The sequence below is a fragment of the Streptomyces griseus subsp. griseus genome (genome assembly GCF_003610995.1).
Classification (GTDB): domain Bacteria; phylum Actinomycetota; class Actinomycetes; order Streptomycetales; family Streptomycetaceae; genus Streptomyces.
The window spans coordinates 1,948,185-2,178,870 of sequence record NZ_CP032543.1 but is presented as its reverse complement, the minus strand read 5'-3'; the positions used below and the strand labels follow the sequence as shown (position 1 = coordinate 2,178,870).

General features: G+C 71.9%; 203 protein-coding genes, 5 tRNA genes and 10 pseudogenes (2 of these 218 only partly in view). 138 read left to right on the top strand and 80 right to left on the bottom strand.

The annotated features are described in order from the left end of the window. The 9 genes and pseudogenes from D6270_RS10110 to D6270_RS10070 form a co-directional block, all read left to right on the top strand. Positions 1-618, top strand: the 3' portion of a protein-coding gene (locus D6270_RS10110; protein WP_109165720.1) for a bifunctional cytidylyltransferase/SDR family oxidoreductase. 882 nt of this gene lie to the left of the window's left edge; the window shows 618 of its 1,500 coding nt (coding positions 883-1,500); the start codon falls outside the window, past its left edge; it ends in the stop codon at positions 616-618. 227 nt (positions 619-845) lie between these two features. After that, positions 846-2,945: a hypothetical protein gene (locus tag D6270_RS10105; protein ID WP_225976817.1), complete on the top strand. Its 2,100-nt coding sequence runs from the start codon at positions 846-848 to the stop codon at positions 2,943-2,945. Positions 2,946-3,136: 191 nt separating this feature from the next. After that, positions 3,137-4,369, top strand: coding sequence for a glycosyltransferase family 2 protein (locus D6270_RS10100; protein ID WP_109167508.1), 1,233 nt, complete (start codon positions 3,137-3,139; stop codon positions 4,367-4,369). A 169-nt stretch (positions 4,370-4,538) separates the two neighbouring features. Further along, positions 4,539-7,307, top strand: coding sequence for a CDP-glycerol glycerophosphotransferase family protein (locus D6270_RS10095; protein ID WP_109165722.1), 2,769 nt, complete (start codon positions 4,539-4,541; stop codon positions 7,305-7,307). Between the two features lie 234 nt (positions 7,308-7,541). Next, a pseudogene (gene proB, locus D6270_RS10090) lies at positions 7,542-8,659 on the top strand (glutamate 5-kinase). Positions 8,660-8,909: 250 nt separating this feature from the next. After that, positions 8,910-9,278, top strand: coding sequence for a DUF8830 family protein (locus D6270_RS10085; RefSeq protein ID WP_151414664.1), 369 nt, complete (start codon positions 8,910-8,912; stop codon positions 9,276-9,278). Between the two features lie 94 nt (positions 9,279-9,372). Further along, complete coding sequence (locus D6270_RS10080) at positions 9,373-10,656, top strand: glutamate-5-semialdehyde dehydrogenase (protein WP_109165724.1); 1,284 nt, start codon at positions 9,373-9,375, stop codon at positions 10,654-10,656. A 175-nt stretch (positions 10,657-10,831) separates the two neighbouring features. Continuing rightward, positions 10,832-11,425 carry an SCO2584 family spore wall biosynthesis protein gene (locus D6270_RS10075; RefSeq protein WP_109167510.1) on the top strand — a complete coding sequence of 198 codons (594 nt, stop codon included), beginning with the start codon at positions 10,832-10,834 and terminating at the stop codon, positions 11,423-11,425. Positions 11,426-11,659: 234 nt separating this feature from the next. Beyond that, positions 11,660-12,820, top strand: coding sequence for an SCO2583 family membrane protein (locus D6270_RS10070; protein ID WP_109165725.1), 1,161 nt, complete (start codon positions 11,660-11,662; stop codon positions 12,818-12,820). Here the strand turns inward: D6270_RS10070 and D6270_RS10065 are convergent. Further along, the gene (locus tag D6270_RS10065; protein ID WP_109165726.1) at positions 12,747-13,865 is read right to left on the bottom strand and encodes a M48 family metallopeptidase; all 1,119 of its coding nucleotides are present in this window, start codon (positions 13,863-13,865) and stop codon (positions 12,747-12,749) included. The two genes, D6270_RS10070 and D6270_RS10065, sit on opposite strands and share 74 nt — an antisense overlap. Before the next feature lie 111 nt (positions 13,866-13,976). Here D6270_RS10065 and D6270_RS32920 point away from each other — a divergent pair, with 111 nt between their 5' ends. The 9 genes from D6270_RS32920 to D6270_RS10030 all read left to right on the top strand — a co-directional run bounded on the left by D6270_RS32920 (position 13,977) and on the right by D6270_RS10030 (position 19,078). Continuing rightward, positions 13,977-14,129 (top strand): hypothetical protein, encoded by a 153-nt coding sequence (locus D6270_RS32920; RefSeq protein ID WP_202418333.1) that lies wholly within the window; start codon positions 13,977-13,979, stop codon positions 14,127-14,129. 84 nt (positions 14,130-14,213) lie between these two features. Then, positions 14,214-14,375: a hypothetical protein gene (locus tag D6270_RS32915; RefSeq protein ID WP_176727574.1), complete on the top strand. Its 162-nt coding sequence runs from the start codon at positions 14,214-14,216 to the stop codon at positions 14,373-14,375. A 38-nt stretch (positions 14,376-14,413) separates the two neighbouring features. Beyond that, the gene (nadD, locus tag D6270_RS10060; protein WP_109165727.1) at positions 14,414-15,031 is read left to right on the top strand and encodes a nicotinate-nucleotide adenylyltransferase; all 618 of its coding nucleotides are present in this window, start codon (positions 14,414-14,416) and stop codon (positions 15,029-15,031) included. A gap of 19 nt (positions 15,032-15,050) precedes the next feature. Continuing rightward, positions 15,051-16,865 carry an LCP family protein gene (locus D6270_RS10055; protein WP_109165728.1) on the top strand — a complete coding sequence of 605 codons (1,815 nt, stop codon included), beginning with the start codon at positions 15,051-15,053 and terminating at the stop codon, positions 16,863-16,865. A gap of 164 nt (positions 16,866-17,029) precedes the next feature. Further along, entirely contained in the window at positions 17,030-17,461 is a 432-nt protein-coding gene (gene rsfS / locus D6270_RS10050; RefSeq protein WP_109165729.1) for a ribosome silencing factor, read from the top strand. Further along, complete coding sequence (locus D6270_RS10045) at positions 17,458-18,111, top strand: histidine phosphatase family protein (protein WP_109165730.1); 654 nt, start codon at positions 17,458-17,460, stop codon at positions 18,109-18,111. The genes rsfS and D6270_RS10045 overlap by 4 nt, the downstream gene beginning before the upstream one ends. Before the next feature lie 116 nt (positions 18,112-18,227). Next, positions 18,228-18,300 (top strand) — tRNA-Ala (locus D6270_RS10040). A 323-nt stretch (positions 18,301-18,623) separates the two neighbouring features. Further along, positions 18,624-18,857, top strand: a complete 234-nt coding sequence (locus D6270_RS10035) for a hypothetical protein (RefSeq protein WP_093693264.1) — start codon at positions 18,624-18,626, stop codon at positions 18,855-18,857. Positions 18,858-19,005: 148 nt separating this feature from the next. Next, positions 19,006-19,078, top strand: a tRNA-Ala gene (locus tag D6270_RS10030). A 66-nt stretch (positions 19,079-19,144) separates the two neighbouring features. Here D6270_RS10030 and D6270_RS10025 read toward each other — a convergent pair. Together D6270_RS10025 and D6270_RS10020 are read right to left on the bottom strand one after the other, a co-directional pair. Next, positions 19,145-20,722, bottom strand: a complete 1,578-nt coding sequence (locus tag D6270_RS10025) for an NADH-quinone oxidoreductase subunit NuoF family protein (RefSeq protein ID WP_109165731.1) — start codon at positions 20,720-20,722, stop codon at positions 19,145-19,147. Beyond that, positions 20,719-22,353 (bottom strand): ferric reductase-like transmembrane domain-containing protein, encoded by a 1,635-nt coding sequence (locus D6270_RS10020; RefSeq protein WP_109165732.1) that lies wholly within the window; start codon positions 22,351-22,353, stop codon positions 20,719-20,721. Before D6270_RS10020 ends, D6270_RS10025 begins: the two co-directional genes overlap by 4 nt. Positions 22,354-22,972: 619 nt before the next feature. On the opposite strand from D6270_RS10020, the gene leuS reads away from it, so the two are divergent. From leuS to D6270_RS09995, 5 genes are all read left to right on the top strand, one after another. Continuing rightward, positions 22,973-25,846, top strand: coding sequence for a leucine--tRNA ligase (leuS, locus tag D6270_RS10015; protein WP_109165733.1), 2,874 nt, complete (start codon positions 22,973-22,975; stop codon positions 25,844-25,846). 138 nt (positions 25,847-25,984) lie between these two features. Continuing rightward, positions 25,985-26,764, top strand: coding sequence for a hypothetical protein (locus D6270_RS10010; RefSeq protein ID WP_109165734.1), 780 nt, complete (start codon positions 25,985-25,987; stop codon positions 26,762-26,764). Positions 26,765-26,978: 214 nt separating this feature from the next. Further along, positions 26,979-27,824 carry a DegV family protein gene (locus D6270_RS10005; RefSeq protein ID WP_109167511.1) on the top strand — a complete coding sequence of 282 codons (846 nt, stop codon included), beginning with the start codon at positions 26,979-26,981 and terminating at the stop codon, positions 27,822-27,824. Positions 27,825-28,480: 656 nt separating this feature from the next. After that, entirely contained in the window at positions 28,481-29,194 is a 714-nt protein-coding gene (locus tag D6270_RS10000) for a ComEA family DNA-binding protein (protein WP_318780016.1), read from the top strand. 503 nt (positions 29,195-29,697) lie between these two features. Then, positions 29,698-32,022, top strand: a complete 2,325-nt coding sequence (locus D6270_RS09995; protein WP_264081504.1) for a ComEC/Rec2 family competence protein — start codon at positions 29,698-29,700, stop codon at positions 32,020-32,022. A gap of 84 nt (positions 32,023-32,106) precedes the next feature. Here the strand turns inward: D6270_RS09995 and D6270_RS09990 are convergent, their stop codons facing one another. Next, complete coding sequence (locus tag D6270_RS09990) at positions 32,107-32,352, bottom strand: hypothetical protein (protein WP_109165736.1); 246 nt, start codon at positions 32,350-32,352, stop codon at positions 32,107-32,109. Between the two features lie 92 nt (positions 32,353-32,444). Between D6270_RS09990 and holA the strand changes: the two genes are divergently transcribed. Beyond that, positions 32,445-33,431, top strand: coding sequence for a DNA polymerase III subunit delta (gene holA, locus D6270_RS09985; RefSeq protein WP_109165737.1), 987 nt, complete (start codon positions 32,445-32,447; stop codon positions 33,429-33,431). A gap of 569 nt (positions 33,432-34,000) precedes the next feature. Here holA and rpsT read toward each other — a convergent pair. Then, positions 34,001-34,267, bottom strand: coding sequence for a 30S ribosomal protein S20 (rpsT, locus tag D6270_RS09980; RefSeq protein WP_109165738.1), 267 nt, complete (start codon positions 34,265-34,267; stop codon positions 34,001-34,003). A gap of 228 nt (positions 34,268-34,495) precedes the next feature. Between rpsT and lepA the strand changes: the two genes are divergently transcribed. Together lepA and D6270_RS09965 are read left to right on the top strand one after the other, a co-directional pair. Next, positions 34,496-36,370 (top strand): translation elongation factor 4, encoded by a 1,875-nt coding sequence (gene lepA / locus D6270_RS09970; RefSeq protein ID WP_109165740.1) that lies wholly within the window; start codon positions 34,496-34,498, stop codon positions 36,368-36,370. 269 nt (positions 36,371-36,639) lie between these two features. Then, a complete protein-coding gene (locus D6270_RS09965) occupies positions 36,640-38,529 on the top strand; it encodes an AMP-dependent synthetase/ligase (RefSeq protein WP_109165741.1) in 1,890 nt (629 codons plus the stop codon). Positions 38,530-38,674: 145 nt separating this feature from the next. On the opposite strand, the gene D6270_RS09960 is transcribed toward D6270_RS09965, so the two are convergent. Beyond that, entirely contained in the window at positions 38,675-39,316 is a 642-nt protein-coding gene (locus tag D6270_RS09960; RefSeq protein WP_109165742.1) for a dihydrofolate reductase family protein, read from the bottom strand. A 235-nt stretch (positions 39,317-39,551) separates the two neighbouring features. On the opposite strand from D6270_RS09960, the gene D6270_RS09945 reads away from it, so the two are divergent. Continuing rightward, complete coding sequence (locus D6270_RS09945) at positions 39,552-41,669, top strand: ATP-binding SpoIIE family protein phosphatase (protein ID WP_225976815.1); 2,118 nt, start codon at positions 39,552-39,554, stop codon at positions 41,667-41,669. A gap of 52 nt (positions 41,670-41,721) precedes the next feature. Continuing rightward, positions 41,722-42,963, top strand: coding sequence for a radical SAM family heme chaperone HemW (hemW, locus tag D6270_RS09940; RefSeq protein ID WP_109165743.1), 1,242 nt, complete (start codon positions 41,722-41,724; stop codon positions 42,961-42,963). 21 nt (positions 42,964-42,984) lie between these two features. Here hemW and D6270_RS09935 read toward each other — a convergent pair whose 3' ends face one another. Then, positions 42,985-43,806: a DUF3097 domain-containing protein gene (locus D6270_RS09935; RefSeq protein ID WP_109165744.1), complete on the bottom strand. Its 822-nt coding sequence runs from the start codon at positions 43,804-43,806 to the stop codon at positions 42,985-42,987. Positions 43,807-43,822: 16 nt separating this feature from the next. Continuing rightward, positions 43,823-44,554, bottom strand: coding sequence for an MBL fold metallo-hydrolase (locus D6270_RS09930; protein ID WP_109165745.1), 732 nt, complete (start codon positions 44,552-44,554; stop codon positions 43,823-43,825). 177 nt (positions 44,555-44,731) lie between these two features. Here D6270_RS09930 and hrcA point away from each other — a divergent pair, with 177 nt between their 5' ends. The 7 genes from hrcA (at position 44,732) to D6270_RS09895 (ending at position 51,249) form a co-directional block, all read left to right on the top strand. Beyond that, on the top strand, positions 44,732-45,748 hold the full coding sequence (hrcA, locus tag D6270_RS09925; protein WP_030563440.1) for a heat-inducible transcriptional repressor HrcA: 1,017 nt from the start codon (positions 44,732-44,734) through the stop codon (positions 45,746-45,748). Beyond that, a complete protein-coding gene (dnaJ, locus tag D6270_RS09920; protein ID WP_109165746.1) occupies positions 45,749-46,885 on the top strand; it encodes a molecular chaperone DnaJ in 1,137 nt (378 codons plus the stop codon). A gap of 132 nt (positions 46,886-47,017) precedes the next feature. After that, positions 47,018-48,091, top strand: a complete 1,074-nt coding sequence (locus D6270_RS09915) for a nitronate monooxygenase (protein ID WP_109165747.1) — start codon at positions 47,018-47,020, stop codon at positions 48,089-48,091. Continuing rightward, positions 48,088-48,834, top strand: coding sequence for a 16S rRNA (uracil(1498)-N(3))-methyltransferase (locus tag D6270_RS09910; protein WP_109165748.1), 747 nt, complete (start codon positions 48,088-48,090; stop codon positions 48,832-48,834). The genes D6270_RS09915 and D6270_RS09910 overlap by 4 nt, the downstream gene beginning before the upstream one ends. Positions 48,835-48,903: 69 nt before the next feature. Continuing rightward, positions 48,904-49,263 (top strand): histidine triad nucleotide-binding protein, encoded by a 360-nt coding sequence (locus tag D6270_RS09905; RefSeq protein WP_030563432.1) that lies wholly within the window; start codon positions 48,904-48,906, stop codon positions 49,261-49,263. A gap of 37 nt (positions 49,264-49,300) precedes the next feature. Then, complete coding sequence (locus D6270_RS09900; protein ID WP_109165749.1) at positions 49,301-50,212, top strand: ribonuclease Z; 912 nt, start codon at positions 49,301-49,303, stop codon at positions 50,210-50,212. Positions 50,213-50,256: 44 nt separating this feature from the next. After that, positions 50,257-51,249 carry an adenosine deaminase gene (locus D6270_RS09895; protein WP_109165750.1) on the top strand — a complete coding sequence of 331 codons (993 nt, stop codon included), beginning with the start codon at positions 50,257-50,259 and terminating at the stop codon, positions 51,247-51,249. On the opposite strand, the pseudogene D6270_RS09890 reads toward D6270_RS09895, so the two are convergent. Beyond that, positions 51,213-52,561 (bottom strand): annotated as a pseudogene (locus tag D6270_RS09890) (MFS transporter). The gene D6270_RS09895 and the pseudogene D6270_RS09890 overlap by 37 nt on opposite strands. A 429-nt stretch (positions 52,562-52,990) precedes the next feature. Between D6270_RS09890 and D6270_RS09885 the strand changes: the two are divergent. The 7 genes from D6270_RS09885 to era all read left to right on the top strand — a co-directional run bounded on the left by D6270_RS09885 (position 52,991) and on the right by era (position 59,098). Then, positions 52,991-54,190, top strand: a complete 1,200-nt coding sequence (locus D6270_RS09885) for a carbohydrate kinase family protein (protein WP_109165752.1) — start codon at positions 52,991-52,993, stop codon at positions 54,188-54,190. Positions 54,191-54,326: 136 nt separating this feature from the next. After that, a complete protein-coding gene (locus D6270_RS09880) occupies positions 54,327-55,391 on the top strand; it encodes a PhoH family protein (RefSeq protein WP_109165753.1) in 1,065 nt (354 codons plus the stop codon). A 12-nt stretch (positions 55,392-55,403) separates the two neighbouring features. Further along, on the top strand, positions 55,404-55,901 hold the full coding sequence (gene ybeY, locus D6270_RS09875; RefSeq protein WP_109165754.1) for an rRNA maturation RNase YbeY: 498 nt from the start codon (positions 55,404-55,406) through the stop codon (positions 55,899-55,901). After that, the gene (locus tag D6270_RS09870; protein ID WP_109165755.1) at positions 55,898-57,199 is read left to right on the top strand and encodes a hemolysin family protein; all 1,302 of its coding nucleotides are present in this window, start codon (positions 55,898-55,900) and stop codon (positions 57,197-57,199) included. The genes ybeY and D6270_RS09870 overlap by 4 nt, the downstream gene beginning before the upstream one ends. Then, positions 57,196-57,552, top strand: coding sequence for an MmcQ/YjbR family DNA-binding protein (locus tag D6270_RS09865; RefSeq protein WP_109165756.1), 357 nt, complete (start codon positions 57,196-57,198; stop codon positions 57,550-57,552). The genes D6270_RS09870 and D6270_RS09865 overlap by 4 nt, the downstream gene beginning before the upstream one ends. A 68-nt stretch (positions 57,553-57,620) precedes the next feature. Beyond that, complete coding sequence (locus D6270_RS09860) at positions 57,621-57,983, top strand: cytidine deaminase-like protein (protein WP_109165757.1); 363 nt, start codon at positions 57,621-57,623, stop codon at positions 57,981-57,983. Positions 57,984-58,123: 140 nt separating this feature from the next. Further along, positions 58,124-59,098: a GTPase Era gene (gene era, locus D6270_RS09855; protein WP_376203885.1), complete on the top strand. Its 975-nt coding sequence runs from the start codon at positions 58,124-58,126 to the stop codon at positions 59,096-59,098. Positions 59,099-59,123: 25 nt separating this feature from the next. On the opposite strand, the gene D6270_RS09850 is transcribed toward era, so the two are convergent. Together D6270_RS09850 and D6270_RS09845 are read right to left on the bottom strand one after the other, a co-directional pair. Then, positions 59,124-59,390 carry a protealysin inhibitor emfourin gene (locus D6270_RS09850; protein WP_109165759.1) on the bottom strand — a complete coding sequence of 89 codons (267 nt, stop codon included), beginning with the start codon at positions 59,388-59,390 and terminating at the stop codon, positions 59,124-59,126. A gap of 103 nt (positions 59,391-59,493) precedes the next feature. After that, positions 59,494-60,570 carry a M4 family metallopeptidase gene (locus D6270_RS09845; RefSeq protein ID WP_109165760.1) on the bottom strand — a complete coding sequence of 359 codons (1,077 nt, stop codon included), beginning with the start codon at positions 60,568-60,570 and terminating at the stop codon, positions 59,494-59,496. 293 nt (positions 60,571-60,863) lie between these two features. Here D6270_RS09845 and leuA point away from each other — a divergent pair, with 293 nt between their 5' ends. The 4 genes from leuA (at position 60,864) to D6270_RS09825 (ending at position 65,244) form a co-directional block, all read left to right on the top strand. Next, positions 60,864-62,642 carry a 2-isopropylmalate synthase gene (gene leuA, locus D6270_RS09840; RefSeq protein ID WP_109167513.1) on the top strand — a complete coding sequence of 593 codons (1,779 nt, stop codon included), beginning with the start codon at positions 60,864-60,866 and terminating at the stop codon, positions 62,640-62,642. 204 nt (positions 62,643-62,846) lie between these two features. After that, positions 62,847-63,551 (top strand): tellurite resistance TerB family protein, encoded by a 705-nt coding sequence (locus tag D6270_RS09835; RefSeq protein ID WP_109165761.1) that lies wholly within the window; start codon positions 62,847-62,849, stop codon positions 63,549-63,551. 57 nt (positions 63,552-63,608) lie between these two features. Then, complete coding sequence (gene recO / locus D6270_RS09830; RefSeq protein WP_026241394.1) at positions 63,609-64,355, top strand: DNA repair protein RecO; 747 nt, start codon at positions 63,609-63,611, stop codon at positions 64,353-64,355. Positions 64,356-64,425: 70 nt separating this feature from the next. Further along, positions 64,426-65,244, top strand: a complete 819-nt coding sequence (locus D6270_RS09825; RefSeq protein WP_109165762.1) for an isoprenyl transferase — start codon at positions 64,426-64,428, stop codon at positions 65,242-65,244. 62 nt (positions 65,245-65,306) lie between these two features. Here D6270_RS09825 and D6270_RS09820 read toward each other — a convergent pair whose 3' ends face one another. The 4 genes from D6270_RS09820 to D6270_RS09805 all read right to left on the bottom strand — a co-directional run bounded on the left by D6270_RS09820 (position 65,307) and on the right by D6270_RS09805 (position 68,580). After that, the gene (locus D6270_RS09820) at positions 65,307-65,741 is read right to left on the bottom strand and encodes a Fur family transcriptional regulator (protein WP_030563397.1); all 435 of its coding nucleotides are present in this window, start codon (positions 65,739-65,741) and stop codon (positions 65,307-65,309) included. Positions 65,742-65,806: 65 nt separating this feature from the next. Next, positions 65,807-66,706 (bottom strand): metal ABC transporter permease, encoded by a 900-nt coding sequence (locus D6270_RS09815; protein WP_109165763.1) that lies wholly within the window; start codon positions 66,704-66,706, stop codon positions 65,807-65,809. Further along, positions 66,706-67,527, bottom strand: coding sequence for a metal ABC transporter ATP-binding protein (locus D6270_RS09810; protein ID WP_391039355.1), 822 nt, complete (start codon positions 67,525-67,527; stop codon positions 66,706-66,708). Before D6270_RS09810 ends, D6270_RS09815 begins: the two co-directional genes overlap by 1 nt. 36 nt (positions 67,528-67,563) lie before the next feature. Beyond that, on the bottom strand, positions 67,564-68,580 hold the full coding sequence (locus tag D6270_RS09805) for a metal ABC transporter substrate-binding protein (protein ID WP_109165764.1): 1,017 nt from the start codon (positions 68,578-68,580) through the stop codon (positions 67,564-67,566). A gap of 177 nt (positions 68,581-68,757) precedes the next feature. Here D6270_RS09805 and D6270_RS09800 point away from each other — a divergent pair, with 177 nt between their 5' ends. The 4 genes from D6270_RS09800 to D6270_RS09785 all read left to right on the top strand — a co-directional run bounded on the left by D6270_RS09800 (position 68,758) and on the right by D6270_RS09785 (position 71,761). After that, positions 68,758-70,140, top strand: coding sequence for a glycine--tRNA ligase (locus D6270_RS09800; protein ID WP_109165765.1), 1,383 nt, complete (start codon positions 68,758-68,760; stop codon positions 70,138-70,140). 113 nt (positions 70,141-70,253) lie between these two features. Then, positions 70,254-70,457, top strand: coding sequence for a hypothetical protein (locus tag D6270_RS09795; RefSeq protein WP_109165766.1), 204 nt, complete (start codon positions 70,254-70,256; stop codon positions 70,455-70,457). Positions 70,458-70,632: 175 nt separating this feature from the next. Next, positions 70,633-70,854: a DUF6243 family protein gene (locus D6270_RS09790; RefSeq protein ID WP_109165767.1), complete on the top strand. Its 222-nt coding sequence runs from the start codon at positions 70,633-70,635 to the stop codon at positions 70,852-70,854. A 118-nt stretch (positions 70,855-70,972) separates the two neighbouring features. After that, the gene (locus D6270_RS09785) at positions 70,973-71,761 is read left to right on the top strand and encodes a formylglycine-generating enzyme family protein (RefSeq protein WP_109165768.1); all 789 of its coding nucleotides are present in this window, start codon (positions 70,973-70,975) and stop codon (positions 71,759-71,761) included. A 151-nt stretch (positions 71,762-71,912) separates the two neighbouring features. On the opposite strand, the pseudogene D6270_RS09780 reads toward D6270_RS09785, so the two are convergent. The 8 genes and pseudogenes from D6270_RS09780 to D6270_RS09745 all read right to left on the bottom strand — a co-directional run. Beyond that, positions 71,913-73,052, bottom strand: a pseudogene (locus D6270_RS09780) (MFS transporter); the annotation flags it as partial. After that, positions 73,049-73,708 carry a GTP cyclohydrolase II gene (locus D6270_RS09775; protein ID WP_109165770.1) on the bottom strand — a complete coding sequence of 220 codons (660 nt, stop codon included), beginning with the start codon at positions 73,706-73,708 and terminating at the stop codon, positions 73,049-73,051. The pseudogene D6270_RS09780 and the gene D6270_RS09775, both read right to left, overlap by 4 nt. Continuing rightward, complete coding sequence (locus D6270_RS09770) at positions 73,705-74,577, bottom strand: PIG-L deacetylase family protein (protein ID WP_225976814.1); 873 nt, start codon at positions 74,575-74,577, stop codon at positions 73,705-73,707. Before D6270_RS09770 ends, D6270_RS09775 begins: the two co-directional genes overlap by 4 nt. Further along, positions 74,574-75,743: a hypothetical protein gene (locus D6270_RS09765; RefSeq protein WP_109167515.1), complete on the bottom strand. Its 1,170-nt coding sequence runs from the start codon at positions 75,741-75,743 to the stop codon at positions 74,574-74,576. Before D6270_RS09765 ends, D6270_RS09770 begins: the two co-directional genes overlap by 4 nt. After that, positions 75,733-76,938 carry a glycosyltransferase family 2 protein gene (locus tag D6270_RS09760; protein WP_225976813.1) on the bottom strand — a complete coding sequence of 402 codons (1,206 nt, stop codon included), beginning with the start codon at positions 76,936-76,938 and terminating at the stop codon, positions 75,733-75,735. Before D6270_RS09760 ends, D6270_RS09765 begins: the two co-directional genes overlap by 11 nt. Beyond that, positions 76,938-78,644 carry a WD40 repeat domain-containing protein gene (locus tag D6270_RS09755; RefSeq protein WP_109165771.1) on the bottom strand — a complete coding sequence of 569 codons (1,707 nt, stop codon included), beginning with the start codon at positions 78,642-78,644 and terminating at the stop codon, positions 76,938-76,940. The genes D6270_RS09760 and D6270_RS09755 overlap by 1 nt, the downstream gene beginning before the upstream one ends. A 72-nt stretch (positions 78,645-78,716) precedes the next feature. Continuing rightward, complete coding sequence (locus tag D6270_RS09750; protein ID WP_109165772.1) at positions 78,717-79,793, bottom strand: class I SAM-dependent methyltransferase; 1,077 nt, start codon at positions 79,791-79,793, stop codon at positions 78,717-78,719. Positions 79,794-80,166: 373 nt separating this feature from the next. Then, complete coding sequence (locus tag D6270_RS09745) at positions 80,167-81,117, bottom strand: SDR family oxidoreductase (protein WP_109165773.1); 951 nt, start codon at positions 81,115-81,117, stop codon at positions 80,167-80,169. A gap of 257 nt (positions 81,118-81,374) precedes the next feature. Here D6270_RS09745 and D6270_RS09740 point away from each other — a divergent pair, with 257 nt between their 5' ends. Together D6270_RS09740 and D6270_RS09735 are read left to right on the top strand one after the other, a co-directional pair. Further along, the gene (locus tag D6270_RS09740) at positions 81,375-82,217 is read left to right on the top strand and encodes a helix-turn-helix transcriptional regulator (RefSeq protein WP_109165774.1); all 843 of its coding nucleotides are present in this window, start codon (positions 81,375-81,377) and stop codon (positions 82,215-82,217) included. A 94-nt stretch (positions 82,218-82,311) separates the two neighbouring features. After that, positions 82,312-83,040, top strand: a complete 729-nt coding sequence (locus tag D6270_RS09735) for an alpha/beta hydrolase (RefSeq protein WP_109165775.1) — start codon at positions 82,312-82,314, stop codon at positions 83,038-83,040. Between the two features lie 28 nt (positions 83,041-83,068). Here the strand turns inward: D6270_RS09735 and D6270_RS09730 are convergent, their stop codons facing one another. Next, on the bottom strand, positions 83,069-83,647 hold the full coding sequence (locus D6270_RS09730; protein ID WP_161030425.1) for a dienelactone hydrolase family protein: 579 nt from the start codon (positions 83,645-83,647) through the stop codon (positions 83,069-83,071). Between D6270_RS09730 and D6270_RS09725 the strand changes: the two genes are divergently transcribed. Further along, positions 83,624-83,971 carry a hypothetical protein gene (locus D6270_RS09725; RefSeq protein WP_162600262.1) on the top strand — a complete coding sequence of 116 codons (348 nt, stop codon included), beginning with the start codon at positions 83,624-83,626 and terminating at the stop codon, positions 83,969-83,971. The two genes, D6270_RS09730 and D6270_RS09725, sit on opposite strands and share 24 nt — an antisense overlap. Before the next feature lie 11 nt (positions 83,972-83,982). Here the strand turns inward: D6270_RS09725 and D6270_RS09720 are convergent, their stop codons facing one another. From D6270_RS09720 to D6270_RS09705, 3 genes are all read right to left on the bottom strand, one after another. Then, positions 83,983-84,432, bottom strand: a complete 450-nt coding sequence (locus D6270_RS09720) for a hypothetical protein (protein ID WP_225976812.1) — start codon at positions 84,430-84,432, stop codon at positions 83,983-83,985. A gap of 463 nt (positions 84,433-84,895) precedes the next feature. Beyond that, positions 84,896-85,285 (bottom strand): hypothetical protein, encoded by a 390-nt coding sequence (locus tag D6270_RS09710; RefSeq protein WP_109165779.1) that lies wholly within the window; start codon positions 85,283-85,285, stop codon positions 84,896-84,898. 67 nt (positions 85,286-85,352) lie between these two features. Then, positions 85,353-85,607, bottom strand: a complete 255-nt coding sequence (locus D6270_RS09705; protein ID WP_109165780.1) for a hypothetical protein — start codon at positions 85,605-85,607, stop codon at positions 85,353-85,355. Between the two features lie 115 nt (positions 85,608-85,722). On the opposite strand from D6270_RS09705, the gene D6270_RS09700 reads away from it, so the two are divergent. From D6270_RS09700 to D6270_RS09680, 5 genes are all read left to right on the top strand, one after another. Beyond that, complete coding sequence (locus D6270_RS09700) at positions 85,723-86,562, top strand: helix-turn-helix domain-containing protein (protein WP_109165781.1); 840 nt, start codon at positions 85,723-85,725, stop codon at positions 86,560-86,562. Further along, the gene (locus D6270_RS09695) at positions 86,559-86,768 is read left to right on the top strand and encodes a DUF397 domain-containing protein (protein ID WP_151414663.1); all 210 of its coding nucleotides are present in this window, start codon (positions 86,559-86,561) and stop codon (positions 86,766-86,768) included. Before D6270_RS09700 ends, D6270_RS09695 begins: the two co-directional genes overlap by 4 nt. 116 nt (positions 86,769-86,884) lie before the next feature. Beyond that, positions 86,885-87,115 (top strand): DUF397 domain-containing protein, encoded by a 231-nt coding sequence (locus D6270_RS09690; protein ID WP_391039343.1) that lies wholly within the window; start codon positions 86,885-86,887, stop codon positions 87,113-87,115. 213 nt (positions 87,116-87,328) lie between these two features. Continuing rightward, a complete protein-coding gene (locus D6270_RS09685) occupies positions 87,329-87,763 on the top strand; it encodes a hypothetical protein (protein WP_109165783.1) in 435 nt (144 codons plus the stop codon). A 311-nt stretch (positions 87,764-88,074) separates the two neighbouring features. After that, positions 88,075-88,797 (top strand): hypothetical protein, encoded by a 723-nt coding sequence (locus tag D6270_RS09680; RefSeq protein WP_109165784.1) that lies wholly within the window; start codon positions 88,075-88,077, stop codon positions 88,795-88,797. A 104-nt stretch (positions 88,798-88,901) separates the two neighbouring features. On the opposite strand, the gene D6270_RS09675 is transcribed toward D6270_RS09680, so the two are convergent. Continuing rightward, positions 88,902-89,576: a DUF2238 domain-containing protein gene (locus tag D6270_RS09675; protein ID WP_109167517.1), complete on the bottom strand. Its 675-nt coding sequence runs from the start codon at positions 89,574-89,576 to the stop codon at positions 88,902-88,904. Positions 89,577-89,832: 256 nt separating this feature from the next. Beyond that, positions 89,833-90,516 carry a hemerythrin domain-containing protein gene (locus D6270_RS09670; RefSeq protein ID WP_109165785.1) on the bottom strand — a complete coding sequence of 228 codons (684 nt, stop codon included), beginning with the start codon at positions 90,514-90,516 and terminating at the stop codon, positions 89,833-89,835. 102 nt (positions 90,517-90,618) lie between these two features. Here D6270_RS09670 and D6270_RS09665 point away from each other — a divergent pair, with 102 nt between their 5' ends. Beyond that, entirely contained in the window at positions 90,619-93,315 is a 2,697-nt protein-coding gene (locus tag D6270_RS09665) for an AfsR/SARP family transcriptional regulator (protein ID WP_225976811.1), read from the top strand. Positions 93,316-93,416: 101 nt separating this feature from the next. Continuing rightward, positions 93,417-94,274, top strand: a complete 858-nt coding sequence (locus D6270_RS09660; RefSeq protein WP_109165786.1) for an LLM class flavin-dependent oxidoreductase — start codon at positions 93,417-93,419, stop codon at positions 94,272-94,274. A gap of 334 nt (positions 94,275-94,608) precedes the next feature. On the opposite strand, the gene D6270_RS09655 is transcribed toward D6270_RS09660, so the two are convergent. Continuing rightward, entirely contained in the window at positions 94,609-96,171 is a 1,563-nt protein-coding gene (locus tag D6270_RS09655; protein WP_109165787.1) for a sensor histidine kinase, read from the bottom strand. Further along, positions 96,158-96,838: a response regulator transcription factor gene (locus tag D6270_RS09650; protein WP_109165788.1), complete on the bottom strand. Its 681-nt coding sequence runs from the start codon at positions 96,836-96,838 to the stop codon at positions 96,158-96,160. The genes D6270_RS09655 and D6270_RS09650 overlap by 14 nt, the downstream gene beginning before the upstream one ends. 123 nt (positions 96,839-96,961) lie before the next feature. On the opposite strand from D6270_RS09650, the gene D6270_RS32905 reads away from it, so the two are divergent. The 3 genes from D6270_RS32905 (at position 96,962) to D6270_RS09640 (ending at position 98,877) form a co-directional block, all read left to right on the top strand. Beyond that, positions 96,962-97,810: a glycosyltransferase family 39 protein gene (locus tag D6270_RS32905; protein WP_225976810.1), complete on the top strand. Its 849-nt coding sequence runs from the start codon at positions 96,962-96,964 to the stop codon at positions 97,808-97,810. Then, the gene (locus tag D6270_RS32900) at positions 97,768-98,496 is read left to right on the top strand and encodes a hypothetical protein (RefSeq protein WP_225976809.1); all 729 of its coding nucleotides are present in this window, start codon (positions 97,768-97,770) and stop codon (positions 98,494-98,496) included. The genes D6270_RS32905 and D6270_RS32900 overlap by 43 nt, the downstream gene beginning before the upstream one ends. A gap of 120 nt (positions 98,497-98,616) precedes the next feature. Then, entirely contained in the window at positions 98,617-98,877 is a 261-nt protein-coding gene (locus D6270_RS09640) for a hypothetical protein (protein WP_109165789.1), read from the top strand. 237 nt (positions 98,878-99,114) lie between these two features. Here the strand turns inward: D6270_RS09640 and D6270_RS09635 are convergent, their stop codons facing one another. Both D6270_RS09635 and D6270_RS09630 read right to left on the bottom strand, forming a co-directional pair. Then, positions 99,115-100,545: an MFS transporter gene (locus D6270_RS09635; RefSeq protein ID WP_109165790.1), complete on the bottom strand. Its 1,431-nt coding sequence runs from the start codon at positions 100,543-100,545 to the stop codon at positions 99,115-99,117. Then, positions 100,542-101,792: a M20 metallopeptidase family protein gene (locus D6270_RS09630; protein WP_109165791.1), complete on the bottom strand. Its 1,251-nt coding sequence runs from the start codon at positions 101,790-101,792 to the stop codon at positions 100,542-100,544. The genes D6270_RS09635 and D6270_RS09630 overlap by 4 nt, the downstream gene beginning before the upstream one ends. A gap of 59 nt (positions 101,793-101,851) precedes the next feature. Here D6270_RS09630 and D6270_RS09625 point away from each other — a divergent pair, with 59 nt between their 5' ends. After that, positions 101,852-103,012: an Lrp/AsnC family transcriptional regulator gene (locus D6270_RS09625; RefSeq protein WP_225976808.1), complete on the top strand. Its 1,161-nt coding sequence runs from the start codon at positions 101,852-101,854 to the stop codon at positions 103,010-103,012. A 24-nt stretch (positions 103,013-103,036) separates the two neighbouring features. Here D6270_RS09625 and D6270_RS09620 read toward each other — a convergent pair whose 3' ends face one another. Further along, the gene (locus D6270_RS09620; protein ID WP_109165793.1) at positions 103,037-103,702 is read right to left on the bottom strand and encodes a TetR/AcrR family transcriptional regulator; all 666 of its coding nucleotides are present in this window, start codon (positions 103,700-103,702) and stop codon (positions 103,037-103,039) included. A 94-nt stretch (positions 103,703-103,796) separates the two neighbouring features. Between D6270_RS09620 and D6270_RS09615 the strand changes: the two genes are divergently transcribed. The 3 genes from D6270_RS09615 to D6270_RS09605 all read left to right on the top strand — a co-directional run bounded on the left by D6270_RS09615 (position 103,797) and on the right by D6270_RS09605 (position 106,514). Continuing rightward, entirely contained in the window at positions 103,797-104,975 is a 1,179-nt protein-coding gene (locus D6270_RS09615; protein ID WP_225976807.1) for a lipocalin-like domain-containing protein, read from the top strand. After that, positions 104,936-105,880: an SDR family oxidoreductase gene (locus D6270_RS09610; protein WP_109165794.1), complete on the top strand. Its 945-nt coding sequence runs from the start codon at positions 104,936-104,938 to the stop codon at positions 105,878-105,880. Before D6270_RS09615 ends, D6270_RS09610 begins: the two co-directional genes overlap by 40 nt. 280 nt (positions 105,881-106,160) lie before the next feature. Continuing rightward, positions 106,161-106,514, top strand: a complete 354-nt coding sequence (locus D6270_RS09605; protein WP_109165795.1) for a hypothetical protein — start codon at positions 106,161-106,163, stop codon at positions 106,512-106,514. Positions 106,515-106,627: 113 nt separating this feature from the next. Here D6270_RS09605 and D6270_RS09600 read toward each other — a convergent pair whose 3' ends face one another. Next, the gene (locus D6270_RS09600) at positions 106,628-109,597 is read right to left on the bottom strand and encodes a 3-keto-alpha-glucoside-1,2-lyase-like domain-containing protein (RefSeq protein ID WP_109165796.1); all 2,970 of its coding nucleotides are present in this window, start codon (positions 109,595-109,597) and stop codon (positions 106,628-106,630) included. 335 nt (positions 109,598-109,932) lie between these two features. Here D6270_RS09600 and D6270_RS09595 point away from each other — a divergent pair, with 335 nt between their 5' ends. Next, positions 109,933-110,586, top strand: a complete 654-nt coding sequence (locus D6270_RS09595; RefSeq protein ID WP_204117136.1) for a hypothetical protein — start codon at positions 109,933-109,935, stop codon at positions 110,584-110,586. A 54-nt stretch (positions 110,587-110,640) separates the two neighbouring features. On the opposite strand, the gene D6270_RS09590 is transcribed toward D6270_RS09595, so the two are convergent. Continuing rightward, complete coding sequence (locus tag D6270_RS09590) at positions 110,641-112,035, bottom strand: MFS transporter (RefSeq protein ID WP_109165797.1); 1,395 nt, start codon at positions 112,033-112,035, stop codon at positions 110,641-110,643. Positions 112,036-112,220: 185 nt separating this feature from the next. Here D6270_RS09590 and D6270_RS09585 point away from each other — a divergent pair, with 185 nt between their 5' ends. From D6270_RS09585 to D6270_RS09565, 4 genes are all read left to right on the top strand, one after another. Next, positions 112,221-113,111, top strand: coding sequence for an MmyB family transcriptional regulator (locus D6270_RS09585; protein ID WP_109165798.1), 891 nt, complete (start codon positions 112,221-112,223; stop codon positions 113,109-113,111). A gap of 152 nt (positions 113,112-113,263) precedes the next feature. After that, positions 113,264-113,572 carry a hypothetical protein gene (locus D6270_RS09575; protein ID WP_162600263.1) on the top strand — a complete coding sequence of 103 codons (309 nt, stop codon included), beginning with the start codon at positions 113,264-113,266 and terminating at the stop codon, positions 113,570-113,572. Between the two features lie 128 nt (positions 113,573-113,700). Beyond that, positions 113,701-113,973, top strand: coding sequence for a hypothetical protein (locus D6270_RS09570; protein WP_109165801.1), 273 nt, complete (start codon positions 113,701-113,703; stop codon positions 113,971-113,973). A gap of 111 nt (positions 113,974-114,084) precedes the next feature. Further along, positions 114,085-114,627, top strand: coding sequence for a DapH/DapD/GlmU-related protein (locus D6270_RS09565; protein ID WP_109165802.1), 543 nt, complete (start codon positions 114,085-114,087; stop codon positions 114,625-114,627). 122 nt (positions 114,628-114,749) lie between these two features. On the opposite strand, the gene D6270_RS09560 is transcribed toward D6270_RS09565, so the two are convergent. Next, complete coding sequence (locus tag D6270_RS09560; RefSeq protein WP_225976806.1) at positions 114,750-115,139, bottom strand: RHS repeat-associated core domain-containing protein; 390 nt, start codon at positions 115,137-115,139, stop codon at positions 114,750-114,752. A 279-nt stretch (positions 115,140-115,418) separates the two neighbouring features. Here D6270_RS09560 and dusB point away from each other — a divergent pair, with 279 nt between their 5' ends. After that, positions 115,419-116,567, top strand: a complete 1,149-nt coding sequence (gene dusB / locus D6270_RS09555) for a tRNA dihydrouridine synthase DusB (protein ID WP_109165804.1) — start codon at positions 115,419-115,421, stop codon at positions 116,565-116,567. A 57-nt stretch (positions 116,568-116,624) separates the two neighbouring features. Here the strand turns inward: dusB and D6270_RS09550 are convergent, their stop codons facing one another. Continuing rightward, entirely contained in the window at positions 116,625-117,380 is a 756-nt protein-coding gene (locus D6270_RS09550; RefSeq protein ID WP_109165805.1) for a GntR family transcriptional regulator, read from the bottom strand. A 267-nt stretch (positions 117,381-117,647) separates the two neighbouring features. On the opposite strand from D6270_RS09550, the gene D6270_RS09545 reads away from it, so the two are divergent. The 8 genes from D6270_RS09545 to D6270_RS09510 all read left to right on the top strand — a co-directional run bounded on the left by D6270_RS09545 (position 117,648) and on the right by D6270_RS09510 (position 127,841). Next, positions 117,648-118,826: an ABC transporter substrate-binding protein gene (locus tag D6270_RS09545; protein ID WP_109165806.1), complete on the top strand. Its 1,179-nt coding sequence runs from the start codon at positions 117,648-117,650 to the stop codon at positions 118,824-118,826. After that, entirely contained in the window at positions 118,826-119,743 is a 918-nt protein-coding gene (locus D6270_RS09540; protein ID WP_202418339.1) for an ABC transporter permease, read from the top strand. Before D6270_RS09545 ends, D6270_RS09540 begins: the two co-directional genes overlap by 1 nt. Next, complete coding sequence (locus D6270_RS09535; RefSeq protein ID WP_109165807.1) at positions 119,731-120,714, top strand: ABC transporter permease; 984 nt, start codon at positions 119,731-119,733, stop codon at positions 120,712-120,714. The genes D6270_RS09540 and D6270_RS09535 overlap by 13 nt, the downstream gene beginning before the upstream one ends. A 6-nt stretch (positions 120,715-120,720) precedes the next feature. Continuing rightward, positions 120,721-121,887 (top strand): ABC transporter ATP-binding protein, encoded by a 1,167-nt coding sequence (locus D6270_RS09530; protein WP_225976805.1) that lies wholly within the window; start codon positions 120,721-120,723, stop codon positions 121,885-121,887. Further along, positions 121,884-122,579 (top strand): HAD family hydrolase, encoded by a 696-nt coding sequence (locus D6270_RS09525; protein WP_264081503.1) that lies wholly within the window; start codon positions 121,884-121,886, stop codon positions 122,577-122,579. Before D6270_RS09530 ends, D6270_RS09525 begins: the two co-directional genes overlap by 4 nt. 381 nt (positions 122,580-122,960) lie before the next feature. After that, positions 122,961-125,672 (top strand): pyruvate, phosphate dikinase, encoded by a 2,712-nt coding sequence (gene ppdK, locus D6270_RS09520; RefSeq protein ID WP_109165809.1) that lies wholly within the window; start codon positions 122,961-122,963, stop codon positions 125,670-125,672. Positions 125,673-126,240: 568 nt separating this feature from the next. Beyond that, positions 126,241-127,272: an ArsR/SmtB family transcription factor gene (locus D6270_RS09515; RefSeq protein WP_109165810.1), complete on the top strand. Its 1,032-nt coding sequence runs from the start codon at positions 126,241-126,243 to the stop codon at positions 127,270-127,272. Between the two features lie 158 nt (positions 127,273-127,430). Next, the gene (locus tag D6270_RS09510; protein WP_109165811.1) at positions 127,431-127,841 is read left to right on the top strand and encodes a VOC family protein; all 411 of its coding nucleotides are present in this window, start codon (positions 127,431-127,433) and stop codon (positions 127,839-127,841) included. A 52-nt stretch (positions 127,842-127,893) separates the two neighbouring features. Here D6270_RS09510 and D6270_RS09505 read toward each other — a convergent pair whose 3' ends face one another. Further along, positions 127,894-129,060 carry an alkaline phosphatase PhoX gene (locus D6270_RS09505; RefSeq protein WP_109167523.1) on the bottom strand — a complete coding sequence of 389 codons (1,167 nt, stop codon included), beginning with the start codon at positions 129,058-129,060 and terminating at the stop codon, positions 127,894-127,896. Between the two features lie 156 nt (positions 129,061-129,216). Then, positions 129,217-129,573: pseudogene (gene nirD, locus D6270_RS09500) on the bottom strand (nitrite reductase small subunit NirD); the annotation flags it as partial. Between the two features lie 237 nt (positions 129,574-129,810). On the opposite strand from nirD, the gene D6270_RS09495 reads away from it, so the two are divergent. Continuing rightward, entirely contained in the window at positions 129,811-130,602 is a 792-nt protein-coding gene (locus tag D6270_RS09495) for a TSUP family transporter (protein WP_109165812.1), read from the top strand. Positions 130,603-130,640: 38 nt separating this feature from the next. Here the strand turns inward: D6270_RS09495 and D6270_RS09490 are convergent, their stop codons facing one another. The 4 genes from D6270_RS09490 to D6270_RS09475 form a co-directional block, all read right to left on the bottom strand. Then, a complete protein-coding gene (locus D6270_RS09490; RefSeq protein ID WP_109165813.1) occupies positions 130,641-131,273 on the bottom strand; it encodes a class F sortase in 633 nt (210 codons plus the stop codon). Between the two features lie 138 nt (positions 131,274-131,411). Next, the gene (locus D6270_RS09485; protein WP_109165814.1) at positions 131,412-131,957 is read right to left on the bottom strand and encodes a GVDTG sorting domain-containing protein; all 546 of its coding nucleotides are present in this window, start codon (positions 131,955-131,957) and stop codon (positions 131,412-131,414) included. A 412-nt stretch (positions 131,958-132,369) separates the two neighbouring features. After that, on the bottom strand, positions 132,370-132,828 hold the full coding sequence (locus D6270_RS09480; RefSeq protein WP_109165815.1) for a DUF5990 family protein: 459 nt from the start codon (positions 132,826-132,828) through the stop codon (positions 132,370-132,372). Between the two features lie 109 nt (positions 132,829-132,937). Then, positions 132,938-133,786: an aminotransferase class IV gene (locus tag D6270_RS09475; protein WP_109165816.1), complete on the bottom strand. Its 849-nt coding sequence runs from the start codon at positions 133,784-133,786 to the stop codon at positions 132,938-132,940. A gap of 74 nt (positions 133,787-133,860) precedes the next feature. On the opposite strand from D6270_RS09475, the gene D6270_RS09470 reads away from it, so the two are divergent. From D6270_RS09470 to D6270_RS09460, 3 genes are all read left to right on the top strand, one after another. Beyond that, positions 133,861-134,469, top strand: a complete 609-nt coding sequence (locus D6270_RS09470) for an NADPH-dependent FMN reductase (protein WP_109165817.1) — start codon at positions 133,861-133,863, stop codon at positions 134,467-134,469. A gap of 61 nt (positions 134,470-134,530) precedes the next feature. Then, positions 134,531-134,872, top strand: coding sequence for a divalent-cation tolerance protein CutA (gene cutA / locus D6270_RS09465; protein ID WP_109165818.1), 342 nt, complete (start codon positions 134,531-134,533; stop codon positions 134,870-134,872). An 8-nt stretch (positions 134,873-134,880) separates the two neighbouring features. Beyond that, positions 134,881-135,348: a gamma-glutamylcyclotransferase family protein gene (locus tag D6270_RS09460; protein ID WP_109167525.1), complete on the top strand. Its 468-nt coding sequence runs from the start codon at positions 134,881-134,883 to the stop codon at positions 135,346-135,348. Between the two features lie 56 nt (positions 135,349-135,404). Here D6270_RS09460 and D6270_RS09455 read toward each other — a convergent pair whose 3' ends face one another. Next, positions 135,405-136,160, bottom strand: a complete 756-nt coding sequence (locus D6270_RS09455) for a SanA/YdcF family protein (protein ID WP_376203787.1) — start codon at positions 136,158-136,160, stop codon at positions 135,405-135,407. Between the two features lie 212 nt (positions 136,161-136,372). On the opposite strand from D6270_RS09455, the gene D6270_RS09450 reads away from it, so the two are divergent. From D6270_RS09450 to D6270_RS09420, 7 genes and pseudogenes are all read left to right on the top strand, one after another. Then, positions 136,373-137,371 carry a sirohydrochlorin chelatase gene (locus tag D6270_RS09450; protein WP_109165819.1) on the top strand — a complete coding sequence of 333 codons (999 nt, stop codon included), beginning with the start codon at positions 136,373-136,375 and terminating at the stop codon, positions 137,369-137,371. 53 nt (positions 137,372-137,424) lie between these two features. Continuing rightward, positions 137,425-138,782 (top strand): annotated as a pseudogene (locus D6270_RS09445) (deoxyguanosinetriphosphate triphosphohydrolase). Between the two features lie 136 nt (positions 138,783-138,918). Continuing rightward, the gene (locus D6270_RS09440; RefSeq protein WP_109165821.1) at positions 138,919-140,178 is read left to right on the top strand and encodes an NAD(P)/FAD-dependent oxidoreductase; all 1,260 of its coding nucleotides are present in this window, start codon (positions 138,919-138,921) and stop codon (positions 140,176-140,178) included. 138 nt (positions 140,179-140,316) lie between these two features. Then, positions 140,317-140,925 carry a helix-turn-helix domain-containing protein gene (locus D6270_RS09435; protein WP_109165822.1) on the top strand — a complete coding sequence of 203 codons (609 nt, stop codon included), beginning with the start codon at positions 140,317-140,319 and terminating at the stop codon, positions 140,923-140,925. A 235-nt stretch (positions 140,926-141,160) separates the two neighbouring features. After that, positions 141,161-142,009, top strand: coding sequence for a class I SAM-dependent methyltransferase (locus D6270_RS09430; protein ID WP_109165823.1), 849 nt, complete (start codon positions 141,161-141,163; stop codon positions 142,007-142,009). Positions 142,010-142,076: 67 nt separating this feature from the next. Then, positions 142,077-144,011: a DNA primase gene (dnaG, locus tag D6270_RS09425; RefSeq protein WP_109165824.1), complete on the top strand. Its 1,935-nt coding sequence runs from the start codon at positions 142,077-142,079 to the stop codon at positions 144,009-144,011. Positions 144,012-144,328: 317 nt separating this feature from the next. Then, on the top strand, positions 144,329-145,378 hold the full coding sequence (locus D6270_RS09420; RefSeq protein ID WP_225977035.1) for an RNA polymerase sigma factor: 1,050 nt from the start codon (positions 144,329-144,331) through the stop codon (positions 145,376-145,378). Between the two features lie 27 nt (positions 145,379-145,405). On the opposite strand, the gene D6270_RS09415 is transcribed toward D6270_RS09420, so the two are convergent. From D6270_RS09415 to D6270_RS09400, 4 genes are all read right to left on the bottom strand, one after another. Then, positions 145,406-147,334 (bottom strand): ABC transporter ATP-binding protein, encoded by a 1,929-nt coding sequence (locus tag D6270_RS09415; protein WP_109165826.1) that lies wholly within the window; start codon positions 147,332-147,334, stop codon positions 145,406-145,408. Then, positions 147,334-149,067, bottom strand: coding sequence for an ABC transporter ATP-binding protein (locus tag D6270_RS09410; RefSeq protein WP_109165827.1), 1,734 nt, complete (start codon positions 149,065-149,067; stop codon positions 147,334-147,336). The genes D6270_RS09415 and D6270_RS09410 overlap by 1 nt, the downstream gene beginning before the upstream one ends. Positions 149,068-149,182: 115 nt before the next feature. Further along, entirely contained in the window at positions 149,183-150,628 is a 1,446-nt protein-coding gene (locus tag D6270_RS09405; protein WP_109165828.1) for an FGGY family carbohydrate kinase, read from the bottom strand. A 52-nt stretch (positions 150,629-150,680) separates the two neighbouring features. After that, complete coding sequence (locus tag D6270_RS09400; protein ID WP_109165829.1) at positions 150,681-150,989, bottom strand: hypothetical protein; 309 nt, start codon at positions 150,987-150,989, stop codon at positions 150,681-150,683. A 182-nt stretch (positions 150,990-151,171) separates the two neighbouring features. Between D6270_RS09400 and D6270_RS09395 the strand changes: the two genes are divergently transcribed. The 3 genes from D6270_RS09395 (at position 151,172) to D6270_RS09385 (ending at position 151,633) form a co-directional block, all read left to right on the top strand. Then, positions 151,172-151,244: transfer RNA gene (locus D6270_RS09395), tRNA-Asn, on the top strand. A 5-nt stretch (positions 151,245-151,249) separates the two neighbouring features. Beyond that, positions 151,250-151,322: transfer RNA gene (locus tag D6270_RS09390), tRNA-Asn, on the top strand. 234 nt (positions 151,323-151,556) lie between these two features. After that, positions 151,557-151,633, top strand: a tRNA-Ile gene (locus D6270_RS09385). 126 nt (positions 151,634-151,759) lie between these two features. On the opposite strand, the gene D6270_RS09380 is transcribed toward D6270_RS09385, so the two are convergent. The 3 genes from D6270_RS09380 to D6270_RS09370 are packed head-to-tail and all read right to left on the bottom strand — an operon-like array spanning position 151,760 to position 153,591. Then, positions 151,760-152,536: a cyclase family protein gene (locus tag D6270_RS09380; RefSeq protein WP_109165830.1), complete on the bottom strand. Its 777-nt coding sequence runs from the start codon at positions 152,534-152,536 to the stop codon at positions 151,760-151,762. Positions 152,537-152,576: 40 nt separating this feature from the next. Then, positions 152,577-153,299 carry an SDR family oxidoreductase gene (locus D6270_RS09375; protein ID WP_225976803.1) on the bottom strand — a complete coding sequence of 241 codons (723 nt, stop codon included), beginning with the start codon at positions 153,297-153,299 and terminating at the stop codon, positions 152,577-152,579. A gap of 40 nt (positions 153,300-153,339) precedes the next feature. After that, complete coding sequence (locus tag D6270_RS09370; protein ID WP_109165832.1) at positions 153,340-153,591, bottom strand: acyl carrier protein; 252 nt, start codon at positions 153,589-153,591, stop codon at positions 153,340-153,342. Positions 153,592-153,805: 214 nt separating this feature from the next. Here D6270_RS09370 and D6270_RS09365 point away from each other — a divergent pair, with 214 nt between their 5' ends. The 9 genes and pseudogenes from D6270_RS09365 (at position 153,806) to D6270_RS09340 (ending at position 160,366) form a co-directional block, all read left to right on the top strand. Further along, on the top strand, positions 153,806-155,188 hold the full coding sequence (locus D6270_RS09365) for an NDP-hexose 2,3-dehydratase family protein (protein WP_109165833.1): 1,383 nt from the start codon (positions 153,806-153,808) through the stop codon (positions 155,186-155,188). Then, complete coding sequence (locus D6270_RS09360; RefSeq protein ID WP_109165834.1) at positions 155,173-156,183, top strand: Gfo/Idh/MocA family protein; 1,011 nt, start codon at positions 155,173-155,175, stop codon at positions 156,181-156,183. Before D6270_RS09365 ends, D6270_RS09360 begins: the two co-directional genes overlap by 16 nt. Before the next feature lie 10 nt (positions 156,184-156,193). Next, a complete protein-coding gene (locus tag D6270_RS09355; RefSeq protein WP_109165835.1) occupies positions 156,194-156,949 on the top strand; it encodes an NAD-dependent epimerase/dehydratase family protein in 756 nt (251 codons plus the stop codon). 106 nt (positions 156,950-157,055) lie between these two features. Next, positions 157,056-157,154 (top strand): annotated as a pseudogene (locus tag D6270_RS33940) (acetyl-CoA carboxylase carboxyl transferase subunit alpha); the annotation flags it as partial. Positions 157,155-157,183: 29 nt separating this feature from the next. Continuing rightward, positions 157,184-157,462 (top strand): Clp protease/crotonase-like domain-containing protein, encoded by a 279-nt coding sequence (locus tag D6270_RS33785; protein WP_162600278.1) that lies wholly within the window; start codon positions 157,184-157,186, stop codon positions 157,460-157,462. After that, positions 157,459-158,160 (top strand): annotated as a pseudogene (locus tag D6270_RS33935) (biotin carboxylase N-terminal domain-containing protein); the annotation flags it as partial. The gene D6270_RS33785 and the pseudogene D6270_RS33935, both read left to right, overlap by 4 nt. 115 nt (positions 158,161-158,275) lie before the next feature. After that, positions 158,276-158,614: a hypothetical protein gene (locus D6270_RS32885; protein ID WP_225977034.1), complete on the top strand. Its 339-nt coding sequence runs from the start codon at positions 158,276-158,278 to the stop codon at positions 158,612-158,614. Further along, complete coding sequence (locus tag D6270_RS32880) at positions 158,611-159,858, top strand: FAD-dependent monooxygenase (protein ID WP_225977033.1); 1,248 nt, start codon at positions 158,611-158,613, stop codon at positions 159,856-159,858. Before D6270_RS32885 ends, D6270_RS32880 begins: the two co-directional genes overlap by 4 nt. A gap of 79 nt (positions 159,859-159,937) precedes the next feature. Continuing rightward, positions 159,938-160,366, top strand: a complete 429-nt coding sequence (locus tag D6270_RS09340) for a nuclear transport factor 2 family protein (protein WP_109165838.1) — start codon at positions 159,938-159,940, stop codon at positions 160,364-160,366. An 80-nt stretch (positions 160,367-160,446) separates the two neighbouring features. Here the strand turns inward: D6270_RS09340 and D6270_RS09335 are convergent, their stop codons facing one another. Genes D6270_RS09335 through D6270_RS09320 form a run of 4 tightly spaced genes read right to left on the bottom strand, consistent with a single transcriptional unit; the run spans position 160,447 to position 165,021 of the window. Continuing rightward, a complete protein-coding gene (locus D6270_RS09335; RefSeq protein WP_109165839.1) occupies positions 160,447-161,715 on the bottom strand; it encodes a ketosynthase chain-length factor in 1,269 nt (422 codons plus the stop codon). Beyond that, positions 161,712-162,980 carry a beta-ketoacyl-[acyl-carrier-protein] synthase family protein gene (locus D6270_RS09330; RefSeq protein WP_109165840.1) on the bottom strand — a complete coding sequence of 423 codons (1,269 nt, stop codon included), beginning with the start codon at positions 162,978-162,980 and terminating at the stop codon, positions 161,712-161,714. The genes D6270_RS09335 and D6270_RS09330 overlap by 4 nt, the downstream gene beginning before the upstream one ends. Then, the gene (rfbB, locus tag D6270_RS09325) at positions 162,977-163,957 is read right to left on the bottom strand and encodes a dTDP-glucose 4,6-dehydratase (protein WP_109165841.1); all 981 of its coding nucleotides are present in this window, start codon (positions 163,955-163,957) and stop codon (positions 162,977-162,979) included. Before rfbB ends, D6270_RS09330 begins: the two co-directional genes overlap by 4 nt. Then, positions 163,954-165,021 carry a glucose-1-phosphate thymidylyltransferase gene (locus D6270_RS09320; protein WP_109165842.1) on the bottom strand — a complete coding sequence of 356 codons (1,068 nt, stop codon included), beginning with the start codon at positions 165,019-165,021 and terminating at the stop codon, positions 163,954-163,956. The genes rfbB and D6270_RS09320 overlap by 4 nt, the downstream gene beginning before the upstream one ends. Before the next feature lie 193 nt (positions 165,022-165,214). Here D6270_RS09320 and D6270_RS09315 point away from each other — a divergent pair, with 193 nt between their 5' ends. After that, the gene (locus D6270_RS09315) at positions 165,215-165,967 is read left to right on the top strand and encodes a TylF/MycF/NovP-related O-methyltransferase (RefSeq protein ID WP_109165843.1); all 753 of its coding nucleotides are present in this window, start codon (positions 165,215-165,217) and stop codon (positions 165,965-165,967) included. 111 nt (positions 165,968-166,078) lie between these two features. On the opposite strand, the gene D6270_RS09310 is transcribed toward D6270_RS09315, so the two are convergent. After that, positions 166,079-166,924 carry an AfsR/SARP family transcriptional regulator gene (locus tag D6270_RS09310; protein ID WP_225976802.1) on the bottom strand — a complete coding sequence of 282 codons (846 nt, stop codon included), beginning with the start codon at positions 166,922-166,924 and terminating at the stop codon, positions 166,079-166,081. Between the two features lie 519 nt (positions 166,925-167,443). On the opposite strand from D6270_RS09310, the gene D6270_RS09305 reads away from it, so the two are divergent. The 7 genes from D6270_RS09305 (at position 167,444) to D6270_RS09275 (ending at position 175,346) form a co-directional block, all read left to right on the top strand. Continuing rightward, complete coding sequence (locus D6270_RS09305; protein ID WP_158650494.1) at positions 167,444-168,472, top strand: class I SAM-dependent methyltransferase; 1,029 nt, start codon at positions 167,444-167,446, stop codon at positions 168,470-168,472. Positions 168,473-168,480: 8 nt separating this feature from the next. Further along, the gene (locus D6270_RS09300) at positions 168,481-169,230 is read left to right on the top strand and encodes an NAD-dependent epimerase/dehydratase family protein (RefSeq protein ID WP_109165845.1); all 750 of its coding nucleotides are present in this window, start codon (positions 168,481-168,483) and stop codon (positions 169,228-169,230) included. Positions 169,231-169,294: 64 nt separating this feature from the next. Then, complete coding sequence (locus tag D6270_RS09295) at positions 169,295-170,359, top strand: methyltransferase (RefSeq protein WP_225976801.1); 1,065 nt, start codon at positions 169,295-169,297, stop codon at positions 170,357-170,359. A gap of 19 nt (positions 170,360-170,378) precedes the next feature. Further along, positions 170,379-171,560 (top strand): nucleotide disphospho-sugar-binding domain-containing protein, encoded by a 1,182-nt coding sequence (locus tag D6270_RS09290; protein ID WP_109165847.1) that lies wholly within the window; start codon positions 170,379-170,381, stop codon positions 171,558-171,560. A gap of 13 nt (positions 171,561-171,573) precedes the next feature. Beyond that, positions 171,574-173,094 (top strand): FAD-dependent monooxygenase, encoded by a 1,521-nt coding sequence (locus tag D6270_RS09285; protein ID WP_109165848.1) that lies wholly within the window; start codon positions 171,574-171,576, stop codon positions 173,092-173,094. A 7-nt stretch (positions 173,095-173,101) separates the two neighbouring features. Next, positions 173,102-174,085 (top strand): aldo/keto reductase family protein, encoded by a 984-nt coding sequence (locus D6270_RS09280; RefSeq protein WP_109165849.1) that lies wholly within the window; start codon positions 173,102-173,104, stop codon positions 174,083-174,085. Beyond that, positions 174,078-175,346 carry an AMP-binding protein gene (locus D6270_RS09275; protein WP_109165850.1) on the top strand — a complete coding sequence of 423 codons (1,269 nt, stop codon included), beginning with the start codon at positions 174,078-174,080 and terminating at the stop codon, positions 175,344-175,346. Before D6270_RS09280 ends, D6270_RS09275 begins: the two co-directional genes overlap by 8 nt. Before the next feature lie 54 nt (positions 175,347-175,400). On the opposite strand, the gene D6270_RS09270 is transcribed toward D6270_RS09275, so the two are convergent. The 3 genes from D6270_RS09270 to D6270_RS09260 are packed head-to-tail and all read right to left on the bottom strand — an operon-like array spanning position 175,401 to position 177,744. Continuing rightward, entirely contained in the window at positions 175,401-176,153 is a 753-nt protein-coding gene (locus tag D6270_RS09270; protein ID WP_109165851.1) for an ABC transporter permease, read from the bottom strand. A gap of 14 nt (positions 176,154-176,167) precedes the next feature. Then, positions 176,168-177,145, bottom strand: a complete 978-nt coding sequence (locus tag D6270_RS09265) for an ATP-binding cassette domain-containing protein (protein WP_109167528.1) — start codon at positions 177,143-177,145, stop codon at positions 176,168-176,170. A gap of 2 nt (positions 177,146-177,147) precedes the next feature. Further along, positions 177,148-177,744: a PadR family transcriptional regulator gene (locus D6270_RS09260; RefSeq protein ID WP_109165852.1), complete on the bottom strand. Its 597-nt coding sequence runs from the start codon at positions 177,742-177,744 to the stop codon at positions 177,148-177,150. A 98-nt stretch (positions 177,745-177,842) separates the two neighbouring features. Here D6270_RS09260 and D6270_RS09255 point away from each other — a divergent pair, with 98 nt between their 5' ends. Both D6270_RS09255 and D6270_RS09250 read left to right on the top strand, forming a co-directional pair. Next, entirely contained in the window at positions 177,843-180,320 is a 2,478-nt protein-coding gene (locus tag D6270_RS09255) for an excinuclease ABC subunit UvrA (protein ID WP_109165853.1), read from the top strand. Positions 180,321-180,523: 203 nt separating this feature from the next. Continuing rightward, positions 180,524-181,750, top strand: a complete 1,227-nt coding sequence (locus tag D6270_RS09250) for a class I SAM-dependent methyltransferase (RefSeq protein ID WP_109165854.1) — start codon at positions 180,524-180,526, stop codon at positions 181,748-181,750. A 30-nt stretch (positions 181,751-181,780) separates the two neighbouring features. Here the strand turns inward: D6270_RS09250 and D6270_RS09245 are convergent, their stop codons facing one another. From D6270_RS09245 to D6270_RS09230, 4 genes are read right to left on the bottom strand one after another with little or no spacing between them, the layout of a single operon-like run. Next, the gene (locus D6270_RS09245; RefSeq protein WP_225976800.1) at positions 181,781-182,794 is read right to left on the bottom strand and encodes an NAD-dependent epimerase/dehydratase family protein; all 1,014 of its coding nucleotides are present in this window, start codon (positions 182,792-182,794) and stop codon (positions 181,781-181,783) included. A 5-nt stretch (positions 182,795-182,799) separates the two neighbouring features. Further along, positions 182,800-183,993, bottom strand: a complete 1,194-nt coding sequence (locus D6270_RS09240) for a nucleotide disphospho-sugar-binding domain-containing protein (RefSeq protein WP_109165855.1) — start codon at positions 183,991-183,993, stop codon at positions 182,800-182,802. Positions 183,994-183,998: 5 nt separating this feature from the next. Next, positions 183,999-185,210 (bottom strand): acyltransferase family protein, encoded by a 1,212-nt coding sequence (locus D6270_RS09235; RefSeq protein ID WP_158650491.1) that lies wholly within the window; start codon positions 185,208-185,210, stop codon positions 183,999-184,001. Positions 185,211-185,263: 53 nt separating this feature from the next. Then, complete coding sequence (locus D6270_RS09230; protein ID WP_225976799.1) at positions 185,264-186,481, bottom strand: nucleotide disphospho-sugar-binding domain-containing protein; 1,218 nt, start codon at positions 186,479-186,481, stop codon at positions 185,264-185,266. 196 nt (positions 186,482-186,677) lie between these two features. Between D6270_RS09230 and D6270_RS09225 the strand changes: the two genes are divergently transcribed. The 8 genes and pseudogenes from D6270_RS09225 to D6270_RS09185 all read left to right on the top strand — a co-directional run bounded on the left by D6270_RS09225 (position 186,678) and on the right by D6270_RS09185 (position 196,333). After that, entirely contained in the window at positions 186,678-187,868 is a 1,191-nt protein-coding gene (locus tag D6270_RS09225; RefSeq protein ID WP_158650489.1) for a nucleotide disphospho-sugar-binding domain-containing protein, read from the top strand. Further along, positions 187,856-188,485, top strand: a complete 630-nt coding sequence (locus D6270_RS09220) for a dTDP-4-dehydrorhamnose 3,5-epimerase family protein (protein WP_109165858.1) — start codon at positions 187,856-187,858, stop codon at positions 188,483-188,485. The genes D6270_RS09225 and D6270_RS09220 overlap by 13 nt, the downstream gene beginning before the upstream one ends. 35 nt (positions 188,486-188,520) lie before the next feature. Next, entirely contained in the window at positions 188,521-190,194 is a 1,674-nt protein-coding gene (locus tag D6270_RS09215; RefSeq protein WP_109165859.1) for an FAD-dependent oxidoreductase, read from the top strand. Position 190,195: 1 nt separating this feature from the next. Next, positions 190,196-190,957 (top strand): SDR family NAD(P)-dependent oxidoreductase, encoded by a 762-nt coding sequence (locus D6270_RS09210; protein ID WP_109165860.1) that lies wholly within the window; start codon positions 190,196-190,198, stop codon positions 190,955-190,957. A 133-nt stretch (positions 190,958-191,090) separates the two neighbouring features. Continuing rightward, positions 191,091-192,047, top strand: a complete 957-nt coding sequence (locus D6270_RS09205; RefSeq protein WP_109165861.1) for an aromatase/cyclase — start codon at positions 191,091-191,093, stop codon at positions 192,045-192,047. Then, a complete protein-coding gene (locus D6270_RS09200) occupies positions 192,031-193,707 on the top strand; it encodes a class I adenylate-forming enzyme family protein (RefSeq protein WP_109165862.1) in 1,677 nt (558 codons plus the stop codon). Before D6270_RS09205 ends, D6270_RS09200 begins: the two co-directional genes overlap by 17 nt. Beyond that, entirely contained in the window at positions 193,704-194,003 is a 300-nt protein-coding gene (locus tag D6270_RS09195; RefSeq protein WP_109165863.1) for an antibiotic biosynthesis monooxygenase family protein, read from the top strand. The genes D6270_RS09200 and D6270_RS09195 overlap by 4 nt, the downstream gene beginning before the upstream one ends. A gap of 1,036 nt (positions 194,004-195,039) precedes the next feature. After that, positions 195,040-196,333, top strand: a pseudogene (locus D6270_RS09185) (MFS transporter). Positions 196,334-196,447: 114 nt separating this feature from the next. On the opposite strand, the gene D6270_RS33625 reads toward D6270_RS09185, so the two are convergent. Further along, complete coding sequence (locus D6270_RS33625) at positions 196,448-196,693, bottom strand: SDR family oxidoreductase (protein ID WP_239476889.1); 246 nt, start codon at positions 196,691-196,693, stop codon at positions 196,448-196,450. Between D6270_RS33625 and D6270_RS33930 the strand changes: the two genes are divergently transcribed. Continuing rightward, positions 196,667-197,275 (top strand): TetR family transcriptional regulator C-terminal domain-containing protein, encoded by a 609-nt coding sequence (locus D6270_RS33930; RefSeq protein ID WP_391039299.1) that lies wholly within the window; start codon positions 196,667-196,669, stop codon positions 197,273-197,275. The two genes, D6270_RS33625 and D6270_RS33930, sit on opposite strands and share 27 nt — an antisense overlap. On the opposite strand, the gene D6270_RS09170 is transcribed toward D6270_RS33930, so the two are convergent. Together D6270_RS09170 and D6270_RS09165 are read right to left on the bottom strand one after the other, a co-directional pair. Then, positions 197,175-198,803, bottom strand: coding sequence for a carboxyl transferase domain-containing protein (locus D6270_RS09170; protein ID WP_109165865.1), 1,629 nt, complete (start codon positions 198,801-198,803; stop codon positions 197,175-197,177). The genes D6270_RS33930 and D6270_RS09170 overlap by 101 nt on opposite strands. Next, complete coding sequence (locus D6270_RS09165; protein WP_109165866.1) at positions 198,793-200,268, bottom strand: acyl-CoA synthetase; 1,476 nt, start codon at positions 200,266-200,268, stop codon at positions 198,793-198,795. Before D6270_RS09165 ends, D6270_RS09170 begins: the two co-directional genes overlap by 11 nt. A 312-nt stretch (positions 200,269-200,580) precedes the next feature. Between D6270_RS09165 and D6270_RS09160 the strand changes: the two genes are divergently transcribed. From D6270_RS09160 to D6270_RS09130, 7 genes and pseudogenes are all read left to right on the top strand, one after another. After that, positions 200,581-201,084, top strand: a complete 504-nt coding sequence (locus tag D6270_RS09160) for an RNA polymerase sigma factor (RefSeq protein ID WP_225976798.1) — start codon at positions 200,581-200,583, stop codon at positions 201,082-201,084. 8 nt (positions 201,085-201,092) lie between these two features. Next, positions 201,093-201,911 (top strand): zf-HC2 domain-containing protein, encoded by an 819-nt coding sequence (locus D6270_RS09155; protein WP_109165868.1) that lies wholly within the window; start codon positions 201,093-201,095, stop codon positions 201,909-201,911. Next, positions 201,908-202,741, top strand: a complete 834-nt coding sequence (locus D6270_RS09150) for an ABC transporter ATP-binding protein (RefSeq protein WP_109165869.1) — start codon at positions 201,908-201,910, stop codon at positions 202,739-202,741. The genes D6270_RS09155 and D6270_RS09150 overlap by 4 nt, the downstream gene beginning before the upstream one ends. Further along, on the top strand, positions 202,738-204,135 hold the full coding sequence (locus tag D6270_RS09145) for a hypothetical protein (RefSeq protein ID WP_109165870.1): 1,398 nt from the start codon (positions 202,738-202,740) through the stop codon (positions 204,133-204,135). Before D6270_RS09150 ends, D6270_RS09145 begins: the two co-directional genes overlap by 4 nt. Then, complete coding sequence (locus D6270_RS09140; RefSeq protein WP_109165871.1) at positions 204,132-204,695, top strand: hypothetical protein; 564 nt, start codon at positions 204,132-204,134, stop codon at positions 204,693-204,695. Before D6270_RS09145 ends, D6270_RS09140 begins: the two co-directional genes overlap by 4 nt. Positions 204,696-204,957: 262 nt before the next feature. Further along, the gene (locus D6270_RS09135; protein WP_109165872.1) at positions 204,958-207,438 is read left to right on the top strand and encodes a PQQ-dependent sugar dehydrogenase; all 2,481 of its coding nucleotides are present in this window, start codon (positions 204,958-204,960) and stop codon (positions 207,436-207,438) included. Beyond that, positions 207,435-209,602 (top strand): annotated as a pseudogene (locus tag D6270_RS09130) (ThuA domain-containing protein). Before D6270_RS09135 ends, D6270_RS09130 begins: the two are co-directional and overlap by 4 nt. A gap of 69 nt (positions 209,603-209,671) precedes the next feature. Here D6270_RS09130 and D6270_RS09125 read toward each other — a convergent pair. After that, complete coding sequence (locus tag D6270_RS09125) at positions 209,672-210,904, bottom strand: nitrate/nitrite transporter (RefSeq protein ID WP_109165874.1); 1,233 nt, start codon at positions 210,902-210,904, stop codon at positions 209,672-209,674. Positions 210,905-211,031: 127 nt separating this feature from the next. On the opposite strand from D6270_RS09125, the gene D6270_RS09120 reads away from it, so the two are divergent. Further along, positions 211,032-211,463: an Lrp/AsnC family transcriptional regulator gene (locus D6270_RS09120; RefSeq protein WP_109165875.1), complete on the top strand. Its 432-nt coding sequence runs from the start codon at positions 211,032-211,034 to the stop codon at positions 211,461-211,463. A gap of 20 nt (positions 211,464-211,483) precedes the next feature. On the opposite strand, the gene D6270_RS09115 is transcribed toward D6270_RS09120, so the two are convergent. The 3 genes and pseudogenes from D6270_RS09115 to D6270_RS09105 all read right to left on the bottom strand — a co-directional run bounded on the left by D6270_RS09115 (position 211,484) and on the right by D6270_RS09105 (position 214,745). Further along, complete coding sequence (locus D6270_RS09115) at positions 211,484-212,995, bottom strand: sensor histidine kinase (RefSeq protein WP_109165876.1); 1,512 nt, start codon at positions 212,993-212,995, stop codon at positions 211,484-211,486. Positions 212,996-213,000: 5 nt separating this feature from the next. Continuing rightward, the gene (locus D6270_RS09110) at positions 213,001-214,038 is read right to left on the bottom strand and encodes a rod shape-determining protein (RefSeq protein ID WP_109165877.1); all 1,038 of its coding nucleotides are present in this window, start codon (positions 214,036-214,038) and stop codon (positions 213,001-213,003) included. A 145-nt stretch (positions 214,039-214,183) separates the two neighbouring features. Further along, positions 214,184-214,745, bottom strand: a pseudogene (locus tag D6270_RS09105) (hypothetical protein). 124 nt (positions 214,746-214,869) lie between these two features. On the opposite strand from D6270_RS09105, the gene D6270_RS09095 reads away from it, so the two are divergent. Further along, complete coding sequence (locus D6270_RS09095) at positions 214,870-215,586, top strand: SCO2400 family protein (RefSeq protein WP_204117137.1); 717 nt, start codon at positions 214,870-214,872, stop codon at positions 215,584-215,586. Between the two features lie 24 nt (positions 215,587-215,610). On the opposite strand, the gene D6270_RS09090 is transcribed toward D6270_RS09095, so the two are convergent. Further along, the gene (locus D6270_RS09090; protein ID WP_109165879.1) at positions 215,611-216,036 is read right to left on the bottom strand and encodes a MarR family winged helix-turn-helix transcriptional regulator; all 426 of its coding nucleotides are present in this window, start codon (positions 216,034-216,036) and stop codon (positions 215,611-215,613) included. Between the two features lie 117 nt (positions 216,037-216,153). Here D6270_RS09090 and D6270_RS09085 point away from each other — a divergent pair, with 117 nt between their 5' ends. The 3 genes from D6270_RS09085 (at position 216,154) to D6270_RS09075 (ending at position 218,563) form a co-directional block, all read left to right on the top strand. Beyond that, positions 216,154-217,173 (top strand): NADP-dependent oxidoreductase, encoded by a 1,020-nt coding sequence (locus D6270_RS09085; protein ID WP_109165880.1) that lies wholly within the window; start codon positions 216,154-216,156, stop codon positions 217,171-217,173. Between the two features lie 99 nt (positions 217,174-217,272). After that, positions 217,273-217,701 carry an organic hydroperoxide resistance protein gene (locus tag D6270_RS09080; RefSeq protein ID WP_109165881.1) on the top strand — a complete coding sequence of 143 codons (429 nt, stop codon included), beginning with the start codon at positions 217,273-217,275 and terminating at the stop codon, positions 217,699-217,701. Positions 217,702-217,783: 82 nt separating this feature from the next. Continuing rightward, complete coding sequence (locus D6270_RS09075; RefSeq protein WP_109165882.1) at positions 217,784-218,563, top strand: EI24 domain-containing protein; 780 nt, start codon at positions 217,784-217,786, stop codon at positions 218,561-218,563. Positions 218,564-218,582: 19 nt separating this feature from the next. On the opposite strand, the gene D6270_RS09070 is transcribed toward D6270_RS09075, so the two are convergent. After that, positions 218,583-219,161: a TetR/AcrR family transcriptional regulator gene (locus D6270_RS09070; RefSeq protein WP_109165883.1), complete on the bottom strand. Its 579-nt coding sequence runs from the start codon at positions 219,159-219,161 to the stop codon at positions 218,583-218,585. A 171-nt stretch (positions 219,162-219,332) separates the two neighbouring features. On the opposite strand from D6270_RS09070, the gene D6270_RS09065 reads away from it, so the two are divergent. Next, on the top strand, positions 219,333-221,825 hold the full coding sequence (locus tag D6270_RS09065; RefSeq protein WP_109165884.1) for a glycoside hydrolase family 3 protein: 2,493 nt from the start codon (positions 219,333-219,335) through the stop codon (positions 221,823-221,825). 73 nt (positions 221,826-221,898) lie between these two features. On the opposite strand, the gene D6270_RS09060 is transcribed toward D6270_RS09065, so the two are convergent. Together D6270_RS09060 and D6270_RS09055 are read right to left on the bottom strand one after the other, a co-directional pair. After that, a complete protein-coding gene (locus D6270_RS09060; RefSeq protein WP_109165885.1) occupies positions 221,899-222,921 on the bottom strand; it encodes an aldose epimerase family protein in 1,023 nt (340 codons plus the stop codon). A gap of 11 nt (positions 222,922-222,932) precedes the next feature. Then, positions 222,933-223,844 (bottom strand): SGNH/GDSL hydrolase family protein, encoded by a 912-nt coding sequence (locus D6270_RS09055; RefSeq protein ID WP_204117138.1) that lies wholly within the window; start codon positions 223,842-223,844, stop codon positions 222,933-222,935. Between the two features lie 400 nt (positions 223,845-224,244). Between D6270_RS09055 and D6270_RS09050 the strand changes: the two genes are divergently transcribed. Further along, positions 224,245-224,739, top strand: a complete 495-nt coding sequence (locus tag D6270_RS09050; protein WP_109165887.1) for a DUF3145 domain-containing protein — start codon at positions 224,245-224,247, stop codon at positions 224,737-224,739. A 145-nt stretch (positions 224,740-224,884) separates the two neighbouring features. On the opposite strand, the gene fabF is transcribed toward D6270_RS09050, so the two are convergent. The 5 genes from fabF to D6270_RS09025 all read right to left on the bottom strand — a co-directional run bounded on the left by fabF (position 224,885) and on the right by D6270_RS09025 (position 229,787). Further along, positions 224,885-226,147 carry a beta-ketoacyl-ACP synthase II gene (fabF, locus tag D6270_RS09045; RefSeq protein ID WP_109165888.1) on the bottom strand — a complete coding sequence of 421 codons (1,263 nt, stop codon included), beginning with the start codon at positions 226,145-226,147 and terminating at the stop codon, positions 224,885-224,887. Positions 226,148-226,223: 76 nt separating this feature from the next. Beyond that, positions 226,224-226,472 carry an acyl carrier protein gene (locus tag D6270_RS09040; RefSeq protein ID WP_014045780.1) on the bottom strand — a complete coding sequence of 83 codons (249 nt, stop codon included), beginning with the start codon at positions 226,470-226,472 and terminating at the stop codon, positions 226,224-226,226. 63 nt (positions 226,473-226,535) lie between these two features. Then, positions 226,536-227,567 (bottom strand): ketoacyl-ACP synthase III, encoded by a 1,032-nt coding sequence (locus tag D6270_RS09035; RefSeq protein ID WP_109165889.1) that lies wholly within the window; start codon positions 227,565-227,567, stop codon positions 226,536-226,538. A gap of 13 nt (positions 227,568-227,580) precedes the next feature. After that, positions 227,581-228,498 (bottom strand): ACP S-malonyltransferase, encoded by a 918-nt coding sequence (locus D6270_RS09030; RefSeq protein ID WP_109165890.1) that lies wholly within the window; start codon positions 228,496-228,498, stop codon positions 227,581-227,583. 89 nt (positions 228,499-228,587) lie between these two features. Further along, on the bottom strand, positions 228,588-229,787 hold the full coding sequence (locus D6270_RS09025; RefSeq protein ID WP_015608300.1) for a PucR family transcriptional regulator: 1,200 nt from the start codon (positions 229,785-229,787) through the stop codon (positions 228,588-228,590). A gap of 252 nt (positions 229,788-230,039) precedes the next feature. Here D6270_RS09025 and D6270_RS09020 point away from each other — a divergent pair, with 252 nt between their 5' ends. Next, positions 230,040-230,686 carry the 5' portion of a pirin family protein gene (locus tag D6270_RS09020; protein WP_109165891.1) on the top strand. The gene runs 10 nt beyond the window's last position, so the window shows 647 of its 657 coding nt (coding positions 1-647); its start codon is at positions 230,040-230,042; the stop codon falls past the right edge of the window.

Genomic DNA, 230,686 nt, shown 5'->3' with positions numbered 1-230,686 from the left:
GCCCTGGGCCGCTCCACCACCGGCACGCACGTGGAGAACCCCGAGCACGTCGAGGAGGCGCTCTCCAAGGCGTACGCCGAGACGGGTCGTATCGACTACGTCATCAACACCGCGGGCGTCCTGCGCATCGGCAAGCTGGCCGAGACCGACAACGCGACGATCCAGGAAGCCCTGAACGTCAACTACCTGGCCCCCGTCCAGATCGCGCGCGCCTCCTACAAGTACCTCGCCGAGACCCAGGGCCAGTTGCTGCTCTACACCTCCAGCAGCTACACCCGCGGCCGCGCCGAGTACAGCCTCTACTCCTCCACCAAGGCCGCCATGGTCAACCTGACCCAGGCGCTCGCCGACGAGTGGGCGGGCGAGGGGATCCGCGTCAACTGCGTCAACCCCGAGCGGACCGCGACGCCGATGCGCACCAAGGCGTTCGGCCAGGAGCCGGAGGGCTCGCTGCTCTCCTCGGAGGCCGTGGCGCGCACCTCGCTGGACGTGCTGCTCTCCGCGCTGACCGGCCACGTCATCGACGTACGTCAGCAGGACCCGACGGCCGGAGCCTCCGCGTCCTCCGGTTTCGAGCAGGCGCTGGCCTCCGTGCTGGACCGTCAAGAAGATGTGTAATAATTCTTGACAATTGTGCTTATTCGGGCCTCTGTTATCGCTTAGCGCGATCACAGAGGCCCGTATGCGTGAAGCCGCACCTTCACATTTCCCTCAATAGGTGAATCAAACCGGCACCCCCCTGGAGCAGGTTCTTCGTGATTTCGACAGCCATTCGCCTGGCCCGCGTGGGCAGCAGGTCAGAACTGGCGGCAGCGTTGTTGATGGGGCTGGGATATCCCTGCGTCATGCTCGCCGCGCTCATTCCGAACGTCTGGTTCTTCGCGGCGGCCACGGCTGTCACGTACGCCGCGGACTGGTATCTGCATCAGCGGGGGAGCTATCTGGTCAACCGGCTCAGCAAGGTGCGGGCCGGGCTGCCGATCCGCTTCCTGCTGCGCCAGCTGATGCTCATCCTGCTGCTGGCCCGGCTGGACCTCGCCGAGGAGCCGCTGTTCTACACGGCGGTCGCCACCTTCCTGCTCTTCTACGGGCTGCAGGCTCCGCACGGCGCCCTGACCACCCTGATCCGGCTCCGCCGCACCATGCCGGTCGTCACCCGCAACGTGGACCTGCACGCCGTACGCATCCCCGACGCCCCGCCGGGTGCGCTGCTGCGCCGCTGCGCCGAGAAGATGCTGCACCTCGACATCCCCGCGATGGTCGGCATCCTGATCGCCGCCGGGACCCGCGAGTACGTCGTCGGCTACGTCGGCGCCGCCCTCACCCTGGTGCTCGCCCTGGCCTACCTCGCGGCGCTCCTGCCGTACGTACGCCGCGGCGCCCTGGTGCCCCCGGCCGCCGCCGTGCTCAAGGCCGTCGACACCTGGCTGCGCGAGTACCAGCCGACCGTGGTGCTCTACTTCTCCGGCTCCAACGAGTCTGCCTACCAGGGCAACATGTGGCTGGACACCATGGCCCGGGTCGAGGGCCGGCCGCTGATCGTCATGCGCGAGCGCGGACTGGTCCCGCAGCTGGCCGAGACCTCCGTCCCGGTGATCTGCGTCCCGGCGGGCACGCACCTGATGAACCTGGACCTCTCCACCGTCCGGGTCTGCCTGTATCCGGCCAACGTCGGCAAGAACATCCACATCCTGCGCGTGCCGACCATGAAGCACGTCTTCATCGGCCACGGCGACAGCGACAAGCTCGCCAGCGTCAACCCGTACTCCAAGGTGTACGACGAGGTCTGGACGGCCGGCCGGGCCGGCCGCGACCGCTACGCGCTGGCCGACGTGGGCGTCCGGGACGAGGACATCGTCGAGGTCGGCCGCCCGCAGCTGGAGCCCATCAAGGGCTGGACGGGCACGGTCAAGAACCCCATCCCGACCGTGCTGTACGCCCCCACCTGGGAGGGCTGGGACGACAACCCCGGCAACACCTCCCTGCTGCTGGCGGGCGAGAACATCGTGCGCCGGCTGCTCGCCGCCGACGACCCGGTCCGGATCATCTACAAGCCGCACCCCTTCACCGGCATCCGCAGCGCCAAGGCCAAGGCGGTCGACGCCCGCATCCGGGGCATGCTGGGCAAGGCGGCCACCGAGCGGGCCGCCGAGCCGCGCTGGGCGAAGGAGGCCGAGCGGGCCGCCGCCGCCCACAGCGCCGCCAAGGCCGAGCTGGTGCGGATCGACGCCCGCCTCGCGGAGCTGGCGGCCGTGGGCCGCTCCGGCGGGGACGACGCGGAGGAGTCGCGGGTCTCGCTCGCCGACCCCGCCCGCGAGGCCGAGGCGGCGCAGCTGCGCGCCGGCTGGAACGACGCCTACTGGCGCTCCTTCGGCTGGTGGGAGCACCGTACGGTGACGGGCGCGCAGCCCAAGCTGTACGACTGCTTCAACGAGTCCGACGCCATGGTCTCGGACATCTCCAGCGTGGTCTCCGACTTCATCGCGAGCGGCAAGCCGTACGCGGTCACCGACTCCGCGGGGCTCGGCGCCGAGGAGTTCAAGCGGCAGAACACCGCCGTACGGGCCGCGGTCATCCTCTCCAACGGCGCCGGGGAACTCGACGAGCTGCTCGCCGCCGTCGCGGACCCGGCGGCCGACACGCTGGCCGGGGCGCGCCGGGAGCTGAAGACGTATCTCCTGGGCCCGGACGAGCCGACCTCCATGGAGCAGTTCAACGCCGCCGTACGGGCGCTCGCCGCCAAGGCCGAGGCCCGCAACGCCGGTGTCGCCCAGCGGATCGGCGACCAGGCCGTGGCCGTACCGGACAGCGAGGCGGTCACCAGCGGTGTCGGCACGGGCGAGCCGGAGGCGCTGGCCGACGCCGGTGCCGACGCGGACCCGGACGCGGCGGTGGAGAGCGAGGCGGAGAGCCCGGTCACCGAGGGCACCTCGGCGGCGCGCTGACAGACGTACAACCGGCCAGCAGGCGCACACCTGATCGAACTGGCCGAAAATGAGGCAACCTCGACGGCGACCCGTACGTCTCCCCTCAGGGAGGGATGTACGGGTCGTTCGGCGTGTCGAAGCACAAAAGGGTGCAGAGTCGGGCAATCCACCCTCTTTCGTGATGAAATCGACAGGTGCGCAGGGACGACATGCCCAGGACGAACCACGAGCCCGATGTCAGTGTGATCATCGGAGCGTATGAAGCGATGCCCTACCTGGTCCGGTGCCTGGAGTCCGTGGAGGCCCAGACGATCGGCGCCGGACGCCTGGAGATCGTCGCGATCGACGACGGCTCCACGGACGGCACGGGCGAGTACCTGGAAGAGTTCGCCGCCCGTACGGCGATCCCCACGCGCGTCGTCCGGCAGCCCAATTCCGGTGGCCCCAGCGGCCCGCGGAACACCGGCCTGGAGCTCGCCCGCGGCCGGTACGTCTTCTTCCTCGACGCCGACGACTACTTCGGCGAGGAGGCCCTGGAGCGCATGGTCGCCATGGGGGACCGGGCGGGCACGGATGTGATCCTCGGAAAGATCGTCGGCGTCAACCGCGGTGCCGCGAAGTCGATGTGGAAAGAGACCGTGGAGCGCGCCGACCTCTACGCGTCCAACATCAAATTCACGCTGAGCGCCCAGAAGCTGTTCCGGCGCGACCTCCTCGTACGGCTCGGCATGCGCTTCGACGAGAAGCTGAAGACCGGCGAGGACGCCCTGTTCACCATGGAGGCGTATCTGCGCGGCAACGGCGTCTCCGTCGTCGCCGACTACACCTGCTACTACCTGGTGGGCCGCGAGGACCGCAACCAGATGACCAAGAAGGGCAGCTACACCCGCCGCTTCGACTCCGCCCGCGCCCTCATGGGGCTCATCGCCGACCTGGTGCCCGCCGGACCCCGCCGGGATTCCCTGATGGTGCGTCCGTTCGTCATCACGCTGCTGCCCCAGTTCGGACCCGGACTGGTGAAACAGTCCGCCGCCGTCCGCACGAAGAAGATGGCGCTCGCCGCCCCCCTGATGGACGCCTACTGGACACCGGAGCTGGGCCGCCGTCTCAAGGTCCACGAGCGGCTGCGGCTCACCGCCCTCGCCGAAGGGCGACTCGACCTCCTCCTCGACATCGCGGCCTTCCTCCGTGACAAGAAGCAGCCCGAGGTGGTCCGCCGGGACGGCCGGACCCTCCTGGCCTACCCGCACTTCGAGGAGGCGGGCAAGGGTTCCGTACTCCCCGAAAGCGCCTACGAGGTGGCCGTCACCGAATGGGCCGGCGGCAAGCGGATCGACCCGCCGCGCCCGAAGCCGCACGTGTCCTTCGCCCGGCGCGTGGTCCGCAAGGCCCGCCGTACGGTGCTGACCGCCCTGCGGGCTCCCCGCGCACACCGCGTCTGACGCCGCCCACCTGCGGACCCGCCCCGACCAGGGCCCGGGGCGGGTCGATCCTGTGATTGGTGTCACGCCATACTGGGGTGCAACCATGAGACCGTTGTAGACGTCTCATTTACGCCCCGTCTTCCAGGGGTTCATCATCTGCACGTCCCCCCGGAAAGGCCCTCCCCCCGTGGCGTCCCTCGAAGCGATCCCCGAAGAGCTCAGCCGGCTCATGAAGTACTTCCCGGAGACCCCGGCCGAGGAGCGCCCTGCCTTCCACAGCGCGGCCAAGGACTTCCTGGACAGGGCCGCTCCCAAGATCGTCCGGCAGTTCTCCCCGATGGCCCGGGTCAAGTGGCACCTGGCGGCCAGCGGGCGGGGCGAGGAGCTGGCGGGCCTGCTCCACTACGAACGGGAGAACCCGGGCGCCTTCTCCGTCAAGGGTTTGCGGCGGGCCCGCATCGAGCTGCCCGGCATCGAAAGCTCCTCGCTGCCGTCCTCGGTGCGCAACTTCAACCGCAGCGAACTCCCCGTACGCGGAAAGCTCCTGGACCTCGTCTGGGAGGACGGCAAGCTCGTCGTCAAGGGCTACGCCTACATCCCCAACGTCCCCTCGGCCACCGGCAAACGCTCCCTGCGCGTCGCCGTGCTCCGCCGCCAGGGCAGCCGCTCCACCCTCCCGCTGCGCCTGCGCACGGTCGAGGAGCCCCGCGCCACCACCGAGGCCAAGGGCGCCCTGCACAACTACGACTGGTCCGGCTTCGAGATCGGCATCGACCCGGGCCGGCTGCGCGTCCGCGGCCAGTGGCAGTCCGGCACCTGGCGCCTGGGCATCGGCATCCCGCGCCCCGGCGGCATGTCCGTGGGCAGCATCACCAAGAACAACGCCGGCGCGGCCGGACACAGCTACACCCGCTCCCTCGACGACGGCGTCCGGCTCGTCGCCGGCTTCGACCGCAACCGGCTCAAACTCACCGTGGACGTCGTCCCCGCCGAGATCGACTCCCAGAAGGTGGACGGCGACACGCTCACCGTCACCCTCCGCTCCCGCGTGACGGCCCCCGCGGGCAAGTACCCCACCGCGCTCCGCATCGACCACGAGCCGAGCGGCTACGCCACCGACCTGCCGCTCCAGCAGACCGGCACCGGCGACGACGGCTGGCTCCGCCACACCGCGAAGCTGCCGCTGGCCGACCTCCCCGTCGACGGCATCACCCCCGGCAAGTCCCGCAAGTACCGCGCGCTCATCGTCTTCGCCGACGGCACCACCCGCCGCGCCACCAACGGCGAGAACCTGAACACCGGCGTCCACCCGCTGCCCGACGGGCGCGAGTTGGCGATCCTCACCGACGGCGCCGGGAACTTCACCCCGCAGCTGCGCACCGTCCAGCCGGTCGTCGACAGCGTCGAGTGGACCGCCGACGGCGAGCTGCTGCTCTCCGGCGCCTACACCGGCCCGGCCGAGCAGATGAAGATGGTGCTGCGCCACACCGGCCGCAACGAGGACCGCCCGCTGCCCGTCGACTTCGCCGACGGCCGCTTCACCGCCCGCCTGCGCCCCGACACCATGCCCACCTACGAGGGCACCGTGCCGCTGCGCGCCGGCCGCTGGATGCCGCGCCTGCGCCTGCGCACCGAGTGGGACCACACCCGCGACCTCCCCGTCACGCTCCGCCCCGACCTCGTCTCCGTGCTGCCGCTCTCCCACCGGGGCGAGCGCCGCACGTACACCGTGGAGCGCCTCGACTTCGACCGGCTCTTCATCGAGTCCGGCCCGGTCCTCGGCCCCGAGCTGCGCGGCGCCTACCGCCAGCGCCTCATGCGCGACGTCTACACCCCCGAGCAGCGCAAGCTGCCGCTGCGCGAGGCCGTGCTCTACAACAGCTTCGGCGGCAAGCAGTTCTCCGACTCGCCGCGCGCGGTCTACGAGGAGCTCAAGCGCCGGGGCACCGACGTGGAGCACATCGCGATGGTCCACGACCAGCAGGTCGTCCTGCCGCCCGGCGTGCGCGGCGTGGAGTGGGGCAGCACCGAGTGGTACGAGGCGCTGGCCCGCAGCCGGTACGTCGTCACCAACGGCGGCATCCGCGAGTGGTTCGTCCGCCGCGAGGGCCAGGTCGTCGTCCAGACCTGGCACGGCACCCCGCTCAAGCGCATCGGCGCCGATCTGCTCGGCACCCCCAAGGCGAACCTGGCCTACATCGCGAGCCTCCCGCAGCGCTCGCGCCAGTACAGCCTGTTCATCACGCCGAACGCCTTCACCACCCCGATCATGACCAACTCCTTCCGCCTCCAGTGCGAGGTGCTGGAGGCGGGCTACCCGCGCAACGACGTCTTCCACGCCCCCGACCGCGTCAAGCGCGCCGCGGCCGTACGGGAGAAGCTCGGCATCCCCGCGGGCAAGAAGGTCGTGCTGTACGCGCCCACCTGGCGCGACGACCAGCGCTACGGCGGCCGCCGCTTCAAGCTGGACAACCAGATCGACGTCGAGGCCGCCCGGCGCGAGCTCGGCGAGGACCACGTGCTGCTCTACCGCAAGCACCACAAGGTCCTCGACTCCATCCCCGGCGCCGGACAGGGCTTCGTCCACGACGTCACGTACTACCCGGACATCGCCGACCTGTACCTGATCGCCGACGTGCTGATCACGGACTACTCCTCGGTGCTGTTCGACTTCGCCCACTCCGGGCGGCCGATGCTCTTCTTCACGTACGACCTGGAGCACTACCGCGACACCCTGCGCGGCTTCTACTTCGACTTCACCTCCCGCGCCCCCGGACCGCTGATCAAGACCTCCGAGGACCTGGTCGCCGCGATCCGGAACATCGACGAGGTGAGCGAGGAGTACAAGGAGAAGTACGCCCAGTTCCGGGTCGACTTCTGCGAGCCCTCCGACGGGCGCGCCGCCGCCCGCGTCGTGGACCGGATGCTCGCCGTCAAGGACGAGCAGCAGCGCTGATCCACCCCGGCCGCCCCACGGCTGTCCACCGGGCGAAACCGGCGGGCAGCGGGGGCGGTCGCTCGCGTACTGTGCTGTGCCGGGGGCGGCACGTACGCCCCGTGCAGGACACCGGGGCGATCCAGAGCGAGGAAGCACGTGGCAGAGCAGAGGCCGTCGGACCGTATGTCGTCGGACGGCGCGGCACCGGGCCGCGAGCCGTCGGACCGTACGCCGTCGGGCCACAGGCCGGAAGTGACCGGCGCCCGCAGGATCGTCGTCAAGGTCGGCTCCTCCTCGCTCACCACCGCCTCCGGCGGCCTCGACGCCGACCGCGTCGACGCCCTCGTCGACGTCCTGGCCAAGGTCAGGGACGGCGGCGAACGCGAGGTCGTCCTCGTCTCCAGCGGAGCCATCGCCGCCGGGCTCGCCCCGCTCGGCCTGGTCCGCCGCCCCAAGGACCTCGCCCGCCAGCAGGCCGCCGCCAGCGTCGGCCAGGGCCTCCTGGTGGCCCGTTACACCGCCTCCTTCGCGCGGTACGGCGTCCGCGTCGGCCAAGTGCTCCTCACCGCCGACGACACCAGCCGCCGCGCCCATTACCGCAACGCCTACAGCACCCTGGACCAGCTCCTGGAGATGGGCGCCGTCCCCGTCGTCAACGAGAACGACACCGTCGCCACCGACGAGATCCGCTTCGGCGACAACGACCGGCTCGCCGCCCTCGTCGCCCACCTCGTCCACGCCGACCTCCTCGTCCTCCTCTCCGACGTCGACGGCCTCTACGACGGCCCGCCCGGCACCCCCGGCGCCTCCCGCATCGCCGAGGTCACCGGCCCCGACGACCTGGCGGGCGTCACCATCGGCAGCGCCGGCAAGGCGGGCGTGGGCACCGGCGGCATGGTCACCAAGGTCGAGGCCGCCAACATCGCCACCGCCGCCGGGGTCCCCGTCGTCCTCACCTCCGCCAGCCGGGCCGCCGACGCCCTCGCGGGCCGTGACACCGGAACGTACTTCCACCGCACCGGCCGCCGCTCGGCCGACCGGCTCCTCTGGCTCGCCCACGCCTCCACCCCGCAGGGCGCGCTCACCCTGGACGACGGCGCCGTACGGGCCGTCGTGGAGCGCCGCACCTCGCTGCTGCCCGCCGGGATCTCCGCCGTCGAGGGCGAGTTCAGCGCCGGCGACCCGGTGGAGCTGCGCGACCTGCGCGGCACCCCGGTCGCGCGCGGACTCGTCAACTTCGACGCGAAGGAGATCCCCAGCTGCTCGGCCGCTCCACCCGCGATCTCGCCCGTGAACTGGGCCCCGCCTACGAGCGCGAGGTCGTACACAGGGACGATCTGGTCATTCTCACGCCCCGCCTCACTCCCTGAAACGGCTGAAAGTCCCGCCATCGGGCAGGGACCTTTACCAAAACCGCCCCAGACCAGGCCGTGGACTGGTCCACTTTGTAGCGGGGAAACAGGGGTCCGCACAGCAACACATCACAGGAGGCCGCCGGTGAGACGAGCGCGCCCGGGGGCGTCGCCCCGAGGCACGGGCAGCCGCGCCCTGACGAGTGTCGGAGCGGGGGCTGATTTCGACCGGAACCCGCCCCTGGGAGGCACCGCCGAACAGGAGCCGGTGACGGCGAAGCAGGAAGAGCGCCCGCAGTCGAAACTGTGGCACATCACCCTCAGCGTCTCGGGGGCCGAGACCCCGCTGGCGGAGGTCAGACGCGGCCTGGAACAGCTCGCGCACGACCACCCCTTCCTGCTGACCAGCCGTTACGCCAACGACCACGCGGAGATCCGCTACTGGGAAGAGGCCCGCGACCTGCACGACGCGGCCGCGGTCGCGCTGCGGCTGTGGGGCGAGCACCGCTCCAGCGCCCAGCTGCCGCCATGGAAGATCGTCGGCCTCGAAGTCATCGACCGCGAGACGTACCACCAGCGCATCGCCGAGGGGTACGGGCCGCCGCCCGCCGCCCCCGTGGGCGTACACCCCTACTGAAAGCCCCCAGGCGAGGCGTCCGCCCCCCGGGCCGGCCGTCTCGCATCACGGGATACGTGCCGTATGCCCGCAGAGTGCGCATTACTCTGCGGGCATGACCACGCTCTCGCCCTACGACAACCTGTCCCCGGTCGCGCAGACCGCCTACCGGGCCCGCGCCGCCGCCGCAGATATCGCGCCACTTCCGCGCGCTGCCAAGGACGACGCGCTGCTGGCCATCGCCGACGCCCTCGAAGTACGGACCGCCGAGATCGTCGAGGCCAACGCGCAGGACGTGGAGCGGGCCCGCGAGGCCGGTACGAGCGAGGGCATCATCGACCGGCTCACCCTCACCCCGGAGCGCATCCGCGCCATCGCCGCCGACGTCCGGGACGTGGCCGCACTGCCCGACCCGGTCGGCGAGGTGGTGCGCGGCTCCACGCTGCCCAACGGCATCGACCTGCGCCAGGTCCGCGTCCCGCTCGGCGTGGTCGGCATCATCTACGAGGCCCGCCCCAACGTCACCGTGGACGCCGCCGCCCTCTGCCTGAAGTCCGGCAACGCGGTCCTGCTGCGCGGCTCCTCCTCCGCCTACGCCTCCAACACCGCCCTGGTCCGGGTCCTGCGCGACGCGGTCGGCGGCTCGGGCCTCCCCGCCGACGCGGTGCAGCTCGTCCCCGGCGAGAGCCGCGACTCCGTACGGGAGCTGATGCGGGCCCGCGGCCTGGTCGACGTCCTCATCCCGCGCGGCGGCGCCTCCCTGATCCGTACGGTCGTCGAGGAGTCCACGGTCCCCGTCATCGAGACCGGCACCGGCAACTGCCATGTGTACGTCGACGCGGAGACGGACCTGGCCATGGCCGTCGACATCCTGATCAACTCCAAGGCCCAGCGCCCCAGCGTCTGCAACTCCGCCGAGACCCTGCTCGTCCACAAGGACGTCGCCGACGCCTTCCTGCCGCTCGCCCTGGACGCCCTGGCCGAGGCCGGGGTGACCGTCCACGGCGACGAGCAGGTCCTCGCCCACGCCGAGGGGACCAAGGCCACCGTGGTCGCGGCGACGACGGAGGACTGGGAGACCGAATACCTCTCGTACGACATCGCGGCGGCGGTCGTCGACTCGCTGGACGCGGCGGTGGCGCACATCCGGCTCTGGTCCTCCGGCCACACCGAGGCGATCGTCACCACCTCGCAGGCGGCGGCCCGCCGCTTCACGCAGCTGGTCGATTCGACCACGGTCGCCGTCAACGCCTCCACCCGCTTCACGGACGGCGGCCAGTTCGGCTTCGGCGCCGAGATCGGCATCTCCACCCAGAAGCTGCACGCCCGGGGCCCGATGGGGCTGCCGGAGCTGACCTCCACGAAGTACATCGTCACCGGCGACGGCCACACCCGGTAGCGCCCGCACCTGCCCGTCTACTCGTGGCCGGGCCCGCCCGCCTGCTCCTGCCCGGCCCTGACCCGCCCCGGTGTACGCCTGCGGGTCAGGGCCCGGCCGCATGTTCCCCTCCCGCCCGGCGGGCGACTTTCCGGAGCACCTGCCCAAAAGGGCCCGGCACGGCTACGCTGAATCCGTGCCGGACGACGTGGGGGGCAAGCCGTTCCCGGACGGCGGAGAGCCCGACGACGACCGCGGGGGCGCGGACAAGGACTTCGCCTCCGTGGTGTTCGACGAGGACTTCGTCCGGGCCGCCACCGTCCATGAACCCACCGCCGTGGAGCGGCTCCTCGCCGCCGCGGAAGCCCGCGCGCAGGCCGACGCCGCCCGGGCCCGCCGCAACCGCCGCCCCACGGACGGCGAATACGGCTCGTACGGGCGCTCCAGGGCCCTTCACGACCCGCAGGACCTCGACTACGACCCCGACGACGGCGACGATGCGGACCCGGGCGCCCACGGGCCGGGCGGCTACCGGGGCGCCGCCCGCTGGCACCGCCCGGTCGCCTGGCTGCTGGCCCTGGTGATGGGCGTCGGGATGGTCGCCCTCGCCTTCTCCGCCGTCTACCGGGGTGCCTCGGCCAACCGCCAGGACCCGGTGGCGCCCGTGACCAGCGGTGTCGACCAGCCCGGGGCGATTCCGCCGGCCGCGGGGGAGGAGCCCGGGGCGATGCCGCCCTCCGTGGTGGACCGCTCCCGCCCGACGGTCTCCGCCACTCCCTCCGCCTCCTGAGCCGCCCCGCGCCCGCCCCCGCACCGGGCGACCGGCCCGGCCGTCACCCGTACGGCGGTGCCCCCGGCCACCACTTCGGCCCCCTTCCAGCGTTTACGTACGCGCCGATCGACCTACTCTGAACATGTGACCCCTCGCTTCCCGGGGGGCTTCTCGCTGCCGGGCGCCCGGCAGCCGAAGCAGACCGTTGGGCACCGAGCAGACCCGGTGGTGCGGAGATGCGGGAGAGACGTCATGACAGGCCGCTCAGAACCGCCGAACGGCCCGCCCGAGAACCCCGAGGGCGGCGAGGACGAGTACCGCTCTCTCGTCTTTGACGAATCGTTCATCCGCAGTGCTCGCATGCAGGAGTTCTCGGCCCAGGAACGGATGGGCGAGCACGCCCGCGCCGTGCGGACGCTGCCGGAGCCGGTGCCCCCGGCGGGCCATGGCTCCAAGGCCGCCATCGTGCTGGTGGTCCTCATCGCCCTGGCCTTCGCCACCGCCGTCTACATCGGCTTCCGCAACCCCTATCCGCAGCCCGTCACCCGGCGGGCCGAACCGCTGCGGACCACCGTCGTCCCCCTCGCCCCGCGCGGAGCCGTCCCCGCCGGATCACCCGAGCTGCTCTACCGGGCCGCCCCGCTCTCCGGCTTCCGGACCGGCGCGGAAGGCATCAACTTCCCCTCCGTGCGGCGCACGCAGAACTTCTCCGACAGCCAGATCACCACCGCTCTCGCCACCGTCAAGGACTACCTGGTGGAGTCCTCGCTCAACCCGGACGTCCTCACCGGCCAGGTCCGCCGGCCCGTGGAACAGCTCCTCGACCCCGACCAGCGCGGCCAGTTCGAACGGTCCATGAGCACCCCCGCCGACGACGGGCTCCACGCCGCCACCGGCTGGCTCGTGCGCTTCGACCCGGCCCAGGTGGAGCTGGCGGACCCGAACGTGAGGGTCCAGGGCACCCTCGCGTACGCGGAGGACGGCGCGGGCACCCTGGAGGTCGTCTCGGACCACACCTTCACCTACGCCCTGCGCCCGGCCGAAGGCCCCCGCAAAGAGGACGGCGCCTCCCTCTTCACCGTCCGGCGCGAGCTGCACTTCCGCTTCGACCGGGAGGACCTGCGGCTGCACCGGCTGGAGCTGCGCACCGCCCACGTACAGGCCGGGCCGCAGTCCTGCTCGTCCGCCGCGGCCGGGACCCTGCGCCCGCTCCTGGCGGGGGAGCGGGCCGACCACCGGGGCCCCGCGGCCACGGACCCGTACGCGGCGGGCCGGCCCGCCGCAGCACTCTGCGGGACCCTGGCGCCGCTGGGAGCTGCCCCCGCCCCCGCCGGCCTCCCTACGCCTTCCGGGGCCCCTCCTCAGGCCCCTCAGGACCCTCAGTCCCTCCGGGAGTACCGCCCTCGTCCGTAGCGGAGGTGCCCTTGCCGGCCCCGGCCCCTCCGGTGAACTTGTCGCGCAGCTTGCCGCCCAGGTCCCCGGCGCCCCCGGCGATGTCCCCGACCAGCTTCATCAGCGGGTCCTTGCTGGTGCGCACCGTGTCGGCGTAATGCGAGGCCGATTCCCGGAACGAGTCCGTCACCGAGGCGTCCTTGTCCTCGTCGCGCCGGGGGTAGTGGCCGTCCATGATCCGCTGATAGTCCCGGGTCTCCGACCACTTCTTCAGCTCGGCGGCCCGCACCGTGGTGAAGGGGTGCGTCCGGGGCAGCACATTGAGGATCTTGAGGACCGAGTCCCGCAGGTCCCCGCCCTTCTCGTACTCGTCGGCCTGGGCGAGGAAGGCGTCCACATTCATCTCGTGGAGGTGGTTGCCACCGGCGATCTTCATCAGACCGCGCATGGAGGCCTGGATGTCCTGGCCCACGAGCAGCCCGGCCCGGTCGGCGGAGAGCTCCGACTTGCGGAACCACTCGCGCAGCGCCGTCACGATCGCCATGATCGCCACATTGCCCAGCGGGATCCAGGCGACCTTCACGGCCAGGTTGGTCAGGAACAGCAGTATCGTCCGGTACACCGAGTGACCGGAGAGCGCGTGGCCCACCTCGTGGCCCACCACCGCCCGCATCTCCTCCTCGTCGAGAAGCTCCACCAGGCCGGTGGTGACCACGATGATCGGCTCGTCCATCCCGATGCACATGGCATTGGGCTGCGGGTCCTGCTTCACGTACATCGGCGGGACCTTCTCCAGGTCCAGGATGTAACACGCGTCGCGCAGCATGCCGTTGAGGTGGGCGAACTGGGCCTCGCTCACCCGGACGGAGTCCGAGAGGAAGAGCAGCCGCAGACTGCGCTCCGGGAGCAGCCCGCTGAGCGCCTTGAACACGGTGTCGAAGCCGGTGAGCCGGCGCAGAGCCACCAGGGCCGAGCGGTCCGCCGGGTGCTCGTAGGCCCGGGAGGAGATCCCGGGGAATTGCCTGCGCGCCCTGCTCGGCACGTTCTCGTGACTGGTGTCGGTCATGGATGGCCCCCTGTTTGTACGAGACGTTGCTCGTCCCCCGGACAGAAACCAGCGTATGCGCTGGCGCTACGGTGTGCGGGGGGCTGTGGATAACTATGAGGAGCGCCCGAAATGCCGCACACCGCCGTACTGCTCGCCGCCGTCTCCGACCAGCAGGGACCGGGGGCCACCCTCCGGATCGTGCTGCTGGGCTCGATCGTCGGAGCGGTGCTGCTCGCCTGGTTCCTGCTGCGTGGATACCGCGACAACGATGACAACGACTGAGTCGGCGTGAGCGTGCCCGGAGGCCCCGCATACGATGTGCCCGACGTCTTCCTTCCGATTCACGATCGATAGGTCCTGCCGAAGATGAGCCTCACGAGCACCTCGCACCAGCTGGTCACTCTCGCCTCCGGTGGCGAGGGCGGCGGCAACCACGAAAGCCTCAACCCCTACGTCGTCGGCGCCGGCGCCTTCATCGCGCTGATGTTCCTGCTCTGGGTCACCACCCGCTTCAACCGCGACCGCTGAGACAGAGGCGTACAGCTGTGCCAGTAGGCTCTGCACGCATGGGAGAGCAGGAAGTGCCTACCGGCCCCGGCAAGCGCCGGATCGGCGTCATGGGCGGGACATTTGACCCGATTCATCATGGACACCTGGTGGCGGCCAGTGAAGTGGCCGCCCAGTTCCATCTCGACGAGGTCGTGTTCGTCCCGACCGGGCAGCCGTGGCAGAAGAGCCACAAGGCGGTCTCCCCGGCCGAGGACCGCTATCTGATGACGGTCATCGCCACCGCGTCCAACCCGCAGTTCTCGGTCAGCCGCAGTGACATCGACCGTGGCGGACCGACGTACACCATCGATACGCTGCGGGACCTGCGCGAGGTCCACGGCGACGCGGACCTCTTCTTCATCACCGGCGCCGACGCGCTCTCCCAGATCCTCACCTGGCGCGACGCGGAGGAGCTGTTCTCGCTCGCCCACTTCATCGGTGTGACCCGGCCGGGTCACGTGCTCACGGACGACGGTCTCCCCGAGGGCGGCGTCTCCCTCGTGGAGGTGCCCGCGCTGGCGATCTCGTCCACGGACTGCCGTGAGAGGGTCGCGCAGGGGGAGCCGGTCTGGTACCTGGTGCCGGACGGCGTGGTCCGCTACATCGACAAGCGCCAGCTGTACCGCGGCGACTGAGCCACGGAGAGGGGCACCGGTGAACGACCGACAGAACCCGTACGACCACGACCCGTACTACCAGCAGCCGCAGATCATCGGCTACGACGAGTACGGGCAGCCGGTGTACCAGCAGCAGGGCGGGCAGCAGTACGACCCCTACGCCGCCCAGCAGGGCCAGGGGCAGAGCCAGGCCCAGGACACGGGGTACGGATACGACCCGTACGGCCAGGCCCAGCAGCCCCAGGCCCAGCCCTACGACCCCTACGCGGGCCAGCAGCACCCCCACCAGCAGGACCAGGGCGGTCAGGGCGGTGGCCAGGGCTACGGTCAGGGTCCCGACCAGGGATACGGCCAGAGCCAGACGCAGGGCTACAACTACGGGGGCTACACCGACTACGGCTACGCCACCGGGCAGCAGCCCGCCGCCGTCGACACCGGCCAGTGGAACATCCCCCAGCAGGGCACCGCCCCCGCGCCCGAACAGGCATCGCAGCAGACCCCCCGGCCGACCCCGCAGCCCACGCGTGAGCAGGCCCCCGAGCCGGAGCCGACGGCCGAGGCGGACCCCGCCGTCCCCGGGCAGCGCGCCCCCGCACCTGACTACCGCACCGAGCAGTTCTCGTTCATCGAGGAGCCCGACGAGGACTCCGAAGACGTCATCGACTGGCTGAAGTTCACCGAGAGCCGCAGCGAGCGGCGCGAGGAGGCCCGGCGCAAGGGCCGCAACCGGATCATCGCCCTGATCGTCGTCGCCGTGCTCGTGGTCGTCGGCGGCGTCGGGTACCTCTGGTCCGCCGACATGCTCCCCGGCCTCTCCGGCCCGGAGGAGAAGAAGTCCGTCGCCGTCGGCGCCCAGCAGCGCGACGTGATCGTGGTGCACCTGCACAACACCAAGAAGGGCGGCACGTCGACAGCCCTGCTCGTCGACAACGCCACCACCAAGCAGGGCACCACCGTCCTGCTGCCGAACACCCTCGCCGTCGCCGGTGACGACGGATCCACCACCACGCTGGGCAAGTCCGTCGACGACGACGGCAGGACCGGCACCCGCGAGTCGATCGAAACCCTTCTGGGCACCAAGATCAGCGGCACCTGGCGGCTGGACACCCCGTACCTGGAGATCCTCGTCGAGCAGGTCGGCAACATCGAGATGGACACCGACATCGATGTGCCCGACGCCAAGAAGGGCGCCGCGCCCCTGGTGAAGAAGGGGGAGGCGCAGACGCTCAGCGGCCCGATGGCCGTCGCGTACGCCACCTACCTCGCGCCCGGGGAGGCCGAGGCCAAGCAGCTGGCGCGGTTCGGCGAGGTCATGCGCGCGGTGCTGCGCAAGATCTCGGAGGACCCCAAGGCCGCGACCGTCACCGTGGAGACGCTGGCGCAGGTCCTGGACCCGTCGCTGCCGGAGAAGGACCTCGGGGCCTCGCTCGCCACGCTGGCCTCACGGGCCAAGGTCGGCGACTACAAGACGGCGATGCTGCCGGTCCAGGACGACGGCACCCTGACCGACGCGGCCACCCGCAGCGTCGTCAAGGACATCCTCGGCGGCACGGTGAAGGCTCCCGAGGACGGCGCGCCCCTGAGGGTCGCCGTCCGCAACGCCACCGGGAACGCACGCGCCGGGGAGTCCGCCCGGATCACGCTGGTCAACGGCGGCTACGCCTTCGTGGACAGCGGCAAGGCCGAGGAGGAGGCCGAATCCGTCGTGATCTACCGGAGCGCCGAGGACAAGGGCAAGGCCTCGGAGGTGGCCAAGACGCTGGGGCTGCCCGCCGGTGCCGTGAAGAAGGGCGAGCCGGCCGCCAACGCGGACGTGTCCGCGGTGCTCGGCCAGAACTACAAGGTCAAGTAGCCGGGGCCAGGACCGGCAGGACCAGTAGTCGGGCCAGGACCGGCAGGACCAGTAGCCAGGGCCGCACGACCGGCTGTTCAGCGGCGTATTTCGTGGGCGGGAGGGGTTGTCGGCGGTCCGTGAGACCCTAGAGGTTGCATCCGACCGCCGACGAAAGCCTGCATGTGACCGCCACGGACCGCTCCATCGAGCTCATCAACGCCGCCGCTCAGGCGGCCGCCGACCGGCTCGCGCACGACATCATCGCCTACGACGTCAGCGATGTGCTGTCGATCACCGACGCCTTCCTGCTGGCCTCGGCCCCCAACGACCGCCAGGTCAAGTCGATCGTCGACGAGATCGAGGAGAAGCTCCAGAAGGAGCTCGGCGCCAAGCCGGTCCGCCGTGAGGGCGACCGCGACGCCCGCTGGATCCTCCTCGACTACGTCGACATCGTCATCCACGTCCAGCACAGTGAGGAGCGCGTCTTCTACGCGCTGGAGCGCCTGTGGAAGGACTGCCCGGAGATCGCCCTCCCCGAGGACGCGATCAAGACCCGCGGCAAGGCCGAGGAGCACGCACAGCTCAACGGCAGCACGGAAGGTGACCAGAGCTGAACGGCAGTCGCAGCGGCAGGGGCCGCAGGATCGTCCTCTGGCGTCACGGCCAGACGGCGTGGAACCTGGAGCGCCGCTTCCAGGGCTCCACGGACATCGAGCTGACCGAGGAGGGCGTCGGGCAGGCCCGCCGGGCCGCCCGGCTGCTCGCCTCGCTGAAGCCCGACGCCGTCGTCGCCTCCGATCTCCGGCGGGCGGCGGCCACGGCCGCCGAGCTCGCCGCCGTCACCGGCCTCACCGTGGACCATGACGCCGCACTCCGTGAGACGTACGCGGGCGCCTGGCAGGGTCTGACGCACGCGGAGATCGTGGAGCGGTACGGCGAGCAGTACGCGGCGTGGAAGCGCGGCGAGCCGGTGCGCAGGGGCGGTGGCGAGCTGGAGACCGAGGTCGCCGACCGGGCCGCACCGGTAGTCCTGGAGCACGCCGAGAAGCTGCCCGCCGACGGCACCCTCGTCGTGGTCAGCCACGGCGGCACGATCAGGACGACGATCGGCCGTCTGCTCGGCCTGGAGGCGCGCCACTGGGAAGGGCTCGGCGGGCTCACCAACTGTTGCTGGTCCGTCCTGGGCGAGGGCGCGCGCGGCTGGCGCCTGCTGGAGCACAACGCCGGCACGCTGCCGGAACCGGTGCTCGGCGACGACGACTAGCGCCCTCCAGGACGTCGTGCGCGGGCGTCCACGGCCGGATTTCACTTTCCGGCAGGTCACAGGCTAAAGTTCTTCTTGTTCGCAGCGCGGAAACGCAGGGAAACACGGCGGACAGCGGGGCTATAGCTCAGTTGGTAGAGCGCCTGCATGGCATGCAGGAGGTCAGGAGTTCAATTCTCCTTAGCTCCACAATCAGGATCCCGTCCCCGTCTGGGGGCGGGATCTTCTGCATAGGGGCGGGAAGCGGGCTGACCCCCTTGCGGGGTCATGGCAGAATCGGAGCGCCGGAGGGGGCGACGGACCGATCGGGAGGGAGCGCGATGCCTGCGAGTCGCGAACGCGTCCCCGACCTGCCCCTTGTCGCCATCTCGTCCCCCGGCCCCGTAGCATCCGAAGATCGATCCCGGCTCGGCTGTCCGTCCTGCGGTTCGTCCCACGTGGCCCAAGTCCTGGGCGACAACGGAGGGGTCTCCTACGTGTGTACGGCCTGCGGCCACAGCTGGAGCTGACTGATGGGTGCACACAGGCGTAAGTGCGACTGGTGCGGCAGCGGCACGCCCATTGTCAGGGACATGGACCCGATCAACTCCGAATACCAGTACTGGTGCGAGGAATGCGCCCGGGCGCTGATCATAAAAGGCGATCCCATCGAGACCTACCGGGAGCTCGAGGGGGAGCCGATCTACGGGCGGCTCCTGGAGGAGCACTGCACCCTCAAGCGCTTCTACTCCTTCGCCACGGCGTGATCCTCCGAGCCTCTGACCTGCGGCGGACGGTTCAACACCCGGGAAAATTCGGGCATATGCGTGCACAGTGGAAACGATTTGGTGAAGCACCGGGGGGACCGTGTAATGTTCTCGATGTCGCCAAGGGGAACCGGGCGGCAAGCAACGAGGGGCTATAGCTCAGTTGGTAGAGCGCCTGCATGGCATGCAGGAGGTCAGGAGTTCAATTCTCCTTAGCTCCACAAGTTCCACATGAAGAAGCGGGCCACCCGGATCGAGTGGCCCGCTTCTTCCGTCGTGGTGTCCGGTCAGCCGCGTCCGCTGCCCAGGGCCCGCCGGTTGACGGCGGGCAGGGCGGGGCGCTGCTCGACGGCCGGCTGCTCTATGCGGAGCGCCAGCGCGGGGCAGCGCCGTACGGCCCGCTGGGCGCGTCCGCGCAGATGCATCGGGACCGAGGCGTCCGCCACCGCCGGATAGCCGTCGGGGCCCAGTCTGATGAGCTCGGGGACGATGTCCGCGCAGAGGCCGTGGCCCTGGCAGAGCGTCCAGTCCACCGCCAGCTTCTCGCCGCTCGGGATCGACTCCTCCACGTCCTGGTAGCCGGAGGCGCGCAGCGGCAGCACACCGAGCGTCTCGCGGCCGCAGCCGCCGTCCAGGACATGGGCGGCGAGGTCGTCGGTGAACGCCGACAGCGTCGACATCAGGAACCGCGCGGAACCGTCCGGGTGCTTGCACGCGCCCCGGCCCCTCACGGCCTGGGTCACCTCACGCAGGGCCTCCAGGGCTGCGGGCCCACCACCGTTCAACACGTCCGAGAGACCGCCCGCCGCAGCGGGGAGCCCCAGCTTGCACGGGCCGCACTGCCCGGCGGTCTCGGCGGCCAGCCAGTTCGCGATCCGGAGGGACTCACCGAGCGGGCAGGTCTCGGGCCCGATCGGCAGGATCGCGCCCGCGCCCAGGGCTCCGCCGACGTTGGCCAGGGACTCGCGGGAGATGACCGCGTTGTGGGAGGCGACCGCGTCGATCCAGTTGCCGTGGTAGCCGCCCGTCAGAACCCCCTGGGGCAGCGGCGGCGCCCCGGCCAGTTGGAGGATGTACCGCAGCGGCACCCCGGTCGGCACCTCGATGACCATGGGCCGCGCCACGGCGCCGGAGACGGTGAGCAGGACGGTGCCGGGTTCGCCCGGCAGTCCGGTGTGCCCGTAGCGGCGGGGGCCGATCCGCGCGGCGACGGCGAGTTGGGCGTACGTCTCCGCGTTCGACAGCAGGGTCGGGGAGCCGCCGACCCCGGTCTCCGCCGCCCGCTCGCGCCGGCCCGGGGGCATGGCGGGGCCGCCGTTCGCCGCGCGGATCACCGAGGACGCCTCGCCGGAGACCATGCGCTCCGGGGTGCGCACCACCCGGGCGCGCAGCTGCTGGCCGCGCCGGTCGGAGAGGCCGCGCTCGGCCAGCGCCGCGCGTACGGAGACCTCGGTGGAGTTACGGGTGACGGCGACGACCAGCGTGCGCGCGCCGAGCGCCTCAGCGGCCAGCAGGGCGCCGTCCAGGATCAGGTGCGGGGCGCGGTTGAGCAGGACGGTGTCCTTGCGGCAGGCGGGCTCGCCCTCGCTCCCGTTGATCACGACGACGGGCCGCACCCCGCGCCGGATGGACGCCTTCGCCACCGCCCGCATCTTCTTCCCGAACGGGAACCCCGCGCCGCCCCGCCCGCGCAGGGATATCGCCTCGGCCAGTTCCGCCAGCCGCTCGCCGGTCATCGGTTCGAGAGGTCCGTGCACCTTCAGGTGCATGGCCAGGTCGAGCCGCTCCACCAGGTCGAAGCCGGTGGTCAGTTGCGGCAGGCCGACGACGCGGACCTCGGGAACATCGGGGAGGGGGTCGTTCACAGTCGGTCTCCTGCGGGTGCGTGCCACGGTTCGCCGGCCGGGGGCGCGGAGAACGGTCCGGCCGGCGGCTGGGCGCCGGGGGCGGGAGTGTTGTGGGTGGCTGTGTCGAGGGGGCCGGCCACGGGGTCGGCCCTGTACGGGGACTGGTAGGTGGGTGCGTAAACGGATTCGCGGGTGGCCTCGTACGAAGCTCCGGGCGCGGGCTCGTACGTGGCTTCGCGGAAAGGGGACGGGGCGCTGGGTGTGGGGATGCTGCCGGTCGGGGCGTTGCCCGTCGGGGCGCCGCCATAGGAAAGCGTCGCGTCAGCTGTGCCGTACGAGGGTGTGCTGTAAGGAGGCGTGGTGTGGAGCGGTGACGCGTACAGCGGTGGTTCCTGCGGGGGTGCGTAGGTGTGCTCGGCCCCCTTGGGGCGGTGGTGGGCTTGTGCGGGTGGTGCGGGGGACGGGGCGGGCCATCTGGCAGCTGGCGGGCGCGCGGTGTCACCGGTCTGCGAGACGGCCCGGTACCCGGCCGATATCCCGGGCCCGCCGGTCGCCCCGGTGCCCGGTCCACCTGACGCCCCGATCCCCGGCCCGTCGGCGAGCCGGTCGGAGCTGCGCGGCGGCGGTTCGTACGCCGGGGGCTGGACCCCGTACAGCAGGTCGGTCGGCGCCTCGTGCAGGAAGTGCGTTCCGTGCGGGGAGAGCGGGTCGGGCAGGGGGCGGGTCTCGTCCAGGGAGCGGAGCGAGCCGGACAGCGGTACGTGCGGAGGCATCGGCGGGGGCAGCGGCGCCGACAAGGTGCGCGGGCGCACCGGAGTACCCCGCACCTCCCGGTCCGGCCCGCTCCACCCTGCCGGGTGCCCCGAGGCGGGCTCGCGGCCTGGCCCGCGCTCCGTGCCCGGCCGCGCGGACCCGCGCAGCACCGGGTCCGGCGCGTCGAAGTCCGCCTCCGGACTCATCAGGGCGCTGATCCGGTCGGTGATCCGGCGCTTCGTCGGGCCGGGCAGCAGCCGCAGGCACAGGGCACCCGCGACGCCTGCGAGGCAGAGGCTGTACATCACGACGACCCAGGTGGCGGGCGCCCGGCCCGCGTACAGGCCGTGGATCAGCGCGGCGCACCAGGCCGGGTAGGCCAGGGCGTGCAGGGCCCGCCAGCGGCCCGCGATCCCGCCCGCCTCCCGGGGGGAGCCCAGCGACTGTCCCAGCCGGGTGGCCGTGGCGGAGGGCTGGGCGAACGCGCTGCGCATCGCGCCGGTCGCGGCCGTGACGACCATCAGCAGTCCGGCCAGCGAGCCGAAGCCGATCAGCCCCGCCGTGCCCGTGACGCCGAGGCCGAAGGGTATGAGGGCGCCGATCAAGGACACATGGCCGAGGGCGATCTTCACGGTGCCGTGCAGCAGCAGGAAGCCGAGCGCGGCGATGGCCGTGGCCCGGTGGATGCCTTGGCAGACGATTCGCTGCCGGGTGGAGAGAAACAGCCGGTCGGTGGCCAGCAGGCCCCAGGCGACGGCAGCGCTGAGCGACACCAGCGACAGGACGCCGGTGGTGAAATCGAGGGTGGCGCGGAAGCCGTCGCTCCCCGCGACGGCGAGCAGGGGGACGGAAACCAGGGCGGTGACAGTCAGGCCGCCCTGTACAGGCCGACTCATTCCGGGGCTCATGGTGGGGGATACGCGGATCTTGCGATGAGGGTTCATGGGGGCGACTCCGAATAGTTCGGCAAAGCGGTCCCGTTGCCGCATGCTAGGGCGCCCCATACCAACCAGTACGGGCTTTGCTCGGTTGCCCCGATAGAAGTCGGTACGCCGAGTAACCTCCGCTTCCCGGCTGCTCCCGTCCTCCCGTGCGTCACCCCAGGACTCCGCGGAAAGCCCACCGGAAGCCCGCCGAACGCACACCGCGCGCCCACGGGAGCATCACGCGTCAACTACTGAGGGCGACGAATGAGCAGGTAGGGATCGGGTCGTGGAGCGGGATCGGGGTCGCGGAGCAGGGAGGGGTCGGACTGTGGAGCAGGCAGGGATCGCCTCGCGGAGCTGATGGGGGCCGGCTCCTGCACGCGCTGTCCGCCCACCGATCGCTCCCCGCTCCCCTCCGGGCACGTGCGGTACCCTGACGCCATGCGTGCCGTACGCCTTCTGCTTAGCGAGCCGCGCTGAACAGACCCGACCGGTGAGAACGCCTGGTCGGAGTCAGCGCGGCGTCCCCTCCTGTGCGAGGGGATTTTTCGTTTCCCGGCAGATGACGATCGATGGAGCTTTGAGGATCATGAGCGAGACGAATTCCGCAGCCGAGACGGCCGCGCCGCACCGCTACACGGCGGCGATGGCCGCCGACATCGAGGCACGCTGGCAGGACTTCTGGGACGCGGAGGGGACGTACGAGGCACCGAACCCCACCGGTGACCTGGCGGGCGACCCGGAGCTGGCCGCCAAGCCGAAGAAGTTCATCATGGACATGTTCCCGTACCCCTCGGGTGCGGGGCTGCACGTCGGACACCCGCTGGGCTACATCGCCACCGATGTCTACGCCCGCCACCAGCGGATGACCGGCCACAACGTGCTGCACACCCTCGGCTTCGACGCGTTCGGCCTGCCCGCCGAGCAGTACGCGGTCCAGACGGGCACCCACCCCCGGGTCTCCACCGAGGCCAACATGGAGAACATGAAGGTCCAGCTGCGCCGGCTGGGTCTGGGCCATGACAACCGCCGCTCGTTCGCGACGATCGAGGCCGAGTACTACAAGTGGACGCAGTGGATCTTCCTGCAGATCTTCAACTCCTGGTACGACACCGAGGCCGACCGGGCCCGCCCGATCGCCGAGCTGGTGGAGCAGTTCGAGAACGGCACCCGGGAGACCCCCGACGGCCGTGAGTGGAGCGCGCTGAGCGCCGCCGAACGCGCCGACCTGCTGGGCGGGTACCGCCTGGCGTACGCCTCCGACGCGCCCGTCAACTGGGCGCCCGGCCTGGGCACCGTGCTGGCCAACGAGGAGGTCACCGCCGACGGCCGTTCGGAGCGCGGCAACTTCCCCGTCTTCAAGGCCAAGCTGCGCCAGTGGAACATGCGCATCACCGCCTACGCCGACCGGCTGTTGAACGACCTGGACGGTCTGGACTGGCCCGAGGCCATCAAGCTGCAGCAGCGCAACTGGATCGGCCGCTCCGAGGGTGCCCGGGTCGAGTTCCCGGTCGACACCGCCGGCGGCATCACCGTCTTCACCACCCGTCAGGACACCCTGTTCGGCGCCACCTACATGGTGCTGGCGCCCGAGCACGACCTGGTGGAGCGGATCATTCCGGCCGCCTGGCCCGAGGGAACGCACCCGGTGTGGACCGGCGGCCACGCCAGCCCGGCCGAGGCTGTCACCGCCTACCGCAAGCAGGCCGCCGCCAAGTCCGACGTGGAGCGGCAGGCCGAGGCCAAGGACAAGACCGGTGTCTTCACCGGCGCGTACGCGACCAACCCGGTCAGCGGCGAGAAGGTCCCCGTCTTCATCGCGGACTACGTCCTGATGGGTTACGGCACCGGCGCGATCATGGCCGTACCGGCGCACGACGCGCGCGACTTCGCCTTCGCGCGCGCCTTCGAGCTGCCGATGCGCTGTGTCGTCCAGCCCTCGGACGACCGCGGCACCGACCCCGCCACGTGGGACGACGCCTTCAGCTCGTACGAAGCGAAGCTGGTCAACTCCGCCAACGACGAGATCTCGCTGGACGGCCTGGGCGTCGTCGAGGCCAAGGCGAAGATCACCGACTGGCTGCAGGAGCACGGCGTCGGTGAGGGAACCGTCAACTTCCGGCTGCGCGACTGGCTGTTCAGCCGCCAGCGCTACTGGGGCGAGCCCTTCCCGATCGTGTACGACGAGGAGGGCATCGCCCACCCGCTGCCCGAGTCGATGCTGCCGCTGGAGCTGCCCGAGGTCGAGGACTACTCGCCGCGCACCTTCGACCCGGAGGACGCCGACACCCAGCCGGAGACCCCGCTGTCGCGCAACGCGGACTGGGTCAACGTCACGCTGGACCTGGGCGACGGCGCCGGTCCGCGGAACTACCGCCGCGAGACCAACACCATGCCCAACTGGGCCGGTTCCTGCTGGTACGAGCTGCGCTACCTGGACCCGACCAACGACCGGCAGCTGGTCGACCCGGCGATCGAGCAGTACTGGATGGGCCCGCGCGAGGGGCAGCCCACCGGCGGTGTCGACCTGTACGTCGGCGGCGCCGAGCACGCGGTGCTGCACCTGCTGTATGCGCGCTTCTGGTCGAAGGTGCTGCACGACCTGGGCCACATCTCGTCCGCCGAGCCGTTCCACAAGCTGTACAACCAGGGCATGATCCAGGCCTTCGTCTACCGCGACGCCCGGGGCATCGCCGTCCCCGCCGCCGAGGTGGAGGAGCGCGACGGCGCCTTCTACTACGGGGGCGAAAAGGTCAGCCGCGTCCTGGGGAAGATGGGCAAGTCCCTGAAGAACGCGGTCACGCCGGACGAGATCTGTGCCGAGTACGGTGCGGACACCCTGCGCCTGTACGAGATGGCGATGGGCCCGTTGGATGTGTCGCGCCCCTGGGACACGCGTGCCGTGGTCGGCCAGTACCGGCTGCTGCAGCGGCTGTGGCGCAATGTGGTCGACGAGGAGACCGGTGAGGTCACCGTGGTCGACACGGAGCCCGGCGAGGACACCCTGAGGGCCCTGCACAAGGCCATCGACGGAGTCGGCCAGGACCTGGAGGGGATGAGGTTCAACACCGCCATCGCCAAGATCACCGAGCTGAACAACCACCTGACGAAGGCGAGCGGCCCGCTGTCGCGGTCGGTGGCCGAGCGGCTGGTCCTGCTGATCGCCCCGCTGGCCCCGCACATCGCGGAGGAGCTGTGGCGCCGGCTGGGCCACACCGATTCCGTCGTCCACCAGGACTTCCCGGTGGCCGACCCGGCGTACGCCGTGGACGAGACCGTCACCTGTGTCGTCCAGATCAATGGCAAGGTCCGGGCCCGCCTGGAGATCTCCCCCTCCATCACGGACGAGGAGCTGGAGGCGCTGGCCCTGGCGGACGCGGCGGTCGTCGCGGCGCTGGGCGGCGCCGGGATCCGCAAGGTGATCGTGCGGGCGCCGAAGCTGGTGAACATCGTCCCCGCGTAGCCCGCCTCCGCACGCGGTCAGGGCCATCCCCTACGGGCAGGTTGGGGGTTCCGAAGGAACCCTAGGCCTGCCCGTTCCGTTTACGGTGGAGGGGAGCGACCGCTACCGGCAGCCGCATCGAGACACCGAGGGGCCTTCATGCAAGCCACGATCACGATCCTGGCGCTGCTCTTCGTCGCCTTCATGGCGCTGGGCGTCTATGCGACGGTGAAGGCCGTCGGCGCGGCCAAGCGAGGCGTGGACCGCACGATCACCCAGGCCCGCCGCACGGTGGAGGACACCACGCTCCGGGCCAAGAGCTTCGGCCAGACCGGCGTCGCCGGTGAGCTGGCACAGCTCCGCCTCGCCCTGCGCACCTCGATGCGCGCCACCCAGGACGCCCTGCACGCCGGTGTGGCGGAGGACTCCTCGCTCGCCGAGTCGGTAGGCCTTTTCCGGCGGCTGAGCGTCCACGGCCTGGAGCTGGACGACGAGCTGAAGCGGCTGGAGCGCGAGCCGGACCGGGCGACGGTCGCAGGCCTGCTGCCGCAGCTGAGGGAGCGCACGCAACGGATCACGCACTCGGCGGACTCACTGCGCTGGGCGGCCCGCGACCGCGCCCGCCAGTTCGCCGACGACGACCTGGACGCGCTGAACGCGCAGATCGACATCGAGGCGGGGGCCCTGCGGCACTGGACCGTGGAGGAGCGGCCGGGAGCCTCCGCCGGGCCGGGTACCGGGGCGCCCCGGGGACGCGACGCCGGGGTGGAATGGCCCGAGCCGGCCGCCGCCGGGGCCGGGGCCGGTAGCAGCACGGCGGACGAGTCCTGGGGTGGACCGGCCCGCGAGGAGGCCCCACAGGCGATCACGGCACCGGACCCGCACCTGCGGACGAGGTACCCGTGGCAGAAGTCTGCGCGGCCGGAGACGACAAACTGAGGGCGGGGTCGGCCGGGGGGCGTCTGGCCCAGCGGGACTGTCCGGTGCTGGACGGCCCTTTCGGCCGGTGTGGCCAGTGGCGGGCGGCGGGCGGCAGTGTCGGCACCGGTCGCGGTGGCGGATGGTGACAGGACGAGTTCCGAAGTGACCAGGAATGATCGCGGAGCCGGGGCCGGGCTCCCGGACTCTCACCTCGGCGGGTAACCTCCGGCTCATGTCCCGCCATGTCGCTATCGTCACTGATTCCACGGCCTACCTGCCGCGCCGGACGATGGAACGGCACGGCATCACCGCGGTGCCGCTGACCGTCGTCCTGGGCGATCAGGCGCTGGAGGAGGGCACGGAGATCTCGGCCCGCTCGCTCGCCCTGGCCCTGCAGAAACGCCACTCCGTGACCACTTCCCGCCCCAGCCCCGAGGTCTTCGCCGCGACCTACCGGACGGCGGCCGAGGGCGGGGCCGACGCTGTGGTCTCCCTGCACCTGTCGGCGGAGTTCTCGGGCACGTACGACGCCGCGCTGCTCGCGGCGAAGGACGCGCCGATCCCGGTGCGCGTGGTGGACACCGGCATGGTCGCCATGGCCTTGGGTTTCTGCGCGCTCGCGGCTGCGGAGAGCGCGGAGGCGGGTAGCGGCCTGGACGAGGTCGTGGCGGCGGCGGAGAAGCGGGCCGCCGGAACGTCCGCTTATTTCTATGTCGACACGTTGGACTACCTCCGCCGGGGAGGCCGCATCGGCACGGCCCAGGCGCTGCTGGGCTCCGCGCTCGCGGTGAAGCCGATCCTCCAACTCGACGGCGGCCGGATCGAGATGCTGGAGAAGGTACGGACGGCGTCCAAGGCCATCGCCCGTCTGGAGGAGATCGTCGCCGAGCGGGCCGGTGAGGCGGCGGTGGACATCGCCGTTCACCACCTCGCCGCGCCGGAGCGCGCGGAGCGCCTGGCCGAGCGGCTGCGGGAACGGGTGCCTGGGCTGGCCGACCTCCACGTCAGCGAGGTGGGCGCGGTGATCGGGGCGCACACGGGGCCGGGGCTGCTCGGCGTGGTGATCTCGCCGCGATGACGGCGCGGAGGCCCTCGTACGGGTGACGGGGATATCCACAACTGGCCGGTTGTCCACAGGAATCAGAGCTGTTCAGCGGGTTCGGGCGGTTGTGCCTAACGTCGTGAGGCATGGCCCTTCGAACTTCTCGGGTGTCGATGCCCGGTGCCCCGTTTGCTCCAGCTCCCGTTGACCCTTCGTCCGCCGCTGCTCCGCCCGTGGCTTCTCCGCCTCCGGTTCCGTCTCCTCTTCCCTCTCCGGTCCCGTCTGCGGCGTCGGCTTCCGGCGGCGCGGCTGCGGGGGTGGCGGCCGCTGCCGAGCGTGCTCCGGTGGCGGGGCGCCGGGTGCGGCCCGGTCCCGGCAGCCGTCCGAGCGGCCGGGCGGGGGTCCGTCCCGGTGTCCGGCCGGGCGCCCGCCATGGCAGGCAGGGGTCCGCGCGTGGCCGTGCCGCCCTGACCGCGACGGCCGCGAGGCGCCGGGCGGACGCGCTGATGGCGGGGGCACCGGGCCAGGGCGCGGTCGCTGAGCCGAGCGTGGGTGCGCTTCCTGTGCCGGAGCCGATCCCAGGTGTGGTCCCGGAGCCCAGCCCGAGCCCGGACACCTGCCACCTGTCCGACGACCGCGCGGGGGAGGAGGCCCAGACCCTGGCGCCTGTGCGTGTGCGGGCGGGGAATGTCGTGTCGGGGATCTGGGACCGGGTGCCGTTGTGGGTGCGGCTCAGGTGGGGGCTGGCGCCACGGACGCTCGCGGCACTGACCCTGGTGCTGCTGGCCGCCGTCGGCCTCGCCGCCTTCCACTTCTGGTCCGTGCGCCCGCAGGGGGTGCGTGCGCCCGAGACGGTGGAGGCGGGGGCTGTGGCGGCGGCCGAGGATCCGTTACGGGCCGGAGGCGCGGACCCGGTGCCCCGGCCGGTCGCGGGCACACCGCCTTCCCCTCCGCCCGAACCGGCCGGGGAGATCGTGGTGGATGTCAGCGGCAAGGTGCACCGGCCGGGCGTCCGGAGCCTTCCAGCCGGTTCGAGGGTGGCTGACGCGCTCCGGGCGGCGGGCGGTGTGCGTGCCGGGGTCGATGTCTCGGGTCTCAACCGTGCGCGCGTACTCATGGACGGTGAACAGGTCGCGGTGGGGGTGCCCCAGGCCCCGGCAGCCCTTGGTACGACCGGTGGGGCGGCGAGCGTACCGGGGGCCTCTGGCCCGGCGGCCCTGATGAGCCTGAGCACGGCGGCCAAGGAGCAGCTCGAAACGCTGCCGGGGGTCGGTCCGGTGCTCGCGCAGCACATCATCGACCACCGCACGGAGAACGGCGGATTCCGGTCTGTCGACGAGCTCCGGCAGGTCAACGGCATCGGCGACCGCCGGTTCGCCGACATCCGACCGCTAGTGCAGCCATGAGCAGCCCGGGGCCGGGCGTGGCCGACCGGGACACGGTCACCGCCACAAGCCGTGAGCCGGGGGCGGTTCCGGCGCGGAAAGAGGGGCCGACGGATCTGCGGCTCGTCCCGCCGGCCCTGGCGGTCTGGGGGGCTGCGGCTCTCGCGCTGGGGCTGCCGGGACGCTGGGTGACAGTGGGTGCCGCGATCTGTGTCGTAGCGGCGATAGTGCTCCTGGCAGCTGCGTCCGCCGGGGACAGGCGGGCCGCCCCACTGACCGGAGGCAGGTGGGCAGTCACACCCGCTGGGGGCAGACGTACCGCCGCGTCCCCCGGATCGAGGCGGGCCGCACCGGCGGGTTCCGGGAGTGCCGCCGCACCGACAGGTTCCCGGAGTGCCACCGCACCCGCCGGGGCCACGAGCGTCGCCGCACCCACCCGGACCACGAGCGTCGCCGCACCGGCTGGATCAGGGAGTGCTGTCGCGCTGGCCGGATCCAGGAGTGCCGCCGCCCCCGACCGGTCCATGGGCGCAGCCGCACCCTCCGGATCCAGGGTCGCCACGCGAGCTGGGTCCCTCGGGCGCAGGCGGGCCGTCGCGGTGGGGGCCGTGCTGCTCTGTGCGGCGGCGGGCGGAGCCGCGGCCGGGCTGCACGGTGCGGATGTGCGGCGCGGGCCCGTCCCCGGGCTGGCCCAGGAGCATGCGCGGATCGACGCCGAGGTGCGGGTCACCTCCGACCCCCGGCCGACCCGCACCCGCGTGCGGGGCAGCCACAGCACCCCGGACATGCTCCTGATCGGCGCGGACATCACTGAGGTGGCCGCACCAGGCGGCCCCCGCACCCGGGTCCGTACGCCCGTGCTCCTCATGGTCTCGCCCGGGGACGACCTGGCGAAGTGGCAGGACCTTCTGCCCTCCACCCGGCTCCGCGTCGGCGGCCGCCTCTCACCCCCCGCCCATGAGGGTGAACGCCTGGCCGCCGTCCTGCGCGTGGACAGCGAAGGGCCGCCCCGGATCACCGGACCCCCGACAGCCGTCCAGCGCGTGGCGGGGGAGCTGCGCCTCGGGCTGCGGGAGGCGACGGACGGCCTCGACGCGGACGCGCGGGCGTTGCTGCCGGGGCTGGTGGTCGGGGACACCTCCAGGGTCTCGCCGGAACTCCACGATGCCTTCAAGTCGACCGACCTGACACATCTGTTGGCGGTGTCAGGAGCCAACCTGTCGATCCTTCTCTTCCTCCTCATCGGCCCGCCCGGCTCGGCGCTGAGCAGCGAACGGCGAGGTTTGGCACCCAAGTTGGGCATCTCCCTGCGGGGGACCGCGCTGATCGGCGGAGCGCTGACGCTCGCGTTCATCGTCGTCTGCCGTCCCGAGCCGAGTGTCCTGCGCGCGGCGGCCTGCGGCCTGATCACTCTCCTCGCCATCGGGAGCGGCCGCCGCAGGTCGCTGATCCCCGCATTGGCGGCGGCCGTTGTGCTCCTGGTGCTGTACGACCCCTGGCTGGCCCGGAGTTATGGGTTCCTGCTGTCCGTCCTGGCCACGGGAGCCCTGCTGACGCTCGCGCCGCGGTGGAGTGCCGCGCTGCAACGGCAGGGGATGCCGGTCCGGTTCGCCGAGGTGCTGGCGGCTACTGCTGCGGCGCAGGCGGTGTGCGCGCCCGTGGTGGTGGTCCTGGCCTCACGGGTGAGCCTGGTGGCGATTCCGTGCAACCTGCTGGCGGAGTTCGCGGTGGCGCCCGCGACGGTGCTGGGGTTCGCGGCGCTGGCCGTGGCGCCGGTCGCCCCGCCGGTGGCCGAACTGCTGGCCCGGGTCGCGGGGTGGCCGGCCGGATGGATCGCCTCGGTGGCTCGTACGGGGGCGGACTTCCCGGGGGCGGAGGCCCCGTGGCCGGGGGGCTGGGCCGGTGCCGCTCTCCTCGCTCTTCTCACACTCCTGGTCGTGCTGCTCGCGCCTCGGCTGGTACGCCACCCCTGGCTCTGCGTGGCAGCCGCGCTGCTCCTGGTCCTGGTGGTGCTGCGGCCGGTCCCGCTGACCCGGATCGTGACGGGGTGGCCGCCGCCGGACTGGGCGTTCGCGCTGTGCGACGTGGGGCAGGGGGACGCGATGGTGCTCGCGGCCGGGGAGGGGACGGGGGTGGTCGTGGACGCCGGACCTGATCCCCGCTCGGTCGACCGCTGTCTGCGCGATCTCGGCGTCACGCGGGTGCCGCTCGTGATCCTGACCCATTTCCACGCCGACCACGTCCGGGGGCTGCCCGGCGTGCTGCGGGGCAGGGCCGTGGGCGCGGTGCAGACGACGAGCCTGGACGAGCCGCCGGAGCAGGCCGCGTTCGTGCGGCGTACGGCGGCAGCGGCCCGGGTCGCGATGGTGCGGGCGGTGCCGGGTGAGCGGCGTCGGGCGGGACCGCTGGAGTGGCGGGTCCTCTGGCCGCGTGACGGGCCCGGGGGAGCCGGTGCGGTGAAGGGGGCGGGCGGGGCCAACGACTCCAGCGTGACCCTGCACGTACGGACCGGGGGAGGCCTGACGCTGCTGCTCCTGGGCGACCTCGAACCACCGGCGCAGCTGAGGTTGCTGCACAGCCCGGCGGGGCTGCCGCAGGTGGATGTCCTCAAGGTGGCCCACCACGGCTCGGCCTTCCAGGGCGCGGGGCTGCTGGACAGCGTACGGCCGAGGCTGGCGCTGATCTCCTGCGGCGCGGACAACCCGTACGGCCATCCGTCGCCCCGGACCGTGGACGCGCTCCGGGCCGCCGGGGCGCGGGTCCTGCGTACCGACACCGACGGGGCCATCGCGGTGACGGGCACGGGCAAGGAGCTGCGGGCAGTGGGCCGTTCAGCAGGGGAGGGCTGACCGGTGGGAAGCGGAGGCGACGGTGGAAGGCGGGACCGGGCAGGGGCCGGAGAGCCTCAGGTCGCGGACGGGCCGCTCGTTCGCCTACGGCTTCTCCAGCCACCCCTCGTACTCCGCGGCGAAGTCGTCCAGCGCGGCCTGGTCCAGGCGGCCGGCCGGGTCCTCCACGATCACCAGCCACTGGGCGTCCTCGGCGTCGTCCTCGCCGGCCAGGGCGTCCCGTACGAGCTGGGGTTCCTCGGCGACGCCGAAGCGGTCCGCCAGCTCCCCGGCCACCTCTTCGGCGGCGTCGCGGTCCGGCAGCACCAGTACATGTCTCACATCGCTCACCCGGTCATTCTCCGGTACGGCACCTGTGGCCCTGACCCTGGGGCGGCCGGTCCGCCCTGGGCTGTCAGCGGGTCATGGGATGCTGGATCGCGATGGCCACCAGGAAGAATTCCACCGACGACCCGCTCGCCCCCCTCACCCTCGCCGTGGGCCAGGAGGACCTCCTCCTGGACCGTGCGGTGCAGCAGGTGGTGGCGGCGGCCCGCGCTGCCGACGCCGATACGGATGTCCGTGATCTGGCGTCCGACCAGTTGCAGCCCGGCACGCTCGCCGAGCTCACCAGCCCCTCGCTCTTCGCCGAGCGCAAGGTCGTGATCGTGCGGAACGCGCAGGATCTCGCGGCCGACACGGTCAAGGACGTCAAGGCGTATCTCGGGGCGCCGGTCGAGGAGATCACGCTCGTCCTGCTGCATGCGGGCGGGGCCAAGGGCAAGGGGCTTCTGGACGCGGCGCGCAAGGCGGGTGCCCGGGAGGTGGCCTGCCCGAAGACCACCAAGCCGGCCGAGCGGCTCTCCTTCGTACGGTCGGAGTTCCGGACCCACGGGCGGTCCGCGACGCCGGAGGCGTGCCAGGCGCTCGTCGACTCCATCGGCAGCGATCTGCGGGAGCTGGCCAGTGCGGTGTCGCAGCTGATCGCGGATGTCGAGGGGACGATCGACGAGGCGGTCGTCGGGCGCTACTACACGGGGCGGGCCGAGGCGTCGTCGTTCACCGTCGCCGACCGGGCCGTCGAGGGGCGGGCGGCGGAGGCGCTGGAGGCGCTGCGGTGGTCGCTGTCGACGGGGGTGGCGCCGGTGCTGATCACCAGTGCGCTGGCGCAGGGGGTGCGGGCGATCGGGAAGCTGTCCTCCGCACGGGGCGGGCGGCCGGCCGATCTCGCTCGCGAGCTGGGGATGCCGCCGTGGAAGATCGACCGGGTGCGGCAGCAGATGCGGGGGTGGACGCCGGATGGGGTGGCTTTGGCCCTGCGGGCCGTGGCTGCGGCGGATGCGGGGGTGAAGGGTGGGGGGGATGACCCCGAGTACGCCCTGGAGAAGGCCGTTGTCGCTGTGGCCCGGGCCGCGAGGGCGGGTCGGTAGCCGCTCCGCCTCCCGGGTTCGCCGCGGGGTGAGGGGCCCTGTCGTGACCGGCTCCGTCCTCAAGCGCCGGACGGGCTGGATATGCCGCGGCCTCGGCTGGGCTGCCCCCGGCGGGCTGGTGCCGTCCGCGTTCCCCATGGGGTGCGGGTCCTCGTGTGAGCACCGGCTCCGTCCTCAAGCGCCGGACGGGCGGGAAATGTTCCGGCCCCGGCCGGAAATGCTCCCGCCTCCGGCTGGGGTTGCCCTGGGCGGGCTGGAAATGTCCCCGGCCCCAGTGGGGTGCTGCCCCCCGGATGGGCCGGGGGTGCCCCGGGCGGGGCTCGGAACGCCGTCGGCCCCGGCTGGGGAGATGTCCCGGACGGGGCCCACAAGGGGGGCTAACGCCCGGAAGCCCCGGAGCGCTAATCTGGGGAGATCGGCGGTCGGGGCTTCCGGGTGGTGCTCTTGGTGCGCCGCACCCGCGTGGCGAACGCAGGTTCGGTGTGCGGCGCGGGGTGCCGGTCAGGGGCGGGAGAGAGGGCCCGTCGAGTCCGTTCCGGCGTTCACATCAGTGAGCTTCGGGAAGAAGCTCAGGCCTGCAGGGCGGCAACCTTGGAGGCCAGCGCCGACTTCTTGTTGGCGGCGGCGTTCTTGTGGATGACACCCTTCGAGACAGCCTTGTCGAGCTGACGGGAGGCGTCGCGGACGGCCGTGGTGGCCTTCTCGACGTCACCGGCAGCGGAGGCCTCGCGGGCCTTGCGGATCGCGGTCTTGAGCGACGACTTGACGGCCTTGTTGCGCAGGCGCGCCTTCTCGTTGGTCTTGTTCCGCTTGATCTGGGACTTGATGTTCGCCACGAATAGAGCCTTTTCAGGTTCGTTGGATCTTCCAGGTGAGCCGCGCCGCTCGTGAGAGCCACGAGGCACATCTGTCCACGGTAGCAGTCACCCTCCGACCGGCCCAAACCGGTCTCTGTCCCGCAGGCGTGGGACGATGGAGCCTACGTATCGATCCGACCGACGATCCGACCGACCCGACATCGACCCGAGACACGGCGTTCGGCGTCTCAAGAATCAGGACCCTGCGTGCCCGCGATTCCTTCCAACGTGCCCGAGCCGAGCCGTACCGACCCGGCGCTGATCCGCAATTTCTGCATCATCGCGCACATCGACCACGGCAAGTCGACCCTTGCCGACCGGATGCTCCAGCTGACCGGTGTGGTCGACCAGCGGCAGATGCGTGCTCAGTACCTCGACCGGATGGACATCGAGCGCGAGCGCGGCATCACCATCAAGTCCCAGGCGGTCCGGCTGCCCTGGGCCCCCACCGAGGGTGAGGACAAGGGGCTGACCCATGTCCTCAACATGATCGACACCCCGGGCCACGTGGACTTCACCTACGAGGTCTCCCGTTCGCTCGCGGCCTGCGAGGGCACGGTCCTGCTGGTCGACGCCGCGCAGGGGATCGAGGCACAGACGCTGGCCAACCTCTATCTCGCGATGGAGAACGACCTCACCATCGTCCCGGTGCTCAACAAGATCGACCTCCCGGCCGCCCAGCCGGAGAAGTTCTCCGAGGAGCTGGCCAACCTCATCGGCTGCCAGCCCGAGGACGTGCTGAAGGTCTCCGCCAAGACCGGCGTCGGCGTGGACGCGCTGCTCGACCGGGTCGTGCGCGACGTGCCGGCCCCGGTCGGTGTCGCGGACGCCCCCGCCCGCGCGATGATCTTCGACTCGGTCTACGACTCGTACCGCGGTGTCGTCACCTACGTCCGTGTCGTCGATGGCCAGCTCAACAAGCGCGAGCGCATCCGGATGATGTCGACCGGCGCCACCCACGAGCTGCTGGAGATCGGGGTGTCCTCCCCGGAGATGACTCCGGCCGACGGCATCGGGGTGGGCGAGGTCGGCTACATCATCACCGGTGTGAAGGACGTCCGGCAGTCCAAGGTCGGTGACACGATCACCTCCCTGAACAAGGGCGCGACCGAGGCGCTGGGCGGCTACAAGGACCCGAAGCCGATGGTCTTCTCGGGGCTGTATCCGCTGGACGGCTCCGACTACCCGGACCTCCGTGAGGCGCTGGACAAGCTCCAGCTCAACGACGCCGCCCTCGTCTACGAGCCGGAGACCTCCGCCGCGCTCGGCTTCGGCTTCCGCGTCGGCTTCCTCGGCCTGCTCCACCTGGACGTGGTCCGTGAGCGGCTGGAGCGCGAGTTCGGCCTCGACCTCATCGCCACCGCCCCCAACGTGGTCTACCGGGTCGAGATGGAGGACGGCACCGAGCACACCGTCACCAACCCGAGCGAGTTCCCCGAGGGCAAGATCGACAAGGTGCACGAGCCGGTCGTCCGCGCCACGGTGCTGGCCCCCACCGAGTTCATCGGCGCGATCATGGAGCTCTGCCAGAACCGCCGCGGCACCCTCCTCGGCATGGACTACCTCTCCGAGGACCGCGTCGAGATCCGCTACACGCTGCCGCTGGCCGAGATCGTCTTCGACTTCTTCGACCAGCTGAAGTCCAAGACCCGTGGTTACGCCTCCCTCGACTACGAGCCCACCGGCGAGCAGTCGGCCCAGCTCGTCAAGGTCGACATCCTGCTCCACGGCGACAAGGTGGACGCGTTCTCCGCGGTCACCCACAAGGACAAGGCGTACGCGTACGGCGTCCGGCTCGTCGCCAAGCTCCAGAAGCTCATCCCGCGGCAGAACTTCGAGGTGCCGATCCAGGCGGCCATCGGCGCCCGGGTCATCGCCCGTGAGACGGTCCGCGCCATCCGCAAGGACGTCCTCGCCAAGTGCTACGGCGGTGACATCTCCCGTAAGCGGAAGCTGCTGGAGAAGCAGAAGGAGGGCAAGAAGCGGATGAAGATGGTCGGCAACGTGGAGGTTCCGCAGGACGCCTTCATCTCGGTGCTGTCGACCGACGAGTCCGCCGGGGAGAGCAAGGGCAAGAAGTAGCCCCGCCGCGACCCGGTCCCACCCCTGGGCGACGAACGGTCCGAAGGGCCCTCACACCGCAGTAACGTGCGATGTGAGGGCCCTTTCGTTATGAAAGCGGCGGCCCGTTGCCTCTTACGTGGCGGACGCGTGCGCTCTACTCTGATCACGCATCGTTGGTTACTCGCCAGTTAAACAAGCCGAACAAGCAGGTTGCGCAGCAGGACAGCAGCAGTCGTCGCAGTATCAAAGAAGCCGGTCGTAGCAATGCCGCAGGCCCGGAGGACGTCGTGAGCGACACACAGACCTTGATCGATAACCGGCCGCCCTCCGTGGCGGCCCTCTTCATCGACCGCGTGGCGGCGACCCCGGACGGGGAGGCCTACCGCTACCCGGTTCCATCGGCCTCGGGCGAGGGTCCCGACGACTGGAAGTCGCTTACCTGGGGCCAGGCCGCCGAGCGGGTCCACGCGATCGCCGCGGGCCTGATCGCGCTCGGCGTGCGGCCGGAGGAGCGGGTCGCTCTCTCCTCCGCCACCCGGGTCGAGTGGATCCTCATCGACCTCGGCGTGATGTGCGCGGGCGCCGCGACCACCACGGTCTACCCCTCGACGAACGCTGAGGAGTCCGCGTTCATCCTGGCCGACTCCGAAAGCCGCATCCTCATCGCCGAGGACGCCGAGCAGCTGGCCAAGGCCCGTGAGCGCCGCGCCGAGCTGCCCGACCTCGCCCATGTCGTCGTCATCGACCCGGCCGGTGTGGAGCCCGCCGAGGGTGACCCCGAGGGCTGGATCATCACCCTCGCCGACCTGGAGGCGCAGGGCAAGGAGCTCCTCGCCAAGACCCCGGACGCGGTCACCGAGCGGGTCTCCGCCATCACGGCCGACCAGCTCGCCACCCTCATCTACACCTCCGGCACCACCGGCCGCCCCAAGGGCGTACGGCTGCCGCACGACAACTGGTCGTACATGGCCAAGGCCACCGTGGCGACCGGCCTGATCACCGCCGAGGACGTGCAGTACCTCTGGCTGCCGCTCGCCCACGTCTTCGGCAAGGTCCTCACCTCGGGCCAGATCGAGGTCGGCCACGTCACCGCGATCGACGGACGCATCGACAAGATCATCGAGAACCTGCCGGTCGTCCAGCCGACCTACATGGCGGCCGTGCCCCGGATCTTCGAGAAGGTCTACAACGGGGTCGCCTCCAAGGCCCGCGCGGGCGGCGGCGCCAAGTACAAGATCTTCCAGTGGGCGGCCGGGGTGGGCCGCGAGTACGCCAAGGTCTCCCAGGACAACTACCGCCGCACCGGCAAGGCCTCCGTCCCCTTCGCGCTCGGCGCCAAGCACAAGGTCGCCGACAAGCTGGTCTTCTCCAAGATCCGCGACGCCTTCGGCGGCCGGCTGCGGGCCTGCATCTCCGGCTCCGCCGCCCTCGCCCCCGACATCGGCTACTTCTTCGCGGGTGCCGGGGTGCACATCCTGGAGGGCTACGGCCTCACCGAGACCAGCGCCGCCTCCTTCGTGAACCCGGGCGAGGCCTACCGCACCGGCACCGTCGGCAAGCCGCTCCCCGGCACCGAGGTGCGTATCGCGGACGACGGCGAGATCCTGCTGCGCGGCCCCGGCGTCATGCAGGGCTACCACAAGCTGCCCGACAAGACCGAAGAGGTCCTGGAGTCGGACGGCTGGATCCACACCGGTGACATCGGCGAGCTGTCGGCCGACGGCTACCTGCGCATCACCGACCGCAAGAAGGACCTGATCAAGACGTCGGGCGGCAAGTACGTCGCCCCGGCCGAGGTCGAGGGCCAGTTCAAGGCGGTCTGCCCGTTCGTCTCCAACATCCTGGTGCACGGCGCGGACCGTAACTTCTGCACCGCGCTCATCGCCCTCGACGGCCCCACCATCCTGAGCTGGGCCGCCGAGAACGGCCTGGAGGGCAGGGAGTACGCGGACGTCGTCGCCGCCCCGCAGACCGTGGAGCTGATCGACGGGTACGTGCAGCGCCTCAACGAGGGGCTCCAGCGCTGGCAGACCATCAAGAAGTTCCGGCTCCTGCCGCGCGACCTGGACGTGGAGCACGGCGAACTCACCCCGAGCCTCAAGCTGAAGCGGCCGGTCGTGGAGCGGGAGTACCAGGGGCTGATCGACGAGATGTACGCGGGATCGCGCGAGGCGTAGCGCGGGCCGACGCCGTCCCCGAGGGGTCGGCGCACGCGGGCGGGGCGGCCGGACCCCCAGGTGCCCGGCCGCCTGTGCCCGGCCATGCGTGTCCTGCCGTAGGACGTGCGCCGCCGTAGTACGTACCCTGTCGTGTCCGAGCGCGCTAGCTTCCTGCGACGCCGCGATCGGGTGCGCTCATGTCCCCCGTCGCGGGAGTGCCGTCGGCGAGCCCGTAGCGCAGGTACACCGTGCCCTTCGGGCCGGCTGCCGGAGGCGCGAGGAGCGTGAGGTTGGTGGGCACCGCGCCCCCGTCGAACACCTTCTTCCCGACGCCGAGCACGATGGGGTGCAGCCAGAGGTCGAGGCGGTCGAAGAGGTGCTCGCGCAGGAGGGTCTGCACGAGGTTCAGGCTGCCGACGACCTTGACGTGTTCGTGCCGGTCACAGATCTCGCGCACCGAGGCGGCCAGGTCCGGGCCGAGCCGCGTCGACCCGGCCCATGAGAGGTCGGGCCTGCCGCGGGAGGCCACGTACTTCGGGATGCCGTTGAAGAGGGTGGCGATCTCGTCGTCCTCGCCGCCCTCCTGGTGCGGCCAGTGGGCGGCGAAGATGTCGTACGTCCGCCGGCCGAGCAGGAGGGCGTCCGTGCCCTCGTACGCGTCACCGACCTGCGCCCCGGTGACCTGGTCCAGCAGAGGCGCCTGCCAGCCGCCGAACGGGAACCCCGCCGGGTCCTCGTCGGGTCCGCCGGGCGCCTGCCCGACGAGGTCGAGGGTCGCGAACAGCTCGATGTGGATGAGGCCCATGGCTTGCTCCTGATGAGTCGGTCGTCTCTTCAGGTGTAGACCCGTGCACGGCCGTAGGCTCATCGCCGCGACGGAGCCCGGTTTCCGTACCCGCCCGCCGTGCATGTCCCGTTCTGTTTCCCGAAGCCTTGTGTTCGAACCTGCTCGATTTTCTGCCCACTTCGGTAACTCGGCGCTTATGGGCGCGTCCGGTCTGTCACTCTGTCGGAGTCGTCGGACCCGTAGGAGCCGCACCGTGGCACCCATCCCCTTGCAGCGGGACACCGTGCAGCGCCCCGGCACCACCCGTGCCGGGGACGCGCACGGCCCGCGCCTGGCCAGCCGTACCAGCCTGCCCGGAATACCCCTCGCCCCGTCCGCCGCCCGCCGGTTCGTGCGGGCCGCGCTCGCGGAGTGGACCGGGCTCGGGGTGCCCGCCGCCGTGGGCTTCAGCGACCGGCTCGCCGACGACGCGGTGACCGTCACCAACGAGCTGGTCACCAACGCCGTCGTGCACGCCGGGACCACGGTCGACCTGGTCCTCCGGCTGGAGGAGGAGGGCGGCGACGAACCCTCGGCCGCCCTCGTCCTGGAGGTCACCGACCACCACCCGGCCCGCCCCGTAGGTGCCGACGAACCGGGCGCCGCCGGCAGCGGAGGCCGTACGGAGACCGAGCCCACGGTCACGGAGACCTCCGCAGGTACGGTCACGGAGCCTCCCACCCCCGCAGGTACGGTCACAGAGACCCCCGCCGCTCCGGCGACGCAACCCCCCGCCGGTACGGCCGCGCAGCCCTCCGGCCACGCTCCCACCGAGACCCCCACCGAGGCCCCCGCGCCCACCGCCCTCCCCGACCCCGCCGAGTACGGCCGGGGTCTCCAGCTCGTCGCCACCCTCGCCGAGTCCTGGGGTATCACCTACCGCACCGGCCTCAAGACCGTCTGGGCCCGCCTCCCCGTCGACGACTGGAGCGGCCCGCCCGCCCCGCCCGACCACGACGCCCTCCGGCGCAGTCTGCGCGCCGCCGAGATCCTCGCCCCGGCCGCCCGGCGCACCGAGCGCGACGACGCGGTCTGGGACGGCCGGGGCGCCCCCGCCTTCCTCGCCGAGGCGTCCGACCTGCTCGCCGGGCAGCTCGACGAGGACCTGGTGGCCGCCATAGCCGGCCAGCTGCTGGTGCCGCGCCTCGCCGACTGGTGCGCGATCTGGCTGGAGGCCGAGAGCGGGGGACCGGGGGCCGAGCCCCGGCTCGCCCGGGTCTGGCACAGCGACGAGACCGGTACGGAGCCCCTGCGCACCGTCCTGGAGCGGGAGCCCCTCCGCCTCCCGCCCGGTGCCGGCTCCGGGCCGGTGTCCGTGCCCCTGCCCTGGCCGGCCCCACCCGCCGACGGGGCTCCGCAGCCCGGCGGCCGCGACGGCGCCGCGCTCGCCTTCCGGATCACGGCGGCCGGCCGCGCGCTCGGGACCGTCCTCGTGGGCCGGGAAGGCGTCGCCCAGGTGCCCGAGGCCGTCGCCTCGCTCATCGAGGACTTCGTACGCCGACTCGGCCTCGCCGTCGGCGCCGCCCGCGCCTACACCCGGCAGGCCACCATCAGCCGGATCCTCCAGCGCGGCCTGCTCCCCAGCAAGGTCGCGGAGATCCCCGGCGTCACCAGCGCCCTCGTATACGAACCGAGCGACGACGGCGTGGTCGGAGGTGACTTCTACGACATCTTCCCCTGCCCCGGCGACCGCTGGTGCTTCGTCCTCGGCGACGTCCAGGGCTCAGGCCCCGAGGCCGCCGTCGTCACCGGCCTCGCCCGCCCCTGGCTCCGGCTGCTCTCCCGGGAGGGCTTCGGCGTCGGGGAGGTCCTGGACCGGCTCAACCGGCTGCTCCTCGACGATGCCATGGAGGCCGCCGAGGCGGCCGCCCTGATGGTCGCCGCCGCCGGGGGCCAGCAGCTCCACGACGGCTCGCAGTCGCGCTTCCTCTCCCTGCTGTACGGGGAGGTCGTGCCGCTTGCCGGCGGGGGTGTCCGCTGCACGGTGGCCAGCGCCGGGCACCCGCTGCCCCTGCTGCTGCGCCCCGACGGCTCCGTACGCCCGGCGGCCGATCCGCAGGTGCTGCTCGGGGTCGTCGAGGACGTGGCGTACGAGAGCCAGGTCTTCGATCTCGCGCCGGGGGACACCCTGCTCTGCGTCACCGACGGGGTGACCGAGCGGCGGTCCGGGCCGCTGATGTTCGACGACGGGGACGGGCTGGCCCGGGTGCTGGCCGGGTGCGCCGGGCTGCCCGCCGAGGCGACGGCCGAGCGGATCAGACGGGCGGTCCACGAGTTCGCCGAGCAGCCCCCGGACGACGACGTGGCGCTGCTGGTCCTGCACGCGGACTGAGGCACGTCCGCGAAGAGCCGCCCGGTCGGGGAGACCTCCGGGGCGAGCGACAATGGTCGGTATGCCTTCCGTACTGCCCGATGGTGAGCCCGTGCCCGACGACGGGGCGCTGCCCCGCCACGCCCTGGAAGGCGCAGCCGACCGCCCGCTCGGCTTCTACCTGCACGTCCCGTACTGCGCCACCCGCTGCGGCTACTGCGACTTCAACACCTACACCGCCACCGAGCTGCGCGGCTCCGGCGGCGCCCTCGCCTCCCGCGACAACTACGCCGCCCACCTGATCGAGGAGGTCCGCCAGGCCCGCAAGGTCCTCGGCGACGACCCGCGCCCGGTCCGCACGGTCTTCGTCGGCGGCGGCACGCCCACGCTCCTGCCCGCAGCCGATCTCGTACGGATGCTGGCATCGATCAAGGAGGAGTTCGGGCTCGCGGAGGACGCGGAGATCACCACCGAGGCGAACCCGGAGTCCGTCGACCCGGCCTACCTCTCCGCCCTGCGCGAGGGCGGCTTCAACCGGGTCTCCTTCGGCATGCAGAGCGCCAAGCAGCACGTCCTGAAGATCCTGGACCGCACCCACACCCCCGGCCGCCCCGAGGCCTGCGTCGCCGAGGCGCGGGCGGCGGGCTTCGACCACGTCAACCTGGACCTGATCTACGGCACGCCCGGCGAGTCCGACGACGACTGGCGGGCCACCCTCGACGCGGCGATCGGCGCGGGCCCCGACCACATCTCCGCGTACGCGCTGATCGTCGAGGAGGGCACCCAGCTCGCCCGCCGCATCCGGCGCGGCGAGATCCCGATGACCGACGAAGACGCGCACGCCGACCGCTATCTGATCGCGGACGAGGCCTTCGCCGCCGCCGGTTTCGAGTGGTACGAGGTCTCCAACTGGGCCACCACCGAAGCCGGCCGCTGCCTCCACAACGAGCTGTACTGGCGCGGCGCCGACTGGTGGGGCGCTGGCCCCGGCGCCCACAGCCACGTCGGCGGGGTCCGCTGGTGGAACGTCAAGCACCCGGGCGCGTACGCCCAGGCACTCTCCGAGGGGCGCTCACCGGGCGCGGGCCGGGAGATCCTGGCCGAGGAGGACCGCCGGGTGGAGCGCATCCTGCTGGAGCTCCGGCTCCGCGAGGGCTGCCCGCTCACCCTCCTGAAACCCGACGGCCTCGCCGCCTCCCGCCGCGCGCTGACCGACGGGCTCCTCGAACCGCTTCCGTACGAGGAGGGCCGCGCGGTCCTCACCCTGCGGGGGCGGCTCCTGGCCGACGCGGTGGTGCGGGACCTGGTGGACTGAACCGCTGGGCCGCGCCTGGGATCAGTCCGGGACGGCGGTCACGAAGTCGATCAGCTCTTCGACCCTCCCCAGCAGCTGCGGCTCCAGGTCCTTGTAGCTGTGCACCTTGGACAGGATGTGCTGCCAGGCCGCCCCGGTGTTCTCCGGCCAGCCCAGCGCCCGGCACACCCCCGTCTTCCAGTCCTGGCCGCGCGGCACCACCGGCCACGCCCCGATCCCCACCGACGACGGCTTCACGGCCTCCCACACGTCGATGTACGGGTGGCCCACCACCAGCACATGCGGGTCCGAGACCTGCGCCGCGAGCCGGGACTCCTTGGAGCCGGCCACCAGGTGGTCCACCAGCACCCCGAGCCGGGCGTCCGGCCCCGGGGAGAACTCGCCCACGATGGCCGGGAGGTCGTCGATGCCCTCCAGGTACTCCACCACCACGCCCTCGATGCGCAGGTCGTCGCCCCAGACCCGCTCCACCAGCTCGGCGTCGTGCCGGCCCTCCACATAGATCCGCCCCGCCCGCGCCACCCGGGCCCGCGCGCCGGGCACCGCCACCGAGCCGGAGGCCGTACGGGAGGGGCGCACCGGACCTCCGGGCCCCGGGCGCACCAGCGTGACCACCTTGCCCTCCAGCAGGAAGGCGCGGGGCTCCATCGGGAAGACCCGGTGCTTGCCGAAGCGGTCCTCCAGGGTCACCGTCGGGCCCTGGGCCGTCTTCTCGCAGCGGATCACCGCCCCGCAGAAGCCGGTGGCGACCTCCTCCACGACCAGATCGGGTTCGGCGGGGACCTCGGGCACGGGGGCGGACCTCTTCCACGGCGGGGTCAGGTCCGGCTGGTAGCTGCGCATGCGCAGACGATAATCCTCACCCCGCCCCGAACCGCTCCGCCAGTGCCGCCCGCTGGGCCCGGAGGAACGCCGCGTCCACCACCGCCCCGTGCCCCGGTACGTACACCGCGTCCTCGCCACCCAGCTCCAGGAGCCGGTCCAGGGCGGCGGGCCAGCGGGAGGGGATCGCGTCCCGGCCCGCCTGCGGTTCGCCCGACTCCTCCACCAGGTCCCCGCAGAGCACCACCGGAGGCTCGCCCTCGACGCCCGGGACCAGCACCGCGAGGTCGTGGCCGCTGTGCCCCGGGCCCACGTTGGCCAGCAGCACCTGGCGGCCGCCGCCCAGGTCGAGGGTCCACTCGCCGGTCACCTCGTGGTGCGGCACCACCAGCGTGTCCACCGCCCGGTGCGCCTCCTCCTCCGCGAGGCCGTGGCGTACGGCCGACCCGGTCAGCTCGTCCGCCGAGCGCCGCAGCAGGGCGCCGATGCCCACCGCCCCGTACACCTGCGCCCCGGCGAACGCCGCCGCCCCCAGCACATGGTCGAAGTGCGGGTGGCTCAGTGCGACATGCGTCACCCTCCGGCCGAGCAGCGCCTCGGCCTGCCTCCGCAGCTCCACGCCCTCGCGCAGGGTCGACCCGGTGTCGTACAGCAGCACCCCGTCGCTCCCGGCCACCAGCGCGGCGGTGGCGTCCCAGCCCGGCAGGCGGCGCCGCCCGATACCGTGGCCCAACCGCTCCCAGTCGAAGTCTTCCCAAGAGACGTCCATGGGACGACGCTATCGGGGCCACCCGCACGGTCCGGCGGCGGCGTGGCCGGTCGCCCTTGCCCAGGCCCCACCCCACCCCCGTACACTGACCGGTGGGTAGCTGGCACTCATACGCACCGAGTGCCAGACGGAGACCGGACGTCAGACACCGGAGAACGACAGCTGGAGGTGTGCGCCATGCTCAGCGAACGCAGACTCGAAGTGCTGCGCGCCATCGTCCAGGACTACGTCGGCACCGAGGAGCCCGTCGGCTCCAAGGCGCTCACGGAGCGGCACCAGCTGGGCGTCTCCCCGGCCACCGTCCGCAACGACATGGCGGTGCTGGAGGACGAGGGCTTCATCGCCCAGCCGCACACGAGCGCGGGACGCATCCCCACCGACAAGGGGTACCGCCTCTTCGTCGACAAGCTCGCCGGCGTCAAGCCGCTCTCCTCGCCCGAGCGCCGGGCCATCCAGAACTTCCTCGACGGCGCGGTCGACCTCGACGACGTGGTCGGCCGGACCGTGCGGCTGCTCGCGCAGCTGACCCGGCAGGTCGCGGTCGTGCAGTACCCCTCGCTGACCCGTTCCACGGTCCGGCACGTGGAGCTGCTCTCGCTCGCCCCCGCCCGGCTGATGCTGGTCCTGATCACGGACACCGGCCGGGTCGAACAGCGTATGATCGACTGCCCCGCGCCCTTCGGCGAGGCATCGCTCGCGGATCTGCGGGCCCGGCTCAACAGCCGGGTCGTCGGACGCCGCTTCGCGGATGTCCCGCGGCTGGTGCGGGAGCTGCCGGAATCCTTCGACAGCGAGGACCGGGGAACGGTTTCCACGGTCCTTTCCACCCTCCTCGAAACCCTGGTCGAGGAGACGGAGGAGCGGCTGATGATCGGCGGCACCTCCAACCTCACCCGCTTCGGGCACGACTTCCCTGTGATGATCCGGCCGGTGCTGGAAGCACTGGAGGAGCAGGTCGTCCTGCTGAAGCTGCTCGGTGAGGCCACGGACTCAGCCATGACCGTGCGGATCGGGCACGAGAACGCCCACGAGGGCCTCACGTCCACGTCCGTCGTCGCGGTCGGCTACGGTTCGGGCGACGAGGCAGTCGCCAAACTCGGCGTGGTCGGACCGACCCGCATGGACTACCCCGGAACGATGGGAGCGGTACGCGCAGTGGCACGTTACGTCGGACAGATCCTGGCGGAGTCGTAAGTGGCCACGGACTACTACGCCGTACTCGGCGTACGCCGCGACGCATCTCAGGACGAGATCAAGAAGGCATTCCGTCGGCTCGCACGCGAGCTGCACCCGGATGTCAATCCCGATCCGAAGACCCAGGAGCGGTTCAAGGAGATCAACGCCGCTTACGAGGTGCTCTCGGACCCGCAGAAGAAGCAGGTCTACGACCTCGGCGGCGACCCGCTCTCCGCCAACGGGGGCGGCGGCGCGGGCGGTTTCGGAGCCGGCGGTTTCGGCAACTTCTCCGACATCATGGACGCGTTCTTCGGAACGGCCTCGCAGCGCGGGCCCCGCTCGCGCACCCGGCGCGGCCAGGACGCCATGATCCGCCTGGAGATCGACCTCGCCGAGGCGGCCTTCGGCACCACCAAGGACATCCAGGTCGACACGGCGGTCGTCTGCAACACGTGCAGCGGCGAGGGCGCGGCCCCCGGCACCTCCGCCCAGACCTGTGACATGTGCCGCGGCCGTGGTGAGGTCTCGCAGGTCACCCGGTCCTTCCTGGGCCAGGTCATGACCTCGCGGCCCTGCCCGCAGTGCCAGGGCTTCGGTACGGTCGTGCCGACGCCGTGCCCGGAGTGCGCCGGTGACGGCCGCATCCGCTCGCGCCGCACGCTCACGGTCAAGATCCCGGCGGGCGTCGACAACGGCACCCGCATCCAGCTCGCCGGTGAGGGCGAGGTCGGCCCCGGCGGCGGCCCGCCCGGGGACCTGTACGTCGAGATCCACGAGCTGCCGCACTCCGTCTTCCAGCGGCGCGGCGACGATCTGCACTGCACGGTCACCATCCCGATGACCGCGGCCGCCCTCGGCACGAAGTGCCCGCTGGAGACCCTGGACGGCGTCGAGGAGATCGACATCCGGCCCGGCACCCAGTCCGGCCAGTCCGTCCCCCTGCACGGGCGGGGCATCACCCACCTGCGCGGCGGCGGCCGGGGCGACCTCATCGTGCACGTCGAGGTCATGACCCCCTCCAAACTCGACGCGGAGCAGGAGCGGCTCCTGCGGGAGCTCTCCAAGCTGCGCGGCGAAGAGCGGCCCCTGGGCCAGTTTCAGCCAGGTCAGCAGGGCCTCTTCTCCCGGCTGAAGGACGCTTTCAACGGCCGTTGAACCGTTTTCCGCCTTTCACCGCACCGCCCACCGGTTACCCGCCGGTGGGCGGTGCGGCGTTCTGTGGGAGATCCGGTCACACCGGGCGCTGGCTGATTCGGCCCTGTGCGGCGAACGTGGCACGATGCGGTCATGTCCTCCGCGTTGACCGATCTCTGCCGGTATCCGATCGTGCAGGCCCCCATGGCGGGCGGCGCTTCCGGACCTCAGCTCGCCGCGGCCGTCGCCGAGGCGGGCGGGCTCGGGTTCCTCGCCGCCGGGTACAAGACGGCGGACGGCATGTACAACGAGATCAAACAGCTGCGCCGGCTCACCGGCGGCCCGTTCGGCGTCAACCTCTTCATGCCGCAGCCCGCGCTCGGCGACCCCAGCGCCGTCGAGGTCTACCGCCACCAACTGGCCGGTGAGGCCACCTGGTACGAGACCCCGCTCGGCGACCCCGACAGCAGCGGCGACGACGGGTACGAGGCGAAGGTCGCCATCCTGCTGGAGGACCCCGTCCCGGTGGTCTCCTTCACCTTCGGCTGCCCCACCCGCGACACCCTGGACGCCTTCGCCAAGGCGGGGACGTACACCATCGTGACCGTCACCTCCGCCGAGGAGGCCCAGGCGGCGCAGTGGGCGGGCGCCGACGCCGTCTGCGCTCAGGGCGTCGAGGCGGGCGGCCACCAGTCCACCCACCGCGACGACCCGCAGGCCGACCACACCGGCACCGGGCTGCTCACCCTCGTCACCCAGGTCCGCGAGACCGTGCAGATCCCCATCGTCGCCACCGGCGGCCTGATGCGCGGCTCCCAGATCGCCGCCGTCCTCGCGGCCGGTGCGGACGCCGCCCAGCTCGGCACCGCCTTCCTGATCTGCCCCGAGTCCGGCGCCCACCTGCTGCACAAGCAGGCCCTGACCAACCCGCTCTTCGTCCGCACCGAGCTGACCCGCGCCTTCTCCGGCCGCCCCGCGCGCGGCCTGGTCAACCGGTTCATCCGCGAACACGGCCCGTACGCCCCCGCCGCCTACCCCCAGGTCCACTACCTGACCACCGGGCTGCGTCAGGCCGCCGCCAAGGCCGGGGATGCCCAGGGCATGGCCCTGTGGGCCGGGCAGGGCCACCGGATGGCCCGCGAACTGCCGGTCGGCGAGCTGATCGAGCTGCTCGCCGACGAACTGGAGGCCGCCCGCGCGGCCCTGAGCACGAGGAGCACCCGGTGACCGCACCGGTCTTCGTCGTCGAACGGATGCCCACCGGACCGGAGTTCGTCCTCGACGGCCCCGAAGGGCGGCACGCCGTCTCGGTGAAGCGGCTGGAGCCCGGCGAGGCCGTCGTCCTCACCGACGGGCTCGGCCACTGGGCGGAGGGCGTGGTCCGGGCCGCCGAGGGCAAGGACCGGCTGACGGTCTCCGGCGTCGAAAGCATCCACGAGGAGCCGGAGCCCACGCCCCGCATCACCGTCGTCCAGGCGCTCCCCAAGGGCGACCGGGGCGAACTCGCCGTCGAGACCATGACCGAGACCGGCGTCGACGCGATCGTGCCGTGGCAGGCCGCCCGCTGCATCACCCAGTGGAAGGGCGAGCGCGGGGCCAAGGCCCTGACGAAGTGGCGCAGTACGGCCCGCGAGGCGGGCAAGCAGTCCCGCCGTGTCCGCTTCCCCGAGGTGGCCGAGGCCCTGACGACCAAGCAGGTCGCCGCGCTGCTGGCCGGTGCCGACTTCGCCGGGGTCCTGCACGAGGACCGCGACCACGACAGCACCCCCCTCGCCACCGCCGAACTCCCCGCCACCGGCACGATCGTGCTCGTCGTCGGCCCCGAGGGCGGCGTCTCCCCGCAGGAGCTGGCCGCCTTCGCCGAGGCGGGCGCCCGCCCCTACCGGCTGGGCCGCAGTGTGCTCCGTACGTCGACGGCGGGGACGGCCGCGACCGCGCTGCTGCTCGGACGCACCGGCCGCTGGGGCTGAACGGCCGCCGGCGGACCGGCGCTAACATGCCCGTGTACTGATCACCAGCGAACGAGGAGGCCCGGCGCCATGGCGGGAGAGCCGCAGACCGACTGCCTGTTCTGCAAGATCGTCTCGGGGGACATCCCGGCGACCATCGTCCGCGAGAGCGACACGACCGTCGCCTTCCGCGACATCAACCCGCAGGCCCCGACCCACGTCCTGGTCATCCCCAAGGTCCACTACCCGGACGCCGCCTCGCTGGCCGCCGCCGAACCGCAGATCGCCGCCGACGTGCTGCGCGAGGCCGGAGCTGTCGCCGCCGACGAGAAGGTGGACTCCACCGGCTACCGGATCATCCTCAACACCGGCTCCGGCGCCGGCCAGACCGTCTTCCACGCGCACGCCCACGTCCTGGGGGGCCGCGGCCTCCAGTGGCCGCCCGGATAACCCTTCCCGTACAGCAGCACCGCAGGAGCGTTTCCCCATGTCCGTACGCGAGCTGGTGGTGCTCGGCACCGCCAGCCAGGTCCCCACCCGGCACCGCAACCACAACGGTTATCTGCTGCGCTGGGACGGCCAGGGCATCCTCTTCGATCCCGGCGAGGGCACCCAGCGCCAGATGCTCCGGGCCGGGGTCGCCGCGCACGACATCGACCGGATCTGCGTCACCCACTTCCACGGCGACCACTCCCTCGGGCTCGCCGGGGTGATCCAGCGCATCAACCTGGACCAGGTCCCGCACCCCGTCACCGCGCACTACCCGGCGAGCGGGCAGCACTTCTTCGACCGGCTGCGGTACGCCACCGCCTACCGCGAGACCGTTCAGCTGACCCAGGCCCCGGTCGCCGGAACCGGCGGGGTCCTCGCCGCCACGGACTCGTACACGCTGGACAGCCACAAGCTCTCGCACCCCGTCGAGTCGTACGGCTACCGCCTCACCGAGCCCGACAGCCGCCGCATGCTGCCCGCCCTCCTCAAGGAGCACGGCATCGCCGGACCGGACGTCGGCCGCCTCCAGCGTGCGGGCGCCCTCGGCGGCGTCACCCTGGAGCAGGTCTCCGAGCACCGGCGCGGGCAGCGGTTCGCGTTCGTCATGGACACCCGGCTCTGCGACGGGGTGTACGCGCTCGCCGAGGGGTGCGACCTGCTCGTCATCGAGTCCACCTTCCTGGACGAGGACGAGAAGCTCGCCACCGACCACGGCCATCTGACCGCGGGCCAGGCCGCCCGGGTGGCGAAGGAGTCAGGCGTGCGCCACCTGGTGCTGACCCACTTCTCGCAGCGCTACGGCGACCCCGAACTCTTCGAGACCCAGGCGCGCGCCGCCGGGTTCGACGGCGAACTCACGGTCGCGCAGGACCTGATCAGAGTCCCGCTCCCTCCCCGGCACCACTGAACCACCGCCATCCGAAAAAGCCGCACCACCGTTTGCGAGACACCGTGCACCTCCCCAAGGCAGAACTCCACCTCCACATCGAAGGCACCCTCGAACCCGAGCTGGCCTTCGCGCTCGCCGAACGCAACGGGGTGACCCTGCCGTACGCCACCACCGACGAGCTGCGCAGGGCCTACCAGTTCGAGGACCTCCAGTCGTTCCTGGACCTCTACTACGCGCTGATGGCCGTGTTGCGGACGGAGGAGGACTTCACCGAACTCGCCGACGCCTACCTCGCCCGCGCCGCCGCCCAGGGCGTCCGCCACGCCGAGATCTTCTTCGACCCGCAGGCCCACACGGCTCGCGGCGTCCCGATCGGCACGGTCATCGAGGGGCTGAGCCGGGCGCTGGAGCGCAGCGAGGAGACCCACGGCATCTCCACCCAGCTCATCCTGTGCTTCCTGCGCGACCTCTCCGCCGAAGCCGCCCTCGGCACCCTGGACGCGGCCCGCCCCTACCTCCACCGGATCAGCGCGATCGGCCTGGACTCCGCCGAGGTCGGCCACCCGCCCGCCAAGTTCCAGGAGGTGTACGAGGCGGCCACCGCGCTCGGCCTGCGCAAGGTGGCCCACGCGGGGGAGGAGGGGCCGCCGGAGTACATCCGCCAGGCCCTGGACGTCCTCGGGGTGGAGCGGGTCGACCACGGGCTGCGGTGCATGGAGGACCCGGAGCTGGTGGCGCGGCTGGTCGCGGACCGGGTGCCGCTGACGCTCTGCCCGCTCTCCAACGTACGGCTGCGCACGGTCGGCACGCTGAAGGACCACCCGCTGCCGGAGATGATGGCCGCGGGCCTGCTCTGCACGGTGAACTCCGACGACCCCGCCTACTTCGGCGGGTACGCCGGGGACAACTTCGACGCCGTACGGGACGCGCTCGCCCTGGAGCCGGAGCAGCTGCGCACCCTGGCCCGCAACTCCTTCGAGGCGGCCTTCCTCGACCACGACGAGGAGCGCCGGGCGCGCTATCTGTCCGAGGTCGAGGCGTACGCGTTCGACTGACCGGGACCGCCGTCCGGACCGGCCGTCCGGATCGCGCTGCGCACCAGCCGCCTGCGCCGTACGCGGAGTTCGGTGACGGCCTGTTCCGGTGAGCCGAGTTTCGGCACGGCACCGGAGAGGCTGCCGGTGGTGGCGGCCAGCAGGGCGGCCGGGGCGCCACCACGGCGGCGGACCGAGCCGGGCACCAGCGGGCGGCCACCGGTGTGCAGGGCCACGGCGGTGACGGGCGCGGCGACCAGGAGGGTGGCCGCGCCGAGGATCAGCCCCATCGCCGGGTAGCCGGCCTCCTCGGAGAGCACACTGCCCAGGAGCGGGCCGCAGGCCACGCCCACGGAGGAGGCCGAGCCCGCCAGGACCGCCCAGCGGCCGCGTACGTCCAGGGAGGCGGCCAGGCCGATCAGATAGGAGAGCACCACCGGGTAGACGGTGTTCCACAGGATCTCGCCGGTCGCGAACGAGCCGAGGTCCCGGGCCGAGGAGCTGACCACGATGCTCCCCGCGATCACCACGGTCCCGAGCCCGATCGGCACCGCCCGGCCCGCCCGGGCGCCGAGCACCCCGGCGCCCATGACGCCCAGCAGCCCCGCGCCGAGTGCGGCGGCGAACACCGCGCCGACGGTCACCTCGGTCAGCCCCGCCTGGACCACGCCGATGCGGCTGCTGACGCCCAGAGCGCGTTCTGCGCCATGGACCAGACGAGCATGCCGCCCGCCAGGACGAGACCGGAGCGGCGGTGCGGCAGCCGGCCGGTGATCCGGGAGGTGGACTCCTCGGGTGCGGTGGGGCCGTTCAGCCGGCTGGTCGCGGGCCAGACGAGCAGGGCGACGAGCGCGATCGCGGCGAACGGGAGCCGGTGGCCGCCGCCGAGGTGCGGGATCGTCAGATAGAGGGCGCCCGCCGTGGCGGAGACGGTGAGCAGCCCGAGCGAGGAGGTCCGGTGCGGGTCGCGCTGCGCGGCGATCCCGGCCGCCGCGACCGCCGTCGCCGCCCCCGAACCGAAGCCGCCGACCACCACGGAGGCCACCACCAGCGGCACGGACCCGGCCAGCGCCGCGGAGCCGTACCCCACGGCGGCCAGCACCAGACCGGCCCGGGCCGGGGTACGGGACCCGTACCTCTCGACCCGGCCCGCCAGCGTGAACCCGGCACTCGCCGAGCTCAGCAGCAGCGCACTGCCGACCAGGCCCGCCTGAGCGGGGGTCAGCCCTAGATGGACGCTGAGGCGGCCGACGATGGTGGGGAGCAGGTAGGAGGCGAGGTAGCCGGCGGTGAAGACGGCGACCAGCGGCCACGCGGCACGGCGCGAGGACATGGGCGTTCCTGAAGACATGCCTGAGCAGGCAGGGAGGGAGGGGGAGATGACGCGGGCGCGCCCGAGGAGGGCAGCGCGAAGCAAGCGGGGGAAGGCGAAAATGAGGGGAGATGCAGCGAGATACGCGGAGATACGGGAAGGTACGGCGAGATGAGCGGGATTGCGGCTCTCGTCGGACAACATCCCGAAGGTGCTCGCGGGGCAATTTGTATCAAGCGCTCCCGGCCGACCGAAAGCCACCCCGATGTGATCTGGGTCACTTATGCGTTTATGCACTCGGAACCCGGGTATCAGCGCATGTTTATGCAGGTCAGGATGGCATGTCGCTCCCTCCCTGATCGGCGGGGAGGCGCCGCCCCGGACCGCGAATCGGGCAGACTGGCCGGATCTCACACTGTCCAGATCTGCCGCACGGCCGGGGAGCCCACGGTGAGCACTGACCTTCCAGGGATCGACCCGCTGCTGGCGCTGCGCGCCCCGCAGGACCCCGCCTGCGACGTCTTCCTGACGGGGACGGTCTTCCTCGACATCATCTTCACCGGCCTCGACAGCGCCCCCGTGCGCGGCACCGAGTCCTGGGCCCGGGGGATGGGCTCCAGCCCCGGCGGCGTCGCCAACATGGCCACCGCGCTGGCCCGCCTCGGCCTGCACACGTCGCTCGCCGCCGCCTTCGGCGACGACCACTACGGCGAATACTGCTGGGACGCCCTCGAACAGGGCGAGGGCATCGACCTGTCGATGTCGCGCACCGTCCCCGGCTGGCACTCCCCGGTCACGGTCTCGATGGCGTACGAGGGTGAACGCACGATGGTCTCCCACGGCCACGAGGCCCCGGCGCCCGCGGCGCCCGGTGACGGGGAGGCCCCCGCGCCCGCGTCGTCGGCCGTTCCGGGGCAGGGTCCCGCCGCCCCGGGCCGGACCGGCACGGCCGGCGCCCCTCCCGCAGGCACCCCGGACCCCGCCTTCCCCCAGTGCCCGCCGCGTGCCCGTGCCGCCATCGCCTCGCTCGTCCCCGGCCGCAGCGAACCCTGGGTGGCCACCGCCGCCCGGCACGGCGCGCTGATCTTCGCCGACGTCGGCTGGGACGAGACCGGCCGCTGGGAGCTGGACGCGCTGCCCGACCTGGCGCACTGCGAGGCCTTCCTGCCCAACGCGGAGGAGGCGATGCGCTACACCCGTACCGACTGTCCGCGCGCCGCCGCCCACGCGCTGGCCGAACGCGTCCCGCTGGCCGTCGTCACCCTGGGACCCGAGGGCGCGTACGCCGTCGACGGCCGCACCGGCGTCGGCGCCCAGGTGCCCGCCATCGAGGTGGAGGCCCTCGACCCGACCGGCGCCGGGGACGTCTTCGTGGCCGGGTTCGTCACCGGCACCCTCGCCGGCTGGCCGCTCGCCGACCGGCTCGCCTTCGCCGGGCTGACCGCCGCCCTCTCCGTCCAGGAGTTCGGCGGCTCGCTCTCCGCACCCGGCTGGGCCGAGATCGCCGCCTGGTGGCAGCGCATCCGCACCTGCGAGAGCCAGGACCCCGCAGCCCTGGAGCGGTACGCGTTCCTGGAGGAGCTGCTCCCCGCCACGGCCCGCGCCTGGCCGCTGCGGCGCGCGGTCCCCACGATCGGCTTCCGGCAGTGAGGCGGGGCGCGTCGTACACACGGGCGGTAAAAGCGCTCTGCGTTGTCACTGCCAGGTCGTAGGCTGGGTAATCCAGAGGTTGTCGAGCAGCGAGAACCCTGCAACGGGAGGTATGCGCAGGCCCGAGGGCCGGCCCATGACTCAGACACCCACACAGCCGCAGGCGCGTGCCCAGATCCGGATCCCGGCCGCACACCCCATGGTGATGCTCCTCGGATCGGGTGACTCGCTGTTGCGCGTGATCGAAGAGGCCTTCCCGGCGGCCGACATCCATGTCCGGGGCAACGAGATCAGCGCCACGGGCGAGGCGGCCGACGTCGCCCTCATCCAGCGCCTGTTCGACGAGATGATGCTCGTGCTCCGCACCGGAGCGTCGATGACGGAGGACGCAGTGGAACGGTCGATCGCCATGCTCAGGGCGGCCGGCACCGGCGAGGGAGACCCCCAGGGCGAGACACCCGCCGAGGTGCTCACCCAGAACATCCTCTCCAACCGCGGCCGCACCATCCGCCCCAAGACGCTCAACCAGAAGCGGTACGTCGACGCGATCGACGACCACACGATCGTCTTCGGGATCGGCCCCGCGGGCACCGGAAAGACCTATCTGGCCATGGCCAAGGCGGTCCAGGCGCTCCAGTCCAAGCAGGTCAGCCGCATCATCCTGACCCGCCCGGCGGTCGAGGCGGGGGAGCGGCTCGGCTTCCTCCCGGGCACGCTCTTCGACAAGATCGACCCGTATCTGCGTCCGCTCTACGACGCCCTGCACGACATGCTGGACCCCGACTCGATCCCGCGCCTGATGGCGGCGGGCACGATCGAGGTGGCGCCGCTGGCTTATATGCGGGGTCGCACGTTGAACGACGCGTTCATCATCCTCGACGAGGCGCAGAACACCAGCGCCGAGCAGATGAAGATGTTCCTCACCCGCCTCGGCTTCGACTCCAAGATCGTCATCACCGGTGACATCACCCAGGTCGACCTGCCGAGCGGCACCAAGAGCGGGCTGCGGCAGGTCCAGGAGATCCTGGAGGGCCTGGAGGACGTGCACTTCTCCCGCCTCACCTCCCAGGATGTCGTCCGGCACAAGCTCGTCGGCCGTATCGTCGACGCGTACGAGAAGTACGACAGCCGAAACGGTCAGCAGGACGGTCAGGCGGACGGCCGGGAAGACGGCCGACGCGACCGCCGAAAAGGGAAGTAGTCGCAGCGCACCATGTCGATCGACGTCAACAACGAGTCCGGAACCGAGGTCGACGAGCAGGCGATCCTCGACATCGCCCGCTACGCACTGGCCCGGATGCGGATCCACCCGCTGTCCGAGCTCTCGGTGATCGTGGTGGACACCGACGCCATGGAGCAGCTGCACATCCAGTGGATGGACCTCCCCGGTCCGACCGATGTCATGTCCTTCCCGATGGACGAGCTCCGTCCGCCGGCCAAGGACGAGGAGGAGCCCCCGCAGGGGCTCCTCGGTGACATCGTGCTCTGCCCGGAGGTCGCGAAGAAGCAGGGTGAAGAGGCGCCGACGCAGCACTCCATGGACGAGGAGCTCCAGCTCCTGACCGTCCACGGGGTGCTGCACCTGCTGGGGTACGACCACGAGGAGCCGGACGAGAAGGCCGAGATGTTCGGCCTCCAGGCGGCCATCGTGGACGGCTGGCGCGGTGAGCACGGGCTCACCGGCGCTTCTCCCGCCCCCACCGTCTCGTGATCGCGCCCCTGATCACCGGAGCCGTCCTGCTGGTCGTCGTCGGCTGGCTGGCCGCCTGCGCCGAGGCGGGGATCGCCCGTACGTCGAGTTTCCGGGCGGACGAGGCGGTCCGGGCCGGGCGGCGCGGCAGCGCGAAGCTGGCGCAGGTCGCCGCCGATCCGGTGCGCTATCTCAACGTCGCCCTGCTGGTGCGGGTCGCCTGCGAGGTGTCGGCCGGGGTGCTCGTCACCTATGTCTGCCTGCAGAAGTTCCCGGAGACCTGGGAGGCGCTCGCCTTCGCGATGGGCGTGATGGTCCTCGTCAGCTATGTCGCCGTCGGGGTCTCCCCGCGCACCATCGGCCGCCAGCACCCGCTGAACACGGCGACGGCCTCGGCGTACGTCCTGCTGCCGCTGGCCCGGATCATGGGCCCGATCCCGCAGCTGCTGATCCTCATCGGCAACGCGTTCACCCCCGGCAAGGGGTTCCGCAAGGGCCCGTTCGCCAGCGAGGCCGAGCTGCGCGCGATGGTCGACCTCGCCGAGGCGGAGTCGCTGATCGAGGACGACGAGCGCCGTATGGTGCACTCTGTCTTCGAGCTGGGCGACACCCTGGTCCGCGAGGTCATGGTGCCCCGCACCGACCTGGTCTCCATCGAGCGCTACAAGACGATCCGTCAGGCCCTCACCCTCGCTCTGCGCTCCGGCTTCTCCCGGATCCCGGTCACCGGCGAGAACGAGGACGACATCGTCGGGATCGTCTACCTCAAGGACCTGGTCCGCAAGACCCACATCAACCGCGAGTCCGAGGCCGACCCGGTCTCCACCGCGATGCGCCCCGCCGCCTTCGTCCCCGACACCAAGAACGCCGGGGACCTGCTGCGCGAGATGCAGCGGGACCGCAGCCATGTCGCCGTAGTCATCGACGAGTACGGCGGCACGGCGGGCATCGTCACGATCGAGGACATCCTGGAGGAGATCGTCGGCGAGATCACCGACGAGTACGACCGCGAGCTGCCGCCCGTCCAGGAGCTGGAGAACGGCTGCTACCGGGTGACCGCGCGCCTCGACATCGGGGACCTCGGCGACCTCTTCGGACTCGACGAGTACGACGACGAGGACGTGGAGACCGTCGGCGGACTGCTCGCCAAGGCGCTCGGCCGGGTCCCGATCGCCGGCGCGTCGGCCGTCGTCGACCTGCCCGACAGCCGCAAGCTCCGGCTCACCGCCGAGTCCACGGCCGGCCGCCGGAACAAGATCGTCACGGTGCTGGTGGAGCCCCAGGAACAGGAAGCGGAGACGGAGACGGAGACGGTATGACGCCCGAGCGGCTGCGCGCCTTCTGCCTGGAGTTCAACGCGAGCGTGGAGGAGTTCCCGTTCGGCCCGGAGGCCTCGGTCTTCAAGGTGCTCGGCAAGATGTTCGCCCTCACCACGCTGGAAGCCCGCCCGCTCACGGTCAACCTCAAGTGCGACCCGGACGAGGCGGTCCGCCTCCGTGAGGAGCACCCGGCGGCCGTCGCGCCCGGCTGGCACATGAACAAGCGCCACTGGAACACGGTGACGGTCTCCGGCGTCCCGGACAAGCTGCTGCGCGAACTGATCGAGGACTCCTACGACCTGGTGGTCGCCGGCCTCCCGAAGGCGGAGCGGCTCCGGCTGGACCGGCCGTAGGACGTACGCGTACGGGACGGGCCGGGGTGCTTGATCCCGGCCACCCGACCGCTTCGTATGCTCGTGCCATGACCGACACCACCAACGCCGCCGGCCTCGACGCCGAGGACCGCAAGATCGTCACCCTGGCGCGCAGCGCCCGCGCCCGCAACGGTGTGGCCGAGGGCGCCGCCGTACGGGACGAGACGGGACGTACGTACGTGGCGGGCACCGTGGCGCTGGAGTCGTTGAAGCTGAGCGCCCTGCAGACCGCCGTCGCGATGGCGGTCGCCAGCGGCGCCACCTCGCTGGAGGCCGCCGCCGTGGTCTCCGCCGCCGAGACCCCGGCCGACGCCGACCGCGCCGCGGTACGGGACCTGGGCGGGCCACAGACCCCGGTGTTCCTCGCGGGCCCGGACGGCACCCTGCGCCTTCGGGTCACGGCGGGCTGACAGGCCGGGCCGGGGCGGTTCCGCACGGTGCTGCGGCGCGCCCCCGCCGTGCCTTCCGGCGGCTTCGCCGGGCCCTCCCGCCCGGCCTTCCGCCCCGCCCGGCGGACCGCTGTGCGGGAGCGCCGCCGGGATCGGGGAGAATGGTCGCCATGAGCGCTCGCCCGAACCAAGAATCCGCTGCCCCGCAAGCGGAGACCACCTCCCCCCACCGGGCCGGCTTCGCCTGCTTCGTGGGCCGCCCCAACGCGGGCAAGTCCACCCTCACGAACGCTCTGGTCGGCCAGAAGGTGGCGATCACCTCCAACCGCCCCCAGACCACCCGGCACACCGTGCGGGGCATCGTGCACCGTGACGACGCGCAGCTGATCCTGGTCGACACCCCCGGCCTCCACAAGCCGCGCACGCTCCTCGGCGAGCGGCTGAACGACGTGGTGCGCACCACCTGGGCCGAGGTCGACGTCATCGGCTTCTGCCTGCCCGCCGACCAGAAGCTGGGGCCGGGCGACAAGTACATCGTGAAGGAGCTCGCGGGGATCAGGAAGACCCCCAAGATCGCCATCATCACCAAGACCGACCTGGTCGAGTCCAAGGCGCTGGCCGAACAGCTCCTCGCCGTCTCCGCCCTCGCGGACGAGCTGGGCTTCGAGTGGGCCGAGATCATCCCGGTCTCGGCGGTCAAGGACCAGCAAGTGGGCCTGCTCGCCGACCTGATCGCCCCGCTGCTCCCGGAGAGCCCGCCGCTCTACCCGGAGGGTGACCTCACCGACGAGCCGGAGATGGTCATGGTCGCGGAGCTGATCCGCGAGGCCGCGCTGGAGGGCGTACGCGACGAGCTGCCGCACTCCATCGCCGTCGTCGTCGAGGAGATGCTGCCGCGCACGGACCGCCCGGCGGACAAGCCGCTGCTGGACATCCACGCCAACGTCTACATCGAACGCCCCAGCCAGAAGGGCATCATCATCGGCCCGAAGGGCAAGCGGCTGAAGGAAGTCGGCACGAAGTCGCGCAAGCACATCGAGGCGCTCCTCGGCACGCCCGTCTTCCTCGACCTGCATGTGAAGGTCGCCAAGGACTGGCAGCGCGACCCGAAGCAGCTGCGGAAGCTGGGCTTCTAGCCGCGCCCGAACGGATGCGCCGGTCTCACGCGCCTTCCTTGAGGACGCGTGAGACCAGCGTGCGCTGGGCCCCGGTCAGATCGGGGTCAGCGCAGTACACGGTGCGGTCCCCGGCCGTGATCCGGTAGCGGAACCCGTCCGGCACCCCGGACGGCGGCGCGTCCGGGGCGGTGGCGAGGACCTCATCGGCGAGCGACTCCCACTCCACCGCGTCCTGACGGCCCTCGGTGTCGACCTCGTGGTGGCGGGAGATGCCGGCGAAGCCGCCGGTGCGGGTGACCTGAATGCGCATGGGGTCCTGTCTGGCCGGGGCCGGTCGAACGCTGAGGGCCTGCCTCGTGAGCCTGCCCCGCCTACGCGATGAGCCTGCCCTCCTCCGTGGTGGCCACGCCCTCCTACTCCGTCTCCACCCCCACTTCGGACCAGGCCTTCAGGACCGCCTCCTTCTCCCCGCGCTCCCCGAAGCGGTCGCCGGCCGCCGCGACCGTCAGCCGGGCGAACTCCGCGAAGTCCGCGGTGGCCGTCAGCTCGCCGCCGGTCAGCACGTCGAACCAGATCTGCCCGGCCCGCTCCCAGGCGTTGCCGCCGAGCGCGGTGGCCAGCAGGTAGAAGGCGCGGTTGGGGATGCCGGAGTTGATGTGGACCCCGCCGTTGTCCTCCTCCGTCTCGACGTAGTCCTCCATCGAGCCGGGCTGCGGGTCCTTGCCGAGCACATCGTCGTCGTACGCCGTGCCCGGGGCCTTCATCGACCGCAGGGCGTCCCCGCTGACGCGCGGGGCCAGCAGTCCGGCGCCGATCAGCCAGTCGGCCTGCTCGGCGCTCTGGCCGAGCGAGAACTGCTTGACCAGAGCGCCGAAGACGTCGGAGACGGACTCGTTGAGCGCGCCCGACTGGCCTTCGTAGCGCAGGTTGGCGGTGTACTGGGTGAGGCCGTGGGCCAGTTCGTGGGCGATGACGTCGATGGCGTAGGTGAAGTCGAGGAAGATCTCCCCGTCACCGTCGCCGAAGACCATCTGCTCGCCGTCGAAGAACGCGTTGTTGTACTCGTGGCCGTAGTGGACGGAGCCGATGAGCGGCAGGCCCTTGCCGTCGATCGAACTGCGTCCGTAGGCGGAGAGCAGCAGTTCGAAGGTGGCGCCGAGTCCGGCGTACGCGCGGTTGACGCTGGCGTCCGAGGTGGGCTTGTCGCCCTCGTCGCGGACCTTGGTGCCCGGCAGCGATGTGCCGTTCTCGCAGTCGTACAGGGTGCGGTGGGGCTTGGTGGGGACCGCGCCCGCCGTGGGGGTGGCGGGCGCGGCGGCCAGGGCCGTCAGCCGACGGCGGTTGCGGCGGAGGCCGTCGGCCTCCAGGGTGCGGCGGGCCGGATCGGCGAGCCGGGCGTCGCCGGAGTGCGACAGCTTGTCGAGGACGTGGGGCGGCACGATGGTGCAGAAGACGGGGTGGGGCCCGTCACCGTTGGTTCGAGGGTGCATAGGAACGACTGTGGCACTCCGTCACCGTGCTGTCACTGGTTGCAACGATGATTGACGAAATGGAGTGATGAGTCATCGTTTTCCCCTCATCGATGCCCGGTCCCGCATACTGATACGGACCGACACCCCGGGCCACCCTCGGCTAGGCTCGTCGCATCATGCGTTTCGGGCTGCTTCTCCTTAGCTGCCGCGGTGAGGGCCTGTAGTCGTAGGCCGACCCCCTCCCCGCGGAGTCTGGTGCTGCAGCGACACCGTCGGCCGACCCCATGTCGGACCCCGAGGAGCCCTACGCCATGACCACCCCTGTGAACCCCGCGAGCAACGCCGTCGGCCGCCCCACCCCCATCACCAACGCGACGCAGCTCCAGAAGCCGTCCGGGATGCCGGTCCACAAGTACCGCGGTTACGAGGCCGTGGACATCGCCGACCGCACCTGGCCGGACAACCGGATCACCGTGGCGCCCCGCTGGCTGTCCACCGATCTGCGCGACGGCAACCAGGCGCTGATCGACCCGATGAGCCCCGCCCGCAAGCGCGAGATGTTCGACCTGCTCGTACGCATGGGCTACAAGGAGATCGAGGTCGGCTTCCCGTCCTCCGGCGAGACCGACTTCGCCTTCGTCCGCTCCATCATCGAAGAGGGCGCGATCCCCGAGGACGTGACGATCTCCGTCCTGACGCAGGCCCGCGAGGAGCTGATCGAGCGGACCGTGGAGTCGCTGGCCGGCGCCCGCCGGGCCACCGTCCACCTGTACAACGCGACCGCCCCCACCTTCCGCCGCGTCGTCTTCAGGGGCTCGCGCGAGCAGGTCAAGCAGATCGCGGTGGACGGTACGCGGCTGGTCATGGAGTACGCCGAGAAGATCCTGGGCCCCGAGACGATCTTCGGCTACCAGTACAGCCCGGAGATCTTCACCGACACCGAGCTGGACTTCGCCCTGGAGGTCTGCGAGGCGGTCTGTGACGTCTGGCAGCCCGAGGAGGGCCGCGAGATCATCCTCAACCTGCCCGCCACCGTGGAGCGTTCGACGCCCTCCACCCACGCGGACCGCTTCGAGTGGATGTCGCGCAACCTGACCCGCCGCGAGCACGTCTGCCTGTCGGTCCACCCGCACAACGACCGGGGTACGGCGGTGGCGGCGGCCGAGCTGGCGATCATGGCCGGGGCCGACCGCATCGAGGGCTGCCTGTTCGGCCAGGGCGAGCGCACGGGCAACGTCGACCTGGTGACCCTGGGGATGAACCTGTTCTCGCAGGGGGTGGACCCGCAGATCGACTTCTCGCAGATCGACGAGATCCGCCGCACCAGCGAGTACTGCAACCAGATGGAGATCCACCCGCGCCACCCCTACGCGGGCGACCTGGTCTACACCGCCTTCTCCGGCTCCCACCAGGACGCCATCAAGAAGGGCTTCGACGCGATGGAGAAGGACGCGGCGGCCCAGGGGAGGACGGTCGACGAGATCGAGTGGGCCGTGCCGTACCTGCCGATCGACCCGAAGGACGTCGGCCGCTCCTACGAGGCCGTCATCCGGGTCAACTCGCAGTCCGGCAAGGGCGGTATCGCGTACGTCCTGAAGAACGACCACAAGCTGGACCTGCCGCGCCGGATGCAGATCGAGTTCTCCCGGATCATTCAGGCCAAGACCGACGCCGAGGGCGGCGAGGTGACGCCGACGCAGATCTGGTCCACCTTCCAGGACGAGTACCTGCCGAACGCCGAGAACGCGTGGGGCCGAATCCAGCTGCGCTCCGGCCAGACCACGACGGACACCGACGGCCGGGACACCCTGACCGTCGAGGCCACCGTGGACGGTGTGGACACCGTCCTGACCGGTACGGGCAACGGCCCGATCTCGGCGTTCTTCGAAGCGCTGCAGGCCACCGGCATCGACGCCCGGCTGCTGGACTACACCGAGCACACGATGAGCGAGGGGGCCAGCGCCCAGGCCGCCTCGTACATCGAGTGCGCGATCGACGGCAAGGTGCTGTGGGGCATCGGCATCGACGCCAACACCACCCGCGCCTCGCTCAAGGCGGTCGTCTCCGCGGTCAACCGCGCCTCGCGCTGATCCGGCCGGACGCCCCTCGTACGGACGTCCGCTTCGCCCCGTACGGCAGCAGTCCCCGAACCCCGATCGCCCGCTCCGGACGGTCGGGGTTCGGCCATATTCCTAGGGTTGTGGCCTCCGGGCTACTGACGCGACCTGGCGCATGTGGCTAACATCACGTCCAACACACGGCAATGTTGCCGGAGCGTTACGGAGGTGTGCGACGTGCGGTCAGCCAAAGGACAACGCGCTCTGAGGCCGGTCTTCTGCGGCATCCGCACGGTCTGGGACGCCGTCGGCGACGGCGCCTTCTTCTGCCCCGGCTGCGGCGGCGACCGCAACTACCGCCGCCTGACCGGCCGTCGCCGGCTCACCGTCCTCGGCATCCCGCTGGCCCGCCGGGGCGAGACCGGGCCCGTCGTGGAGTGCGCCGCCTGCCGTGCCCGCTTCGCCCCTGACGCCCTGGACCACCCCACCACCACCCGGTTCTCCTCGATGCTCCGGGAGGCCGTCCACACCGTCACCCTGGCCGTCCTAGCGGCCGGCGGGACCACCTCCCGCACGGTCCTGGACACCGCGGTCGGGATCGTCCGGGACGCCGGACTCGACGACTGCACCCAGGAGCAGCTGTACACGGTGGTGGAGGTGCTCGCCGCCGACACCGGCTACGGCTCCGGGGCCGACCCGGCGGCCGAGGCGTGCGGCCCGACCCTCGCCATCGAGCTGCACGAGGTGCTGGCCCCGCTCGCCCCGCACCTGGTCACCCCCGGCCGCGAGTCGGTCCTCCTCCAGGGCGCCAGGATCGCGCTCGCCGACGGCCCCTACAGCCCGGCCGAGCGCGAGGTCCTGACGGCGGTGGGCGGCGCCCTGCTGCTCCCGGCCGACGACACCGCCCGCCTGCTCGCCGCAGCCGCCCGCACGCCCTCCTAGCGCCTCCTGGCGACGTACAGGGCGTACAGGCGTCCGGGGGTGCGCGACAATGGCCCCATGAGCTTGTTCCGGGACGACGGCGTCGTGCTGCGTACGCAGAAACTGGGCGAGGCCGACCGGATCATCACGATCCTGACCCGCGGCCACGGCCGGGTCCGGGCTGTCGCCCGGGGGGTCCGCCGCACCAAGTCCAAGTTCGGTGCCCGGCTGGAGCCCTTCTCCCATGTCGACGTGCAGTTCTTCGCGCGCGGCAGCGAGCTGATCGGCCGCGGCCTGCCGCTCTGCACCCAGAGCGAGACCATCGCCCCGTACGGCGGCGGGATCGTCGCCGACTACGCCCGCTACACGGCGGGCACCGCGATGCTGGAGACCGCCGAGCGGTTCACCGACCACGAGGGCGAACCGGCCGTCCAGCAGTACCTGCTCCTCGTCGGCGGTCTGCGCACTCTAGCCCGGGGCGAGCACGCGCCCCATCTGATCCTGGACGCGTTCCTGCTGCGCTCGCTCGCGGTGAACGGGTACGCGCCCAGCTTCGAGGACTGCGCCAAGTGCGGGATGCCGGGTCCCAACCGGTTCTTCTCCGTCGCGGCGGGGGGCGTCATATGCGGTGACTGCCGGGTCCCCGGCAGCGTCGTACCCTCGGCACAGGCACTCGAACTGCTGAGCGCGCTGCTCAGCGGCGACTGGGCGACGGCGGACGCGTGCGAGGCGCGTCATGTCAGGGAGGGGAGCGGGCTGGTGTCCGCCTATCTGCACTGGCATCTGGAGCGCGGCCTGCGCTCGCTGCGGTACGTGGAGAAGTGACGCGGGCCCCGGAGCACGTCGAGCGGTGACGCGGTTCGTAGAGAAGTGACACAGGGAGACTGAGAACCTCATGGCAGTACGCGGGATCCTCGGCGGCCGTAACCGGCGCACCTACAAGACCCCCGAGCCGCACCCCTCGGGCGCGACGCCCCCGAAGATCCCCGGTGAGCTGGTGCCCCAGCACGTCGCCGTCGTGATGGACGGGAACGGCCGCTGGGCCAAGGAGCGGGGTCTGCCCCGCACCGAGGGCCACAAGGTCGGTGAGGGCGTCGTGATGGACGTTCTCAAGGGGTGCATCGAGATGGGCGTCAAGAACCTCTCGCTCTACGCCTTCTCCACGGAGAACTGGAAGCGCTCGCCGGACGAGGTGAAGTTCCTGATGAACTTCAACCGCGACGTGATCCGCCGCCGCCGCGACGAGATGGACGAGCTCGGTATCCGGATCCGCTGGGTGGGCCGTATGCCCAAGCTGTGGAAGTCCGTCGTCCAGGAGCTCCAGGTCGCCCAGGAGCAGACCAAGGACAACGACAGGATGACGCTGTACTTCTGCGTCAACTACGGCGGCCGCGCCGAGATCGCGGATGCCGCGCAGGCCATCGCCCGGGATGTGGCGGCCGGCAAGCTCGACCCGTCCAAGGTGAACGAGAAGACCGTCGCGAAGTACATGTACTACCCGGACATGCCGGACGTGGACCTCTTCGTGCGTCCCAGCGGCGAGCAGCGCACCTCGAACTACCTGATCTGGCAGAGCGCGTACGCCGAGATGGTCTTCCAGGACGTCCTGTGGCCGGATTTCGACCGTCGGGACCTGTGGCGGGCCTGCCTGGAGTACGCCCAGCGCGACCGCCGCTTCGGCGGGGCGGAAGCGGTGGAGGCCGCGGAGAAGTGACGTAGAACGCGGAGGAGGGCCCCTGTACGCGTACAGGGGCCCTCCTCCTTACGTTCGCGCGCCTACTTCTTGCTCGCGGCGCACTCCGCACACGTGCCGAAGATCTCGACGGTGTGCGCGACGTTCACATAGCCGTGCTGGGCGGCGATCATCTCGGCCCACTGTTCGACCGCGGGCCCCTCGACCTCCACCGCCTTGCCGCAGAGCCGGCAGACCAGGTGGTGGTGATGGTCACCGGTGGAGCACCGCCGGTAGACGGCCTCGCCCTCGGTGGTGCGCAGGACGTCGACCTCACCCGCGTCCGCGAGGGACTGAAGGGTCCGGTAGACCGTGGTCAGGCCTACGGAGTCGCCGCGGTGCTTGAGAACGTCGTGCAGCTCCTGGGCGCTGCGGAACTCGTCCACCTCGTCGAGGGCCGCCGCCACCGCCGCCCGCTGCCGGGTGGACCGGCCGCGTACCGGCGCTGCGTTCGTGCCACTGATCGGCGCCGTGGCCACAGGTGCCTCCTCGTGTCGCCCGTACATGTGTCGGGCCATTGTGCCAGCCCGCCCGGGCGCCGCACTCAAACGCGCACGTCACCCGAGGACCGGCGGGCTCCCGGTACCTCCAGGGTGCACTCGGCCCCCTTCGCCTCGCTCGCCCGGGCCCGGCGCCGGGCGAGCGGAGCGGCGAGCGCGGTCAGCGCGACGAACACCGCGATGGCCAGCAGCACGATCGTCGCGCCCGGCGGGACGTCCTGGTAGTACGAGGTCACGGTGCCGGTCAGGGTCACGGCCGTGCCGATCACCACGGAGAGCACGAACGTCACCTTGAAGGACTTGGTGATCTGCTGGGCGGCCGCCACCGGCACCACCATCAGCGCGCTGACCAGCAGCAGCCCGACGACCCGCATCGCGACGGTCACCGTCACGGCGGCGGTCACCGCGACCAGCAGGTTAAGCACCCGCACCGGCAGCCCGGTGACCCGGGCGAACTCCTCGTCCTGGCTGACCGCGAACAGCTGCCGCCGCAGCCCCACGGTGACCAGCACCACGAAGGCCGCCAGCACGCAGATCGCGATGACGTCGGACTGGGAGACGGTGGAGAGCGAGCCGAAGAGGTACGAGGTCAGGTTGGCGTTCGACCCCGTGTCGGAGAGGTTGATCAGCATGACGCCGCCCGCCATGCCCCCGTAGAAGAGCATCGCCAGGGCGAGGTCGCCGCGCGTGTGCCCGTACCAGCGGATCAGCTCCATGACGACCGCACCGGCCACCGCGACGGCCGTGGCCATCCAGACGGGGCTGGTGGAGAGCAGGAAGCCGAGGCCGACACCGGTCATCGCGATGTGCCCGATGCCGTCGCCCATCAGGGCCTGGCGGCGCTGCACCAGGTAGATGCCGATGGCGGGCGCGGTGATGCCGACCAGGACGGCCGCGATGAGCGCCCGCTGCATGAAGGGAGGGTTCAGGAATTCGAGGAACATCAGGTCAGCAGTCCCGTCCGTACGGGCTCGGCGGCCGCGTGGGGGTGTACGTGGTCGTGGCCGGGCAGCGCGTGCTGGCCGAGCGCCTCCGGCGGCGTCCCGTCGTGCGTCACACAGCCGTCGCGCAGGACCACGGCCCGGTCGATCAGCGGCTCCAGCGGGCCCAGCTCGTGCAGCACGAGGAGCACCGAGGTGTTCAGGGCCACCTGCTCGCGCAGGGTCGCCGCCAGGATCTCCTGGCTGGCCAGGTCCACCCCGGCCATCGGCTCGTCCATGATCAGCAGTTCCGGCTCGGCGGCCAGGGCGCGGGCGATCAGCACCCGCTGGTGCTGGCCGCCGGACAGGGCGCTCACGGAGTCCTTGGCGCGGTCGGACAGGCCCACCAGGTCGATGGCCCGGTCCACGGCCGCCCGGTCCGCCTTCCCGGGCCACCGCAGCCGGGTACGGGCCAGCCGGCCCGAGGCGACGACCTCGCGGATGGTGGCGGGCACCCCGCCGGCGGCCGTGGTGCGCTGGGGCACGTAACCGATCCGGCCCCACTGGCGGAAGCGCCGCAGCTCGGTGCCGAACAGTTCGACGGTGCCGCCGGTCAGCGGGACCTGGCCGATGGCGGACCGTACGGCGGTGGACTTGCCGGAACCGTTGGCGCCGAGCAGGGCGACGACCTCGCCGCGGTGCACGGTGAGGTCCACCCCGCGCAGCACGGGGCGCGCGCCGAGGGTGGCCGTGGCGCCGCGCAGGCTGACCACGGGTTCACGGGTACCCCCGGGCCCGCCGGTGGTGCCCACGGGCTCGCGGGTGGTGCTCTCACGCTCCGGCACGAGCGCCTCCGATCCGTACGTCACAAGTGGTGCGGGTCACTTCGCGCCGAGTGCCTTCCTCAGCGCGACGAGGTTGGACTCCATGACCTCGATGTAGTCAGCGCCCTGGGACTTCTTCGTGATTCCCTCCAGCGGGTCCAGGACGTCGGTCCTGAGCCCGGTGTCCTTCGCGAGGGTCTTCGCGGTCTTGTCGCTGGCGAGCGTCTCGAAGAAGACCGTGGTGGCCTTCTCCTTCTCCGCGATGGTGTGCAGCTCCTGGATGCGCGCGGGGGTCGGCTCGGCCTCGGGGTCGATGCCCGCGATGCCCTGCTGGGTGAGCCCGTAGCGCTCGGCGAGGTAGCCGAAGGCGGAGTGGGTGGTGATGAAGGTCGTGGTGGCGGTGTTCTTCAGCCCGGTCCCGTACGCCGTGTTCAGCTTGTCCAGCTCGCCGACGAGGGCCTCGGTGTTCTTCTTGTAGTCGGCGGCGTGGTCGGGGTCGGCCTTCTCCAGCGACTTGCCGACACCCTTGGCGACCTCGGCGTACTTCACCGGGTCCAGCCAGATGTGGGGGTCGGCGCCGCCCTCCTCGCCGTGGTTGTGGCCGTCGCCCTCGGCGTGCTCCTCGTGGGCCTCTTCCTCGCCCTCGTGGCCGTGCTCGTCCTCGTGCTCATGGCCGTGGCCGCTGACCTCGGCGCCGTGGTTCTCCAGCGTGGTGAGGGTCGCGGCGTCGACGGTGTTCTTCACGCCGGACTGCTTGATCGCGTCGTCCACGGCGGGCTGGACGCCCTTGAGGTACAGCACGTAGTCGGACTCGCTGATGGAGCCGATCTGGCGGGGGGTGAGCTCCAGGTCGTGCGGCTCCACGCCCGGCTTGGTGAGGCTGGTGACGGCGACGTGCTCGCCGCCGATCCGCTCGGCCAGGAACTGCATCGGGTAGAAGGACGCGGTCACCTTCAGCTTGTCGCCGTTGCCCCCGTCCGCCGCGTCGGAGGTGGAGCAGGCCGAGAGAGCGGTCAGACCGAGGACGACTGCTCCGGCGACGGCGGTGATGGGTATGAGGCGGCGTACGTTCATGACAGTCATTTTCAACAAAAGTGGAAACGATTGTCAACAAGGCTGATGAGATGCCCGGAAGATCACGAGGTGGCGGTACGAGGTCGCGTGCACCCTTCTGCCGATTTGATGCACGGGGTGTGCGCGCCGGTAACCTGAGCCCTTCGCCGTTCGTCATCGTCGTATGAAGAGAGCACCGTGGCCGCCGACAAGATCGACACCATCGTCAGCCTGAGCAAGCGCCGTGGCTTCGTCTACCCCTGCAGTGAGATCTACGGTGGCCAGCGCGCCGCCTGGGACTACGGACCGCTGGGTGTCGAGATGAAGGAGAACCTGAAGCGTCAGTGGTGGCGCTACATGGTCACCTCGCGCGAGGACGTGGTCGGTCTCGACTCGTCGGTCGTCCTGGCCCCGGACGTCTGGGTCGCCTCGGGCCACGTCGCCACCTTCTCGGACCCGCTGACCGAGTGCACCTCCTGTCACAAGCGCTACCGCGCCGACCACCTGGAGGAGGCGTACGAGGAGAAGCACGGCAAGGCGCCGGTCAACGGTCTCGCCGATCTCAACTGCCCCAACTGCGGCAACAAGGGCACCTTCACCGAGCCCAAGCAGTTCTCGGGTCTGCTCTCCACCCACCTCGGCCCGACCCAGGACTCCGGCTCGGTCGCCTACCTGCGCCCCGAGACCGCCCAGGGCATCTTCACCAACTTCGGCCAGGTGCAGCAGACTTCCCGCAAGAAGCCGCCGTTCGGCATCGCGCAGATGGGCAAGTCCTTCCGGAACGAGATCACTCCGGGCAACTTCATCTTCCGGACCCGTGAGTTCGAGCAGATGGAGATGGAGTTCTTCGTCAAGCCGGGCGAGGACGAGGAGTGGCAGCAGTACTGGATGGACCAGCGCTGGAACTGGTACACCGAGCTCGGCCTGCGCGAGGAGAACATGCGCTGGTTCGAGCACCCGCAGGAGAAGCTCTCCCACTACTCCAAGCGCACCGCGGACATCGAGTACCGCTTCAGCTTCGGCGGCAGCGAGTGGGGCGAGCTGGAGGGTGTGGCCAACCGCACCGACTACGACCTCAAGGCGCACTCCAAGGCCTCGGGCACCGACCTCCAGTACTACGACCAGGAGGCCGGCGAGCGCTGGACGCCGTACGTCATCGAGCCCGCGGCCGGTGTCGGCCGCGCGATGCTGGCGTTCCTGCTGGACGCCTACGTCGAGGACGAGGCGCCCAACGCCAAGGGCGTCATGGAGAAGCGCACCGTGATGCGCCTCGACCCGCGCCTGGCGCCGGTCAAGGTCGCGGTCCTGCCGCTCTCCCGCAACCCGCAGCTCTCGCCGAAGGCCAAGGCCCTGGCGACCGATCTGCGCAAGAACTGGAACATCGAGTTCGACGACGCGGGCGCCATCGGCCGCCGCTACCGCCGCCAGGACGAGATCGGCACCCCGTTCTGCGTCACCGTCGACTTCGACACCCTGGACGACAACGCGGTGACCGTGCGCGAGCGCGACACGATGAAGCAGGAGCGCGTCTCCCTGGACCAGATCCAGGCGTACCTCGGCGCCCGTCTGATCGGCTGCTGACAACTCCCGTACGTGCGCCCGTAGGCGCGTGAGGCCCCCGGTTCCGGGTACGGAACCGGGGGCTTCGTCGTACGGTCCACCGGAGCCCCCGCCGCCGTCCCGGGAGGTTCGCGATGCCGTCGATCACCAGCAGCAAGGTCACCAGATGGGACCAGCACGGCCGTGAACACGTCGTGCGGGTGAGGAAGTCGGGCATCGCGCGCGAGCTGACGTGTGCCACCTGCGGCTGGCGCCTCTCGGCCCAGTTCCTTCCCTGGCTGAAGGCCCAGGAGCACCTGACCGAGGCCCACCAGGCCACGGTCGACCCGACCGCCTGAAAACCTGGTGCGGGGTGCTCCGGGAGCGGGCTACCGTTCCGGCATGTCTTCGTTCTTCCAGATCTACGAGTGAGAGCGCGGCGGGTGAGTCCGACCCCGCCGCCACGGGTCCGGCGTGACCGGCCCCTTCGACCTTTCCTGACTCACTTCTCATCACCACGAATGGGAGAACACCGTGGCCAAGAGCCGCAACAACCTCCTCGGCGTCGGAGGGCAGCGAAAGAAGCTGTCCCGCGCCGACCAGCAGGGCGCGGGTTCCGCGCGAGGCGCCGACCGCAAGGCCGCCGAGGACAAGAAGCAGGAGCTGGTGCGCAAGATGCGCGAGCGCGCCGAGGCGCAGGCGGCCACGACCGCCGCCGAGCCGGGCGAGCAGGACACGCCGCCCGCGCAGGGCTGACGCCTGAAGCCCGAGCGGTAGCCGAACGACGGTGGGCCCGGATCATCCACGATCCGGGCCCACCTCCGTTTCCCCTAGCCTGGCCCGAACGGGCGTTCTTCGGAAGGAAGTTGTGCACATGGAGCGAACCGATCGGGACGACGTGGACCGGGGTGACGGGGTGGGCGCGCCTCTGGAGCCGGTGGACTGGGTCGACGTACCCGCGGGGGACCTGTGGCGTGGCACCCCGGCGGACGAGGTGGCGGAGGTGGCCCGCCGCTACGCCGCCACCGGGGTTCCTGAGGACTGGTACCGCAAGGAGGCCCCGCGCACCCGGGTCCGGGTGGACGCCTTCCGGATCGCCCGCACCCTCGTCACGGTCGGGCAGTGGCGGCCGTTCGCGCGGGAGACCGGCCGGCCGGAGCCGTCCGGTGCCCCCGCCGACCACCCCGTGACCGGGGTGGGCCACGACGAGGCGGTGGCGTACTGCCGTTGGCTGGGGGAGCGGACCGGTGAGCCCGGTCTCCGGCTGCCGACCGAGACCGAGTGGGAGCGCGCCGCACGGGGGGACGACGGGCGGGAGTTCCCGTGGGGTGACGAGTACCGCACCGGACTGGCCAACCTCGTGGACCTCGGTCTCGGCACCACCACGCCGGTCGGTGCCTTCCCCGAAGGAGCCGGCCCCTTCGGGGTGCTGGACCTGGCGGGCAACGCCGACGAGTGGACCTCCACCCTCTACGCCCCCTACCCCGGCGCGCCGGCCGGGGTCCCGGAGACCGAGGACTGGGCCTTCGACCGGCACATCACCCGGGGCGGCTCGTTCCGCCACGACCGGGACCTCGCCCGCTGCGCCCGTCGGCACGGGGTGTACGAGGCGGATCTGGCGGCGGTCGGTGTCGGCTTCCGGCCGGCGGCTCCGGCCCGGTGACCGGGGCGCGGGGTGCGCCGAGGCGCTCCGGCGACATGCGGCCCGCCACGTGGTACCCGAGCCCGCCCAGTGCCGTCAGTACGGCCAGCACCGCCCACAGCAGCAGGGTGTGACCCTCGATCAGCGCCCCGACGAGCGCCGGACCGGTGATGGCCGACACCGTCCAGGTGAGGTTGACGACGGAGAGGTAGCGGCCCCGGGCCTGGCGGGGCGCCACGGTCGCGGAGACGGCTGTCATCGCCGGGGTCGCCGCCATCTGACCGAAGGTGAACAGGGCGACGGCCGTGAAGACCAGGGCCACCCCCACCGCACCGCCCGCCGCCGGGAGGATCGCGAGGAGCAGCAGGGTGCAGAGCATCAGGGCGGCGCTGCGGACGACCACCCGGCTGCGCCGGACCGTGGCCAGCCGGGCGGTCAGGGCGGACTGCGCCACCACGATCAGCAGGGCGTTCAGGGTGAACGCGGTCGAGGGCAGCCAGGCCGGCAGCCCTCGCACCGCCACCAGATAGACGGGCAGCACCGTGGTGGGGATCAGCCAGGCGAAGACGAACGCCGTCTGCGCCGCGATCAGCACGAACACCGTCCGGTCGCCGAGCAGGGACCGCCACCCTCCCGCCGCGCCGTCCGCCGCCTCCGGGGCCGTGGCGGCGGGCCGGGGAGCGGCGGTCCCCACCCGGCGGCCCGGGTAGGCGAAGAGCAGGGCGGTGAGGGCGCTGGTACCCGCGTTCAGCACCACGATCAGAACGGCCGCCCCGGACCAGCCGGTGCCCAGCAGGGCGCCGCCGACCGCACCGCCGATGCCCACGCTGGCATTCTTCCCCGCGGCGGTGAACGCGTACCACCGGTCGAGTTCCTCCCCCTGGGCCAGGTCGGCGACGAAGGCGGGCCACGACACCCAGTACAGACGTTCCGCGCACAGCACCACGAAGAGCACCGCGACCAGCGATGCCTGGCTGTCGACGAGCAGGTAGCAGAGGTAGCCCACGGTCGACAGGAGGTTGTTGGCCACCAGGGAGGCCTTGGGGCCCCAGCGGTCGACGGCGATCCCGGCCAGCGGGGCCACCGGCAGGGACAGCAGCGTCGCCAGACTCGTTCCGTATCCCACCTGCTGGACCGTCAGGTCCGTGGTGAGCAGGAAGAACAGGAAGTTCAGCGGGATGAACATCCCCACGCCGAAGGAGTCCAGCGCCGTCGCGGTGACGATCCGTCCGTTGCCGGACAGGCGCGGGACCCCGAGGCGGTCGGCCAGGCGGCCCTTCCTGGAGCGGGGGGCGTTCTCCTCCGGCGTCACGCCCGTTCCGCGTCGGGCAGTTCGATCCGGTGGCCGGCGACCTCCCGTTTGGCCGCCAGATAGCTCCGGTTGCTGCCGCTCACGAACGCGCCGGTGGTCCGGGTGGAGTGCACCTCCATCCCGTTATCGGTCAACTGCCGTGCCTTGTCCGGGTTGTTGGTGAGCAGTTGGACGGTGCCCACGGAGAGCGCGGCCAGCATCTGGGCGGCGGGCCGGTAGTCCCGCAGATCGTCGGCGAAGTTCAGCTTCCGGTTCGCCTCGAAGGTGTCCAGCCCGCCGTCCTGGAGGATGTACGCGTCCAGTTTGTTGTACAGGCCGATTCCCCGGCCCTCCTGGCGGAGGTAGAGCAGGATTCCGCCGTGGGCGGCGAGGAGGTCGATGGCCTCCCGGAGCTGGGGCCCGCAGTCGCAGCGCCCCGAGCCGAAGACGTCGCCGGTCAGGCACTCGGAGTGCACCCGCACCAGCGGGACCTCCCGCTGCCGCTCACCGAAGACCAGGGCGATGTGCTCCCTGCCGTCCACGAGGCCGGTGAAGCTCATCATCCGTGCCGTCACCGTGCCCGCCCCGGTCTCCACCGGTACGGATACGTCGGCGCGGATGGTGCCGGGCGGCAGGGGCGCCCGGAGTCCGGCGGTCGTCGGAGTCGTGCCGTTCATGTGTCTCTTCCTCCGGGCCGGGGCGGTGTGTTCGGGGGCGGTGGGCCGACGGGCACCGGCTCCCACAGGTGGGAGGGCAGTTCCCAGGCGTACTCGCGCCCCAGGTTCGCGGGGTCGAGCAGTGTTCCGTAGGTCTCGCGGTCGAGTTCGGGGACCTGGGTGCGGTGGCAGCGGACCGCGCGCTCCTTGGCGGTGACGGTCTCCCCGGCGAGCCGGTGGAGCCGGGGACGGGCCTGCTCCGACGTGCTGCCGGGGAAGCGCTCAGTGAACCACTCGGTCAGGGCGGCCGGGTCCTCGTTGTGCCAGGTGTACGTGGACCAGGTGCCGTGGGCGCGGTGGCGGTTGCTCATCGCGAAGAGCTGGTAGGGGTAGTCCGCGTAGAGCCGCACCCGGGGAGGCCGTCCGGCGGCGGCGAGTTCGCGGCAGGCCGCCAGGGCACTGTCGCGGACGGCCAGGTGGTCGGGATGGTCCCCGACGGCGGCGGGCAGCCACACCTCCCCGGCCTGGCCGATCCGCTCCCGCATCCGACGGCGCAGGGCCCCGGTGTCCGGCGGCCCCGGCCGGTACTGGCCGTCCAGGTGGTCCCAGGCGTCCAGCGCGGTCCCCGTGCCCCGGTAGGCCGCCGCGTCCTCGCGCAGCCGCTCCTGGGCGAACTCCCGGGACGTACGGGCTCCGAGGCGCTCGTCCCAGGGGGCGAGGAACGCGGGGTCCTCGGGCACCCCGGAGAAGACGGTGACCGCCTCGCCGCCCGGCCGCAGGGCCCCGAAACAGGAGAGCACCGCGTCGTCGGCGTGCGGCGAGAACACCAGGACCGGGGCCCTCGCACCCTCGGCGCCGGTGGCCGTCGCCTCTTCGGCGTCTGCGGTCATCGCTCCTCCAGCATCAGCGGACGGGACCAGATCAGCGCCGCGTCGGGGAGGGCGGCGAGCCGCTCCGGCGGCAGGGGCGCGGGTCGTCCGTACGTCTCCCGGTCCTTCGAACCGGACCGCAGGCCGTCCTCGGCCAGGGCGATCAGCGGGCTCACCCGGTGCAGGGCCCACAACCGCAGGTCGGCGCGGTCGGCGGTGCCACCGAGGACCAGGCTGCGCAGGCAGAGCCGGATCCGGTCCGGCGGGCCGGACACCCGGCCCGCCGGGCTGTGCAGGGCCATCAGGTAGGCGCCGTACCAGATCTCCTCGCACAGGGCCTCCAGAAGGCGGCTCGGGGCGCGGAGAGCCGCCACGGCGCGGGCGGACCGGCGAAGGCCCCGGTGCTCCAGCCCCAGCGCTCGCAGGTACTCCTCCCGCGACGACCGGCGCGGCATACCGCCGTCCGCGGCCAGGACCAGCTGGACGCGGCCCTTGAACAGGTGGACGAGCACGTCCGGCGCCGCCGCCACCCCTCCGGCCGGGTCGGGCCCGCCGTCCGTGTCATCGGCGAAGCAGGCCGAGTGCCGGGGTCCGTACACGTCGTTGCCCACGAGACTGGCCCCGTCCGCGTGCTCCACCCAGTGCGGTACGGGGATCAGCACCCGCCGTCCGCGCCGCCCGAGTTCGCGGGCCAGGACGGTGTCGTCCGGATCGGGACCGGCGGTATCCGGGGGTACGGCCGCCAGCAGGGCCTCCACGTCCGCCCGGGGCAGGACGAGGGCCAGGCTGGGGGTCCACTCGCCGGGTACGGCGGGCACCCAGGAGGCACCCTGGAGGGCCGCCGCGCGGGTGGCCGCCCCGTTCCAGGAGTTCCAGTTGGCGTACAGGGCCAGCGGGGCGTCGGGCAACTCCCGCACCGCGTGGGCGACCTGGGCCGCGAAGTCCCGGCACGGCACCACGTCGTCCTGGAGCACCACGTGGTGGGTGGCGTCCGGTGCCACCGCCGCCCAGGCGGCCCGCGCCGTGCGCAGCGCTCCGGGCCCCGCCTCGGGCGCGGGATCGACGACCACCTCGGTGCCCCACCCGGGCAGCGCGTCGGCCAGCCGGGCCGCCTCCGCCGCCCGGCGCGGGTGGGCCATCACGGCCGCGCTGATCACCGCCGTGGAGGTGACGCTGTCAGTCGGCACGACGGCCTCCTCCGGGGGCGGGGTGGTCCGTGGCACCGGAGGTCCGGCCGACGGCGTCCTCGACGGGCACCGGGGCCGGAGAGCCGCCGTCGTCCCGCACGCTGTGCCAGCCGCGCCGCCCCCTGGCCCACTCGTACAGGGCCAGGTACACGGCGACGGACCCCAGCAGGTGCCAGGGCACGACCAGGACCCAGCCGGCCGTGTCCGTACGCCGCCGGTAGTCCGCGTCGCGGCGGGCCCCCAGGACGCAGGCCGTGTCCGCCAGCACCAGCAGCAGCGCCGCCGGGCGCAGGGCGCGTACGGCGAAGGCGCCCGCGCAGACCACCGGCAGCGCGGCCCGCACCGCCAGTGAGCCGACCGTGACCGCACCCAGCAGCCGTCCCCGAGGCGGGAGCCCGCGCCAGTTCACGGCGACCGCGCGCAACTGGCCCCGGGTCCAGCGGGCCCGCTGGCGCAGCGCGGCGGCCGGCCGCTCGGTGGCGCTGACCCGGGAGGCCGAGGCGAGGAAACCGGTCGCCACTCCGGCCCCCATCAGCTCCAGTGACCAGTGGTAGGACTCCTCCACGTCGTCGGAGCGCACCGGACGCACCAGGTCCCAGGTCGAGGCCCAGGCGTAGACGGAGCTGCCCGCCACCACATGGACACCGGCCAGCCGCTTGAGGCCGCGCACCGAGGCGTGCCACACCGCGTCCTCGCCCGCCTTGGCGCGCGCGGCGAGCCCGGCCCCCGGTTCGCTGATCTCCTCGGCCTGGACGAGCGCGTGGCCCCGCTCCAGGGCGAGCACGGCCTCGGCCGCCTGACCGGGCGCCGGGACCACGTCGGCGTCCAGGACGGCGATCACCTCGCCCCCGGCGTACGGGAAGGCGTGGTTCAGCGCCGCGCCCTTGGGGCTCATCTCCGGCAGCCGCACCAGCCGCCAGTCCAGCCCCGCCCGCCGGTACGCGGCCATCGCCGCGTCCGCCCGCGCCGCGTCCTCGTCCCCGGCGCCGCCCGCCTCGACGAGCCAGAGCACCTGGAGCAGTTCGTCCGGGTAGTCCAGGGCGGCCACCGCCCGCGCCGAGCGCTCGAAGGTGGCGGCGCTCTCGCGGTAGAGGGGCGTCAGCACGGTCAGCCGGCGGGTGGGCCGCCAGCCGGGCGGCACTCCGTGCACCGCGTAGGGGTGCAGGGGCCGTGTCGGTACGAGCAGATCGGTCATCACGCGGTCCGCGTGGCGTCCGGCGCGATCTCGTGGACCGCCCCGTCGTAGGAGGAGGCGAGGAAGACGCCGCGACCGCTGTCGTACGCCAGGGAGGAGACGCCCGAGGTGGTGGGGCGGACATCGGCCGACCAGCGGCCGGTCTCCCGGTCCCAGACCGTGACGCGTCCGTTGTAGGCGCCGACGGCGATGTGGCGGCCCGCGTCGTCGGCGCTGACGCACTTGAGGGAGTGGCGGTGCGGGGTCGGCACCTCGGTGCGGCTGAAGTCCGGTCCCCACAGGCGCAGTACGAGATCGCGCGAGACGCTGGCGAACCAGCCGTCACCGCCCAGCCCGACGCAGCCGTTGGCGATCATGCCGTGCGCGTCCGCCAGGGCGTGCACCCGGGTCAGCCCTGCCGTCTCGTGCCAGGCCGCGCCGCCGTCCGCCGAGACCGAGAAGATCAGGTCCCCGGAGAGCGCGACGCCCTTGACCGCGTTGGAGTGCAGGGGGACGTCCTGGAGGTGCTCCAGGGTGCCGTCGGCCGACTCCGCCAGGACGACGCCCTCGCCGGTGTAGGCCCCGACCACGACATGGCGCCTGCCGTCCCGCTCGAACGCGGCCGCGCAGTTCAGCGGGGATCGGTGCTGGTGGACGGGGGTTCCGGTGAGTGCGTCGAAGACGGTCCCGAGCTGGCCGCCGGTGATGACCGTGGAGCCGACGGGGGTGAGGAAGTTGCAGAGGCTGTCCGGCTGCGCGTGCACCTCGCCGTCCCGCCACAGCGTGCCCGCGTCCCCGATGGTGTAGACCGAACCCTGCTGTACGGCAACGGCGTTGAGGCCCCAGGTGGGGGCGACGGGGTCCTCGCTCCACAGCCCCTTGGCGAAGTCGTAGCGGTGGTAGCTGTCGCCGAAGGTGCCGAAGACGATCTCGGAGCCCGCGGCGAAGGCACAGGTGCGCGGCCAGACGACGGGCGGCAGGGCGACGCTGTCGCGCAGCTGCGGCGTCCGGGCGGACACGTCCCACAGCCGCATGGTGCGGTCGTAGCTCAGGCTGATCAGCAGCCCGCGCTCCTCACCCAGCACCACGCGCTTGATCCCGGCGTCATGGGCGGGCACGTAGTGCCGTTCCCCGTCCCGGAGGACGATCAGCTCGCCTTCGTCGTTCCCGGCGTAGACCGTGCCGTTCCCGCCGATGGCGACGGTGTCCGTCTCCACCCCGCCGAGGTCCAGGTCCTCGACGAGTCCCCCCGTCTCCAGGGACCAGCGCTTGATCGTCCCGTCGTCGCTGGAGCTGATGATCTCCCCGCCGTCATGGCTCCAGCCCACGGAGATGACGTCCGCCGTGTGCCCGCTGAAGACGTGCAGGAGGTCACCGGAGAAGTCGAAGACCCGGACGCGGTGGTCACGGGAGGCGGTGGCCACCTTCTCCTCGGAGGGGTGGAAGGCGGACATCTCCACGTCGTCCTCGTGGTGGCCGAGCACCGCGCGCAGCCGCATGTCGGGCACCGACCAGATGCGGGCGCTGTAGTCGCTGGAGGAGGTCACCAGGAATCTGCCGTCCGGGCTGAAGGCGCACTGGTTGGCGAGGTGATCGTGGGCCACCCGGGCGAGGGGGACGCGGGTGCGCTGGTCCCAGAGGATGACGTGGTTGTCGTACCCGGCGGTGGCGACGTAGGAGTCCGCGTGGGCGGCGACGCCGCTGATCGGGCTGGAGTGGCGGATCACGGTGGTGGTTCCCTTCGTGGGGCGCTTGCGGGCTCGTACGGGGGAAGAACACGTGGTACCGGAGAAAGGGGGTCAGATACGGCGGTAGACCAGTCCGACACTTCCCCTTTTTCGTTGATAAGCGACGCCCTCCACCAGGAAATCCATGCGCGGCGGTACGAGGGTGTGTTCCCCGTCCCGTCGCCATTTCTCTTTCCCGGGCCCGGAGAACCAGGGCCGCACGGAACTCTCGATGAATTCCGGTGAGGAGGTGACCAGGAGCAGGTCGGTGGGAAGGGAGTCGACCACCGAAATGTCATCCAGGTAGTAGAATATTTCGGCGAGAAGGTAGGCGTCGGCGGGAAGGTGCCGTTCTCCGGCGAGTTCCTCCACCGTGTCCGCCCGGACGTCGGCGTGGCCGAGGCGCCGGGAGAGCCGCCGCCGGAATTCGTCGTGGGGCTCGGTCGGGATCACCGTGAGCCCCCGCTCGCGGAGCGAAGCCGTCAGCGCCCCCTCGCAGGCGCCCGGCTCCACGACGGTGAACCCGGTGCCGCCCAGCGTCTCCCGCACCCAGTGGGAGGTGGCCGTGAGCCGCTCCCGCTCGTACGCCGAGGTGTCGAGCCCCCAGGGGTCGGGCGGCACCTCGACCTGGCCGAGCGGCGCGTAGAGCAGGTAGTACAGGTGCTCGGCCTGCTGGGCGCCGAGGGTGAAGAACTGCTCGCAGGAGGGGGCGGTGGCGGTGATGACCCGCGGCTGTTCCCCGTCATCGGTCAGCAGCCGCGGCGGCAGCCGGTTGAGGGCGTCCAGCTTCGCGCCCAGGAGCCGGGCGTCGAGGGGGTGCGCACGGTCGACGGCGAACTGCGAGTGGCCCGCGTGCCCGACCGCGTACCGTACGGGGCGACCGCCCGCCGAGCGGGCCGCCAGCAGCCCCGAACGCGCCTGCGGTGCCCGCCAGTCGGCGGGGTTGTGCGCCCACAGGACGCTGCCGCGATCCGTTGCGGCCGTCAGGTCCGGAGCGTCGGGCGTGCCGTCCGCGTCCAGGGGGCCGGCTTCTCGCAGGAGCCGCTCCACCCGCGCGCCCAGCTCTTCCGGGGGGAGGCCGAATGCCCGGCCGCCGTGTCCGGTCAGGACGACGCGCACTTCCTCTTCCGGTGAATCCAGAATGCTCATGAATTCACTCAGGACGTCGGCCGCGGAATGAGCTATGACGGCGTGCAAAGCTACCCCCGTTTTCCCGTGCGGGATTCGGAGACGCACTATAGGCATGATCCCGATTTGAAGTAAAGAGTGGGATCACCCTCCCCGTCCTGGAGGGCAAGGCATTCATGCCGCTTTGATCACCGGCCGGGCCGGGCTGTGTCCGGTCACCGAGCAGGTTTTATCGCAGCATTCTTTCAATAAGTTGGCGCGGATTGAAAAGACTTGCGAGCGCAATCTGTCATGTTGCTGACGGGCGGCGTGGACTCGCCAGGGCGATTTTGGCCACCTGGTGCCGCTGCGCGCGGACCGGCGCCGGCCACCTGGCGCGCAGCGGCACACCCGCTCAGCGGGCCTGGTCCGCGAACCGCACACCGGTCAGCTTCTCGGAGACCTCCCAGACCCGGCGGGCCTCGTCGGTGCCGGTGAGCCGGGAGAAGAGCTTCTGCTCGGCGGGCGCGCCGCCCAGGTGGCCGGGGCCCTTGGGCCCGTAGAAGGCGCCGCCCCGGGAGTCGGGCGAGGTGGCGGCGTACAGGGCGGGCAGCTGGGCGCTCTCCACCGTGCCGACCACGATGCCCCGGGCGGACAGGACACGGATCATCCGCACGCCCGTGGTGTCCTTGGCGCGGCCCATCTCCGGCCGTGCGGCGAGCAGGCTCGTCGGGGCGACGCCCGGGTGGGACAGGTTGCTGGTGATGCCCCAGCCCTCCGCCCGGCTGCGGCGGTCGAGTTCGAGTCCGAAGAGACCGAAGGCGATCTTCGACTGGCTGTAGGCCTTCATGCCGCTGTACGAACGCTCCCAGTTCAGGTCGTCCCAGTTGATGGCGTTCTGGTTGGCGGCGACGCTGATCTGCGAGGTCACCCGCGCCCGGCCCGCCCGCAGCAGCGGCAGCAGGTGGCCGACCAGGGCGAAGTGGCCGAGGTGGTTGGTCCCGAACTGCAACTCGAACCCGTCCGGGGTGCTCTGCCGCTCGGGCGGGGTCATGACACCCGCGTTGTTGACCAGGAGGTGGACGGGCCGCCCCTCGCCGACCAGGGAGTCGCCGAGCGCGGCGACCGAGTCCAGCGAGGAGAGGTCGAGTGACCGCAGAGACACCTGGGCGCCGGGAGCCTGCCGCCGGATCGCGGCGAGCGCCCTCTCGCCCTTGCCCTGGTTGCGTATGGGCAGGACGACCTCTGCACCGGCGGCGGCGAGCCGGGCGGCGATGCCGAGCCCGATGCCGTCGCTGCCGCCGGTGACGACGGCACGCTTGCCGGAGAGGTCGGGGAGGGTGAGGTCGGGGGGCTTGCGGGGCATGAGGGTCACTCCTCGTGTGGTCGGTGACATCCGGTCGCCTCCACGGTGGAGCCGCCGCCGCGGCCTATCCAGGGCCTGCCGATCCCCTGATCGCCGGGCCGCCGGTCGGATCGGCGGCCCGGCGCCGGCGGCGCCCGGCGGCCGCTCGGCCGCATGCCGTAGGGGGGATCGACGATCCGTGGCTCCGGTGGCCGCCGGGCGATACAAAGGAGTGGGGGACGGCCCTCACCACGAGCTCGGGACGACGGAGGAGACGTATGGAGATCGACCGCGCCGGACTGGCTGCGTTCCTCCGGCGCCGCCGGGAGCTGCTGCAACCCGAGGACGTCGGTCTTCCGCGTGGTCAGCGCCGCCGGACCGGCGGGCTGCGCCGCGAGGAGGTCGCCGTGCTCTGCCACATGTCGACCGACTACTACGCCCGGCTGGAGCGCGAACGCGGCCCGCAGCCGTCGGAGCAGATGATCGCCTCGATAGCGCAGGGCCTCCACCTCTCCCTGGAGGAGCGCGACCACCTCTTCCGCCTCGTCGGCCACACCCCGCCGGTCCGGGGCACGACCGGCGAGCACATCAGCCCCGGTCTGCTCCGCATCCTCGACCGCCTCGACGACACCCCCGCCGAGATCGTCACCGAGCTGGGGGAGACCCTGCGGCAGAGCCCGCTCGGGGTCGCCCTCACCGGCGACACCACCCGGTACACGGGTCTGTCCCGCTCCTTCGGATACCGCTGGTTCACCGACCCCGCGACCCGGGCGTTCTACGCGCCCGAGGACCACGGCTTCCTCTCCCGCATGTTCGCCTCCGGCCTGCGGGAACTGGCCGCGCTCCGCGGCGCCGGCTCCCGCGCCGCCGAGTGCGCCGAGCAACTCCTCGGCCGGAGCGAGGAGTTCCGCCGGCTCTGGGAGCTCCACGAGGTCGGCATCCGCCCGCACGAGGTCAAGCGCTTCGTCCACCCCGAGGTCGGGGTGCTGGAGCTGAACTGCCAGCGGCTGCTGGACCCGGACCAGTCGCACAGCCTGCTCGTCTACACGGCGTCACCGGGCAGCGAGAGCTACGACCGGCTGCGGCTGCTGTCGGTCATCGGGGCACAGGCGATGACCTGATCCTGCCCGAGCCGTCCTGTCTCCCGTCCGCGCGGCGATCGGCGCCCTATGGTGCGAAAGGGGGCACGATCGAGGCGAAACGAGGCGGTCTGTCATGGGGACCTATGTACTGGTCCACGGAGCCATGCACGGCGGCTGGTGCTGGCGCTCCGTCCGCGACCTGCTCTCGCGGGCCGGCCACCGGGTCTTCACACCGAGCCTGACCGGGCAGGGGGAGCACGCTCATCTGCTCGGCCCGGACGTCGGCGTCGCCACGCACGTGGAGGATGTGGCCGCCCTCCTGCGCTACGAGGACCTCAGCGAGGTCCACCTGGTCCTGCACAGTTACGCCGGTGTCCTGGCGGGCCCGGTGGCCCAGCGGTCCGTAGGCCGCCTCGCCTCGGTCACCTTCCTCGGCGCGTTCCTCGTCCGGCCCGGCGAGTGCCTGCTGGACGTCGAACCGCCCGGGACGGCCCAGAGCTACCGCGCACTCGCCGCCGAGAAGGGCGACGGCTGGTACCTGCCCGCCGACGCCTCCTTCCTCGACCGATGGGGCATCACCGACGAGGAGTCGGCTGCCTGGGTGGCGCCCCGCCTCACCGCCTTCCCGCTGCGCTGCCAGACGGACGCCGTCGACTTCGACCCCGGACCGCTCGCGGCGCTCACCACGTCCTACGTACGCCACACCCGGCCGCCGCTGCCCAGCCTCGAACTCTCCTCGGACCGGGCACGCGACCAGGGCTGGGACGTCCACTCCCTCCCGACCGGCCACGACATGATGCTCGAAGCGCCGGAGGCCACCACGGACCTGCTGACCCGCATCACCGGGCGCGAGGAGAGCTGACCCCGCCGGCCCCGAACGGGCGGCAGGCCTACCCGAGACCGTCCAGGAACTCCACGGCCCGCCGCAGCAGCAGGTCGGCCGCGGCCGGGACGTAGGACGTGAGCGAGGAGTCGGCGAACAGGTGCTGATCGCCGGAGTACACGAACAGCTCGGCGCCCTCGGCGCCGGCGGTCAGCTCCTTCGCCGCGTCGAGATCCCCGTCACCGGCGAAGAAGGGGTCGCCGTCCATCCCGTGCACCTGCACCGGGAGGCCGGTCGGCCAGGCCTCGCCGAACTCGGTCACCGGCAGGCAGGAGTGGAACAGCAGGGCTCCCGCGGCGTCCTCGCGTGTCTGGGCCAGACGCTGCGCCGGTACGACGCCGAGGGAGAACCCCGCGTAGACCAGTGGGCCGCCGAGCCGGTCGGCGGCGGCGACCCCGCGGTCGGCGATGGTGGGGAACCCGGTCCGGCTCGCGTAGGCGATGCCCTCCTCCAGCGTCCCGAAGACGTGCCCCTCGTAGAGATCCGGGACGTGGACGGTGTGCCCGGCCCGGCGCAGCTCGGCCGCGAAAGCAACGACACCCGGTGTCAGGCCCTGCGCGTGGTGGAACAGCACAACTTCCGCCACGGCCGCACGGCCCGGATGTTCTACGTCGGCCTCGGTCACCAGAAGGCCGGCGGACCGCTGCCGCCCGACTTCAACCACTTCGAGACGGCGGCGAAGGAATCAGCCCCGGCGCACGGGCTCGGGCAGCTGCGCCAGTTCATCCGGCGGGCGCGCATCTCCGAGGAGCAGGCGGCCGCGTTCTGGGAACGCATCGAGCAGGTGGTCCAGGAGTTCGACGGGCTGCCGCGCTCCGGCGGGACGGTTCACGGCTTCGCCGTCGGCGTGTATCCGATCCCCGACCACCCCGTCCTGCCGCTGCCCCCGGAGGGCGACGGCGCGAGCTGACGGCCGGCAGGTCAGGACGGGCTCCCGTTCCCGCTCCCGTCCTGATCCCCGCCCCCTTCTTTAGGCCCGCGTCCTTCCCTGTCGCGGTCGCTGAACGCGGCGAACAGCTCCGGGTGTTGGTGGGCGAGGTGTCGGGTGATGGCGTCGTGGGTGGGATCCGTGACGTGCCAGCTGTGGGCGGAGGGGTGCGCGGCGAACAGCTCGCAGGCCTCGTTACGGGCGTCGCGTGCGGAGCACCAGGGGAGCGGGGTGAGGGCGGCGAGCCCCGAGCCCTTCCAGCGGACCCAGACGCCGCTTCCGGGCCGCCCGCCCTCGTCCCACAGCAGGGCGGCGTGCCGGTCGTCGTGGTCGCCGCCGAGTTCGCACAGGACATGGCCGGTCTCGGGGCGCTGCCCGGGGGGAGCGAGGGCGACGAGGTGGTCCGGGGGCGGGAGGAGGGCGACGGCGGAGCACTGCATCATGGCCGGTGCCGCTTTCGTGGGTCGTCGGATGCGTCGTCATCGGTATCGGCGTCAGCCGCTCCGGCGATGAGGTCCGCCAGGGGGCGGTGACGTCCCAGGAGTGGCCGGTGGGATGGCCGGCGAAGAGCGAGCACCCCAGGACGGCGTCGGTGCTCAGGTTCCGGAGGACGGCCGGGCACCAGGGTGCGGTGGTGATCCGGTGGGTGCGATCGGTGCTGGTGCCCGTCCAGAAGAACCAGAGCGCCGGCCGGTCGGGGTTCTCGGCAGGGCACAGGAGCGCGGCGTGGTCGGTGACGGCGTCGTGTTCGCCGAGCTCGCACAGCACGTACTGGTCGAGCGTGAAGTCTTCCGGCGGGGCATCGGGGCCGAGAGGCATGGTGACGAGGGCGGTGAGCACCTCACTGAGGGGAGCCGGGTCACGGCGGTGCATTGCAGCACGGAGGCCTCTTCTGCGGAGGGTGGGCTACAGCGGTGCGGCCGGGGCGGTGCGCCATCCGGCGAGGGTGACGCAGAGCCCGACGGCGGGGTCGGCGACGGTGAAGTGCAGCGGAAAGCCCGCTTCCAGGGTCCGTATCGCATCGTCCTGGCGGCACGCGTCGGTGGCCCAGAACCGCAGGCTCTCCGGTGCGTCGGTGCCGTGGAAGAGGACCGCCCGTGCATCGGCGGTGGGCAGTCGCACGGCTTCGTGCTCCAGGGCCGCGCGGTCGCCGTGGGCGTTGGCGAGGCGGAGGGCCTGACGCCGGAGCCAGAGGAGGGCGAGGCGCCGGTTGCGTACGGAGGCGGTGCCGAGGGAGGCGTGCCTCAGCCCGTCGGACACGGTGACCTCGGCCGCGTAGGCGACGGTGCGCCTCATGCGGCGGGCCCGTGGTCGTCGTGCCGGACGAGGGCCCTGAGCCGGGGGAGCCGGAGCCGCACCCTGGTCACAGCACCTCACCCCGGCTGCGGGCGTTGGCCCGCGCGGTACGGGCACGGATCTGCTCCATGGGGAGCGCGGGCCGTACGTGCTGGGGGTCGGCCTCCCACTCGATCCCGCCGCCGATGGGGCGGAGGGACCAGCGGGCGCCGGCGACACCACGGAATTCGCCGACACGGTCGTTGCGGCTGGTGTCGACCAGAGGGGTGCCCGGGGCGGGTGGGGCAGGAGGTGCTTCCTGGTGGCTCGCACGAGCGTCCACGTCGTACTCCTTAGCTCCGTTCTGTAGCCGTTCGGCTACCAGGGCGATTCAGAGTGACCTAACGTGAGAAGCCCTTCAACTGGGGGAACCTGAAGGAAGAGTTGAAAGTGCACCCATGGTCAACATCAAGGAATTGAACCCCGCCAGCAGCCCGCAGGCGGCCTTCGGAGCGCGTATCCGAAGGTTCCGGGAGGAGCGGGGGTGGACGCAGGACGCGCTGGCCCCGAGGATCGGTTACTCCAGTCAGCACATCTCGGCCGTGGAAACCGTTCGCAAACCGCCATCCCTTCGCTTTTCGCGGAAGTCCGACCTGGCATTTGGTACGACCGGCACGGACGGCTCGTTCGAGCGCGAGTACATGGAGCTGCGGAACGGGTCGCTGAAGGAGGGTTTTCCGGAGTACGTGGGGTACGAGGGCAGGGCGGTGGAGCTCCGGATCTACAACCTCGGTCTCATTCCTGGGCTGTTACAGACGCCGGACTACGCGCGGGCTGTGGCCTACTGGCACGTGGAGCGCGGATCCATCACCTATGAACAGGCGGACGAGCGCGTCGCATTCCTGGAGCAACGGCAGGAAGCGCTGGTGCGGTCGCAGCCACCGATGGTGTTCGTCGTCATGGACGAGAGCTGTCTCCATCAGGCCGTCGGCGGCCCCGAGGTCATGAACGCCCAGCTCCGACGGCTGGAGGAGATGTCGGCGCGGCCCAACTGGATCATTCAGGTGGCACCGTTCAGTCTCGGTGAGCGTAGGGCGTTCTACCTGCCGGTCAATCTGCTGACGATGGCTGACCGCTCCATCGTCGCGTACGCCGAGTCGCAGGCACAGGGGTACGTGGAGCGCGAAACATCGCTAGTGGCACCCATGTTCACGGCCTACCATCAGATGCAGGGCGAGGCGCTGTCGAAGGCAGCGTCTGTGGCCAAGATCAGCAAGCTGCGAAAGGGCACCCTGTGAAGACCGAATCCCCTCGTTGGTTCACGTCCTCGTACAGCGACAACGGCGGTGACTGCATCGAGGTGGCCGTCAACCTCGCCCCCTCGCAGGGCATCGTCCCGGTGCGTGACTCGAAGGTCGTGGACGGTCCGGTGGTCGGCGTCCGTGCCGCCGCGTTCTCGGCGTTCGTCGCGGGCGTGCGGGCCGGAACGTTCAACGCCGCCTGACAGGAACACCGTTCCGGGCAACGCCCCGCCCTGCCTCGCGCAGGGTGGGGCGGTTCGCTGCCCGGGACCAGGCCCTCTGGCAGCGGTCTGCCGACTCATGCATGGTGGAACTTCCTATGACGGAAGGACACTTCGTGATGCCCGAGCAGCGCCCGCAGTGGTTCACGTCCTCGTATAGCTCGAACGGCGGTGACTGTGTCGAGGTGGCCGTCAACCTCGCCCCCTCGCAGGGCATCGTCCCGGTGCGTGACTCGAAGGTCGTGGACGGTCCGGTGGTCGGCGTCCGCACCGCTGCGTTCTCCGCATTCGTGGCGGGCGTGCGGGCCGGGACGTTCCCCGCCGCCTGACACCGCTGCTGAGGTGGGTCGGGGGCATCTCCATGAGCCTCTGACCACCCATGCCAAGATTGCCCACGACTCACGGCGGCCGGGCTCCGCGCGGGGCTCCGGCCCGGCTGCCTTCCGGGCGCCGAGATCCTGCGGTGCCAGGGGAGCCGGGCAGTCGCAAACCGTACGGGGCGGTCCCGTACGGTTCACGCCCCCTGGTGCAGGAGTACACACATGAAGGGCAAGCGCCGCCGGCTTCTTCTGGCAGCCATCGACCCCATGCTCGAACCCGGTGAGCAGGTCGAGGTGACGACCATCGTGAACCTGAGTTCCGTCACCGTGCCCCGGACGGCGGCGTTCGCGGCAGCCACGGCCATCCTGAGCGGCGGTGGAATGGCCGTCATCCCGGTGCCGACCCCCATGTGCCTGGGAATGACCGACCGCCGCATCTTCATCTTCCGGGCGAACCCGACGTTCGCCCGGCCCGAAGAGCACTTGATGACGATTCCGCGCGCCGGTCTCGTCCGCTCGGAGATCAAGGAGCGGGTGCTCAACTCGTCTTTCGTCATCTCCTCGGCGGACAGTGAGCAAGGTCTGAGGATCGTCTTCCCGCTGGCCGGCCGCGCGGAGCGGAACGTGGTAGCGGCCGCCTTGCCTCGGGCCGACTGACGGCCCAGGGCGGGGCGGGAGCGGGGTGCCGGCTGTCGGCTCCACCGCACGGCGGGCGGCGCCGTGGTCACCGCAGACGCCATGCGCACCCGGTGCGAGCCCGTCCGTCGCACCGTCGCGGCCGGGGTCACTCCTCCTGGCAACCCATCGGCCCGACCCGTGCCCCTCCCACCGGCCATGCTGGCCAAATTACGTCTCTTTCTCATGGCTGTCGGGTAAATCGATAAATAGGTGAGTGATCTTCCGTTTTTCCTGGGTAGCCGGGCTCGTGAGGGCCTGGGGAGGCCTTCCACATTCAGGGAGGGAATGCGATGAAGAAGGTCATCCTGGCCGCGGTCTCGGTTTCTCTGGGGGCGACGGCCCTGGTGGGCTGCGGCAGTGAGAATTCCGATGACGCGTTCGAGGGAAAGAGCGCGGACACCATCGCTGAGGAGGCGGTCAAGGCGACGCGGGACGCGAAATCCCTGCGGATCGTCGGAAAGGCGAAGCAGCCCGACGGCAACGAGATCGGCATCGATTTCCGCGTGGACGACCAGGATCTCTGCACGGGCACCATGACCGGAAAGGGAGCCAAGGCCGATGTCGTCCAGGTCGGGCAGAGCGTCTATGTGCGGGGCGACGAGAAGTTCTGGCAGAACACGCTGAAGGGGAAGCCCGGCACCGAGAAGGTGGTCCAGCAGGTCCAGGACAAGTGGGTGGTCTCCGATTCGGCGCAGGCCGGGACGGAGGGGATGTGCGACAAGCAGGCCGCCCTCGCCCTGCTGGACAGCGACAAGTCCGAGCGCAAGGGAATGAAGAAGGGCAAGACCACGGAGGTCGACGGCACGCCGGCGCTGATCCTGGAGAAGAAGCAGGAGAACGGCGAGAAGATCACCATGTACGTGGCCACCGAGGGCGAGCCCTACGTCCTCAAGGCGGTGTCCGAAGGCGGCGAAGTGCCGAGCGAGACGGTGCTGAGCGACTACAACAAGAAGGTCGACGCGCAGAAGCCCGCCGCCGGGGATGTCGTGGATCTGAAGAAGATCAACGCCTGACGCGTTCCGTTCCTGAGGCCCTCCGGCCGACGGGAGTTTCTTCCCGTCGCCGAGAGAAGAGGGGGTTCTGCCGCCGACCGGTGGCAGAACCCCCTTTTCCGCTCTCAGCCCCCGATCGACCTTTCCCGGCTCAGACGGATGAGGGATCGGTCATGGACACGGCTGAGGAGCAGCAGGGCGCACACGGCGCCGATCAGGGCACAGAACATGTCCCACTGCGTGTCCCAGACATCCCCCTGCGTACCCAGGAAGGCATCGGCGGCCTGGCCGCCGGTGACGGCCGCGAGCCACTCCAGCATCTCGAAGACGGCGCTGAAGGCCAGGCAGGCGCAGACGGTGAGCGGGGCGAGCCAGCGGCTGCCGCGCAACGGGGAGGTACGGACGAGGAGTTCGCGTACCAGGATGGCCGGGACGAAGCCCTGCACCAGGTGGCCGAAGCGGTCGTAGGGGTTGCGGTCCCAGCCGAGCCAGTCGCGCACCCAGTCCCCGGCGGGCACCTCCGCGTAGGTGTAGTGGCCGCCCACGATGAGGACCAGGGCGTGCGCCGCCAGCAGCCCGCACAGCAGCCCGCTCAGCGGGAAACGGTGGCGCAGCAGGATCGCCAGCGGCAGCCCCACCATCACCCACACCGTCTCCAGCAGCCAGGTCGTCGGATCGGCCGCGCCGAACCGCGAAGCGACGAGCGCCGCGCTCACCCCGACGGCGAGGACGGCCGGCAGGCGACGCCGGGACGGCAGGGTCATGGCCGGCGTCGGGGCCGGGGCGGGGTGGGCACTCATGGCCTGCTCCTCGTGTTCGGTGCGGGCCCCCACTCTCGGGCCCGGCCGGAGCCTCGCTCATGAGTACGTGTACTCAAACCCTCCTGGTCCTCTCCCCGTCCGGGACTTCACGGGTGCGGGCCGTTCGTGTCGCCTGAGCGGCTGCGGCACCTGACCTCCGGGGTGGAGCGGGACGTCCCGCTCCACCCCGGACCGCTCCGGCCGTCTCGGGGCGGGTTCCGGTCCGGCGGGTCCGGCCAGACCCCCCGGGGCGGGGTCAGCGGCCGGAATCCCGGCTCGCGGAGGCCAGGCGCTCACGGTGGGTGCGGTAGAGACGCGTCCCGATCGGGCGGCCCGCGTGCCAGACGACGGCGGGGACCGCTGCGCGCAGAAGCTGGGCCTGCTCCTCGTCCGCCCCGTACAGGGCCATGCCCAGCATCAGCAGACGCTGGGAGAAGCGCACCTTGCCGAGGGAAGCCTCGACGGTCGCCTTCCACTCGCGTTCGGTCAGGTGGCGGTCGATGAGCGGCAGGACGCGCTCCTCCTCCAGCGTCAGATGCTCGTGCAGGGGCGGCAGCAGTCGCTCCGCGACGGCGGCGACGGCTTCCCGGTCGGAGACGTCGGCGGAGTCCCGCCACCCCCGGCCACCCGCGGCGAGGGCCTGCAACTCGCTGTCGATGAAGGTGTGCTGCTGGTCCATCGTCTCGATGAGGGGGCCGACGTCGTCGGGGCAGCGCTCCCGCAGCCGGGGCCAGACGTGGTCGTCCTCGCTGGTGTGATGGGCGTGCAGGAAGTCGATCATCATCAGGACGTGGTCGGCGACGAAGGCGGTGCCCTGCGCGTCACCGGCCGGCACGCCGGAGATCAGTGCGGGCAGGGCGTCGAACTCCCTCCGCATGGCGTCGTGTGCGCCGATCATGTCGCGGCTGTCGGCCATCTTCTCGTTCGTCTCGGAGTGCATGGCAGCAGTTTCGGCGTCGTACCTTTCAGTCCGCCTACAGGACGGATACGGCTCCGCCGCCCTGCCGTTGCCGCCGTCGGTGGCATCGGCTTACATGGTGCGGTGCAGACGTTCGGAGTGCTGGGTCCGTTCGAGGTCCGAGCGGGTGACCAGCCGGTCCACGTCGGGGGCCGGCTGCCCCGCAGGCTGCTGGCGATCCTGGTCGCCGGGGAGGGCCGGCCGGTCTCGGAGGACAGCCTGGCCGAAGGGCTGTGGGGTGGCCGCCCGCCACGCAACCCGGCGGGCGCCCTGCAGGTGTACGTCTCGCGGCTCCGCCGCGCACTGCCGGGAATGGAGTTGCGGCGCTCCGGCGGCGGCTATCAGCTCCTCGCCGCCGACACCGACGTCGAACGGTTCCACGGCCACCTCGTCCGCGCCCGTGCGCTGGCGGCCGATGACCGGCACGCCGACGCCTACGCGGCCTTCGAGGCGGCGCTGCGGTTGTGGCGCGGGACACCGTACGAGGATCTGGCCGACGACGAGTCCACGGCCGCGATCCGTGCCGCCCTGGTGGAACAGCGTGACAGCGCCCAGGAGGAGGCGGCCGCCGCGCTGCTGGCCACCGGGGACCACGCCGGGGCGGTGGCCGCGCTCGAACTGCTGGTGCGCGCCGCGCCGTACCGCGAACGCCGCTGGCAACTGCTGGCGTTGGCGCTCTACCGGTCGGGGCGCCAGGCCGACGCGCTGAACGCGGTGCGCCGGGTCCGGACCCTGCTGGCCGAGGAACTGGGTGTCGACCCCGGCGTGGAGCTGCGGCAGCTGGAAGGGCGCATCCTGTCCCAGGACCCGGCCCTGTCCCAGGACCCGGCCCCGAGCGCGGCCACGGAGGCTGGGGAGCCCGGCGACCGGCCGCTGACGTCGTTCATCGGCCGTGACGCCGATGTGGCGCTGCTGAGCCGTCTCGTCGGTACGCACCGGCTCGTGACCGTCGTGGGGCCCGCGGGGTCGGGCAAGACCCGGCTGGCGGTGGAGTGGGCCGGCCGGGACGCCGTCGTCCGGCTCGCCGACGTGGCCGACCCCGCCCACCTGGTCTCGGCGGTCGCCGGGACGGTCGGCGTCACCGGGGCCGCCGGAGACCCGTACGAGGCACTCGTCAAACGGCTGCGGCTGCACCGGAAGCCCCTGGTACTCGACAACTGCGAGCACCTCGTCGGCGAGGTGGCGCGGCTCGTCGTCGACCTGCTCGACCGCGTACCCGCGCTGCGGGTGGTGGCCACCAGCCGCAGCCCTCTCGGCGTCGACGGCGAACACCACCTGCCGCTCGGGCCGCTGGCCGCCGACGACGCCGTGACGCTCCTGACCGACCGTATCCGCGCGGGCCGACCCGGCTGGATCGGGCAGGACACCGACCGCCGGGACCTGCGCCGCCTCGCCGACGCGCTGGACCGCCTGCCGCTGGCCCTGGAACTGGCGGCGGCACGGGTGCGGACCTTCGGCGTACGGGGGCTGATCGAGAACCTGGACGACCGCTTCACCGTGCTGGGCAGGATTCCGCACAGCAGGATGACCCCGCACGCCACGTTGCAGGAGGCCGTCGCCTGGAGCTTCGACCTCCTCTCCGCCGAGGAGCGGGACCTCGCGGTGCGGCTCTGGCCGTACGAGGGCGGCTTCCCCCTGGAGGCCGCGGGTCCCGCCGGGCTCGGCACGCTCGTCTCCCTGGTCGATCAGTCCGTGGTCACCGCCGAGACCGGCGGGGGCAGCCCCCGCTACTGGATGCTGGAGACGATCCGGGCGTACGGCCGGTCCGTGGACGCCGATCCGGCGGCCTCCCGCGCCGCCCACGCCCGCTGGGTCCGCGAACTGGTCGCCCGGGCCGAGGGCGATCTCCAGGGCGTGCGGTCCGCGGCCACGATGGCGGCCCTGCGTCTGGAGCTGCCCAACCTGCGCGCGGGCCTCGCACACGACCTGACGCACGCCCCGGCCGAGGCCCTGCGCACGGCCGCCCGGCTCATGTGGTTCTGGATCCGCAGCGGCCTGCTCGCCGAGGGCAACCGGGTGCTGACCGCGGCCCTGGCCGCCGCGCCGGACGCCCCGCTCGGCGACACCGTGCGGGCCAGGGCCTCGTCCGCCGGCCTGTTCTACTTCACCGGCGACGTCACCACGGCACGGCGCATGCTGTCCGAGGCGAACCTGGCGGTGGGCTCGGAACCCGACCACCGCGGCCTGCTCGCCGAGGTCCGCTACTACCAGGCCCTCGTCCAACTGCCCGGCGGCGACCCGGCGATCGCACTGGAAGCGTCGGCCGAGGCACACGCCATCGCCACCGGGACGCGGACCACCTGGCTCATCGCGGCCGCTTCGATGGCCTGGGGCGCCGCCCTCGTCATGGCCGGCCGGACCGCCGAAGGCCAGCACCGCCTGCGGACCGCCGTACAGCTCGCCGACGCCTCCGGACTGGTCTGGACGGCCGCGCTCAGCGAACTGATGCAGGCCCAGACCCTGGTCGACGCCCGCGAAGGCGAAGCGCTGCCCCTGCTCAGCTCCTCACTGCGGCGCTTCGCCGGCGAAGGCGACCTGAGCAACCAGCTGGCCGTACTGCACAACGGGGCCCTGGCCCTGGACGCGGCCGACGACCCGGCCGGCGCCGCGCTGCTGCGCGACGTCGTCCACTTCCACCAGGCGCGCAGCGGCATCCAGCCGACGGGCACCTTCCTCCAGTCGGTCGTGCCGCACGGCTGGTACGAGGGCGCACCCCCGGAGGAGCCGCCGACCCTGGACGACGCCGTCGCCGTCCTGACCGCCGCGGCGCGCGCTGTCTGAGCCTTGCAGCCCGGATGTATGGGTACCTGGGAAGGATCACCGAGGGAGCCGGGCCACGGCCCGTACGACGTCGACATCCCCACCAGCAGAGGAGTCCCGCCATGCGCATCGGAATCGGAATACCCAACCAGGTCCGCGACGTCAACGCCCAGGTGATTCCCGCCTGGGCCCGCCGGGCGGAGGAAGCGGGCTTCGCCACCCTGGGGACCACCGGCCGGATCGCCTACCCCGGCGTCATGGACACCGTCGCCCTGGCCGCGGCCGCCGGGGCCACCACCAGGATCGGGCTGCTCAGCCAGGTGCTGGTCGCGACCACCTGGCCGGGCACACTGCTGGCCAAGGAGGCGGCGTCGATCGACGCGGTCTCCGGCGGCCGGCTCACCCTCGGCATCGGGGTGGGCATCCGCGAGGACGACTTCGTCGTACCCGGGCACGGCCCCCGCGACCGGGGTGCCCGGATGGACCGCGACCTGGAGACCTACCGGTCGGTCTGGGCCGGCGAACCCGTGCCGGGGAGCCCGAACCCGGCGGTTCCGGCCGGCGGACGGCAGGTGCCCCTGCTGTTCGGCGGCACCACCCCGGCCGCCTACCGCCGGATGGTCCAGTGGTCCGACGGATACATCGCCGGATCGGTACCGGCCTCCCTCGCCGCCGGAGCCTTCGACGCCGCCCGCACCGCCTGGCAGGAGGCCGGGCGGCCCGGACAGCCCCGGCTGGTCGGCGTCAACTACTTCGCGCTGGGCGACCCCGACCGCGCCCGGGCCACCGTCGCCGATTACTACGGCGCCACCGCCACCGCCGGATTCCAGGACCTCGTCGTGAACAACGTGCACACCGGCGCGGCGGCCATCCGCGACGCCGTCCGGCAGTTCGAGGACCTGGGCGCCGACGAACTGATCCTGGGCCCCGGAACCGACGACCTCGACGACGTCAGCCGCCTGGCCGACATCGTCCTCTGACGCGGGGCGCACGCCTCACGGCGGGCCTGGTGGGCTCGTGGTCCGGAAGGCCGGTGCTCCGCGCGGACGATCCGCTCGGCGTCGAACACGAGGAGGGGGCGGGAACCCGGCCGACTCCGGTCACCCCGCAGGCACGCCACGCGCACGCGGACCTGGTGCCCCACGCGTGTCCGGTCCTGCGCTTCTTGTGAACGCCCGGCCCTCCGGACCTCGGGGCGACGGCTTCGCTCCGGGTCGGCCGGTTGTTGGTTCCGGGCGCTGTGGGGCCCGTTGTCGCGGTGGTCCGCGCCTGGGTCGCGGGGTGTGCCGATCGGGTGCGGCGGTTGTCGGTCCGTCAGGGCGCAGGAGGGTCCGGAGCGGACCGGCCGGCAGCCCTCGCACCGTCAGGGCGGTCCTGTCGGAGTTCGCCGTCAGGGCGGCCCGGGGTTGCTCGGGGGAGGCGCAGACGGAAGCATGCTCCGAGGTCCGAAGGGACCAGGACGAGGCTGCCACGGTGGCGGTGGGCGAGTTCGCGGGCGATGGGGAGGCCGAGGCCGGTGCCTCCGTGGTCCCGGGTCCGGGCTTCGTCCAGCCGGACGAAACGCTCGAAAATCCGCTCGGACTCCTCGGCGGGGATGCCCGGACCGTCGTCGTGGACGGACAGTTCGACGTGTTCGAGCTGGTTCCGGACGGTGATCCGGACGCGGCTCGCGGCGTGGCGGGCGGCGTTGTCGATGAGATTGCGCAGGAGCCGTTCGTGGTCCCCGGGGCTGCCGTGCACATAGGCGGGGGCTGTGATGCGTGCCGTGAGGGTCACCGGTCGGTCCAGGGGCACGCCCTGCTCGACAAGGCGGTGGGTCAAGGCGGCCAGGTCGATGGGGGCGCTGTCCTTCGAGGAGGCGTGGGCGTCCAGGCGGGCGAGGAGCAGGAGATCCTCGGCGAGGTTCTGAAGGCGTCGGGTCTGCCGCGCCGCGGTGCCGACCGCGGCGGGCCAGTCGGTGCGTCCGGGATAGGCGAGCGCTACTTCCAGGCTGGTCAGCAGGGTGGTGAGGGGGCTGCGGAGTTCGTGCGCGGCGTCCGCGACGAACCGTCTCTGCTGGTCTGCGGCCTCGTCGAGGCGTTGCAGGGTGGTGTTGATGGTGGTGGCCAGGGCGGTGATCTCGTGACCTGTGGCGGGCACGGTGACCCGCTCTCTCGGGTCGCCGGCGGTGACCGAGGCGGTGGCGGTGCGGATCGCTTCGACCGGCCGCAGGGCGATGCGTACGGTGAAGTAGGTGACGCCGGAGATCAGCAGCAGGCCGGCGAGTGCGGCGCGTAGCAGCAGGAGGTCGATGTTGGTGGTGATCGCCTCGGCGGTGTGGGGGAGTACCACCACGTAGACCCGCATGATGGCGTCCGGGGAAAGGCCCAGGGCGGCCCTCTGCCCCCGGGTCAGTTCACCGGCCCAGACGTCGGTGGTGAGAACGGGGTAGGTCCTGCCGCCCAGGTCGAAGCTGCGGACGACGTCGTTGCGTTCCGGGACGCGTAGTTCGTAGGCGTCATAGCTGTAGGCCGCATCGTCATCATGAATGGGCCGGGAGGCGGCGGGTGGTTCGGGAAGCACATGGCGGCTGCCGGGAGGAAAGGCGTCCATCCCTCCGCCCGACGCGACGGGGGTGCTGCGGCCGGTGGCGACCACCTCGTACGGCACGGCGCTCCTCGGACTGGGGGTCACTCCTTGCCGCAGTTGGTCGGCGAGCGCGAGGAGCGGGGCCAGGGCCTGGTCCTCGGCGATCCGGGCGCTTTGACGGTAGACGTCGTGGTGCAGCCACCAGCCGATGGCGAGCAGGACGGCTGCGGCGGTCGAGGCGACGGTCACAGCGGTGCGGGCGCGTACGGACCGGGGCCACCAGCGCCGTCGCGGATCAGCCGCGTTCACGGTCGTCGACCAGCCGGTAGCCGATGCCTCGCACGGTCTGCAGCGACTGCCGATGGAACGGGGCGTCCACCTTCTTGCGCAGAACGCTGACGCGCGCCTCCACCAGATTCGGGTCCAGGGCGTCATCGGGCCACGCGTGGTAGAGCAGATCCGCCTTGGAAACGGCCTGCCCCGCCCGCCGGGCCAGCAGTTCCAGTACGGCGAACTCCCGGGCGGTGAGGTCCACCCGGGCTCCGGCCCGACGGCAGACCCGGGCGGCGACATCCAGCGAGAGGTCCCCGACGGCGAGGACGGGTGGGGCGACGGCTGCGGCACGTCGGACCAGGGCCCGGAGCCGCGCCACGAGCACCAGGTAGGAGAAGGGCTTGGCCAGGTAGTCGTCGGCGCCCGTGTCCAATGCCTCGGTCTGGTCCCACTCCCCGTTCTTGGCGGTGAGCACCAGGATCGGAGTCGCGTTGCCTTCGCGGCGCAGCTGGGCGCAGACCTTGTAGCCGTTGAGGCCGGGCAGCATCAGGTCCAGGACGACAGCGGCGTAATCACCTGTCCTGGCCATCCACAGCCCCTGCCGCCCGTCGTGGGCGAGATCGACGCTGTACCCCTCGGCCGTCAGACCGGTGTGCAGGGTGCGGGCGAGATCCACCTCGTCTTCGACCACCAGGATGCGCATGTCCCGTAGCGTGGCACAGGGCCCGCGGCCGTTCCTGATCGGCCGGTCAGGTTGGGTCAGCGGCCGGTCATGTGGGCCGGGCACGCTGGCGATGTCCACGCCGCCTGAAAGGCCCTTCCGCCGATGTCGCTCGCTGTACGCGCGCCCGCCCTCGCCCCCGCCGCGCTCCCGGCACAGCCGCCCACTGCCCGGCTGCCCTCCGCCCCGACGAGGGCCCTGGCCGTCGTCGCCCCCGCCTCACTGTCCCTCGCCCTGGGTATGTGGGGCATCCGCAGACAGGGCACGATGTGGGGCGACGAGGCTGTCACCTACCGGCTCGCGCAACGCGAGTTGCACCAACTGTGGGAGACGGCGCAGCAGATCGACCTCGTCCACGCCCTGTACTACGCGGTGATGCACGTCGTCTTCGACGTCTTCGGTGCCGGGCTGCTCTCCCTGCGGCTGCCGTCCGTACTGGCCATGGCCGCCGCGGCGGGTGGAGTGGGCCTTCTCGGACTGCTTCTGGCGGGACCTCGTGCCGGAGTCACGGCGGGGCTCGTGTTCGCCCTCCTCCCCCAGGTGCAGAAGTACGCACAGGAGGGCCGGTCCTACGCCATGGTCTGCGCACTGATCGCCTGGGCGACCTGCGCCCTGGTGATCAGCATGGAACGGCGCGGCCGTCGGCGGTGGGCCGTGTACGGCTTCGCCATGCTCCTGGCCTGCCTGCTCCACGAGTTCGCGGTGCTGGCCCTTGCCGCACACGGTGTCACGCTGATCGTCTCGCACCCTTCCAGGGCCGTGCTGAGAGCGTGGACCGTCACCGCCGCCGGCGTGGTGGCAGGGCTGCTGCCGCTGGCGATCGTCAGCGCGGGCCAGTCGGAGCAGGTGTCGTGGATCGGCGGACCGGTGCGCCCCTACCCCTGGCTGGCCGCGTTGATGGTCGGGCTGGTGTGTACACGAGTACCCCTGCGGAGCCGGGGACCGTCCGGCTGACCGCACTCGCCGTACCGCTTCTCGTGCTTCCGGGCGCTCTGCTGCTGACCGTCTCCCTGGTCAGGCCGATCTTCGTGGACCGCTACGTCCTCTTCAGCGACATCGGGCTCGCCCTCCTGCTGGGCGCCTTCCTGGAGTACGTCCACAGGCTGCCGCGGTACTCCTGGACGGTGTACGTCGCGGTGCCCGCGGCTCTGATCGCCCTCGCACCGCTGAGCAGCTCGCTGAGAACGGCCCAGAGCCGGAGTAACGACGCCACGGCCATCGGTGCCGCCGTCCGCACGGAAGGCCGCCCCGGCGACGGGCTGCTCTACCTCTCCGGTCAGCAACGGACGCTGACCGCCGCCGACCCCGACGACACACGCCTTCTCGTCGATCTCGCCCTGGCGCGGGACCCCGTGACATCGAACACCCTCGCTGGTATCGAACGCCCTGCCCGTGAGATCGCCGCACGTATGAAGCGGTTCGACCGGATCGTCGTCGTGCGGGCGGCAGGCGTGCACGCGCCCGGGGACCCGCGAGAGGAGGCGAAAAGGGACACTCTGCGATGTCACTTCCGCGCGCACACGACGAGTGAGGTCAACGGCGCGAAGGTCACGCTGTACACCCGAATACACCCGAGACCTGGCACCCATGTTTCGTACCGGACATCAACATGGACAGCGCAGAAGCGCTGCGGTCGGTGAGCTTCGTCAGCGTTGCCGCTCCGCCCAGGCCGCCGACTCCGCGCCCCGCGCCGGGAACGGCTGCCGCTCTATCACGGACCGCTGCGGTTTTGAACCGCCGCCCGGGGGCATCCGGCCGCCATGGAAACCAACGACTCCACCCAAGACGCGACGGTGACCCAGGGGGACGAGCACCACGTCCTCCTCAGCGCGGACACCAACGGCGACGGCAAGCCCGACGTGTGGATGACGGACACCACCGGCGACGGCACGGCGGACCTCTACCAGTTCGACACCACCGGCGACGGCACGATCGACGTGACGGTGGTCGAAGGGGCGGAGGAGCCCGGCACCGACCGGCTCGTCATCGAAGGCGACGGCGGTCACCCCCAGGAGGTCTAGGCCCCGCCGGAACACCCGGAGAGACCGGAGGCTGCCGGGAAGACGCGCCCCCGGCAGCACCGTCACTTTCCCGCGCACCGCGCAGGTCCCAGGCATGGGCGGCGACCATCAGCAGAGGTCTCCTGGGCGACGCGGGGCGTGAGAGATGCCGTCAGCTGAACGTGCCGCGAAGTGGCCCTGATTCCCGGACCGCACGGCTTCCGCGATTCCCGCACCCCACGGCGTCCGGGGCAACCGCTAGGAGGCGGCGGGGCCCTCCTCCCGGCGCGAGACGGCCGACATCACCACCGCCAGCCCCGCGCACCCCGCCCCCACCAGCCACACCGCCACGTATCCGCCCTCGCCCGGCTCGCCCGTCGCGCCGGAGGTGAACGCGCCCAGCACCGAGGCGAATACCCCGCCCGCCACCGCGCCGCCCAGCGTCTTCACGTTGTTGTAGAGCGCGGCGGCGATCCCGGTGCGCGAGGGCTCCGTCGCCTCCACGATCACCGTCGGCATGGCCCCCAGCGCGAGCCCGATGCCCAGCCCCAGGAAGGCCGAGCCGACGGCCATCTCCACCACCGACGTGTGCAGCAGCGCGAACTGGAGGAAGCTGACGGCCACCAGGCCGAAGGCCGCCATCAGCGTCGGCCGGTAGCCGATCCGGCGGGCCAGGGCCGCCGTGCCCAGGGAGCCGATGACGCTGCCGGCCGAGGCCGGCAGCAGGGTCAGCGAGATCGCCAGGGCGCTGAGCCCGAACCCGTACCCCAGAACCTCCGGATCCGCAGCGTAGAAAGAGGAGTTGGGGGCCTGGCTGCCGAAGAAGAACACGCCGAACAGGAACGCCGCCGCGTAGAAGGGCGCCGTACGGAGGTTGGCGAGCGCCCGGACGTCCACCAGGGGCTCCGCGGCCCGCAGCTCCACCACCACCCACGCGCCCAGCAGCGCCGCCCCCAGCAGCAGCGGGCCGGACACCCGCGCCGTCAGCCATGAGCCGCCCTCGGCGCCGCCCACCCCGCCGAGCAGCGCGATCATCGCCGTGCTGAGCAGCGCCACCCCCGCCCAGTCGACCCGGCCGCCGGTGCGCCCCTCGGACTCCGGCACCGCGACGAACGAGATGGGCACACACACCACCGCGAGGACCGCCGGGACCAGCAGCGTCAGCCGCAGGTCCCCGAACGCGGAGTCCACCAGGCCCATCACCACGCCCCCGGCCATCGCCCCGAGCGTGAGCGCCCCGACCAGGCGCGCGATGGCCCGGCGCGCGTCGTCGACCGGGAGCCGGTCCCGCACCAGGGCGATCTCCAGCGGGAGCAGCGCGGCGATCGGCCCCTGCAGCACCCGCCCCAGGAGCAGGACTTCGTAGCTGGGTGCGAGGGCCACCACGATCGTGCCCACGGCGATCAGCGCCAGCGCGGTCCTGAGCATCCGCCGGTGCCCGTACAGGTCGCCGAGGCGGCCGAACAGCGGTACGCAGACGGCGGCGGCCAACAGCTGTACGGAGACGACCCAGTTGAGGTCGGCCGAACCGATCCCCAGCTGGTCGGCGAGGTCGGGCAGGAGCGGGGCCAGGCCGACCTGGAGGAAGCCGCTCATCACCTCGAAGAAGACGAGCAGGCCGACGACGGCGGTGACGGAGCGCGGCGGGGCGGTGGGCCGCGCGGCCGGTCCGGGGGCGGTGGCGGTCATGGGCGGACGGGCTCCTCGTCGGTCGTGGTGCTCGCGGGCGTCGTGGGTGTCGCGGCGGCGGCGTCCAGGCGGCGCTGGGCCAGGCCCGCGAGCAGGGCCGCCGCGTAGGGCAGCGCGCCGTCGTCGTACACCGCGCGGGGGGAGTGGTTCATCGGCGCGGTGGCCGGGTCGGTGCCGGGCGGGCAGGCGCCGACCCCGACGTACGCGCCGGGCACCTCGCGCAGCACGAAGGAGAAGTCCTCCGCCCCGGCCATCGGCTTCGGGGCCTCCAAAACCTGCCCCGCACCCATCAGTTCGCGGGCGGTCGTCAGGGCGAAGGCGGCCTCGGCCGGGTGGTTGACGGTCGGCGGGTACTGCTCGACGTAGTCGATCTCCGCCCGCACCCCGTGCGCCGCCGCGACGCCGTGCACGGTCCGCTCGAAGGCGGCCCGGACCGTGGCGTGGGCCGCGTCGGAGAACGTCCGCACGGTCGCCTCGAAGTGCGCGGTGCCGGGGATGACGTTGGCGGCGGTGCCCGCGTGGAGGCGGCCGACGGTGACGACGGCCGGGTCGAAGATGTCGATCTCGCGGGTGACGAGGGTCTGGAGCGCGGTGACCATCGCGCACATCGCGGGCACCGGGTCGCTGGCGGAGTGCGGGGAGGAGCCGTGCCCGCCCCGGCCGTGCACGGTGACCTCGACCGCGTCGGACGCGGCGAGCATCGGACCGGGCCGGGTGGCGGCGAAGCCGGTCGGCGCGCCGGTGGAGACGACGTGCAGCGCGTACGCGGCGACGACCCGGTCCCCGGCCGCGTCGAGGACCCCCTCGTCGATCATGATCTTCGCGCCGCCCTGGCCCTCCTCGCCGGGCTGGAACATGAACACCACGTCCCCGGCCAGCTCCGCGCGCCGGGCGGCCAGCAGCCGGGCCGCTCCGACGAGACCGGTGACGTGCAGATCGTGGCCGCAGGCGTGCATACGGCCGTCGAGGACGGAGGCGTACGGCAGGCCGGTCTCCTCCTGGACGGGCAGCGCGTCCATGTCACCGCGCAGCAGGACGGCGGGCCCGGGGAGTCCGCCGCGCAGCACGGCGGTGACGGAGCTGAGGGCGGTGCCGAGGGTGATCTCCAGGCCGAGGCCCTCCAGGGCGGTGAGGACCTTGGCCTGGGTACGGGGGAGGTCCAGGCCGAGTTCCGGTTCGCGGTGCAGGGCGTGGCGCAGGGCGGTGAGGTCGGGGGCGAGTGCGTGGGCTTCGGTCAGCAGGGACATGGGCGTATGGTGCGGAGCACCCTCCTCACCTCATGATCATTCGCAGGGAAGGTGCACGGATGGCACGCTCGGCGCAGGAATCCGCCACCGGTTCCGTGAGGCGGCCGGCGGTCGCGCCGCCCGGCCCCGGACCCCTTCCGGCCGGTGGGCCCGAGCCCGTCCTCGACGAGCAGGACCACCTCCTCATCACCGCGCTCCAGACCTCGCCCCGCGCCGAGTGGCAGCGCATCGGGAAGGCCCTCGGGGTCGACGCCTCGACCGCCGCGCGCCGCTGGCAGCGCCTCACCGAGGCCGGGCACGCGTGGCTGAGCTGCTACACGGTGGCCGTCGGCCCCGCCGTGCCGATCGTCGCGTTCATCGAGGTGGACTGTGCGGCGGGCGCCCTGCACGAGGTGGCGCTGGAGATCGCGGACGACCCGCACCTGATCACCATCGACCACGTCACCGGCTCCCGGGACCTGATCCTCACCGCCGCCTTTCCCGACCAGTCGGCCCTCGCCCGCTACGTGGGCTTCCGGCTGGACACCCTGCCCGGCGTGGCCGCGACCCGGTCCCAGATCGCGACCGCGCTGCACGCCGAAGGCAGCCGCTGGCGGCTGGACCGGCTGGACCCGGACGGGCGCGAGGCCCTGACCCGGGACCGTCCGCACCCGGCGCCGAGGCGCGGTCTGCCCTCGCCGGACGAGCTGGACACCCGGCTGTCCATGCTGCTCGCGGAGGACTGCCGCCAGCCGGCCGCCCGCCTCGCGGAACGTACGGGGGTCAGCGCGAGCACCGTACGGCGGCGGCTGGAGCGGATGCACCGCGAGGACGCCCTCGTCTACCGCTGCGAGGTCGCCCGCTACCTCTCCGGCTGGCCGGTCTCCGTCACGATGTGGGGCGTCGCCCCGCCCGGGGACGTCGCCCGGATCACCTCCCAGCTGATCGGCCTGCGCGAGATGCGGCTGTGCGCCTCGCTCTCCGGCCCGTACAACCTGCTGCTCACGGTCTGGCTGCGCTCGGCCGAGGACATCGCCTCCTTCGAGGCCCGCATCGGCTCCCGCTTCCCCGAACTCGCCATCGCCGACCGGGCGGTGACGCTGTGGCCGCTCAAGCTGGCGGGCCAGATCCTGGACCCGCAGGGCCGCCATCTGCGCGGTGTGCCGGTGCGGTTCTGGGAGGACCCGGTGGCCGAGCGGGCGGAGGGCGACCTGCTGGAGCGGCTGCGGGCGGGGCGCTGAGAGGGCCGTCGCCTTCCCCGCAGGTCAGCTCGCGGGGGGTGTGGGCGGCCCGTCGGTGAAGCAGGCCGCCAGCACCAGATCGGCGAGCAGCTCCGCCTCGGCCTCCTGATCCGTCCCGGCCGGGCGGCCGAAGCGACGGGCGAGCGGGAGCTGACCGTACAGGCCGCACGATCCGGTGACCAGGAAGTGGAAGACGTACCACGGCATCGGGCGCAGGGTGCCGTCGGCGGTCAGCCGGTCGAAGAGCGGCCGGACCGCCTCGTTCACCGGCTCGACCAGCCCGTACAGGAAATCCAGCCGGGGCGAGTCCGTCGCGGCTTCGAGGCTCACCAGCCGGGCGAAGTGCGCGGAGCCGGACGCCTGCCGGTGGAAGGCCCGGACGGCGGCGGCGAGACGTTCGGCGTCGCCGCGCCCGTCGTCGGCCAGCGCGCCGGCGACCTCGCCGCGCACCCGGTCCACCGCGTACACCACGACGGCCCGCCAGAACCGCTCCTTCGAGCCGTAGCGGTCGGCGATGAAGGTGTGCCCCATGCCCAGGGCCGCGTTCAGCGCACGGACCGACACCGCCTCGTACCCCTGTTCCGCGAACGCCTCCAGGGCCCGCCCCAGCACCCGGTCGAGGCCGGGCACCGTCGAGTCCGCGGTGGGCGGGCGCCCGGGGCCGCGCCTCCGGTGCGGTGGCTGCGCCATGGGACCTCCCGGAACGTGCCGAGTTGCGTCGGACGGAAATCAGGCATGTGCTGGATTAATCTACGGGAATCCGGAGCGTCGAGAGGGGTCGAGGGTGAGCGCCGCAGCGGCACGGCTGGGAGCCACGGACGAGGACTTCGCGCGGCTCGGCATCGAGCGCGCCACCGTCCGGCCCTGGGAGGACGGGGCGCGCACCGACGGCTCTCCTGGGACGTACGAGTGGTGGTACTTCGACGCGCACCTGGACGACGGCGCGAAACTGGTGGTGGTCTTCCTGACCAAGGAGTTCACCGACATCACCCAGCCGCTCACCCCGATGATCCGGCTGGAGCTGGAACTGCCCGACGGCACCGCGCACAACAAGATCGCCACCTTCCCGGCCGGGGACTTCACCGCCTCGTCCGAAGGCTGCGACGTACGCATCGGGGACCACTCCTTCAGCGGTGACCTGCACACCTACCGGATCGCCGCCGAACTGGACGGGGTCTCGGTCGAGGTGACCCTGACCGGCGAGGTCCCGCCGTGGCGCCCCGGCACCGGCCACTGGTGGTTCGGGCCCGGCACCGGGAAGGTCTTCGCCTGGCTCCCCTCCGTCCCGCAGGGCGCCGTGCGCGCCACCTACCGGGTCGGGGACGCCGGGCCGGTGACCACAGGCGGGACCGGCTACCACGACCACAACTGGGGCGACGCCCCGGTGAACGAGCTGATCAACCACTGGTACTGGGCCCGTGGCGCGGCCGGACCGTACACCGTGATCGCCTCCCACATCACCGCCGAGAGGCGCTACGGCGACACCGCGCTCCCGGTCTTCCTGCTCGCGAAGGACGGCCAGGTGCTGGCCGACGACGACAGCCGCGTCACCTTCGAGGCGCTCGGCGCCTACCGGGACGGGACGACCGGCAAGCCCGTCGCCGGTGTCACCCGCTACCACTACCGCGACGGGGCCGACACCTACTCGGTCACCTTCGTACGGGAGCGGGACCTGGCCGCCGCGAAACTCATCGACAACCTCACCGGCCCGAAGAAGCTGGCCGCCCGCCTGGCCCGGTTCGACGGGGCCTATCTGCGGTTCACCGGCGAGCTCCGCGTCGAGTACCGCACCGGCTCCACCCTCGTCGACACGCACGCGGCTCCCGCCATCTGGGAGCTGATGTATCCGGGCCCGACCCACGAAGACCCGTCCCGCGCGGACGGGCGCTGCCCCCCCACGAGAACAGCGGAAAGAGACCAGCGATGCCACGCAAGAACATCGACATCTCCCTCCCCGACCTGACCGGGAAGCGAGCCGTCCTCACCGGGGGCAGCGACGGCATGGGCCTCGGCATGGCGATCCGCCTGGCCGCAGCCGGTGCCGACGTCGTCCTCCCCGTCCGCAACCCGCGCAAGGGCGAGGCGGCCCTGGAGCGCGTCCGCCGCGAGGCGCCGGGATCACAGGTCTCCCTGCGCACCCTGGACCTCTCCTCCCTGGAGTCCGTGGCGGAGCTCGGCGCGGCCCTGGTGGCGGAGGGCGACCCGGTCCACCTGCTGATCAACAACGCCGGAGTGATGACCCCGCCCGAGCGGCAGACCACCGCCGACGGGTTCGAGCTCCAGTTCGGGACCAACCACCTCGGCCACTTCGCCCTGGTCGGCCACCTTCTGCCGCTGCTGCGGGCGGGCCGGGCGCGGGTGACCTCGCAGATCAGCGTCGCCGCCAACCAGAACGCCATCAACTGGCAGGACCTCAACTGGGAGAAGTCCTACGACGGCATGAAGGCCTACAGCCAGTCGAAGATCGCCTTCGGTCTCTTCGGACTCGAACTCGACCGCCGCAGCCGGTCGGAGGGCTGGGGCATCACCAGCAACCTGTCCCACCCGGGCGTCGCCCCGACGAGCCTGCTCGCCGCACGGCCGGAGATGGGCCGCGCCAAGGACACCACGGGCGTCCGGGTGATCCGCTTCCTGTCGGCCCGGGGCGTCCTCGTCGGGACGGTCGAGTCCGCCAAGCTGCCCGCCCTGTACGCCGCCACCTCGCCCGAGGCCCGCGGCGGCGCCCTCTACGGGCCGAGCGGCCCCGGCCACCTCGGGGGACCGCCCGCCGAACAGAAGATGTACTCCCGCCTGACCAGCACCGACGAGGCCGCCCGCGTCTGGCGGGTCTCGGAGGAGATGACCCGCGTCGCCTACGCGCCCGCCTGACGGAGACCGCCCACGCATCGCACCGCCGACGCGGCTAGTGGCGCGCCCTGTCGCCCTGTCGCCGATGCCGCTGCGCGTCGCGCCCGCCGCCGCCCGCCGCCGATCCCCATCGCCCGTCGGCGGGACGGCGGTTACCTCGTTCGTGGTCGCCCTTCCGGGCGTGCCGGGCACATATTCGGGGCATCAGCCAGGTGACCCGACCGGTGAAGCATCCGGTTCCGGGACCCGTCGGAACACCGGCGAGAGGCTCCGGGCCGGAAGATAGCGAGGAGACGTACCAGTGAGCGATGTGTGGGCGTTCGGACAGGACAGCGGCTACGCCGCGGGGCAGCCGCTGACGGGTTTCAGCGTGGAGGCCGCGGACGGTGCCATCGGACATGTGGAACGCCAGGAGGACACGCCCGGTATGCAGAACCTGGTGGTCGACACCGGGGTGTGGAAATTCGGCCGGAGCGTGCTGATCCCGGCCGGCGCGGTGACCGCCGTCGACGCCGGGTCGCAGACGGTGAAGGTCGCGTCGTCCCGCGACGAGATCAAGGCGGCCCCCCGGTTCGCGACCGACAGCGAGACGACCGACCCCGCCTATCTGACGGAGGTCGGCGCCTACTACCTCTCCCTGCGCCAGAGTCACTGAGCCCGAAGGGCCGGTCCTGACGGGCGGACGGAGGGAAACACGGAACGGAACGGTGCTGCCCCCTCCGGGACCGGAGGGGGCAGCACCATGTCACCGTGCGCTGGACGCGGGCGTCAGAGCCGCTCGATCCAGATGTTGCGGAACCTCGGGTTCTCGCCGGGGTCCCCGTGGTCCTGCAACTTGATGTGACCCGGTGCGGGACCCTCCGGCCGGCCCGCACCGGTCGGCCCGGCGATGGCCACGTCATCGTGGACCACCTTGCCGTTCCACCGCAGCGTCACCCGCGCGTCCTGCGTCTTCTTCCCGTCGCTGCCGAAGCGGGCGGCCCGGAACTCGATGTCGTACGTCTGCCAGGTCTTGGGCGCGGTCGCCGCGTTGACGTCCGGCGCCTTACGCAGGTAGATCGACCCGGCGTCGTCCTTGGCGGGCACCTTCACCCCGAAGGACTCCAGGATCTGGAGCTCGTACCGTTCCTGGATGTAGACGCCGCTGTTGCCCCGGGCCTGCCCGGTGACGTCGGCCGGATAGTCCGGCTGGTACCACTCGGCGTGCATCCGGAAGTCGCCGAACGTCTCCTTCGTCCGGATGTCCCCGCCGTACGACTCCATGGAGCCGTCCGCCACCGGCCATGCCGCCGGACCGCCGTTGTTCGACTCCCAGGCGTCCAGGTCCGTGCCGTCGAAGAGCGTGGTGCGCTTCGTCGGGGTGACGGTGAGGTTGTCGAGGTTCACATGGCCGTCGTCCTCGGGTTCGTAGGCGTACGTGATGGTGTTCGCGCCCTTGCGCAGCGGCACCGATTCGGTGTGGGTCGCCCACTTGTTCCAGGCGACGGTGGAGTTGAGCCAGATCTGCTTGTGGCGCTCGCCGTTGACGTACAGGGTCATCGACCGGGGCTTCGGCTCGGGGTCGGAGTTCTGCCCGTTGGCGTAGCGCAGGGCCAGGTCGTGCTTCCCCTTCTTGTCGGCGCGCACCGCGAAGGTGGTGCGGGAGCCCGGCTCCCAGTTGTTGTCGATGAAGCCGGTGCCGGAGTACCCGGAGTGGTTGTCGTTGAACTTGGTGCCGCCGGACAGGGACGCGGACTCCGCCTCGTACACCGGCGGCGCCTTCGAGCCGTCGGGCAGCGTGTTGAGGCTGTACCACGCTTCGGTGCTCCACAGTTCCTCGCCGTTCTCGGCCGCGAAGGGGCGCGGGGACTGCACGTGGACCACGTAGCCGGGGCGCAGGCCGTCCATCTTCAGCGTCACGGTCCTGCGGTCCGCGGAGAGCGTCGCCGAGGTGACGTCGAGGGTCTCCTCGTCGGCCTTCGGGCCGCCGTACCGCGGGGTCGCCACGTAACGCCACTGCTGGGCCTGGTACTTGGCGGCCAGGTCCTCGGCGGTCTCCTCGGAGAGCGGCTGGGTGTACTCGATCTCGAAGCCACCGTCGACGGCGCGCATGGCCCGCATGTCGAAGGCCTGGTCACCGGTGAGCGTGAGCTTCTGGAGGCCGAACTTGAGCTTGCCCTCCTGGCCCCAGTTGCCGGAGTCCCCGATGCCGCCGGCGTAGATCGCCCCGTCCGGGCCGAGGCTGATCCGGTTGACCCCGGCCTCCAGCCCCTGCGTCATGCGGAACACCGCGCCCTGGTACTCGCCGCCGACCTTCTCCAGGTACGCCCGCTGGAGTCCGCCGTAGGTCACGTCCCCGAACACCATCTGCCCGGCGAACGGCCCCTTCGGCAACAGCATGGGATTGCTGGGGGAGTTGGAGATCTCCCCGTGCGGCAGCCACAGCACGGGCTCGGTCACCGGCTGGTCGTCGTAGACGCCGTCCGGGTTGGTGTGGTGGTTGTAGAAGGCGCCCTGCTTGATCCGGACCAGCTTCGACGTGGGCACGTACGCGCCCTGGTTGTCGGTGGCGAAGATCTCGCCCTGGGGGCCCCAGCCGAGACCGTTCGGTGTGCGCAGCCCGCCGGCCACGTAGGACACCTTGCCGGTCTTCTTGTTGATCTTCAACGTGGAGCCGCGATTGGGCACGTTCTGCGGGTCCTGGGTCGCGCCGCCGGGGACCATGGCGATGCCCGTGCTGACGTAGAAGTTCCCCTTCTCGTACAGCAGCCCGAACGCGAACTCGTGGTAGTTGCCGCCGAACGGCCAGGTCGCGATCTTGCGGTACTCGTCGGCGACCTCGTCACCGTCCTTGTCGACCAGCGCGGTCAGGCCGTTCTTCTCGGAGACGTAGACCGTGCCGTCGACGTACTTGAGGCCCATCGGCTCCAGCAGGTCCTCGGCGATCAGCTTCTTGGTCACCTTGGACGGGTCGGTGTTCCCGGTGACGTTGTCGAGCAGGTACACCTGACCGAGCTTGCTCTCCCGGCTGCCGCCCCAGGTGCTGACGGCCAGCCGGCCGTCGGGCAGCCAGTCCATGCCGGTGACCTGCGGTTCGAAACCGGCGGGCCGCAGGTCGGTCAGCGTGTAGTCGGGGTGGACCCCGGCCAGCGGCAGGCCGTCGCCCGGCGACTCGTCGATGCCCTCGCACACCTTGCGGCCCGGGGAGGTGACCCGGGTGACGTCGGCGTCGGTGCTCAGCACCGAGGTGGGCACGGTGGAGAAGGCGCTCGCTCCCGGCGGCCGCCACTCCAGCAGGAGCCGCTGGTCGTACTCGCCGTCCCAGTGGTCGATCCGCAGCGCGTGGTGGCCCTCGGTCAACTCGACTGAGCCCTCCTTGGGCCGGGCGCCGTGCTTGCCGCCGTTGTCGATGATCTGCGTACCGTCGATGATCAGGCGTGAGCCGTCGTCGCTGGTGATGCGGAAGTCATGCTTCCCGGCCGACTCGATGTTGAGATACGCGGTGACCTCGGTGACGAACTTCCCGTCCATGCCGAAGTCCTCGGCGGTGGTCCAGTCGACCGTCGGCTTCAACTCGTCGACGTTGGGCGTCTGTCCGGGCTTGAGCGTGCAGAAGTCCTCCAGAACCATCTGGACGTCGAACACCCGCATGGTCACGCCCGGTTCTTGCGGCGGTATGTCGGGAGGCTGCGCGGCTGCCTGGCCCGGGACCAGAGTGGCGAGGAACAGAGCGGAGACGAGTACGGCCAAACGCCGCATGGGCCTTCCTCCTTGAGGGCCGAGGCAGCCGGATGTCCGGTGGCCGACGGGCTGCCGTTCACAGTGAAGGGCAGCCTCGACGGAAAAGGCAACAGGCGGGTAAGCGCTTTCTATTTTATCGTTGCAAAGATAGCCGGCAGTCGATCGTCAACTGCCGTTCATATCTTCGCTGTTTCAGGCGAGAAGGTGCTGGACAGGTGGACGGAAAGCGCTGTCATCGGGCGCGGAGTCTCGGTGGTGAACACCCCGGGCCGTACACCACCGTGCCCGGCGGGTGCCCGGTGGCCGAACCGGGGTAGGCGCCGGGTCCAGGACCGCGGTGGAGGGAGACACACATGTCCGGAGAAACCGGAGAGGCAAGGACCGGCAGCGGGCGCGCGGGGGCGGTGGGGAGGGTCCTCGCCGTGTTGGCGGGGTCGGCGGTGGCGGGCTTCCTGGCGGGAGCGTTCCTCGCCGGGGACGGGGCGGATGCCGGCCGGGGAGGCATTCTTTCGGGGCTGGTGGTTCTGCTGAGCGCGGTGGCGGTGGCTCTGTCCCTGTGGCGGACCCGTCGCCGGGCGGCGAAGTACGGCCTGGACACGTTCCGGTATCTGGCGATCGGCCGTCGGATCCGGCGTGGCGAGGTCCCGGAGGACCCGGCTGAACTCCCGGCCGCGATCGACCTCGTCACGCGGGCACGCCGTTCGTCGCATCGCCAGGACAGCCGTCCGGTGTGGTGGCTGATGGGGGGCGTCGCGCTGCTGTGGCTGGTGGGCGCGGTCATGCACGCTCTCGACGGGAACTACGGGCGCGTCGGCTACAACCTGGCCCTGGCGGGGCTGTTCCTCCTCGGCCCGTTCAGGGTGCGCCGGCAGCGGCGCCGTCTCGACGCCGCGGAGCAAGCCCTGCGCGAGCGGGGGCACCTCCCGGAAGCGTCCGACGGCTCCGAAGTGCCGCCCGGCGGCGCCCCGGTGGATGCCGCGCGCGCCTCTGGGGGCACACGGCGGTGAGCGGCGGCGCGCCGGTCGCCGGGCGGTCCGCCGCCCGGTCCGCTCCCGCCGCGCTCACGCCACCGTACGCGGCAGCCGCAGGCTCAGCCCGGTCGTCAGCGCCACCGCCGCCAGCTGCACCAGCAGGGTCACGGCCAGCGCGTCCCGCATGCCCAGGCCCGGCACCAGCGCCAGGAACAGGGTGCCGAGCGTGGCCACCCCGAGGGCCAGTGCCGCCTGCTGCGTCGTCGTCATCACGCCGCCGCCCACCCCGGCCTTCTCCGGCGGTACGTCGGAGAGCACGATCCGGAAGAGCACGGGGAGTTGGAGGCCCTGGCCGAGGCCGGCGACCGCCACGCCGGGCAGCAGGCCCCACAGGCCGAGCCCCTGCCACTCGTAGCGCACCGTGAGCACCAGCACCAGCACGCCCACCGCCTGGATCAGCCCGCCCGCCGTGACGACCCGGGTGCCGTAGCGGCGGATCAGGCGGGGGCCGGCGAGCGAGGCGCCGAAGAACGCCAGGGCCATCGGGGCGAGCGAGAGGCCGGCCGCCGCCGGGCCCATCCGCAGCCCCTGCTGGAGCGCCACCGCGATCACGAACATGAAGCCGCCGAAACCGATCGAGAACGGCACCACCAGCGCCAGCCCCCGCCGCAGCGAGTCCAGCCGCAGCAGACTCGGCGGCACCAGCGGTACGCGGCCCAGCCGGTCGGCCCGCCGCTCCACCCGGTAGAAGGCGTACGCGGAGAAGGGGAAGAGCCCCAGCGAGACCCAGGTCCACAGCGGCCACCCCGCCGCCCGCCCCTCCGTGAGCGGAGCCAGCAGCGTCACCAGGGACAGCGCCAGCAGCAGCGTTCCGGGTACGTCGACGGGCGCGGGGCGCTCCGAACGGGTCTCCGGCACCGCGCGGACGGCCAGCACCAGGCCCACCACCGCCACCGGCACGTTCACCAGGAACACCGAACGCCAGCCCGCGCTCTCGCCGAACACCGACGACATCGGGGCGGCGGCGACCAGCACCCCGCCCAGGATCTGGCCCGCGACCATGGAGAGCCCGGCGGTCGCCCCGTACAGGCTCATCGCCCGGGCCCGGCGCGGGCCCCGCGTCGCCGCCTGGATCGTGGCCAGCACCTGCGGCAGCATCAGCGCGGCGGCGGCGCCCTGCGCGACCCGGGCGCCGACCAGCGTCCAGGCGTCGGGGGCGAGCCCGCAGGCCAGCGAGGTGATCCCGAAGGCCGCCATCCCGATCAGGAACAGCCGGCGGCGTCCCATCATGTCGCCGAGCCGCCCGCCGAGGACGAGGAGGACGGCGTAGGCGAGGCCGTAGCCCGCGACGACGAGTTCGAGCATCGCGGGGCCCGCGTTCAGATCACGGTCGATCGTGGGCAGGGCGACGTTGACGATGAAGAAGTCGATGAGCGGGAGCGCGGCGCCCAGCAGCACGGTGAACAGGCCCAGCGCGCCGAGCACGGGGGAGGGGTGGTCGTGATGGCGGACGGGGGCCGTCGTCCGGGCCGCCGTACCGAGGGATGGGTGTGCGGATGATTCACTCACGCCGTCCACTGTGCGGCCGATCCCAGCCTGGTACCAGAGTCTGTTTATCCTGGTACCAGTGCTACCTGGCAACAGGCCGGGAGACCCGGCACGCTGGAGGCATGACGACCATGGCAGCCGAGTCCCTGCTCGCACCGGACAGCGCGCGGACCGCGTCCGCCGCCGAGATCCGGCGGCACGAGCTCGCCGCCTTCCTGCGCAGCCGCCGCGAGCGCATCACGCCCGAGCAGGTCGGTCTCGTACGCGGCCGTCGGCGCCGCACCCCCGGACTGCGCCGCGAGGAGGTCGCCCAGCTCTCGGCCGTCGGCGTCACCTGGTACACCTGGCTGGAACAGGCCCGGGACATCCAGGTCTCCGCCCAGGTGCTGGACGCCCTCGCCCGCGCCCTGCTCCTGGACCCCAGCGAGCGCGCCCACCTCTTCGCGCTCGCCGCCGCCCCCGACCCGGCCCCCGGCACGGAGTGCCCCACGGTCACGCCCGCGCTGCGGACCATGCTGGAGCAGCTGGACCCCATCCCGGCCTGCGTCCAGAACAGCCGGTACGACGTCCTCGCGTACAACCGCACCTACGCCCGGCTGCACTGCGACCTCGACGCGCTGCCGCCCGAGGACCGCAACTGCCTGCTGCTCGCCTTCACCCACGACGAGTGGCGGGCCTCGATCGTCGACCTGCCCGAGGTCACGCGCACGATGGCCGCCAAGTTCCGCGCCTCGATGGCCGGGCACCTCGCCGAGCCCGCCTGGAAGGCGCTGCTGCACCGGCTGGAGACGGAGTCGCCGGAGTTCCGGGAGGTGTGGGGGCGCCACGAGGTGGTCGACCAGCGGGGGAGGACCAAGTACATCCGCAACGCGCGCGTGGGGCTGCTGCACGTGGAGCACACCAACCTCTGGCTCGGTCCGGCGAGCGGGCCGCGCCTGGTCAGCTACCCGCCGGTGGACGAGGAGACCCGCACCCGGCTGGAACAGCTCCACCGGACCGACCTCCCCGGCTAGAACCCGCGCCGCCGGGACCCATACGCCTGGAACTCGGGGTGCCCCGGACCCGTACGGCTGGAACTCGCCCCGCCCGGGACCTTTACGGCTGGAACTCGGGGTGCCCAGGGCCGCTGCCCCTCTGGAACGCGTCCAGCCACACCGTTATCCCCGTGTGGCCGCTCAGCACCGCCGCCGTCCCCGCCCGTACGGCGGCCGCGCACCGGGGGCCGGTGGAGGAGGCGGGGTTGGTGATCGCCCCCGGCGGGAGCGCCGAGATCGCGTTCACGATCAGGATCAAGCCGCGCGTCATCGGTGCCCTGAAGCCCACCCTGGCCGTCGAGGACACGCACGTCGGCTACGACGGCACCGCCAACCCCTTCGGCCGGGGCGGTGCCACGGTGACCTACACCCTCCAGGACCAGCGGGTACGGGAAGCCGTGGAGCAGGCCTTACGCGAGAAGGCGGGCCGCCCGGCCTGACCGGGAGGCCGCCTGCGCGGCCGAGGCTGCCGGGCGGCCGTGTCAGCGAGGAACTTCGGGGCACCCGAGAAACAGGCCGGTCCACATCGGGATCGGGTCTTGGAGCGACCGTCCCGAAGGAGCGGCAGATGACTACGCAGTACGGCAACCAGCCGACCGGGCAGCAGCACCACGGCGCGCCTCAGCGTGGGGCGAGCGGCAACGTGTTCAGCATCATCGCGATCGTCCTGGGCGTGATCGGCTTCATCTTCCTGCCGATCGTCTTCGCCCTGGCCGGCCTCGTGATGGCCATCATCGCCAAGACCGTCCGGCACGAGCGGCTCGCCACGGTCGCCATCGTCGTGAGCGCGATCGGGCTGGTGGGCGGCATGGTGCTGGGCGCGATCTTCGCCAACATGTGACGGAGCCGGATGACGAGCCGGGGAGCCCGAGGCGGGACGGACACGCCTCGGGCTCCTGGCTGCGCCCGGCCTGAGAAGGCCGTCCGGGCGGGGAATGGCAGGCTGGTGCCCATGCCCAGCGACCGTCTCATGCGCATCCACAGCCCCGAGTTCCAGGCCATGGCCGACCGGGTCCTCCGGGTCACCGAGCTGACCTCCCGGCTGAACGTCCTGCCCTTCGAGGACGAGGAGGGCAAGGCGGCCCTGTTCGAGCGGATCCTCGGCAGACCGCTGCCGCCCCGGGTCACGATCTACCCGCCCTTCTTCACCGACCACGGCCTCCATCTCGATCTGGCCGAGCGGGTGTTCATCAACCAGAACTGCACGTTCCTGGACTACGCGGGAATCCGGCTCAGCGAGCGCGTGATGGTCGGCCCGAAGGCCACGTTCATCACCAGCGGCCACCCGGTCGACCCGGAGGAACGCCGCCACTACCTCACCGGCGGGCCCATCCACGTGGAGGAGAACGTCTGGATCGGCGCCGGCGCCACGATCCTGCCGGGCGTCACCATCGGCAAGGACGCGGTGATCGCGGCCGGCGCGGTGGTGGCCGAGGACGTCCCGGCAGCAACGTTGGTGACCGGCCAGAAGGCCACGGTGAACCGCCGGTGGTGAGGGGCCCGGGGTGACCGAAGCCTCGACGGGAGCCTCAACGCCTACGACCGGATCACCGCCGACCTCGCCGGCGCCGACGCCGAGGGCCAGACCATGCGCATCGTGCTGGACGACGCACCCCCTCACACCGACGACAACTGAACCGCTGCACACCGGGCGGCTGTTCGGACAGGCCTGGCGGTGGCCATCTTGCCGTGGCACAACCGCAGGCCCTCACCCATAGCCGCTCGGGTTCTTTCCTGGCCGGAGGGGTCGGGGGTGGTGAAGCGGCCGGTGTTGGGGTCGTAGTAGCGGGCGGCGAAGTGGTGGAGGCCGGTGGGGCCCTGGTAGCCGCCGGCGAAGCGGTACGGCCATGAACGGGGTCCCGTGAATCGTCTTTTTCCCTGTGGCAACTGTTTCGGTGCCAATGAAACGGGGCCGAAAACCGACCGTGTCAACGACCGTTTCTCGCGTTCGAACGCAGGAGCAGTCAGGGCCGGGGGGAGAAGCGCATGGTGAGACGGGGGATTCATGGAACAGGGCGGATCCACGGCGAGACCCGGGGTGCGCGGAACCGACCGCTCCGCCCGTTTGGCCGACGTCCTTGATCGCCTCCTGGGCGCCGACCGGTGTGCTGCTCGTCGCATGGGTGCTCCTGCGGGCCGCCCAGAAGTGCAGGCCCCGGCAGATCGACGGGTCCCACTGCTGCGGCGACCCTCCCGGCGGCGGTGCCGAGGGTTACGGCCGTGCCGCGTGACCCTGACCCCGGGCGCCCTCGCGGCCACCCCTCCGGCGTACGCGACAATGGAGCAATGACCACGCTCGCCCCCGCCCTCCCGCAGCTCCGTATCGGCCCGCACGCCGTGCAGCCCCCCGTGGTGCTCGCGCCCATGGCCGGTATCACCAACGCCCCGTTCCGGACGCTGTGCCGGGAGTTCTCCGGGGGCAAGGGGCTCTTCGTCAGCGAGATGATCACCACGCGGGCGCTGGTGGAGCGCAACGAGAAGACCATGCAGCTCATCCACTTCGACGCGACCGAGACGCCGAGGTCGATCCAGCTGTACGGAGTGGACCCGGTCACCGTCGGCAAGGCCGTCCGCATGATCGTCGACGAGGGTCTGGCCGACCACATCGACCTCAACTTCGGCTGCCCCGTTCCCAAGGTCACCCGCAAGGGCGGCGGCTCCGCGCTGCCGTACAAGCGGCCTCTGCTGCGGGCCATCCTCAAGGAGGCCGTCACCGGCGCCGGGGACCTCCCCGTCACGATCAAGATGCGCAAGGGCATCGACGACGACCACCTCACCTTCCTGGACGCGGGGCGCATCGCCGTCGAGGAGGGTGTGACCGCTGTCGCCCTGCACGGCAGGACCACCGCCCAGCACTACGGCGGCACCGCCGACTGGGACGCCATCGCCCGGCTCAAGGAGCACGTCCCGGAGATTCCGGTTCTCGGCAACGGGGACATCTGGTGCGCCGACGACGCCTTGCGGATGATGCGCGAGACCGGGTGCGACGGCGTGGTCGTCGGGCGCGGGTGCCTCGGGCGGCCCTGGCTCTTCGCCGATCTGGTGAACGCCATGGAGGGCAGCGCGACCCGGCACGCGCCCACCCTGCGCGAGGTCGCGGATGTCATGGTGCGGCACGCGACGCTGCTGGGGGAGTGGATCGGCGACGAGGCCCGTGGTGTGATCGACTTCCGGAAGCACGTGGCCTGGTATCTCAAGGGCTTCGCGGTCGGCTCCGAGATGCGCAAGAAGCTGGCCATCACCTCCTCGCTGGAGGAGCTGGCCGGTCAGCTGCACGAGCTGGACCTCGACCAGCCCTGGCCGGACGGTGCCGACGGGCCGCGCGGGCGGACCTCGGGCAACAACCGGGTCGTCCTGCCGGACGGCTGGCTGAAGGACCCGTACGACTGCTCCGGGGTCAGCGCCGATGCCGAGCTGGACACCTCCGGCGGCTGAGCGCCCCGAAGCTGTCGGCTGCTGGTCACCTCCGGCGGCTGAGCGCCCCGAAGCCCGTCAGCTCCGCACGTCCGGCCCCGCCCGCCGCTCCAGCGGGGCCGCGCCCGCGGAGTTCATCACGTTGAAGACCACGCTGCCCGCCCGGTAGCGGTCGTCCGTCCACTCGATGGCCCGGCCCGCCGCCGTGCACGTCAGGTGTCGCTGGCGCAGCAGCGGGCTGGCCCGGCGGACCCGGAGCAGGCGCGCGTCCTCGCTGCCCGCCGCGACCGCGTCGATCAGGTGCTCGCCGTGGTGCGCGACGATGTCCGCCCGTTCCGCGATGCTGTCCATGATCGAGACGCAGTCCTCCGGCAGCTCCAGGACGGCCGGGGCCACCCAGTCCGCGTACACCGTCCGCTCCACCATCACCGGCTCCCCGTCCAGCCACCGCAGCCGCAGGACGTACAGGACGTCGCTGCCCGGCTCCGCGTCCAGACGCCCGGCCTCCTCGTCGGTGGCGGCCCGCACCGTGCGGGTCAGGATGTGGCTGGCCACCTCGCACCCCATCGCCCGCGCCCACTGCGCGAAGCTGTTGAGCTGCTGGAAGCTCTGGCGGCGCTCCTGGCGCAGCACGACCCGGCGCGCCCCCTGGCGGGAGCCGATCAGCCCCTCGGAGGCCAGCAGCGCCACCGCCTGGCGGACCGTGCCGCGGGAGACCTTCCAGCGGGCGGAGAGGTCGCTCTCCGACGGCAGCCGGGAGCCGAGCGGGTAGGTGCCGGTGCGGATGGCGTGCCGCAGCGACTCGGCGATCTCCCGGTAGCGCGTAGCGCCCACACGTCCCCCTCAGCTGTCCATGCGCGGGATGCGCTGTGTACAGGTCCGCTCTTCGGTGACGGTCCTGCCGCTCACTCTAGCGTCGTCGCGACACGTTTCGATGCGAGGTCGTTATCTACCAGAACCCCTGGATAGTGGGGGTTCCTCTTCCTGCTCTCTTGCGGCGGTGGACACGGGACGTTAACTTCCCGGACACCCGGCCCGGGCGAACTGATGCCAGCTTGTATGAACAAGTGGCCCTCACGCTTCGCTTCTGGGAGACCTACCGTGCGCAGAGCCCGTCCCCGTCCCCGTATCCGTGCCAACAGCCGTGCCGTTGCCGCCCTCGCCCTCTCCACCGCCGCCCTCACCGCCCTCACCGCCTGCGGCGCCGCACCCGACGAGAAGGTCGAGACCGGCGCGAACGGGGTGAAGTCCACCGAGGCCGCCTCGGCCGCCGACTTCGGCGGGATGGAGAAGCTGGTCGCCGCCGCCGAGAAGGAGGGCGAGCTCAACGTGATCGCCCTGCCGCCGGACTGGGCGAACTACGGCGAGATCATCAAGAGCTTCCAGGCCAAGTACAAGGTCAAGATCAAGAGCGAGAACCCGGACGGCTCCAGCTCCGACGAGATAGCCGCCGTCAAGTCCCGCAAGGGCCAGAAGCGCGCCCCCGACGTCCTCGACCTCGGCATCGCCTTCGCCCGCAGCGGCGCCGCCGAGAACCTCTTCGCCCCGTACAAGGTCACCGCCTGGGACAAGATCCCCGACAGCCAGAAGGACGCGGACGGCCGCTGGTACAACGACTACGGCGGCTACGTCTCCATCGGCTGCGACGCCGCCCGCATCACGACCTGCCCCGAGACCTTCGCGGACCTCCTGAAGCCCGAGTACAAGGGCAAGGTCGCCCTCAACGGCAACCCGACCAAGTCCGGCTCCGCGTTCGGCGGCGTGTACGCGGCGTCCCTGGCCAACAAGGGCTCGTTCGGGGACATCCAGCCCGGCATCGACTTCTTCGGCAAGCTGAAGAAGAGCGGCAACTTCATCCCCGTCGAGTCCACCCCGGCGACCGTCGAGAAGGGCGAGACGCCGATCAGCATCGACTGGGACTACCTGAACGCCGGGTACGCCGACCAGTTCAAGGGCAAGGGCGTCGACTGGAAGGTCTCCGTGCCGAGCGACGGCGTCTACGCCCAGTTCTACTCGCAGGCCATCAACAAGGACGCCCCGCACCCGGCGGCCGCCCGCCTGTGGATGGAGTACCTGTACAGCGCCGAGGGCCAGAACCTCTGGCTGAAGGGGTACGCCCGCCCGGTGCTGCTGCCCGCCATGACCGAGGACGGCACGGTCGACAAGACCTTCGTCACCAAGCTCCCCGAGGTCGAGGGCACCCCGTCCTTCCCCTCCTCCGAGGAGCTCGACAAGGCCAACGCCACGCTCTCCGAGAACTGGGACAAGGCCGTCTCCTGATGACCTCCTCCCACCCGACCGCCGCCCCGGGACCCGGGGCGGCCGCTGTGAAGGCCGGCGGCCGTACGCGCCGCCGCCGGCCGCCCCGCGCCTGGCTCGGGGCCCTCCCGCTGCTCGTCTTCGCCGGACTCTGCTTCGGACTGCCCGCCGGGGCCCTGCTGTACGGAGCCGTCACCCGTACCGACCCGGTCGCCGGCACCACCGAGTTCACCGGCGAGCACCTGACGCGCTCGCTCCAGGGGCCCTACCTCACCTCGCTCACCGGCAGTGTCCAGCTCTCCGCGCTCACCGCCGCCATCGCCACCGTCTTCGGGGTGCTGATCGCCCAGGCCGTCGTCACCTCCCGGCGAGGCTCGCTGCGCGGGGCCGTGCTCACCGCCTCCGGCGTGCTCGCCAACTTCGGCGGCATCCCGCTGGCCTTCGCCTTCGTCGCCACCCTCGGCATCTCCGGTGTGGTCACGCAGCTCGGCCACCTGGACGCGCTCGGCTGGAACCTCTACTCCTTCACCGGCCTCACCGTCATCTACCTCTACTTCCTCATCCCGCTCATGGTGATCGTCGTCGTCCCGGCGCTGGACGGACTGCGCCCCCAGTGGCGCGAGGCCGCCCGCAACAACGGCGCCACCGCCTGGCAGTTCTGGCGATACGTCGGACTGCCGGTGCTCGCGCCCTCGCTGCTCGGCGGGTTCGTCCTCCTCTTCGGCAGCGCCTTCGCCGCGCACGCCACGGCCGCCGCCCTCGTCGGCGGCTCCGTACCGCTGGTCACCCTGAAGATCGCCGACGCGCTCTCCGGGAACGTCCTGGTCGGCCAGGAGAACGTGGCGCTGGCGCTGAGCCTCGACATGATCGTGATCGCCGGACTGGTGATGGCGGTCTATCTGCCCCTCCAGCGACGGAGCTCCCGATGGCTGCACTGACAACCACCGCGCGCCCTGAGGCCGCCGCCCCGGTGAAGGCGGCCCGCCGTCCGCGCCCGCGCTACTGGCGCGGTGCTGTCCTGGCCGTCGCCGGGCTCTACTTCGTCACCCCGTTGCTCTCCTCGTTCGTCTTCACGGTCCACGTGCCGAACCAGGGCCTCACCTTCGAGGCGTACAGCGGCATCCTGTCGGCCGACGGATTCACCGAGAGCCTGTTCCTCTCGCTCTCCCTCGCCGCCGCCACCATCGCGCTCGCCCTGCTGCTCGTGGTCCCCGCGCTCGTCGCGGTGCGGCTCGGGCCGCCCCGGCTGCGGGCCGTCGTCGAGATCGTCTGCATGATGCCGCTGGTGGTGCCACCGATCGCCCTGGTCACCGGCATCGCCACCGTGCTGCGCTGGGGGCCCGACCACTTCTCGCGCACCCCGCTCTACCAGACCTTCCTCGCCGTGCAGAACGAGTCGTTCCCGGTGGTGCTGGTCCTCGCCTACACCGTGCTGGCGCTGCCGTTCGTGCACCGCTCGCTGGACGCCGGGCTGCGCGCCGTCGACGTACCCACGCTGGTGGAGGCGGCCCGGAACTGCGGGGCGAGCCGGTTCCAGGTGATCGTGAGCGTCATCCTGCCCAACCTGCGCTCCTCGCTCGCCGGGGCCTCCTTCCTCACCCTGGCGCTGGTGCTCGGGGAGTACACCGTCGCCTCGCTGCTGGGCTTCCGGCCCTTCGCAGTCTGGATCGTCACCGTCTCCGGCGCCGAGGCCCGGATGTCGGTCGCCGTCTCGCTGCTCTCCCTGCTCATCACCTGGGCCCTGCTGCTCGTCCTCTCGCGCGCCGGAACCGGGTCCTCCGCCTCGGCCACCGCGATCCCGGCCGCCGCCGGACCCGCCACCGTGGTGCCCGCCACCGTCGGGCCCGGGGCCGGAGCCACCACCAACGTCCCGGCCGCCGCCCCCACCTCCGTACCCGGCAAGGAGTAGCCGCCCATGTCAGCCCTGCCCACCGCCGCCCCACGTCCCGAGCCGGCCGAAGCCGCCGCGCCAGGAGGACGGGCCGCCACCGGAGCCCGGGTGGAGTTCCGCTCCCTGCGCCGGGCCTTCGGCCCCACCGTGGCCCTCGACGGCCTCGACCTCACCGCCGAACCGGGCGAGCTCCTCGCCCTCCTCGGCCCCTCCGGCTGCGGCAAGACCACCGCGCTGCGGGTCCTCGCCGGGTTCGAGCAGCCCGACTCCGGCGAGGTCCTGGTCGACGGCGAGGACATCACCCCGGTCCCCGCCAACCGGCGTGACGCCGGAATGGTCTTCCAGTCCTACAGCCTCTTCCCGCACCTCAACGCCCGCGACAACGTCGCCTTCGGCCCCCGGATGAAGGGCGTGGCCACCGCCGAGCGGCACGCCTCGGCCGACGAACTGCTCGAACTGGTCGGACTGCCCGCCCACGGCGACCGCTACCCGCACCAGATGTCCGGCGGCCAGCAGCAGCGCGTGGCCCTGGCCCGCGCGCTGGCGCTGCGCCCCCGGGTCCTGCTCCTGGACGAGCCGCTCTCGGCACTCGATGCCAAGGTCCGGCTGACGCTGCGCGAGGAGATCCGCCGCCTCCAGCTGGCGCTCGGGATCACCACGATCTTCGTCACCCACGACCAGGAGGAGGCCCTCTCCATGGCCGACCGGGTCGCCGTCCTCAACGCGGGCCGCCTGGAGCAGTGCGCGCCCCCGGCCGAGCTGTACGAGCGACCCGCGACCCCGTTCGTCGCCGAGTTCGTCGGCACCATGAACCGGGTGCCGGGGCAGCTGACCGGCGACGGTTCGGTGGTCGTCGCGGGCGCCTCGCTCCCGGTCGACGGGGACATCCCGGCGGGCCGGGGCCCGGTCGACGTCCTCATCCGGCCCGAGAGCATCGCTGCCAGCGCCGACGCGGACGGCACGGCCACGGTCGTCTCCGCCTCCTTCCTCGGCTCGGTCACCCGGGTCCTCCTCGACCTGCCGGACGGCGCCTCGGTCAAGGCCGACCTGCCGTCGCGGGACGCCACGGAGCTGGCTCCCGGGGTACGGGCCCGGGTCACCCCGGTCCGCCGCCCGGTGCTGGTCGTGCCCGTACGGGAGATGACGGCACCCGATGCCGCCAACGCCGCCGACCACCGGGCGGAGGCGTGAGCGCCCCCTCCGCCGTCCTCTTCGACATGGACGGCACCCTCGTCGACACCGAGGTGCTCTGGTGGGAGACGGCCCGCGAGGTCGCGGCCGGGCTCGGCCACCGGCTGAGCGACGCGGACGCCCCGGAGGTCGTCGGCCGGGCCGTCGCCGACACCGCCGCTCATCTGATCGAGGTGACCGGGGGCGACGCCTCGACCCTCCCCGGCGCTCCGGACGACCGGGCCTCCGCACTGGCCCGTACGGCTGCCGAGCTGACCGACTCCTTCTTCCGGAAGGTCGACGCGGGCGCCCCGCTGCGCCCTGGAGCCGCCGCCCTGCTCGCCTCCCTCGAAGGCGCCGGGGTGCCGTTCGCCCTGGTCAGCGCCTCGCCCAGGAGTGTGGTGGACGCGGTGGTGGCCGGGTCGCTGGCCGGGGTGGACTTCGCCTTCACACTGTCGGCCGACGACACCGTACGGACCAAGCCACATCCCGATCCCTACCGGGCGGCGGCCGAGCGGTTCGCGGCCGACCCCGCCGCCTGTGTGGCGGTGGAGGACTCCCCGGACGGCACCGCGTCCGCCGATGCCGCCGGGTGCTCGGTCCTGGTGGTGCCGTCGCTGCTCCCGGTCGCCCCGGGGCGGGGCCGGACATTCGCCCGTAGCCTGGAGGAGGTGGACCTCGGGGTGCTGAGGGAGTGCCTGCGACGTCCCTGAGCCGTCCGAATCCTGAAATCCAGGCTCCGAAACCAGCGTGATTCGCGCCACCCTTGATCGGGGGTGCGCTCAGATGAGCGATATGGCGGTGGCTGCACTTCTGGAAGGCCTGGCACTCAGTGCCACGTGACAGCCTTCGAGAAGTGTACTCAGGTGCGGGGTGATGCGCTCAGATGAGAGCTGAGGGTCAAGGAATGACCATGCCGCCTTCAGGAGCTGAACGGAGGGCCAGAGCCTGCCCGTCGGCGAGTCTCTTTGGATCCGCTGGCGGATGGGTGGTTGCGGCCGTATGACGACCAAGTGGACGTACCCATACACCTTCGATCTGGGTATGTTCCTGGCCGTCAGGGCAGCCACCGCGTCCTCGAGGAGTCGAGACCCGTGTCGGAAAACAAAGATCCCCAGAAGTTCGTCTACGACTTCACCGAGGGCAACAAGGATCTGAAGGATCTTCTGGGCGGCAAGGGTGCCAACCTCGCCGAGATGACCAACCTCGGGTTGCCCGTCCCTCCGGGCTTCACCATCACCACCGAGGCATGCAAGGTCTACCTGGAGAGCGGGCAGGCGCCGAAGGCGCTGCGCGACGAGGTGAGTGCGCACCTCGCCGCGCTGGAGGAGCGGATGGGCAAGCGGCTCGGCCAGGCCGACGACCCGCTGCTGGTCTCCGTCCGCTCCGGCGCCAAGTTCTCCATGCCCGGCATGATGGACACGGTCCTCAACATCGGCCTCTCCGACGCCTCGGTGGCCGGCCTCGCCACCCAGTCCGGCGACGAGCGCTTCGCCTGGGACTCCTACCGGCGCCTCATCCAGATGTTCGGCAAGACCGTCCTGGGGGTCGACGGCGACCTCTTCGAGGAGGCCCTGGAGGACGCCAAGGCGGCCAAGAAGGTCACGGTCGACACGGACCTGGCCGCGGCCGACCTGAAGAAGCTCGTCAAGCACTTCAAGAAGATCGTCCAGGACCAGGCCGGACGCGAGTTCCCGCAGGACGCGCGGGAGCAGATGGACCTGGCCATAAACGCGGTCTTCGACTCGTGGAACACCGACCGCGCCAAGCTCTACCGCCGCCAGGAGCGCATCCCCGGCGACCTCGGCACGGCCGTCAACGTCTGTTCGATGGTCTTCGGCAACCTCGGCCCCGACTCCGGCACGGGCGTCGCCTTCACCCGCGACCCGGCCAGCGGCCACCAGGGCGTCTACGGCGACTACCTCCAGAACGCGCAGGGCGAGGACGTCGTCGCCGGCATCCGCAACACGGTGCCGCTCGCCGATCTGGAGTCGATCGACAAGAAGTCGTACGACCAGCTCATGGGCATCATGGAGACGCTGGAGAACCACTACAAGGATCTCTGCGACATCGAGTTCACCATCGAGCGCGGTCAGCTCTGGATGCTCCAGACCCGGGTCGGCAAGCGCACCGCCGGTGCCGCCTTCCGGATCGCCACCCAGCTCGTGGACCAGGGCCTGATCGACGAGGCCGAGGCCCTCCAGCGCGTCAACGGCGCCCAGCTCGCCCAGCTGATGTTCCCGCGCTTCGACGACGAGGCCAGGACCGAGCTGCTCGGCCGGGGCATCGCCGCCTCGCCGGGTGCCGCCGTCGGCAAGGCCGTCTTCGACTCGTACACCGCGATCAAGTGGTCCCGCTCCGGCGAGAAGGTCATCCTGATCCGCCGTGAGACCAACCCCGACGACCTCGAAGGCATGATCGCCGCCGAGGGCATCCTCACCTCGCGCGGCGGCAAGACCTCGCACGCGGCGGTCGTGGCGCGCGGCATGGGCAAGACCTGTGTCTGCGGCGCCGAGGACCTGGAGGTCGACACCAAGCGCCGCCGGATGACGGTGGGCGGCAAGGTGATCGAGGAGGGCGACCTCGTCTCGATCGACGGCTCCACCGGCAAGGTGTACCTGGGCGAGGTACCCGTCGTACCGTCGCCGGTCGTCGAATACTTCGAGGGCCGGATGCACGCCGGCGCCGACGACGCCGACGAGCTGGTCGCCGCCGTGCACCGGATCATGGCGTACGCCGACCGGGTGCGCCGGCTGCGGGTGCGGGCCAACGCGGACAACGCCGAGGACGCGCTGCGGGCCCGCCGCTTCGGCGCCCAGGGCATCGGGCTGTGCCGCACCGAGCACATGTTCCTCGGTGAGCGCCGCGAGATGGTCGAGAAGCTGATCCTGGCAGACACCGACGACGAGCGTGAGAACGCCCTCGCCGCCCTCCTCCCGCTCCAGAAGGCCGACTTCATCGAGTTGTTCGAGTCGATGGACGGGCTGCCCGTCACCGTCCGGCTGCTGGACCCGCCGCTCCACGAGTTCCTGCCCGACATCACCGAGCTGTCGGTGCGCGTCGCGCTCGCGGAGTCCCGCAAGGACGCCAACGAGAACGACCTGCGCCTCCTCCAGGCGGTCCACAAGCTGCACGAGCAGAATCCGATGCTGGGGCTGCGCGGGGTGCGCCTCGGGCTCGTCATCCCCGGCCTCTTCGCCATGCAGGTACGGGCCATCGCCGAGGCGGCCGCCCAGCGCAAGAACGCCAAGGGCGACCCGCGCGCCGAGATCATGATCCCGCTCGTCGGCACGGTCCAGGAGCTGGAGATCGTCCGCGAGGAGGCCGACCGGGTCATCGCCGAGGTCCAGGCCGCCACCGGCACCGACCTGAAGCTGACCATCGGCACGATGATCGAACTGCCGCGCGCCGCGCTGACGGCGGGCCAGATCGCCGAGGCCGCCCAGTTCTTCTCGTTCGGCACCAACGACCTGACCCAGACGGTGTGGGGCTTCTCCCGCGACGACGTGGAGGCCTCGTTCTTCACCGCCTACCTGGAGAAGGGCATCTTCGGGGTCTCCCCGTTCGAGACGATCGACAAGGACGGCGTCGGCGCGCTCGTACGCAGCGCCGTGGAGGCCGGCCGGGCCACCCGCCCGGACCTCAAGCTCGGCGTCTGCGGCGAGCACGGCGGCGACCCGGAATCGGTGCACTTCTTCCACGAGGTGGGCCTGGACTACGTCTCCTGCTCTCCGTTCCGCATCCCCGTGGCCCGGCTGGAAGCGGGCCGGGCGGCGGCGCAGTCACGCGGGAGCGACAGCCGCTGATGCGGTACGTATGACCAACTCCGGTTATTTCCAAGGGAATTGGGCTGGGTCCCTCACCGGCCCGCCACCCTGGTGAGATCTCCGGAAGCCGAGAAGCGGCGGCACCCTGTGCGGGGGTGCCGCCGCTTCGTCCTGCCCGCGGAATATGTGGTGGCCGCCGCTTCCGAGCGTAACCGGAGCGGAAGCGGAGTGGGTCCCGGAGCGGAATGCGCGCCACCGATGTGTCCTGGCCCACATTGCTTCGTTTAATGCGCAAAGAAGTGTGGGTAGCCATCCGGTGGACCGGGGTGCGGTCCATGGATCCCCACCCATGGACCGCACCCGGCTTACCCCCGTCGGGTACGGAGCCGCACCGTCGCCCGCCGCCGCCGAACACACAAAGCCCCCCACGGCCTTCACGTGCTCATCCGGCGGGCACCGGATGCGTACCCGACGTCGTACAGCTTTTCGGGTGAAGCGGAACGGGGCGAGGCGTTTCACTTCTGGCCGAAACCCCGTGGTGACCTCCTGTGACGGTCCGCATACCCTTCGGTGGGGGCAATTGCGGATGCAACAAGGTGGGGGAGCGGTGCTGCGTATCCATGTGTCCAGGCTGGACCTTTCGCGGGTGCGGATGGCCACGAGACCGGACGCGATGTGGGAAACGATTCTCAGTTTTCACCGGCTGAGGGACCGGCGTGCTTCGACGGTCTTCGGGAAATGGCGGACCGAAACGCGAGCCCGGTTGAATGGTGAGGCGCAACTGCTGTCGGCGGTCGTCCCGCCCCGCGGCTATTTCCCGGATTTCCTGACGCCGTCGCAGGAAGGCGCCGAGCCTTTCGGACTCGACGTCGGAATGGAGGCCCTGCGCGACACCCCCGCCGACCGCATCCGCCGCGAGCTGGACCTGATGGCGGCCGGGCGGCGGCGGCAGCGCGGCGGACGGGGCCCCGGCGGCCCCGGCGCCGGGCGGATCACGGCCGCCCTGCCCGCCGCGCTCTCCGAGGGCCGCGCCGAGCCGCTGGCCCGACTCATCGGCGCCCTGCGCAGCTACCACGATGCCGCCGTGGAGCCGTACTGGCCACACATCCGCGCCTCCGTCGAGGCCGACCGGGCGGTGCGCGGCAGGGCGCTCCTGGACGGCGGGGCCGACGGCCTGCTGGCCACCCTGCCGCCGATGATCCGGTGGCGGGCTCCCGTGCTGGAGGTGGACTACCCCGTCGACCGCGACCTGTATCTCGACGGGCGCGGACTGCTGCTCCAGCCCTCGTTCTTCTGCCGGAGCACCCCCGTCGTCTACCGCGACCCCTCGCTCCCGCCCGTCCTCGTCTACCCGGTCACCCACACCGGCGCCCCGGAGTTCGCCGAGCCCGGACCCTGGCTCGGCCGGCTCGTCGGCCACACCCGCTCCGCCGTCCTGCAGTCCATAGGCAACGGCTGCACGACCAGCGAACTGGCCCGCCGCGCCGGGGTGTCGCTCGCCTCCGCGAGCCAGCACGCCTCCGTCCTGCGCGAGGCGGGCCTGGTCCTCACCCTGCGCCACGGCAGCTCGGTGCTCCACACGCTGACCCCGCTGGGCGGCTCGCTGCTCCGGGGCGGCGCCCCGCTCGCGCTGTCCTGAGAGGGCGCCGCCGGGAGGCGGTCGAAACCCGTCGCGTGTACGGCGATGAGTTTCGGGCGGCCCCGCCGTCTACCCCTTCGAAAGCGCCGGACGGACCCCGGGCGGACCCCGGACGAACCACTGCGGCGCACGACGGGACGCAGGAAGAGGCAACGACCATGGCTCAGATGATTTTCGTGAATCTGCCGGTGAAGGACCTGGAGATCACGAGGGGTTTCTTCGAGAAGCTCGGCTATGCCATCAATCCGCAGTTCAGCGACGACAGGACCGCGTGTGTGGTCATCAGCGACACGATCTTCGCCATGCTGCTGACGGAGCCGCGCTTCAAGGAATTCACCAAGAAGGACGTCGCGGACGCCTCCTCGACGACCGAGGTCATCCTCGCCCTGAGCGCCGACAGCCGCGAGAAGGTCGACGAACTCGCCGACGCGGCGCTGGCGGCCGGCGGGTTCCCGGCGGGCGAGACGCAGGACATGGGCTTCATGTACGGCCGCTCGTTCCAGGACCCCGACCACCACATCTGGGAGGTCATCTGGATGGACCCGGCCGCCGTCGAGGGCGAGGGCTGAGCCGGAGGGCGTGCGCCGGGGCCGGCGGGGGAGCCCCGGCGCACACCGGGCGTCAGCTGCGGAACGGGCCCGTCACCTCGTACGTGATACCGCCGGACGAGCTGCCGCTGGTGCCGCGCTGCGAGGAGAAGTAGAGCCGCTTGCCGTCCGGGGAGAACGCCGGACCGGTGATCTCCGAACCGGACTGGCCGGTGATCCGCAGGAACGGGGCCACCGTGTCGTCCGGCGTGATCAGGCAGATCTCCATGTTTCCGCCGTCCTCCGCCACGTAGAGGTCGCCGGAGCCGGCCCGGGTGACGTTGTCGACACCGGTGAGCGGGGCCGAGCCGCCGGTCACCAGCGAGGCGTCGTACGTCAGGGAGATCGACGAGGTGTTCGCGTTGTACGCCCACACCCGGTTGTCGCCCTTGGTGGTGAACCAGCAGGTGCCCGCCGCGTAGAAGCAGCCCTCGCCGCCGTTGAAGACCTTGGCGCCGGAGACCTGGTGGCGGGTCTGGGACGAGGAGGCGGCCGGGTCCGGAACGTTGGCCCAGGTCACCGGGCCCGAGGTGGCCGTACCCGCCACCAGCACCTGGAGCGTGCCGCTGGACAGGTTGCCCCAGGTGTTGGGGCGGAAGCGGTAGAACCGGCCGTCGGTCTCGTCCTCGGTGAGGTAGATGTAGCCGTGGTCGGCGTCCGCCGCTGCCGCCTCATGCTTGAACCGGCCGAGCGCGGGCCGCTGCACGGCCGCTTTCACGCCCCACGGGTCGGTCTCGTAGACGTACCCCCGGGTGACCTCCTCGCAGGAGAGCCAGGTGTTCCACGGGGTCGAGCCGCCCGCGCAGTTGTTGTTCGTCCCCGACAGGATCCGGTACGCGGACGTCACCGTGCCCGAGGAGTTGAACCGCACGGCGCTCGCCCCGCCGCCGCTGCCGGAGGAGACCTCGGCGTTGGAGACGTAGATCCAGCCCGTGCCGTCGGCGTAGGTCGCCCCGCCGTCGGGGGCGCTGTGCCAGCGGTAGGAGGTGGCTGACACGGTCTGCCCCGACCGGGCGATGATGCGGCTGGTGAAGCCGCTCGGCAGCTGGATGCCGTTGCCGTTGGCCGCCTGTAGTGCGCCGTACGGGCCGGGGGCCGGCTGGGCGGGTGCGGCGGAGGCTGCGCCGCGCCACAGGGTGCCGCCGAAGGCCGCCGCCGAGGTGCCGACCACCGCTGTGCGCAAGAAGGTCCGACGTTCCACGATCACTCCACGGATGAGTGAGGGCCCGCCGCTCCGGACGGACCGGCGGGTCGCGCGTCAGGACTGTAGAAGTACGGAGTTGACGGTGCGTCAATACTGGGTGAACGGCTGGGGGATGAGCGCGGGCCGGACCGTCGCCCGGCCCGCACGCCCGGGTCACTCCAGCCGCACCGCGTACACCGGCACCGAGACCTCCTCGTCGTCCAGGCACACCCCCGTCGCCAGGCCGAAGCGCTGCTTCAGCAGGGGCGACGCCACGAACGGCCGCCCGTCCGCCGAGCCGAGCAGCCCCCGGGAGAGGACGTACGCCCCGGTGAACGGGTCCCGGTCGGAGATCGCGCGTACCGCCCCCGACCGGTCCCTGAACAGGGCCGCCTCCCCGCCGTCCGGCAGCAGCACCGCGACACCGCGCCCGGTGCTCAGCCGGTCCAGCTCGCGGGCGGTGAGCCAGCCACCGGCGCAGGCGACCCGGACGACGGCGGGGGCGGCTGCGGTGGTGGCGGTGGTGGTGGTGGTGGCGGGAACGGCGGTGGCGCGGGGCCGCCTCTGCGCACACCACCGGCGGTGGAGTCGGCCTCGGTGAGGCCCCTGAGGACCTCCGGCGGGCGGAGTCGGCCTCTGCAAGGCCCCCCGGGTGGGCGAGCCCTTGGTGCGGACCACGACCGTCGTGAGAACCGCCGACGGGCGCCCGTTGTACGGACCACGGACCCCGTGGAAGCCACCGGCGGACCGCACCTTAGTGTCGAGGACATGCCCGACATCACCCTCACCACCCTGGTCCTCCTCTGCCTGGCCGCAGCCGCCGCAGGCTGGATCGACGCGGTGGTGGGCGGCGGCGGGCTGTTGCTCCTGCCCGCCCTGCTGCTGGGCCTGCCGCACGTACCGGCCGCCCATGTCCTCGGCACCAACAAGGCCGTCGCGATCGTCGGCACCTCGGGCGCCGCGATCACCTATGTGCGGAGGGCCCCGGTACAGGTGGGGCTGGCAGTACAGGTGGGGCTGATGGCGCTGGCCGGGTCGATGGCGGGGGCGTTCTTCGCCGCCGGGATGAGCAGCGAGGTGCTCCGCCCGGTGATCATGGTGGCGCTGCTCGGGGTCGCCGCCTTCGTCCTGCTGCGCCCGTCCTTCGGCACGGCGGCGGCGGGCGAGACCGACGCCCGCCCGGTCACCCGGGCCCGGATCGTCACCGCGATCGTGCTGGTCGGCGGCGGGATCGGCTTCTACGACGGCCTGTTCGGGCCGGGCACCGGCACGTTCCTGGTCCTGGCCCTCACCGCCGTGCTCCACCTGGACCTGGTGACCGCGTCGGCCACCGCCAAGATCGTCAACGTGTGCACGAACGCGGGGGCGCTGGCGATGTTCGCGTACCAGGGCACCGTCCTGTGGCAGCTGGCCGCCCTGATGGCCGTCTTCAACCTGGCGGGCGCGATGGCGGGGGCGCGGATGGCGCTGAGCCGGGGGAGCGGTTTCGTCCGGGCGGTGCTGCTGACGGTGGTGTTCTCGCTGGTGGCGAAGCTGGGCTACGACCAGTGGGCGGCGTAGGGACGTGCCTCAGGGGCACCGCGCACCAGGGGAGGGGCTCAGCGGACGTCGGTGAGGTGGGCGTAGGCCACCACATTGCCCTGATAGCCGGTCTCCTTGGAGAACCCGCCGCCGCAGGTGATCAGGCGCAGCGAGGCGTGCGGGGAGTCGCCGTAGACGCGCTGGTCGGGGAAGTCCTTGTTCTCGTACACCTCGATGGCGTCGATCGAGAAGACGGCGGTGCGCCCGTCCTCGCGGACCACCTCGACGCGGGTGCCCTTGGTGAGGGCGCCGAGCGCGTAGAAGACGGAGGGCCCCTCGGCGTTGTCGACATGCCCGGCGACGATGGCCGTGCCCTTGGCGCCGGGCGGGACGCCGTCGGCGTACCAGCCCGCGAGGTTGCGGTTCTCGTCCGGCGGGACGTCCAGGCTGCCGCCGGCCCCGAGCCCCAGCCGCATCATCGGCGCGTCCACCTCGATGCTCGGGATGCGGATGCGGACCGGGTCGGAGGGGTGCAGCGGTTCGGCGACCGGGGATCCGGGCTGGAGCTGGGGCCCGGCGGCGAAGGCCTGGGCGCTGGAGGGCTGCGGCGGGATCAGCAGGTCGCCGGAGCCGTTCTGGACGAGCCAGACACCGCACAGCACGGCGATGCCCACCAGCCAGCCCCTGGCTTTCTGCGCGCTCTGGGACACGTCGTCGTCCTCGTAGGCCTGGTGAGTCTCGGATCGGAGGCGATGGATCGAAGGCGGGCCGGGCGCGCTCGGGGACGCGCCCGGCCCGGTCGGTGCGAGGGAGCGGCGAGCTCCCCCGGTGGCCGTGGGCCGGTGGCCTCAGCTGCCCTCGGTGGACTCGGTCCGGCGGCGCAGCAGCCACAGACCGCCGACGGCCGCCATGCCGATCACGCCGACGCCGAGGGCGACCTGCGTGGAGTTCGGCTCCACGCTGCCGCCGACGCCGGTCCGCACATGGCCGGACGGGCGGTCGTGGTCGGGCCGGTCGTGCTTGCCGCCGCCGATCACCTTGAGGTCCCCGACGGCGTCCTTGCCGTTGTCGCAGGAGACGACGATCTCGTAGACGCCGGGCCGGGTGTCGTGCGGCACGGTGAACTGGCCGACGAGCACCTCCTTGTGCGTTCCCGTGCGGACCTCGAAGTCCCCGGCGTCCAGGGAGTTCGCGTCACCGATGCCCGAGCCCTTGGGGCCGCAGGCGGTGGTGTTCACGGTGACCTTGGCGCCGGGGGGAGCGGTCGCGGGGGTGATCTCCAGCCGGCCGAAGTCATCGCCTGCGTACGCGGACGGGGCGGCGGTGAGACCGAGCGCTATGACGGTGACCGCGGCGGTGGCGGTACCGGTCACGAGGCGGGCAGGACTGCGCATGGGGATCCTCCGGGCAGACGGCGCGAGCGGTTGTGTCCTGCCCCTGACCTAACGGGCGGTGGCCGTCGCATGCCCTCTGACGCCAGGTCAGCTTTCACCCGTACGGACCGGCGCGGCACTCTTGGTGCCGGAGATCACCGCAGGTCACGGCGGTGCGACTGGGCCGTTCGGTCCGTGCTGCCGGGCCGGGTGCCGATCGGGTGAGCCGCGAAAGGGAAGTGTGACCCACGTCACACGTATGGCTTTCCGGTGCCCGGGCACACGAAAAGACATCCCCCCACGGGACGGATCCCCGCCCCCACGGCACCCGCCCTCACCGGCCTACCCCCCCCGGCCAGTGGGGGCGGTGTCGCATCCGGACGAGTGGCCCCCAGAGTGAGCCCTCTCGACAGGTCTTCCCGACCGGTCCTCCTCAGGGGGTGGTCGCACTCCAGGAGATCACCGGCGGCCGCACCCGCGCGCACAACGGCTGCCCCTTGGTGTCGGTCAGCGCCAGCCGCCCGGTGAGGTGCCCGGAGCGCGCCGCGGCCTCAAGGACCTCGGGTTCGATGTCGCTGAACATCAGTTTGGCGCGCCGGAACATGCTGAACAGCCCGGCCTCGTCCACGGTCCCCCACGACAGATAGACGAACCGCCCGCCCAGCCGGTTCTGGATGTACGGCCCCGAGACCTCGACCCCGTCCGCCGTGTCCTTCGCCGTGCACTCCAGGGTCCAGGAGGCGGCCGGCGCGTCCCCGGGGTGCAGACCGAGCAGCTCGTCGGGCCGGTCCTTGCGCTGAATGCCGACGTGGATGTTCTCGAACCCGGGGAAGTCGGAGTCCGGCCCGCAGCTGCGGCCGGGGAGCGCTGAGGCCTCGATATGGATCTGCATGCCCCCATGGTCCGTCACGGCGGCGGGGCGGGGGCGTCGCGGTCGGTTTCCGGCCACGACCGGCCGCCGGTCAAGGCCAGGGGCTACGGCGGCCGGCCGTCGGCCAAGGTCAGAGGGGATCGGCCGGCGCGCTCCTGTAAACGGTCTCGAGCCGCCTCATCACCCCCGCCATCTCGTCCGTCTTCTCCGTCTCCGTCGCCCCCTCCGTCGCCCGGTCACCGCTCCCGAACTCCACGGCATCGATCCGCCGCACCGGAGCGATCCCCTGCGAGTTGCAGAGGAAGGCGCCCCGGAACGCGCCCAGCCCGTCCAGTGTCACGGGCCGCCGGACCGACGGCTCCCCGGCCGCCGCGAGGCCACGTTCCAGCAGTGCCATGGTGATGCCGGGGAGCGCGGGTGCGTCCGGCCACACCACCGAACTCCCGTCCCAGAAGCCGATGTTGGTGATGGCCCCCTCGGTCACCACCCCGCCCGGCGCGGTCAGCAGGGCCTCGTCGAACCCGGCCCGCGCGGCGAGCATCCCGTAGTACGTCTGCCCGAACTCGCCCGGCCGCTTGATGTGTGGCACGGCCCGGGCATACGGCACCGACATCAGGCTCCGGGCCCCGGGCGCCATCGTGGCGGCCTCGCGGACGGTGACCATGACCCGCGTACGGCCCTCCCCGGGCGGCAGGAACCCCTGCACCCGCACGGAGGCGTCCCGCAGCCCGACCCGGTCCAGGGCGCTCCGGATCAACTCCCGTACCAGGCCTCCGTCCAGCGGCCGTTGGAACAGCTCCCGGTTCGCGGCGTCCAGCCGTTCGAGGTGCGGCCCCAGCCCCCGCACCGCCCGGTCCCGGACCTGCAGGGCCGTGAAGTGCCCGAACCCGTGGAGGGCGGGGACGCGGAGGTCGTCCTCGGTGACGGGACGGCCGTCCATCTCGACGTGGGGGAGGCGGAGGGGCGCTGCGCTCGTCATGGGGCAACCGTAGGGCGCGACTTCCTCCGGCGACGACTTGACCTCAGCCGAGGTTGAGGTTGAAAGCTCGAGTCATGGACGCCACAGCCGCAGCCACGACATCCCCCGCCCCCCTCAAGGTCGCCGTCGTCCTCGGCAGCAACCGGGAAGGCCGCTTCGGGCCGATCATCGCCGACTGGTTCCTCGACCGGGCCGCCCGGTACGACGGCATCGGGACCGAGCTCGTCGACGTCGTCACCGCCCGCCTCCCCGACGCACTCACCTTCAGCCCGTCCCCCGAGGACGCCGCCCGGGTCGCGGCGGTCTCGGCGCAACTGGCGGCGGCCGACGCGTTCGTCGTGCTCACTCCTGAGTACAACCACTCCTTCCCCGCCCCGCTGAAGAACCTCATCGACTGGCACCGCGCCGAGTGGCAGGCGAAACCCGTCGCCTTCGTCTCGTACGGCGGCAGGTCCGGCGGGTTGCGGGCCGTCGAACAGCTCCGCCAGGTCTTCGCCGAGATGCATACGGTCTCCGTCCGCGACACCGTCTCCTTCCACAATGCGGGTGCCCTCTTCGACGACCAGGGGAACCACCGGGACCCGGCGGACGTCGACACGGCGGCCAAGGCCCTCCTGGACCAGCTGGTCTGGTGGGGCAACGCCCTGCGCGAGGCGCGAAACCGGCATCCGTACAGCGCCTGACCCCCTCCGGGCCGACAATCGGTGCGTGGGCAGCAGCCCGCCGTACCCGAGGAGACCGACGATGACAGCGCCGCCGGCATGGCTGACCGTACTGACCACGACCGACAGCGTGGAGAAGGCCCACGAGCTGGCACAGGGGGCGGTGGAGGCCCGGCTGGCGGCCTGTGCGCAGATCTCCGCGCCCGTCACCTCGGTCTACCGGTGGCAGAACGCCATCGAGTCGTCCGAGGAGTGGCAGGTGCTGTTCAAGACGGCGGCCGAGCGCTACGAGGAGCTGGAGGCGTACCTCCAGGAGGCGCACGACTACGACACCCCCGAGATTATCGCGATTCCGGTCATCCGGGGCAGCGCCCGTTACCTCGGCTGGGTCACGGCGGAGACGGCTCCCGCAACCGCCCTGTGACGGCGGCCATGAGCGCCCTGCACCCCGGCCCCCCGCCCACCGGCGAGCTGCCGTTCTTCGTGTACGGCACGCTGCTCCCCGGCGGACCCAACCACGACCTGTTCCTCCGGGGCCGTACGTCGGGGGAGCGGGCGGCCGTCCTGCCCCGGGCCCTGCTGTACGACGGACCCGGTTACCCGTACGCCGTCGACGGCCACGGCCGTGTCCACGGCACCCTGCTCACCGCCGCGCCCGGGGTTTACGGAGAGCTGCTCGGGCTCCTGGACCGCCTGGAGGAGTACCTCGGGCCCGGCCACCCGCGCAATCTCTACGAGCGGGTCGTCCGCGAGGTTGAGCTGCCGGGGGAGGACCCGGTGCGCGCCTGGGTCTACCTCGCCGCGGCCGCCGTCACCCACTCGCTCCGCACCGGCGGCAGGGCCATTGCCGAGGGGCGGTGGACCACCGGGCGGCCTCCCGACGGACCGGCCACACCGTGAGATCCGGTGTCGGCGCGGACTCCGGTCCCGGCCGACGCCCACCGGCCGACCGCGGCTCACGGCGTCGCCGACGCCAGCGCCTCCGCCACGCCCGCCTCCCGCGGCCCCAGGAAGTGCGGGTCGGGGCGGAGCAGGGCGTCCATGGCGGCCTTCCCCGACGCGGCCAGCTCCCGGGCGCCGCCGTAGTACCAGGTGCCGTCCCGGGGCTCGTCGACCCCGACCCCGTACGCGTCGATCCCGGCGGAGCGGCACAGGGTGGTCGCCCGGTGGATGTGGAAGCCCTGGCTCACCAGCACCGCCCGGTCGACCCCGAATATCTTCTTGGCCCGCACGCACGAGTCCCAGCTGTCGAACCCGGCGTAGTCACTGACGATCCGGTCGTCCGGCACCCCGCGCTCGGTGAGATACCTCCGCATGGCGTCCGGCTCGTCGTACTCCACCCGGCTGTTGTCCCCGGTGACCAGGACGACCTTCACCTTCCCCGTCCGGTACAGCTCGGCCGCCGCGTCCAGGCGGTGGGCGAGATACGGGGTCGGCCGGCCTTTCCAGAGCCCGGCGCCGAACACCATCGCGACCTCGCGGGCCGGGGCGTCCGCCGTGGTCCCCACCCGGGTGTCGGCGCCCAACCGCATCCAGGTCGCGGGCAGCAGCGCCAGCACGCAGAGAGCCATCAGGCCCTGCACGGCGAGCCGTCGGCCCCGGCGGGAGCGCGGCAGCCGCAGCCGACGTCCCGCCCCCTTCGCCCCGGCCTCCGGCGCCTCCCGCGCCTCCCGCGCCCCCCGGATCCCTCGCACCCGTCCGATCCCTCGCATCCCTCGCACGGGAGCCCCCTCCTGTCCGTACCGGCCGTGTCGTCCGGTCCCACCTCACCTGACGAGCGAAACGTCCGAAAGGTTCACCGAACGGCAGAAACGGGTGCAGGCCCCCGCCCCGCACACCGGCCACCACCCCACCGTGAGGGGGTGGAAAACCTCCGTGACCCTCACGCAACGGCCCGGCAACCTCCGCCCGGCACCATCGGTCCATGACGGAGCCGTCCACGCAGCAGCCCCACCGGTCACCGCCTCCGCTTCCCGACAGCGGCAAAGACAGCGGCAACGACAGCCACAGCGCAGGCCGCAGTCCCGGAGCAGGTTCCGGCGGCCCCGGCACCGTCCCCCTCGACAGCACCGCGCAGCTTCTCACCCGCGTCACCGCCCAGCTCAGCCTCGTCTCCCGGAACGGAACCCGCAGGCCCATGCCCCGCACCCGGCCACCCGCCCCGCCCCTGCTGCCCACCGCCCCGCCCACGCTCGTCGTCGTCGCCCACGGCAGCCGCGACCCGCAGGCCCTGCGGACCGTCCTCGCGCTCCTGGACCGGGTCCGCGACCTGCGCCCCGGCCTCGACGTCCGCCTCGGCCACATCGAGTTGAACCGGCCGCTGCTCCCGGACACCCTGGACGGCCTGCGCGGGGCCGACGCCGTCCTCGTACCGCTGCTCCTGGGGCGCGGCCACCACATCAACCACGACCTGCCCGCCGCAGCGGCCGCCGCCCCCGCCGTACGCACCCGGATCGCCGCCCCGCTCGGCCCGCACCCGCTGCTGGTGGAGGCGCTGTACGGGCGGCTCGTGGAGGCGGGCTGGAACCCGGCCGACCCGGGGAGCCGCCGGGCCGCCGTGGTCCTCGCCGCTGCCGGGTCCCGCGACCCCGACTCCGCCCAGGACACCCGGCGTACGGCCAGGATGCTGGCCGAGCGGCTCGGCGCGGTGCCCGTCGTCCCCGCGTACGCCTCCGCCGCCACGCCCTCCGTCCCCGCCGCGCTGCGCGCACTGGCCGCCCGAGGCCGGCACCGTACCTTCGTCGCCTCGTACTTCACCGCCCCCGGCCGGTTCGCGAGCGCCGCCGCCGAGGCCGCGCCGGGCACCGCCGCCCTTCCGCTCGGTGCCCACCCCGCCCTGGCCCGCCTGCTCCTCCACCGCTACGACCAGGCACTGTCCGCCACGGCGCCCGCCGAGATGGTGAGCTTGCTCGCTTCCGCCTGACTCCCCGGCCCGCTCGCGACACGTTGTCCGTCCCGGTCGCTACTGTCGGGACCATGGACGGCACACAGGGCGCACGCGGGGCAGATCAGACACACGGCACGGAAGGTGTGCGGAGCGCACAGAGCGGGGCGGGAGCGGTTCCGTACGGACCCGCCGACACCGAGCGCTTCGACACCGAGCAGGACAAGCGCCCCGGCCGCACCGCCTTCCAGCGCGACCGGGCCCGGGTGCTGCACTCCGCCGCGCTGCGCCGGCTCGCGGGCAAGACCCAGGTGGTCACGCCCGGCACCCGCTCCCTCGTCTGGGACGCCAGCCCCCGCACCCGGCTCACCCACTCCCTGGAGTGCGCGCAGGTCGGCCGCGAGTTGGGCGCGGTCCTCGGCTGCGACCCGGACCTGGTGGAGACGGCCTGCCTCTCCCACGACATGGGCCACCCGCCGTTCGGCCACAACGGTGAACAGGCGCTCAACGACTTCGCCTCCGACTGCGGCGGCTTCGAGGGCAACGCCCAGTCGCTGCGGCTGCTGACCCGCCTGGAGCCCAAGCGGTTCGTCCGCGACCCGCGCACCGGCGAACTGGTCAGCGTCGGCCTCAACCTGACCCGGGCCGCCCTGGACGCCGCCACCAAGTACCCCTGGCCGCGGGGCGCGCACCCCACCGACCCGCACTCGGTGAAGTTCGGGGTGTACGCCGACGACCTGCCGGTCTTCGCGTGGGCGCGGAAGGGGCGCCAGAGGACCGCACCTGCTTCGAAGCCCAGGTGATGGACTGGTCCGACGACGTGGCGTACTCGGTGCACGACTTCGAGGACGGGCTGCACGCCGGGCACATCGACCCCAACTGCCTCTACGCCGAGCCGGAGCGCGAGGAGATCTTCGCCGTCGCCATCGGCCGGTACGTCCCCGTGGACACCGACCCGCAGGAGCTGTCCGAGGCGCTGGACCGGCTGATCGACCAGGAGTGGTGGCCGCACGGCTACGACGGCTCCGCCGTGGCCCAGGCCCGCCTGAAGGACGCCACCAGCCAGCTCATCGGCCGCTTCTGCACCGAGGCCGAGACCGCCACCCGCGAGGTCTACGGCCCCGGCCGCCTCACCCGGTACGGGGCGGAGCTCGTCGTTCCGCGCACCGTCCGCAACGAGTGCGCCGTGCTCAAGGCGGTCGCCGACCGTTACGTGATGCAGCGCGCCGAGCAGGAGACCCTCCGCGCCGACCAGCGCATCGTCATCGCCGAACTGGCCGCAGCCCTCACCGCCCGCGCCCCCGAGGGCCTGGAGCCGCACTTCCGGGCCCTGTTCGACCAAGCGCCCGACGACCACACCCGTAAGCGCGTCCTGGTCGACCAGATCGCGGCCCTCACCGACGCCTCCGCACGATCCCTGCACGCCGCACTCACCGCGCGCCGCGGCTGAGGGCAGACTGGAGAAGACCGGAGAAATGATCACTGGGTGTGACCTCTCCGGGGCACACCCTCTTTCGCCATCACGCTGCGTGCGGGACGCTCGCAGCCGGGGGGCGACGCGCAGCACAGCACTGAGGAGGCATCAAGTGGTCGACGCACATCGGACATTCGTCATCGTCGGAGCGGGACTCGCAGGGGCGAAGGCGGCCGAGACGCTCCGCGCGGAAGGGTTCACCGGCCGGGTGATCCTCATCGGGGACGAGCGCGACCACCCCTATGAGCGGCCACCCCTCTCCAAGGGCTACCTCGGCGGCAAGGAGGAGCGCGAGAGCGTCTTCGTCCACGAGACCGCCTGGTACGCGGGCGCCGACATCGAACTGCACCTCGGCCAGCCCGTCACCGCCCTCGACCGGCACGCGAGGACCGTGCAGCTCGGGGACAACACCGTCATCCGCTACGACAAGCTGCTGCTCGCCACCGGCTCCGAACCGCGCCGCCTCGACGTCCCCGGCACCGACCTGGTGGGCGTCCACCATCTGCGCCGCCTCGCCCACGCCGACCGGCTGCGCAACGTCCTGGCCGCCCTCGGCCGCGACAACGGCCACCTGGTGATCGCCGGAGGCGGCTGGATCGGGCTGGAGGTCGCCGCCGCCGCACGGGGCTACGGGGCCGAGGTCACCGTCGTCGAGCCGGAGGCCACCCCGCTGCACCAGGTCGTCGGCCCCGAACTGGGCCAGATCTTCACCGAACTGCACAGCTCGCACGGCGTCCGCTTCCACTTCGGCGCACGCCTCACCGAGATCGTCGGCCAGGACGGCATGGTGCTGGCCGCCCGCACCGACGACGGCGAGGAGCACCCCGCCCACGACGTCCTCGCCGCGATCGGCGCCGCCCCGCGCTCCGCCCTCGCCGAGGCCGCGGGGCTGGAGATGGCCGACCGGGCGCACGGCGGGGGCATCGCCGTGGACGCCTCGCTGCGCACCTCCGACCCGCACATCTACGCCGCCGGGGACGTCGCCGCCGTCGCCCACCCGCTGCTCGGCGTCCGGCTCCGGGTCGAACACTGGGCCAACGCCCTCAACAGCGGACCGGCCGCCGCCCGCGCCATGCTCGGCCAGGACGTGACGTACGACCGTGTGCCGTACTTCTTCTCCGACCAGTACGACCTGGGCCTCGAATACTCCGGCTGGGCGCCGCCCGGCTCCTACGACGAGGTGATCATCCGGGGCGACGCGGGGAAGCGGGAGTTCATCGCGTTCTGGCTCAAGGACCGTCGTGTCCTGGCCGGGATGAACGTCAACGTGTGGGACGTGACGGAGACCATCCAGGAGCTGCTCCGGGCCGGCCAGCAGCACGACCCGGAGGCCTTGGCCGATCCGTCGGTGGAACTGTCGTCCCTGCTCTGACGATCCTCCGGGAGCAGACGACCTGCCCGGAGCAGACGACCTGTCGGCAGCAGACGATCTGCCCGGAGCAGGCGATCTGCGGGGAGCAGTGGATCACCCTGGGGCGATCCGCTGCTCCCTGGGCATACGGTATTGCGTATGGAGCACAGCACCGACGGGCTGGACGGCCTCGTACGCAAACGCATCCGCGCCCTGCGCGTGGCACAGGGCTGGTCCCTGGAGGAGCTGGCCGGCCGGGCGAACCTCAGCCAGTCCTCCCTCAGCCGTATCGAGAACGGGCAGCGGCGGCTCGCCCTCGACCAACTCGTCACGCTCGCCCGGGCGCTGGACACCACCCTCGACCAGCTGGTGGAGACCGCCTCCGACGACGTCATCATCAGCCCGATGATCGACGGCGCCCACGGGGTGATGCGCTGGCCCGTGAAGAGCGACCCCGGTATGACCGTCGTGCGGCAGCGGATGACCGAGCCGCCCCCGGACAACCCCGCCCGGATGCGCGCGCACCCCGGCCGGGAGTGGCTGGTCGTCCTCTCCGGCACCGCGGTCCTCATGCTGGGCCACCGCCGCTTCCGGGTGGAGACCAACCAGGCCGCCGAGTTCCCCACGATGCTGCCGCACGCGATCGGCGCGGAGGGCGGCCCCTGCGAGATCCTCGGGATCTTCGACCGCGACGCCCGCCGCGGCCACCTGCGCGACAACCGGAGGCCCGGGAACGACTGCGCACCGGACCTGCCGCACACGACATGACGGCCCGGCCGTCCGCGTACGGGACATGACCGCCCGGTCGTACGCGTACGGGACGTGAAGTCCCACCCGTACGCGTACCGGATGTGACGCCCCGCCCCTCCGCGTACGGGCACGATGCGCCGCGCCTCCGCGTACGTGCTCCCCGTTTGCGTGCCCGGCATCGGCGGCGGCCATCTTCTTGCCGATACCGGGAGGGATCGTGCCGACGACGCATGGCCGCCCTAACGTGGGATCCATGACGCACGCACACACCCACAACCACGACCACCACGGCGAGGCGGAGATCCTCGATCTCGACGCCCAGGTGCTCGCCGAACACCTCACCGCCCTCACCGAGTGGCTCCCCGTCCAGACGCCGCCCCGCCGCATCGTCGACCTCGGCTCCGGCACCGGAACGGGCACCTTCGCCCTCCTCGACCGCTTCCCCGAGGCGCACATCACGGCCGTCGACGCCTCGGCCGCCCACCTCCAGCGCCTGCGGGAGAAGGTGTGCGCCCGGGGCGCGGAGGGGCGCGTGCGGACCGTGCAGGCCGACCTGGACACCGCTGACTGGCCCGACCTCGGCACCCCGGACCTGGTGTGGGCGTCGGCCTCGATGCACCACATGGCCGACCCTGACCGGGCCCTGCGCCAGGTCCACGACCTGCTCGCCCCCGGCGGGCTGTTCGCCGTGGTCGAACTGTCCGGCTTCCCCCGCTTCCTGCCCGCGGACGCCCCCGAGGAGCGGCCCGGTCTGGAGGAGCGCTGGCACGAGGCGAGCGACCGTTTCCACGCCGAACACGTACCCCACCGAGGCGCCGACTGGGGCCCGAAGCTGACCGGCGCCGGATTCACCGTCGAAGACGGACGCACGATCACCGTGAACATCGGCACCACCGACCCCTCCCGCAGCGAGGCCGTCGGCGCCTACGCCCTCAGCAGCCTCCGCCGCCTGCGCCCCAGCGTGGCCGACGCCCTCGCGCCCGAGGACCTCGCCGCCCTCGACCGGCTCCTCGACACCGACGGCCCCGGCTCCCTCCTGCACCGTGAGGACCTCGCCGTACGCACCGAGCGCACCGTCTGGGCCGCCCGCCGGCCCGGCTGACCCCGCACCGGCCGGGGCGGAGCCCCGCGGGCGTCGGGTTGTCCGCGCCCACCCGTAGACTTCATCCGTGGCCGGCAGGATCAATGACGACGACGTGAAGGCGGTACGGGACGCGGTCCCGATCGACTCCGTCGTGTCCGAATACCTCCAGCTGCGCAGCGCGGGCGGCGGAAACCTCAAGGGACTCTGCCCCTTCCACGACGAGAAGTCCCCCTCCTTCCAGGTCAGCCCCGGCAAGGGCCTGTTCCACTGCTTCGGCTGCCAGGAGGGCGGCGACACCATCGCGTTCGTGATGAAGATCGACCACCTCTCCTTCTCGGAGACGGTCGAGCGCCTCGCCGCCAAGGCGGGCATCACCCTGCGGTACGAGGAGGGCGGCTACAACCCGTCCCACCAGCGCGGCGAACGCATCCGGCTGATCGAGGCCCACCAGGCCGCCGCCGACTTCTACGTCCGCGCGCTGGAGAGCCCCGAGGCCGAGATCGGCCGGAAGTTCCTCGCCGAGCGCGGCTTCGACCAGGCGGCCGCGACCCACTTCCGCGTCGGCTACAGCCCGGCCGGCTGGGACCACCTCACCCGCTATCTGCGCGGCAAGGGCTTCAGCGACAAGGAGCTGATCACCTCCGGCCTCTCCCAGGACGGCCGCCGCGGCCCCATCGACCGCTTCCGCGGCCGGCTGATGTGGCCGATCAGCGACACCGCGGGCGAGATCGTCGGCTTCGGCGCCCGCAAGCTCCGCGACGACGACAACGGCCCGAAGTATCTGAACACCCCCGAGACCCCGATCTACAAGAAGTCCCAGGTGCTGTACGGCATCGACCTGGCCAAGAAGGACATCGCCAAGGCCAGCCGCGCCGTCGTCGTCGAGGGCTACACCGACGTCATGGCCTGCCATCTCGCCGGGGTCACCACCGCCATCGCCACCTGCGGCACCGCCTTCGGCAACGACCACATCAAGATCCTGCGCCGCCTCCTGATGGACAACGGCAGCGCCCGCGTGATCTTCACCTTCGACGGCGACTCGGCCGGTCAGAAGGCGGCCCTGCGCGCCTTCGAGGACGACCAGAAGTTCGCCGCCGAGACCTATATCGCCATCGCCCCGGACAACATGGACCCGTGTGATCTGCGGCTGGCCAAGGGCGACGACGCCGTACGCGACCTGGTGGAGCCGCGCACTCCGCTCTTCGAGTTCGCGCTGCGCCAGATCGTCGGCCGGTACGACCTGGAGACCCCGGCGGGCCGCGCGGCCGCACTCGACGAGGCCGCCGCCGTCGTCGCCAAGATCAAGACCAGCAGTGTGCAGCGCGAGGTGGCCGTCCAGCTCGCCGGGCTCGTCGGCATCCTCGACCAGGAGTTCGTCGTCCGCCGCGTCGCCCAGCTCGCCCGCTGGGCCCGCGACAAGGGCGGCGACGGACGGGGGGATGCACGCGGCGGCCGGGGCCCCGGCCGCCCCCAGGACCGTCGCGGCGGCGCACCGCAGCAGGCCGTCCAGGCCCCCGCCGCCTCCTCCGGCCCCGCGCTCAACCTCCGCAGCCCCGCCCACCGCACCGAGCGCGAGCTGCTCAAGCTCGCCCTCCAGAAGCCCGCCCTGGTCTCCCCGGCCTTCGACGCGTACGGCGTGGACGAGTTCACCGCCCCGCCCTACGCGGCGGTCCGCCAGTGCATCGCGGAGGCGGGCGGCGCCGAGCGGGGCCTCGGCGACGACCGCGAGTATCTGGTCGCCGTCATGGACGCCGCTCCCGACAACACCGTGCGCTCCCTCGTCACCGAGCTGGCCGTCGAGGTCTTCATGGGCCGGACGATCGACGAGACGTACGCCGGTATGCAGCTCGTCCACGTCCGGCTGCGCGCCGTCGACCGCCGTATCGACGAGGTGCAGGGCAGCCTCGCCCGCCTCGGCAGCAACGTGGCCCCCGACGATCTGGCGGCCGCGCAGAACGAGGTCTGGGTGCTCCAGCAGTACGCGCAGTCCCTGCGGGCCAGGGGCGCCGACGCGCTCTGAGCGCCGGACCCACGCGGGCCGACGGCTCCGGGAGCAGTAACCGTCCGGTGACCGACCGGAATCAGAAAGTCCCCGCACGCCCCTCGTGACAACCCTGTGCCGTGCCTCACACTGGGGCTGCCAGAGTCATCCGGCAGCGATCACCTGGAGGTCGCCCCCGTGCAGACCCGGACCGTGACGACCACGACCGAGCACATGTCGGCGATTCCCGTGCAGAACCGGGCCGTCCACCACCCGGAGAGCCGCTCGGAGAACCCTCCGGAGAAGCGCCCGGACACCCCCGGGAGAACCGCCCGGACAACCCCCCGGAAAGCCACCTGGAGCACCCCCCGGAAGCCGCGGCCGGCCCGCCCGCCCGGGCACCCGAGGTGGTCATGAGCGCAGCCGAGGCCGTCATGGAGGAAGCGCAGCACGTCCCCGAACCCCGTGACGCGCGGAGCCGGGCGGACAGCGGCGGCCCCACCTCCGACCTGTTCCGGCAGTATCTGCGGGAGATCGGCCGCATCCCGCTGCTCACCGCCGCCGAGGAGGTGGAGCTGGCCCGCCGCGTCGAGGCCGGACTCTTCGCCGAGGAGCGCCTCGCCGGCCACCCGGACCTGGACTCCCGGCTCGCCGGCGACCTGGACCGGCTCGTGGTCATGGGCCGCACGGCCAAGCGCCGGCTCATCGAGGCCAACCTCCGCCTGGTCGTCTCCGTCGCCAAGCGGTACGTGGGGCGGGGCCTGACCATGCTGGACCTGGTCCAGGAGGGGAACCTCGGGCTGATCCGGGCGGTGGAGAAGTTCGACTACGCCCGGGGCTACAAGTTCTCGACGTACGCGACCTGGTGGATCCGCCAGGCGATGTCCCGCGCGCTGGCCGACCAGGCCCGCACCATCCGCGTCCCCGTCCATGTCGTGGAGCTGATCAACCGCGTGGTCCGCGTCCAGCGCCGGATGCTCCAGGAGCGGGGGTACGAGCCGACCGCCGAAGAGGTCGCCGCCCAGCTGGACCTGACCCCGGAGCGGGTCACCGAAGTGCTGCGCCTGGCCCAGGAGCCCGTCTCCCTGCACGCCCCCGTCGGCGAGGAGGACGACGTCTCCTTCGGCGACCTCATCGAGGACGGCGACGCCGCCTCACCCGTGGAGTCCGCCGCCTTCCTCCTTCTGCGCGAACACCTGGAGGCGGTCCTCTCCACCCTCGGCGAGCGCGAACGCAAGGTCGTCCAGCTCCGCTACGGCCTGGACGACGGGCGGCCCCGCACCCTGGAGGAGATAGGACGGATCTTCGGCGTGACGCGCGAACGCATCCGCCAGATCGAGTCCAAGACCCTCAGCAGGCTGCGGGACCACGCCTTCGCCGACCAGCTCCGCGGCTACCTCGACTGACCCACGCGACGGACCGGGACCGGCGGCTCAGTCCACCTCCGCCAGCGCCTCCGCGAACTGAGCGGCGTACAACCGGGCATACGCGCCCCCGGCCGCCAACAGCTCGTCGTGCGTGCCCTGTTCCACGATCGACCCGTTCTCCATCACCAGGATCACGTCCGCGTCCCGGATCGTGGAGAGCCGGTGCGCGATCACGAACGACGTACGCCCATGGGCCAGGCGCGCCATCGCCTTCTGGATCAGCACCTCGGTCCGGGTGTCCACCGAGCTGGTCGCCTCGTCCAGGACCAGGATCACCGGGTCGGAGAGGAACGCCCGCGCGATGGTGATCAGCTGCTTCTCGCCCGCGCTGACCCCGGAACCCTCGTCGTCGATCACCGAGTCGTACCCGTCGGGCAGCGTCCGGATGAAGCGGTCGGCGTGCGCCGCCCGGGCCGCCTCCTCGATCTCCTCCCGGGTGACCTCGCGTGCGGCGCCGTACGCGATGTTCTCCGCTATCGAACCGCCGAACAGCCAGGTGTCCTGGAGCACCATCCCGATCCGCGACCGCAGGTCGTCCCGGGACGTCTTCGCCACATCGACCCCGTCGAGAGCGATCCGCCCGCCGGTCACCTCGTAGAACCGCATCAGCAGATTGACCAGCGTGGTCTTGCCCGCGCCGGTCGGACCGACGATCGCGACCGTCTGCCCCGGCTCCACGCTCAGCGACAGCTCCTCGATGAGCGGCTTCTCCGGCTCGTACCGGAAGGACACCTTCTCCAGCGAGACCCGCCCGGTCAGCTCCTTCGGAAGCTCACCGCGCTCCGGGTCCGGACCCTGCTCCTCCGCGTCCAGCAGCTCGAAGACCCGCTCGGCCGACGCGATGCCGGACTGCACCAGGTTCGCCATCGAGGCGACCTGCGTCAGCGGCATCGAGAACTGCCGCGAATACTGGATGAACGCCTGCACGTCACCGATCGACAGGGTGCCAGAGGCGACCCGCAGACCACCGACGACGGCCACCAGCACATAGTTCAGGTTCGAGATGAACATCATCAGCGGCTGCATGATCCCGCTGGCGAACTGCGCCTTGAACCCGGCCTCGTACAGCGCGTCGTTCTGCTCGGCGAAGTCCTGTGCCGACTCCTCCTGCCGCCCGAACACCTTCACCAGGGTGTGGCCGGTGTACATCTCCTCGATATGGGCGTTGAGCTTCCCCGTCACCCGCCACTGCTGCACGAACTGCGGCTGCGACCGCTTGCCGACCTGGGTCGCCACGACCACCGAGAGCGGGATCGTCACCAGCGCGACCAGTGCCAGCAGCGGTGAGATCCAGACCATCATGATGAGTACGCCGACGATCGTCAGCAGCGAGTTGATGAGCTGGCCCATCGTCTGCTGGAGCGTCTGCGAGATGTTGTCGATGTCGTTGGTCGCCCGGCTGAGCACCTCACCGCGCTTGGCCCGGTCGAAGTACGACAGCGGCAGCCGCGCCAGCTTCGTCTGGAGGTCCTCCCGCAGCTGGAAGACGATCCGGTTGATCACCCGGATCGACAGCCGCGTCGAGACCAGCATCAGCAGCCCGGCGCCGACATAGACCACCAGGACCGCCAGCAGGACGCTGCCCACCGCACCGAAGTCGATGCCCCGGCCCGGGGTGAAGTCCACCCCCGAGAGCATGTCGGCCATCGAACCGCTGCCCTCCGCCCGCAGCCCCTCGATCGCCTCCGCCTTGGTGGTGCCCTCCCGCATCTGCCGGCCGACCACCCCCGCGAAGATCAGGTCGGTCGCCTTCCCGAGGATCTTCGGCCCGGCCACCGACAGCGCCACGCTGACCGTCACCGCGCCCAGCATCAGCCAGAGCGAGACCTTCTCCCGGCCGAACCGCCTCAGCAGCCGCTTGCTCGACCCCTTGAAATCCATCGACCGCTCGGTGGGCGCGCCCCCGGCCATCATCCGTCCGCCCGGACCGGCCATCACACGGCCTCCGCTTCCGTCAGCTGGGAGAGCACGATCTCCCGGTAGGTTTCATTGCCGTCCATCAGCTCGTGATGGGTCCCGCTGCCCACGACCCGCCCCTCGTCCAGCACCAGGATCCGGTCGGCGTCGCGGATGGTGGAGACGCGCTGCGCCACGATCACCACGGTCGCCCCAGCCGTCTCGCGGGCCAGCGCGGCCCGCAGCGCGGCATCCGTCGCGTAGTCCAGCGCCGAGAACGAGTCGTCGAAGAGATAGATCTCCGGCCGCTGCACCAGCGTCCGGGCGATGGAGAGCCGCTGCCGCTGACCGCCCGACACATTGGTGCCGCCCTGCGCGATGGGCGCGTCGAGTCCGTGCTCAAGCCCTTCCACGAACCCCTTGGCCTGTGCCACCTCCAGCGCGTGCCACAGCTCCTCGTCGGTGGCGTCCGGGTTCCCGTAGCGCAGGTTCGTCGCGACCGTCCCCGAGAAGAGGTACGGCCTCTGGGGCACCAGGCTCACCGTCTTCGCCAGCAGCACCGGGTCCAGTGTCCGCACGTCCTCGCCGTCGACCAGCACCACGCCGTCCGTCACATCGAACAGCCGGGGTACGAGACCGAGCAGCGTGGACTTCCCGCTCCCCGTCGACCCGATGATCGCGGTGGTCTCACCGGGCCGGGCCACCAGATCCACGGCCCGCAGGACCGGCTCCTCGGCCCCCGGGTAGCGGAACTCCGCGCCCCGCACCTCCAGATGCCCGTGCCGGCGCAGTTCGGTGACGGGCGCGGTGGGCGGCACGACGCTCGAATCGGTGTCCAGCACCTCCTGGATGCGCTCGGCGCACACCTCGGCGCGCGGCACCATCATGAACATGAAGGTGGCCATCATCACGGCCATCACGATCTGCATCAGATAGGCGAGGAACGCGGTCAGCGCACCGATCTGCATCCCGCCGCTGTCGATGCGGTGAGCGCCGAACCACACCACGGCGACGGACGACAGGTTGACCACCGTCATCACGGTCGGGAACATCAACGCCATCAGCCGCCCGGTCGCCAGCGACACATCGGTCAGCTCGGTGTTGGCCCCCCGGAACCGCTTCTCCTCGTAAGGGTCGCGGACGAAGGCCCGGATCACCCGGTTGCCGGTGATCTGCTCGCGCAGCACCCGGTTCACCGTGTCCAGCCGCTCCTGCATCGTCCGGAACAGCGGCCGCATCTTCGCCACGATGATGCTCACCGAGATCCCGAGCACCGGCACCACGGCCAGCAGGACCGCCGAGAGCGGGACATCCTGGCCGAGCGCCATGATGATGCCGCCGACACACATGATCGGCGCCGACACCATCAGGGTGAACGCCATCAGCACCAGCATCTGGACCTGCTGGACGTCATTGGTGGTCCGGGTGATCAGCGAGGGCGCCCCGAACCGCCCGAGCTCCCGGGCCGAGAACGACTGCACCCGGTCGAAGACCGCGCCCCGCACATCCCGCCCGAGCGCCGAGGCGGTCCGGGCCCCGAAGAAGACGGCACCGACATTGCAGAGCACCTGGAGCACGCTGACGGCGATCATGAGACCGCCGAACTCCAGGATGTAGCCGGTATCGCCCTTCACGACACCGTTGTCGATGATGTCGGCGTTCAGGCTGGGCAGATACAGAGTGGCGCAGGTCTGGAGCAGCTGGAGAAGGACCAGCAGCGCGATGGGTTTCTTGTACGGGCCCAGATGGGCCCGCAGGAGTTTTATGAGCACGCGTGTCTCTCGGAGTCGGCGAAGGGCAGAGGCCGACCAAGTTTCGCGTACGCCGTACTCGGAGGGCGAGCCGTTTTTTCCCAAACTCCGGTCAAAGCTGGAGCGGACCGGCCCCCTACTGGCTGCCTCCGAAGGCCCCGGGATGGATCTGATCCCGAGTCGCCTCGTACTGCTGGCGCACCGCCCGCCCGACCGCCAGTTCGTCACCCGGCTCCAGCACCTGGGCGGCCGCGCCCTGCCAGGCCGGGGGAGTGCGCGGGTCGAGGGTGCCCTGCGAGACCCCGAGCGCCCAGGCCGCCTGCCGGGCCGCGCCGAGCGCCGCGTACTGGGCGGGCTGCGGTACGACGACCTGCGTGCCGAACACCGCCGGAGCCAGCGCCTGTACGGCGGGCAGCTCGGCGGCGGCACCGAGCAGGAACACCCGCCGCACCTCCACCCCCCGCCCGCGCAGCACGTCCAGGGCGTCGGCCAGCGAGCAGAGCATCCCCTCGAACGCGGCCCGCGCCAGGTGCTCCGGCTTCATCGATTCACGCCGCATCCCGCTGAGGGTGCCGGCGGTGTGCGGGAGCTGCGGGGTGCGCTCGCCCTCCAGATACGGGAGCAGTACGAGCCCGGAGGCGCCGGGCGTCGACTCCAGCGCCAGGGCCGAAAGCTCCTCCAGCCCCTCCAGGCCGAGCATCTCGGCGGTGCCGCGCAACGCGCGTACGGCATTGGAGACATGGACCACCGGCAGATGCATCCCGGTGGCGTCGGCGAACGAGGTGATCATCCCGCTCGGGTCGGCGAGCGCCTCGTGGTGCACCGCCATCACGGACCCGGAGGCCCCCAGCGACACCACCGCGTCACCCACCGCGACCCCGAGCCCGAAGGCCGCGGCCATGGTCTCGCCGGTCCCGGCGGAGATCAGGAGCCCCTCGGGAGTGGTCCCGGCGGAGTCGGCGGGACCGAGCACCTCGGGCAGGGCGGCGGGGTGGCCGAGGGCCAGTTCGACCAGATCGGGCCGGTAGGCGGCGGACCCGGCCGACCAGTAACCGGTGCCCGACGCGGCGCCCCGGTCCGTGGTCCGCCGGGCGGGCCGGCCGAGCAGCTGCCACACGAGCCAGTCGTGCGGCTGGAGCACGGCGGCGACCCGCTGGGTGTTCTCCGGCTCGGTCCGCGCCAGCCACCGCAGCTTCGCCACGGGCTGCGAGGCCTGCGGTACGGCCCCGACCGCCTCGGCCCACGCCTGCCGGCCGCCCAGCGCATCGACGAGATCGGCCGCGGCCACCTGGGCCCGCCGGTCGTTGCCGAGCAGTGCGGGACGGACGAGGTTGCCCTGCCGGTCCAGCGGCACGAGCCCGTGCTGCTGGGCCGAGACACCGATGGCCTGCACACCTTCGAGCAGCCCGCCGGAGGCCGCCTCACCGAGGGAGAGCAGCCAGGCCTGCGGATCGACCTCGGCGGCCTTGGCCTCGACCGGGTGGGCGGCGTACCCCTCCCGGAGCACGGCGCCCGAGTCCGCGTCGCAGACGACGATGTGAGTGAAGGCGGAAGAACTGTCCAGCCCCGCGACTATGCCCATACGCAGATTCTGCCGCACCGCGGGACTTTCCCGGAACTCACGCCCACACCCCTCAGGTGTTGGTCGTCCCCCAGTCGTCCTCGACGCCGCCGTTCTGACTGCTGCGCTCCTTCAGCGACCGGACGCGCTCGGCGACGGAGGCGGGCACCTTGTCCCCTACCTTGTCGCTGACCGAGTGGTACGCCTTGCCGGCGATGTCCCGCCCGCTGTGCGCGGCACTCTCGGCGGCGTTGCGCACGGCGGGGCTCTCCGTGAACTGACGGGCCGACTTCTTCAACTGCTCGTAACGCTCGCGCCCGGCTCGCGTGCCGAGCACGTAACCGAGGGCCACTCCGGCGATGAACGTGAGCCGGTACCGCATGGCTGCCACCCTTCCTACGCTTGGTGCGACGTGTGCAGCCCGCCTACCCGCGAGCACCCGAGATCACCCCGGGCGATACCGATTGGCGGAGCACCCCCCTGCTTGCGCTAATGTATGTGTCGCAGCGAACGCGCGCCGCCCGGCAGCCGCCAGGCAGGTACGATTTCGAAGCAACGCAGCAATCCCCTGTAGCTCAATTGGCAGAGCAGCCGGCTGTTAACCGGCAGGTTACTGGTTCGAGTCCAGTCGGGGGAGCGCGATCCCCTGTAGCTCAATTGGCAGAGCATTCGGCTGTTAACCGGAGGGTTACTGGTTCGAGTCCAGTCGGGGGAGCGGAACGGAAGAGGACCCTTCGGGGTCCTCTTTCGCGTGCCCGTCCGGTGCCGTTCCAGGGCGCCGGAGGGGCCCCGGAACGACTCTTTCGGGTGTCCTCGATCTCCCCTGCAACCGGGCAGCACGCAGCGCCGTCCTCAAGATCAGGCGAAGTCGACCATCCGGAGCGAGAGATCGTATGACCGGCTATGCTGCGGCAGACGGTGCGCACACTTGTACGCGCCACGCCGAGACGGGGCGGTAGCTCAGCCGGTTAGAGCAGCGGACTCATAATCCGTCGGCCGTGGGTTCGAGTCCCACCCGCCCCACCAGCTTCACTCTGCGGAAACGTTCTGAACTGCGGGAACGTGGTTATCGCAGTTGTTTTACGCTCGGTATCCGCCGTGCGCCGCGCTCATCGCGGTCAGCGGTACCGGCGACGGACCGCCCGGGACCGTTCAGGGCACCAGTGCCACGGCCCGGGCCCAGCCCGCGCCCGCCCCCGCGATCTTCACGGGGAAGCAGCTCACGTCGAAGCCGGTGGGAGCCGGGAGTGACTCCAGGTTGGCGAGGCGTTCTATCTGGCAGTACTCCCGGTCACGGCCCGCGAAGTGGGCGGGCCAGAGGGCACCGGCTTCGCCGGTCCGCTGGTAGTGCTCGATCATGTGGCGGAAGGGTGCGTCCAGGCTGAACGCGTCCGTGCCGATCACCCGCACTCCGTGGTCCAGGAGGTAGTGGGTGGCCGACCCGTCCAGGCCGGTGAAGTCCGTGAAGTAGGCAGGGGTGCCGGAGAGCCTGGACGCGCCGGTGCGGAGCAGCACGATCTCGCCCGCGCTCACGACGTGGCCGATCCGTTCCAGCTGACGGCGGACGAACGCCGCATCCACCGCACCGGTACCTGCCCCGGTCAGGTCCAGGACCACCCCGGGGCCGTGGAACCACTCCAGTGGCAGCTCGTCGATGTGGCGGGGCCGTCCGTCGCCGTAGGTCGCCGTTGAGCCGTAGTGCGAGGGCGCGTCGATGTGCGTGCCGGTGTGGGTGGTGAGGCTCAGCGTGTCGATCGACAGCAACTCCCCGCCGGGCAGTACCGAGGGGTCGAACTCCACACCGAAGTGCGTGCGCATCTCCTCGCTCATGTGCTTGGCGCCGTCGGCGGCGCTCATCACATGGTGCTCGACGGGCTCGGGCTCCCAGGCCGAGGCGTCGATCGGGGTGGAGAGGTCGATGATCCGCATGCTGTCCTCCGCTGTGTGCAGGTCGGGGATACGTGCTTCGTCACGCGCGCAGAGTCAGACCGCCGTCGGCCGTGATCACCTGGCCGTGGATCCACCGGGCGTCGTCGGAGCAGAGCAACGCCACCACGGCGGCTATGTCGTCCGGGGTGGTCAGCCGTCCCGCCGGGGTCCGCGCGGCGAGCGCCCGCATCAGGGCGGGGTCGCCGCTGCGCGGGCCCTTGTCGAGTTTCGCGGTGGACACGCCGTTGACGGTGATACCCGCGGGGGCGAGCTCCACGGCCAGATAGCGGACCTGAGCCTCCAGCGCGGCCTTGGCGATCCCGGCGCCGACGTAACGGGGGACCACGCGCTGGGCGCCGGTGCTGGACACGACCACCACGCGCCCTGGCCCGCCCGCCATGGCCCGGACGAGCGGCCGGACGCCGTACACCAGAGGGGCCAGCGCCGCCGTCAGGTCCGTGGCCATGGCCTCGGGCGCCGGATCCGCCGCGTCCATCGGATGGAACGAGACGGCGCTGTGCACGAAGAAGTCGAGGCGGTCGTGGTGCTGCCGGATCCCGTGCAGCAGCCGGGGCAGGGCGTCGGGCCGGGTGATGTCGCTCCGGAGCGCCGTGGCGGTCCCGGGCAGCCCCTCACCCCGGAGCGCGGTCACCGCTTCCTTCGCCCCGCCCTCGTCGTGCGCGTAGTTGAGGAACACGTGGCAGCCGCGGCGCATCAGCGTACGGGCGACGGCGAACCCTGTGCCCCGGGTACCGCCGGCCACGAGCGCGACCTTGCCCTCGGCGGGCCCACCCGGCCGCACGTCAGCTCGCCCCCGACATGCCCAGGTTGACGAGGTGCAGGAACTCGCCCGGTGTCTTCGCGGCGCCGACGATCTCGTCGGCGATCGGCCCCCCGAACTCGCGCTCCACCCTGCTCACCGTCTCCAGCAAGGCGAGCGAGTCGTACCCGAGGTCGGTGAAGGGCACGTCGGCGATGTCACCGTCCAGATCGACGCCCTCGTCCTGGCCAGCCCCCTCACGCATGATCCTCTTCAGGTCTTCCGCAGTCATCATGACGGTTGTTCCTCCTGGAAGTTCCGAGTCGATCCACACTTCGGGCCGTCCGGCACGGCGCCGCACGTCGGCCCGCCACGGCCGAGAGTCGCCGCCGGGCCTCCAGGCCCGCTCGAGCCGGCGTGGAGCGCCGCTCTCCAGCTCGGTTCGACCACGGTTCGACCCGGTGCGCCCAGCCTGAGTGGCCCACCCCACGACCGGACAGGGCGAAGCCATGGCTCAGGCAGCGACACGGACGGCCCGGGACCGGGCCGTCCACCGGTACGGTCCCCGGCTGGCCCATTCGGCCCAGGCCGGCGACCGAGCCGGCGGGATACCCGGCTGGCTCGACGAACGCCGGCGGTCCGGCACGTTCGAGGTCCGGCGCATCCCCTTCGGCGAGATGGTGAAATGGCGGATCGACCCGGACACCGGGAACCTGGTGCACGACAGCGGACGCTTCTTCTCGATCGAGGGCCTGACGGTCCGTGCGGACTCCGGCACCACATGGTCCCAGCCGATCATCAACCAGCCCGAGACCGGGGTGCTCGGCATCCTCGTCAAGGAGATCGACGGTGTCCTGCGGTTCCTGATGCAGGCCAAGATGGAGCCCGGGAACATCGGCCTGTTCCAGCTCGGCCCCACCGTCCAGGCCACGCGCAGCAACTACACCGGAGTGCACCGGGGGCGGCCCACCCCCTACATCGAGTACTTCGTGGGGGAGCGGCGCGGCGAGGTGCTCACGGACGTGCTCCAGTCCGAACAGGGCGACAGCTTCCTGCGCAAGCGCAACCGCAACATGGTCGTGGAGATCACCGAGGACATCGAGGTCCGCGACGACTACCGCTGGCTCACCCTGGGCGAGATCCATCAGCTCCTCGCGGTGGACAACCTCGTCAACATGGACGCCCGCACGGTTCTGTCGTCGCTGCCGTTCCCCCCGGGGGACGAGGACGCGGCTCCGCACAGCGACACCGAGATCCTGAGCTGGCTCACCGGGATCAAGACCCGCCACGAACGGGAGGTCGTCACCTCGCCGCTCGCCCGGATCGAGGACTGGCGGCGCACACCGGCGGAGATCGCCCGCAGCGACGGCCGCCACCTGCGGGTGCTCGCCGTCTCCGTACAGGCGGGAAACCGCGAGGTGACCAACTGGACACAGCCGTTGCTGGCCGCCCAGCGCCAGGGCATTGCCGCATTCATCGTCCGGCGTACCGCGGGCGAGCCGCAGGTCCTCGTCCAGGGACTCACCCAGCCCGGCACCTTCGACGTCGCCGAGATGGCGCCGACCGTGCAGTGCGTCACGGACGGCTGGCACGATCTGCCGGAGAAGCCGCCCTACCTGGACTACGTGCTCGCCGTACCCGACGACCGTGTGCACTACTCGGCGCTGCTGTCCGAGGAGGGCGGCAGGTTCTACCGGCGCGACAACCGCTATCTCGTCGTCGAGGCCGACGAGACCCTCGGCGGTGACCCGCCCGACGCCTACCGGTGGCTGGGGTTCTCCCAGCTCAAGCGGTTCACCGGTTACAGCAATCACGTGGACGTGGAGGCGCGCACCCTGATCGCCTGCCTCCAGTCCCTCTGGGGCAAGGAGCCGCTGTGGGCCCGAGGCTGAGGGTCGGCGTACTCGGCTGCGCCTCCATCGCCCGCCGCAAGATGCTGCCCGCCCTGGCGTCGAACCCGTCGGTCCGACTGGTGGCGGTGGCCAGCCGCACCGGCGAGAAGGCGACCATGTTCGCGGCTCCCTACGGGTGCGATGCGGTCACGGGCTACGAGGAACTGCTGCAGCGCACCGACGTCGACGCCGTGTACATCCCGCTGCCCGCCGCACTGCGGGCCACCTGGATCGCGCGCGCTCTGGAAGCCGGCAAACACGTCCTCGGAGAGAAACCCCTCACCACGACCGCCGCCGACGCCCGGGACTTGGTGGCCCTCGGCGGACGGCGGGGACTGCTGCTGATGGAGAGCTTCATGTTCCTCCACCACTCCGTCCACCGGCGCGTCACCGAACTCGTCGCCGCCGGACGCATCGGCGAACCACGCTCGTTCACCGCCGAGTTCACCATCCCGCCGCTTCCCGCCGATGACATCCGCAACCGTCCTGGCCTCGGCGGCGGCGCCCTGCTCGACCTGGGCGTCTACACCGTCCGGGCGGCGCAGTACTTCTGCGGCCCCGGCCTGTCCGTGGCGGGCGCGGTGCTCATGAGCGACCCGCCCGTGGCAGGCGCGCCCCCGGCCACCGGCCGCGGGGTCGACCGGGCGGGGGCGGCGCTGCTGACCTCGGACCGGACCACCGCCCAGCTGACCTTCGGCATAGCCCACGCCTACCAGTGCCGTTACCGCATCTGCGGCAGCGAGGGCCTCCTCTCACTGGACCGGGCGTTCACCCCGCCGCCCAACCTGCGGCCCGTGGTGCGCATCGAGGACAAGGACGGCACCGAGGAACGGGCACTCGAGGCCGACGACCACTTCGCCAACATCGTCACGGCCTTCGCCGGCACCGCCCTGGGCGGCGGTGACCTCACCGGGCATGGGGAGCAGATCCTCCGCCAGGCCGACCTGGTGGAGCGCATCCGACGGGCGGGTGCTCCCGCCCCCCGCGCCGCATAGGAGCCACACCATGCGCATCATCGGCCACGGTTTCCTGGCGCGCAGCATCCGTCCGCTCGCCAGCTCACACCCACGTGTCGTCGCCTTCGCGGCCGGCGTGTCCAGCGGCGACGGCGTCGCCGAGGACCAGTTCGCACGTGAGGCCGCCCTGTTGTACGACACGCTTGGCCAGTGCCTGCGCGACGGCCTGCGGCTCGTGTACTTCTCGACCTCGTCCGCCGGGATGTACGGGCCACGGCACGGTGCCGGGCGGGAGGACGGCCCAGTACGCCCCTTCTCTTCTTACGGCAGACACAAACTGGCCATGGAGGAGGTCATCAGGAACTCTGGCGCGGACCACCTGATCCTGCGTCTCGCCTATCCGGTCGGCCCGGGGCAGCGCCCACACCAGTTCCTGCCCTCGCTGGTCGCCCAGGTCCGGCGGGGCCGCGTCCGGGTCCACCGGGGAGCGCGTCGCGATCTGATCGACGTCCGCCATGCCGTGTCCCTGCTCAAGAGCCTCCTCCATGAAGACGTCTCGCGGCAGGTGGTCAACATCGCCTCCGGCTGGGAGGCGGCCGTGGAGGACATCGTCGGCCACCTCGAAGACCGCACCGGCATCGTGGCCGAGCGCCACACCGTCGACGTACCCGCGGAGGGGCCCGTATCCACCGAGCGGCTGCACAGGCTCGTCCCGAAGGCGGCGGAGCTGGGCTTCGGACCCTGCTACTACCGCCAGGTCATCGACTCCTATCTGGCAGCCGTCGCGCCTTCGAGTCCGGCTTGAGCGGACTTGGAAGGCCGGTGGCCACACTGGCGGTCATGACCACGACTGCTTCGCCCCTGGACACCCGCGTACCGGACTGGATCTTTTGCCCCGGCTGCCGGTCCCCGTGGTGGCCGTCGTGACCGGTGGAGGGGGCAGCGGCGGCGCGCTCGTGCTGGGCGTCGCCAACAGCGGCCTGGCGTTTTCGGAAGCGGTCTACTCGGTGATCAGCCCGGAGGGCTGCGCGGCCATCCCGTGGAAGAACTCCGCCGCTGCGCCTCTGGCGCCGAGGCGCTGCGGATGGGCGCGCGCGACCTGCTGCGGCTGGGCATCCTCGGCGGCGTGGTGCCGGAACCCGAGGGCGGCGCGCACAAGGCGCCCGAAGTCGCCGCGGCCCGACTGCGCGAGGCCGTCGCCGCCCCGCTCGCGGCACCGGCGCGGCTGAGCCCGGCCGAACTGGTCGAGCACCGGCACGCACGCTTCCGGCACTACGGCGCCGGCCTGGACGACGCACGAGCGGAGGGGACGGCATGAGCACCGGGGACGGCATGAGCACCGGGGGCGGGACGAGGGCGGGAGACGGCCCGGGCGGGCGCGAGGGGTGTCTCGCGGTACTCATCAAGGCGGTCCTACGCACTGGGGTCCAGGCCCTGCATCCCGGCTACGGATTCGCCTCCGAGAACCCCGACCTCGCCGAGGTCCGCGAGGACCACGGCAGCACTTCCGTCGGCCCGTCCGCGCCCGTCATCGACCGGCTGGGCGACAAGGTCAGCGCTCGCGCGCTGATGGCCGAGGCCGGGCTGCCCCTGCTCCCCGGCGGTGTCGAACCGGCGGCCGGCCTTGAGGAGGCCCGCGCCCTCGCCGTGGAGACCGGCTACCCGCTCGTCATCAAACCGGTGGCCGGTGGGGGCGGCCGGGACACGCAGGTGGTGCGCGGCCCCGGCGAGCCGGCGGCCAAGTACCGTCAGCCACGCGGCAAGGCGCAGGGCCTGTTCGGGGACAACCGGGTCTATCCGGAGTGCTACCGCGCCGCCGCCCGGCACGTCGAGATCCAGGTGTTCGGTGACCAGCTGGGCAATCTCGTCCACCTGGGGGAGGCGGCGCTGCTCGGGGCCAAGGCCGCCGAGTACACAGGGGCGGGCACCTTCGACTTCCTGGTGGACGACACCGGCGACTTCTACTCTATGGAGGTCAACTGCCGTATCCAGGTGGAACATCCCGTGACCGAGGTGGTCACCGGGGTGGACCTGGTGCGCGAGCGGTTCCGGGTCGCGGCCCGTCTGCCGCTGGAACTCTCCCAGTCCGGCGTCGCCCCGCGCGGTGCCGCGATCGAGTGCCGTCAACGCCATGGACCCCGCCCGCGACCTCCCGCCGACGCACGGCCCGGTCGAGGAGTTCACCGCTCCGGCGGGACCGTTCGTCCTAGTGGACACGGACTGCTTCCCCGGGCACCGCGTATCGGCGGCCAACGACCCGTTGCCGGCCAAGGTGATCACCTGGGCCCCCGACCGCGCGCAGGCCCGGGAGAGGATGCGCCGGGCACTGGACGCATTCCACGTGAACGGTCCCGGAGTGCGTACGAACATCCCCTTCCTGCGCCGCGTGCTGGACGCTCCGCGTTTCGCCGACGGCACCCACACCACGTCGCTCATCGCGGACCTCACCTCACAGGAGCCCCTCGGATGACCATCGACCAGACCCCCCGCGCGACCGGCTCCACGACGGACGTCTGTGTCATCGGCGGAGGCCCCGCCGGGCTGACCCTCGCCCTGCTCCTGCTCCGCTCCGGAGTACAGGTCACCCTCGTCGAACGCGCGACCTCCATGTCGCGTGAGTACCGGGGCGAGATACTCCAGCCCGGCGGGCTGGCCCTGCTCGACCAGCTCGGCGTGCTGGCACCCGCCGCCGCGCGCGGCGGGTACTGGCTGGACGGATTCCAGCTGGTGGAACGCGAGCGGGTGCTCCTCGACATCGCCTACGACCGGCTGCCCGCGCCGTACAACCGCCTGCTCAGTGTTCCGCAGCGGCACGTACTGGCGGAACTGCTCGACCGCTGCCACGGGTTCGACGGCTTCCGCTATCTCGACGGACACCGGCTGAGCGCGCTCGTCGAGGAGGACGGAGCCGTCCGCGGTGCCGTCGCCGAGGGCCGGGCCGGTCCCCACACCGTGCGTGCCGGATGGGTCGTCGGCGCCGACGGACGGTTCTCCAAGACCCGGCGGCTCGCCGGGATCGGAGCCGATCGGCAGGACGTGTTCGCCTTCGACGTGCTGTGGTTCAAACTGCCGCAGGAGGAACCACCCGGCCGGCACGTGCGCGTCTTCCGGGCCGCGGGCCGGCCGGTGCTCGTCTACCCTTCGTACCCCGGCACCGTGCAGCTCGGCTGGACCCTGCCGCACAAGGGGTACGCCGAGATGGCCACGCTCGGCGTCGAAACGATCAGGTCCGAGATCGCCCGCGCGGTCCCCGCGTACGCCGACCGGCTCGCCCGGCACGTCCACGCGCTCTCCGACTTCACCCTGCTGGACGTCTTCGCCGGACGCGCGCGGGAGTGGGTGCGCGACGGCCTCGTCCTGATCGGGGACAGCGCGCACACCCACAGCCCGCTCGGCGCCCAGGGCATCAACCTCGCGCTTCAGGACGCCGCCCTGCTGCACCCCGTCCTCGTGGAGGCGTTGCGCGACGGCGACTTCTCGGCCGGACGGCTGGACGCCTACGCACTGCCGCGCTCCCGTGACATCGACCAGGTGATGAAGACACAGACGATGCAGGCCAAGGCGATGCTCTCGCAGGGCCGGGTGGCCCGGGTGGTGCGTCCCCGGCTGGCCGGCCTCGTCCAGCGCACGCCCATCGGCCCGAAGATCACCCGGCACATCGCGCTGGGCAACCCGGCCGCACGGGTGCGCTCCGACCTGTTCGCCCCCGGGTAGACCGGGCTCCACTCCCGTGCGCCCCGTCAGGAACCCGTCAGAAAACCGTCAGGAACCGTCGAGAGAAAGAGGACTTCGCATGGATCTCGCCCTCCTCCCGCAGGAACGGCTGCGCGCCGGCATCGAGCAGTTCTACGCCCGCCACATGCAGCTGCTGGACACCGGCCGCGCTGAGGAATGGGCGCGTACCTTCACGGCGGACGGCACCTTCGCCCTTCCGGGCCGCCCCGAGCCCAGCCGCGGCCGTGCCGAACTGGCCGAGGGGGCGAGCCGGGCGTACTCCGCCCAGCGTGCCGCCGACGAGACCCATCGGCACTGGCACGGCATGCTCGACATCACCGTGCAGGACGACGGTACGGTCCTGGTGCGCTGCTACGCCCTGGTCGTGCTGACCCCCCGGGGCGGTGACCCCCGTCTGCACCGGGCCTGCGTCTGCGAGGACGTGCTGGTGGACGAGGGCGGCGAGTGGAAGGTGCGCGCCCGGGTGGTCACCCGCGACGGCGCCTGACGGAACCACCTAAGGGTCCGGCCCGTCCCGCGCACCACCCGGGGGACGGGCCGGACCTCCACCGCGCCGCGCGCGGTTCCTCAGGCCCCGAGTGTGGTTCGGGCCGATGTTCCCGAGGGGGAGGGGACCGGACCCGCCTCGGGCGGCGCCGACACCGCTACCACGGAGTTGAACCCGCCGTGCCCCCGGCCGAGGACTAGCGCACGGCGCAGCGGCACCCGCCGGGGCGCGGTGACGAGGTCGAGCCGGTAGGCCTGGACCGGTTCGCGCACATGCACCGTCGGCGGGATCACCTGGTCGGCGAAGGAGAGCAGGGCGGTCGCCACGTCCAGCGGGCCGCTCCCCGCCGCCAGCCGCCCCGTCATTGTCTTCGGCGCGGTGACCGGCACACCGTGCGGGCCGAACACGGCGGCGAGGGCGTCCGCCTCCTCCCGGTCGGGTCCCGGGCTGCCCGCCGCGTCCGCGAAGACCACGTCCACGTCGGCCGGATCCCAGGCCGCATCCTCCAGGGCCCGGCGCACCGCCCGTTCCAGACCGGGCGGGCGGCCCGTCCCCGGCCGGGGGTCGAAGGTGGACGCACAGCCGTCCAACAGCCCGTGGACACGGGCGCCGCGCGCCCGGGCGGAGTCCTGGTCCTCGACGACCAGCAGGGCGCCGCCCTCCCCGAGCACGTGTCCGCAGGCGCGGGCGTCGAAGGGGAGGTAGGCGTCGGCGGGGTCCTCGCGGGTGCTGAGGCGCCCGACCGTCAGCTGGGCCGTCCAGCTCCACGGGCACAGCGAACCGTCCACCGCACCGCCCAGCACCAGGGGTGTGCCGCCGCGGATCATCCGGCGGGCCTGGGCGAGGGCATCGAGGCCGCCGGCCCCGTCGGCCACCACGACGGAACCGGGCCCGCGCAGGCCGTGCCGGATGGAGACCTGCCCCGTGTTGACGGCGTAGAACCAGGCGAAGGACTGATAGGCGCTCACATGACCGCTGCCCTTGGACCACAGGTTCTCCAGCTCCCGCTGGCCGAACTCGAATCCGCCCGCCGTATTGGCGGTGACGACACCCATGGCGTATTCGGGCAGGGCCGCGGGGTCGAGCGCGGCATCGGCGAGCGCCCAGCCCGCGGCCACCAGGGACAGCCGGGTCACCTCGTCGGTCTGCGGGATCAGCCGGTTGGGCAGCTCGGCCGACGCATCGAACCCGCCGATCTCCCCGGCCAGCCTGGCGGGGTAGGACGCAGGGTCGAACCGGGTGATCCGCCCGATCCCGTTCTCGCCCCGCAGGGTTGCGGCCCAGTAGGCCTGCTGGCCCGCCCCGTTGGGGGCCAGTACGCCCATGCCGGTGAGTGCGGGGGGTCTCATGACGCACGCTCCTCGGGGGCGGCGAGCACCATGGCGCTCTGGAAGCCGCCGAATCCGCTGCCCACGGTCAGCACCCTGTCCAGCGCCCGGTGCCGGGCGCGCAGCGGCACGTAGTCCAGGTCGCACTCGGGGTCGGGCTCGTGCAGATTGGCGGTCGGCGGGACGACGCCGTGCCGGACGGCCAGCGCACAGGCGGCGATCTCGATCGCGCCGATCGCCCCGAGCGAGTGCCCCACCATCGACTTGATGGAACTGACGGGGACGGCGTACGCGTGCTCGCCGAGCGCGGCCTTGAAGGCGGCCGTCTCGTGCCGGTCGTTCTGCTTGGTGCCCGAGCCGTGCGCGTTCACGTAGTCGATGTCGTCGGGGCGGGCCCCCGCCTCGGCGAGCGCCCGCCCGATGGCCTCGGCCATCTCCCTGCCGTCCGGGCGCAGGCCCGTCATGTGGAAGGCGTTGCAGCGGGAGGCGAAGCCGGTGATCTCGGCGTAGGGGCGCGCCCCTCGGCGTACCGCGTGCTCGTACTCCTCCAGGACGAACATCGCGGATCCCTCGCCCAGCACGAAGCCGTTCCGGGTGGCGTCGAAGGGACGTGAGGCGTGCTCCGGGTCGTCGTTGCGCGGGGTGGTCGCCTTGATGGCGTCGAAGCAGGCCAGGGTGATCGGGGAGATCGGCGCGTCGGTCGCGCCGGCCACCATCACGTCGGCGCTGCCCTCCAGGATCAGGCCGCGGGCGTGGGCGACCGCGTCGAGCCCGGAGGTGCAGCCGGTCGAGACGACCGAGGCGGGGCCCTCGGCACGTACCCGCCAGGCCACTTCGGCGGCCATCGAGCTCGGGACGAGGTGGTCGTAGAGGTGGGGTACGGCGTAGGTGTGGTCGACGAGCCAGTCCCGGCCGCCGTCGCTGACCGCGGTGTACTCGCGTTCCAGGCTGGTGGTGCAGCCGACCGCGCTGCCGACCGTGACTCCCACCCGTGCGGGGTCGGTGCGGTGGAACTCCAGTCCGGCGTCGGCGACGGCCTCGTCGGTGGCGACCGCTGCGAACTGGGCGGCTCGGTCCATCCGCCGGGTCTCCTTGTGGGTCAGTCCGTGCGCGGCGGGGTCGAAGTCGCACTCGGCGGCGATCCGCGACCGGAACGGGGAGGCGTCGAAGAGGGAGATCGGCCGGGTCGCCGTGCCCCCGGAGGTGATCAGCTCCCAGAACGCCTTGGTGCCCGTGCCGCCGGGGGCCACCACACCGATTCCCGTGAGGACGACACGCCTGTTCATCTGGCCTCCTGGGCGGTGCGGGTGAGCGGTTGCCACCACGCCCGGTGGGCGCGGTACCAGTCGACGAGGCCGGCCAGTCCGGCTTCGAGCGGGATACGGGGTGTGAAGCCGAGCGTGTCGCGGATCAGGGAGTCGTCCACCGCGTACCGCCGGTCGTGGCCCTTGCGGTCCTCGACCCTGCGCACCCGGCTCCAGTCGGCGCCGCACAGGCGCAGCAGGTCGCGGGTCATGTCCTCGTTGGACCGCGCGACGCCGGCGATGTTGTAGGCCGCGCCCGGCGCTCCCTTGTCCAGGACGAGCTGGACGGCGCGGCAGTGGTCGTCCACGTGGATCCATTCGCGTACGTGGCGGCCGTCCCCGTACAGCGGCACCTGGAGCCCGTCCAGGAGCCGGGTGATGAAGTGCGGGAGCAGCTTCTCCGGGTGCTGGTGGGGGCCGTAGTTGTTGGAGCAGCGGGTGACCGAGACGTCGAGCCCGTGGGTGCGCCCGTAGGCGCGGGCCATGAGGTCCGCCCCCGCCTTCGAGGCGGCGTAGGGGGAGTTGGGTTCCAGCGGATGGTCCTCCGTCCAGGAGCCCTCGTCGATGGAGCCGTAGACCTCGTCGGTCGACACGTGCACCACCTTCCGCACACCGGTGCGCACGCAGCAGTCGAGCAGGTTCTGGGTGCCGACCACGTTCGTACGGGCGAAGAGGGAGGCGTCGTGGATGGAGCGGTCCACGTGCGACTCGGCCGCGAAGTGCACCACCGCGTCGTGTTCCGGCAGCAGATCGAGCAGCGGTCGCCGGTCGCAGACGTCGCCCCGGACCAGGGTCAGCCGGGGGTGGGTCATCGGCAGGTTGGCGGTGCTGCCCGCGTAGGTGAGTCTGTCCAGCACGGTGACGTGGGCTCGCTCGTACCCGGCGTAGGCGCCGGACAGCAGGCTGCGCACATAGTGCGACCCGATGAAACCGGCGCCGCCGGTGACGAGGACCCTCATGCGACGACTTCGAGTTCGGTGTGGTCGCCCACCACGAGCCGGTGGCGTCCCGTGCCGTTCACGGGGGCGCCCACCCGGGCTGAGCGGCCGATGACCGAGCGGTGGATGCCGTTGACGTCGGTGACGGTCGCGTCCTGCAGCATGATCGAGTGGGAGATGCCCGCGTCGGTGAGGGCGCAGTTCGCGCCGACGGCGGAGTACGGGCCGACATAGCTGTCCTCGACCACGCAGCCCGCGCCGACGATCAGCGGTCCGCGCAGGTGCGAGCGGATGATGCGGGCGCCGGGCTCGACCACGACCGGACCGAGCACAGTGCTCGCCGCGTCAACGGAACCGCGGACGGACGTCGTGACGTGGTCGAGCAGGAGCTGATTGCAGTCGAGGATGTCCTCCACGCGCCCGGTGTCCTTCCACCAGTCGGACAGCCGCACCGCCCGCACCTCGCTGCCCCGGTCGATCAGGGCCTGGATGGCGTCGGTGATCTCCCACTCGCCGCGTGTGCTGGGCCGGATGCGGGCGATGGCGTCGTGGATCTCCGGGGTGAAGAAGTAGGCGCCGGTCACGGCGAGGTCGCTCCTCGGCTCGCGCGGCTTCTCCTGGAGTCCGAGCACCCGGCCGTCCGAGGTGGTCACGGCGACGCCGTACTCCTGGGGGCTGTCCACGGCGGTCACGGCGACCTGGGCGGCCGGCCGGTCCCGGCGGAAGGCGTCGGCGAGCGCGTGGACGCCGTCGGCGAAGACGTTGTCCCCGAGGTACATCAGGAAGTCGTCGTCCGCCAGGAACTCCCGCGCGACCAGTACGCAGTGGGCCAGGCCGAAGGGCGCCTCCTGGGGCAGGTAGGTGATCCGCAGGCCGAAGCGCCCGCCGTCCCCCACCGCCTCCTCGATCTCCTTGTGCCAGTCCCCCACGATGATGCCGACGTCCGTGACACCGGCCCGCGCGATGTCCTCCAGGGCGTGGCACAGCACCGGTTTGTTCGCGAGGGGGACCAGCTGTTTCGGCATGGAGTGGGTGAGCGGGCGCAGCCGCGTCCCCATTCCGCCGGCCAGAACCAGAGCCTTCACGTGAATCCCTCTTTCCCGTCGCCGGGTCCGGATGGGCAGATGAGGTCCTTGGTAACGCGCTGCCCCCACAGGGCGGGTCGAGCGGGACTCGAACGCGCCCGGCTCGCCCATCTCGAGCAGACTTCGAGCTGGTGCTGAGGAGGCGTTTCTACGGTGGGCTGCTCACCAGGCCGGCGAACGCGCAGGAGGAAGCATGCTCTCAAGGGGTGGCGAGCTCTATCTGGAACTGATGAAACGGGTGCTCGCGAACGTGGTCTACGAGGACGCCCCGGTGGGGTGGTACGGCGACCTCGACGGTTACGACACGAAGGCCCGCTCGCAGGGACTCGACCTGCCCACGACGGCGCACACGATGGTCGGCCTGAAGCGTTTGGCGAATGTGCAGGCGTGTGTCGAGCGGGTGATCCGCGACAAGGTCCCCGGCGACCTGATCGAGACGGGGGTGTGGCGCGGCGGGGTCTGCATCCTGATGCGTGCGGTGCTGGAGGCGTACGGGGTGCGGGACCGCCGGGTGTGGGTGGCGGACTCGTTCGAGGGTGTGCCCGTCGTGCACTCCGCGAGTCATCCGCTGGACCGGGACATGGCGCTGCACCGCATCAACGGCGTTCTGAAGATCTCCCAGGAGGAGGTACGGGAGAACTTCTCCCGCTACGGACTGCTGGACGGCCAGGTCGATTTCCTGGCGGGGTGGTTCAACGAGACTCTGCCCGGCGCACCCGTTGATTCCCTCGCGGTGATGCGACTGGACGGGGATCTCTACGAGTCGACGATGGACGCGCTGACCCATCTGTATCCGAAGCTGTCGGTGGGCGGGTTCGTCATCATCGACGACTACAACATCGAGCCCTGCCGGCAGGCGGTGTGGGACTACCGCAGCCGGTACGGCATCGAGGAGCCCATCGAGCCCGTCGACACCTGCGGCGTGCACTGGCGCAGGACCGGGTGAGGCGCGGCCGGCCCCGGAGCGCGCCCATAGGGGCGGGGGACCAGGGTCGTGGCCGGCTCGTGCGGGTGGTCGAACGGTGAGAGGGCGGATGTGGGTGGGGGAGGGCAGCGGTCAGCCGGCCCGGCGGGTGGCCCACGGCTCACGGCCGGGGGCGGTGGGGGCGAACCGGTCGAGCAGCAGGTTGCCTTCGGTGGGGACCGCCCCGTGGTCGAGGGCGGGATCGGCTGCGAGCATCGCCCGGTGCAGGGCCTGGATCTTGAGCGAGGGCTCCAGGCCCAGCTCGTCGACGAGCCGCTCGCGCAACCGCCGGAACACGTCCAGAGCGTCCGGACAGCGGCCGCAGCGGTACAGCGCGAGCATGTACTGGGCGTGCAGGTTCTCGTTCCTCGGGTACTGGGCGGCCAGCCCCGCCAGTTCGCCCGGAAGCTGGTCGTGCAGGGCGAGACGGAGCTTGGCGTCGACCATCTGCATCTGCACCGTGAGCCGGTTCTCCTCCAGGCGCCGTATCTCCGCGGACAGCAGCGGTCCCGCCTGGATGTCTACGAGCGGCGGTCCGCTCCACAGGTCGAGGGCCTCGGTCAGCAACCGGACGGCTCTCTCGTCCTCACCCTCGAGGAACGCGTGCTGGCCCTCGGCGGCCAGCCGGGCGAACTCGTTCACGTCGACGGAGCCGTGACTGACGTTCAGCTGGTAACCGCCGAACTTGGTGACGAGGATCCGCCGGGCGACGTCCGCGGGCGAGAGGCACAGGGCGCGACCGAGGAGTCTGCGGGCCTGGAGGACGTAGGTCTGCAGCGTGGTCTGAACGCTGGCGGGCGGGTTGTCGCCCCACAGTTCCCGAGCCATCGCCGTCGTGGGCACGATGTGGTTCGCCTGCATGACCAGCAAGGCGATGATCTTCCGCGGCTTGGGGGCAGTGAGTTCGTCCGCCAGGTTGGGGTGGTCGGACGTCCGCAAGCCGAGTGAACCAAGTAACTGAAACTCGATGCGTTCCGTGCAGTAGCCGTAGGTCACTATGGCCCCGTTTCCGGTCGTCGAGATTGATTCTCGAAGCTAGTCTCCTGAGATTATTCTCATGAGTCAAGCGAGTTCCGGTGGGCTTCCCCCACCCTCGTCATGGTCCTCCGGCGTATGCCCTCCGCGGTTCGCCGACGCCAGGTCGGCTCGAAGTCGCCGGTCCCGGGGTGGGGTGGCCTCCGTCGCGGAACACGGGGGGTAGCGACCCGACCCTGGCGCTTCCGGGTGAGGGGTCGGCAGTCAGTGTAATCGGGCGGGTGTTCGATATGTTCGGCTCGAAAATTGTCACATAAAGTTACGAATCGATCGGCCGACCGGGCTGGGCAGAAATTGATGCACTCCGCACCCTCTGGCGCCGGCGCCTGTCCGGCTCCACCGGCTCTCGAGCGAATTGCCAGCTGTCGGCCACAGGATCCGGAAGCGAACGGGCAGCGCGCCTTCTCACGCCGGGAGAGATCGATGACCAAGGACCACATACCCACCGTCACCCGCCAGGGCCTGCTGACCATGATGTCCGCGGTACGCAGGACGGGCATCCTCCGTGCCGGGGTCGAACTACGGGTGTTCGACGCCGTGGCCGGAGCGCCGGCCGGCCCGGACGAGGTCGCCGCCTTCTGCGGAACCGACCCGCGCGGCATGCGCATCCTGCTCAACGCCCTCGCCGCGACAGGCCTGCTGGTGAAGGACGACGACCGGTTCTCGCTCGCGCCGGGCGCCGACAGCACCCTGGTCACCACCCACCCTGACTACTACGGCGACGCCGTGCGGCTTGCCGCCAGCGACTACGAGTGGGACGCGATCAAGCGCCTCGGCGACGCGGTGCGCTCGGGCGGTTCCGTGATGGAGGTGAACGCCGAGACACCCGCGTACACGTTCTGGGAGGACTTCGCCGCGCTGGGCACCCTGAACACCCCGCCGATCGCGGAGCTGGTCGCTCGCCACGTGCTGCCCGGGACGAAGGAGCGCGACGAGGTGAAGGTGCTCGACATCGCCTGCGGGCACGGGCTCTACGGGTACACCCTGGCCGCCCACGATCCCCGCGCCCGGATCTGGTCCCTGGACTGGCCCAACGTCCTGGCCGTCACCGAGAACAACGCGGAGAGGCTCGGGGTGCGCGACCGCGCGCACTTCATCCCCGGTGACATGTTCGAGGTACCGCTCGGAGGGCCGTACGACGTGGTGGTCGTCGCCAACGTCCTGCACCACTTCTCCACCGAGCGGGCGAAGCGACTGCTGGCCAGGACGGCCGACGCGGTCCGGCCCGGCGGACAGCTCGTCGCCATCGCGATCAGCACCGGCGACGGGCCGCCGCACCTTGACCCCGTACCCCACCTGTTCTCGGCCCTGATGCTGGCCTGGACCTCCCAGGGGCAGGTGCACCCCCTCTCCGACTACGAGGAGATGGTCACCGCCGCCGGTTTCGCGCCACCGAAGGTCCACGGCCTCCCGGACAACCCGCTGCGCGTGCTCATCGCCGACCGTGTCTGAGAGGTGTCATGGAGATCATCGGGCACGGGTTTCTCGCCGGCAGGCTCGCGCCCCTGGCCCCCGCGCATCCCGGGACCGTCGTCTTCGCGGCCGGAGTCTCGAGCGCCCACAGCACCTCCGGGCCGGAGTTCGCCCGTGAGGCGGACCTGCTCCACCAGGTGCTGGAACGCTGCCGCGAGGACCACCTGCGGCTCGTGTACTTCTCCACCTGCGGAAGCGGCATGTACGGCACCGGGGGCCACGGCGGCGAGGACGGCCCGGTCTTCCCCAGCTCACCCTACGGACGGCACAAGCTGTCTATGGAGGGCGTGCTCCGCGCCTCCGGGGTGGAGACGCTCGTCCTCCGCCTCGCCTACACCGTGGGCTGGGGCCAGCGCGCCCACCAGCTGGTCCCGTCCCTGCTCGCACAGATCCGTGCGGGGGCCGTACGCGTCCACCACGGCGCCCGGCGGGACGTGATCCACGTGGTCGACGTCGTCACCATCGTCGACGCCCTGCTCGCCGAGGGGGTGTCGCACGACGTGGTCAACGTGGCCTCCGGGCACGCCGTACCGATCGAGGAGATCGTCGGCCATCTCGAGGCCCGGCTGGGCACCGTGGCGCGCAAGCACGTCCAGCACGTCGCAGACGACCACCCCGTCTCGAACGAGAAGCTGCTCGGCCTCCTGCCCGCCGAAGCCCGCCCGGGGTTCGGCCCCGGCTACTACCGGACGGTGATCGACCGGTACCTGGCGGGACAGCCCGAGGCCTCCGCCTGACAGCCCGGGGGTCCCGCCCGGCGCGGATCCCCACGCACCCACCGAAAGGCCCGACATGACGACCGTGACCACTCCGACTCAGATCGCCGATCCGGCATCGGCGGCCCGGACCCTGCTGCGGCTGAACACCGCCTACTTTCAGTCGAAGGTGCTGCAGAGCGCCGTCGAGCTCGGCCTATTCGCCCTGCTCGCCGAAGAACCCGCCACCGCCGAGACCGTCTTCGGCCGGCTGGGCGTGCGCGCCCGGCCCGGAGCCGACTTCCTGGACGCCCTGGTCGGCCTGGGCCTGCTGGAGCGCAAGGACGGCCACTACTCCAACAAGCCGGAGGCGGCCGCGTTCCTCGTTCCGGACGCACCGGGCTATCTGGGCGGGAGCATCGCCCAGCACGCCCGGCGCCACTACCGGTCCTGGGCGTCCCTGACCGACCTGCTGAGGAACGAACCGGCCGCCGACAGCCCGCCCGCCACGGCCGGCGGTGACCCCGCCAAGGTCCAGCTGGACTTCCACAAGGACTTCGAGAACCTGGACAACGTGCGGCGGCTGATGGGGCACATGGATGCCTTCAACACGTTCGTCGCGCACGAGCTCGGCCGGTGCGTGGACTGGTCCCGGCACCGCACGTTCCTCGACGTGGGCGGGGCGCGCGGCAACGTCGCGGCACGCCTGGTCCGTACCCACGGGCATCTGCGCGGAGGCGTGTTCGACCTGCCCGCGGTCCGCCCCCTGTTCGACGAACACATGGCGGCTCTGGGTACGGCGTCGCAGGTCGGCTTCACGGCGGGCGACTTCTTCGACGACCCGCTGCCCGAGTCCGACGTGGTGATCCTCGGACATGTCCTGCACGACTGGCCCCCGGCCGCCCGCGAGAGGCTGCTGGAACGTGTCTTCGCCGCCGTGCGGCCCGGCGGGAGGGTCGTCGTCTACGACGCGATGCTCACGGACGAGCGCGACGACGCCGTCGCCCTCCTTCAGAGCCTGAACTGCTCGATCATGCGGGACGGCGGATCCGAGTACACCGTGGCGGAGTGCCGCGGCTACGTGGAGCACGCGGGCTTCCGGTTCGAGTCGGCCGAGAGGGTGGAGAGCCTGACCGGTGACCGGGTCCTCATCGCGTCCAAGCCCTCCTGACCCTCCCACGGAGTTTCCTATGCGTGTTCTGCTGACCACCGCGGCCTGGCCGTCGCACTACATGTTCATGGTCCCGCTCGCCTGGGCCTTTCGCGCCGCCGGGCACGAGGTGCGCGTCGCGGCCCAGCCGCACGTGGTGGAGACCGTGCTGAAGTCGGGCCTGACCGCTGTACCCGTGGGCCCCGACGTCGACTTCGCCCAGCTGCACCGGAAGTTCGTCGCCGAGACCGACCCCGCCCAGTACCGGAGCCGGGACGCCATCATCACGATCTTCCACCGGGTCGCGGAGATGATGGCCCCCGATCTCGTTCGGTTCGCCGAGTCCTGGAAGCCCGACCTCGTCATCCGGGACCCGGTGGCCTTCGCGGCGTCCGTCGCCGCCGAGGTGTCCGGCGCCCCGCTGGTCCGGCACGCGTGGGGCCCCGACGTGTACGCCACCGACCCGGGGAAGTGGCTCGCGCACCACGTCCTGGAACGGCTCGGCCCCACCTACGAGTTGTACGGGGTACGGCCGCCGGACACCTTCGACCGGCTCGCCGTCGACCCGACCCCGCCGAGCCTGCACCTCGACGCCTCCGGCCCGTCGCTGCCCCTGCGCTACGTGCCGTACAACGGGCCGGGCGTGGTGCCGCCCTGGGTCCTCGGAACACCGGACCGCCCCAGGGTCTGCGTCACGTGGGGCACCTTCACGTCCACCGCGACGGCCGAGCTGGACATGTTCCTGGTCCCGACGGTGCTCGACGCCCTCGCCGGCCTGGACGTGGAGCCGGTAGTCGCGGTGACCGGGGCGGAGCGGGAGCTGCTGGGCGACGTGGGAGGCCGGGCCAGGATCGTGCAGGACCTCCCCATCCACACGGTGCTGCCCAGCTGCTCCGCCGTGGTCCACCACGGCGGAGCGACGACCGTCCTGTCCGCGGCCCGCTTCGGAGTGCCCCAGCTGACCATGCCGCACCTGTTCGAGCAACGCCTCAACTCGGACCTGCTGGAGGCGGCCGGTGCCGGTGTCCAGCTCACCGCGGCGCACGCCGACGCCGAGTCCATCGGTGCCGCGGTGACGGAGCTGCTTCGCGGGGACGCGCCGTACGCGGTGGCCTCGCGCGGGCTGCGGGACGAGATCGAGGCCATGCCGTCCCCGCTCGAGACCGTCGCCCTCATCGAGGAGACGCTCCCGCGCGGTGCGCGCGCGGACACCGGAGACTGAGGAGACCCCCCCCATGGAGTACGACGTCGTCGTGGCGGGCAGCGGGCCGGTCGGCCTGACGCTCGCCTGCGAACTGCGGCTGGCCGGTGTCCGGGTGCTGGTGGTCGACCGGCTCACGGAACCGGCGGGCCACGACCGGGCCGGCGTGCTGCACACCCGCACGGTGGAATGCCTGGACATCCGCGGACTGCTGGACCGGTTCGAGGACGGGGCCGACACGGTGTCCGGGCTGCCGTTCGCCGGGATCTTCAGCAAGGGGCTCGACCACGGGACGCTCGACACCGGGCATCCGTACAGTCTCTTGGTCCCCCAGTCGCGTACCGAGGAACTGCTCGCCGCCCGTGCGGCCGAACTCGGCGTGCCGATCCGGCGCGGGCACGAGGTCGTCGCGCTGCGCCAGGACCCCGACGGGGTGAGCGTCGGTATCCGCACCGCGGACGGCCACCATGAGGTGCGTGCCCGCTACCTGGTGGGGTGCGACGGAGGGCGCAGCACGGTGCGCCGCCTCGCGGGCATCCCCTTCCCCGGCTTCCCCGCCTCGGTGAGCGCCATGATCGGTTACGTCACACTTCCGGAGAAGGACGTTCCCCGCCGCTGGCAGAGGACCCCGGCCGGCGTGGTGGTGCTCGCCTTCCCCTCGGAGGGCGGAACGGGCCGTGTGGTGGTCATCGAGTACGGCCGTGAGCATCCGTCCCCGCAGGACCCGGTGACCCTGGAGGAGCTGCGGGCCGGCGTCCGCCGGGTGTACGGACGGGAACTCGGCCTCACGGAACCGGTGGCGTGGATGTCCCGGTTCAGCGACGCCACCCGGCAGGCCGAGCGGTACCGCTCCGGGCGGGTCCTCCTCGCCGGGGACGCCGCCCACATCCACTTCCCGATCGGCGGGCAGGGCCTCAACACCGGCGTTCACGACGCCATGAACCTCGGCTGGAAGCTCGCGGCGGAGATCGGCGGATGGGCACCGGAGGGACTCCTCGACTCGTACCACGAGGAACGCCACCGGGCCGGGGCGCGGGTGCTGACGTACACCCGCGCCCAGCTCGCGCTGATGAACCCGGACGAGCACCATGTGACCGCCCTGCGGGAGGTCTTCGAGGAACTGCTCGGGCTTCAGGACACCAACCGGCTCCTGACCGCCGCCCTCAACGGAGTCGACGTCCGGTACGGAGGTACGGCGGAGGAGGGCGGGCCACCGGACGGCGGAGACGGTCCGGAGCCACGGCACCCGCTGGACGGACTGTTCGCCCCGGACCTCGTCCTTGAAGGCGGGCAGGGGAGCGGCCGCCTGGCGGAACTGCTGCACACGGGACGCGGCGTGCTCCTCGACCTGACCGAGGGCGGGACACCGGCCAAGGCCGCCCGTCCCTGGGAGCACCGCATCGACGTGGTCCGGGCGCGATGCCCTGCGGGAGCGCCCGCCGCGGCGCTGCTCGTGCGGCCCGACGGCCATGTGGCCTGGGCGGCGGACGACGGGACCGAGCGCGGGCTGCGCGATGCGCTGGCCCGGTGGTTCGGGTCCCAGGACGGGAGGTAGGACGACGATGGAACACCGGTACCTGGGGCGCAGCGGACTGCGCATCAGCGAGATCGTCTTCGGCAATCTGCTCTATCCGCAGGACAGCACGCCCGACGGGACGGTGCTCGGCTGTCTGCGCACGGCGCTGGACGAGGGCGTCACGACGTTCGACACCGCGGACATCTACGGGATGGGGCGTTCGGAGGAGCTCCTGGGCAGGGCCCTCGCCGGCGAGCCGCGTGACGGGGTGGTGATCTGTACCAAGGTCTTCTTCCCGGCTGGTAACGGGCCGAACGGCTCGGGGCTCTCCCGCAAACACGTCCGTGAAGGTCTCGAAGCCTCGCTGCGGCGGCTGGACACCGACTACGTCGACCTCTACACGGCCCATCGCTACGACCCGAACACCCCGCTGGAAGAGACCATGCTCGCCTTCGCTGACCTGGTGCGCGCCGGCAAGGTCCTCTACATGGGAGTCTCGGAATGGACCCCCGAGCAGATCGGCGAGGCGGCGGCACTGGCGAAGGAGCTGGGGGTCCACCTCATCTACAACATGCCCCAGTACTCGGCGCTCTGGCGTGAGCCCGAGGCGCGGGTGATGCCCGCCTGCGAGCGCCTCGGCATCGGGGTGGTGCCCTACTTCACCCTCGCCCAGGGGGTGCTGAGCGGAAAGTACCTGCCCGGCAGGCCAGCGCCCGAGGACTCACGGGGCGGTGCCGAACTGATCGGCGGCCGGGCCAGGTTCATGCGGCGCTTCCTTGCGGACGATGTGCTCGAGCGGGTCCAGCGGCTGGCGGGGCCCGCCTCGGAGGCGGGGCTGACGCTCTCCCAGCTCGCCATGGCCTGGGTGCTGCGGCAGCCGGGCGTGGCGGGCGCCGTCGTCGGGGCGTCCCGGCCGGAGCAGGTGAGGGAGAACGCCGCGGCCTCCGGGGTGAAACTCGACCCCGGCCTGGTGGAGCGGATCGACGAGGTGCTCGGCCCGGTGGCGGAGTACGGGGCGGCCGATGCGTGAGCCGACCGGTACCGGCGCCGTGGAGGACCGGCTGTGCGCCAGGCCAGCCGCCCGCTATGTGACCGAGCTCTTCACCGGGCTCCACCGGTGGTCCGGCCGGATCGCGCTGCGGACGGGGAAGCGGCAGATCACGTTCGACGAGCTGCTGGCCCAGAGCTACCGGATCGCCCGCGCGCTGGAGCGGATGGGGCACAGCCGCCATGAGGGCATCGTGTGCCTCACGGCGAACCCGCCCGAGCTGGTAGCCCTGCGGCTCGCCGCCCACCTGCTGGGCAGCCGCTTCACCGCGCTCAACGTCAACGTGCCGGGGGATGTGACAGGCTGGCGCGGGATCCTCGCCTCCGTGCGGCCCGCGGTCTTCCTGGTGGACCGGCGGGGCGCCGAGGTGCTGGGGGAGCCGGTGCCCGGAACGCTGACGCTGGGAGTGCCGGAGGCGGGGTGCGACCTGCTGGCCCGGGCCGCCGAGGAGTCCGGGGAGCCGTTGGCGCCGCGCGCCCGGGAGGAGGACATCGCCCTGCTGGTCCCGTCGCACGGTACGACGGGTCCCCGGCGGGGAGCCGTCCACCGGTTCTCCGGGATGAGGGTCGACTGGCGCCGCCCGGAGGAAGGCGCACTCGGCGATTTCCCGGCCGGGATCACCACCCTGGCGGTCAGCCCGCTGGCGGGGAACGCGGGGGAGGTCGTGCTCATGCTCCTCAGGCAGGGTTGCACCGCTCTGCTCATGGACGACTTCGACCCGGGCCGGGTGCTCGCGACCGTCGAGGCCGAGCGGATCACCAGCGTGTACCTGCTCTCCGGTCACCTGCGGCGGCTGCTCGCCCACCCGGATGTCGGCCGGACGGACCTGTCCAGCCTGCGCTATGTGCCGTACGGTAACGCGCCTGTCCCGGCCGCCACCGTGCGGCGGGCGGTCGAGGTCTTCGGCCCGGTCCTGGCACAGAACTACCTCAGCAGCGAGATCCGGGCCATCACCCTCCTGCGGCAGGAGGACCACCTGGCCGCCGCGGCGCGCCGGCCGGAGCTGCTGCGGTCCGTCGGACGGGCGCTGCCCGAGGTCGAGATCCGGATACGCGGGCCCCGGGACGAGCCGCTTCCCTGCGGCGCGTGTGGCGAGGTCTGGCTGCGCGCCCCGCACATGATGAGCGGCTACTGGCGCGATCCGGCCGGGACGGCCCGGGTCATGCGCGGAGGCTGGCTGCACTCCGGCGACCGGGGCCGGCTGGACGAGGAGGGCTACCTCTATCTCACCGGCCGCGCCTGAAGTGGCGTAGGGGCGTCCCGCTCGAGCGGGACGCCCCTACGCCACTTCCGTGTGTCAGGCGTTCTCCTTGGAGAAGGTCCGGATGCCGAGGGCGACGCAGACCACCGCGAGCACGATCGCGACGCACGTTCCCTCCAGGACCGCCCTGGTGGCGAACTGGTCGGCGAACAGGTCCCGGATGGCGTCCACGATGTAGCGCAGGGGGTTGAGGTGGGACAGGTAGTCCAGCCACTTCGGCGCCAGGTCCATCGGCAGCAGGATGCCGGCCAGCAGCATGACGGGCAGCGCGGCAGAGGTCAGCAGCGGGGCGAACTGGTCCTCCGACTTCAGCGCGACACCCAGCGACAGCGAGAGCGACGCGAGCGCGATGCCGAGCAGCACGACGAGGACGACGGCGCCCAGGATCCCCAGGAAGCCGGCGCGCAGTCCGAGGAGGAAGCCCACGGAGACGATGATGACGGACTGGGTGAGGAGGATCGCGACCTCGCGCGACACCCGTCCCATGAGCAGCGCGAAGCGACTGACCGGGGTGACACGCATCCGCTCGATGACGCCCGAGCGTACGTCGGAGATGATGCCGAAACCGCAGAAGCCGGCGCCGAACAGTGCGAGGTACACGAGGACCCCGGGGACGAACGTCTGCCAGGTGTTGCCGCTGCCCATGCCGCCGAGCTTGGTCAGCAGCGGGCCGAAGAGCAGGAGGTAGAGGACGGGCTGGACCATGCCCAGCACGATGGTGATCTTGTACCGGAAGGTGAACCGGAGCTGGTTGTCGAAGACGAGTAAGGTCTCACGGAGGGTCTTCACAGGTGTTTCCTTCCTCAGGCGCCGGCGGGGGCGGTTGCGGCGGCGTGCAGTTCTTCGGTCGGCTGTCCGGTGAGGGCGAGGAAGACGTCGTCGAGGCTCGGACGGTCGACCTGGATGGAGACGATGTCGACCGCGCTCGATTCCAGCGCGTGCATGACGTCGACCATGGTCCGGCTGCTGTGTTCGGTGCGGAAGCGGATGGTGGTTCCGCCGGGGATCACCGAACGGGCCGACGGCAGCCGCTCGATGACGGCGGTGGCGGGCGCGACGCCCTCCGGGGCGACCTCGACGGTCACCGTGTCGCCCGAGATCCGCCCCTTGAGCTCCTCCGGACTGTCCTCCACGAGGATGGTGCCGCGGTCCATGATGAGGATGCGGTCACACAGGGCGTCCGCCTCGTCGAGGTAGTGAGTGCTGAGGAAGACGGTGGCGCCGAGCTCGTCGCGCAGTTTGCGGATGTGGTCCCAGAGGTTGTTGCGGCTGGTCGGGTCGAGTCCGGTGCTGGGTTCGTCCAGGAAGATCAGCGGAGGCTGGTGCACCAGGCCGAGCGCGATGTCGAGCCGCCGCCGCTGACCGCCGGACAGACTGCTGACGAGCCGGCCCTCCAGCCCGTCGAGACCCAGCCGGCCCGCCAGGGCGGTGATGCGTGACCGTGCCTCGCTCTTGGAGAGTCCGTACAGCCGGGCCTGGAGAATGAGTTCGTTGACCACGGACTCCGCGGGATTCGCCCCGCCGCCCTGGGCGACGTAACCGATCCGCCTGCGGACGCCGACCGGGTCGCCGAGCAGGTCGTGGCCCGCGATCACGGCTGTTCCCGAGGTGGGGCGTAGCAGTGTCGTGAGCATCCGCATCGTGGTGGTCTTGCCCGCGCCGTTGGGACCGAGGAAACCAACGATCTCCCCCGCGGCGACGGTGAAGTCGACACCGCGGACGGCGTTCACCTCGCCCTGCGGCGCCTGAAACGTCCGGGACAGGCCGTGTACTTCGATCATGTTCACGGTGATACCTCCGCTGTGGGTCCGGTGGTCCCGTCGGCGGGAAGCTCCTCGCCGACGCGTTGTTCGGCCGCGACCGTCTCGGTGATCGTCCGGTCGAGTTCGTCCTGCCAGAGCAGGTCCGCGTCGAGCTGCATCACCCTGCGCCGGAACATCGCGGCATCGAGCGGCCCGATCTGGCCGGCCTCGCGCAGCGCGCGGCTCTCGGCCTCGATGTCGTTGCGCATGGTCAGGACGGCTTCGCGGCGCCGCTCCAGCAGGTCCAGAAGGGTCGGCAGTTCGCTGGTGCGGGTGAAGAGGAGGGCGACGCCGAACGGATCCGTCCCGTGGTGCACCTGGGTGACCGCCTGCTCACGCAGGTCGCGCAGCTCGCCCTCTCCCGAGGGGGTGATCCGGTACACGGTCCTGGCGGGGCGTCTGCCCACCTGTTCCGTGCGGACGGATTCGACCAGGCCGCCTTCGTCCATCGTGCGCAGCTCGCGGTAGAGCGCGCCGACGCTGACGCCTCCCCAACTGCTGACGCTGGTCACTTCCGCGATGCGGCGGATCTCGTGGCCGTGGAGCGGTCCCACGTTCTGAAGGGTCCCGAGAGCCATTAGACGAGTTAGATTCACGAAGCTAGTATCGTGAGAGTAATATCGAGAGTCAAGCTACAGCGGGAAGTCCACGTACAGGTCCAGCAGAAGGAGCAGTGGTGAGTCACGAGGCCGAGGGCGCACCGGGCGGCGAGTTCATCGAGGTCGTCGGAGCGAACACGCACAATCTGCGGAACGTCAGCGTCACCATCCCGAAGAACAGGATCGTCGCCTTCACCGGTGTCAGCGGCAGCGGGAAGACGTCCCTCGCCATCGACACGATCCACGCCGAGGCCCAACTGCGGTACCTCAACGGCATCTCGCCGTTCTTCCGGCAGTTCATCTCGCCCAAGGACCGCCCCCAGGTGGACCGGATCGCCGGGCTCGGAGTGACCCTCGCCGTGGATCAGCGGCGGCTGAACCGCAGTCCCCGCTCGACCCTGGGCAGCATCACCGGACTGAACGACTTCCTCGGGCTGCTGTTCGCGCGCATGCCCGCACTGGGCCCGGAAGCCGTGGAGTTCCCCGAGCTACGCGGGCTCACCAGCGCCTACTTCGACCGCTACAGCATGGAGGGCCGCTGCAAGAAGTGCGCCGGCCTCGGCTACGTCGTCACCCCGGCCGAGGACCGGATCGTCACCCGGCCCGACCTCCCGCTGAGGGCCGGGGCGGGGGAGTGGTTCGAGCGGGCCAACTCCGGCGAGTACCTTGCGCTGCCCGCACTCGCCGAGCGGTACGGTGCCGACCTCGACCGGCCCTGGCGCGAGCTGCCTGAGGCGTTCCGCCACGCCGTGCTCCACGGCACGGGGGACGAGGCGGTCTCCTACAAGATCGTCAGCAAGCAGAAGAAGTCCGGCACCGAGACCGTCATCGAACGCAGCGTCCCGCTCAAGGGTGCTGTCTTCGAGGTCTCACGGCTGTACGAGGCCGCGGCCTCCGACAGCAGCAAGGAGAACTACGCGCGGTTCATGCGCCGTCAGGACTGCGAGGGCTGTGCGGGCAGCGGCTTCGGCGACGTCCCGCGCACCCTCAAGGTCGCCGGGCTGACCTACCCCGAGATCGTGCGGATGCCCATCGAGGATCTGCGGGACTGGGTGGCGACCGTCGACGCCACCCTCACCCCCATGCAGCGCGAGGTCGCGGTCAACCTGCTGCCCGACCTCGGCCGACGGGTCCGCCTGATGGTCGAGCTGGGACTGGGCCACCTGCGGGTCACCCGCAGTGCCCCGTCCATGTCCGGCGGTGAACTGCAGCGAGCCCGCGTCACCGCCCAGCTGAACATGGACCTGACCGGCATCATCTTCGTCCTGGACGAGCCGAGTGCCGGACTGCACCCCGCCGACAAGCATCCGTTGCGTGAGATCCTGCACGCGCTGCGAGACGCGGGCAACACGGTCCTGCTCGTCGAGCACGACCCCGAACTCATCGCACTCGCCGACTGGGTGGTGGACCTGGGGCCCGGCGCAGGACGCGAGGGCGGCACCCTCGTCGCATCCGTGCCCACCGCCGAGCTCAGCGACAACCCGCACTCGCTCACCGGCGCCTACCTTGCGGGGCGCGGCCCCCGGGTCCGGCGGGAGCGGCGCTACGACGCCGCGGCCGCGCCGCGGCTCGGCCTGGTCGGGATCGACGTGCACAACGTCCGGCTGGACCGGGTGGACATCCCTCTCAACTCGCTGACCTGTATCACCGGGGTGAGCGGCAGCGGCAAGAGCAGCCTCCTGCACGAGGCCCTCGGTGCGAGCCTGGCGGCCACGCTGCGCGGTGAATGCCCCGAAGCCGTCGCCTCGGTCGAGGGCGCGGCGGCGGTGGGCTGGGTGACCGTGGTGAACCAGGACCCGATCGGCCGTACCCCGCGGTCCAACCCCGCCACCTACACCAAGGCCTTCGACCTGATCCGCAAGCTCTACGCGGCCACCCCCCAGGCCAAGAGCCTGGGCTACGGCGCCGGATCGTTCTCCTTCAACTCGCCCGGCGGCCGCTGTGAGGCCTGCCAGGGGTACGGAAGGCGCCAGGTCGACATGCACTTCATGCCCGACATGTGGGTCGAGTGCGATGTCTGCGAGGGCCGCCGGTTCACCCCCGAACTGCTCGCCGTCACCTATCACGGCAAGTCGGTCGACGAGGTGCTGGCCATGACGGTGGACGAGGCCGCCGAGTTCTTCCCCGGCCCCGCACCCCTCGCCGCCACCCTCCGCGCCACCCAGCAGGCGGGGCTGGGCTACCTGCAACTCGGGCAGAGCGGAACCGAGTTGTCAGGCGGTGAGGCGCAGCGCCTCAAGCTCGCCAACGCCATACTCATGGGCAGCGGCAGTCGGGGACGGGGCCTGGTGATCCTCGATGAACCGGTCACCGGGCTCCATCCCTCCGACGTACAGCGCATGGTCGACGCCTTCGACACCCTGCTCGCGGCCGGCAACTCCGTCGTCATCGCCGAGCACGATCTGCACGTCGCCGCCTGCGCCGACTGGATCATCGACATGGGGCCGGGCGCCGGCGAACGGGGAGGCACGGTCGTCGGCGAGGGCCCTCCGGCGACCGTCGCGGCCGGCCCGGGCGTCACGGCCCGGTACCTGCGGCCTCTCGTGGCCGACTGAGCCGTGGCTCCCGGACGGTCGGGCCGCCGACGGCACGGTGGCAGGGCGTCAAGCGCGTCTTGAGCGATTGCCGAGGCCCGGCGGGGACGATCTCGACCACAAGGATCGTCCCCGCACGTCGGACAGCCGAGAACGGCACGGAACGACGGCCGTCGACCGGCCGGCCGCTCAGGCCGAGTCCTGGACAGGAGCTGAGGAACCATATGTCTGACACGCTCGACTGCCGGATCTGCGGCGGTACGCTGCACGAGTTCTTCGACTTCGGACGCCAGCCACTGGCTGACGCGTTCGTCGACCCGAACCACCCCGCCCAGGAGTACTTCCACCGGCTAGCGGTTGCCCAGTGCGGCTCCTGCACGATGGTCCAGCTCCTGGAGGACGTACCGCGCGAGCACATGTTCCGCACCGACTACCCCTACCTCTCCTCGGGGTCCTCGGCCATGCAGGACCACTTCCGCGCCACCGCCGGGCACTTCCTCGACCACGAACTGCGCGACCTGGACTCCTTCGTCGTCGAGTTCGGCAGCAACGACGGCATCATGCTCGACACCGTGGCCCGGGCCGGCCGCCGCCACCTCGGCGTCGAGCCCTGCGCGGGCGTCGCCGAGGCCGCCGCCGCCAAGGGCATCCGGGTCCGTAACGCCTTCTTCGAGGAATCCACGGCGGCCGAGATCGTCGCCACCGAGGGCCGCGCGAACGTCATCTACGCCGCCAACACCTTCTCGCACATCTCCTACGTCGACTCCGTCTTCCGCGGGGTGGACATCCTGCTCGACGAGGACGGCATCTTCGTCTTTGAGGACCCCTACATGGGGGACATCGTCGAGCGGACGTCGTTCGACCAGATCTACGACGAGCACTTCTACTTCTTCACCGTGCGGTCGGTGCAGAACATGGCGGCCTTCTACGGATTCGAACTCGTCGACGTGGAGCACCTGCCCGTGCACGGCGGCGAGATCCGCTACACGCTCGCCCGGTCGGGCTCACGGACGCCCTCCCCCGAGGTCGCCCGCTTCCTGGACCGGGAGAAGATCCTCGGACTCGCCGAACGGCCCACGCTGGAGAGCTTCGCCACCAACATCGACCTGCTGCGCGAGGGGCTCCGCTCGCTGCTGGTGCGCTGCCGTGACGAGGGCAGGAGCGTCGTCGGCTACGGGGCGACCGCCAAGAGCGCCACGCTCACCAACTACTGCGGCATCGGCCCCGAACTGGTGTCCTTCATCGCGGACAACACCCCGGCCAAGCAGGGCACACTCAGTCCCGGATCGCACATCCCGGTGCGCTCGCCCGAGGCGTTCGCCGACCCCTACCCCGACTACGCGCTGCTGTTCGCCTGGAACCACGCCGAGGAGATCATGCGCAAGGAGGCCGAGTTCAAGCGCCGCGGCGGCCGGTGGATCCTCTACGTGCCCGAACTCCACATCGTCTGAGGGACCCCACCACGGTCCTGGGGCCCGTCGTCAGACTGCCCTCTGCCGGGCGAGGGCCGCCACCAGCTCGTCCAGCGCCTCCGGCATCGACTGCCGGGGGCGCCAGCCCGTGGCGGTCCGGAAGGCCGAGGCGTCGACGACCGTGCCCCGGACGTCGGCGGCCGTCGCCGTGGCCGGCGGCTCCACGGACACCACCGGCACCGGCGGCGCGCCGGTGTGCGCGGCGACGCTCCGGGCGACGGCGGTGAACAGATCGGCCACCCGCACCGGCCGGCCGGTGCCCACCACCCAGTGACGTCCGGCCAGCGCGCCGGCCCGGTCCGGGGCCGCGCACACCGCGAACGCGCGGGCCGCGTCCGTGACATGCAGCAGGTCCCGTTCCACGGACCCGTCGCTCCACACCGGGAGCGGCTCGCCCGCGAACGCGCGCCGCGCCATCGCGGTGACCACCCCGTTGCCGAGCGGCCCGGGCCCCGCCCCGTACACCGTGGGCAGCCGCAGCGACACCCCGCGCAGCACCCCCTCGGCCGAAGCGGCCAGGAGAGCCTGCTCAGCGGCGAGCTTCTGGCGTGCGTACACCGTTACGGGCTCGTCGGGTTCGCTGCCGTCGATCACCCCCGCCCGCCCCACCTGTGAGGCCGAACCGGCGAAGAGCACCACCGGTGGCGGCCCGCCGCCCCGCCTCGCCCGGAGCGCGGCCACCAGGTCGTGTGCCGGCTCCACGTTCACCCGCGCGGCGGCCGGGTCGTGTTCGGCGGCCCGCCATGCCGACGCCTCGCCGATGTGCGCGACGAGATGAACGATCACGTCGGCGCCCGCCACGGCCCGGGCGACGGCCCCGGGCCGGGACAGGTCGGCCGCCCACGGCGACGCCTGCGACGAGGCGTCCCCCCAGACCGCCGCTGGGATCTCGCGCAGCCGGCCGGGCCGGGCCACCCGGCGCAGCCGGACCGGCCGGCGGGCGAGCTCCGCCACGACGGCCGATCCCAGATAGCCGGCAGCGCCCAGGACGACGACCAGCGGCTCCGTCTTCTCCCCTGCCACCGTGGTCAGGGCCCGGTCCTGGCCAGCTCGGCGAGGTCTGCGGCCACGTCCGCCGGGCTGGGCTGGGCGAGGATCTCGGTGCGCAGCCGGGCCGCAGCCACCCGGTACGCCCGCCCGCCCAAGACCTCCTCGACCGCCGCACGCAGGGAGCCGACGCCCGCCTCCTCGGCCGGCAGCCGGCGCGCCACCCCCGCCCCCTCCAGTACCTGTGCGTCGGAGACCTGGTTGGGCAGTTGCGGGACGAGGAGCTGCGGCACCCCGTGGTGGGCGGCCGTCAGAGCCGTCATGAATCCTCCTTGGTGGACCAGCAGGTCGCACCCCGGCATCAGGAGATGCAGCGGCATGGACTCCAGCACCCGCACACCGGGCGCCGATGGCCCGAGCCGCTCGCGTTCCGCCGCCGTCACCGTGACGACGACCTCGACGTCGAGACCGGCCAGAGCCTCGAGCACATCGGGCACAGTCCGGTCCTCGTGCCCGAGCACGTCCGTCGTGGAGGTTCCCCAGGTGACGCACACCCGCGGCCTGGGCGGCGGGACGCCGAGCCAGCCGGGCGTGGTCCCCGGGCCGTTGTACGGCACCCACCGCAGGGACAGCCTTTCGGGCAGCCCGGGCTGCTGAAGACTCGGCGGACAGGGGGAGACAGTGCGGTGGGCCGGGTCCCCCGGGGCGCTGACACCGTGCCGCTCGTACTGCTCCCGGTAACCCGGAAGGATGTCGAGGATCTTCGCCCCCTCCGGGGTGCCCAGGATGTCCGGTCCCCACAGGTGCCGCACCCCCGGCACCCCCAGCACATGGGCTGCGACGAGTGCCGCGGGCGCCATCGTGTCGCCGACGACGAGATCAGGCCGCCATGCGCGGGCGAAGGCGACTGTGTCGTCCAGAGCGGCCGACGTCGCCTCGTTCCAGGCGCCGAACAGACCGCCTTCGTCCCGCTCCGCCGCATCGCGCAGCTCCGCCGGGTCGCGGTGACCGGCTCCGTCCGACCGCTCGTGGGACAGGGTCCGTTTGCGTACCGCGACGTAGTCCACGTCGGAACCCACCGGCACCGCCGGCATGCCCGAGCGCAGGATCGTGGCGTGCATGGCGGGCTGGGCCGCCACCCGGACCTCGTGGCCCGCCGCACGCAGCGCCCAGGCGAGCGGGACCATCGCCATGTAGTGCGTGGGCCAGCCCGAGGCCGCGAAGAGGACCTTCATGCCACTCACCTCTCCACCATGTGTGCCGCACCGGCCTGATGTGCGGGAGGGGCCGACGACTGGGGCGAGGTCACCGGAACCGGGGGGACGTCCTTCGGCCGCAGCCTGCGCACCAGCGGCTGTTCCACCAGCCGGTGGAGCAGCCAGGCGGCCAGCACAGCCAGCGCGAACTGGGCGAGGAACGACAGCACCGCCACCCACCAGGACAGCACGGGCAGCGGCGCGGGCAGCAGACCCGCCCGCATGCCGAGGTTCCACAGCCGGCTGAACAGCTCCTCCTGGACCAGCAGATGGCTGACGTAGAAGGACAGGGATATCTCGCCGAACCACACCAGCGGTTTCCAGCGGAGCGGCGACCAGGCGGAGTTGACGTCGGCGGTGCTGAGGGCGGGGATGAGCAGGGCGAAGGGGATGAGCATGCCCGCCGCGAGCGGCAGATAGCTGTCGAGGTGGAGATTGACCCCCCAGCCGATCGCGCACAGCACCAGGCAGGCCGCGACCCCCGGTCCGCGCCACGCGCCCCTGCGCACCAGGACGGCCAGGGAGATCCCGATGACGAACTCGGCCATGCGCATGGGCGGGAAGACATACGCGAACCAGTAGCCGATCGGCCCGCCGTATCCGGCGGTCGGCACCATCTCCACCGGATCGGGCGAGCGGATCGCGAAGGTGTGTCCGACGACGTACGGCAGGAAGAAGACCAGGAACACCGAGCACGCGGACACCGCGTAGAGCATCCCGTTCCTGGCCCTGCTCAGCACCGGAAGCAGTACGGGGAAGCACAGGTAGAAGAACGCCTCACAGCTCAGCGACCAGTCGATGCCCGTCATCGTGAGGTAGTACCACTGGCTCGGGACCCAGCTCTGCACCAGGAACACATGGGACAGCGTGACCTCCATGCCGGGCACCTCGTACCGCACCGAGACCAGGATGAACGCGACGGCGGTGCTGATCAGGTGGACCGGATAGATCTTCGCGATCCGGCGCCGGTAGAAGGAGCGGGTGCTGTCACCCGGGCGTGCGATGTAGGCCAGGACGAACCCGCTGAGCAGGAAGAAGCAGGAGACCGCCGTTCCGCCGGCCCGGGAGAACAGCACGTGGAACACCTGCTGTACGAACGGCGAGTCCATCGACCCGCCCGCCATGACGAACGCGAGAAAGAAATGCGTGCCGAACACCATCAACGCGAGAATTCCGCGCAGTCCTGTGAGGGACACGAGATGGGTGACCGCCGCATTATTCTTGGCTGTATTCTCGACAACCGGGGAAATCATCCTGCCTCTTTCGTCCGGTGGGAACTCCTTGGGGAAACAGTGGAGAAGCAGGCCAGTTTCTCGATGACGCCGACCAGGTCGGCCGGGCTGGGCTGGGCGAGGATTTCCGCTGAGAGCCGCCCGGCCGCGTCCCGGTAGGAGCGGTCGTCCAGTAGCCGGGTCACCTGTTCCCGTACGGTCTCGACCGGCCGCTCGGTCCGGCTCACCTCGCCGTACGTCAGGTTGATGCCCGCACCGGTGAGGGCCTGCCGCTCGCCGTTGAGCGTCGGCTCGGGCCTGCGGGTGATCGTCAGCTGGGGGACGCCGTGACGGGCGGCGGTGAGCGTGGTTCCCGCGCCGCCGTGGTGGACCACCGCTACGCAGCCCGGCAGCAGCATGTGCAGCGGCACGGAGATCTCGGTACGCACGGACGGCGGTAGGTCGCCCAGCAGTTGGCGCTGGTCGGCGGTGGTGGCCAGGACGACCTCCACGGGCAGGGCCGCGACGGCCTCCACGGCCTGGCGCAGCAGCTCCGTCATGTCGGCGCCGAGCAGCTTGGCCGTGGTCGCGCCCCAGGTGACACAGACCCGCGGCCGGGACGGCGGATCGAGGAGCCGTACGGGGATCCGTCCCGGGCCGTTGTAGGGCACGTACTGCACCGAGTGCACATCCGGCCCGGAACCGAAGCCCATGCTGGGCGGGCATGGGTCAACCCATGCGTCGGGCCAGGTCCGCACCGCCGCACGGTACCGGTCGAAGAGCGCGACGAAACCGTCCTGGGGATCCGGACCCAGCCCCTTCATCTCCAGGCGCTGAAGCCCCGGGCTACCCCACAGATGGCTCACGCTGGGGATGTCGAGGACCGAGCCGGCCACCGGCCCCGCGTAGGAGACGGCGTCGTGGACGACGGCATCGGGCCGCCAGGCCTCACCGAACCGCACCAGGTCATCGAGCATCCCGGCGGCTATCGCGAACTGCCGCTGCCCCAGGGCTTCCAGTAGTTCCTTGCGCCGGCCGTCGAGCAGGCTGGGGGTCACCGGCCAACCGGCCGGCCACCGCTCGTGGTCGTGCCAGCCGGAGAGGCTCCCGCCGCGGGAGGTGCCGGTGAGATCGACCTCGGCACCGACCGGCACGGCCGGCAGCCCGGAGGCGGTGATGGCGTCCACGAGCGAGGGCGCGCCGGCGACGCGCACCTCGTGGCCCGCCGCGCGCGCCGCCCACGCGAGCGGAACCATGGGGAAAAGGTGGGACGGTGAAGGGAAAGCAGTGAAGAGCAGGCGCATTTTCCGAGCCTCCTGGTCCGGGGTCATTCCAGCCCATGCCAATTTCTTTCAGTGGCACCCAGAGTCCAGGTCGAGCCTGGCTCGACTCTGCATCGAGAAGCGGTTTTCGCTCTGTCCGCCGGAGCCCTCGCCTGTCATGGTCGACGCCATGAGGGTTTTGCTGACCAGCGCACCTATGCACGGGCACATCCTGCAACTCGTCCCGCTTTCCTGGGCATTGAAGGCGGCAGGGCACGAGGTGCTGCTCACCGTGCCCGAGGGATCCGTCGAGGTGGCGCTCGCGGCGGGGCTGCCCGCCGTGGGGAACGCCGAGCCGGTGGCGATGAGCGAGATGATCGGACGACGGCGGGACGGCACCCCCGTCCCGTGGCCGGTCTCACCCGAAGCGAAGGTGCGCCGCAGCGGACGCGGATTCGGCAGGCTGGCCGTGCGCGTCATCGAGGGAACCTTGGGGATCGCCGAGCGGTGGCGGCCGGACCTGGTGGTCAGCGAGCCCACCGAGTACGCGGGCCGGATGGTCGCCGCCCGTCTCGGTGTGCCCTGGGTGGAGCACGGCTGGGGTCTGCACCCTTCCCCGCTCTACGCGGAGGCCGCGGCCGCCGAGCTGGCGCCCGAACTGGCCGCCTGGCGCCTGCCGGCGCTGCCGGAGCCCCGGCTGGTCCTCGACGTCTGTCCGCCGCGTATGCAGCGTCCGGACCCGAGGGCCGTGCCCGTCCGGCGTATGCGGTACGTGCCGTACAACGGCTCGGCGCCCGTACCGCCCTGGGCACTGCGGCCGGCTGCCCGGCCACGGGTGTGCGTCACGCTGGGCAGCGTGCCAGCCGCCGGGGTGCCGGGGCTGTGGGCCGAGGTCCTGACCGCGATGGACCGGATGGACGCCGACGTGGTGCTCGCGACGGACCCCGCCCAGGACCTCGGTCCTCTGCCGCCGACGGTACGGGCCGTCGACTGGCTGCCGCTGACCCATGTGCTGCCCTCCTGCGACCTGGTCGTGCATCACGGCGGCCCCGGAACGACCATGACGTCGCTCGTCCACGGACTGCCGCAACTCGTCCTGGCGCCCCTCGCGTCGGACATGGCCACCTACGGCCGGCGGGTCGTCGAGTCCGGCGCGGGGAGCACGCTGCCCGCGTCCGGGGCCACCGCCGCCCGGATCGAGACGGAGTGCCGACGGTTGCTGGAGGATCCCCGCCACCGGTTGGGCGCCCGGGCCCTCGCCGAGGACATCGCACAGCAGCCGTCCCCGGCCCTGACGGTCCCCTCCCTGGTGCGTGTCGCGCACGGCGATGCGCCAGCCGCCGCCGAGCCGGAAGGTGAGGTGCGGCGATGCGCCGGTTAGCCGTCGACGGCGCGTGGGAGATCGACCTCCGCCCGCACCACGACGAACGCGGCACCTTCGTCGAGTGGTACTCCGACGACGAGCTCGCGGCGGCTCTCGGGGCGCCGATGCCTGTGGCCCTGGGTGCTGTGTCGATCTCCCGCAAGGGCGTGGTCCGCGGTGTCCACTTCGTCGAGACGCCTCCGGGCCAGGCCCGCTACGTCACGTGTGTGGCGGGCGAGGTGCGGGACTTCGTGGTGGACGTACGCGAGGGCTCACCCACCTTCGGCCGGTGGGACTCGGTGCGGCTCGGGCCCGACCAATGGCGGGCCGTCCACCTCGCCGAGGGGCTGGGGCACGCCTTCACGGCCCTTACCGACCGCGCCACCGTGCTCTACCTCTGCTCCGCCCCCTACCGGCCCGGACGCGAACGGACGATCCACCCGCTAGACCCCGAGCTGGCCCTGCCCTGGCCCGCCGGCGCGGAGCGGTCGCTCTCCATACGGGACCGGGAGGCCCCGACCCTCGCGGAGGCCCGGCGCCGCGGCCTGCTCCCCGCCTGGTCCGCCACCCCGCCCCGGTTCACGGCGGCCACACCCGCCGGCCCGCTGCCCCGGCCCGCCCCGCCGACTGCCTGACGCTTCCGCTGATCGAACCCACGAGGAGAGAAGTCATGACGACAGCCGACAACGCCGACGGGGCGCCGCCGAGCCCTCCCCAGGTCCTGGTGACGGGCGCGGGCCCGGTGGGACTGACCGCGGCCATCGAACTCGCCCGGCGAGGTCTGCGCATACGCCTGATCGACGCCGCCCCCGGGCCCGCCGTCACCAGCCGCGCGATGGCCACCCACGCACGCTCCCTGGAGACGTACGACCAACAGGGGATCGTCGAGGGCATGATGACCCGAGGGCGGCGCATCCAGCGCTTCACCATGCACGCCAACGGCCGTCGGCTGGCACGTCTGGGCCCCGACTACTCCCGGGTCCCCACCCGCTACCCGATGACGCTGATGATCGACCAGGCCGCGACCGAGGACGTCCTGCGGCAGACCGCCGCGACGTTCGGCGTGAAGGTCGAATGGGGGGTCCGTCTCGGTAGCTTCACCCAGGACGCCGAGGCCGTGCACGCGGTCCTGCACACGGCGGACGGTGAGGAACACCTCACCGTGGAGCGGCTGGTGGGCTGCGACGGCGGACACAGCACGGTCCGCAAACTCCTAGGGCTGCCACTCCTGGGCGACTCCAGCGAGACCTGGCTGATCGCCGACGCCGAACTCGAGGCTGGTCTGCCGCAGAACAGCATCCACTGGATCAAGGCCGGCAAGGGGACGGTGATGGCCATCCCCTTTCCCGAGGAGAACAAGTGGCGGTTGCTGGACACCGCCGACGCCTCCTACAGCGGAGACCCGGACGAGGTGGCCGGCCGCTTCGCCCGCAAACTGCGAGCCGGACTCGGCCGCCCCGTGCGGGTCTCCACCCCGAGCTGGGTGTCGGTCTTCACCATCCAGCAGCGCATGATCACCCGCATGCGGGAGGGCCGGGTCATGCTGGCGGGCGATGCGGCCCACGTGCACAGCCCTGCCTCCGGCCAGGGCCTCAACACCGGTGTCCAGGACGCCTACAACCTCGCCTGGAAGCTGGCGTTCGTCGTGCGGGGCCACGCACCGGACGCCCTGCTCGACTCCTACTCGGACGAGCGTGTCCCGATCGGCCGGGCCCTCCTGGGATCCACCAGGAAGGCCACCTGGCTCGTCCAGCTGAAGAACTCCGCGGCAGGCATCGCGCTGCCCGTGGTCTTCGCGCTCGTCCGCCGGTGCGGTCCGCTGCGCGGCCGGATCGAGCGCGGGATCATCGGCACCATGTCGGCGCTGGCGCTGGACTACACCGACAGCCCGCTCACCGTCCCCGACACCCGCCCCCGCACCGCCGCGGGGCCGCGAGCCGGGACCCGGATCGCCCAGGTCACTGCTCAGGACGCCCTCGGGACGGGCTGGAGCGCCCTGCTGGCCGAGCTGCGGGACACCCGGTGCACCCTGCTCGTGGCAGGCGGGGGAACCACCTCCGCCCGTGCCGCCGAACAGGCGCACGCGGCGCACGCGGACTGGCTCTCGGTACGGGTGTTCGCCGACACGCCCGAGACCTCCGGCCCGGACGAGACCATAGGCCCCCGCCCGCTGCCGGACCCGGACGGAGGCGTCCGCAGGCACCTGAACTGCGCCCCCGACGGCTGGCTGCTGGTCCGGCCGGACGGTTACCTCTGCGCGCGCGGCTCCGCCCTGACCTCCCAGGAGCTCGCGCCCGCCTTGGACGCCGTTCGCGGGATGCGGTCCGCCGGACCGGGGGCTTGAGATGGACTTGGGAATCGCCGGAAAGACCGCGCTGATCACCGGCGCCTCATCGGGCATCGGTACGGCCACCGCCCGCGCGCTGGCCGCCGAGGGCGCCCGGGTGGTCCTCACCTACCGCACAGGGGAGAGGCGGGCCCGCGAACTCGCGGACGAGCTGGGCGCGGACCGCGATCTGGCCTGTGCCGTCCCGTACGACCTGGGCGACCCCTCGTCCGTCGACGCCGCCGTCCGGGCCGCCGAGAACCGTTGGGGAGGTGTGGACATCCTCGTCGCCAACGCGGTGCGGCGCGGCCCCCGGCAACCGCCCGGCACCCACATCGAGGACGTCCCCGCACAGCAGTGGCGGCAACTTCTCCGGGACAACCTGGAACAGACCCTGCGCACGGTCCAGCTGGTCCTGCCCGGCATGCGCGCCCGTACCTGGGGCCGGGTGGCGCTGCTGTCCTCGCACCGCACCCGCGACGGGGCACCGGGGCAGGAGTTCTACGCCGCCGGCAAGGCCGCCCTGCACGGCTTCGCGCGCAGCCTGGCCTGGGACGCGGGGCCCGACGGTGTCTTCGTCAACCTCGTCAGCCCGGGCCTGACCCGCACCGTGGGAGTGCTGTCCGACCTGCCGGCGGAGGTACGCGAGCGGGAGCTGCAGCGCACCCCGAGCGGGCGGCTGAGCACACCCGAGGACGTGGCGGCGGCGATCGCGTTCCTCTGCGCCGAGGCGAACGGCAACATCAACGGCGCCGTGATCGACGTCTCGGGCGGCCGCTGATGATCCCGCTGCCGCCGCTCATGCCTGCGCTCCCCTTCCCGTACCCCCTCTTTGTCTCCTTCCTCTTCTGCCTCCCCCGGTCCCCGCAGTTCGAGCAGCGCGCCGACGCTCCTCCCGTCCGAAAGGAATCACCATGTCCCAGCCGCACCTCATCCGGCACCGCGTCACCGTCCGAGCAGCCGCCCCGCTCTGCTTCGGCCTGATGGCCGACCTCGACCACTGGCCCCAGCACTTCGGTCCCGCCGTGCACGCCGAGGTCCTGGAGCCCGACGAAGGCGACGGCGACCTGATCCGTCGCTGGGCGCTGACCGGCGGCACCGGCGTGCACGTCTGGGACGCCCGCCGCCGGCTCGACCGGAACGGCCTGCGCATCGTCTTCGACCAGGTGGAGCCGCAGGCACCCCTGACCGGCATGCGCGCCGTGTGGAGCTTCGAGGCCGACGGCGAGGGAATCACGACCGTGGGCGTCACCCATGAGTTCACCGTCACCGGGGACGATCCCGAAGCGGTGCGTCGGACCACCGACGACGTCAACGCCCGCACCCCCGACCAGCTCGACTCGCTGCGTGACCTTGCCGAGCGGTGGGACGAGGTGGAGCCCCTGGTCATCTCCTTCGAGGACCCGCTGTTCATCGGCGGCCGGCTGGAGGACGTCTACGAGTTCCTGTACGCAGCCGACGCATGGCCGGAGCGTGTTCCGCACGTGGAGAAGCTGGAGATGACCGAGGACACCCCCGGCATCCAGTTCTTCGACATGCACACGCACACCCCCGACGGACGCGACCACAGCACCCGGTCCGTGCGGGTCTGCCTGCCGAGCCACAAGATCGTCTACAAGCAGATCAGTCTTCCGGCCCTGCTCGACGGCCATACCGGGCACTGGGTGTTCACGGAGACCCCGGAGGGTGTCATCGCCCACGCCCGGCACACCGCGACGATCAAACCGTCCGCGCTGCCACTCCTGGGGGAGGGCACCACGGTCGCCGACGCCCGGAAGTACCTGCGCCGGGTCCTGAGTACCAACAGCCTGCAAACCCTGCGGTACGCCAAGCAGTTCGCCGAGGAGCGAGTCCATGCCGCCCACGCCTGACCTCCCGCCCGCCACCGGCACACCGGCCTCCCGGGGAGCCTCCGACGAGCAGGCCCGCCCGGGGTTGCCGGCCGTGCCGTTCGACCTCGCGCGGGTGCCGGAGGTGCCCCTGGACGGTCTCCTGCGCCGGGCCGCCGCGGCGGCGCCCGACCGGGTCGCGGTGCGCACCCCGACGGGGACGACGACGTACGCGGAACTGGACGGCCGAGCCGACGACTGCGCCAGGTCCTTGAGCCGGGCGGCCGGCGGAAGCGGCACCGCCGTCGGGCTGGTGGCCTCCCTCGACCCGTCGTTCGCGGTCGCCTACTACGGCGCCGTGCGCGCGGACCACGTCGTCGTGCTGATCAACCCGCACCTGCGGGGTGACGCCCTCGCCCACGTCCTCTCCGTCGCAGGGACGACGGTGGTGGTGGCCCCGCCCGAGTTCGCCGAGCGGGTCGCCCAGGTGCGGGGGAAGCTCCCGCACCTGCGTGACGTCCTCTCCCCGGACGTGCTCGTCCAGGGCCGCGCGGGGCCCGGCGGAAGGGGCCGCGATGCCCCGGGGAGCGCCCCGCACCTGGACTCGGTGGCGTGCGTCCAGTTCACCAGCGGGACCACGGGGGAACCGAAGGCCGTTCAGCTGACACACCGCAACCTGGTGGTCAACGCCGCACAGATCGCCTCCGTCCACGGCCTGGACGGCGACGCGGTGACCCTCAACAACCTGCCGCTCTACCACCCGATGCACCTCAACGCCGCGGTGTACGCGGGAGCGACCCAGGTGCTGTGCCCGTCACCCGATCCGGCGGAGGCGATCGAGGCCGCGAACCGCCACCGCGCGACGCACTATTACAGCCTTCCCGTACGGCTGGCGCACCTGGCGGCCGACCCCCGGCTGCCGGGCCTCCGGCTGGAGACGGTCCGCGCGGTCTTCTCCGGCGGTTCGGCGCTGCTGCCCGCCCAGGCCCGTACCCTGGGGACGCACTTCGGCATCCCGGTCGTGCAGGGGTACGGACTGGCCGAGACCTCCCCGCTCACACACGGCGAGCCGCCGGCCCGGCCCCGGCCCGGCTCCGTGGGCCCTGAGGTGCCCGGCACCGAATGCCGGGTGGTGGACATGGACCGGCGCACCCCGCTCCCGGCCGGGCGGGACGGCGAGATCCAGGTCCGTGGACCGCAGCTCATGCGTGGCTACCTCGGCGCCGCCGGCCCCGCGGTCGACGCCGACGGCTGGTTCTCCACCGGTGACATCGGCCACCGGGACCAGGACGGCTACCTGTACCTGGTGGACCGGATCAAGGACGTCTTCAAGTACGAGAACTGGCTGGTGTCACCCACGGAGATCGAGCAGGTCCTCATCACGCACCCGGCCGTACGGGACTGCGCGGTGGTCGACCACCCGGAACCTTTCAGCGGCGCGGTGGCCCACGCCTTCGTCGTCCTCGACGAGGATGCCGCACTGCCCGGTCCGGCGGAGCTCGCCGCCCATGTGAACGATCAGGTCCCCTACTACCAGCAGATCAAGTACCTCGACGTGGTGGAACGCGTCCCCCGTTCCCCGAACGGCAAGATCCTCCGCCGCGAACTGCGCGCACGTGCCGCGCACACCGACCGGGCCGACCGCCTGCACCCCGGCGCGGCCGGCCGTCCTCACTCCGACCTCATAGGAGAGAACCCGTGATCACAGTGATCAACCGCCTCACGGTCCACGGCGACGTCGACGCCTTCCAGAAGATCCTCGGGGGCATCACCGAGCACATGAGCAGCCAGCCCGGATTTCTCGACCACCGCCTCTACCGTTCGGTCAACCACCCCCAGGTCTTCATCGAGACCGCCCGCTGGGCGGACGCCGAGTCCCACCGGCGGGCCATGAAGGCCGACGCGTTCCGCGACCGGGTCCGCGGCCTGGGGGACCTCGCCACACCTGAGCCGGACGTCTTCGAGATCCTGGAGGATGACACGCCCCCGCTCGGCTGATCGCAGCTGAGCGACAACACCGGTACGGGCGACGGGCGATGCCCGTCGCCCGTACCGGCTCGGAGAAGAGCCGCACCTCATCGAGGCAGGCCGCAGACCCTTCGACCGCATTGGTGCAGGCGATGAGCAGTTTCTCGATGGCGTCCGGGTCGTCGATGCCGGTGTCGCGGGTCTCGACCGCTCTGCAGAGGTCCAGCTCCGGACGTTTTGACGCCCAGCAGGAAGAGACGGTCCTGCAGACGCCGGCTTCCCCGCCGTGAATGAGGCGTTCGTCTTCGGACATCGTTCCGCCCTTCGTGCCGGGGTACGCCGACGAGACGGCCTCCGTGGTCTGCCGCTCACTCCACCGGGCCGGGCCAGGCTGAGGACCAGCTTGCCGTCCACGGACAGGTTGCAGCGGATCGTTCCGCCGTTCGGCTTCTGAATAGCCGTCGAGAGGGCCTTGCCGCCGCGCAGAGCTGCCTTCACCAGTGCGGGGTCGACGGTGATCCAGCACAGTGAGGTGGGCACGGTGCAGGCCTTCTTGGGCGGTTCGTCGCCGGAGCACGCCGGCAGGGTGACGGCGAGAGCGACGGCGGCCGGCAGGGAGACCACCGTGCCGATGAGCCCGGTGACGCCGAAGAGTTCCGCGGGCAGACAACGCGAGAAGCCCTTCGACGTGAGGGCGGGAAGACGCGGCAGGCACCGTCCCCGGGCATGCGGCCAGAGTGGTTGTGGAGGCCTCGGGAGTGGCCCGGCTCCCTGCCGAGCACGCACGAGGGCGGCGCCGAAGTGGCGCCGCCCTCGATGGTTCAGGGGGTAGTGGATCAGGCGAAGCTCTTGACCGCCTCGTCCTCATCGATGTGCATCACGTCGGACGGAAGCTCCACGGCGTTTCCACCCATGTGTGCCCTGCGCCCGGTGCTCCGCCGACGACCTCGGCAAGGCTATGCGGGCGCCCGGTGCGGATTTCCGGGGATATCTCGCCGTCCACACGGATGGGCCAGCTACTTCCGGACATGGCCCATGTGCGCTGTCCGGGTGGTGGGCCGCCCCGATGGGCCGGAAAGAGGCGCGGCTACCATCCCCTGTGACCGAAACGAGCGAACCACCTGTACACCGCACCCGGATATTCGCCGACCTGACCCCGCTGCGGGCCTACCCCGACTACCGGCGGCTCTGGTTCGGGAACACCGTGTCCTGGATCGGGCAGGGGATGACGGCCCTCGCCGTCTCGCTCCAGGTCTACGACATCACCGGGTCCGCGTTCTCCGTGGGGCTCATCGGGTTCTGTTCGCTCGTGCCGCTCGTCGTGTTCGGGCTCTACGGCGGCGCCGTCGCCGACACCGTCGACCGGCGCAAGCTCGGGCTGTTCAGCGCCGCCGGGTCGTTCTCGCTTGCCCTCGTCCTGGCGGCCGCCACCTTCGCCGGGATCGAGAACGTCGGCCTGCTGTACGCGATCGTCGCCCTCCAGGCCGTCTGCTTCGCGCTCAACGCGCCCGCCCGCTCCTCGATGATCGCCCGGCTGCTGCCGCCCGAACAGCTGCCCGCCGCCAACGCGCTGAGCTCCATGACCAGTACGACGGGCGCGCTCGTCGGGCCGATGCTGGGCGGGCTGATCGTCGGCTGGTGGGGGTACCGCGCCGCGTACACCGTCGACGCCGTCACCTTCACCGCCTCCCTCTACGCGATGTGGCGGCTGCCCTCGATGCTGCCCGACCGGGAGGAAGGGGCGCACAAACGGGCCTCCGTACTGGACGGGCTGCGGTTCCTGGCGGGCCGGCCCAATCTCCGGATGACCTTCCTGACCGACCTGTGCGCCATGGTCCTCGCCCACCCCCGGGCGCTCTTCCCGGTCGTCGCGATCCTCTGGTACGGAGGTGACGCCCGGACCACCGGCATGCTCGTCGCCGCCCCGCGCTCGGGGCGCTCCTCGGCGGGGTCTTCTCCGGATGGCTCGGCCGCATCCGGCTGCACGGCCTCGCCGTCCTGCTGGCCGTCGGCAGCTGGGGCGCCGCCATCGCCGTCTTCGGGCTCACCCGGCACCTCTGGCTCGGGCTGCTCTTCCTCGCCCTCGCCGGGTGCGCCGACACCGTGTCCATGGTCTTCCGCAACACCATGCTCCAGGCGGCCGTACCCGACGAGATGCGCGGCCGGCTCCAGGGCGTCTTCATCGTCGTCGTCGCGGGCGGGCCCCGGCTCGGCGACTTCCTGGCCGGCTCGGTCGCCGACCTCACCTCACCGCCGTGGCCGTTGTCGGCGGAGGCGCCGCCTGCGTCGTCGCCGTCTCCCTGCTCGCCCTGAAGTGGCGCGGCTTCGCCCGCTACGACGCCCGGGACCCGCAGCCGTAGCGCCTTCCTCCCGACGACGTCGGGGGCCCGGTCCCGTAGAGCCTCGTGCGCTCCGAGGCCGCGGCCCGTAGCCGTAGCGTACGAACCGCGCCATCAGGCCGACGTACGGCTCCGTCAGGCCGTGTACCCGCCGTCCACCGCCAGCGACGTGCCGGTGATCCACCGGGCGTCCGGGCCCGCCAGGAGGGCCACGGCCCCCGCGATGTCGGCGCCGGCGCCCATGACCTTCGCGGCCGTCCTCAGGCGCTCCGCCTCCGCCACCTCCGGGTTCATGTCGGAGACCGTGGGGCCGGGGTCCACGGTGTTCGCCGTGATCCCCTTGGGCGCCAGGTCATGAGCGAGGCCCTTGACGGCCTCCACAACACCTTCGGCTCGAAGGAGGAGTTGTTCCGGGAGGCCGTGGACCTCTACGGCGCCACCGCGGGATCGTCGACCGGCCGTGCCCTGCGGGAGGAGCCGACGGCCCGGGGCGCCGTCGAGGCCATGCCGCGCGGCAACACCGCCCTCTTCGCCGACCCGGGCACCCCCAGTGGCTGCATGATCGTCCTCGCGGCCACCAACTGCTCCCAGCAGAACCGAGAGGTCGCCGAGCATCTGGCCGGGTGTCGCAGGGCGGTGGTCGCGGAGCTGGAGGCGCGGTTGGAACGGTCGGTCGAGGAAGGGGAGTTGGGGGGCGACACCGACGTCCGCTCCGTCGCCGCCTTCTACGCGACCGTCCTCCACGGGCTCTCCGTCGAGGCGCGCGACGGCGTGTCCCTGGAGCGCCTCGCCGCCACCGTGGAACAGGCCGTCGCCCTCTGGGACACCCTGGTGCGGAGGGCGGCCCCTCGGTCAGCGCCTCCTAGGTCACGATGGAGCGGGCGATGCCCAGTTCGACCAGGTCCTGCGGCCGCAGGCGGAGCTGGTCGGCGGTGGCGCCGGTCTCGGACGGCGGCCGCTTGAGGATCGCGGCCGCGAGCTCGGGGGCGATGACGGAGAAGTAACTGTCCGCCGTCACATGGGTGTTGCCCGGCGCCGCGAGGGCCAGCGCACCGCCCGAGCCGCCCTCGCCGATCACCAGCGTCGTCACCGGGACCCGGGCCGCCGCGATCGCCGCGAAGGTGTCCGCGATGGCCGCGCCCGCGCCCGCCCGTTCCGCCTCGGCGTCGTTGGCGGCGCCCGGGGTGTCGACCAGGGTGAGGACGGGGACGCCGAGCCGGTCCGCGAGCCGGATCGTGCGGGCCGCCGCGCGGTACCCGGCCGGGCGGGTCGGGGTCCCGCACTGCGCGACGTACGCCACCGGCTGCCCGTCCGCGCGCAGCCCGAAGCCGGTCAGCAGCCCGGGATCCGTACCGCCGCACCGGTCCCCGTGGAGGGGGAGCCGTACGGTGAAGTAGTCCGCCAAGTACGCTTCCGCGCGCGGGCGTTGCGGGGAGCGGGCCCGCACCACCGCCTCCCGGCCGGTCCCCGGCAGCCTGGGGGAGGCGGGCGCCTGGGCGCGGGGAAGGGGCGCTGCGGCGGGGCCACCCTCAGGGGCAGCGGCCTCGGCCCGGTGCACCTCACGCGTCCCGGCCCGCGCCGGAGACGCCTCCGACCTCTCGGCTCGGTCCGCTCCATGCGCCTCGACCCCCGCCCCAGATGCCTCATATCCTTCGGCCTCGGCCCGGGCTGCTTCACAGGTCTCGGCCCGCGTCCGAGATGGCTCATACCCCTCGGCCCCGGCCGCTTCGCACGCCTCGGTCCGTGCCGGGATCGCGGCGGCGCGCGAGGCGTCGTGCGGTCCGGGGGAGCCGGTCCGCACGTCCGCTCCCAGCGCCCGCAGCCACAGCCCCACCGTCCCCCGCAGCTCCCCGGCCGGGACCACCGCGTCCACCTGGCCCGCCGCGAACTGGCCCTCCGAGCCGTACGCGTACGGGTCCGCGTCCGGCGGGCGTACCCGGGATCCGGCGAACCCGACCTGGGCGCCCGGCAGGGCCAGCACCACATCCGCGCCCGCGCCCACCGTGGCCCAGCCGCCGCCGGTCGTGGGGTCGCGGACCACGGCGATCTGCGGGAGCCCCGCCGCCCGCAGCCGGGTGGAGGCGGCCGCCACCCGCTGGAGCTGGGTCAGCGCGACCATGCCCTCCTGCATCCGGCTGCCACCCGTGGCGACGAGCGCGACCAGCGGGAGGCGCCGGGAGAGCGCCAGTCCGTACGCGGCCCCCAAGCGGTCTCCCGTCAGCTGCCCCAACGACCCGCCGAGGAAGCCGAACTCGAAGGAGAGCAGGACGCATGCGCGGTCGCCGACGGCCCCCGTCCCGTACACCACGGACTCGTCCTCGCCCGTCCGCTCCGCCGCCCGCTCCCGTGCCGCGTCGTACCCCGCCCAGCCGAGCGGACCGTCCGGCGGCAGGGTGCGCGGCGGCGGGCGGTGCTCGGTGAGGTCCGCGCCGCCCGTGAGCAGCGCGATCGCCTCCCGGGCCGTCATCCGGGCCGAAGGCTCAGCGGGCATGGAGCGACCTCTTCATGATCTTGCCCAGGTCGTTACGGGGCAGCGCGTCCAGGAAGCGCACCGTGCGCGGGCGCTTGTGCGGGGCCAGCTGGGACGCCACATGGTCCGCCAACTCTTCGGCGAGGGGTGGAGAGTCCGGGTCGGCCGCGACCACCCAGGCCACGACCCGCTCACCGAGGTCCGCGTCCTCCTCGCCCGTCACGGCCGCCTCCCGGACTCCGGGGTGGCCGAGGAGCACGTTCTCGATCTCGCCCGCGCCGATCTTGTAGCCGCCGCTCTTGATCAGGTCGGTGGCCTTGCGCCCGACGATCCGTACGTATCCGTCGTCGTCCACCGTGCCGACATCGCCCGTACGGAACCAGCCGTCGGCCGTGTGCGCGGCGGCGGTGGCGTCGGGACGGTTCAGATAGCCGGTGAAGAGGTTCGGGCCGCGCACCTGGATCTCGCCGATCGCCTCCGTGCCGTCCAGCACCGTGCCGTCCTCCTCCACCAGGCGCAGCTCCACCCCGGCGAGCGGCGGGCCGACCGTGCCCGGGCGCGGTACGCCGTCCGCCCGGATCCCCGTGTTCATCAGGGTCTCCGTCATCCCGTACCGCTCGATCACGCGCCGCCCGGTCGCCGCCGCGATGCGTTCGTGATCGTGCACGGGGAGCGCCGCCGAACCGGAGACCAGCAGCCGCGCCCCGCTCAACGCCCCTGCCAGCGCGTCCCGTTCGGCCCCACCCGCCGGGGCGTCCAGCACCTCGGCCAGCCGGTGGTACATCGTCGGTACGCCGAACAGCATCGTGCCCCCGGAGCCGAGTTCACGGGCCACCCCCTCGGGTGAGAACTTCCCCAGATGGCGCAGGGAGCCGCCCCGCCGCAGCGGCCCGAGCACGCCCAGGATCAGCCCGTGGACGTGGAACAGCGGCAGCGCGTGCACCAGGACGTCGTCACCGGTCCACCCCCAGGCGTCCTCCAGCGCGTCCAGCGACGCGGCGATCGCCCGGCGGGGCAGAACGGCTCCCTTGGGCGGGCCGGTGGTGCCGGAGGTGTAGACGATCAGGGCGGGGGCCTCGGGGTCCTCCTCTCCCGCCGCGTGGTCGGCCGTGCTCGCGAACGCCCGTGCGTCGACCGCCACCCGGTGCAGCTTCTCCAGCGCCGGGGGCAGTTCGTCGTCCGGACCCGCCAGCACGGCGGTCGGCTCGCTGTCGGCCAGGATGTGCGCCAACTCGCGTTCGCCCGTGCGGGGGTTGAGCGGCACGGCCCCCACCCCGGCCCGCAGCGCCGCCACCACCGCGATCACCGTCCCCGGTGTCGGAGTGGCCCAGACGGCGACCCGGCCCGCCTCCGCGATTCGCGCGGCGAGGACGGTGGAGGCGGCGGCCAGCTCGCCGTACGTCAGGGAGAGGTCACCGAAGCGGACGGCCTCCCTGGAGGCTGCCGGGCCGGTGGGGGACTGGAGCGCGGGAAGAAGGGAGGTCACGCCCGGAAGCTTAGGGGGCGCTCCCGCGATCGGGCAGAGCGCGCGGGCCCCGGCGCCGTACTTGTCCGCCGGAGGCCGCGCCCGGGTCCGCGGAGCCGGTCCCCGCGGCGTCGGCCGCTCGGGCACCGCCGTCGGCCGCCACGCTCCGCCGGTCCGGCGGAGCGTGGCGGCATCGGGGCGACGCACCCCTCCACCGATGTGACCGGCATCACAGAAAAGGGAAAACCTGGGGCCGGACCCGCGCGTCTAGCAGGTGTGAGAGCACGTGGAAAGCCACTGGATCAGCTGGATGAGGAGCAACTCGTCCGAAGAGTGAGCAGGGGTGACCTGGCCGCCTTCGAGGAGCTGTACCGGCGCACCTCGCCCTGGCTCGCGACGCGCCTGAGACGGCGCTGTGCCGACGAACAGATCGTCGCCGAGGTCATGCAGGAGACCTACCTGGCCGTCTGGCGCGCGGCAGCGGGCTTCGCCGGAGTCGTGGCGGGGGGAACGGCGGTCGGCTGGCTCTGGACGATCGCGGCCCGGCGCCTGGTCGACGCCTTCCGTCGCCGGGCCCACCACGCCTCGCCGCCCGTCGCGGCCGCGCCGGAGCCGACCGCGCCGGCCGCCGAGGAGGAGGCGCTGAGCGCACGGGTCGGCGGGGACATCGGCGACGCGTTGAGCTCGCTCGCCCCGGAACTGCGCGCGGTGTTGCGGGCCATGGTCCTGGACGGCCTCACGGTCCGTGAGACCGCCGTCCTGCTGGGGCTGCCCGAGGGCACCGTCAAAACCCGCGCGCGCCGGGCCCGAATCGCCATGCGGAGGGCACTGACATGAGCACTGACATGAGCAAGGAACACGCATCACCCCGCACCATCGCCGCCTATGTGCGGGGCGACACCGGCCTCCCCGCCGACGTCCTGTGGGCGGTGGAGTCCCATCTGGAGGCCTGCGCCGGCTGCCGCCGGCTGCTCTCGGAGACCGTCGCCGACCAGGCGCCCGACGTCTCGGCGCTCACCCGGAAGGTGTGGACGGGACTCGCCTCCGAGCTGGCGGCCCCGGCCACCCGGTCGCGGCAGCGCCGCGGCCGGATGCGGCCGGCGCGCTGGCTGACCCCGGCGATGGTGCCGTGGCTGGCCACGGGGGTGGGCCTGACCGGGATCGCGCTGCTGATGGACCTGGCCGGAGCCCGCTCCGGCGGGGTCTCTCCCGTCCTGCTGATCGCCCCCCTGCTGCCCGTGCTCGGTGTGGCCGTGTCCTGGTCCCGGGGGACCGACCCGGCTCACGAACTGACGGCCTCGACCTCCCTGGCCGGACTGCCCCTGGTCCTGCGGCGGACCGCCGCGGTGCTCGCCGTGGTGATCCCCGCCCTCTGGGCCTCCGGCTGGGCGACCGGGGCGGGGGCGGCGCAATGGCTGCTGCCCTGCCTGGGGTTCACCACGCTGACCCTGGCCCTGGGCACCGTCATGGCGGTGACCCGCGCCGCCGTGCTCCTCTCGGCTCTCTGGGGGGCGGCGGTCGTGGTCCCGGCCCTGGCCACCGGCCACACCGGATACCTCCTCACGAGCACCGGCCTGCCCCTGTGGGCCGGGGTGCTCGTCCTCTCCTCCGGCGTCGTGATCGGCCGGCGGAACACCTACGCCCGTCTGGGGATCGGCCGATGACCGACCGGAAGGAACAGCGCATGCCCACGCCCGCGGCACGAGCCGCCGACCTCGCTCCGAACACGTACGCCTGGGAGATCCAGGCCACCGGACTGAGAGTGAGGGTCGGCCGGAGGAAGATGGCGGTCGACGGCCTCGACCTGGCCCTCGGCACCGGTGTGCACGGGCTGCTCGGCCCCAACGGCGCCGGCAAGACGACCCTCATCCGGACGCTGGCGACCGTCCTGCGCCCCACCGAGGGAAGTCTGACGCTGCTGGGCGAACCGGCCGACGGCGGCAGCGGACAGCGCGCTCTGCGCCGCAGGCTCGGATACCTCCCGCAGGAGTTCGGCTACTACAAGCGGTTCACCGTCCGCGAGTTCGTGGCGTACATGGCCTGGCTGAAGGAGGTGCCGAAGGCCGACGTCCCCGCCGCCGTGCAGCGCGCCGTGGAACGCGTCGGGCTCGCCGAGCGCGCCGACGACAGGATGAAGACCCTCTCCGGGGGCATGGTGCGCCGCGTCGGCATCGCCCAGGCCATCGTCAACGACCCCGCGATCCTGCTGCTGGACGAGCCGACCGCCGGCCTGGACCCGGCGCAGCGGGTCCGGTTCCGTGACCTGCTCCAGCAGCTGGGCACGGACACCTGCGTCCTCGTCTCCACCCACCTCGTCGAGGATGTCGCGGCCGCCTGCACCGACGTGGTGCTCTTCGCCGAGGGGCGGCTCGTCTTCCAGGGGACACCCGACGAGCTCGCCGCCGCCGGCGGCCCGGAACACGTCGGCGACAGCCCCCTGGAGCGCGGCTACTCGGCCCTGCTGCGCACCGGCCGGGATGGGGGGAACTGGTGAACACCGCTCCCCTCCGCACCGAACTCAGACGGTCGATCGCCCCCTGGGCCGCCCTCGCCCTCCTGGCGGGCGGCATCGCCTACCTGTATCTGCTGGACGGCCCCTGGGCGAAGCGCACCACGGCATGGACCGCCCAGTGGACGGCACTGGCCCTGTGGACCCGCTCCCTGCTCGTCATCCTCTGGCCCGTCGTCGTGGGGCTCGGGGCCCTGCAAGGGCTGCGCGACCACCGCTCGAAGGCGTCGGAGCTGCTGGCGAGCACGTCCCGGCCCCTGCTCCACCGCACGGCCGTTCTCGCGGGTGCGCTGGTCCTCGCGCTCGTCACCGCCTTCGCGCTGATCGTCCTGTCCGGTGCCGTGCAGGTCGCGGGCAACACCTCCTACCTCCACCTGCGCTGGGTGCCGATCGTCCTGGTCGGCGTGCTCGCGCTGGCCGCCGGTGCCCTGCTGGGCCTGGGGACCGGCAGAGCTCTGCCGTCCCCGTTCACCCCGCCCGCGCTCGCCATGGCCGCCTTCGCGTTCACCGTCCTCCTGGGCGACCTGCTCGGGCAGCGGCAACTGGTCACCGAGCAGGGCATTCCGTACACCGAGCCCAACCAGCTGTCGCTGCTGTCACCGGCGGTGGCCGAGGTACGGGACGTGCTGACCACCCTGGCGCCCGCCGTCCATCTGGGGCAGGGCGTCTGGTGGCTAAGCATGGCCGCCACCGGACTCGCCCTCCTGATGACCTCCACCCCTCGCGGCAGGCTCCTGGCCGGTGTTCCCCTGCTGGCCGGGCTGGTCATCGCGCTGGCCGTGCTCCCCACCGACCTCCGACGGATGTACGTCGCCGACGGGGCCGCCGCCGAGCTGGTGTGCGAGGGCCCGGTCTGCGTCTCCCGGGTCCAGCGCCAGAAGCTCGCCGACCTGACCGGGCCGGCCGGCACGGCGCTCTCCCTGCTCGAACGGAAGCTGGGCCCGGGCGCGCCCCGCACCGTTCGGGAGAACACCGGTTCCCCCACGATCGGCTCCCCGGAGGCATGGTCGTCCGACGCGGTGGTCTTCCGCTTCGACGACGCCCTCTTCACCGGGGCGCACGGGGAGCGGCTGACCCAGGCGTTCGTCGCCCAGGGCCTGATGCCCGGGTGTTCCGTCCTTCCCGCTTCCTGGGGCGGGTCCGTGGTCGTCGACGAGGCCATCGCGCAGTACGTCACGACCCGCTGGGTGACCGGCCGCCCGGAGCCCCTTCCCGGTGCCCTCTCCACCGGACAGACCGGCCGGGCCGAGACGGTGTGGCGGGTCTTCGCGGCTCTGCCGCCCGCCGAACAGCGCGCCCGCGTCCGTACGATGCGCGAGGCCACCCACTCCTGCCAGGGCGAACCCCTCGCCGCGCTGGAAGGCGGTTCCGCCCGATGAGCCCGGTCCTGCTCTACGCGCGATCACGCCACGTACCCGCCTCGGCCCTCGCCGTACTGGCCGGAACCGTGCTCCTGTGGGCGTTCACCCACGACGGGGGCGGCAGCGCCGCCGACCCCAGGACCGGGGCGTTCGTCCTGGCCCTCGGCGCGATGGCCGCCTCCGTCGGATTCGGCGGCCAGGACCAGGCGTTGGACCGGACAGCCGCGATCCGCTGGTGGCCACGGCGTGCGGCCCACGTGCTGGCCGCCGCGACGGCCGTCGCGGCGGCGGTGACGGCGGCACAGGCGCTCGGGGATTCCGGGACCGCGCTCGCCCTCACCGTCCGGAACTCCTTCGGACTCACCGGCCTGGCCGCCATCGGCGCCGTCCTCGCGGGCGGGGCGTACGCCTGGGCACTGCCGTTCGGCTGGCTGCTCCTCGCCTTTGTCGCCCCGCCCTCGACGGAGGTGGCCGCCTGGATGCTCATGCCCGCCGGTACGGGGGCGAGCACGGGGACGGCCTTCGTCCTCGCCACTGTCGGCACCGTCTCCTACGCTCTCGCCGGACCGAGGCGGTAGGCCCGAGTGCGGCGGTGAGCCCGATGTGGCGGGGCCCGGGGCCCCGCCACATCGCTGCACGGAGCACCGAACCGCAATTTTGACACGACCTTGACAAATTAATTTTGCGTTGCCAGCATGCAAAAAGCCTGCCCCACAAGGCCGTTGGAGCGCTCTCCGAAAGTAAGAAGCCGCCCGCGCCCAGGCCACCTGCACGTCGCAAAGCGCGACCGCGCCTTGCCTGACAGACCCCACGTACCGTCAGGAAGGAACACCCGTACTTATGTCACCCGCACCCCCACGCTGGTCCGGATACGCCACCGCGCTCGCCGCCCTGCTGGCCGCCGCCCTGGCCGTCCCCACCGCCACGGCCGCCGACCCCGACGCCCGCGCCCCACGCGTCGCGGCCGACATCCCCGCCGCCGACTACCAGCAGGTCCAACTCGCCCTCGGCCCGGCCGAACTGGGCGAGGCCATGTCCCTCGCCGTGCTGCCCGACCGGTCCGTCCTGCACACCGCCCGTGACGGCACGCTCCGCCTCACCGACGCGGCCGGGTCGACGAGGACGGCAGGGAGACTCGACGTCTACACGCACGACGAGGAAGGGCTCCAAGGCGTCGCCGCGGACCCGGACTTCGCGGCCAACCGGTACGTCTACCTCTACTACTCGCCCGCCCTGGACACCCCGCCCGGCGACGCCCCCACCACCGGATCCGCCGCCGACTTCGAGGCGTGGAAGGGGCATCTGAACCTCTCGCGCTTCGTACTCAAGGCCGACGGAACGCTGGACACCGCCAGCGAGAAGGTCCTCCTCGAAGTCGAGAGCGACCGGGGCCAGTGCTGCCACGTCGGCGGGGACATCGACTTCGACGCCGCCGGGAATCTGTATCTGACCACCGGCGACGACACCAACCCGTTCGAGTCCAGCGGCTACGCGCCCATCGACGAACGCACGGACCGCAACCCGCAGTTCGACGCCCAGCGCTCCTCCGGCAACACCGACGACCTGCGCGGCAAGCTCCTGCGGATCACGCCGACCGCCGACGGCGGCTACACCGTCCCGGCGGGCAACCTCTTCGCCCCCGGCACCGCGAACACCCGCCCCGAGATCTACGCGATGGGCTTCCGCAACCCGTTCCGGATGTCCGTCGACCGCGAGACCGGGGCCGTCTACATCGGCGACTACGGGCCTGACGCCGGGACCACCGACCCGGACCGGGGACCCAGCGGCCAGGTCGAGTTCAACCGCGTCACCGAGCCCGGCAACTTCGGCTGGCCGTACTGCACCGGCACCAACACGCCCACGGAGACGTACGGCGAGTACACCTTCCCCAGCGGTCCCGCAGGCGCGAAGTACGACTGTGCCAACGGCCCGGCCAACAACTCCTTCCGCAACACCGGCCTCACCACGCTCCCTCCCGCCCAGCCCGCCTGGATCCGGTACGCGGGTGACGAGGGCTCCCCGCCGGAGTTCGGCAGCGGTTCGGAATCCCCGATGGCCGGTCCCGTATACAACTTCGACCCGGACCTCGACTCGGCCGTGAAGTTCCCCGCCTCCCTCGACGGCCGGTTCTTCGCCACCGAGTACGGCCGCCGGTGGATCAAGCCCGTGGAGGTGAAGGCCGACGGGTCCCCCGGCACCATCGACACCTTCCCGTGGACCGGCACCCAGGTGATGGACTCCGCCTTCGGACCTGACGGGGCGCTGTACGTCCTCGACTACGGGACCGGCGCGGGCAACCAGGCGCTGTACCGCATCGAGTACCTCGCCGGCAGCAACCGCTCCCCGGTCGCCCGGGCCGCCGCCGACAAGACCTCCGGGCCCACCCCGCTCGCGGTCTCCTTCTCCTCGGCCGGCAGCAACGACCCCGAGGGCGGAGACCTCACCTACGCCTGGGACTTCGGCGACGGAGCCACCTCCACCGACGCCAACCCCAGCCACACCTACACCACCGCCGGGACCTACACCCCGACCCTCACCGTCACCGACCCCGAAGGGCTCACCGGCACCGCGAGCCTGGTGGTGACGGCGGGCAACACCGCGCCCACGGTCACGCTCGACACCCCCGCCGACGGCACCCTGTTCTCGTTCGGCGACTCCGTCCCGTTCACCGTGACCGTCAGCGACCCCGAGGACGGCACGATCGACTGCTCCAAGGTCAAGGTCACCTATCTCCTCGGCCATGACAGCCACCGCCACCAGATCACCTCGAAGAACGGCTGCTCCGGCACCATCGACGTCCCCGTCGACGGCGAGCACGACAGCGCCGCCAACATCTACGGGGTCTTCGACGCCGAGTACACCGACGCGGGCGGGCTGACCACCCACAGTGACTCGATCCTCCAGCCCCGCCACCGCCAGGGCGAGCACTTCTCCGCCCAGTCCGGTATCGAGGTCGCCTCGCACGGGCCCGCCGAGGGCGGCGCCACCGTCGGCTACACCGACGACGGCGACTGGATCTCCTTCGAGCCGTACGTCCTCTCCGACGCCACCTCCGTCACGGCCCGGGTCGCCTCCGGCGGCGCGGGCGGCACCCTGGAGCTGCGGGCGGGCTCGCCCACCGGCACCCTCCTGTCCACCCTCACCGTCGCCCCGACCGGCGGCTGGGAGGACTTCGTGGACGTCACGGCGGACGTGGGCAACGCCCCCGCGGGACCCATCGAGCTCTTCCTCGTCTTCAAGGGCCCGACGGGCCAGGGCAACCTCTTCGACCTGGACGCCTTCACCTTCACCACACAGGGAGCAGAGGTGAGCAACCGATGAGACGATCCCGCATCCGCCGCCTGGCCTGCGCCGCCGCCCTCGCCCTGGGGGCCGCCCTCCTCGGCCCGGGCGTCCCCGGCGCGGCCGCGGCCGCCGACCCGTACCAGGTCCTGGTCTTCTCCAAGACCGCCGGGTTCCGCCACGACTCCATCCAGGCGGGCATCACCGCCCTCCAACAGCTGGGCGCGGCCAACGACTTCACCGTCACCGCCACCGAGGACGCGACCGCCTTCACCCCGCAGAACCTCGGAGAGTACGAGGCCGTCGTCTTCCTCTCCACCACCGGCGACGTCCTGGACGACACCCAGCAGAACGCCCTCAAGGGGTACGTCGACGGGGGCGGCGGCTTCGTCGGCGTCCGCGCGGCGGCCGACACCGAGTACGACTGGCCGGAGTACGAGGACCTCGTCGGCGCCTGGTTCAAGAGCCACCCGGCGGTCCAGGAGGCCCGCCTCACCACCGAGGACCACGTCCACCCGGCCACCGCGCACCTGGACGACACCTGGACGCGGACCGACGAGTGGTACGACTACCGCTCCAACCCGCGCGGAGACGTCCACGTACTGCAGTCGCTGGACGAATCCAGTTACAGCGGCGGCGAGATGGGCGGCGACCACCCCATCACCTGGTGCCACCCGCAGCAGGACGGCCGCTCCTTCTACACCGGCCTCGGCCACACCATCGAGTCCTTCGCCGACCCGGACTTCCGCCAACTCCTCCTGGGCGGTATCCGGTACGCGGCCGGAGCGGTCGAGGCGGACTGCTCTCCCACCGGTGACCCGGACCCGGGTGGTGACAGCGCCGAGGCGGAGGCGTACACCTCCTCCTCCGGCGTCCAGGCCGCCCCGCACGCGGCGGCGAGCGGCGGCGCCACCCTCGGCCACATCGACGACGGAGACTGGGCGGGCTACGCCACCCTCGACCCGGCCGGGGCCACCGCCTTCACCGCCACCGTCTCCTCGGCCGGTGCGGGCGGCACCGTCGAGGTCCGCGCCGGCTCCGCCACCGGGCAGCTCCTCGGCTCGGTGGCCGTCGCCCCGACCGGCGGCTGGGACACCTTCACCGAGGTCACCACCGCCCTGACGGCCGCCGCACCGGGCGCGGGCCCGCTCTTCCTGCGGTTCACCGGGGGAGCGGGCGCCCTCTTCGACGTCGACCGCTTCACCCTGACCCGCGCCCCGGCCACCGAGGCGGGCGGCTCGTCCGACGTCCACCTCTTCTACTACCCCTGGTACGGCACCCCGGAAGGTCCGGCGGGGAGCTGGCGCCACTGGCAGCAGGGCGGCCACACCCCGCCCGACTCCATCGGCGCCGACCTCTATCCCAAGCTCGGCCCGTACGACTCCGGGGACATCAGCGGAGCCGTCGACCAGCACATGGAGTGGGTGAACCGGTCCGGCGCGGGCGTCATCGTCTACAGCTGGTGGGGGCAGGGGAGTTACGAGGACGGCCTCGCCGGTGACGTGATGGACGCCGCCGCGCGGCACGGCATCGAGGTCGCCTGGCACATCGAGCCGTACAACGGCCGTACCGCCGCCTCCGTCGTCGACGACATCGCCTACCTGGAAGGGGAGTTCGGCCACCATCCGGCGTTCTACCGGGACGCTTCACACGGCGACCGCAACGCCTACTACATCTTCGAGAGCCTGAAGATCCAGGACTGGTCGGCGCTGGACGCCGTCAAGGACACCGCCGTCGTCCTCGCCCAGACCACCGACACCTCCAAGGTCGCCCACTTCGGCGGGATCTACACCTACGACGGCATCGCGGGCGCCACCGCCCCCGGCTGGAAGCAGGCGGGCGACTACGCCAAGGCCAACGGCCTGGTCTGGGCCCCCTCGGTCGCCCCCGGCTACCTCGACGACCGGGCCGTCCCCGGCAACACCACCCCACCCTGGGCCGCGCGGACGGCGCCTCGTACGACCGCCAGTGGACCAACGCCCTGGACCCGGCCGTCGGCGGTGACCCGACCTGGGTCTCCGTCACCTCGTTCAACGAGTGGCACGAGGGCAGCTCCATCGAGCCGGCCGCCTCCGACCCGCCGCCGGGCCACGGCTACCAGACCTTCGAGGGCGCCTACGGCAAGACCGGGGCGGCCGCCGAGACGGCCTACCTGGACCGGACCGCGTACTGGGCGGACCGCTTCGGACAGCGACGCCGATAGCCCTTCCCGGGCCCTCGCGCGAACGGCCGCGTTCCGGCGGGAACGCGGCCGTTCTTCCCTGCCCGGGTCTCACCCGTCGCGCTGGATGTTCCGCATCCGTCCGTACGCGTAGACACACCCCGCCAGCGCCAGATCCGACAGGAGCATGAAGCCGATCGCGTAACTGTCCTTGGCGCTGTAGATCGCCCCCATCACCAGCGGCGGTACGAAGCCGCCGAGCCCGCCCATCGCGCCGACGATGCCCGTCACACTGCCCACCTTGGCCTGCGGGGTCACCTGCGAGACCAGGGCGAACACACTGCCGCTCGCCGTGCCGAGCCCCGCCGCCATGGCCAGCAGAGCGATGGTGCCGACCGGGTTCAGGGGCGGCTCGAAGGCCTGGACGATCGCCATCAGGGCCGCCAGCAGCAGTGCGCCCGAGGTCACCAGCGCCGGGTGGATCCGGTCCGAGAGCCAGCCGCCGATCGGCCGGAAGACCACCGTGACCAGCGCGAACCCGGCCGCCTTGGTGCCCGCCTCGGTCGGTGACATCTCGTACCAGGTCTTCAGATACGTCGGCAGATAGACCCCGAACGCCACGATCCCGCCGAAGCCGATCGCGTACAGCGCCGACAGCTCCCAGGTCACCCGCAGCTTCCCGGCCTCCCCGAGCCGGTGCACCAACGTGTCCGTGGGGATCTTCCGGTCGGGGTGGTCGCTGACCAGGACGGCGGCGAGCAGCGCGAAGACGACCAGCGCGCCCGCCACCACGAGGAACGGCAGGTTGTCGCCGTGCTTGGCGATGCGCGGGGTGAAGTAGCCGGAGAGCGCCACCCCGCCCATGCCCATCCCGAACACGCCCAGCGCGAATCCCCGCTTGGCAGGCGGGAACCACGAGTTGACCAACGGGACACCGATCGCGAACGTCGTCCCGCCGAGCCCCAGCAGGAAGCCGACCGCGATCATCGCCCCGTACGAGTTCTTCGCCGGGATCAGCAGCAGCACCGGCACGATGGTCAGCGCCGACACCAGCGGGAACATCAGCTTCGCGCCGTACTTGTCGGTCAGCGCGCCCACCGGGATCCGGCCGAGCGAGCCGACGAGCACCGGCACGGCCACCAGGAACGACTGCTGGAACGAGCTGAGCCCCAGCCGGTCCTTGTAGTCCGCGGACATCGGCGCGACCAGGTTCCACGCCCAGAAGGTGAGGGCGAAGCCGATCGTGGCCATGACGAGATTGCGGTACGCGGCCGGGGAGGGCGCGGCGGGCGCCGCAGCGGGGGCGTCCGGGGGCTCGGGGGACTGCTTGACGGCGGTGTTCACACGACAAGTCAAGGACGCGGGGGAGCGCACGGCCCGCCGGGCTGCGCCGACCGGGCGACTGCGGGTTTCTCTCGGCCGGTACGCGCTCTCATCAGCCGATACCGCCGCAAGCTGGGACAATCGCGGTATGGATCGGCTGGACAGGGAAATCCTCGGCATTCTCCAGGAGGACGCGCGGATCTCGTACCGGGATCTGGGCGTACGGGTGGGCCTCAGCGCCAACGCGGCGGGCGACCGGGTCCGCCGTATGCGCAAGGACGGGGTGATCCGCGGCTTCACCGTCATCGTCGACCCGGCCGCCGACACCCGTTCGGGCCTGGTCGTCTTCATCGATGTGACGTTGCGCCTCGACACGACGAACGAGGAGTTCGAACGTTCGGTGCTGATGCTGCCCGGGATCACGGAGGTGGTGCATGTGACCGGCGGCCACGACTATCTGATCCGCGCCACGGCGGCCGACCCGGTGGCGCTGGACTCGCTGCTGCGGCGGCTGAAACAGGAGGCGGGCGTGGCCCACTCCACCACCCGGATCGCGCTGCGGGCGGCCCCGAAGCACTGATCGCACCTGCCCGGCGGTGCTCACAACGGCGCCTGCCAGGTCACCGTCGTCGACCGGCCGCCCTCCTCGTCCCGCCCGTCGTCCGCCACCACCAGACGCACCGCGCTCCGCCCGTCGGGCAGCCGCACCGTCGCGTCCACCGCCACGTCGATCGCCGAGACCCCGGGCCTGCGGTGGGCGGCGGCCAGCGCCCCGCGCAGCGCCGCCAGCAGCTCCCGGCCCGTCTCCTCGCCCACCAGCGCGTCCACCGCCCCCGTGAAGTGCACCGACGGCGGAAAGTCCAGCAGCGCCGCCGCGCCCCCGGTCTCCCGCAGGACCAGGCCCCGGAAGGTGCTCGGGGCCTCGGCGGGCGGCTGCTGGAGGGCGAAGATCGCGGTGCGGACCTCCTGGATGGTGGAGTCCAGCTCGTCCACGGCCCGGCCGATCAGCTCACCGGCCCCTTCCCCGCCCGCGGCCTGCTCACCCGTGGTCCGCCGGCGCGTCGACTCCAGCATCATCTCCGTCGCGAAGAGCCGCTGGACCACCAGGTCGTGCAGGTCACGGGCGATCCGGTCACGGTCCTCGTACACCGCGAGCTGCTCCCGGTCCGCCTGCGCGTCGGCCATCACCAGCGCCAGGGCCGCCTGTGAGGCGAACTGGGTCGCGAGCAGCCGGTCGACCGCCGTGTACGGGGGTGCGCCCCGCCGCCGGGGCAGGGCGAGGGTGCCGATGAGCCGGCCGCCGCTCTGGAGCGGCAGCATCATGCTGGGCCCGAACCGGGACCGTACGTCGGTGGTCATCCGGGGGTCGGTGGCGGAGTCGTCGATGAAGACGGGCTCGCCGCCGAGGAGCTGGACCAGGACGGGGGAGCCCGGCGCGATGGTCGCGCCGACGATGCCCGCCGGGTCGTCGAGGGTGGAGGCGGTCACGATCTCCATCCCGCCCGCCTCCGTCGGCTGGAGGATCACCCCGGCCGAGGCGCCGGCGAGCACCCGGGCACGTTCGGCCACGGTCATCAGGGCGTCGGCCGCGTCGGTCCCGGTCAGCAGGGCCGTGGTGACGGCGGCCGCCCCCTCGATCCACCGCTCGCGCTGCCGGGCGCTCTCGTAGAGCCGGGCGTTGCCGATCGCGATGCCCGCCTGGGAGGCGAGCACGTGTAGCAGGGCCCGGTCCGTCTCGCTGAAGGGGCCGGAACTCTTCTCCGTGAGGCAGAGGTGGCCGAAGAGTTCGGTGTGCACCTGGATCGGGGCCATGAGGAAGGCCCGCTCCGGCAGCCCGTCCGGCTCCCGGCCGCCGCCCTCGGACAGGAGCCCGGCCCGGCCCTCCGGGAGGAGGCGTCCGATGTGCTGCCGCTCCGCCTCGGTCATCCCGGTCGTGTAGAGGGCCTCGGTCCGGTCCTGGTCGGGCTCCAGCACGCCGAGGGCCCCGTAGCGGGCCCCCGTCAGCGCGCTCGCGGTGTCCACGATCTGCTGGAGGGTGGCCCGGAGCCCGAGGTCGCTGCCGATGCTGAGGACGGCCTCCAGCAGGAGCGGCAGCCGGTCGACGCGGGTCAACGGGACTAGCCAGCCAGCGGGTTGAGGACCATCGGCTGGATCTTTCCGTCCAGCATCGCACCGAGGCCGAGCACCGAGCACACATCCGGGCGGTCGGCGATGTGCACCGGCATGCCGGTCGCGTCGCGGAGCATCTCGTCGAGTCCCGGCAACAGCGCGCTGCCGCCCACCATCATGATCCCGCGGTCCGCGAGGTCGGCCACCAGGTCGGGCGGGCACTCCCGCAGCACCTTGCCGACCCCGTCGAGGACGGCGGTGAGCGGGGTGTGGATGGCCCGCCGTACGGCGGCGGTGTCGACCTGCACCGAGCGGGCCAGGCCGGTGGCGACGTCCCGCCCGTGGATGTCGGTCAGGGCGGGGCCGGTCAGCTGGAGGCCGTTGCCGTGCAGTGCCAGTTGCAGCGGGCGCACCGACTGGCTCGGCAGCAGCAGCGCGTGGTGCTGGCGCAGGTACTGGATCACCGCCTCGTCGATGGCGTTGCCGCCGACCGGGATGCGGACGGCCGTCACGATGGAGCCGAGCGAGAGCACGGCGATCTGGGTGGTCGCCGCCCCGCACGCCATGATCATGGTCGCGGTCGGCTGCTCCACCGGCAGCCCGCAGCCCGCAGCCGCCGCGATCAGGGTGTCCACCAGCTCGACCCGCCGGGCGCCGAGCCCGGTCAGCGTCTCCACCGTGGCGCGCCGGGCCAGCGGGTCGGCCTCGTGGGGGATGCAGGCGGCCGCCCGCAGCCGCGGCTTGCGGCGCAGCTGGCGGCGGAGCTTGTCACCGAGGAGGTGGCGCAGCATCCGCTGGGCCATCTCGATGTCGACGACGGTCCCGCCGGAGACCGGGCGGACCACCCGGATGTACTCGGGGGTGCGGCCGGTCATCTGCTCGGCGAGCACGCCGACCGCGATGAGCGATCCGGTACGGGTGTTGACTGCGGCGACGCTCGGTTCGTCGACGACGAGCCCGAGCCCCTTGACATACACACGGGTCCTCGCGGCCCCGAGATCGACGGCGATGTGGCAACGCTGCAGCTGATCAAGGCTGACGGTCACGGCAGGTTCTCCCGAGAGCGCGGATGGGGGTACCGGCGGGAGCCGGCCTCTCATCGCATCGTCGCGTTCCCGGCCGGGGCGCGCGCGCTGGGATGCGCCGTACGAGGGGGAGGAGCTGACGCCCCGCCAGCTGCCGCCCGGGGCCTCACCCCGGCAGCAGCCGCTGGAACAGCCCCCAGGTGAACTCGGCGACGTACGCCTCCCCGCTGTCCGGGTCGGTGAGGGCCAGGGCCCAGCGGGTCGGCGCGCTGCCCTCCATCGGCCGCGCCGGGGGGAACGCCCGGGCCACCTCGTCCACGGTGCACGACCAGGGGCGCAGCGAGGGTACGGAGGTGAGCTCGGGGCCCGCCGCGCCCGGGGCCCGGACGAGCCACTCGTTCCACACGGCCCCGCCCGGCCCGGCCATCACCTCGAACCGGAGGTCCGGCCAGAGCGGCACCGGCCAGAGCAGCGCCTCGCACTCCAGGTCGCCGACCCTGCGCTTCAGCGTCAGCTCCGGCTCGCCGAGCACCGAGCGGTAGCGCCGCAGCGATCCCCGCCCCCGGGGCGCGCGGACCATGGCCTGCCAGCGGCGGTTGGCCTCCCGCATATCGGCGAGCGAGGCGCTCAGCTCCTGGCGCGCGTCCTCGACCCGACTGGTGGTCGGCCATCCTGCGGAGCAGGACGAGCTGGAACTCGCGGGGGCCGAAGGGGGTGGGAGCGGTCATGCCGCCCATCTTCCCGCAGGTCAGGCGTATCGGACCGGCTGTTGGCGGAATCCGGCGTTCCTCACAGGATCCTCACCTGGGCCGCTTCCTCTGCTGATCTGCGCATGTCTAATCTGCGGGCGCCATGGATTACTGCCACCCGTGCCGACGGCATCTCAACGGAGCCCTGGCCTGCGCCGGGTGCGGAACTCCCGCCGAGGCACTGGGCCCCTTCGCGGTGCCCGCGCCGACGCCCGCGGGGCAGGCGCGGGACGCCTCCGAGGGAGCCGCGGCGCCCGCTCCCGCGACCCGTTCCCGCCGGCGTGCGCGGGGCAGCCACCGCAGACGCGGCCGTACGGTGCTGCTCGCGGTGGGCGGTCTGGTCCTGGCGGCGGGTGCGCTGAGCCTGGCGGAGCTGGCGATGGAGCCGGGCGGCCGGGACGACGCCGCCGCCGACTTCGTACAGGACGCACCGCGCGGCCCCGAGGAGACCGTGCCGGACTCCGCGTCCGGTGGCGGGGCGCCGCAGGACCCGGGCCCGGTCACCTCCGGCGTGGGCGAGCCCGAGGACCCCTCCCCGTCGGGCAGCGCCTCGGCGTCCGGCCCCTGGGAGTCGCCCAGCCCCGATGCCTCCACCGTGCCCACGACGTCCTCGGCCCCGGAGCCGGACGAGGCGACCGCCTCACCCGGCTCCACTCCGGGCCCCTCCGACAGCCCGCCCGCCGACCCGCCGGGGCCGGGCGAGCCGGAGGAGCCGCCGACGGCACCGGCGCCCCCGCCGCCGGACGACCCGTCCGGGTCCCCGACGCCCACCCCGACCCCGTCGCCGACCTGCACGCCGTTCCTCTGGTGGTGCCGGTGAGGGCCCCGCGCGGGCGCTGAGGCGTTACCCCTCGCCCAGCATCCGCCGCAGCAGATCCCGTAGCGCCGTCCGCTCCGCCTCCGACAGCCCGGCCAGCGGCTCCCGGGCGAAGTTCAGCGAGTCCCGCAGCTGCCGTGCCGTCCGCACGCCCGTCTCCGTCGCGGCGGCCACCTTCACGCGGCGGTCGACCGGGTCGGGCCGGCGTTCGACCAGGCCGCGGGTCTCCAGCCGGTCGACGATGCCGGTCACGTTCGACGGCTCGCACTTCAGCTTGACGGCGATCTTCCGCATCGGGGTCGGCTCCAGCGCGAGCAGCCCGAGGACCCGCGCCTGCGCCCCGGTGAGGGAGTGCTCGGCGGCGGCCCGGTCGTACTCCTCGTGGTAGCGCGCCACGACGGTGCCGATGAGGTCGACGACCTCAAGGGTCAGGGGGTCTGTACGGGTGGCCATGGAGACCAGCGTACCGAGTTACTTGACAATATGAAATATTCAGGTGCACGGTTGTTTCATGTCATGAAGCTTTTCCGTAAGGCTTCCCCCGTAGGACATTGAGGAGAACCCGAGCCCATGTCTGCAGCACTTCCCACGTCCAGCCGCGAATGGCACCTCGTCGCCCGCCCCCACGGCTGGCCCAAGGCCGAGGACTTCGCGCTGCGTGAGGCCGCCGTGGCCGCTCCGGCCGAAGGCCGCATCCTCGTCCGCAACAAGTTCTTCTCGGTCGACCCGTACATGCGCGGCCGGATGAACGACGTGAAGTCGTACACCCCGCCCTTCCAGCTGGACCACCCGATGGAGGGCGGCGCGGTCGGCGAGGTCATCGCCTCGAACGCCGAGGGCTTCGCGGTGGGCGACCACGTCCTGCACGGCCTCGGCTGGCGCGAGATCGCCGACGTGCCCGCCAAGCACGCGGTGAAGGTCGACCCCGACCTCGCCCCGCTCTCCGCCTACCTCGGCGTGCTCGGCATGACCGGACTCACCGCCTACGCGGGCCTGTTCGACGTCGCCTCCTTCAAGGAGGGCGACGCGGTCTTCGTCTCCGGCGCCGCCGGTGCCGTCGGCAGCCAGGTCGGCCAGCTCGCCAAGCTCAAGGGCGCCTCCCGGGTCATCGGCTCCGCCGGCTCCGACGAGAAGGTCAAGCTCCTCACCGAGGAGTACGGCTTCGACGCCGCGTTCAACTACAAGAACGGGCCCGTCCGCGACCAGCTCAAGGAAGCCGCCCCCGACGGCATCGACGTCTACTTCGACAACGTCGGCGGCGACCACCTCGAAGCGGCGATCGGCGCGCTCAACGTGCACGGCCGCGCCACCATCTGCGGCATGATCGCCCAGTACAACGCGACCGAGCCGACCCCCGGCCCGCGCAACATGGCGCTGATCATCGGCAAGCGGCTGCGGCTCCAGGGCATGCTCGTCGGCGACCACGCCGACCTCCAGCCGAAGTTCGTCGAGGAGGTCGCCGGCTGGCTGGCCTCCGGCGAACTGAAGTACCGCGAGACGACGGTCGAGGGCATCGAGAACGGTTACGACGCGTTTGTCGGCCTCCTGCGCGGTGAGAACACCGGGAAGATGATCGTTTCGCTCGTCTGACCCGCCCCCGGCCGCTCCCGGTCACGCGTTAGGCTCGTCCCAGGCCGTCGCGGTCGTGGGCGCGAGTCGCGGCGCACCAACAGGAGGAACCCTCACATCATGACCATCCAGAAGATCGACGTCGCCTACACCGCTGTCGCCACCGCCGAGAACGGCCGTGACGGCCGCGTCTCCTCGGACGACGGCCAGCTGGACGTCGTCGTCAACCCGCCGAAGGCCATGGGCGGCAGCGGCGCGGGCACCAACCCCGAGCAGCTCTTCGCGGCCGGGTACAGCGCCTGCTTCCAGGGCGCGCTGGGCGTCGTCGCCCGCCAGGAGAAGGCCGACATCTCCGGCTCCACGGTCACCGCCTCCGTCTCCATCGGCAAGACCGAGGCCGGCGGCTTCGGCCTGGAGGTCGCCATCAGCGCGACCATCCCCAACGTCGACGCCGCCACCGCCCAGTCGCTCATCGAGAAGGCCCACCAGGTCTGCCCGTACTCGAACGCGACCCGCGGCAACATCAAGGTCGAGCTCTCCGTCGCCTGACGGAACCGCCTCGACGTGAGGACCGCACCCCGCTCCGGGGTGCGGTCCTCACCGCTTTCCGTACGCCAGTACGCTGACGCCCATGAGCGATCTCGGGGCAGGCTTCGGCTACTTGTTGAAGGGGCAGAGCTGGGTCTTCGGGCACGGCCGGTGGTTCGGCTTCGGACTGCTGCCCGGACTGATCACCCTGGTCGTGTACGCCGGTGCCCTGGTCGGACTCGGTTACGGCGCCGACGACCTCGCCGCCTGGGCCACCCCGTTCGCCGACGACTGGTCCTCGCCCTGGCTCGGCCTGCTCCGCACCACGCTGACCGCGTTCGTCTTCGTCTTCGGACTCTTCCTCGCGGTCATCACCTTCACCGCCGTCACCCTCCTGGTCGGCCAGCCGTTCTACGAGTCGCTCTCCGAGGAGGTCGAACGGAGCGAGGGCGGCGAGGTCCACGAGTCGGGGCTGCCGCTCTGGCGCGAACTGTGGATCTCCGCCCGGGACTCCGTACGCATCCTGCTGCGCGTCGCCCTCTTCGGGATCGCCCTCTTCGCCTGCGGCTTCATCCCGGTCGTCGGCCAGACCGTCGTCCCCGCGATCGGCCTCTGCGTCTCCGGCTTCTTCCTGGCGGAGGAGCTGACCGGGGTGGCCCTCCAGCGCCGGGGGCTGGTCCTGAAGAAGCGGCTCGGTCTGCTGCGTGGCCGCCGGCTGCTGGTGCTCGGCTTCGGCGTCCCGCTCGCCGCCTCGTTCCTGGTCCCGTTCGTCGCGGTGTTCCTGATGCCGGGAGCGGTCGCCGGGGCCACCCTCCTCGCCCGCGACCTGGTCGACCCGCTGGGCGGCGGAGCCGCGCCCGCCGTGCCGGAGAAGACCGCCTGACCGCGAGTTCGGGGGAGCGTCACCCGGAGGGCCCGGGTCCCTTCAGCAGCCCCAGGAAGTCCCCGAACGCCCCCGGCATGTCCACCGCCTCCGGGTCCAGCAGCCACTGGTACTGCAACCCGTCCATCACCGCCACCAGCAGCACCGCCGCCCGCTCCGGGGTCAGACCGCCCGGCAGCGTGTCGCCGTACTCGGCGCGCAGTGTGGCCGCCATGCCCGCCCGGACCTGGGTGTAGCGGCGGGTGAAGAACTCCCGGGCGGGGTGGTCCTCCGTCACGCTCTCGCCGAGCAGCGCCGAGAAGGTCCGCACGATCACCGGCCGCATCGCGTTGTACTCCACCAGCGAGCCCAGCAGCTCCAGCCGCCAGGCCCCCTCCTCGCCCCCGCCCCCGCCGGTGTCCCAGCGGTCCCGCTCCTCCAGCACCGCCACCAGCAGCGCCTCCTTCGTCGGGAAGTGGTGCAGCAGCCCCTGCTGGGTCAGGCCCACCCGCTCGGCCACCGCCCCCAGCGTCGCGCCCCGGTAGCCGCGCTCGGCGATGACTTCGAAGGTGGCCCGCAGGATCTCGGCCCGCCGCTCCTCGCTCCTGGCCCGTGCCATCGCCGGCCCCTTCCCTGCCGCCCGGCCCCACGCCGGTCCCGCTCACCAGAACCGTACGTCGTCGGCGGCCCCGCCTCCGATGACGTAACGGAAAAGTAACGAAACCTACCGAGCAGCCGGTATGCGCGTCACCATGGAGGCGTCCACCGGACTCGACCAGGAGGTACGGCCGTGGCAGCCGCGTCCAGCACCAGCAACTCCAAGGCGCTCCGCCGGGAGGCCGTCGACGCGGCCCTCGCGGCCCTCGGCCTCGACGACAAGGCGCGCCTCCTGGCCGGCCAGGACCTGTGGTCGCTGCCCGCCCTGCCCGCGATCGGCCTGCGCTCCCTGGTGATGTCGGACGGCCCGATCGGGGTCCGGGGCGTCCGCTGGACCGCCGCCGACCCCTCGATCGCCCTGCCCTCGCCCACCGCGCTCGCCGCCGCCTGGGACCCGGAGCTGGCCCGCCGCGCGGGCAGGCTGCTCGCCCAGGAGGCCCGCCGCAAGGGCGTCCATGTGCTGCTCGCGCCCACGGTCAACCTGCACCGCACCCCGCTCGGCGGCCGGCACTTCGAGGCGTACAGCGAGGACCCGTACCTCACCGGCGAGATCGGCACCGGCTACGTCCGGGGCGTCCAGGACGGCGGGGTCGGCACCACCGTCAAGCACTTCGTGGCCAACGACGCCGAGACCGACCGCTTCACCGTCAACAACGTCGTCGCCCCGCGCCCCCTGCGCGAGCTGTACCTCGCCCCCTTCGAGCGGATCGTCAGGAACGCCCACCCCTGGGGCATCATGGCCGCCTACAACCAGGTCAACGGCTCCACGATGACCGAGCACCGCTACCTCCAGAACGCCGTGCTGCGCGGCGAATGGGGCTTCGACGGCTTCATCGTCTCCGACTGGCTCGCCGCCCGGACCACCGTCGGCGCCATCACCGGCGGGCTGGACGCCGCGATGCCCGGCCCGCGCACGGTCTACGGCGAGGCGCTGGCCGACGCGGTCCGGGCCGGTGAGGTGGACGAGAAGATCGTCGACATCGCCGTACGGAACATCCTGCTGCTCGCCGCCCGGGTCGGCGCCCTGGAGTCGGCTCCGCCCGCCGTGCCCGCCGCCGACCTCCCCGCCCCCGTGGACGGCGCTGCGCTGGCCCGCGAGATCGCCCGCCGCTCCTTCGTGCTCGTACGCAACGAGGTACGCGACGGGGCCGCCGCCCTCCCGCTCGCCCCCGGGACCACCGTCGCCCTCTCCGGAGCGCTCGCCCGGGACGCCCGGGTGCTCGGCGGCGGCTCGGCCCTGGTCTTCCCCGACCATGTGGTCTCCCCGCTGGACGGGCTCACCGCCGCCCTTCCCGAGGGCGCGCTGACCTACGCCGTCGGCGCCGACCCCAGCGACGAACTGGCCATCGCGGAGGCCGGGTTCGACCTCACCGCCGTCTGCCGCGACGCGGCGGGGACCGTCCTCGCCACCGTCCCGCTGCCCAGCGGCCAGATCCAGTGGATCGGCGCCGACCTGCCCGACGGCGTCACCCACGACACCCTGGACACCGTCGAGATCACCGGCACCTTCACCCCGCGCGAGAGCGGCGAGCACACCTTCGGCACCCGGGGCACCGGCTCCTTCGCCCTCACCGTCGACGACCACCCCCTCTTCGAGGGCACCCAGGACCGCGCCCCCGGCACCGACCCGCTGGGCGCCTTCTTCAACGAGCCGGTCGAACGCGGCCGCCTCCCCCTCACCGCGCACACCCCCGTCCGGGTCTCCCTCAACCACCGCCCCGGCCCCGGAACCGGCCACCCGCTCAAGGGCGTCGCCTTCTCGCTCGTCCACCTCGCCCCGCTCCGCGACCCGGACGAACTGATCGCCGAGGCCGTCGAGGCGGCCCGCGGCGCGGACACCGCGATCGTGGTCGTCGGCACCACCGAACGCGTCGAGTCCGAGGGCTTCGACCGCACCGACCTGCGCCTCCCCGGCCACCAGGACGCCCTGGTCCACGCGGTCGCCGCCGCCAACCCCCGTACGATCGTCGTCGTCAACTCCGGCTCCCCGGTGGAGCTGCCCTGGCGCGACGAGGTCGCCGCGGTCCTGCTGACCTGGTTCCCCGGCCAGGAGGCGGGCCACGCGCTCGCCGACGTACTGCGCGGGGAGGACGAGCCGGGCGGCCGCCTCCCCACCACCTGGCCCGCCGCCCTGGCCGACGTCCCGGTCTCCGCCACCACTCCGACCAACGGCGAACTCCCGTACAGCGAAGGCGTCCTCATCGGCTACCGCGCCTGGGAGAAGGCCGGCACGACCCCCGCGTACGCCTTCGGCCACGGGCTCGGTTACACCACCTGGGAGTACGACACCGTCACGGCCACCCCCGACTCGGTCACCGTGCGCGTCCGCAACACCGGCCCGCGCCCCGGCAGCGACACCGTCCAGATCTACCTGGCCCCCGCACCCGCCCCCACCGCCCCCGAGCGCCCGGCCCGCTGGCTCGCCGGCTTCGCCCGGGTCACCGCGGCCCCCGGCGAGAGCGTGGAGGTCACGGTCCCCGTCGAGGCGCGCGCGTACCAGGTCTGGGACGAGGAGGCGTACGGCTGGCGGACGGTCCCCGGCACGTACGAGGTCCAGGCCGCCCGCTCCCTGGCCGACGTCCGCGCGACCACCAGGGTGGAGGTCACCGACGGTCAGTCGGAGTAGGACTCCAGCGTCCCGCGCCGAGGACTCAGCGCAACCGAGAGCTCAGCGGACCGAGGGCCGGCGTACCGAGGACTCAGCGGACCGAGAAGGCGTATTCCGTACGCGAGACGAACTCCTCGCCGGGCCGCAGGACGGTGCTGGGGAACTCCGGCCGGTTCGGCGAGTCCGGGAAGTGCTGGGTCTCCAGCGCGATCCCGGCGCACGGCACGAACGGCCGCCCGTCGAAGTGGTCGGCCGTGTAGAGCTGGAGCCCCGGCTCGGTGGTCCGAACGGTCAGCACCCGCCCGGACCCGGCGTCGTACAGCTCGGCGGCGAAACGACCCCCGCCCGGCGAGGCGTCCCCGTCCCCGTCGCTGTCCAGCACGAAGTTCTGGTCGTACCCCGCCTCCACCGCCCGCCCCCGCCGGAAGTCGAACCGGGTCCCCGCCACCGGCGCGTACTCCCCGGTCGGCACCGCGTCCGGGCCCACCGGCGTGAAGTTCCCGGCCGCGATCCGCAGCTCCTGCCCCAGCGCGCTCCCGCTCAGCGCGCCCGCCAGGTTCCAGTACAGATGGGAGGTCGGGTTGAGCACGGTCGGCGCGTCGGTCACCGCCCGGTAGCCGATCCGCAGCGCCCCGCCAGGCCCCAGGGTGTACGTCACCGAGAAGTCGACCCGCCCCGGATAACCCTCCTCACCGTCCTCGGCTACCAGGGACAACCGCACCCCGCCCGGCACCGGCTCCGCCGCCCACACCCGCTTGTCGAAGCCCCGCACCCCGCCGTGCAGATGGACGCGACCCTCGTTGGGCGTCAGGCGGTACGTCCGGCCGTCCAGCACGAAGGAGGCGCCCCCGATCCGGTTGGCGTACCGCCCGACCACCGCACCGAAATAGGGCGCCGGGAACTCCTCGTACCCCGCCACCTCCGGCAGCCCCAGCGCCACGGCTCCCCGCACCCCGTCGCGCCCCGGCACCTCCACGCACTGCACGATCGCCCCGTACGTCAGCACGCGGACGCGGACCCCGTCCCGCTCCAGCGTCCACCGGCGGACCGGCGACCCGTCCGCGAGGGTGCCGAAGTCTTCCGCGTACGTGGCTGTCGCCGTCCCCATGCTCATAGGGCTGGACCCTACGCGGGGGGCTGAGCCGCCGTGACGGTGCGGTAGGCGATCTCGGCCAGCCGGGCCTGGCCGTCGCGGCTGGGGTGGAACCAGTCCCACTGGCTGAGCTGCGCCCCGGTGAAGCGGAAGCCGAAGACCGCGCCGCCGTCGTACCGGCAGTGCCGGTCCTTCGCGCAGACGTCCCGCAGCACCTCGTTGTACGCCACCACCCGGTCCCGCACCGCGTCCCGCCGCGCCACGGCGGCGGGCCCCAGGTCGTCCGCCTCCGCGAGCATGGACCGGCAGATGCCGAGGCTCCAGACCGTCTTGGCCCCCTCGTCCAGCCGCCCGGTCGACCAGAGCCGCTTCAGGTCCGGCACGCTGGACACGTACACCTGCGCCTTGGGCGCCCCCGCCCGCAGCTGCCGCATCGACGCCTCGAACGACGCCCGGAAGTCCTCGACGGGCGTCATCAGCCGCACCGACTCCCGGCAGGCGTCGTTGGCGCCCATCATCACCGTGACCAGCTCCGGCCGCTCCTCCGCCGCCAGCGCCATCTGCTCCGGCAGCTGCGCCATCCGGGCCCCCGACACCGCGTGGTTCCAGCTCCGGTCCGCCGCCTTCTTCTCACCCAGCAGCCGGACGGCCAGGCTCCGCACCAGCCGGTCGCTCCCGGTCGCCCAGGAGACCTCGGGGCAGTCAGCCAGCGCCGAGCAGGCGTCGAAGCCCCGGGTGATGGAGTCCCCGACCGCCGCGACGGACCCCGGATTCGGGTTCCAGCCGGAGGCGGGGGAGGGCGACGGCGAGGCGGAGGGTGAGGAGGATGCGGTGGCGGACGCGTCCTGTGACACGCCGTCACCCGAACTCTCACCGCTGCATCCGGCCAGCGCGGCGACACCGACGAACGAGAGCGCCGTCAGCGCGGCCCGGGCGGTGCGCATCCGAGGGCGTGTCGCACGCTCCGGCATCTGTGGTTCCCCTCCGGTTCAAGCCCTGGTCTATGCCCCTGGTCATGCCCCCGGCAAGCCCATGATCCCCAGGTCGTGGGCGTGCGCGCCCTGCCGGGTGAAAGCCGGCGAATCAGGGGGCCCGGACCGACGGTACGTCACACGGACGGCCCCTGCGCACGGTAGCTTTTCCCCGTCGAACCAGTGGCACCGCTCGCGCCCCCGTCACGGCGGGTGGCTCCGGTACATTACGTCACGTCACACACTGTCCCTTTTCAGGAGATTAACTCCCGATGCTGTTTACTGATGACAACCTCGGTATCCGGCCGAAAAGAGGCGGTGCGGGCGCGAGGCCGCTGGGGAAGGCGTACCTCGTCCCACACGGGAGGTTCCGGTGACGACACGTGGAGTCCTGTACGTTCACTCCGCACCGCGCGCGCTGTGCCCGCATGTCGAATGGGCAGTGGCGGGCATCCTCGGTGTGCGGGTCCAGCTGGACTGGATCAGACAGCCGGCCGCGCCCGGCACCTGGCGGTCCGAATTCTCCTGGAAGGGCCGCGCCGGCACCGCGTCGCAGCTCGCCTCCGCCCTGCGCGGCTGGGACATGCTGCGCTTCGAGGTGACCGCCGAGCCGTGCCCCACGGCCGAGGGCGAGCGCTACAGCTCCACTCCCGGCCTGGGCATCTTCCACGCCGTCACCGGCATGCACGGTGACATCCTGATCCCCGAGGACCGCCTGCGTGCGGCCCTGGCCCGCTCCACGCGCGGCGAGAGCGACCTGGAGGCGGAGATCGCCTCCCTCCTGGGCAAGCCATGGGACGACGAACTGGAGTCCTTCCGCCACGCGGGCGAGGGCGCCCCGGTCCGCTGGCTGCACCAGGTGGTGTGATCCAGGCCCCTGGCCCGGCGGTGATCGGCGAGCACCTCAAGCCCTTCCGGTGATTGAGGAGCGGGGGCCGGGGCAGCGCCCCGAAACGCACGGAAGCCCGCTCCCCGGAACACCGGGGAGCGGGCTTCGCCCGTGAAGGGCAAGGTCACACGGACCGGAACGCCAGCACCACGTTGTGCCCACCGAACCCGAACGAGTTGTTGATCGCCGCGATGGGCCCCTCGGGCAGCACCCGGGGCTCCCCACGCACGACGTCCGCGTCGATCGCCTCGTCGAGGTCGTCGATGTTGATGGTCGGCGGAGCGATCCGGTGGTGCAGCGCGAGCACGGTCGCCACCGTCTCGATCCCGCCCGCGCCACCCAGCAGATGCCCCGTCATCGACTTCGTCGCCGAGATCGCGACATGGTCCAGGTCGTCGCCCAGCACCTTCCGCAGCGCCTTGATCTCCGCGATGTCACCCTGCGGCGTCGACGTGGCGTGTGCGTTGAGGTGGACCACCTCGGACGGCTTGAGGTCGCTGGAGTCCAGCAGGTTCTGCATGGCGGCGGCGATGCCCCGGCCGGTCGGCTCGGGCTGCGCGATGTGGTGGGCGTCGGCCGACAGGCCCTGGCCCAGCACCTCGCAGTAGACCTTGGCGCCCCGCTGGGCGGCGTGCTCGGCCGACTCCAGGATGACGACGCCCGCACCCTCACCGAGGACGAAGCCGTCCCGGCCGGTGTCGTACGGGCGCGAGGCCTTCTCCGGCTCGTCGTTGCTCTTCGACATCGCCATCATGTTGGCGAACGCCGCGATCGGCAGCGGGTGGATCGCCGCCTCCGTGCCGCCGGCCACGACCACGTCGGCCCGGCCGGTGCGGATCATCTCGACGGCGTACCCGATGGCCTCCGCGCCGGAGGCACAGGCGGAGACCGGCGTGTGGACACCGGCCTGGGCGTTGACCTCCAGGCCGACGTTGGCCGCCGGGCCGTTGGGCATGAGCATGGGAACGGTGTGCGGGGAGACGCGGCGTACGCCCTTCTCCTTCAGCACGTCGTACTGGTCGAGCAGGGTGATCACGCCGCCGATGCCGGAGGCGATGACCGAGCCGAGCCGCTCGGGGGCGATGGACCCGTCCTCGCCGGCCTTGGCGGTGAAGCCCGCGTCCGCCCAGGCCTCGCGGGCCGCGATCAGCGCGAACTGCGCCGAGCGGTCCAGCTTGCGGGCGAGCGGGCGGGGCAGTACGTCGTTCGGGTCGACGGCCGCGAGGGCGGCGATCCGGACGGGCAGTTCGGCGAAGCGCTCGCCTTCGAGAGGCTTGACGCCGGACCGGCCGGCCATCAGACCTTCCCAGGTCGATGCGGAGTCGCCACCCAGCGGAGTGGTTGCGCCGATACCGGTGACGACCACGGTGCGATTGGTCGAGTTCACTGGAAAATCTTCTCCACGTGTAGAGGGTCGTGAATCAGCGGCGCCACCGCCGGGTGGCGACACAGCCGGGCTGGGATCAGCCCTGGTGCTTCAGGATGTAGTCGGCGGCGTCGCCGACCGTCTTGAGGTTCTTGACGTCCTCGTCGGGGATCTTGACGTCGAAGCGCTCCTCGGCGGCGACGACGACCTCGACCATGGACAGCGAGTCGACGTCCAGGTCGTCGGTGAAGGACTTGTCCAGCTGGACGTCCTCGACCGGGATACCGGCGATCTCGTTGACGATCTCGGCGAGACCGGTGACGATCTCTTCCTGCGTGGCGGCCATCTTGGCGCTCCTTCGGTGGGTTTCTTCAGGGGTCGTGCATACGGACCAAAAGGTCCGGTGTGCCTAGGGGAGGGTAACGACCGTCGCGGCGTAGACGAGACCCGCCCCGAAGCCGATGACGAGCGCGGTGTCGCCGCTCTTCGCCTGACCGGTCGCCAGGAGCCGCTCCATCGCGAGCGGGATCGAGGCGGCGGACGTGTTGCCGGTGGACTCGATGTCACGGGCGACCGTGACGTGTTCCGGCAGCTTGAGGGTCTTCACCATCGAGTCGATGATCCGCATGTTGGCCTGGTGCGGGATGAAGACGTCCAGGTCCTCGGGGGAGATCCCGGCCGCGTCCAGCGCCTGCTGGGCGACCTTCGCCATCTCGTAGACGGCCCAGCGGAAGACCGCCTGGCCCTCCTGGGTGATGGCCGGGAACTTGATCTCACCCTTGGAGTCGAGCGGCAGCTTGGAGACGTCGCCGACGTGCAGCTCGTTCCAGGACACCGTCTGCTTGATGGTCTCGGACTTGTCGCCCTCGGAGCCCCACACGGTCGGGCCGATGGCCGGCTCCTGGGAGGGGCCGACGACGACCGCGCCCGCGCCGTCACCGAACAGGAAGGCCGTCGCGCGGTCCTCCAGGTCGGTCAGGTCGCTGAGCCGCTCCACGCCGATCACGAGGACGTGCTCCGCCGAACCCTCGACGATCATGCCCTTGGCGAGCGTCAGGCCGTAGCCGAAGCCCGCGCAGCCGGCCGAGATGTCGAAGGCGGCGGGCCTGCCCGAACCGATCTTGTGGGCGATCTCGGTGGCGACGGCCGGCGTCTGCTTGAAGTGCGAGACGGTCGAGACGATGACCGCGCCGATCTGCTCGGGCGTGATGCCCGCGTCGGCGATGGCCTTGCCGGACGCCTCGATCGACATCATGGCCACGGTCTCCTCGTCGGAGGCCCAGTGGCGGGTGACGATGCCGGAGCGCGAGCGGATCCACTCGTCGGAGGAGTCGATCGTTTCGAGGATCACCTCGTTCGGCACGACCCGGGTCGGGCGGTAGCCGCCCACCCCGAGGATGCGCGCGTACGGGGCGCCCTTGCTGGGCTTGATCTTCGACATGCTCTCGGGCTCCTTAGGCGCCCGCGTGCTCGGAGATGAGCGCGCGGGCGGCGTCGAGGTCGTCGGGGGTCTTGAGCGCGAGCGTCTTCACACCGGGCAGGGCCCGCTTGGCGAGCCCGGTGAGGGTGCCCCCGGGGCTCAACTCGACCAGCGCGGTGACACCGAGCTCCTGGAAGGTCTCCATGCACAGGTCCCAGCGGACCGGGTTCGCGACCTGGCCGACCAGCCGGGCGATGACCTCGGTGCCGGTGGCGACCGTGTGGCCGTCGGCGTTGGACACGTACCGCACGGTCGGGTCGGTGACCGTGAGGTCCCCGACGGCCGCGCGCAGCTTCTCCACGGCCGGGGCCATGTGGTGCGTGTGGAACGCGCCGGCCACCTTCAGCGCGACGACCCGGCGTACGCCCTCGGGCTTGTCGGCCTCCAGGGCGGCGATCTGGGCCGCGGTGCCGGCGGCGACGATCTGGCCGCCCCCGTTGACGTTGGCGGGGGTCAGGCCGAGCTTCTCCAGGTGCGGGACCGTCACGGCGGGGTCGCCGCCGAGCAGGGCCGCCATACCGGTCTCGGTGACCGCGGCGGCCTCGGCCATGCCGAGCCCGCGGGTACGGACGAAGCGGAGCGCCGCCTCGTCGTCGATGACACCGGCGATCGCGGCGGCGGTGATCTCACCGACGCTGTGCCCCGCGACGACGTCGGGGGAGGCCGCGTCCAGGGCGGCGGCCGAGAGCAGGCCCGCGGCGACCAGGAGCGGCTGGGCGACGGCCGTGTCGCGGATCTCGTCCGCGTCGGCCTGCGTGCCGTAGTGGGCAAGGTCGAGCCCGATGGCGTCGGACCAGGCCGCGATGCGGTCGGCGGCACCGGGGAGGTCGAGCCAGGGAGTCAGGAAGCCGGGCGTCTGAGCGCCTTGGCCGGGAGCGACGAGTACGAGCACCCTCACACTCTCTCTTGTGGACGGCTCGGAACGCCCGTGGGGACAGGGACGAAGAACCGTCAGGGGAATTGTTGGAGTCCGACAAAAGTCTAGGACTGAGGATCCGCCGCGGCCAAGCGCCCCAGGATGAGAGCGATCCGGAGGGTGAACGCGGAGCGCACATCGGAGGGTGACCAGCCGGTGACGTCGGTCACACGTCGCAGCCGGTAGCGCACGGTGTTGGGGTGGACGAAAAGCATCCGTGCGGCCCCCTCCAGACTGCTCGCCTGTTCGAGATAGACACTCAGCGTTTCCAGAAGCGCCGAACCGGCTTCTTCCAGCGGTCTGTAGATCTCCTCCACCAACTGGTCCCGCGCGGCAGGGTCCCCGGCCATCGCGCGCTCGGGCAGGAGATCGTCCGCGAGCACCGGGCGGGGCGCGTCCTGCCACGCCAGGCAGGCCTTCAGCCCGGCCGCCGCGGCCTGCGCGGACCGGGTGGCGGCCAGCAGGTCCGGCACGACGGGCCCGGCGACGACCGGCCCGGCCGCGTACGGCCCGATCAGGCCCTTGGCGACCTGGAGCGGGTTGTCGCTGCCGCCCGCGATGACGACGAGCCGGTTGCCCAGTACGCCGGTGAGGACCTGGAGCTTGGCGTGCCGGGCGGCCCGCCGGATCGCCTCCACGGTCAGCTCGCTGTCCCCGTCGGGGGCGGTGCCGAGGATGACGCAGACGTGCTCGGGCGAGTTCCAGCCGAGCGCGGCGGCCCGGGACACGGCCCCCTCGTCGGCCTCACCGGAGAGCACCGCGTTCACCACCAGCGACTCCAGCCGGGCGTCCCACGCCCCCCGGGCCTCGGCGGCCTGGGCGTAGACCTGGGCGGTGGCGAAGGCGATCTCCCGCGCGTAGACGAGCAGCGCCTCCCGCAGCACGGACTCGTCGCCCGGCGCGGCCACCTCCTCGATCGCGGCCTCCATGACCTCGATGGTCGTCCGCACCATCTCGACGGTCTGCCGCAGCGTGATCGCCCGGGTCAGCTCGCGCGGGGCGGTGCCGAACACATCGGTCGAGATGGCCTGCGGGGTCTCCGGATGCCGGAACCACTCGGTGAACGCCGCGATACCGGCCTGGGCGACCAGGCCGATCCAGGACCGGTTCTCCGGGGGCATCGCCCGGTACCACGGCAGCGATTCGTCCATACGGGCAATCGCGTTCGCGGCCAGCCGGCCGGAGGACTGCTCCAGCCGTTTCAGGGTCGCGGCGTGCAGGTGGGCGTCGTGGGCGGCGGAATGCTCAGGATCGGGTCGGGGCACGAGGACAAGACTGCCTTATCGGGCCGGTGGATCGGTGGGGTGGGGCGAGGGTCTCGCCTACTGGTCGGTACGGGCGGTCCTGCCCGTTGCGTACGGGGGCAGCCGGGCCGGTCCTCACGGGAGCGTCCGGTCCGGTGGGTGCGGGGGAGTCCGGCCCGGGGCGTACGGGAGCACGCGGCCCGGTGCGTAGGGGGTGTGTCCGCCCGGTGGCCGCCGCTCCCGGAAAGGGGGTCACCGGGCTACCGTGGCCAGGTGATTTCCGTACACCGGTCCGATGACCGCTACCGGGGCGGCGAGCCGGACGCCGGCATCGAGACCCGGCACGCCCTCTCCTTCGGCCCCTTCTACGACCCCGACAACCTCCGCTTCGGCCCGATCCTGGCCTGCAACGAGGAACACCTGGCAGCGGGCGCGGGATTCGACGAGCACCCGCACAGCCACACGGAGATCGTCACCTGGGTGGTCGAGGGCGAGCTGACCCACCGCGACTCGGCCGGCCACTCCACCGTCGTACGGGCCGGGGACATCGCCCACCTGAGCGCCGGCGCCGGAGTCCGCCACGTCGAACGCAACGACGGCGAGAGCCCGTTGACGTTCCTCCAGATGTGGCTGGCCCCCCTGGAGTCCGGCGGCGAACCCGCGTACACGGTCGTCACCGGCATCGCCGACTCGACCCCGTACGCCCTGCCGCAGGCCGGTGCGATGCTGCATGTCCGCCGCCTGACGGAGGGCGAACGCACGGCGCTGCCGGACGCGGTGCGCCTGTACGTGCACGTGGTACGGGGCCGAGTCGCCGTGGAGGGTGAGGAGTTGGGCCCTGGTGACGCGGCCCGGATCACGGGCGCGGAGGATCTGGAAGCTGCTGCGGTGGCGGGGGCGGCGGAGCTGCTGGTGTGGGA

Coding starts and splice junctions, on each gene's coding strand:
- D6270_RS10105 (WP_225976817.1), top strand. CDS start 846: ATGCTCGCCGCGCTCATTCCGAACGTCTGGTTCTTCGCGGCGGCCACG.
- D6270_RS10100 (WP_109167508.1), top strand. CDS start 3,137: ATGCCCAGGACGAACCACGAGCCCGATGTCAGTGTGATCATCGGAGCG.
- D6270_RS10080 (WP_109165724.1), top strand. CDS start 9,373: ATGACCACGCTCTCGCCCTACGACAACCTGTCCCCGGTCGCGCAGACC.
- D6270_RS10070 (WP_109165725.1), top strand. CDS start 11,660: ATGACAGGCCGCTCAGAACCGCCGAACGGCCCGCCCGAGAACCCCGAG.
- D6270_RS10065 (WP_109165726.1), bottom strand. CDS start 13,865: ATGACCGACACCAGTCACGAGAACGTGCCGAGCAGGGCGCGCAGGCAA.
- D6270_RS32920 (WP_202418333.1), top strand. CDS start 13,977: ATGCCGCACACCGCCGTACTGCTCGCCGCCGTCTCCGACCAGCAGGGA.
- D6270_RS32915 (WP_176727574.1), top strand. CDS start 14,214: ATGAGCCTCACGAGCACCTCGCACCAGCTGGTCACTCTCGCCTCCGGT.
- nadD (WP_109165727.1), top strand. CDS start 14,414: ATGGGAGAGCAGGAAGTGCCTACCGGCCCCGGCAAGCGCCGGATCGGC.
- D6270_RS10035 (WP_093693264.1), top strand. CDS start 18,624: ATGGGTGCACACAGGCGTAAGTGCGACTGGTGCGGCAGCGGCACGCCC.
- D6270_RS10020 (WP_109165732.1), bottom strand. CDS start 22,353: ATGAGTCGGCCTGTACAGGGCGGCCTGACTGTCACCGCCCTGGTTTCC.
- leuS (WP_109165733.1), top strand. CDS start 22,973: ATGAGCGAGACGAATTCCGCAGCCGAGACGGCCGCGCCGCACCGCTAC.
- D6270_RS10010 (WP_109165734.1), top strand. CDS start 25,985: ATGCAAGCCACGATCACGATCCTGGCGCTGCTCTTCGTCGCCTTCATG.
- D6270_RS10005 (WP_109167511.1), top strand. CDS start 26,979: ATGTCCCGCCATGTCGCTATCGTCACTGATTCCACGGCCTACCTGCCG.
- D6270_RS09995 (WP_264081504.1), top strand. CDS start 29,698: ATGGGCGCAGCCGCACCCTCCGGATCCAGGGTCGCCACGCGAGCTGGG.
- holA (WP_109165737.1), top strand. CDS start 32,445: ATGGCCACCAGGAAGAATTCCACCGACGACCCGCTCGCCCCCCTCACC.
- D6270_RS09960 (WP_109165742.1), bottom strand. CDS start 39,316: ATGGGCCTCATCCACATCGAGCTGTTCGCGACCCTCGACCTCGTCGGG.
- hemW (WP_109165743.1), top strand. CDS start 41,722: ATGGTCGGTATGCCTTCCGTACTGCCCGATGGTGAGCCCGTGCCCGAC.
- D6270_RS09935 (WP_109165744.1), bottom strand. CDS start 43,806: ATGCGCAGCTACCAGCCGGACCTGACCCCGCCGTGGAAGAGGTCCGCC.
- D6270_RS09930 (WP_109165745.1), bottom strand. CDS start 44,554: ATGGACGTCTCTTGGGAAGACTTCGACTGGGAGCGGTTGGGCCACGGT.
- hrcA (WP_030563440.1), top strand. CDS start 44,732: ATGCTCAGCGAACGCAGACTCGAAGTGCTGCGCGCCATCGTCCAGGAC.
- D6270_RS09915 (WP_109165747.1), top strand. CDS start 47,018: ATGTCCTCCGCGTTGACCGATCTCTGCCGGTATCCGATCGTGCAGGCC.
- D6270_RS09905 (WP_030563432.1), top strand. CDS start 48,904: ATGGCGGGAGAGCCGCAGACCGACTGCCTGTTCTGCAAGATCGTCTCG.
- D6270_RS09900 (WP_109165749.1), top strand. CDS start 49,301: ATGTCCGTACGCGAGCTGGTGGTGCTCGGCACCGCCAGCCAGGTCCCC.
- D6270_RS09880 (WP_109165753.1), top strand. CDS start 54,327: ATGACTCAGACACCCACACAGCCGCAGGCGCGTGCCCAGATCCGGATC.
- ybeY (WP_109165754.1), top strand. CDS start 55,404: ATGTCGATCGACGTCAACAACGAGTCCGGAACCGAGGTCGACGAGCAG.
- D6270_RS09865 (WP_109165756.1), top strand. CDS start 57,196: ATGACGCCCGAGCGGCTGCGCGCCTTCTGCCTGGAGTTCAACGCGAGC.
- D6270_RS09860 (WP_109165757.1), top strand. CDS start 57,621: ATGACCGACACCACCAACGCCGCCGGCCTCGACGCCGAGGACCGCAAG.
- era (WP_376203885.1), top strand. CDS start 58,124: ATGGTCGCCATGAGCGCTCGCCCGAACCAAGAATCCGCTGCCCCGCAA.
- D6270_RS09850 (WP_109165759.1), bottom strand. CDS start 59,390: ATGCGCATTCAGGTCACCCGCACCGGCGGCTTCGCCGGCATCTCCCGC.
- D6270_RS09845 (WP_109165760.1), bottom strand. CDS start 60,570: ATGCACCCTCGAACCAACGGTGACGGGCCCCACCCCGTCTTCTGCACC.
- leuA (WP_109167513.1), top strand. CDS start 60,864: ATGACCACCCCTGTGAACCCCGCGAGCAACGCCGTCGGCCGCCCCACC.
- recO (WP_026241394.1), top strand. CDS start 63,609: ATGAGCTTGTTCCGGGACGACGGCGTCGTGCTGCGTACGCAGAAACTG.
- D6270_RS09825 (WP_109165762.1), top strand. CDS start 64,426: ATGGCAGTACGCGGGATCCTCGGCGGCCGTAACCGGCGCACCTACAAG.
- D6270_RS09815 (WP_109165763.1), bottom strand. CDS start 66,706: ATGTTCCTCGAATTCCTGAACCCTCCCTTCATGCAGCGGGCGCTCATC.
- D6270_RS09805 (WP_109165764.1), bottom strand. CDS start 68,580: ATGAACGTACGCCGCCTCATACCCATCACCGCCGTCGCCGGAGCAGTC.
- D6270_RS09795 (WP_109165766.1), top strand. CDS start 70,254: ATGCCGTCGATCACCAGCAGCAAGGTCACCAGATGGGACCAGCACGGC.
- D6270_RS09785 (WP_109165768.1), top strand. CDS start 70,973: ATGGAGCGAACCGATCGGGACGACGTGGACCGGGGTGACGGGGTGGGC.
- D6270_RS09775 (WP_109165770.1), bottom strand. CDS start 73,708: ATGAACGGCACGACTCCGACGACCGCCGGACTCCGGGCGCCCCTGCCG.
- D6270_RS09770 (WP_225976814.1), bottom strand. CDS start 74,577: ATGACCGCAGACGCCGAAGAGGCGACGGCCACCGGCGCCGAGGGTGCG.
- D6270_RS09760 (WP_225976813.1), bottom strand. CDS start 76,938: ATGACCGATCTGCTCGTACCGACACGGCCCCTGCACCCCTACGCGGTG.
- D6270_RS09750 (WP_109165772.1), bottom strand. CDS start 79,793: ATGAGCATTCTGGATTCACCGGAAGAGGAAGTGCGCGTCGTCCTGACC.
- D6270_RS09745 (WP_109165773.1), bottom strand. CDS start 81,117: ATGCCCCGCAAGCCCCCCGACCTCACCCTCCCCGACCTCTCCGGCAAG.
- D6270_RS09740 (WP_109165774.1), top strand. CDS start 81,375: ATGGAGATCGACCGCGCCGGACTGGCTGCGTTCCTCCGGCGCCGCCGG.
- D6270_RS09735 (WP_109165775.1), top strand. CDS start 82,312: ATGGGGACCTATGTACTGGTCCACGGAGCCATGCACGGCGGCTGGTGC.
- D6270_RS09720 (WP_225976812.1), bottom strand. CDS start 84,432: ATGATGCAGTGCTCCGCCGTCGCCCTCCTCCCGCCCCCGGACCACCTC.
- D6270_RS09710 (WP_109165779.1), bottom strand. CDS start 85,285: ATGAGGCGCACCGTCGCCTACGCGGCCGAGGTCACCGTGTCCGACGGG.
- D6270_RS09700 (WP_109165781.1), top strand. CDS start 85,723: ATGGTCAACATCAAGGAATTGAACCCCGCCAGCAGCCCGCAGGCGGCC.
- D6270_RS09690 (WP_391039343.1), top strand. CDS start 86,885: ATGACGGAAGGACACTTCGTGATGCCCGAGCAGCGCCCGCAGTGGTTC.
- D6270_RS09685 (WP_109165783.1), top strand. CDS start 87,329: ATGAAGGGCAAGCGCCGCCGGCTTCTTCTGGCAGCCATCGACCCCATG.
- D6270_RS09680 (WP_109165784.1), top strand. CDS start 88,075: ATGAAGAAGGTCATCCTGGCCGCGGTCTCGGTTTCTCTGGGGGCGACG.
- D6270_RS09675 (WP_109167517.1), bottom strand. CDS start 89,576: ATGAGTGCCCACCCCGCCCCGGCCCCGACGCCGGCCATGACCCTGCCG.
- D6270_RS09670 (WP_109165785.1), bottom strand. CDS start 90,516: ATGCACTCCGAGACGAACGAGAAGATGGCCGACAGCCGCGACATGATC.
- D6270_RS09660 (WP_109165786.1), top strand. CDS start 93,417: ATGCGCATCGGAATCGGAATACCCAACCAGGTCCGCGACGTCAACGCC.
- D6270_RS09650 (WP_109165788.1), bottom strand. CDS start 96,838: ATGCGCATCCTGGTGGTCGAAGACGAGGTGGATCTCGCCCGCACCCTG.
- D6270_RS32905 (WP_225976810.1), top strand. CDS start 96,962: ATGTCGCTCGCTGTACGCGCGCCCGCCCTCGCCCCCGCCGCGCTCCCG.
- D6270_RS09640 (WP_109165789.1), top strand. CDS start 98,617: ATGGAAACCAACGACTCCACCCAAGACGCGACGGTGACCCAGGGGGAC.
- D6270_RS09635 (WP_109165790.1), bottom strand. CDS start 100,545: ATGACCGCCACCGCCCCCGGACCGGCCGCGCGGCCCACCGCCCCGCCG.
- D6270_RS09630 (WP_109165791.1), bottom strand. CDS start 101,792: ATGTCCCTGCTGACCGAAGCCCACGCACTCGCCCCCGACCTCACCGCC.
- D6270_RS09625 (WP_225976808.1), top strand. CDS start 101,852: ATGGCACGCTCGGCGCAGGAATCCGCCACCGGTTCCGTGAGGCGGCCG.
- D6270_RS09620 (WP_109165793.1), bottom strand. CDS start 103,702: ATGGCGCAGCCACCGCACCGGAGGCGCGGCCCCGGGCGCCCGCCCACC.
- D6270_RS09610 (WP_109165794.1), top strand. CDS start 104,936: ATGCCACGCAAGAACATCGACATCTCCCTCCCCGACCTGACCGGGAAG.
- D6270_RS09600 (WP_109165796.1), bottom strand. CDS start 109,597: ATGCGGCGTTTGGCCGTACTCGTCTCCGCTCTGTTCCTCGCCACTCTG.
- D6270_RS09595 (WP_204117136.1), top strand. CDS start 109,933: ATGTCCGGAGAAACCGGAGAGGCAAGGACCGGCAGCGGGCGCGCGGGG.
- D6270_RS09585 (WP_109165798.1), top strand. CDS start 112,221: ATGACGACCATGGCAGCCGAGTCCCTGCTCGCACCGGACAGCGCGCGG.
- D6270_RS09570 (WP_109165801.1), top strand. CDS start 113,701: ATGACTACGCAGTACGGCAACCAGCCGACCGGGCAGCAGCACCACGGC.
- D6270_RS09565 (WP_109165802.1), top strand. CDS start 114,085: ATGCCCAGCGACCGTCTCATGCGCATCCACAGCCCCGAGTTCCAGGCC.
- D6270_RS09560 (WP_225976806.1), bottom strand. CDS start 115,139: ATGAATCCCCCGTCTCACCATGCGCTTCTCCCCCCGGCCCTGACTGCT.
- dusB (WP_109165804.1), top strand. CDS start 115,419: ATGACCACGCTCGCCCCCGCCCTCCCGCAGCTCCGTATCGGCCCGCAC.
- D6270_RS09540 (WP_202418339.1), top strand. CDS start 118,826: ATGACCTCCTCCCACCCGACCGCCGCCCCGGGACCCGGGGCGGCCGCT.
- D6270_RS09535 (WP_109165807.1), top strand. CDS start 119,731: ATGGCTGCACTGACAACCACCGCGCGCCCTGAGGCCGCCGCCCCGGTG.
- D6270_RS09530 (WP_225976805.1), top strand. CDS start 120,721: ATGTCAGCCCTGCCCACCGCCGCCCCACGTCCCGAGCCGGCCGAAGCC.
- D6270_RS09510 (WP_109165811.1), top strand. CDS start 127,431: ATGGCTCAGATGATTTTCGTGAATCTGCCGGTGAAGGACCTGGAGATC.
- D6270_RS09495 (WP_109165812.1), top strand. CDS start 129,811: ATGCCCGACATCACCCTCACCACCCTGGTCCTCCTCTGCCTGGCCGCA.
- D6270_RS09485 (WP_109165814.1), bottom strand. CDS start 131,957: ATGCGCAGTCCTGCCCGCCTCGTGACCGGTACCGCCACCGCCGCGGTC.
- D6270_RS09480 (WP_109165815.1), bottom strand. CDS start 132,828: ATGCAGATCCATATCGAGGCCTCAGCGCTCCCCGGCCGCAGCTGCGGG.
- D6270_RS09475 (WP_109165816.1), bottom strand. CDS start 133,786: ATGACGAGCGCAGCGCCCCTCCGCCTCCCCCACGTCGAGATGGACGGC.
- D6270_RS09470 (WP_109165817.1), top strand. CDS start 133,861: ATGGACGCCACAGCCGCAGCCACGACATCCCCCGCCCCCCTCAAGGTC.
- cutA (WP_109165818.1), top strand. CDS start 134,531: ATGACAGCGCCGCCGGCATGGCTGACCGTACTGACCACGACCGACAGC.
- D6270_RS09460 (WP_109167525.1), top strand. CDS start 134,881: ATGAGCGCCCTGCACCCCGGCCCCCCGCCCACCGGCGAGCTGCCGTTC.
- D6270_RS09455 (WP_376203787.1), bottom strand. CDS start 136,160: ATGCGAGGGATCGGACGGGTGCGAGGGATCCGGGGGGCGCGGGAGGCG.
- D6270_RS09450 (WP_109165819.1), top strand. CDS start 136,373: ATGACGGAGCCGTCCACGCAGCAGCCCCACCGGTCACCGCCTCCGCTT.
- D6270_RS09435 (WP_109165822.1), top strand. CDS start 140,317: ATGGAGCACAGCACCGACGGGCTGGACGGCCTCGTACGCAAACGCATC.
- D6270_RS09430 (WP_109165823.1), top strand. CDS start 141,161: ATGACGCACGCACACACCCACAACCACGACCACCACGGCGAGGCGGAG.
- D6270_RS09415 (WP_109165826.1), bottom strand. CDS start 147,334: ATGGCCGGTCCGGGCGGACGGATGATGGCCGGGGGCGCGCCCACCGAG.
- D6270_RS09405 (WP_109165828.1), bottom strand. CDS start 150,628: ATGGGCATAGTCGCGGGGCTGGACAGTTCTTCCGCCTTCACTCACATC.
- D6270_RS09400 (WP_109165829.1), bottom strand. CDS start 150,989: ATGCGGTACCGGCTCACGTTCATCGCCGGAGTGGCCCTCGGTTACGTG.
- D6270_RS09380 (WP_109165830.1), bottom strand. CDS start 152,536: ATGCGGATCATCGACCTCTCCACCCCGATCGACGCCTCGGCCTGGGAG.
- D6270_RS09370 (WP_109165832.1), bottom strand. CDS start 153,591: ATGATGACTGCGGAAGACCTGAAGAGGATCATGCGTGAGGGGGCTGGC.
- D6270_RS09365 (WP_109165833.1), top strand. CDS start 153,806: ATGGCTCAGGCAGCGACACGGACGGCCCGGGACCGGGCCGTCCACCGG.
- D6270_RS09355 (WP_109165835.1), top strand. CDS start 156,194: ATGCGCATCATCGGCCACGGTTTCCTGGCGCGCAGCATCCGTCCGCTC.
- D6270_RS32885 (WP_225977034.1), top strand. CDS start 158,276: ATGGACCCCGCCCGCGACCTCCCGCCGACGCACGGCCCGGTCGAGGAG.
- D6270_RS32880 (WP_225977033.1), top strand. CDS start 158,611: ATGACCATCGACCAGACCCCCCGCGCGACCGGCTCCACGACGGACGTC.
- D6270_RS09340 (WP_109165838.1), top strand. CDS start 159,938: ATGGATCTCGCCCTCCTCCCGCAGGAACGGCTGCGCGCCGGCATCGAG.
- D6270_RS09335 (WP_109165839.1), bottom strand. CDS start 161,715: ATGAGACCCCCCGCACTCACCGGCATGGGCGTACTGGCCCCCAACGGG.
- D6270_RS09330 (WP_109165840.1), bottom strand. CDS start 162,980: ATGAACAGGCGTGTCGTCCTCACGGGAATCGGTGTGGTGGCCCCCGGC.
- rfbB (WP_109165841.1), bottom strand. CDS start 163,957: ATGAGGGTCCTCGTCACCGGCGGCGCCGGTTTCATCGGGTCGCACTAT.
- D6270_RS09315 (WP_109165843.1), top strand. CDS start 165,215: ATGCTCTCAAGGGGTGGCGAGCTCTATCTGGAACTGATGAAACGGGTG.
- D6270_RS09305 (WP_158650494.1), top strand. CDS start 167,444: ATGACCAAGGACCACATACCCACCGTCACCCGCCAGGGCCTGCTGACC.
- D6270_RS09300 (WP_109165845.1), top strand. CDS start 168,481: ATGGAGATCATCGGGCACGGGTTTCTCGCCGGCAGGCTCGCGCCCCTG.
- D6270_RS09290 (WP_109165847.1), top strand. CDS start 170,379: ATGCGTGTTCTGCTGACCACCGCGGCCTGGCCGTCGCACTACATGTTC.
- D6270_RS09285 (WP_109165848.1), top strand. CDS start 171,574: ATGGAGTACGACGTCGTCGTGGCGGGCAGCGGGCCGGTCGGCCTGACG.
- D6270_RS09280 (WP_109165849.1), top strand. CDS start 173,102: ATGGAACACCGGTACCTGGGGCGCAGCGGACTGCGCATCAGCGAGATC.
- D6270_RS09275 (WP_109165850.1), top strand. CDS start 174,078: ATGCGTGAGCCGACCGGTACCGGCGCCGTGGAGGACCGGCTGTGCGCC.
- D6270_RS09265 (WP_109167528.1), bottom strand. CDS start 177,145: ATGATCGAAGTACACGGCCTGTCCCGGACGTTTCAGGCGCCGCAGGGC.
- D6270_RS09260 (WP_109165852.1), bottom strand. CDS start 177,744: ATGGCTCTCGGGACCCTTCAGAACGTGGGACCGCTCCACGGCCACGAG.
- D6270_RS09250 (WP_109165854.1), top strand. CDS start 180,524: ATGTCTGACACGCTCGACTGCCGGATCTGCGGCGGTACGCTGCACGAG.
- D6270_RS09240 (WP_109165855.1), bottom strand. CDS start 183,993: ATGAAGGTCCTCTTCGCGGCCTCGGGCTGGCCCACGCACTACATGGCG.
- D6270_RS09230 (WP_225976799.1), bottom strand. CDS start 186,481: ATGGTTCCGCTCGCGTGGGCGGCGCGCGCGGCGGGCCACGAGGTGCGC.
- D6270_RS09225 (WP_158650489.1), top strand. CDS start 186,678: ATGAGGGTTTTGCTGACCAGCGCACCTATGCACGGGCACATCCTGCAA.
- D6270_RS09220 (WP_109165858.1), top strand. CDS start 187,856: ATGCGCCGGTTAGCCGTCGACGGCGCGTGGGAGATCGACCTCCGCCCG.
- D6270_RS09215 (WP_109165859.1), top strand. CDS start 188,521: ATGACGACAGCCGACAACGCCGACGGGGCGCCGCCGAGCCCTCCCCAG.
- D6270_RS09210 (WP_109165860.1), top strand. CDS start 190,196: ATGGACTTGGGAATCGCCGGAAAGACCGCGCTGATCACCGGCGCCTCA.
- D6270_RS09205 (WP_109165861.1), top strand. CDS start 191,091: ATGTCCCAGCCGCACCTCATCCGGCACCGCGTCACCGTCCGAGCAGCC.
- D6270_RS09200 (WP_109165862.1), top strand. CDS start 192,031: ATGCCGCCCACGCCTGACCTCCCGCCCGCCACCGGCACACCGGCCTCC.
- D6270_RS33930 (WP_391039299.1), top strand. CDS start 196,667: ATGAGCGAGGCCCTTGACGGCCTCCACAACACCTTCGGCTCGAAGGAG.
- D6270_RS09170 (WP_109165865.1), bottom strand. CDS start 198,803: ATGCCCGCTGAGCCTTCGGCCCGGATGACGGCCCGGGAGGCGATCGCG.
- D6270_RS09155 (WP_109165868.1), top strand. CDS start 201,093: ATGAGCAAGGAACACGCATCACCCCGCACCATCGCCGCCTATGTGCGG.
- D6270_RS09150 (WP_109165869.1), top strand. CDS start 201,908: ATGACCGACCGGAAGGAACAGCGCATGCCCACGCCCGCGGCACGAGCC.
- D6270_RS09140 (WP_109165871.1), top strand. CDS start 204,132: ATGAGCCCGGTCCTGCTCTACGCGCGATCACGCCACGTACCCGCCTCG.
- D6270_RS09135 (WP_109165872.1), top strand. CDS start 204,958: ATGTCACCCGCACCCCCACGCTGGTCCGGATACGCCACCGCGCTCGCC.
- D6270_RS09120 (WP_109165875.1), top strand. CDS start 211,032: ATGGATCGGCTGGACAGGGAAATCCTCGGCATTCTCCAGGAGGACGCG.
- D6270_RS09095 (WP_204117137.1), top strand. CDS start 214,870: ATGGATTACTGCCACCCGTGCCGACGGCATCTCAACGGAGCCCTGGCC.
- D6270_RS09090 (WP_109165879.1), bottom strand. CDS start 216,036: ATGGCCACCCGTACAGACCCCCTGACCCTTGAGGTCGTCGACCTCATC.
- D6270_RS09085 (WP_109165880.1), top strand. CDS start 216,154: ATGTCTGCAGCACTTCCCACGTCCAGCCGCGAATGGCACCTCGTCGCC.
- D6270_RS09080 (WP_109165881.1), top strand. CDS start 217,273: ATGACCATCCAGAAGATCGACGTCGCCTACACCGCTGTCGCCACCGCC.
- D6270_RS09075 (WP_109165882.1), top strand. CDS start 217,784: ATGAGCGATCTCGGGGCAGGCTTCGGCTACTTGTTGAAGGGGCAGAGC.
- D6270_RS09070 (WP_109165883.1), bottom strand. CDS start 219,161: ATGGCACGGGCCAGGAGCGAGGAGCGGCGGGCCGAGATCCTGCGGGCC.
- D6270_RS09060 (WP_109165885.1), bottom strand. CDS start 222,921: ATGAGCATGGGGACGGCGACAGCCACGTACGCGGAAGACTTCGGCACC.
- D6270_RS09055 (WP_204117138.1), bottom strand. CDS start 223,844: ATGCGCACCGCCCGGGCCGCGCTGACGGCGCTCTCGTTCGTCGGTGTC.
- D6270_RS09040 (WP_014045780.1), bottom strand. CDS start 226,472: ATGGCCGCCACGCAGGAAGAGATCGTCACCGGTCTCGCCGAGATCGTC.
- D6270_RS09035 (WP_109165889.1), bottom strand. CDS start 227,567: ATGTCGAAGATCAAGCCCAGCAAGGGCGCCCCGTACGCGCGCATCCTC.